General features: G+C 49.0%; 189 protein-coding genes, 1 tRNA gene and 3 pseudogenes (1 of these 193 running past the window's edge). 103 read left to right on the top strand and 90 right to left on the bottom strand.

Going from position 1 to position 230,686, the window contains the following annotated elements:
* The first annotated feature begins 75 nt into the window (after positions 1–75).
* The 6 genes from R3B84_09785 to R3B84_09760 all read left to right on the top strand — a co-directional run bounded on the left by R3B84_09785 (position 76) and on the right by R3B84_09760 (position 11,273).
* A complete protein-coding gene (locus tag R3B84_09785) occupies positions 76–726 on the top strand; it encodes a hypothetical protein (GenBank protein MEZ6140849.1) in 651 nt (216 codons plus the stop codon).
* Between the two features lie 287 nt (positions 727–1,013).
* Entirely contained in the window at positions 1,014–4,916 is a 3,903-nt protein-coding gene (locus tag R3B84_09780; GenBank protein MEZ6140848.1) for a hypothetical protein, read from the top strand.
* A gap of 823 nt (positions 4,917–5,739) precedes the next feature.
* Positions 5,740–6,576: a hypothetical protein gene (locus tag R3B84_09775; protein ID MEZ6140847.1), complete on the top strand. Its 837-nt coding sequence runs from the start codon at positions 5,740–5,742 to the stop codon at positions 6,574–6,576.
* A 216-nt stretch (positions 6,577–6,792) separates the two neighbouring features.
* Positions 6,793–7,035, top strand: a complete 243-nt coding sequence (locus R3B84_09770; GenBank protein MEZ6140846.1) for a helix-turn-helix domain-containing protein — start codon at positions 6,793–6,795, stop codon at positions 7,033–7,035.
* The gene (locus R3B84_09765) at positions 7,032–9,581 is read left to right on the top strand and encodes a DUF3987 domain-containing protein (GenBank protein ID MEZ6140845.1); all 2,550 of its coding nucleotides are present in this window, start codon (positions 7,032–7,034) and stop codon (positions 9,579–9,581) included. The genes R3B84_09770 and R3B84_09765 overlap by 4 nt, the downstream gene beginning before the upstream one ends.
* 378 nt (positions 9,582–9,959) lie before the next feature.
* Positions 9,960–11,273 carry a site-specific integrase gene (locus R3B84_09760; GenBank protein MEZ6140844.1) on the top strand — a complete coding sequence of 438 codons (1,314 nt, stop codon included), beginning with the start codon at positions 9,960–9,962 and terminating at the stop codon, positions 11,271–11,273.
* Here the strand turns inward: R3B84_09760 and R3B84_09755 are convergent.
* Positions 11,244–11,331: transfer RNA gene (locus tag R3B84_09755), tRNA-Ser, on the bottom strand. The two genes, R3B84_09760 and R3B84_09755, sit on opposite strands and share 30 nt — an antisense overlap.
* A gap of 219 nt (positions 11,332–11,550) precedes the next feature.
* The gene (locus tag R3B84_09750; GenBank protein MEZ6140843.1) at positions 11,551–16,227 is read right to left on the bottom strand and encodes a hypothetical protein; all 4,677 of its coding nucleotides are present in this window, start codon (positions 16,225–16,227) and stop codon (positions 11,551–11,553) included.
* A 69-nt stretch (positions 16,228–16,296) separates the two neighbouring features.
* On the opposite strand from R3B84_09750, the gene R3B84_09745 reads away from it, so the two are divergent.
* The gene (locus tag R3B84_09745; protein ID MEZ6140842.1) at positions 16,297–16,773 is read left to right on the top strand and encodes a hypothetical protein; all 477 of its coding nucleotides are present in this window, start codon (positions 16,297–16,299) and stop codon (positions 16,771–16,773) included.
* Here R3B84_09745 and R3B84_09740 read toward each other — a convergent pair.
* From R3B84_09740 to R3B84_09730, 3 genes are all read right to left on the bottom strand, one after another.
* A complete protein-coding gene (locus tag R3B84_09740; GenBank protein MEZ6140841.1) occupies positions 16,770–17,786 on the bottom strand; it encodes a hypothetical protein in 1,017 nt (338 codons plus the stop codon). The two genes, R3B84_09745 and R3B84_09740, sit on opposite strands and share 4 nt — an antisense overlap.
* A 256-nt stretch (positions 17,787–18,042) precedes the next feature.
* Positions 18,043–19,146 carry a hypothetical protein gene (locus tag R3B84_09735; GenBank protein MEZ6140840.1) on the bottom strand — a complete coding sequence of 368 codons (1,104 nt, stop codon included), beginning with the start codon at positions 19,144–19,146 and terminating at the stop codon, positions 18,043–18,045.
* A 51-nt stretch (positions 19,147–19,197) separates the two neighbouring features.
* A complete protein-coding gene (locus tag R3B84_09730; GenBank protein ID MEZ6140839.1) occupies positions 19,198–21,210 on the bottom strand; it encodes a hypothetical protein in 2,013 nt (670 codons plus the stop codon).
* 270 nt (positions 21,211–21,480) lie between these two features.
* On the opposite strand from R3B84_09730, the gene R3B84_09725 reads away from it, so the two are divergent.
* Positions 21,481–23,058 (top strand): hypothetical protein, encoded by a 1,578-nt coding sequence (locus tag R3B84_09725; GenBank protein MEZ6140838.1) that lies wholly within the window; start codon positions 21,481–21,483, stop codon positions 23,056–23,058.
* A gap of 33 nt (positions 23,059–23,091) precedes the next feature.
* Here the strand turns inward: R3B84_09725 and R3B84_09720 are convergent, their stop codons facing one another.
* The 8 genes from R3B84_09720 to R3B84_09685 all read right to left on the bottom strand — a co-directional run bounded on the left by R3B84_09720 (position 23,092) and on the right by R3B84_09685 (position 34,659).
* Positions 23,092–24,534: an IS66 family transposase gene (locus tag R3B84_09720; GenBank protein ID MEZ6140837.1), complete on the bottom strand. Its 1,443-nt coding sequence runs from the start codon at positions 24,532–24,534 to the stop codon at positions 23,092–23,094.
* An 88-nt stretch (positions 24,535–24,622) separates the two neighbouring features.
* A complete protein-coding gene (locus R3B84_09715; GenBank protein MEZ6140836.1) occupies positions 24,623–26,284 on the bottom strand; it encodes a HAMP domain-containing sensor histidine kinase in 1,662 nt (553 codons plus the stop codon).
* Between the two features lie 40 nt (positions 26,285–26,324).
* Positions 26,325–26,909: a response regulator gene (locus R3B84_09710; GenBank protein MEZ6140835.1), complete on the bottom strand. Its 585-nt coding sequence runs from the start codon at positions 26,907–26,909 to the stop codon at positions 26,325–26,327.
* On the bottom strand, positions 26,906–27,028 hold the full coding sequence (locus R3B84_09705; GenBank protein ID MEZ6140834.1) for a hypothetical protein: 123 nt from the start codon (positions 27,026–27,028) through the stop codon (positions 26,906–26,908). The genes R3B84_09710 and R3B84_09705 overlap by 4 nt, the downstream gene beginning before the upstream one ends.
* 340 nt (positions 27,029–27,368) lie before the next feature.
* Entirely contained in the window at positions 27,369–29,207 is a 1,839-nt protein-coding gene (gene mnmG, locus R3B84_09700; protein ID MEZ6140833.1) for a tRNA uridine-5-carboxymethylaminomethyl(34) synthesis enzyme MnmG, read from the bottom strand.
* Positions 29,208–29,385: 178 nt separating this feature from the next.
* Entirely contained in the window at positions 29,386–31,260 is a 1,875-nt protein-coding gene (locus tag R3B84_09695) for a glycosyltransferase (GenBank protein MEZ6140832.1), read from the bottom strand.
* A gap of 512 nt (positions 31,261–31,772) precedes the next feature.
* Positions 31,773–32,270 (bottom strand): ankyrin repeat domain-containing protein, encoded by a 498-nt coding sequence (locus R3B84_09690; protein ID MEZ6140831.1) that lies wholly within the window; start codon positions 32,268–32,270, stop codon positions 31,773–31,775.
* A 22-nt stretch (positions 32,271–32,292) separates the two neighbouring features.
* Complete coding sequence (locus R3B84_09685; protein ID MEZ6140830.1) at positions 32,293–34,659, bottom strand: polymorphic toxin-type HINT domain-containing protein; 2,367 nt, start codon at positions 34,657–34,659, stop codon at positions 32,293–32,295.
* A gap of 391 nt (positions 34,660–35,050) precedes the next feature.
* On the opposite strand from R3B84_09685, the gene R3B84_09680 reads away from it, so the two are divergent.
* From R3B84_09680 to R3B84_09635, 10 genes are all read left to right on the top strand, one after another.
* Positions 35,051–35,551: a hypothetical protein gene (locus tag R3B84_09680; GenBank protein MEZ6140829.1), complete on the top strand. Its 501-nt coding sequence runs from the start codon at positions 35,051–35,053 to the stop codon at positions 35,549–35,551.
* Complete coding sequence (gene tnpB / locus R3B84_09675) at positions 35,545–35,850, top strand: IS66 family insertion sequence element accessory protein TnpB (protein ID MEZ6140828.1); 306 nt, start codon at positions 35,545–35,547, stop codon at positions 35,848–35,850. Before R3B84_09680 ends, tnpB begins: the two co-directional genes overlap by 7 nt.
* 142 nt (positions 35,851–35,992) lie before the next feature.
* On the top strand, positions 35,993–36,931 hold the full coding sequence (locus R3B84_09670; GenBank protein MEZ6140827.1) for a transposase: 939 nt from the start codon (positions 35,993–35,995) through the stop codon (positions 36,929–36,931).
* 34 nt (positions 36,932–36,965) lie between these two features.
* Positions 36,966–37,613: an IS66 family transposase gene (locus R3B84_09665; protein ID MEZ6140826.1), complete on the top strand. Its 648-nt coding sequence runs from the start codon at positions 36,966–36,968 to the stop codon at positions 37,611–37,613.
* A gap of 378 nt (positions 37,614–37,991) precedes the next feature.
* Entirely contained in the window at positions 37,992–38,651 is a 660-nt protein-coding gene (locus R3B84_09660; GenBank protein ID MEZ6140825.1) for a cytidylate kinase family protein, read from the top strand.
* Positions 38,652–38,784: 133 nt separating this feature from the next.
* The gene (locus R3B84_09655; GenBank protein ID MEZ6140824.1) at positions 38,785–39,882 is read left to right on the top strand and encodes a prenyltransferase/squalene oxidase repeat-containing protein; all 1,098 of its coding nucleotides are present in this window, start codon (positions 38,785–38,787) and stop codon (positions 39,880–39,882) included.
* Positions 39,883–39,921: 39 nt separating this feature from the next.
* Positions 39,922–41,367 (top strand): hypothetical protein, encoded by a 1,446-nt coding sequence (locus R3B84_09650; GenBank protein ID MEZ6140823.1) that lies wholly within the window; start codon positions 39,922–39,924, stop codon positions 41,365–41,367.
* A 154-nt stretch (positions 41,368–41,521) separates the two neighbouring features.
* The gene (locus R3B84_09645; protein MEZ6140822.1) at positions 41,522–42,961 is read left to right on the top strand and encodes a carbohydrate porin; all 1,440 of its coding nucleotides are present in this window, start codon (positions 41,522–41,524) and stop codon (positions 42,959–42,961) included.
* A gap of 81 nt (positions 42,962–43,042) precedes the next feature.
* Positions 43,043–43,912 (top strand): hypothetical protein, encoded by an 870-nt coding sequence (locus R3B84_09640; GenBank protein MEZ6140821.1) that lies wholly within the window; start codon positions 43,043–43,045, stop codon positions 43,910–43,912.
* A 105-nt stretch (positions 43,913–44,017) separates the two neighbouring features.
* Positions 44,018–45,265, top strand: coding sequence for a hypothetical protein (locus R3B84_09635; GenBank protein ID MEZ6140820.1), 1,248 nt, complete (start codon positions 44,018–44,020; stop codon positions 45,263–45,265).
* A gap of 8 nt (positions 45,266–45,273) precedes the next feature.
* Here R3B84_09635 and R3B84_09630 read toward each other — a convergent pair whose 3' ends face one another.
* The 6 genes from R3B84_09630 to aroF form a co-directional block, all read right to left on the bottom strand.
* The gene (locus R3B84_09630) at positions 45,274–46,200 is read right to left on the bottom strand and encodes an HAD family hydrolase (GenBank protein MEZ6140819.1); all 927 of its coding nucleotides are present in this window, start codon (positions 46,198–46,200) and stop codon (positions 45,274–45,276) included.
* Between the two features lie 83 nt (positions 46,201–46,283).
* Positions 46,284–47,228: a formylglycine-generating enzyme family protein gene (locus R3B84_09625; GenBank protein ID MEZ6140818.1), complete on the bottom strand. Its 945-nt coding sequence runs from the start codon at positions 47,226–47,228 to the stop codon at positions 46,284–46,286.
* A 220-nt stretch (positions 47,229–47,448) separates the two neighbouring features.
* Positions 47,449–49,206, bottom strand: a complete 1,758-nt coding sequence (locus R3B84_09620) for an arylsulfatase (protein MEZ6140817.1) — start codon at positions 49,204–49,206, stop codon at positions 47,449–47,451.
* Positions 49,207–49,356: 150 nt separating this feature from the next.
* Positions 49,357–50,949, bottom strand: coding sequence for a protein kinase (locus R3B84_09615; GenBank protein MEZ6140816.1), 1,593 nt, complete (start codon positions 50,947–50,949; stop codon positions 49,357–49,359).
* A gap of 117 nt (positions 50,950–51,066) precedes the next feature.
* The gene (locus R3B84_09610) at positions 51,067–51,366 is read right to left on the bottom strand and encodes a hypothetical protein (protein ID MEZ6140815.1); all 300 of its coding nucleotides are present in this window, start codon (positions 51,364–51,366) and stop codon (positions 51,067–51,069) included.
* Between the two features lie 52 nt (positions 51,367–51,418).
* The gene (gene aroF, locus R3B84_09605; protein MEZ6140814.1) at positions 51,419–52,447 is read right to left on the bottom strand and encodes a 3-deoxy-7-phosphoheptulonate synthase; all 1,029 of its coding nucleotides are present in this window, start codon (positions 52,445–52,447) and stop codon (positions 51,419–51,421) included.
* 151 nt (positions 52,448–52,598) lie between these two features.
* Here aroF and xylA point away from each other — a divergent pair, with 151 nt between their 5' ends.
* From xylA to R3B84_09565, 8 genes are all read left to right on the top strand, one after another.
* Entirely contained in the window at positions 52,599–53,912 is a 1,314-nt protein-coding gene (xylA, locus tag R3B84_09600; protein ID MEZ6140813.1) for a xylose isomerase, read from the top strand.
* Positions 53,913–53,980: 68 nt separating this feature from the next.
* Complete coding sequence (locus R3B84_09595) at positions 53,981–54,352, top strand: rhodanese-like domain-containing protein (GenBank protein ID MEZ6140812.1); 372 nt, start codon at positions 53,981–53,983, stop codon at positions 54,350–54,352.
* A 285-nt stretch (positions 54,353–54,637) separates the two neighbouring features.
* Positions 54,638–55,168, top strand: coding sequence for a hypothetical protein (locus tag R3B84_09590; GenBank protein ID MEZ6140811.1), 531 nt, complete (start codon positions 54,638–54,640; stop codon positions 55,166–55,168).
* On the top strand, positions 55,158–57,080 hold the full coding sequence (locus R3B84_09585) for a DEAD/DEAH box helicase (GenBank protein MEZ6140810.1): 1,923 nt from the start codon (positions 55,158–55,160) through the stop codon (positions 57,078–57,080). The genes R3B84_09590 and R3B84_09585 overlap by 11 nt, the downstream gene beginning before the upstream one ends.
* Before the next feature lie 206 nt (positions 57,081–57,286).
* Entirely contained in the window at positions 57,287–58,891 is a 1,605-nt protein-coding gene (locus R3B84_09580; protein ID MEZ6140809.1) for a hypothetical protein, read from the top strand.
* Positions 58,888–60,477 carry a hypothetical protein gene (locus tag R3B84_09575; protein MEZ6140808.1) on the top strand — a complete coding sequence of 530 codons (1,590 nt, stop codon included), beginning with the start codon at positions 58,888–58,890 and terminating at the stop codon, positions 60,475–60,477. The genes R3B84_09580 and R3B84_09575 overlap by 4 nt, the downstream gene beginning before the upstream one ends.
* A 105-nt stretch (positions 60,478–60,582) precedes the next feature.
* Positions 60,583–61,308, top strand: coding sequence for a hypothetical protein (locus tag R3B84_09570; GenBank protein ID MEZ6140807.1), 726 nt, complete (start codon positions 60,583–60,585; stop codon positions 61,306–61,308).
* Between the two features lie 95 nt (positions 61,309–61,403).
* On the top strand, positions 61,404–62,429 hold the full coding sequence (locus R3B84_09565; protein ID MEZ6140806.1) for a tyrosine-type recombinase/integrase: 1,026 nt from the start codon (positions 61,404–61,406) through the stop codon (positions 62,427–62,429).
* A 116-nt stretch (positions 62,430–62,545) separates the two neighbouring features.
* On the opposite strand, the gene R3B84_09560 is transcribed toward R3B84_09565, so the two are convergent.
* From R3B84_09560 to R3B84_09520, 9 genes are all read right to left on the bottom strand, one after another.
* Positions 62,546–62,806: a helix-turn-helix domain-containing protein gene (locus R3B84_09560; GenBank protein ID MEZ6140805.1), complete on the bottom strand. Its 261-nt coding sequence runs from the start codon at positions 62,804–62,806 to the stop codon at positions 62,546–62,548.
* A gap of 10 nt (positions 62,807–62,816) precedes the next feature.
* The gene (locus R3B84_09555) at positions 62,817–63,038 is read right to left on the bottom strand and encodes a hypothetical protein (protein ID MEZ6140804.1); all 222 of its coding nucleotides are present in this window, start codon (positions 63,036–63,038) and stop codon (positions 62,817–62,819) included.
* Positions 63,039–63,151: 113 nt separating this feature from the next.
* Complete coding sequence (locus R3B84_09550) at positions 63,152–63,472, bottom strand: hypothetical protein (protein ID MEZ6140803.1); 321 nt, start codon at positions 63,470–63,472, stop codon at positions 63,152–63,154.
* A 79-nt stretch (positions 63,473–63,551) separates the two neighbouring features.
* On the bottom strand, positions 63,552–64,985 hold the full coding sequence (locus tag R3B84_09545) for a TraM recognition domain-containing protein (protein ID MEZ6140802.1): 1,434 nt from the start codon (positions 64,983–64,985) through the stop codon (positions 63,552–63,554).
* An 18-nt stretch (positions 64,986–65,003) separates the two neighbouring features.
* Positions 65,004–65,159, bottom strand: coding sequence for a hypothetical protein (locus R3B84_09540; protein MEZ6140801.1), 156 nt, complete (start codon positions 65,157–65,159; stop codon positions 65,004–65,006).
* 1 nt (position 65,160) lies between these two features.
* Positions 65,161–65,376, bottom strand: coding sequence for a hypothetical protein (locus R3B84_09535; GenBank protein ID MEZ6140800.1), 216 nt, complete (start codon positions 65,374–65,376; stop codon positions 65,161–65,163).
* A 9-nt stretch (positions 65,377–65,385) separates the two neighbouring features.
* A complete protein-coding gene (locus tag R3B84_09530; protein MEZ6140799.1) occupies positions 65,386–65,622 on the bottom strand; it encodes a hypothetical protein in 237 nt (78 codons plus the stop codon).
* A 101-nt stretch (positions 65,623–65,723) separates the two neighbouring features.
* Complete coding sequence (locus R3B84_09525) at positions 65,724–66,329, bottom strand: hypothetical protein (protein MEZ6140798.1); 606 nt, start codon at positions 66,327–66,329, stop codon at positions 65,724–65,726.
* A gap of 36 nt (positions 66,330–66,365) precedes the next feature.
* Complete coding sequence (locus R3B84_09520; protein ID MEZ6140797.1) at positions 66,366–67,184, bottom strand: ParB/RepB/Spo0J family partition protein; 819 nt, start codon at positions 67,182–67,184, stop codon at positions 66,366–66,368.
* A 508-nt stretch (positions 67,185–67,692) separates the two neighbouring features.
* Between R3B84_09520 and R3B84_09515 the strand changes: the two genes are divergently transcribed.
* Entirely contained in the window at positions 67,693–68,130 is a 438-nt protein-coding gene (locus R3B84_09515) for a hypothetical protein (GenBank protein ID MEZ6140796.1), read from the top strand.
* A gap of 22 nt (positions 68,131–68,152) precedes the next feature.
* Here R3B84_09515 and R3B84_09510 read toward each other — a convergent pair whose 3' ends face one another.
* The 7 genes from R3B84_09510 to mobF form a co-directional block, all read right to left on the bottom strand.
* Positions 68,153–68,626 carry a hypothetical protein gene (locus R3B84_09510; GenBank protein ID MEZ6140795.1) on the bottom strand — a complete coding sequence of 158 codons (474 nt, stop codon included), beginning with the start codon at positions 68,624–68,626 and terminating at the stop codon, positions 68,153–68,155.
* Between the two features lie 145 nt (positions 68,627–68,771).
* The gene (locus R3B84_09505) at positions 68,772–69,209 is read right to left on the bottom strand and encodes a thermonuclease family protein (GenBank protein ID MEZ6140794.1); all 438 of its coding nucleotides are present in this window, start codon (positions 69,207–69,209) and stop codon (positions 68,772–68,774) included.
* Positions 69,210–69,253: 44 nt separating this feature from the next.
* The gene (locus R3B84_09500) at positions 69,254–70,198 is read right to left on the bottom strand and encodes a tyrosine-type recombinase/integrase (GenBank protein ID MEZ6140793.1); all 945 of its coding nucleotides are present in this window, start codon (positions 70,196–70,198) and stop codon (positions 69,254–69,256) included.
* Positions 70,185–70,562, bottom strand: coding sequence for a type II toxin-antitoxin system VapC family toxin (locus R3B84_09495; GenBank protein MEZ6140792.1), 378 nt, complete (start codon positions 70,560–70,562; stop codon positions 70,185–70,187). The genes R3B84_09500 and R3B84_09495 overlap by 14 nt, the downstream gene beginning before the upstream one ends.
* A complete protein-coding gene (locus tag R3B84_09490) occupies positions 70,559–70,825 on the bottom strand; it encodes an AbrB/MazE/SpoVT family DNA-binding domain-containing protein (GenBank protein ID MEZ6140791.1) in 267 nt (88 codons plus the stop codon). The genes R3B84_09495 and R3B84_09490 overlap by 4 nt, the downstream gene beginning before the upstream one ends.
* A gap of 198 nt (positions 70,826–71,023) precedes the next feature.
* A complete protein-coding gene (locus R3B84_09485) occupies positions 71,024–71,401 on the bottom strand; it encodes a hypothetical protein (GenBank protein ID MEZ6140790.1) in 378 nt (125 codons plus the stop codon).
* Positions 71,388–73,952, bottom strand: a complete 2,565-nt coding sequence (gene mobF / locus R3B84_09480) for a MobF family relaxase (GenBank protein ID MEZ6140789.1) — start codon at positions 73,950–73,952, stop codon at positions 71,388–71,390. Before mobF ends, R3B84_09485 begins: the two co-directional genes overlap by 14 nt.
* 195 nt (positions 73,953–74,147) lie before the next feature.
* Between mobF and R3B84_09475 the strand changes: the two genes are divergently transcribed.
* Positions 74,148–74,996: a pyridoxal-phosphate dependent enzyme gene (locus R3B84_09475; GenBank protein MEZ6140788.1), complete on the top strand. Its 849-nt coding sequence runs from the start codon at positions 74,148–74,150 to the stop codon at positions 74,994–74,996.
* Between the two features lie 174 nt (positions 74,997–75,170).
* Here the strand turns inward: R3B84_09475 and R3B84_09470 are convergent, their stop codons facing one another.
* Positions 75,171–75,611 carry a hypothetical protein gene (locus R3B84_09470; protein ID MEZ6140787.1) on the bottom strand — a complete coding sequence of 147 codons (441 nt, stop codon included), beginning with the start codon at positions 75,609–75,611 and terminating at the stop codon, positions 75,171–75,173.
* A gap of 294 nt (positions 75,612–75,905) precedes the next feature.
* On the opposite strand from R3B84_09470, the gene R3B84_09465 reads away from it, so the two are divergent.
* Positions 75,906–76,943: a replication initiator protein A gene (locus tag R3B84_09465; GenBank protein ID MEZ6140786.1), complete on the top strand. Its 1,038-nt coding sequence runs from the start codon at positions 75,906–75,908 to the stop codon at positions 76,941–76,943.
* A 42-nt stretch (positions 76,944–76,985) separates the two neighbouring features.
* Here R3B84_09465 and R3B84_09460 read toward each other — a convergent pair whose 3' ends face one another.
* The 11 genes from R3B84_09460 to R3B84_09410 all read right to left on the bottom strand — a co-directional run bounded on the left by R3B84_09460 (position 76,986) and on the right by R3B84_09410 (position 85,227).
* Positions 76,986–79,748, bottom strand: a complete 2,763-nt coding sequence (locus tag R3B84_09460; GenBank protein MEZ6140785.1) for an AAA family ATPase — start codon at positions 79,746–79,748, stop codon at positions 76,986–76,988.
* 204 nt (positions 79,749–79,952) lie between these two features.
* Positions 79,953–80,285, bottom strand: coding sequence for a hypothetical protein (locus tag R3B84_09455; protein MEZ6140784.1), 333 nt, complete (start codon positions 80,283–80,285; stop codon positions 79,953–79,955).
* A gap of 168 nt (positions 80,286–80,453) precedes the next feature.
* Positions 80,454–81,179, bottom strand: coding sequence for an AAA family ATPase (locus tag R3B84_09450; protein MEZ6140783.1), 726 nt, complete (start codon positions 81,177–81,179; stop codon positions 80,454–80,456).
* A 294-nt stretch (positions 81,180–81,473) separates the two neighbouring features.
* Positions 81,474–81,665 (bottom strand): hypothetical protein, encoded by a 192-nt coding sequence (locus R3B84_09445; GenBank protein ID MEZ6140782.1) that lies wholly within the window; start codon positions 81,663–81,665, stop codon positions 81,474–81,476.
* Positions 81,666–81,769: 104 nt separating this feature from the next.
* Positions 81,770–82,516, bottom strand: coding sequence for a hypothetical protein (locus R3B84_09440; protein MEZ6140781.1), 747 nt, complete (start codon positions 82,514–82,516; stop codon positions 81,770–81,772).
* 2 nt (positions 82,517–82,518) lie between these two features.
* Positions 82,519–82,713 (bottom strand): hypothetical protein, encoded by a 195-nt coding sequence (locus R3B84_09435; protein ID MEZ6140780.1) that lies wholly within the window; start codon positions 82,711–82,713, stop codon positions 82,519–82,521.
* 106 nt (positions 82,714–82,819) lie between these two features.
* The gene (locus R3B84_09430) at positions 82,820–83,098 is read right to left on the bottom strand and encodes a hypothetical protein (GenBank protein ID MEZ6140779.1); all 279 of its coding nucleotides are present in this window, start codon (positions 83,096–83,098) and stop codon (positions 82,820–82,822) included.
* A 10-nt stretch (positions 83,099–83,108) separates the two neighbouring features.
* Positions 83,109–83,648: a hypothetical protein gene (locus tag R3B84_09425; protein MEZ6140778.1), complete on the bottom strand. Its 540-nt coding sequence runs from the start codon at positions 83,646–83,648 to the stop codon at positions 83,109–83,111.
* Between the two features lie 10 nt (positions 83,649–83,658).
* Positions 83,659–83,811 carry a hypothetical protein gene (locus R3B84_09420; protein MEZ6140777.1) on the bottom strand — a complete coding sequence of 51 codons (153 nt, stop codon included), beginning with the start codon at positions 83,809–83,811 and terminating at the stop codon, positions 83,659–83,661.
* Positions 83,812–83,847: 36 nt separating this feature from the next.
* Positions 83,848–84,045 carry a hypothetical protein gene (locus tag R3B84_09415; GenBank protein MEZ6140776.1) on the bottom strand — a complete coding sequence of 66 codons (198 nt, stop codon included), beginning with the start codon at positions 84,043–84,045 and terminating at the stop codon, positions 83,848–83,850.
* Between the two features lie 288 nt (positions 84,046–84,333).
* Complete coding sequence (locus R3B84_09410) at positions 84,334–85,227, bottom strand: zincin-like metallopeptidase domain-containing protein (GenBank protein ID MEZ6140775.1); 894 nt, start codon at positions 85,225–85,227, stop codon at positions 84,334–84,336.
* Positions 85,228–85,731: 504 nt separating this feature from the next.
* Here R3B84_09410 and R3B84_09405 point away from each other — a divergent pair.
* The 9 genes from R3B84_09405 (at position 85,732) to R3B84_09365 (ending at position 93,688) form a co-directional block, all read left to right on the top strand.
* Entirely contained in the window at positions 85,732–86,568 is an 837-nt protein-coding gene (locus R3B84_09405) for a hypothetical protein (protein ID MEZ6140774.1), read from the top strand.
* A complete protein-coding gene (locus tag R3B84_09400) occupies positions 86,565–87,155 on the top strand; it encodes a hypothetical protein (GenBank protein MEZ6140773.1) in 591 nt (196 codons plus the stop codon). Before R3B84_09405 ends, R3B84_09400 begins: the two co-directional genes overlap by 4 nt.
* Entirely contained in the window at positions 87,142–89,820 is a 2,679-nt protein-coding gene (locus tag R3B84_09395; GenBank protein MEZ6140772.1) for a UvrD-helicase domain-containing protein, read from the top strand. Before R3B84_09400 ends, R3B84_09395 begins: the two co-directional genes overlap by 14 nt.
* 14 nt (positions 89,821–89,834) lie before the next feature.
* Positions 89,835–90,566, top strand: a complete 732-nt coding sequence (locus R3B84_09390; protein ID MEZ6140771.1) for a PD-(D/E)XK nuclease family protein — start codon at positions 89,835–89,837, stop codon at positions 90,564–90,566.
* Positions 90,567–90,629: 63 nt separating this feature from the next.
* A complete protein-coding gene (locus R3B84_09385; GenBank protein MEZ6140770.1) occupies positions 90,630–91,364 on the top strand; it encodes a multiubiquitin domain-containing protein in 735 nt (244 codons plus the stop codon).
* Positions 91,339–92,511 carry a ThiF family adenylyltransferase gene (locus tag R3B84_09380; GenBank protein MEZ6140769.1) on the top strand — a complete coding sequence of 391 codons (1,173 nt, stop codon included), beginning with the start codon at positions 91,339–91,341 and terminating at the stop codon, positions 92,509–92,511. The genes R3B84_09385 and R3B84_09380 overlap by 26 nt, the downstream gene beginning before the upstream one ends.
* Positions 92,508–92,957 (top strand): DUF6527 family protein, encoded by a 450-nt coding sequence (locus R3B84_09375; GenBank protein MEZ6140768.1) that lies wholly within the window; start codon positions 92,508–92,510, stop codon positions 92,955–92,957. The genes R3B84_09380 and R3B84_09375 overlap by 4 nt, the downstream gene beginning before the upstream one ends.
* Positions 92,958–93,007: 50 nt before the next feature.
* A complete protein-coding gene (locus tag R3B84_09370) occupies positions 93,008–93,451 on the top strand; it encodes a hypothetical protein (protein ID MEZ6140767.1) in 444 nt (147 codons plus the stop codon).
* Positions 93,452–93,547: 96 nt separating this feature from the next.
* A complete protein-coding gene (locus tag R3B84_09365) occupies positions 93,548–93,688 on the top strand; it encodes a hypothetical protein (protein ID MEZ6140766.1) in 141 nt (46 codons plus the stop codon).
* Positions 93,689–93,723: 35 nt separating this feature from the next.
* Here R3B84_09365 and R3B84_09360 read toward each other — a convergent pair whose 3' ends face one another.
* The gene (locus R3B84_09360) at positions 93,724–94,749 is read right to left on the bottom strand and encodes an AAA family ATPase (GenBank protein MEZ6140765.1); all 1,026 of its coding nucleotides are present in this window, start codon (positions 94,747–94,749) and stop codon (positions 93,724–93,726) included.
* A gap of 177 nt (positions 94,750–94,926) precedes the next feature.
* On the opposite strand from R3B84_09360, the gene R3B84_09355 reads away from it, so the two are divergent.
* From R3B84_09355 to R3B84_09345, 3 genes are all read left to right on the top strand, one after another.
* A complete protein-coding gene (locus tag R3B84_09355; protein MEZ6140764.1) occupies positions 94,927–96,273 on the top strand; it encodes a DUF1501 domain-containing protein in 1,347 nt (448 codons plus the stop codon).
* A gap of 201 nt (positions 96,274–96,474) precedes the next feature.
* A complete protein-coding gene (locus tag R3B84_09350; protein ID MEZ6140763.1) occupies positions 96,475–99,516 on the top strand; it encodes a hypothetical protein in 3,042 nt (1,013 codons plus the stop codon).
* 182 nt (positions 99,517–99,698) lie between these two features.
* Positions 99,699–100,157, top strand: coding sequence for a hypothetical protein (locus R3B84_09345; protein MEZ6140762.1), 459 nt, complete (start codon positions 99,699–99,701; stop codon positions 100,155–100,157).
* Positions 100,158–100,396: 239 nt separating this feature from the next.
* Here R3B84_09345 and R3B84_09340 read toward each other — a convergent pair whose 3' ends face one another.
* Positions 100,397–100,633 carry a hypothetical protein gene (locus tag R3B84_09340; protein ID MEZ6140761.1) on the bottom strand — a complete coding sequence of 79 codons (237 nt, stop codon included), beginning with the start codon at positions 100,631–100,633 and terminating at the stop codon, positions 100,397–100,399.
* A 37-nt stretch (positions 100,634–100,670) separates the two neighbouring features.
* On the opposite strand from R3B84_09340, the gene R3B84_09335 reads away from it, so the two are divergent.
* Positions 100,671–101,765: a DUF2891 domain-containing protein gene (locus R3B84_09335; GenBank protein ID MEZ6140760.1), complete on the top strand. Its 1,095-nt coding sequence runs from the start codon at positions 100,671–100,673 to the stop codon at positions 101,763–101,765.
* Between the two features lie 58 nt (positions 101,766–101,823).
* Here R3B84_09335 and R3B84_09330 read toward each other — a convergent pair whose 3' ends face one another.
* On the bottom strand, positions 101,824–102,924 hold the full coding sequence (locus tag R3B84_09330) for a hypothetical protein (GenBank protein ID MEZ6140759.1): 1,101 nt from the start codon (positions 102,922–102,924) through the stop codon (positions 101,824–101,826).
* A gap of 3 nt (positions 102,925–102,927) precedes the next feature.
* Entirely contained in the window at positions 102,928–104,736 is a 1,809-nt protein-coding gene (locus tag R3B84_09325) for an HSP90 family protein (GenBank protein MEZ6140758.1), read from the bottom strand.
* A gap of 110 nt (positions 104,737–104,846) precedes the next feature.
* Here R3B84_09325 and R3B84_09320 point away from each other — a divergent pair, with 110 nt between their 5' ends.
* The 3 genes from R3B84_09320 to R3B84_09310 all read left to right on the top strand — a co-directional run bounded on the left by R3B84_09320 (position 104,847) and on the right by R3B84_09310 (position 106,508).
* A complete protein-coding gene (locus R3B84_09320; protein ID MEZ6140757.1) occupies positions 104,847–105,557 on the top strand; it encodes a DUF1028 domain-containing protein in 711 nt (236 codons plus the stop codon).
* A gap of 36 nt (positions 105,558–105,593) precedes the next feature.
* Entirely contained in the window at positions 105,594–105,956 is a 363-nt protein-coding gene (locus R3B84_09315; protein MEZ6140756.1) for a hypothetical protein, read from the top strand.
* Positions 105,957–106,028: 72 nt separating this feature from the next.
* The gene (locus R3B84_09310) at positions 106,029–106,508 is read left to right on the top strand and encodes a hypothetical protein (protein ID MEZ6140755.1); all 480 of its coding nucleotides are present in this window, start codon (positions 106,029–106,031) and stop codon (positions 106,506–106,508) included.
* Here R3B84_09310 and R3B84_09305 read toward each other — a convergent pair.
* Both R3B84_09305 and R3B84_09300 read right to left on the bottom strand, forming a co-directional pair.
* Positions 106,505–107,650, bottom strand: coding sequence for an alanine--glyoxylate aminotransferase family protein (locus R3B84_09305; GenBank protein ID MEZ6140754.1), 1,146 nt, complete (start codon positions 107,648–107,650; stop codon positions 106,505–106,507). The two genes, R3B84_09310 and R3B84_09305, sit on opposite strands and share 4 nt — an antisense overlap.
* A 106-nt stretch (positions 107,651–107,756) precedes the next feature.
* The gene (locus R3B84_09300) at positions 107,757–108,509 is read right to left on the bottom strand and encodes a hypothetical protein (protein MEZ6140753.1); all 753 of its coding nucleotides are present in this window, start codon (positions 108,507–108,509) and stop codon (positions 107,757–107,759) included.
* A 125-nt stretch (positions 108,510–108,634) separates the two neighbouring features.
* Between R3B84_09300 and R3B84_09295 the strand changes: the two genes are divergently transcribed.
* Positions 108,635–109,639: a malate dehydrogenase gene (locus R3B84_09295; GenBank protein MEZ6140752.1), complete on the top strand. Its 1,005-nt coding sequence runs from the start codon at positions 108,635–108,637 to the stop codon at positions 109,637–109,639.
* 58 nt (positions 109,640–109,697) lie between these two features.
* Here R3B84_09295 and R3B84_09290 read toward each other — a convergent pair whose 3' ends face one another.
* Entirely contained in the window at positions 109,698–110,735 is a 1,038-nt protein-coding gene (locus R3B84_09290; GenBank protein ID MEZ6140751.1) for a GTP-binding protein, read from the bottom strand.
* Positions 110,736–110,923: 188 nt separating this feature from the next.
* Between R3B84_09290 and R3B84_09285 the strand changes: the two genes are divergently transcribed.
* From R3B84_09285 to rho, 3 genes are all read left to right on the top strand, one after another.
* Entirely contained in the window at positions 110,924–111,931 is a 1,008-nt protein-coding gene (locus tag R3B84_09285) for a ThuA domain-containing protein (GenBank protein ID MEZ6140750.1), read from the top strand.
* Positions 111,932–112,036: 105 nt separating this feature from the next.
* A complete protein-coding gene (locus R3B84_09280) occupies positions 112,037–114,337 on the top strand; it encodes a hypothetical protein (GenBank protein MEZ6140749.1) in 2,301 nt (766 codons plus the stop codon).
* A gap of 182 nt (positions 114,338–114,519) precedes the next feature.
* Positions 114,520–115,725 carry a transcription termination factor Rho gene (gene rho / locus R3B84_09275; GenBank protein ID MEZ6140748.1) on the top strand — a complete coding sequence of 402 codons (1,206 nt, stop codon included), beginning with the start codon at positions 114,520–114,522 and terminating at the stop codon, positions 115,723–115,725.
* Between the two features lie 178 nt (positions 115,726–115,903).
* Here rho and R3B84_09270 read toward each other — a convergent pair whose 3' ends face one another.
* Positions 115,904–116,278: a DUF6572 domain-containing protein gene (locus tag R3B84_09270; protein ID MEZ6140747.1), complete on the bottom strand. Its 375-nt coding sequence runs from the start codon at positions 116,276–116,278 to the stop codon at positions 115,904–115,906.
* A 147-nt stretch (positions 116,279–116,425) separates the two neighbouring features.
* A complete protein-coding gene (locus R3B84_09265; protein MEZ6140746.1) occupies positions 116,426–117,154 on the bottom strand; it encodes a hypothetical protein in 729 nt (242 codons plus the stop codon).
* A gap of 363 nt (positions 117,155–117,517) precedes the next feature.
* On the opposite strand from R3B84_09265, the gene R3B84_09260 reads away from it, so the two are divergent.
* Positions 117,518–117,691: a hypothetical protein gene (locus R3B84_09260; GenBank protein MEZ6140745.1), complete on the top strand. Its 174-nt coding sequence runs from the start codon at positions 117,518–117,520 to the stop codon at positions 117,689–117,691.
* 42 nt (positions 117,692–117,733) lie between these two features.
* Here R3B84_09260 and dxs read toward each other — a convergent pair whose 3' ends face one another.
* The 5 genes from dxs to rpsU all read right to left on the bottom strand — a co-directional run bounded on the left by dxs (position 117,734) and on the right by rpsU (position 129,269).
* Complete coding sequence (gene dxs / locus R3B84_09255; protein MEZ6140744.1) at positions 117,734–119,647, bottom strand: 1-deoxy-D-xylulose-5-phosphate synthase; 1,914 nt, start codon at positions 119,645–119,647, stop codon at positions 117,734–117,736.
* A 20-nt stretch (positions 119,648–119,667) separates the two neighbouring features.
* Positions 119,668–120,594 (bottom strand): polyprenyl synthetase family protein, encoded by a 927-nt coding sequence (locus R3B84_09250; GenBank protein ID MEZ6140743.1) that lies wholly within the window; start codon positions 120,592–120,594, stop codon positions 119,668–119,670.
* A 146-nt stretch (positions 120,595–120,740) separates the two neighbouring features.
* Positions 120,741–121,613, bottom strand: coding sequence for a thioredoxin (gene trxA, locus R3B84_09245; GenBank protein MEZ6140742.1), 873 nt, complete (start codon positions 121,611–121,613; stop codon positions 120,741–120,743).
* 104 nt (positions 121,614–121,717) lie between these two features.
* On the bottom strand, positions 121,718–128,401 hold the full coding sequence (locus R3B84_09240; protein ID MEZ6140741.1) for a glycosyltransferase: 6,684 nt from the start codon (positions 128,399–128,401) through the stop codon (positions 121,718–121,720).
* 664 nt (positions 128,402–129,065) lie between these two features.
* Positions 129,066–129,269, bottom strand: a complete 204-nt coding sequence (gene rpsU / locus R3B84_09235) for a 30S ribosomal protein S21 (GenBank protein ID MEZ6140740.1) — start codon at positions 129,267–129,269, stop codon at positions 129,066–129,068.
* Between the two features lie 241 nt (positions 129,270–129,510).
* Here rpsU and R3B84_09230 point away from each other — a divergent pair, with 241 nt between their 5' ends.
* The 7 genes from R3B84_09230 (at position 129,511) to R3B84_09200 (ending at position 138,418) form a co-directional block, all read left to right on the top strand.
* Positions 129,511–130,692 (top strand): 1-deoxy-D-xylulose-5-phosphate reductoisomerase, encoded by a 1,182-nt coding sequence (locus R3B84_09230; protein MEZ6140739.1) that lies wholly within the window; start codon positions 129,511–129,513, stop codon positions 130,690–130,692.
* A complete protein-coding gene (rseP, locus tag R3B84_09225) occupies positions 130,656–132,920 on the top strand; it encodes an RIP metalloprotease RseP (GenBank protein ID MEZ6140738.1) in 2,265 nt (754 codons plus the stop codon). The genes R3B84_09230 and rseP overlap by 37 nt, the downstream gene beginning before the upstream one ends.
* 55 nt (positions 132,921–132,975) lie before the next feature.
* Positions 132,976–134,112 (top strand): lipid-A-disaccharide synthase, encoded by a 1,137-nt coding sequence (gene lpxB, locus R3B84_09220; GenBank protein ID MEZ6140737.1) that lies wholly within the window; start codon positions 132,976–132,978, stop codon positions 134,110–134,112.
* Positions 134,113–134,199: 87 nt separating this feature from the next.
* Positions 134,200–136,053, top strand: coding sequence for a 1-acyl-sn-glycerol-3-phosphate acyltransferase (locus R3B84_09215; protein MEZ6140736.1), 1,854 nt, complete (start codon positions 134,200–134,202; stop codon positions 136,051–136,053).
* A complete protein-coding gene (ybeY, locus tag R3B84_09210; protein ID MEZ6140735.1) occupies positions 136,046–136,495 on the top strand; it encodes an rRNA maturation RNase YbeY in 450 nt (149 codons plus the stop codon). Before R3B84_09215 ends, ybeY begins: the two co-directional genes overlap by 8 nt.
* Positions 136,492–136,812, top strand: a complete 321-nt coding sequence (locus R3B84_09205; GenBank protein ID MEZ6140734.1) for a rhodanese-like domain-containing protein — start codon at positions 136,492–136,494, stop codon at positions 136,810–136,812. Before ybeY ends, R3B84_09205 begins: the two co-directional genes overlap by 4 nt.
* 67 nt (positions 136,813–136,879) lie before the next feature.
* Positions 136,880–138,418: a deoxyribodipyrimidine photolyase gene (locus R3B84_09200; GenBank protein MEZ6140733.1), complete on the top strand. Its 1,539-nt coding sequence runs from the start codon at positions 136,880–136,882 to the stop codon at positions 138,416–138,418.
* Here the strand turns inward: R3B84_09200 and R3B84_09195 are convergent.
* Positions 138,396–138,956: a hypothetical protein gene (locus R3B84_09195; GenBank protein MEZ6140732.1), complete on the bottom strand. Its 561-nt coding sequence runs from the start codon at positions 138,954–138,956 to the stop codon at positions 138,396–138,398. The genes R3B84_09200 and R3B84_09195 overlap by 23 nt on opposite strands.
* Positions 138,957–139,008: 52 nt before the next feature.
* Positions 139,009–140,061, bottom strand: coding sequence for a DUF1559 domain-containing protein (locus tag R3B84_09190; protein MEZ6140731.1), 1,053 nt, complete (start codon positions 140,059–140,061; stop codon positions 139,009–139,011).
* Between the two features lie 145 nt (positions 140,062–140,206).
* Here R3B84_09190 and R3B84_09185 point away from each other — a divergent pair, with 145 nt between their 5' ends.
* Positions 140,207–141,787, top strand: coding sequence for a GH3 auxin-responsive promoter family protein (locus R3B84_09185; protein MEZ6140730.1), 1,581 nt, complete (start codon positions 140,207–140,209; stop codon positions 141,785–141,787).
* Positions 141,788–141,793: 6 nt separating this feature from the next.
* Here R3B84_09185 and R3B84_09180 read toward each other — a convergent pair whose 3' ends face one another.
* The gene (locus tag R3B84_09180) at positions 141,794–142,381 is read right to left on the bottom strand and encodes a hypothetical protein (protein MEZ6140729.1); all 588 of its coding nucleotides are present in this window, start codon (positions 142,379–142,381) and stop codon (positions 141,794–141,796) included.
* Between the two features lie 158 nt (positions 142,382–142,539).
* Here R3B84_09180 and R3B84_09175 point away from each other — a divergent pair, with 158 nt between their 5' ends.
* From R3B84_09175 to R3B84_09150, 6 genes are all read left to right on the top strand, one after another.
* Positions 142,540–144,285, top strand: a complete 1,746-nt coding sequence (locus R3B84_09175) for a DUF1549 domain-containing protein (protein ID MEZ6140728.1) — start codon at positions 142,540–142,542, stop codon at positions 144,283–144,285.
* 52 nt (positions 144,286–144,337) lie between these two features.
* Complete coding sequence (locus tag R3B84_09170) at positions 144,338–145,618, top strand: DUF1501 domain-containing protein (GenBank protein ID MEZ6140727.1); 1,281 nt, start codon at positions 144,338–144,340, stop codon at positions 145,616–145,618.
* A 145-nt stretch (positions 145,619–145,763) separates the two neighbouring features.
* On the top strand, positions 145,764–147,320 hold the full coding sequence (locus R3B84_09165; protein MEZ6140726.1) for a TerB family tellurite resistance protein: 1,557 nt from the start codon (positions 145,764–145,766) through the stop codon (positions 147,318–147,320).
* 2 nt (positions 147,321–147,322) lie between these two features.
* Positions 147,323–149,359 (top strand): BREX system Lon protease-like protein BrxL, encoded by a 2,037-nt coding sequence (gene brxL / locus R3B84_09160; GenBank protein ID MEZ6140725.1) that lies wholly within the window; start codon positions 147,323–147,325, stop codon positions 149,357–149,359.
* Between the two features lie 57 nt (positions 149,360–149,416).
* Positions 149,417–150,202 (top strand): pseudouridine synthase, encoded by a 786-nt coding sequence (locus R3B84_09155; GenBank protein MEZ6140724.1) that lies wholly within the window; start codon positions 149,417–149,419, stop codon positions 150,200–150,202.
* A gap of 3 nt (positions 150,203–150,205) precedes the next feature.
* Positions 150,206–151,039 (top strand): dihydroorotate dehydrogenase electron transfer subunit, encoded by an 834-nt coding sequence (locus tag R3B84_09150; GenBank protein ID MEZ6140723.1) that lies wholly within the window; start codon positions 150,206–150,208, stop codon positions 151,037–151,039.
* Positions 151,040–151,049: 10 nt separating this feature from the next.
* Here R3B84_09150 and R3B84_09145 read toward each other — a convergent pair whose 3' ends face one another.
* The gene (locus R3B84_09145) at positions 151,050–152,153 is read right to left on the bottom strand and encodes an aldose epimerase family protein (protein ID MEZ6140722.1); all 1,104 of its coding nucleotides are present in this window, start codon (positions 152,151–152,153) and stop codon (positions 151,050–151,052) included.
* 131 nt (positions 152,154–152,284) lie between these two features.
* Between R3B84_09145 and R3B84_09140 the strand changes: the two genes are divergently transcribed.
* Together R3B84_09140 and R3B84_09135 are read left to right on the top strand one after the other, a co-directional pair.
* A complete protein-coding gene (locus tag R3B84_09140) occupies positions 152,285–154,834 on the top strand; it encodes a polynucleotide kinase-phosphatase (GenBank protein MEZ6140721.1) in 2,550 nt (849 codons plus the stop codon).
* 71 nt (positions 154,835–154,905) lie between these two features.
* The gene (locus R3B84_09135) at positions 154,906–156,321 is read left to right on the top strand and encodes a magnesium chelatase (protein MEZ6140720.1); all 1,416 of its coding nucleotides are present in this window, start codon (positions 154,906–154,908) and stop codon (positions 156,319–156,321) included.
* 118 nt (positions 156,322–156,439) lie between these two features.
* Here R3B84_09135 and R3B84_09130 read toward each other — a convergent pair whose 3' ends face one another.
* Complete coding sequence (locus tag R3B84_09130; protein ID MEZ6140719.1) at positions 156,440–156,631, bottom strand: hypothetical protein; 192 nt, start codon at positions 156,629–156,631, stop codon at positions 156,440–156,442.
* A 150-nt stretch (positions 156,632–156,781) separates the two neighbouring features.
* On the opposite strand from R3B84_09130, the gene R3B84_09125 reads away from it, so the two are divergent.
* Positions 156,782–158,380 (top strand): AAA family ATPase, encoded by a 1,599-nt coding sequence (locus R3B84_09125; protein ID MEZ6140718.1) that lies wholly within the window; start codon positions 156,782–156,784, stop codon positions 158,378–158,380.
* Positions 158,381–158,383: 3 nt separating this feature from the next.
* Here R3B84_09125 and R3B84_09120 read toward each other — a convergent pair whose 3' ends face one another.
* The 4 genes from R3B84_09120 to R3B84_09105 all read right to left on the bottom strand — a co-directional run bounded on the left by R3B84_09120 (position 158,384) and on the right by R3B84_09105 (position 164,479).
* Positions 158,384–159,703, bottom strand: a complete 1,320-nt coding sequence (locus R3B84_09120) for a sulfatase-like hydrolase/transferase (protein ID MEZ6140717.1) — start codon at positions 159,701–159,703, stop codon at positions 158,384–158,386.
* Positions 159,704–159,740: 37 nt separating this feature from the next.
* Positions 159,741–161,678: a biosynthetic arginine decarboxylase gene (gene speA, locus R3B84_09115; GenBank protein ID MEZ6140716.1), complete on the bottom strand. Its 1,938-nt coding sequence runs from the start codon at positions 161,676–161,678 to the stop codon at positions 159,741–159,743.
* 221 nt (positions 161,679–161,899) lie between these two features.
* Positions 161,900–162,391: a translation initiation factor IF-3 gene (gene infC, locus R3B84_09110; protein MEZ6140715.1), complete on the bottom strand. Its 492-nt coding sequence runs from the start codon at positions 162,389–162,391 to the stop codon at positions 161,900–161,902.
* Positions 162,392–162,631: 240 nt separating this feature from the next.
* Positions 162,632–164,479 (bottom strand): Hsp70 family protein, encoded by a 1,848-nt coding sequence (locus R3B84_09105; GenBank protein ID MEZ6140714.1) that lies wholly within the window; start codon positions 164,477–164,479, stop codon positions 162,632–162,634.
* Here R3B84_09105 and R3B84_09100 point away from each other — a divergent pair.
* The 5 genes from R3B84_09100 to R3B84_09080 all read left to right on the top strand — a co-directional run bounded on the left by R3B84_09100 (position 164,478) and on the right by R3B84_09080 (position 171,301).
* A complete protein-coding gene (locus R3B84_09100; GenBank protein ID MEZ6140713.1) occupies positions 164,478–165,029 on the top strand; it encodes a DMT family transporter in 552 nt (183 codons plus the stop codon). The two genes, R3B84_09105 and R3B84_09100, sit on opposite strands and share 2 nt — an antisense overlap.
* A 141-nt stretch (positions 165,030–165,170) precedes the next feature.
* On the top strand, positions 165,171–165,947 hold the full coding sequence (locus R3B84_09095) for a DUF1559 domain-containing protein (protein MEZ6140712.1): 777 nt from the start codon (positions 165,171–165,173) through the stop codon (positions 165,945–165,947).
* 51 nt (positions 165,948–165,998) lie between these two features.
* Entirely contained in the window at positions 165,999–166,775 is a 777-nt protein-coding gene (locus R3B84_09090) for a DUF1559 domain-containing protein (GenBank protein ID MEZ6140711.1), read from the top strand.
* Between the two features lie 437 nt (positions 166,776–167,212).
* Positions 167,213–170,572: a HEAT repeat domain-containing protein gene (locus R3B84_09085; protein ID MEZ6140710.1), complete on the top strand. Its 3,360-nt coding sequence runs from the start codon at positions 167,213–167,215 to the stop codon at positions 170,570–170,572.
* A gap of 39 nt (positions 170,573–170,611) precedes the next feature.
* Positions 170,612–171,301 carry a CvpA family protein gene (locus R3B84_09080; GenBank protein ID MEZ6140709.1) on the top strand — a complete coding sequence of 230 codons (690 nt, stop codon included), beginning with the start codon at positions 170,612–170,614 and terminating at the stop codon, positions 171,299–171,301.
* 4 nt (positions 171,302–171,305) lie between these two features.
* Here the strand turns inward: R3B84_09080 and R3B84_09075 are convergent, their stop codons facing one another.
* Complete coding sequence (locus R3B84_09075; protein ID MEZ6140708.1) at positions 171,306–173,066, bottom strand: hypothetical protein; 1,761 nt, start codon at positions 173,064–173,066, stop codon at positions 171,306–171,308.
* 217 nt (positions 173,067–173,283) lie between these two features.
* Complete coding sequence (locus R3B84_09070) at positions 173,284–174,603, bottom strand: nucleotide sugar dehydrogenase (GenBank protein MEZ6140707.1); 1,320 nt, start codon at positions 174,601–174,603, stop codon at positions 173,284–173,286.
* A gap of 377 nt (positions 174,604–174,980) precedes the next feature.
* On the opposite strand from R3B84_09070, the gene R3B84_09065 reads away from it, so the two are divergent.
* Both R3B84_09065 and R3B84_09060 read left to right on the top strand, forming a co-directional pair.
* The gene (locus R3B84_09065) at positions 174,981–176,459 is read left to right on the top strand and encodes a hypothetical protein (GenBank protein ID MEZ6140706.1); all 1,479 of its coding nucleotides are present in this window, start codon (positions 174,981–174,983) and stop codon (positions 176,457–176,459) included.
* A 260-nt stretch (positions 176,460–176,719) separates the two neighbouring features.
* On the top strand, positions 176,720–177,442 hold the full coding sequence (locus R3B84_09060; protein ID MEZ6140705.1) for a fumarylacetoacetate hydrolase family protein: 723 nt from the start codon (positions 176,720–176,722) through the stop codon (positions 177,440–177,442).
* Here the strand turns inward: R3B84_09060 and R3B84_09055 are convergent.
* Together R3B84_09055 and R3B84_09050 are read right to left on the bottom strand one after the other, a co-directional pair.
* Positions 177,432–178,595 carry a GDSL-type esterase/lipase family protein gene (locus R3B84_09055; GenBank protein ID MEZ6140704.1) on the bottom strand — a complete coding sequence of 388 codons (1,164 nt, stop codon included), beginning with the start codon at positions 178,593–178,595 and terminating at the stop codon, positions 177,432–177,434. The genes R3B84_09060 and R3B84_09055 overlap by 11 nt on opposite strands.
* Before the next feature lie 15 nt (positions 178,596–178,610).
* Positions 178,611–179,597 (bottom strand): hypothetical protein, encoded by a 987-nt coding sequence (locus R3B84_09050; GenBank protein MEZ6140703.1) that lies wholly within the window; start codon positions 179,595–179,597, stop codon positions 178,611–178,613.
* 57 nt (positions 179,598–179,654) lie between these two features.
* Between R3B84_09050 and R3B84_09045 the strand changes: the two genes are divergently transcribed.
* Both R3B84_09045 and R3B84_09040 read left to right on the top strand, forming a co-directional pair.
* A complete protein-coding gene (locus R3B84_09045; GenBank protein MEZ6140702.1) occupies positions 179,655–180,749 on the top strand; it encodes a carbohydrate-binding family 9-like protein in 1,095 nt (364 codons plus the stop codon).
* Positions 180,750–180,773: 24 nt separating this feature from the next.
* Positions 180,774–181,916 (top strand): transglutaminase-like domain-containing protein, encoded by a 1,143-nt coding sequence (locus R3B84_09040; protein MEZ6140701.1) that lies wholly within the window; start codon positions 180,774–180,776, stop codon positions 181,914–181,916.
* A 16-nt stretch (positions 181,917–181,932) separates the two neighbouring features.
* Here the strand turns inward: R3B84_09040 and R3B84_09035 are convergent, their stop codons facing one another.
* The 3 genes from R3B84_09035 to R3B84_09025 all read right to left on the bottom strand — a co-directional run bounded on the left by R3B84_09035 (position 181,933) and on the right by R3B84_09025 (position 184,936).
* Positions 181,933–183,195, bottom strand: coding sequence for a Gfo/Idh/MocA family oxidoreductase (locus R3B84_09035; protein ID MEZ6140700.1), 1,263 nt, complete (start codon positions 183,193–183,195; stop codon positions 181,933–181,935).
* A gap of 85 nt (positions 183,196–183,280) precedes the next feature.
* Positions 183,281–183,811 carry a pantetheine-phosphate adenylyltransferase gene (gene coaD / locus R3B84_09030; GenBank protein MEZ6140699.1) on the bottom strand — a complete coding sequence of 177 codons (531 nt, stop codon included), beginning with the start codon at positions 183,809–183,811 and terminating at the stop codon, positions 183,281–183,283.
* Between the two features lie 6 nt (positions 183,812–183,817).
* The gene (locus R3B84_09025) at positions 183,818–184,936 is read right to left on the bottom strand and encodes an aminotransferase class V-fold PLP-dependent enzyme (protein ID MEZ6140698.1); all 1,119 of its coding nucleotides are present in this window, start codon (positions 184,934–184,936) and stop codon (positions 183,818–183,820) included.
* Positions 184,937–185,352: 416 nt separating this feature from the next.
* Between R3B84_09025 and R3B84_09020 the strand changes: the two genes are divergently transcribed.
* From R3B84_09020 to R3B84_08990, 7 genes are all read left to right on the top strand, one after another.
* Positions 185,353–185,913 carry a hypothetical protein gene (locus R3B84_09020; protein MEZ6140697.1) on the top strand — a complete coding sequence of 187 codons (561 nt, stop codon included), beginning with the start codon at positions 185,353–185,355 and terminating at the stop codon, positions 185,911–185,913.
* Positions 185,914–186,298: 385 nt separating this feature from the next.
* Positions 186,299–187,303: a hypothetical protein gene (locus R3B84_09015; GenBank protein ID MEZ6140696.1), complete on the top strand. Its 1,005-nt coding sequence runs from the start codon at positions 186,299–186,301 to the stop codon at positions 187,301–187,303.
* Positions 187,304–187,669: 366 nt separating this feature from the next.
* A complete protein-coding gene (gene metK, locus R3B84_09010) occupies positions 187,670–188,914 on the top strand; it encodes a methionine adenosyltransferase (protein ID MEZ6140695.1) in 1,245 nt (414 codons plus the stop codon).
* Positions 188,914–189,771: a DMT family transporter gene (locus R3B84_09005; GenBank protein MEZ6140694.1), complete on the top strand. Its 858-nt coding sequence runs from the start codon at positions 188,914–188,916 to the stop codon at positions 189,769–189,771. The genes metK and R3B84_09005 overlap by 1 nt, the downstream gene beginning before the upstream one ends.
* A 123-nt stretch (positions 189,772–189,894) precedes the next feature.
* On the top strand, positions 189,895–190,443 hold the full coding sequence (locus R3B84_09000) for an NfeD family protein (GenBank protein ID MEZ6140693.1): 549 nt from the start codon (positions 189,895–189,897) through the stop codon (positions 190,441–190,443).
* A gap of 61 nt (positions 190,444–190,504) precedes the next feature.
* The gene (gene floA, locus R3B84_08995; protein ID MEZ6140692.1) at positions 190,505–191,542 is read left to right on the top strand and encodes a flotillin-like protein FloA; all 1,038 of its coding nucleotides are present in this window, start codon (positions 190,505–190,507) and stop codon (positions 191,540–191,542) included.
* A gap of 75 nt (positions 191,543–191,617) precedes the next feature.
* Complete coding sequence (locus tag R3B84_08990; protein MEZ6140691.1) at positions 191,618–192,226, top strand: hypothetical protein; 609 nt, start codon at positions 191,618–191,620, stop codon at positions 192,224–192,226.
* Between the two features lie 48 nt (positions 192,227–192,274).
* Here R3B84_08990 and xseB read toward each other — a convergent pair whose 3' ends face one another.
* Together xseB and xseA are read right to left on the bottom strand one after the other, a co-directional pair.
* The gene (xseB, locus tag R3B84_08985) at positions 192,275–192,547 is read right to left on the bottom strand and encodes an exodeoxyribonuclease VII small subunit (protein MEZ6140690.1); all 273 of its coding nucleotides are present in this window, start codon (positions 192,545–192,547) and stop codon (positions 192,275–192,277) included.
* A gap of 37 nt (positions 192,548–192,584) precedes the next feature.
* A complete protein-coding gene (gene xseA / locus R3B84_08980; GenBank protein MEZ6140689.1) occupies positions 192,585–193,838 on the bottom strand; it encodes an exodeoxyribonuclease VII large subunit in 1,254 nt (417 codons plus the stop codon).
* A 245-nt stretch (positions 193,839–194,083) separates the two neighbouring features.
* Here xseA and cimA point away from each other — a divergent pair, with 245 nt between their 5' ends.
* Positions 194,084–195,646, top strand: coding sequence for a citramalate synthase (gene cimA / locus R3B84_08975; protein MEZ6140688.1), 1,563 nt, complete (start codon positions 194,084–194,086; stop codon positions 195,644–195,646).
* 63 nt (positions 195,647–195,709) lie between these two features.
* Here cimA and R3B84_08970 read toward each other — a convergent pair whose 3' ends face one another.
* The 4 genes from R3B84_08970 to ccmA form a co-directional block, all read right to left on the bottom strand.
* A complete protein-coding gene (locus tag R3B84_08970) occupies positions 195,710–196,501 on the bottom strand; it encodes a hypothetical protein (protein MEZ6140687.1) in 792 nt (263 codons plus the stop codon).
* Between the two features lie 222 nt (positions 196,502–196,723).
* Entirely contained in the window at positions 196,724–197,314 is a 591-nt protein-coding gene (locus tag R3B84_08965; protein ID MEZ6140686.1) for a hypothetical protein, read from the bottom strand.
* Positions 197,311–198,450: an ABC transporter permease gene (locus tag R3B84_08960; protein MEZ6140685.1), complete on the bottom strand. Its 1,140-nt coding sequence runs from the start codon at positions 198,448–198,450 to the stop codon at positions 197,311–197,313. The genes R3B84_08965 and R3B84_08960 overlap by 4 nt, the downstream gene beginning before the upstream one ends.
* On the bottom strand, positions 198,447–199,403 hold the full coding sequence (gene ccmA, locus R3B84_08955) for a heme ABC exporter ATP-binding protein CcmA (GenBank protein MEZ6140684.1): 957 nt from the start codon (positions 199,401–199,403) through the stop codon (positions 198,447–198,449). The genes R3B84_08960 and ccmA overlap by 4 nt, the downstream gene beginning before the upstream one ends.
* A 102-nt stretch (positions 199,404–199,505) precedes the next feature.
* Here ccmA and R3B84_08950 point away from each other — a divergent pair, with 102 nt between their 5' ends.
* Entirely contained in the window at positions 199,506–200,465 is a 960-nt protein-coding gene (locus tag R3B84_08950; GenBank protein MEZ6140683.1) for a pyridoxal-phosphate dependent enzyme, read from the top strand.
* Positions 200,466–200,498: 33 nt separating this feature from the next.
* Here the strand turns inward: R3B84_08950 and R3B84_08945 are convergent, their stop codons facing one another.
* The 4 genes from R3B84_08945 to R3B84_08930 form a co-directional block, all read right to left on the bottom strand.
* The gene (locus tag R3B84_08945; protein ID MEZ6140682.1) at positions 200,499–201,743 is read right to left on the bottom strand and encodes a BBP7 family outer membrane beta-barrel protein; all 1,245 of its coding nucleotides are present in this window, start codon (positions 201,741–201,743) and stop codon (positions 200,499–200,501) included.
* Between the two features lie 266 nt (positions 201,744–202,009).
* Entirely contained in the window at positions 202,010–202,795 is a 786-nt protein-coding gene (locus R3B84_08940) for a DUF1080 domain-containing protein (protein ID MEZ6140681.1), read from the bottom strand.
* A gap of 222 nt (positions 202,796–203,017) precedes the next feature.
* Positions 203,018–203,464: a DUF1080 domain-containing protein gene (locus tag R3B84_08935; GenBank protein MEZ6140680.1), complete on the bottom strand. Its 447-nt coding sequence runs from the start codon at positions 203,462–203,464 to the stop codon at positions 203,018–203,020.
* Between the two features lie 283 nt (positions 203,465–203,747).
* Entirely contained in the window at positions 203,748–205,052 is a 1,305-nt protein-coding gene (locus R3B84_08930) for a hypothetical protein (GenBank protein MEZ6140679.1), read from the bottom strand.
* Positions 205,053–205,201: 149 nt separating this feature from the next.
* Here R3B84_08930 and R3B84_08925 point away from each other — a divergent pair.
* From R3B84_08925 to R3B84_08910, 4 genes and pseudogenes are all read left to right on the top strand, one after another.
* A pseudogene (locus R3B84_08925) lies at positions 205,202–206,218 on the top strand (L-lactate permease).
* Complete coding sequence (locus R3B84_08920; protein ID MEZ6140678.1) at positions 206,215–207,027, top strand: L-lactate permease; 813 nt, start codon at positions 206,215–206,217, stop codon at positions 207,025–207,027. The pseudogene R3B84_08925 and the gene R3B84_08920 overlap by 4 nt, the downstream one beginning before the upstream one ends.
* 162 nt (positions 207,028–207,189) lie before the next feature.
* A complete protein-coding gene (locus R3B84_08915) occupies positions 207,190–208,491 on the top strand; it encodes an NAD(P)/FAD-dependent oxidoreductase (GenBank protein MEZ6140677.1) in 1,302 nt (433 codons plus the stop codon).
* 5 nt (positions 208,492–208,496) lie between these two features.
* Positions 208,497–209,315 (top strand): hypothetical protein, encoded by an 819-nt coding sequence (locus R3B84_08910; protein MEZ6140676.1) that lies wholly within the window; start codon positions 208,497–208,499, stop codon positions 209,313–209,315.
* Positions 209,316–209,328: 13 nt separating this feature from the next.
* Here R3B84_08910 and R3B84_08905 read toward each other — a convergent pair whose 3' ends face one another.
* Complete coding sequence (locus R3B84_08905) at positions 209,329–212,235, bottom strand: DPP IV N-terminal domain-containing protein (protein MEZ6140675.1); 2,907 nt, start codon at positions 212,233–212,235, stop codon at positions 209,329–209,331.
* A 539-nt stretch (positions 212,236–212,774) separates the two neighbouring features.
* Here R3B84_08905 and R3B84_08900 point away from each other — a divergent pair.
* The 6 genes from R3B84_08900 to aroE all read left to right on the top strand — a co-directional run bounded on the left by R3B84_08900 (position 212,775) and on the right by aroE (position 220,321).
* Positions 212,775–213,557 carry a PIG-L family deacetylase gene (locus R3B84_08900; GenBank protein MEZ6140674.1) on the top strand — a complete coding sequence of 261 codons (783 nt, stop codon included), beginning with the start codon at positions 212,775–212,777 and terminating at the stop codon, positions 213,555–213,557.
* Between the two features lie 61 nt (positions 213,558–213,618).
* Complete coding sequence (gene crtI / locus R3B84_08895; protein ID MEZ6140673.1) at positions 213,619–215,184, top strand: phytoene desaturase family protein; 1,566 nt, start codon at positions 213,619–213,621, stop codon at positions 215,182–215,184.
* The gene (crtI, locus tag R3B84_08890; protein ID MEZ6140672.1) at positions 215,181–216,743 is read left to right on the top strand and encodes a phytoene desaturase family protein; all 1,563 of its coding nucleotides are present in this window, start codon (positions 215,181–215,183) and stop codon (positions 216,741–216,743) included. The genes crtI (R3B84_08895) and crtI (R3B84_08890) overlap by 4 nt, the downstream gene beginning before the upstream one ends.
* The gene (locus R3B84_08885; GenBank protein MEZ6140671.1) at positions 216,740–217,525 is read left to right on the top strand and encodes a lysophospholipid acyltransferase family protein; all 786 of its coding nucleotides are present in this window, start codon (positions 216,740–216,742) and stop codon (positions 217,523–217,525) included. Before crtI (R3B84_08890) ends, R3B84_08885 begins: the two co-directional genes overlap by 4 nt.
* A gap of 32 nt (positions 217,526–217,557) precedes the next feature.
* A complete protein-coding gene (locus R3B84_08880) occupies positions 217,558–218,694 on the top strand; it encodes a glycosyltransferase family 2 protein (GenBank protein MEZ6140670.1) in 1,137 nt (378 codons plus the stop codon).
* A 97-nt stretch (positions 218,695–218,791) separates the two neighbouring features.
* On the top strand, positions 218,792–220,321 hold the full coding sequence (gene aroE, locus R3B84_08875) for a shikimate dehydrogenase (protein ID MEZ6140669.1): 1,530 nt from the start codon (positions 218,792–218,794) through the stop codon (positions 220,319–220,321).
* 9 nt (positions 220,322–220,330) lie between these two features.
* Here the strand turns inward: aroE and R3B84_08870 are convergent, their stop codons facing one another.
* The gene (locus R3B84_08870) at positions 220,331–220,951 is read right to left on the bottom strand and encodes a Fe(2+)-trafficking protein (protein MEZ6140668.1); all 621 of its coding nucleotides are present in this window, start codon (positions 220,949–220,951) and stop codon (positions 220,331–220,333) included.
* Positions 220,952–220,980: 29 nt separating this feature from the next.
* Positions 220,981–221,799, bottom strand: a complete 819-nt coding sequence (locus R3B84_08865; protein MEZ6140667.1) for a hypothetical protein — start codon at positions 221,797–221,799, stop codon at positions 220,981–220,983.
* A 178-nt stretch (positions 221,800–221,977) separates the two neighbouring features.
* On the opposite strand from R3B84_08865, the gene R3B84_08860 reads away from it, so the two are divergent.
* The 8 genes and pseudogenes from R3B84_08860 to R3B84_08825 form a co-directional block, all read left to right on the top strand.
* Positions 221,978–224,188, top strand: coding sequence for a DUF1553 domain-containing protein (locus R3B84_08860; protein ID MEZ6140666.1), 2,211 nt, complete (start codon positions 221,978–221,980; stop codon positions 224,186–224,188).
* 15 nt (positions 224,189–224,203) lie between these two features.
* Positions 224,204–225,514: a DUF1501 domain-containing protein gene (locus tag R3B84_08855; protein MEZ6140665.1), complete on the top strand. Its 1,311-nt coding sequence runs from the start codon at positions 224,204–224,206 to the stop codon at positions 225,512–225,514.
* Positions 225,511–226,296 (top strand): hypothetical protein, encoded by a 786-nt coding sequence (locus R3B84_08850; protein MEZ6140664.1) that lies wholly within the window; start codon positions 225,511–225,513, stop codon positions 226,294–226,296. Before R3B84_08855 ends, R3B84_08850 begins: the two co-directional genes overlap by 4 nt.
* Positions 226,297–226,339: 43 nt before the next feature.
* Positions 226,340–227,437, top strand: a complete 1,098-nt coding sequence (locus R3B84_08845) for a S46 family peptidase (GenBank protein ID MEZ6140663.1) — start codon at positions 226,340–226,342, stop codon at positions 227,435–227,437.
* Positions 227,382–228,398: pseudogene (locus R3B84_08840) on the top strand (S46 family peptidase). Before R3B84_08845 ends, R3B84_08840 begins: the two are co-directional and overlap by 56 nt.
* Positions 228,399–228,400: 2 nt before the next feature.
* Positions 228,401–229,117, top strand: coding sequence for a LamB/YcsF family protein (locus R3B84_08835; protein ID MEZ6140662.1), 717 nt, complete (start codon positions 228,401–228,403; stop codon positions 229,115–229,117).
* Positions 229,114–230,016, top strand: coding sequence for a biotin-dependent carboxyltransferase family protein (locus R3B84_08830; GenBank protein MEZ6140661.1), 903 nt, complete (start codon positions 229,114–229,116; stop codon positions 230,014–230,016). Before R3B84_08835 ends, R3B84_08830 begins: the two co-directional genes overlap by 4 nt.
* A 108-nt stretch (positions 230,017–230,124) precedes the next feature.
* Positions 230,125–230,686, top strand: a pseudogene (locus tag R3B84_08825) (DUF1559 domain-containing protein) (it continues 215 nt past the right edge of the window).

Raw genomic sequence — 230,686 nt, 5'->3', positions numbered from 1 at the left:
CAGCTTTAAACGTTTCGTTGATAGGGTGCTCGTCAATCCCCCCAGGAATTTCAGCGAGTTCGAAGAGTTGTTGCCATGAGAACATACAGCCCACTTGCCACGGATGAGGTGAAGATCCTCCTCGACGAACTGGTTGGTGCTGCGCTACCTGATGCCTATCGGCGCTCAATGACTCAATTGGGCGAGGCGTTTGGAAAGTCGCTAAACGGGACGTTGTCTGGAATCAAGCATCTTCTCTTAATCTGTACGAACGAGGACGCGGACTTCCTCGCCCGAGGCGTGAAGGACGGCATCCACTCACGCAAGGGTCCGGACGTCTCGGTCGCGTGCTTCTGGAATGACCGGGTCAAGTTGGAAGGGAAGTCCGATCTGCAGTTCGAGTTGGCTCCCATCGTTCGGAAATACGTCGAACCGGGGGAGAGCGATGCGTTCCTCGTGGTGAAGTCGATCATCTCCACCGGGTGTGTGGTCAGGACGAACATCACGGAGCTAATCCAAGAGCGTAACCCGAGCCGCGTGTTGATCTTTGCCCCCGTCATTTTCAAGGGTGCCGACAATCAACTGAAGGACGACTTCGAGCCGGATATTGCTCGTCGCTTCGAGTTCTTCTACTTTCGCAGGACACCGAGCGGAACGACAATGGCGAGGTTGTTCCAGGCATTGGAGGCAACGTCTACGAACGCCTCGGGATCTCGACCGAGAAACGCCGTTACGTGCCTCAATTAGTCAAGGATCGCCGCGAGCTGAACAGTCCGCCATCCGAGGCGATTCCAATGGTCACGTCGCCTAGGACATTGAAAGAACGGGATCGGGATACATGCGCCACAATCGGTGGGTTCGTACGCTTATTCACTGAAATCGATGCTGAAAGATTTGACGAACTGGGGTTCCTAGATCAATCTAGGACACCTCGGCTTTTTCAGATCGATCACTTACTTTTAAGTCCTGTAACATGGATCCTTGGACGCCCATGGATCGGTAAGAGCACTGTCGCAAGGGAATTATATAATCGTTTGCGAAATGAGCAGCCACCGCTAATTGCAGATGTCGAGTATGTCTACCTAACGCGACTTGGATCACCAGATGCGGACAGAACGATCCCCCCTGATTGGTGGCATAACTGGCTGGGTGATCAAAACCCATCAACTGCCGTATGGCTACTCGATGGTGTTGACGAGGCAATCGATTCGAATCAATACGTACTCCAACGAATTGTTGAAGAAATCAATGCAGTACCAAATAATCATCTACGTCAACTTCGCTTGATCTTATTCAGTCGTCCCTATGCTGAGTTGGGTTCGCTAAAAGACCAATTAATAGAAAGGTATCAGTCGCTTACTGGGCGAACTCGCTTGCCCCAATTATGGCTCACGCGATTAGATCGCACGTCCGCGTCAGCACTTGTTGGTACGGATCAGATTGGGGCCGTGGAGGAACTGATCCTCCGAAACCACCTACAATCGGTCGCCGGGTACCCTGTGGTCCTCAATTTCCTCAAAACCTACCAACGGGAGGCCAATACACTGACTGTGGCCAAAGTCTGGCGCGGGGTACTCACAGCTCTCCTTGGAGAACCCCAGTCAAACAGAATGGTCCGTTTCGCCACCAACCCTGCAGAGCGGTTTAACGCTGCCTGCAGAGTAGCAGCAGTACTTACACTTACTCGTCGTGAGACCATTCGAGAATGGAGCCCAGACACTGAAGAACCGACGATAGGCGTACTTTTTCAATTCCCTGATAATCGCTCCCATATTGCTGCGAAAGATGCTTGTCAATCTGCACTATTCAGTACATCTGGGGACCCTGTTCGCTATCGTTTTGTACAACAGAACGCACAAGATTGGCTCACCGCATTTGCACTCAAGGACCTGCCGCAGCCTGCTTTGAAGTCACTCTTGCAGGGGCACGATGGGAAGATGCCATTCAGGCTTCGGGAGATCGCAAGACTACTCATGGCTGTAACGACTGATCAAGCCACCAAAAGAATAATTGAATTATTATCAGGTGGTATTTTACTACCTTCTGATGCTGTCGAACCAAGTTTGGTGGAGGTAATCAGGGCAATCGACTATTTGGAGGAATTAGCCACAGCGTCGCCTTGGGGACTTCGTGCTAGCTATGAAAGACCTGAGGAGTTAGCTCGCCTTCGGGCGGAAGGATTGGGGAGAATTTTAGCTGACCGACTACGCGACGTGAACCGGCCTTATCGAGTGAAGATGTTCCTGATCGATGTCGCTGAGGCGACGCAAGCCATCGAAGCAGTCGATGCGGTGGTCGAGATTGTTCTTGATCAGAAGCAAGAAGGTGAACTTCGGTACTCGGCCATGTGGATGGTTACCCGCTATGGTGGTAAGGAACATATTGCTGCGCTTTTGGGGCCAATTGCAGAGAGCAGCAATGATTCTGAAATCGAATGTCGAATCCGTGGAGTACTCATCTGGGATCTTTTGAATCGCAATAATTGGCCATGCTGGCAGGTTGCACTGTACGCTCCAAGAATCAATCCAAGGCTATTAGATATTCGAAGTATGATCCTACATTACTTAGAAGACAGGATAACGCTCGATGACGCTCGGCACATACTTCCACACTTACGGGAACTATGGCAACGGCATGCAGATGAGCATCGGCCTGACGAACTTCCGAAATATCTCTTCCGGGCGGTCGAATTAGTTTTAAACGAATCACATCCAGATCAGGATGATATCAATCACCTGCTTGATTTTGTAAGAGAAAATTTATCTGATGATATGGGTTGGTCTGCATCGCGAACAATCATAATTCACTTACGTCAGCTTATATCTGCTCGGCGACGAATGTACCAGATTCATCTCGAGGCTGGGCAGTTCAACGTCGGGAATCTTTTGGAACCTGAAGACTGGTCGTGGCTACGCGATCAGGCCCTCAGTGGCTGGAACAATCGCACAATTTGGTACCAGGTACTCTGGCTTGCTACGCAAGCGAAGGAAAATGGCCAGATATCCGACGACAAATGGCAGACCTTCATTCAGCTTGTCGATGAACACGCCCCCGGCCTCAGAGCCGAGGATGAAGAAGGTAGACTGCGGTTTCAGCAGGAAAGAGAGGCCGATGCCGCGAAACAACAGGAAGCAGAAGCTCGTGACCCAAACCGCAGACCGCTCGCCGAACGTGTCTCGCAAATTTTAGCCAACAGTGAAATTAGTGCACCTGAGTTGATGCGTCAGTTGAGCTGGATGTGCCTTGCCAACTTCAGTGTCAATCGAGAAATTCCTGGCAACAGCTTGCGAGACTTGCCAAGTGAACTCCAGAATCAGGTAATGGAAGCATTATGCAAGGGTCTCGAAGTTGGAGAGCCCACAACGATACCACAATCAGGAAATTTTCCTTCGAACATCCTATCAGAAGGGGCTGCTTTCGCACAAGTAATTGGATCTGTAAACCATGCTAACTGGTTGACTGAAGAATTGATTCGCCGATGGTTGCCGACCACTTTATTTGCACGAATGTCTGGAGGTTGGGCTGAACCGATAACAGCCTGCAGTGAAACTTCTTCAGTGGCAACTGAAACGGCCTTACTTAAATCGATCGAACTACATGCCCGCCGCGAAGGCATTCCGTCAATCTTAAGAGAGATCCTTCCGGAATGCTGGACAGACAACATGACCAATCTGTTCGTTCAACTCATCGCAGATGAAAGAGTGAGACCTAATAACCGCCGAGAATTGCTTGAGCAACTTGTGACCCGATCACCGGACCGAGCCAAGCCAATCGTAGATGTGTGGGCGATGTATCAGGTGACAAACGATGATTCGGATCATCTTCGACAAGCAGGTCTCAATCTTCTGCTCGCCTTGAACCCTGATCAAGCGTTAGACCTGATCGAAGCTGATTTCGCCTCCCGAGGTTCGTTGTCTCTCGAAGAATTACCATACCTATGGAATGAGCAAGATGAGATCGCAAATCACTGGTCGCTATCACAGCTTGAAAGTCTCGGGAGAATACTCCTCAAGGCATATCTATCAGCGTCGGATCCAGATTATCGAGATGGGGAATTACCTCCTGATTGGGAACTCCGCAATCTTCGGAACCGCATCATTATGCAGCTACTCAATAATTCAGGAGAAGGTGCCATGGATGCTGTTAACCGACTGTCGGAATTAGATCCAAAAATTCGTGAATGGGTCGATAGTCATAGTGCAAACCAGCAGGCAGCTCAATTCTTACCAGGGATCAATCTTTCAATTAGCCATGATTCTTCAGCGTTATCAGTTCAAGACGCGGTTCGCATACTCGACCGTGCTGGCTACCGGCTCATCCGTTCACCTGACGATCTACTAGACGCTGTGATAGAAGCGTTAGGTAAGATTCAACACGACGTTGATCATGATTTGCCGATGCTGTATTCTGCCCCAGACCGTGGGATGAAAGCAGCAAAAGGCAGAAAGAAAGCAGATAAATCCAATCGATCTCATCTTGAAGAAGATGCTCTACAAGCCTACTTACGTAGACGATTGCTTGACGAACTGTCCCGAATCTCTGATGGTATCGAAGTACAGATCTTACGTGAGGATCAAGTCGCGGGACGTCAACGACTCGATCTCCGCGTGACCGCTCCACGCCATGGGAGCAGTTCTCTCGCAACAGTAGTCGTGGAAGTGAAGTGGTCAACCAATCATGAAACGCGTAGTGGATTGGTGGAACAACTTGGAAAGCGATATTTAGTCGGAGAAGGTTTGACACACGGCGTTTTCCTAGTTGGCTGGTCAGGAGAGTGGCATCCGCATGATGGCACAGGAGCGAACACCAGTTTGGAGACTCTCGAGTCTCACCTGAATTCCCAAAGGGACAAATATTGTGCTGCTGGGCAACCTGGTGAAAAACTTCGAATCGAGCCTTTCATCCTAAATATCCCGTGGTCGCGGCCACCTGTTTGAGTCAGTTGGTTACTTCTTGGTATAATTCGTGTGGGAAGCTGAAAAGCGTTTCGTTGATTTCTGATCTATAAAAAAGGTGGTCAATGTGTGGATGATCAAGGAACGAATCGACAAAAAGTCTTATCGAGTTTTGTTACGAAGAGCGTCCCTCTTGGGGAGCTGATTTGATTCTCTTCGAATTTTCCATCCAAGCCAGTTAACAGCCCCATTCCAGCGATATAAGCACACGTTTTCGCTGACGTAACTGCTTTATTTGCAATCACTTACAGATTTTGCTCTCTTCTCTAATCTCTCCAGAGACCGCAGCTTATTTTCAATTCCTGGCATGGTCCAGCACCAACTTTGGGCAAAATTGCTCCAAATATCTCTGAGATCTCTCTTTTTTGCCCCACCCGCTAGTTAACAGCCGCGCGTCATTTTCCCTTCCGTTTGCAAATAATCTTGGTAAGGGAAACCGTCCCGAACTTTTGATGCCACGACTAGGGATTGCCACCGGGTCACATCGACCAGCAAAGTTTGTAATGGCTAAAGCATTTGACGAAGCGTCAAAGCACTAGTTCGTACATTGTTTTTTGGTCAAGTTCAACATTAGTTTAGTCTTCCTAAGTTCTTTCCAAAAAAGCACTTACAAAAAACACTTCTTGACCTTGCCGCATTTTGCGAAACTACTGAATAGAATTATTTAATGGTAATTAGTTCAGTTATTTAGTGGATGTAAATCGTCTAAATGGACACATTGCTATTATGTGCTCGTTTTTACATCTACTCCTGAACGAAATCCAGCTTTGATTCTCCAACAGAATTCAGCCAAAAGGGTTAGAAAATGGGAATTGTTCCATCGACAATTGTGAATTATGAATCTCCCGAATACTGGTACAAAACCATCTTTCGCGACAAACACAAAACTCCTTCGCAGGTGATGGAGAAGAAGATTGCTGATCTGCAACGTCTCGCTACATCCATAGAGTGGGTAACGAGTTACCATCACAAATTCAGGTCAATTCGATCGAAACCAGACTTGCAGAAGATTATTGACCGTATGATTCCACTGGAAAAGACTGCATTGTGGAGTTATTTGCATGAGGTCGCTACCGACATTCGAAGAAACCAGGTTGCCAGAATTGTCATTTACCAACATTACTCAAGCAGTCTGTCCAGTCATATTTTCAACATGTCATTAGCAAGAGTGACTCGTGTCCTTGAAAAGGTTCAAGCAAAAATCTGTGACGTACTGTTCTATGCAATCATGACAGGCTTGCTTTCCAAAGAGCTGGAAATCAAGCTACCCAGAGACCCATGTGATCTTCGATTCAAGGATGAGAAGGAGATCACAGTGTTGGTGGAATTAATTCGGGAATGTGCCTCAGTCCTTCGCCAAGCTCGTCGGGATGAACAACGGATCTTGACAGCACGCACAGCGACTCCAATCACTCAGTCGCAAAAAGGACGCCCACCTAAGGTGTTGACTGAAGAAGAGTGGAAATTGATCGAGATTGTCGAACATTGGGAACGATGGAGACAAGACGGCAAATCGAAGAAGGAATTCTGCCAGCAAAATGCAGAATTATTAGCCGAACACGACCTGGATCGAAAAAGTTTGAATAATTTGATCAAAAGGGTTCGTGAGTGGCGGAAAACTGGTAAACTCGATGCTCGTTAACAGAACCAGAAAATGTCACCGAAAACAAAAATCATTTTTTGACCAGAGAATTTTCAATTTTTTACCGCAAAGTAACGAGCAGTTTTGACTTGTTTGTATAGCTTCGGAGATTTTCCCTGGGAACAATTCGAGATCAAGAAATAAACCAAAAAGTCGATTGTATTTTCTGTCCCCATCTATTCCTTCATGGCGATGCTGCCATACAGGAAAACAACGATGTGGATTTCACCACCAGAACAGAATGGTGCCCCACTGGCATTACGGCCTCGAGAAGCGGCTCGGTTATTAAGCATCTCCACCAGAACCCTCTGGGAGTTGGTGCGACAAGGGCGGGTCAAACGGATCAAGCTGGGAACAGCCAAAAACAGTCCGGTGATGTTTCGCCGGTGTGACCTGGAAGCATTTCTGGCTGCGGAAATGCAGCAGGAAACCTCTGGCGATCAGGGAGGTCAGGAATGAACCTCCACCTTGAATGGGTGCTGGCTGCTTTCAAAGGGGTTGCTCCGCAGGGAAACGGGTGGAAGGCCCTCTGCCCAGCCCACAACGACCATCGTCCCAGTCTGAAGATTGATTTGGCAGCAGACGGCAAAATCCTGCTTTGCTGCAAATCACGGGGATGCTCCGCTGAGGAGATTGTTCATGCTGCGAAATTGACCATGGAAGACCTGTTTCCAGCAGAAAAAGTGCCTCCGAGGATAATTCCCAAAAAGCCGGACTTCCCAACTGTCGAAGAAGCGATTTCTTCATGTGGGAATTCCTCATTCGGACGAGAACCAGATCAACTCTGGAATTATCACGATACCCACGGTGCGCTGGTGGGAGTGGTGGCCCGTTGGAACCAGAACGGGAAAAAGGAGATCCGCCCCTTTTCACGTGGCGATGATTCCCAATGGCGAATGGAAGTGATGCCCACGCCGCGACCGCTCTACCGATTGCCTCAATTAGCTGCTCAGGATTTGGTGGTCGTCACCGAGGGAGAGAAGGCTGCAGATGCTGCCATTCAACTGGGATTTGTCGCTACTACCAGTGCCAGTGGTTCCCAAGCGGCCCATTACACCGATTGGCGACCACTGGCAGGAAAGACGGTCTGGATTTGCAGGGACAATGATGATCCTGGTCTGAAATATGCAGAATCAGTTGCAACGATCCTGCACAAAATCGATCCTGCTACCCAGATCAAGATTGTCCTATTACCGAATCTCCCACCCAAAGGGGATCTGTTTGATTGGGTCAAAGCCCATTCCCATGTCTCCAACGATGAACTGGCTACCCAACTAAAGCAAATTGCGGAAGAATCGGAACCATTTGTTGGAATCACTCCTGAAGAATCAGAAGCCAGATCTGGTCTGCTGCCAGCCAAACCGTTTCCAGTGCACTGCTTTCCTGCGCCAGTCCGGGATTACATCGGTGACACTGCTCAGCAAATCGGCTGTGATCCATCATACATCGCAGTGCCATTGATTTCTGCTTTTGGCAGTGCGATCGGTAATTCTCGTTGGTTGCAAATTAATGAAACCTTCAAAGCACCGCCGATTATCTGGTCAATGATCGTGGGAGAATCTGGTGATGGAAAAAGTCCGGCATTTCGAGCAGTGATGAAGTTTACTCGTCAAAAGAACAAGCAGGCTTACCAGCAATACGAGCAACAATTGAAAGCCCAAACAGAGCAACAACATTACCAGAGAGAGAATGATCAAGAGGAAATGGAAGAATATCGCCGCAAAAAGGATGCGTATGCAAAGCGTGAACGGGAACACCAGCAAGCACTCAAACAGTGGGAAAGCCAGTACAAGAAATGGGATAAGGAAGGTCAAATCGGAGATGCGCCTTCAGCACCAGTTTGGAATGAGGATCCACCACAAAAGCCCAAACAGAAACGTCAAATGGGCCCCTCAGTCCTGCCCGCTGTTCGGTATCTGATCACCGATACCACGCTGGAAGGGATGACTTCCATTTTGCAAGACAACCCTCGGGGCACCATCGTTGTAGTTGATGAGTTGGCCAGCTGGTTCAGCTCCCACACCCGTTATCGAGGCAATGGGAAATCATCTGATATGAAATCATATCTTTCCATGTACGATGGCGATGAGATTGATTATTATCGAAAAACGGGCAAAGAATGGGTCTATATTCCCAGAGCTACGGTCAATGTCACCGGAGGTATCCAGCCAGGAATCCTGCGAGCCATCCTGACCAGAGAGAATCGGGATTCCGGCTTGGCGGCACGATTCCAATTTGCCTGGCCTGAAAGACGGGCACAGTTGTTGCAGGATTATTCGTTTAACCCTCAACTGGACAAAGCCATGTCTTCTCTGTTTGAGAAATTATTCAGTTTGGAGATGGTGCGGGGCGAACAAGGCCAACTAGATCCCAAGTTTCTCATGCTGGAAACAAAGGCATTTTCACTATTTCAGCAGCAATTTAATCGTTTGGGAGAAGAGCATCTGGAATTGGAAGGTGACCTGGCTGCTGCCAATGCAAAGCACAAGTCATTACCTGCACGGCTTGCTCTGATTCTGCATATGGTACGGTTCGCAGCGGGTGAAAATGTGAATCCCGACATGGTTGATGCTACCAGCATGCAGTACGCGATTGAACTGGCCGAATGGTTCCGCAATGAAACGTTGAGGGTTTATTATCTCCTGGATCATCCGGATGAGGTGAAGGTTGTTTCACAACTTGACCAGTTATCCCACTGGATCCGCAAACATGGTGGCCGAGTCAGTATTCGGGATGTCCAACGCAAGAAGAACATGAAAACCGCACAGGAAGCGGAGCAATTACTGAACAGCATGGTGGAAGCGGGCAAAGGATACTGGGAAGAATCCGTCGGTACGGGGGTGGGAAGGAAACCTGCTCGCCATTTCGTTTTGAATCCACCGATTGCTACCCAGGAGCCAGTTTCATCACCTGAACAGTCCCACGATCCACCGCTCGGCAATCCGGAGATTTGGATGGATCACGAAGAACAGATGCAGCAGATGAAAGATACCATTGGCAAATGAAAATTGCCATTCTGTCTTTTTGTCATTCTGTCATAGCGAATCGGTTAACAGAGAATTTGGAAGGAAATCCTGAAGAGTAGCAGTGCTCAAATGAACACCGAAAGAACGGTATTCAGACGATCGTCTGAGCAATATGAAATGCACGTGAATTATGACACAATGCCAGTGGTTTATGACACAACTCCCCAAGAATGTTGCAAAGTGTCGCATGGTTCGGCAAAAGGGTAGTTTTGTCATTTTGTCATGTGTCATAACTGAATAGTAGATAGGGAATAAATATTTTTGAATCAGAACTGTCATGGAACTCCATAAGGTCCCTTCCAGGTAAAAGTTGGTAACATGGGACTGTTTAATAAATGAAAAATTAATGAGGATAAGATGGCGAGTATTACAACGGATAGAGAAGGTAGAAGAAGAATTCAGTTCTTCACAGGAGATGGGACCCGAAAGACGATCTACCTGGGCAAGGTAACCATCAAAGATGCTCAGGGCATTCAAAGGCACGTCGAAGAGATTCTTTCTTCAGGTGCCAGTGGACAGCCGATGGCAATGGATACCGCCAACTGGTTAGCCAGGATCGACCAGAAATGGCATGCCAAGCTGGCTGGAGTGGGCTTGGTAGAACCAAAAGAAGTTCGAACGATGCAATTGGGAGATTTCCTAAAGGAATTCATCCTATCGCGACCTGATGTAAAACCAGCAACCTTGGAGGTATGGCAACAACCTTGCAGGAACTTGATTGAGTACTTTGGTGCAGATAAACAGTTGCGCAAGGTGACTGTAGGGCAATGTGACCAGTTTAAAGCATGGTTGAATACCCAGGGATTAGCAGCAGCCACCCTTGCAAAACGGCTGGCGTTTGCCAGGACGTTCTTTCATACTGCCAGAAAACATAAGTTCATCGATGAGAACCCATTCGCAGAGATCAAGATCCCCCACGCCAATGTGAGTGCGAGGCAGCGGTTTATTGATCGAGAAACCACTCAAAAGCTTCTGGACCATGCAAACCCTACCTGGAGAACAATTATCGCCCTGTGTCGATTTGGTGGCCTCAGGTGCCCCTCAGAGGTGCTATCGCTGGAATGGAGACACATCGATTGGGAGGCAAAAAGGATCACGGTTATCTCGCCCAAGACGGAACGCTACGATGGTAAAGGAAGTAGGGTGATCCCGATGTATCCTGAATTGCACCAGTATTTGCAAGAGGCCTATGAATTGGCAGAACCAGGCCAGACCCACGTAGTGGGGGCCGGGTATCTTTTGCGTGCACAGCGGCCCACTGGCTGGAAGAGCTGTAACCTCCGTACTGGGTTTGGCAAACTGATCAAACGAGCAGGGCTGGAACTATGGCCCAGAATGTTTCATAACTTGCGTTCCAGTAGGGTTACAGAGTTATTGGAAACGCACCCTCCCTACGTTGTATCTGATTGGATGGGACATGATGCCAAAGTAGCCTTAAAGCATTATGCCCAGATTACCAATGAGCACTTCGAAAGAGCTACCAAAGGAAGTATCGATACAAGAGAACAGTATGTGCAAAAAACGACGCAGCACAGTACAGAAGGGTATGGTGAGGTAAGGAGAGTAAATTCTGAAATGCCTATAAAAATAGAGGTTTGCGAAACATCGCTAGAAGAAACTGAACCTTGCATTATCGTAAAACGGAGGGAGAGAGATTCGAACTCTCGGTAGGGGTAAACCCTACTCCGGTTTTCAAGACCGGTGCATTAAACCGCTCTGCCATCCCTCCGTGCATATTGTTCTATTGCAACGAACTTCCGAAGGCAATGTTCAGCCTTTCGATGTGGAATGAACCAGTATCATCGAAAGGAAGGTGCCAAGTTTATCAAAGACAGGAATTGTTCAAAGAAGGTTCAGGAAAAATATTGAATTACAGAAGTTTGCTGAAAAGGCCTTGGTGGGTTGAAAAATGCCTCAGGCAACAGAAAATTGTGGGCAAATTGAAGCATCAGATGGTGCTGGTGACAGTGTAAATAAAGCTTTCGCTATCTTCGGCAGCACCGTCAGAGACAGTTACTTTGACGCGAACTTGGCCCACGAAACCAGTTTGTGGGTTCAAAGTTAATACACCTGTACCTGAATCAACAGTGGCAACAATCGCGGGTGCCTGGCCACTGGCTGCGTACAACAATTCTGGATTCGTATGAACTGATGTGTTCAGCGTTGCCACCACCGGGCTGGTTGCCAGGTCGATGCCATTCCAGGCAAGTAAATTGCCGTTCGGCATCAGCACATAGAAATTCGCACCAGCTGGGTTGCTGTTATTAGTGCTGATAAAGTAGCGTTCATTTTCCCCACGGAAGTTGAATGTACCAGGCACTTCCGCTTTCGTAATACCAAAACGGTCTTTTGCTTCAAAGTTCTCATCAACAACAGTTGTTGGGCGTGAGTTCGTCAGCAATGTAGGATCCGCATAGGCACCAAGTCCGGAAAGATTGGCAACTGGTGTCCGGTCAATCGTTGTGGCGAAGCTAAAGCCATCAAAAGCATACAACTGATCATCCGGCATCAGAACAAACCGACCCATCCCCTCGGGATTGCTGCCATTCGTGCTCTGGAACCAGCGTTCGTTTTCGCCAAAGAAGTTAAACGCATACGGAGCACTCGTTAAGCCAAATTGAATCTTGGCATCGTAAAGCGGCCCACGATTGACATAGTAGGTAGGAGAGACTGGAGGCTTTGCATCGAATAACTGTGCTGGATTTCGATATACCGTGGGGTTGTTGAATGGCCCTGCACTGAAATCTGCAACCATGTTGGCAGAATTGCCAATAGTTGTGGCAAACGAAACGCCATCAAATGCGTACAATTCGTTATCCATTGTCAGTACATATCGCCCACTGCCCGCAACATTACTACCATTGGTGCTCTGGAACCAGCGTTCGTTCTGGCCAAAGAAGTTGAATTCGTACTGCGGGTTTGTAATACCCAGTTCATTCTTCAGGTCAAACAACGGATTATAACCTTCAACTTTCACGTCGAATGTCCGAAGTGCAGCATCAGGGTTGGGATCGGTGACTGTCAACGGCACATCAATGCTGTCAACAAGAGTGAATTGAGACTGAGCCATTATCGGCGACAGAACTGGAACAGTATTCTCAACAGAGAACGTAAATGTCTGCTGTACAGTGGTTGTGCCGTCGTTGGCTGTTACTTTAACGGACACAGTACGATCAAACGCTGCAGCGGGTGTTATCGACAATGATCCACCAGGACCGGGACCAGGGTTATTTGTCGCAACTGCAGTCAATCCAGGCAACAATGGCAGGGTGGCGTTTGTTAACAATGAAGGATCAGCGTAAACGTTGCCAAGCCCCAGGGCTGTGAAATCTGCAACTACAGGGCTGGTGACTGCTGAAACACCGTTGAACTTAACCAAGGTGTTGTTTGGTAGCAAGACGAAGTAATTGAATCGTCCTGGACCAGCATTGCTGTTGTTGGTACTGGTGAGATATTTCTCATTCGCACCAGCGAAGTTGAATGAAGTTAGAGGATTGGTCAGGCCAAGTTTCACTTTTAAGTCGAACAATGGATTGACACCGGAAACAAGTGGTGCACCGGTAGTTGATGTCAGGATTGCAGGGTTGTCGTAGACTGCTGTCGTACTTCCACTGCTATACACACCTGTGGAAAAATCTGCTACAGGGGTTCCGCCAAGGGTTGCTGCTAACGTCAGTGGGCCTGCAAAGCCGTCTTTGTACTCATACAGTTTGTTGTCCGGCATCAGTACATAAAAGCCCTGGCCAGCAGGGTTGCTGCCGTTCGAGCTCTTCAAGTAACGTTCTTTCTGTCCTCGGAAATTGAAACCCGATGCAATTTCGGGGGCTGTCAACCCTAATTGCTGTTGTAGTGTAAATAACGGATCAACCAGTTCCACTGTAAATGTAATTGGCCCGGATGGATTGGGGATGATATTCGCCAGGCTGATGTTGGCATTTTCGCCATGTTCCACTTCCGGTTCCTGTGCGGAAATGATAATGGCGTCGTTGCCGTCATTGCCTGTGTATTGAATCGAAAATTCGCTTGCTCCTAGCATGAGCGGAGAGTTCTGTGGCAAACCGTCAAAGATGCCGTTGATTGCATCCGCCTGATCATTGTTCACTATTGTGAACACGTTGTTGAGCAAGGGAACGAACGAATTGATCAGTGTTGTTTCCAAAGTCGCATCGCCGATCGTGACATTGCCTAACACTAAGAAATTGTCATATTCCGATGTTGCATTCGTTCCGCCAATCTCAATTTGCAAGGTGTCGTCAGAATCTAAAGTAAGATTTCCGAGAATTGCAATTTGTGCGGCCCCGCTGGCGGGCTTGATAATCAGCTCTTTCGACGTGGTATCCACATTGCCAATATATGTGCCCGTGTTGATATAGACCGTTCCGGGATCATCAACCGCGTTGATGCCTTCTACAATCGTATCAAAAGCATTGATGCCGACGACGGCTATCTGGTCGCCTGGCGTGCCTGGGTCTGCATCGAGTATGACTGTGCCGTTGGCGAATCCGTTGGCAGGGGTGTAATCGTCGTCGACATAGATGATGTCCGTATTGTCAACCAGTGCCATCACCACATCATTGCCGTCGCCGCCAGCGTAGAAAATACGCCAGGTATTACCATCGAACATGAAGTCGCCAGCGTTAGGCAAACCCGCAAAAGTTCCAATAACTGCATCAGCGCCATCGTTATTGATCAGAACCAGCACATCGCCAAATACACCATTGTTACTGCCCGGCAGATTATCAATCAGGTTGAGAGTACTTGTCGTGTCAATCGTGACCGTGCCGTTCACAATAAACTGATCGAAATCGGTACCTGCCAGCGGAGATGGATCGCTCAGATTGTTGATCTTTACATCAATGGTCGAGCCAGTCTGCAGATTGGTATCACCCAATGTCAACGTGCCATTAGTTGCTCCAATCGCGATAGTGCCGCCAGTGTTGACATCTACCGGAGCATCAAACGTACCGGTTCCGGACAATGTCGTGCCCGATTGCACTGTAACAAGCCCGCCACTGCTGTCCAGTGTGCCGTTGTTGTCAATGGTTCCGTTGACGATTGTCGTGCCGCTGGTTAGGGTTGTGGTACCCGTGTAGGTCGAGAGCGTGCCGGTTGCAAATGTAACCGTGCCTGTCGGGGAAACTGTGATATTTCCAATACCGGAAATCGTATCGGGACTGTTGATATCCAGGACAGTCGCTGTACCGGATAAGGTCAACGAACCATCGTTCCGTATTCCGCCACCATTGGTCGCTGTGTTATCTATCAGGATAGAATCGGCAAATGTCAAAGCGTTTCCTGATTCGTTGAAAATACCGCCACCAGAGTTGGAGGCGGTATTGCCGGAGACCGTGGAATTATCGACCGTGATCGTGCTGCCCGTACCGGTGTTGTAAACACCGCCACCTCTGAAGGCGGCGGTATTGCCGGAGACAGTGGAACCATCAACCGTGATCGTGCTGCCCGAATCGATGTTGTACAGGCCGCCTCCTCTGGATGCGGTGTTCGTGGAAACTGCTGCCCCGTTGATCAGATCAACCGTGCCGCCGCTTTGGTTGTAAATACCCCCGCCATTGCTGGTGGCTGTATTGCTGGAAACCGTGGAACCATCAACTGTGATCGTGCTGTTCGCACCTGTGTTGTACAGGCCGCCTCCGGCTTGTGCGGTGTTCGCGGAAACCGCGGCGGAGTTGAGCAGATCAATCGTGCCGCTGCTACTGTTGAGAATGCCCCCGCCAGAGCTGGTGGCTGTATTGTTCGTGATCGTGGAGCCATCAACTGTGATCGTGCCGCCCGCACCAGAATTGAACAGGCCGCCGCCATTGAATGCAGTATTCGCAGACAAAGAGGCTAAGTTGATCAGATCAATCGTGCCGCCGGATTCGTTGAAAACACCCCCACCATTGAAGGTGGCGGTATTGTCGGAGACCGTGGAACCATCGACCGTGATCGTGCTGCCCGACCCGAGGTTGAACAGGCCACCGCCGTTGGCGGCATTGTTCGTGGATACTGCTGCCCCGTTGATCAGATCAACCGTGCCGCCGGATATGTTGTAAACACCCCCACCTTCGAAGGTGGCGGTATTGCCGGAGACCGTGGAACCATCGACCGTGATCGTGCTGCCCGACCCGAGGTTGTACAGGCCGCCGCCGCCGGATACTGCGGTGTTCGTGGATACTTCTGCCCCGTTGATCAGATCAACCGTGCCGCCGGATGTGTTGTAAACACCCCCACCAAAGGTGGCACTATTACCGGAGATCGTGGAGCCGTCGACCGTGATCGTGCTGCCCGACCCGAGGTTGAACAGGCCGCCGCCGTTGGATGCATTGTTCGTGGATACTGCTGCCCCGTTGATCAGATCAACCGTGCCGCCGCTTTGGTTGTAAACACCCCCACCAAAGATGGCAGTATTGCCGGAGACTGTGGAACCATCAACCGTGATCGTGCTGCCCGACCCGAAGTTGTACAGGCCGCCTCCTCTGGATGCGTTGTTCGTGGATACTGCTGCCCCGTTGATCAGATCAATCGTGCCGCCGAATTCGTTGAAAACACCCCCGCCATTGTTGGTGGCGGTATTGCCGGAGACCGTGGCACTATCGACCGTGATCGTGCCACCATCGTTGTACAAGCCGCCGCCGTTGGCGGCATTGTTCGTGGAAACTGCTGCCCCGTTGATCAGATCAACCGTGCCGCCGCTTTGGTTGTAAATACCCCCGCCAGAGTTGGTGGCGGTATTGCCGGAGACCGTGGAACCATCGACCGTGATCGTGCTGCCCGACCCGAGGTTGAACAGGCCGCCGCCGTTGGCTGCATTGTTCGTGGAAACTGCTGTCCCGTTAATCAGATCAACCGTGCCGCCGGATGTGTTGTAAACACCGCCACCTATGAAGGCGGCTGTATTGCCGGAGACCGTGGAGCCATCAACCGTGATCGTGCTGCCCGACCCGAGGTTGTACAGGCCGCCGCCGCTGCGTGCGGTGTTCGTGGATACTTCTGCCCCGTTGATCAGATCAATCGTGCCGCCGGATGTGTTGTAAACACCCCCACCAAAGTTGGTGGCGGTATTGCCGGAGACCGTGGAACCATCAACCGTGACAATGCCGCCGGATCTGTTGTAAACACCCCCGCCAATGTCGGAGGCGGTATTGCCGGAGACCGTGGAGCCGTTTGTTAAATTAATCGTACCGCTGGCATTGTAAATCCCCCCCCATCATCGTTGGCGGAATTGTCAGAGACGGTGGAATTATCGATCGTGATCGTGCCGCTGTTATTGTAAACCCCGCCGCCATCGTTAGCGGAATTGTCAGAGACTGTGGTGCCGTTTGTCAAATTAATCGTGCCGAAGTCGGTATTAAAAAGTCCCCCGGCATCGTTGGCAGAATTGCCAGAGACAGTAGAATTATTGATTGTGAACGTGCCCAAGCCGAAATTGTACCCACCACCCCCAACAGTATCAGCGGAATTATTAGTGATGGTTGAGAGATTCAAATGTATGGTGCCAGAGTTAGCAATTCCTCCCGCACTATTTTGAGCGGAATTGTCAGAGACGGTGGAATTATCGATTGTGATCGTGCCGTTATTCAAAAGACCCCCACCAACGTCAGCGGAATTACCAGAGATTGTCGATCCATCGATCGTGATCGTGCCGAAGCTGGTATTGTAAATCCCCCCACCAAAGTCGGCGGAATTGTCAGAGACGGTGGAATTATCGATCGTGATCGTGCCGGCATTGTAAATCCCACCCCCTTCGCTGGCGCGACCATTGGCAATCGTCAGATTGTTTAGAGTGGCGTGCACGTTGCTGTCAACATACAACACTCGCACTGCGTTGTTACCACTGACGGTGATCCCTGTACCATTGATGGTGGTAATGTTTGAGGCACCAGTTTCGGTCAATTGGAGTTCGCTACCCAGATTAATCGTACCAGTAACCGAGAAGTCGATGGTATCCGCACCGAGTGTGGTATTGGCAGCAGCAATTGCCTCCCGTAGGGAAACATTTCCTACGTTGATGCCGTCATTTTCATCAACCAATGTATTTACCGTAAATGTGGCAGGTACCGCCCGATCCTCGAGTTCCTGCAGACGTAATCTGGTACCGTGCTTACGCGAGTGAGCTGGACGGGATTTCCGAACAGAATTGGCAATAATTGCCTGGATGGCACGACGCCAATGGTGATTTAACATTTAAAGGTAACCTGAAATAAATGGTGAATATCGTGTCAATGGCGATAACAGTACAGGATGAACTTTTGAGATGCTAGAATAAATCAGCTGAAAAATCGTTATTATCAGAAATAAATGCCCATTGTGACAATTATTTCAGTCATGTGGGTAGTTGTCCGCTATTGAACGCATTAAATTTCTGTATGGCAATATTGTTATGTTGTTGTAATTGCATATTGGTAAATGATAATATTGCTGGATAGCAGTATCGTGATATTTAAACATCTCTCATTTTGCCCAGATTTTCTATTTCTTCAGCAATTTCTCTGGCGATGTTGTGCACTTGCCACAGGTCTTCTGGGTGGTTGTACGCCTGTGGTTCCCCTTCGTGGGGGAAAATTGCCCAGATTTCTGGGGAAATGACGCACGAGTCCGTGGTGCCTGCCATTTGTCGGCGGACAATAATTGAGTCTGAATGATGAGAATTAATTAATCTTTTCGACGTCTTTCCGTTCCCGGTTGGAAATGTTTCCAGTACTTGCGAAAATTTCAGTGCATTGATCGTTCGCACTACTGCACCTTGGTGGGAAAATAATCGCGAAATCCATGGGATCTGTACCAGTTCCCGATTCAACGTGGGGCAATCCGGTCCTGCCCACTGGTGTTCGAGTAGTGGGTAACCATGCCGCGATGTGATCGTGATGGACGCGTCTGCTTGAGATGCGATGGCAGCCACAATTTTGCCCACCCAATCATCGAAAAAGTGCACTGCCGCCGCGAAACTGTTCCGAATGGCAAAAAAAGTGGCATCGTCTGGTGCCACAAAACCCCGTGGTGGTGTGTCTGTGGGAGGGGTGTTCCGAATTCGCTCCCAGGAATCATGAAGAATTGATGAGGAATCAGTGGTCAGCCCGCCCATTGATTGCATGATTTCCTGGTATGTTTCTTGATAGAACGTCCACGGTGGTAGCATGCAGCTGGTGTCGATGACCACCAATTGGTGGGTTTCCGGGCGATTTTCTTCCACCAATCCGTGAAGTTTCTGCACCAGATCATCGTGGTAGGATTCCGCCCCACGTTCGAGCATGGTGACGCTCGACCATGGTAATTTCGCCAGCACCGATGCCTGCTCGTCGCACAGTAAGTGGCAGCAATGCTGTTGTTTCAGCCGGTCTTCAACAAGAGCCTGTATTGCACGGTTCGATAAAGATTCGACCACCCGCCCATTTTCATCCACCTGGAAATCATCTGCATACAGGTGGTCGATGACTTCTCCGCTGCTTGCAAGATTGTTGAGGGTAGGGGTGTCGATCGATTCGTTGCCATACGGCCCAAGCCACCCGGGACCAAGCCCGTCGGCAATGAGGATTAATTGAATCATGAAGTTTGTGTAGTTCGTTTATGGTTGAAGACACGGCGCGCGAAAAAATGTTCATGGGCGTTGGCTGGGATTTCTACGGAAGTAGGAATTTTTCCAGCGTTGTGTTGTTAATGCAAGTCGATCTGGAATGCTATCGGGAGTATATTGAGTTTCTCTTAATCCCAGGGAATCGATTATCGACAGTTGATTATGAACAATTGAACGAAACATCAATCGTTCGTGATTCAATACATCAAAATATTTACTGCAAATCAATGGTGAAGCTTTACTCAGTTCGATTGGTCGAAGCAACATTGCAGCAAATCGTGCCTGTTCGTCGGGAAAGCCCTTTGTGCGAATCAGAGTATCCACAAAAGTATTTTCATGATCCGGAGACAGTTCCAGCCAAAGTTGAGTGGCACGAATTGCCGCACGACGGATCTCACTGTCACCATCCGACATAGCATCGATTAATGCTGGCAGCATTTCTGTTCCGGGCAAGTAGTATGTTGCCATACTCCGCAAGATTGAAGTACGCTTTTCATCTTTCAGTACAGCGACAAATTCGTAACCAAGCCGGTGGTCTGCATCCAACAGCATTTTTTTGAAGAATTCAGCCACAGCCTGAGTTGTTTTGTTTGCAGGTTCCAAACTGGCTGGAAATAAAGCTGCACCAGCCGCAAACTTTTCTTCCTTTCCTCCGATCGCAACCTTCTCAGTGCCATTATTCCAATTGGCGAAGGATTCGGCTGGTAATTCTATCGATGCACCATTCTTTGACTCCAGTTTAATTATTCCAGTTTCTACTTTCAAAGTTACTTCAGTACGTGGCTTGGAGTTTTCAAGTGCTATCTGAAATGGCACTTCCTCAGGAAATTTACTGATCAGCACCATACCTAGTTTTGCTCCCGGTGCCAGGGAAACATCCCAGATCTCATTCAGGAAACGCAGTCGAACTGTCGAAGAAGTTGCTGCATTATTTTGTAGATAGATTCTTCCGCAGTGAATTTGCAGATCAGCATCCACCCCTGCAGGTGGGACTGAAGCAACCACCGAAGTGTGCAACATTTGTGTCTGATTCGAATCTGGATAATCCGGTGCAAGAATCAGTTTCAGATTCTGGTTCAGCAGAATTTCTGGTTTCATTCCGGGTAGTGCCAGCCAAAGATCTCTGCTTTCAACCGCAGCAGTGTCGTTTAAACGCTGTAATTCATCCCACTTAGGCGATTTGAAAAGTAAAGGTTCTCTGGGGGAGGAGAATGTGCCAATTGCTTCTCGTGCCTCATTTGCAACTCCCCATTTATTTACAGGTTGCTGTTTCTGGGCCAATTCACGTGGTGGTGGGCCATTTTCGATGACATCTGGAACTTTTTTAGGTGCAGGTACTACTGGTGGCAATTCCGGTTTTTCTATCACGTTCGCAGGCACGATCGGCGGGATTGCAGGCGGTTTTTGTAGTGGGGATGACTGTGCTATTTCGATTGGCTTGATTACGATTCGTTGAACCCGCTGTTCCTTTTTCTTTCCTGGAATTGCGAGAGACATGGACAGCACTAACAGGGTTGTCAGAGAAATCAGCCCAAAAATGAGAAGTGGGCGGAGTTTCGAGTTTCCTGAATCGTTTGTCGAATCTTTGCTTATCGAGGGTTGTTGTGTTACTGCCAGTTCGTGAAATTTTGGTTTCCGGTATGCAATTGCAGCGGGTGCGGGCAGCAATCGGTAAAGTTTGCGGTACGACTGTTCTTCCAGAATCGGTGGTTGCGAAATCACCTGACACAGCACCTGATGAGAAACCGCAATTTCTCGCAGGATATCGTCGTTTTCCAGAGCTTCCTGTTCCAATTTCTGAACTTCGTCTGGTGGCAGAGTGTTGTCCAGGTAGGCGGCAATAATGTGGGGGTTCGGTTGTGATTTTTCCCCACCGATGAATGATGCTTGGCGTTGCTTTGATAAGGAATGAATTTTTTCTAATAAATCCTGTGCTTTCGGGCTATCCACCAGCTTGATGCCAATTTCCCGGGCCTGTGGGGCATCCAGCAGGTCGTCTGCATAGGCAAGTAAGGTCCGAAGTGTCAGCCGAATCATCAGTTCACCATAAACGTAAGTATTCCCCACGATTGTTTGTGTGGGATAGGCGTCGATTTCGTACGTTTTTTTTCAGAAACTTTGAGAATAATTTCTTTCTGTGGGCCGCGGAGTCAATTCTAACTGGAGTAATCGATACAAACGGCAAAAAATAACCAGCTTGCCTACGTCTGAGTTGGTTTCTCGTTGACAACATCTATTCGTCCGTTACAGTGAAGGTTGAGGTTTTCTTTCGTTTGAACGCGGAATTTTTTTCTGCGAGGCGTAATCATGGCAAAAAAAACACAGAAGAGTGGCAAATCCAGCCCATTTCTGATCATTATGCTGGTGCTGTTCATCCTGACAACGATTGCCGCCAGCGTCACCACGTACATGGGTTTCGATGGTCAGGCTCAATTCGAAAAACAGGCGCAGGACGCGGAAGAAGCTAAGAAAGGTGCGCAGGCAGCTTTTGAACAGGAAAAGGCGAAACGCATCCTTACCGAAGTTGCCATTGGTGCGGCATCGGAACAGGATCGCACCGACCTGGTGGGTCTGGCTTCATCCCAAAGTGCATCCATTCTGGAACAGCACACCAAAATCGTGGGTGCGGTCAAAGGATCGCTGCCCAACGCCAATGATTTTGACTGGCCCCTGGTGAATACGGTGGCTGCAGGTGGTAACCCGGCTGCGGGGGCACAAATTCCAGATGTGGCTCCGAAAATCACGATTCCTGCATTAGTAAAACAGTGGTCGGATCTGTATCGAGCCAAAGAAACCTCTGAAAGAAATGCTTTAGATGCTCAGAAAACTGCTGAAAACCAAAAAATTAAAGCCGAAGCAGATCTTGATGCTCAGCGTAAGATCTTCCAGGATGGATTGGCAAATCTGCAGACCAAGTTTGAAGCTTTTCAGCAGGAAACCGAACGTAATCGTACTGCTTTGTTCGCAGGTAAAGAGAAAGATGGCGATGATTACAAGAAAAAGACAGCAGAATTGCAGCAGTCGATCAACGAACTGGGTGACGATGTTGCCAAGTTACAGAAAGATATTCGTGCCCGCGATGAGAAAATTAATCGTTTAGAGAATAAATCGGATACCGATATCGAAGAACGCTTCCGCAAGCTGGACGTTACTCGGGTTGAAGAGAATAAAGGGGAAATCACCACCAAAGATGGTGATAATCTGGTCATTCGTTTCAATACCCGTCTGGCGCTGGTGCCCGGACAAACTTTCCTGGTGACCGCACCTTCTCAATCACTGGCAGCCGTTATCGATCGTGAAAAAGTATTGCAAAGAGCCAATTCCGATCGTGGTGGCTTAGAACGGATTCCATTTGATGATAATGAACTGGTGAAAGGAAAGATTGAGATTATTGAAGTAACTGGCCCATTTACGGCACGTGCTTTAATCACCGAGCAGTTGCAGCCAATTCGTAACCCAGTCAGCAAAGGGGATACGTTATTCAACATCATTCTCAGCAATACCAAACGCACTCGTGTTTCGTTTGCTGGTGTGATCGATCTGGATGGGGATGGTACTGATGATTCACAGGAATTCATCCGCATCCTTGAAAAGAACAACACGATTGTCGATTCTTACCTTGACCTGAGAACGGGTACAATCAAGGGACCCGGGATGTCATTGAGTACAAACTTCCTGATTATGGCGAATGATGCTCCAGCGGGTGGGAACTTTTCCAAGATGGAAGATCAAGCCAAGAAACTGGGTGTGCAGATGATTGATGCTCGCCGATTCCTGGTTTTGATTGGTGTTAAACTGCCGAAAAATCCACTACCTGCCAACTATGGTGTCAACAGTGGTGGGGTTCCTATGGAGCCAGTCGATCCCAATCCCGAAGGCCGATAGTTGTTAGATCGATCTCATTTTGTAACCGTTCACTTATGTTGTTGCAAGTTTCGGTGCAGGTTTGCCTTTCCGGTGTGCGTTGATCGCTTTTTCCAGATAATCCAATACGTTTCTTCCCTGTAGTTTCAATGTTTCACATACCGTCAGGATTCGCTCTGCGAACCGACAGCCACGAGCACTTTGAGAACCAAAGCTGCGTCGACGCCACAACACCGCTCGACGTTGCACACGCTCCGCATCATTATTCGTTGGCGGAACGTGCTCATGGTCGACAAACAGCCATAAACGCATCTCTACTTTGGCCACCCGCTCGCAAAACCGCGCAAGTTTTTTGTCTTTGCTACCCTGCCCCTGTTTCAGCAGTGTGCGTACGCGTTCCTGCAACGGTTTCATCCGCTGTTGCAATGTTTGGCGAGTTATCTGATGATCTCTCGTAAAAATATGCCATAGCTCAAATATTTCCTTGTGTAATTCAAGCCAGTGATCCACGAGTTTTGTCGCTCTTTTACTTCGCTTGGATAATGCCTCCCAGTTGCGCTTCAAATGTACCCAACATAATTGATGGCTACCTTCAGGAAGGTTCTTCACATACACCTTCCAGCGATCCGTACTGACAAATCCTGGGAGCTCTTCACCCATAAACGCTTTCAATGCATCAATATTGCGACGTGCATGAATGAGAAATACTACGATATGAATCTTTGCCGCAATCGCTGTCCATAACCAGCGTTTGTGGCCCGCCTCTTTCCAGCCCGTTTCATCAAACCCCTTTACATCAGCGTTTTTAACTTTCTCACGAGCTTCCTCATAAGGTGCGTCCAACGCCGGAATTGCCTCGGATTCCAGATTGCTGATGGTTCCCAAGGATATGTCTATGCCAAAAATTGTTTTGCAAGTTCGTTCGATTGAGCGTTTACTCAATCCATCCTGACCCACCATACACAGCAGAGCAGCTGTCAATCGAGGTCCGGTGCAATGGTTACGGCACTCAGCAGGAATGGTCATCACAGTTGTGTGTCCACAATCAGCACATTTCCGGGAATGACCTTCATATTGTGTTACGATTAAAGGCTGTGGCAGTTCAACTTGCTGATGAATCCTGGGTTCAGGTAGATTCGGACAGCCAACAAGTGATTTGTGGCAGCGAGAACAGGTTTCTGGCACGAACTTGATAAAGGAGTCCACACTTTCAGGAGGCAAGGTTTTTCGCAGATTTGCCTTGTGACCTTGTTGTGCCCCGCGTTTGCGACCAGTCGGCTTTTGGGAAGCTAATTTTTCTTTTTCTGCAGGTTCTTGCTTGTTAGGCGGTTTCAGCTTGTCTTCCAGATCACGAATGCGAGCTTCCAGCGCCAGTATTGTCTTTTGTTGTTGCTGAATTATTTGTTGCTGATCCATCAGCTGCTGTTGCAGCAAATGAACCTGCTTGAGCAATTGCTGGCACCCAGGACATTCGGAATTGAACGACTCGATTTCCATCGCCCGATTATAGAAAATGGCTGAAATTTGCGAAAGGCCAATTCCCGAACCGGTGAACGGTTACCTCATTTTTTATTTGAGCCGCCGATTATGCAACGTACCGTAGCCGTTGTTCCTTCACCATTGAAGTGGGCAGGCGGAACTCAAATCTTGTAATCCCCGAGTCTTTGGGCTGATAGACCACGGTTGTGCCCATCTGTTCTGCAAGCCGCCAAGATGTAGAAAGACCCAGCCCCCGTCCCCGTCCGGCATCTCTACCAGAGAAAAATGGATCGAAGAGGTGCTCAACATCTTTCGGTGCGGGGCCACTGCCGGAATCTTCTACAAACAGAACATGTTGGTCATTCTGGTTTTCCCAGCCAATACGTACCCAGCCATCCGCACCTGCCGCCTGAATGGCATTTCGGACAAGTGCTGCCACAATATGAATGAGATATTTCTCATCAATATGTATTTCGACGTATTGCGGGAGATTGCATTCCCATTGTACCCCGCCTGCTTCGGCATAGATCTGCAGTTGAAGAAGGGCGGTTTTCAGAGTGTTGCCGAGGTTCAACCACGCACGTGCGGGAGCAGGTGGGCGGGCAAAGAGCATCAATTCACGCAGAATATTGTGAATGTTACGCGTCTGCCGAACAATTGATTCGAGAGAAGCCACTTTATCAGGAGCATTCTCATTTTTTAATAAATATTGTGCCTGCGTCGAAATGACTGCCAATGGGTTGTTAATTTCGTGGCTGGCACCAGCAGCAAGCTCGGCGAGCCCACGCAGTTTACCTGCCTGTTCTTCTGTAGTCCGTCGCTGACCGGCCTCATGTAATTTATTTTCCAGAACGGCAACCCGCTGCTGGTAAAAATTAATTGCAGAAGCCGAATTTTCGTTTCTTGCAAGAATTGCTTCCTGAAGATCTTCTAATAATTCCGCGCTCGTGTGGGGGCTTCGATCATCCAGTACGGCAATATCTAACTCTAATTCGGCACGATCGCCCAATGTTGAAATCGAATGCGGGTTCAGTTGGAGAGCACGAAAGGCCGCACTGCGATCGATCAAGTCTGGATCGATAAAGGGCAACGTATTGTCATTCGCTGCTACCACAGCAAGTTGGCATACCGCGTGAAGCGTTGGGTCGATCTGTTGATCAACTTCGTCGGGGCACCAATCGATGCGGGTCAGCAGGGTGCCTAACCAGTTCGGAAGATGCCAGTTTTCAACTAATCGGTGGGCAAGGTCGACCTGGCTCTGGCCCCAGTGCTGCAACTGAGTACCCCACGGATCTTCTGAGAAACGTGGGTGCGATAAACAGGAATAAATCGCCTCAGTGCTGGCACTGGAAATCGCAAACCAAGGCAGATAACAAAGCATCCCTGCCACCCACGCAGACTGAAAAGGATAGCCAATCTGTTGGGCAATGGTGGCAGCATTGTTTGCCGTATCGCACGCAACTTTGAACAATCCCATCGTGGCGGGATGTCGCCAGTCCAGATATACTTCGGCTGGTTTTGTTTGTAATTGATCAAACAATGGTTCAATCAAATCACCGGTTGTCACCATTCTGGTATGTTGAAGTACGGGCGATGCGATATCATCCTGTATTCCAAAACGGACCAGGTGGAGTAGTGCGGCTGGATCCAGCCGAACCCCATTCCATAGTTTTTTCGTGGTAGGAGCTAAAAATGCGTTGCACGCGCTGGCCGAAGGGCACAACCACGGTAATGTTGCAGCGTAATCACCCCATCCTTGGGTTCCCACGTGGTTTGCTCCTGGCTGAATGGACATTAATCCTGCAGACTTACGCTGCGCTGACGGCTGATTCCATTTCCATCAATTGACACATCCGCTCAATCAAAGCTTCTGTAACGAATGGTTTATGAATGAAATCGTCGGCACCTGCCAGACGCAGTTCATCAATTTTATCTTCTTCTACCATGCCTGACATGCAGAGAATCCGCACATCAACGAGAGAAGAGTCGCTGCGAACGCGGTGACAAACCTCTTTACCGTTAATATCGGGAAGCATCACGTCGAGCAGAATGATATCTGGGTGGTATTCTTTCACCATCATGCCCGCATCAAAGCCGTTCTGGGCGACCCGCACTTCAAAGCGAGGATCTTCTTCCAGAAAGCGGCGGGTGATTTCCACCAGCTCTACATCATCGTCCACCAGCAGGACTTTTCTTTTGCCATTTTCCAATGGATCGGTGGGGATGTCATTATCCCGCATGAATTTGTAAAGTGCTTCGCGGGGGATTCGTCGAAAGCGACTGCCCGGAACGCGAAATCCCTTCAGTTGACCGTTGTCAAAGCAACGAATGATGGTTTGCTGGGAAACCTTGCAGATCTTGGCTGCTTCGCCAGTCGTAAAGACAGTCTTCATCGTTCAAATACCCCTTCATCGGTGGGTGCCGATGAGTAACCTGTGCCCGGTAGATTCACCAGAATCCCGATGGCACATTCTTCCTTGATTACCACGGTTTCCAAACCGTTCCATCCCAAGCGGTCGAACTCATCAGCCTAACTTAACACTACATTACGACTGACTGCCTGAAGGATACGATCGATCGGAAAACCTCACTTATTTTAACTTCTCATCTAAAGTTGACGCAACTTACGAATCTTACCGAACGCGGCGATTGTAACGACTCCGTAAACTACGTCAACTGCAACTGTAAGCCTGGGAAAACCTACCCTGTCTATTTAAGCTAAACAGCGCAAATTGTCCAATTTATTCAAACTAACAGCGTGAAATAATTCAGTCCGCTTCAAACTGGTGAAGCTGTATCTGTTTCCGCGGTTCCATTTGACTTCATAAACAACGTGGATGAGGAATACCGTATTATTCCAGATAAATCAAGAGGACTGCGAGATCTGCAGGTGTAATGCCGGAAATGCGACTTGCCTGACCAATGTTCCGTGGGCGGATCCGGACAAACTTTTCTTTGGCTTCCCGCCGGAGCTGGGGAATCACTGCGTAATCAAAGGTATCTGGAATCGATTTTTCTTCCAATCCCTTGAAGCGACGAATCTGATCATCCTGGCGGGCAATGTAGCCTGCGTATTTTGTCGCCAGCACCACTTGTTCCACAACATTGGTATGACTGTTCCATTGACCTAGCTGTGGGTGGATTTCGCACAGACGCTGCCAATCGGTGTCCGTTCGTCGCAGTACTTTTTCCAGTGGCTCACCATTTTCTTTGGTTCCTTTCAGATATTCTGCAAGCTGTTTGATCAACTCTTCTTTTGCCAGAAAGCGGTTCCAATCTCTGTCACCCACGCTGCCTGCGGTGCGGCCAATGTGCGTCAGGCGCAAGTCGGCATTATCGTGGCGTAACTGCAAACGGTGTTCCGCACGCGAAGTAAACATGCGGTACGGCTCATCCACACCTTTGGTGACCAGATCGTCAATCAGAACGCCGATGTATGCCTGCGATCGATCCAGAATGCAGGGTGGCTTGCTCTGTAGCTTTAACCCAGCGTTGATTCCAGCCATCAAACCCTGTGCCGCAGCCTCTTCATAACCAGTGGTGCCATTAATTTGCCCAGCAAAGTACAGGCTGTCCACCAGTTTTGTCTCCATGGTGGCAAAAAGCTGGTCCGGTGGGGCGAAGTCGTATTCCACAGCGTACCCCCAGCGAAGAATTTCTGCATTCTCCAGTCCGGGAATTTTCGCCAACATCGCCGCCTGCACATCTTTAGGCAAACTGGTGGATATGCCGTTACAGTAATATTCCAATGTATTCAGACCTTCCGGCTCCAGAAAAATCTGGTGGCGGCCCTTATCTGCAAATCGCACCACTTTATCTTCAATGCTGGGGCAATAACGAGGGCCGCAGGTGCGTATCTGCCCCGAGTACATCGGAGCACGGTGCAGGTTCTGACGGATCAGGTCGTGCACTTCCTCATTGGTGTAGGTAATGTGGCAAGGCACCTGGGGGATATTAATACGATCGTTGGAATAACTGAATGGCTGTGGCTCCGTATCACCCAGTTGTTCTTCTGTTTTGGAAAAATCGATTGTGCGACCGTTCAAACGGCACGGTGTGCCTGTTTTGAAGCGAGCCAGTTGAAAGCCACAGGCTGAAATGGCATCGCTTAGCGATTCTGCCACCGCGTCGCCTGCCCTGCCACCTTTGGTCTGGGCTTCACCAGTATGCATGATCGCTTTCAGAAAGGTGCCGGCGGTTAGAATGACAGCTTTGGCGGCATACAGAGTTTCCCCGCGTGCAATCACTCCACGGACACAGTGGGTAGCGGGTGAATGCGAATCCTGAAATGGCTCCAGAAACAACCCTTCAACCAATTCCTGCCGTAATGTCAGGTTTTCCTGTTCTTCCACCCACCTTTTCATCGTAAACTGGTACAGCTTTTTATCTGCCTGTGCCCGTGGGGAGTGCATCGCTGGCCCTTTCGAGGCATTCAACATCCGAAAATGGATGCCGCTGGCATCAATACACTTGCCCATCATCCCACCCAGGGCATCAATTTCACGGACAATCTGGCCCTTGGCTACCCCACCGATGGCGGGATTGCAGCTCATCTGGGCAACAGTATCGGCATTGATCGTCAGCAGCACCGTCTTCAAACCCAGTCGTGCAGCAGCAAGTGCGGCTTCGACGCCTGCATGACCCGCACCAACGACCGCGACATCGAAATGAAACGTTAACGGAAAATTCATTAGTTGAAACCCATTTGGTGCAGCACCATCACCCACCAGATAACAGTTATTTTAGAAATTTGCTGGAAAAGAATGCTTGTTAACAGGAAGCAATTGAGCGGAAAATGTTCGTGAAGAACGATGAGGTGTGCCAAAAACAACTTGGCACTAAGAATCTTAACTTGAAACATTCTGATATTTAAGCGAGTTTTGAAAATGTTCCACGTGGAACGTTTGTTATTTGTGCTAATGTTGGAGTGTTTGTGATCTCATCGCGAATCCGTGTGAACCGCTGGCAGTCCTTCAATAGCAAACCATATAAGAACAGCAGTTCCACATCTTTGGGGTATACCTGCAAACCCGCTTCGCATCGTGCAAGTGCCTCGGTGGGTTGTTGCAAAGACCTGTGGGCCTGGACTAACAAGGCATACAGCTTCCGCACAATCGAATCGCTGGGGTGAGATAATGCCAAACTCCGGCCTGCATACTCCAGAATCTCGCTGGGTTGCTGCAACTCCTGATAGATCGATGCCAGATTAAACAACGTAAACGGATCGTTCGGCTGATCATCCAACTCCAGTTGCAGAATCCGCAGATCCCGTTGCAACTTTCGCTGTCGCACCTCTTTGTCCGAATAGCCCACGTGGGTAATCCGCACATCCGACCAGACCACCTGCACCCCCGTTTGCCGCAGGGCAGGCAGAATCTGTTCATGCACGCGGTACTTCCAGCGGTGCGAATCTGCTCGCCGAAACAGCCGAATATGGTCCACCACGGTGGGGGCATTCCCCTGATGGTTCGTGCAGACGCACTTCATCACATAAGCCACATTTACATCGGGCAATTTCGCGAAGAGTTGCCGCAACTTTGCCCGTTCCGCAGCAGGCAACCGATCATCTGCATCCAGCCAGAAAATCCAATCACCGGTCGCATGCTCCAGACAGACATTACGTGCCGCTGCGAAATCATCAATCCAGGGGAATTCAAACACCTTCGCACCCGCAGACCGGGCAATCTCCCGTGTGCGATCTTGCGAACCAGTATCCACGACAATCATTTCGGCAAACAGCCCCTGCAAATCGCGTAGCACCTCGGGCAGGTGGTGTTCCTCATCCCGCACAATCATGCACAGCGAAACTTTGGCTAATGCGGTTTCTGTTTTCGGGACAGTTTGCTGCACATAACCTTTGGAATAATCACTGCCCCATTTCTGGTGAAAACGCTGGAAATTGGCGGCCAGCAGAGAGGGTGTGTCCAGCCCCATGCCCTGAAAAGTTCGGTTGCCAAAATGGTGAATGTACACATCCTTGGCCACCAGCAATTGGAAACCTGCTTGCAATGCCCGCACGCTCCAATCATCATCCTCAAAAAAGCCGGTGCCAAACTGCTCATCCATCGGGCCGATCTGCTGCACCACATCACGTCGCAGAGCCAGACAGAAACCTTTCAGTCGTTCGACGTTCAGTGCCTGCTGATTGTGTTGCTTCAGCACCTGCATCGCAAATAACGGCAGTTCTTCTAGTTTCTGGTAGCCTGCTGCTAACTGCTGTGGGGGTGCGGTTTCGTTGCTCATCGGCCCCACCATGCCCACTTTGGGTAATACAAGCCAATTGACAAGCCCTTCTAGCCAGTATGGGGTCACCAACGTATCGTTATTGAGCAGAACCAGATATTCGCCCTTCGCCGCAGCCAGCCCCTGATTAATCGCTGTTGGGAATCCACGGTTTTCAACATTGCGGACAATCCGCATGTGTTCGGTTTCGGTCAAAGTACGGGTTTCATCGGTAGAACCATTATCAATCAGGATGATTTCGTAGGGCAGATTAGTCCAGTTTTCAATTTCTTGCAGACAGGCTTCTGTATAGTGCCACTGGTTATGGCAGGGGATCAGAATGCTGGTCAACTCCGTACCAGTCCGTTCCACATCGACAAACCAGGCTTCCACAGGCAACCGCTCGGGGTGTGCTGCTTGTAATACCTTCCGTTCTTTGGCAAAACAGCGTGCTTCGATCCGCATGCCAACATCGTGCAACACCTGGTAGTAAGCCCTGGCGGCCTGCTGGTCGAAAGGCATCTCCGTAACAGCAATCTGCAAATATTCACGGCAGAATGCAGATGACCCGCACGAGCCAGGGCACAGCCAAGTGATGCCTTGCTGGCTGACGATTCGGGGAGATGCCGCACCGCTTCGTAATAGTGGTGCAGTTCGCCGGTCAATTCGGCGAGTAAGGTATGCAACCGCCAGTGCAGTAAGTGGATAACGTTTTTGATTTCCATGTGGGAGTTCAAAATTAGATTCTCCAGATGATGAAATAATACATATTAAGACTTGTGGCTTGTAACTTGTAAACAATTTGCAACAAACATTAACACTATGACTATCTTAAAGGAAAATGAGAAATAACTAATGAAGTAGCGATGGCTTATAATCAAATTGCTCTGCCAAGACTCATGCAAAATGTTTAAAGCAGTTATTCTCAGTAGACTTACTGATTTTCAGGTAAGTAAAGCCATTTAATTCAATCTTGCGGAATTGCAATAACTTCCGCAAAAACGCTGAAAGAGTTTAGGGGAAAAACTGACTCGTCAGCACGCCCTTAGTTGAGTCTCTAAGAAATCTGCAATATCTTTACGACCCCATTCTCTTGCAAACTCCAATGCATCCATGTTGCCTAAATTAGAATACCTAACTTTGATGTCTATGCCACAACCAACAAGAAATCTAGCAATAGCAGTATGTGATGGCGTATAATCAAAGGTGCCTACAATTGTAGTAAATAGTGGATTTCGGATAGAATCAGAGACATCCATTGCCGCCCCTAGATCTATCAAAGTCTTGACTACTTCGAAGTGCCCTTTTGCGCATGCCTTGCAAAGCGGTGGATACTCATTCGAATCATTAAAAAAATTCACATCTAAACCTTTATTAACAAGCCATCGTAAAATTGATATCTGGCCACATGATGCAGCATCTTGCAGCCAAGTTCCAAATGGTGTGCAGATATGTAAGGCACTAGGATTATCACCGATTAATTGTTCAACAATATCGAGCTGACCTTGTTTAATAGCTCGATGAATTTTCATAAGTGTCTCATTAGCAATCATATTATTTTCCTTTTTGAGCAGCTATGCTACCCAATTCACGCAAAGCTTCAACTATTTCATCTCTATCAGCACCTGCTTTGTCAAGCTCGCGTAGTTTATCTACAACTTTTCTTAATGATTGAATATCATGCTGACCTGTAATGTTTGGCGCCCAGACCAAATTCTCTTTACCGTAAATGGGATCAATACCTACTTTTCGTAAGATTGACTGTCCTTCCTCAACTAGTTCTTGTTGGTTTTTGCGTAAGCCCTTTTTGAATAATATGTGATGTGCGTGATGGTTCTTCATGCCCTCGGGAGGATCGCCAATGAGTTCTTTCAAGTGAGTTCCAAAATCATAATTATCTACGAGTTCACCATTTTCGATTTTACCTATTTGCGCCTTTACGTTTACTTTACGGGCTTTCAGTGCTTTAATTGCTTCAGGGTCGGTAATTTTACCTAACTGTCTATCTATTGCAGCAAGTTCTTTATTAAGGCACCTAAGCAAAACGTTATGTACAAGAATTGCATTTTCAACCAGAGTGCCAACAAAAAAGGTGTGATTTTCAGACACTTCAAAATTGCAGACCTCATTCGGAGATTCAGATTTATCTACTTGGTCGATCGAAACCCAAGTCTTATTAGCAGTTAGGACATGTTCACCCTGGCGAAGTAGACTTGCTGGCTTCCACCCGTGTTCTCTTGTGTAAATCGGGTGGCCATTAGTTACATGAATCAACAAGCCCATTACACTAAATGAAACAGTTGTTGAAACGTTTCTTATTGTCTGCAATACGGGTTGATACGTTAATTCGCCTTCGGGATTGTCTTCATGTACGGAAAGAACCCTATCTCCTATCGTAATGTCTTCAATGTTTTTGTAGCCACTTTCAGTTAATATTGGAGTACCTAACGCAAAGCATGCATTGCTGATTCGTTTGCAAGAGCATGCATTGATAATCGCGCGAACTTTTAGCTTTTGATAGCTGATTTGGGCAATCTTTAAACTTGCTACTCCTGTAGCATTCATTAGCATGTCAGTAGCCACGCCTTTAAGGTGACTTTCCATTGCTGACATGCCGAAAATCAATTCAGCTTGCCAAAGATCGACAGCTGTTTTGTAGTCTTTAGATAGATCTTCGTAAATAGGGTCGGAATCTAATTGTCGCATAATTCTATCGGTGAACATTCCACCGATGCCAGACAATTGTTGTGTGTACCATTTATCATCGACTAAATCTTTTAAAGCTGTATGAAGTCGACCACCGACAGTATCTAAGCGGTTGTTTCTCGTATCAATTTCAACAGTTCGATTCTTATAGTCAGCACTATAAGAATTCCAAGGAAGCCATGTCCAGTCATTCGATGCAACTAGGTTTAATTGCAGTAGCTCCATTCTTGAAACTAACTTGAACCCTTCGGGATAATTTTCTAGAACATACATCACTGCTCCTTCGAGCCGATGCTCAGCGAATTTTTCACTGCGATGATTTAACATTCGATCATTGATATCTAGTTCTGTTTGACCTGCATCAGAACGTAGCTTATTATATTTTTCACGGTAAAATTCCCATCGGAGCTGTACGAACCCTAATCCTAAATCTGCATCTGTGATTCCGAGGATTCGTAAATCTACAATATCATCGCTAAATTCTTTTTGCGCAATTTTGATTTGATCAATGTAGATTTTCTCTCTCTTTGCATCAAAAGGGACGGGTAATTGCATAACATCAATTGATAGCTCGAACGGTGGAGGAGGCGGTTTCATCCCGCTCGGATCTGTTGCATTCGAAAATCCATTTTCAACATATCTTGTCAGATTGACATCCCCGGCCTGGAAGCCGAGGCGGTCGCGGGTGAGGAATTTGCCCAGGTCGAGAGCCAGAACACGGTCTCGGACATGCAGCAGATGATCCGCGGTGGGGTCGAGTTCTCGGCCCGTGTAGGAGTAGCGATCGGTCGCTGAACTGTTGGAATTGCTGGTGGTATTGCCAAAGCCATCGTAGGTGAGCGTTGCGATGGGTGTGCCAGTATCATCGAGCAGGCCACGCACCGACCCCTGGCGATCAGTGATGTACCAGTGCACCTCATCGGTCATGCCGTCCGGAGTGATGCGTGCCTGCAGATTGTCTACCGAGTTGCCAAAGATCCGCCGAGCAACCACATCATTGGAACCGTCCAGATCAATGTAAACATCGAAGTTTTCGTTGCCGATGAAATTGTAGCCGCCGTCTACCGTCTTCCAGCCATCATAACCGTACTGCTCGGTCGACACAAGGGTTAAAGTGCCATCGTACTCCATTCGGCTCAGCCGATTGCCGAAGACATCGTAGGTGTAATCGATCCGCACCAGCAGCGTGCCGCCATCAGCCGACCGCTGCTCCACCCGGATGAGATGGTTGTTGTGGTCGTATTCGTAGGTCCAGGTTTCGGCGCTGCTGCCGAGGGATTTCTTGGTACGATTGCCAGAATCATCGTAGCTGTATGTCCAGGTGCCATCGGTAGTGATCTGATTGGCTAACCCGGTGGCATAACCGCCATCGTGCTGTTGCCAGTGGCATCGTGGATGGGATGCGACATATGGGCACCGTGGACAGAAATTTACCTTCAGAGTAGCTGAGATAGTGGGGGATTACAAGACTTCTTGAATCTACTACGAGTGGGAAGCCCGGGATTCCCGCGCAGACGGGAATGACGGTTTCTGGGTATCCGTTCGGTGAACGACTGTCTTGTGTAGCGTGGTAAGCTGCTGGTTTCTTGTTTCAAGGAGATCAGTGATGCTGAAGAATCGTCGCAATTTAGAACTGGAACAATCTTGGCGAGTGCATTTGCAGCAGCAATTGACAAGTGGGTTTTCGATTGCGGAATACTGTCGTCAGCAGAGTTTGAGTGCGATTCAATTTTATTTTTGGAAACGAACCATTATGCAGCGAGAACAGGAGATTATTTCGATACAGCCCAAGTCGTTTGCTGGTAAAGCAGAACCAATGCCGTCAAAATCTTCCGCTGGTAAACGACAGGTGGCACCAAAGGTGGCAGCGGGTGAAACTGCCCAGGCATCAGCACCAGTCAACCATCAGCCCGGTGCACCAACAAGCAAGGAAGCAGAACCGCCCGCGTTCATCCCGGTCGTTTTTCAACATCTCAAGGTTCCACAATATAGCGATACGCCGATCGAGATTATTCTGTCTGGTCAACAAACGATCCGCGTACGGGCGGGATGCGATCGGCAATTACTAGCAGAAATCGTTCACCTGCTGGGAGAATCATCATGCTGAATCTGCCCGACAGCGTGCGTGTATTCGTGGCCACGCATCCCGTGGATATGCGGCGAAGTTTTGATGGCTTGTGTTTCCTGGTTCAGCAATATTTGGGTCAGGATCCGTTGTCTGGTGATCTGTTTGTCTTCCGCAATCGCCGTGGCGACTGCTTGAAATTGCTCTGGTGGGATCGTGATGGCCTGGCCATCTGGTACAAACGCCTGGAACAAGGCAACTTTCTGTTTCCGAAAGATCCCAGTGCCGTTCTGACGTTGACCGGCATTGATCTGCAACTGATTCTGCAGGGATCGATCTGAGTAAGGTTCAACGTCAGCATCGTTATCAGCGACCAGCCGACTGAAGATTTCACTGGCAAATCAGTTCTCAATTGATTTCAGAAAAAATATCAAAATTCTCCATGATTGATTGATAGTTTTTGCTACCTCGCGTCTTAATAGTATGAGCGAGTCATCGGCTGATCACGATCCTTCTCTACCCGTTGACCTCGGTCAGTGTCATGAAATAATTCGGACAATTTCCGAAAAGTATCTGCAGCAACAAGCACTGATTGAATCCCTTCAGAACCAGATCAACAACCTGATGCGATCTGGTCGGAATCAGAAACGGGAATATTTTGACCCGGGCCAAGGGGAGTTATTTGAAGAGCCGGAACCGGAACCAGAGCCTGTTATCGAACTCGAACCTGAACCAGTTATCGAGCCAGAATCGCCAACTCGTCGCAAAGGTCATGGACGCAAGCGGCCACTGACAGATTTGCCTCGGCAGCGGGTAGTGATTGATCTTGAGCCGGAACAGAAAACCTGCTCCTGCTGTCACCAGCCGCTGACAAGAATTGGCGAAGTGATCAGTAGTCGTTACGAATACAAACCTGCTTCAATATTTGTGATGGAGTTTGCCCGTCAGAAATATGCCTGTCAACGTTGCCTTGATCGCCGGCCTGCGGATAACAACCCTGTACCCGTCAATGACTTGATCCGCGTGGCAGAACCACCTGCAAATCCGATTCCCAAGGGAAATGCTGGACCTGGGTTACTGGCTTTTATTCTGGTCAGTAAGTTTGTTGATCATCTGCCGCTGCACCGGCTCGAACGATTGTTTCAGCGAGCCGCTCTGAAGTTATCTCGCTCTACAATGTGCAGTTGGCTGGGCGATGTCGCGCAATTGCTGGAGCCACTTTATTGCTGGATGCTGGCGGATCTCTTGCAATCCCGGGTAATTCATATCGATGAAACCAGTTTGCCACTGCAGAAAAAAGATAATCAGCGTCAGTTGCATCCCGCCCGCATGTGGGTAGCGATTGGTGATGCACTGCATCCGCATCTGATTTATGACTTCACACTGAGCAAAGCACGCAGGGCCAGAAGCACTGCTGAATGATTACAACGGCTACTTGCATGCGGATGCAGCCAACTTGTACGACCAGTTGTACACCCGGCAAAATATGACCGAGGTGGCGTGCTGGGCACATGCGCGGCGCAAGTTTCATGAGGCCCAGATTACGGCACCGCTGCAGGCTGCGCGGGCCATGGTGCTGATCAGCAAACTGTATCGGATTGAAAAGGAGATTAAGAAGGATCTGGCTGAGCAGTCCTGGGAATTGTCTGTGCAGGAAGCGTCTCGAGTGCAGATTCGCCAGGAAAAAGCAATTCCCGTGTTGAAAGAATTGCACGATTGGCTGCATGCGGAGGCACCAAAGTTGTTGCCCAAAAGCCCGATTGCCAAAGCGGTGAACTATGCGTTGCGCCATTGGCAGGCCCTGCACCGATATACCGAGCAGGGGTATTTGAATATTGATAATAATGCCGCGGAGCGGGCATTGCGAGTGATTGCCCTGGGACGCAAGAACTGGCTGTTTGCAGGCAGTGAACAAGGCGGTCGCAATGCAGCCATCATCTACAGCATCGTGCAATCGTGCCTGCACGCGGGTGTGGAGCCGCAGGCCTACCTGACCGATATCCTGGCAAAACTGCCCACCTGGCCCAAGGATCGCCTGAGCGAGCTATCCCCTGCAGCCTGGAAACCTCAACAATTCGACAACAACAATCCCACACCATCCTGAATCCATCTACCCGATTCTAAACAATTGCGAAATCTCAACGAGCTCTGCAAGTTGTGAGAAACTCAACTCACGGATGTATGAAATCAGAACAGTCGTTCACTGAACGGGTACCTTTCTGGTAGAACTTAGCTGGGTGGATGAACAGAAAGTTTGTAGATCTGGTTTCCTAACTGCGTGGGAAGAAGGTCAAACAAGTGTCGGATATTGGATTGTAACCACATTGACACAATGACATTCGTACAGATGACAGTGTTCCACGTGGAACATTTTCAACACTCATACGACTGTAAGAATGATTGGCTTGCAGAATGTGGTGCTGGTTTCCTACGATAATTATTTGTTAACTTGCGAAAAATTTCATGGATCCGATGCTCGATCTTGGCCCACATCACGGTGATCGTGGTGACCATCATGGTTTGCCCACGTTGTTTCCAATCGCCATTGCGGTTACCCGCCAGACGGGTGCACGTGGGGAGTATTGCAAAGCGTGTTGCTGATCGCCTCACCTGGACCGTTTACAATCAGGAAAATCTGGAATATCTTGCCGGAAACGATGCTGCTCAGGCGGAGTTGCAAAGCGAACTGAGTCCCGAAGCACTCGTTTGGCAACAAAACCAACTGCAGGCACTCCAACAACGTGGGGGAGCAAGTAATTCGCCTGGAAGCCTGTCGTTAGCACGCGTGATCTATGGTTTGACGGCACGTGGCCAGGCAATTTTTGTGGGGCGGGGTGCTGGATTTTATTTGCCCCCGCTCAATTGTCTGCATGTGCGGATTATTGCTAATCTTGCCGATCGGGTTCAGCATATGCAGGACTGGCTACGCCTGACCCCACAGCAGGCAGAAGATCAGGTTTTGCAGAAAGACCAACAACGGAAGAAATATTTATCAGAACAATTCGGTGAGCGTTTGAGCGACATCTGTGCGTATGACCTCACCATCAATTCCAGTTCACTGGGTGAAGAAACCTGTTCGGATTGCATCATTGTGGCACTCAATGGCAAGCGTGAAAGCTGGGATCCTGGCTCATCCTTTTGAGCCGTCTTGGCCAATTTTTGACCATGTTTGGCCAAAAATGTTCCATTTTGCTTTGGCTTACCTCCATTTCACGCACGTTTTGGCAATGGCATTGCTTTTGCAGTAAGATACCAGCATAAACCTGGAGGACAACATGCGTAAAACCTGCTTGACAATTTGGTGTATCTGCCTGGTGCCGATCATTGCACGTGCGGACGACTGGACAACCACTGTCAATGGTGGGATTGAATTCCTGCGGAAATCGCAAAATGCCAATGGAAGTTGGGGCACCGAGCCACGCAGCCGAGGCGTTACGGGTATTGTGGTAACCGGATTGCTGAGCACCGGCAGTGTGACGGTGGATGATCCGATGGTGGCGAAGGCACTGAAATATATCGTGAATCTTACTAATGCCAAAGAAGGCCACCTTGCCGGGAACGATGCGGTGATTCAGCTGCATAATTACGTCACTTCTGTGAATGTAATGGCACTGAAAAAGGCCAATCAACCGGACAAGTACCAGAAAATCATTGACGATGCCGTAAAATTCCTGAAAGGACTGCAGTGGAACGAGGGTGAAGGGAAAAAGCCCACCGATGACTTCTTTGGTGGGGCAGGGTACGACAGTAAATCCCGCCCCGATCTTTCAAATACGCAATTCTTTATTGAAGCGTTGCGCGAAGCGGGGGTGCCATCGGATGATCCTTCTTTACTGCAGGCGCTGATCTTTGTCAGTCGTTGTCAGAATTTGAAAAGCGAGTTTAACACGATGCCATGGGCTGGAAAAATTAATGATGGCAGTTTCATTTATTCCGCCGCAGGTGGGGGGCAAACCAAAACCTCCGACACCCCAGGTGGCGACTTAACTGGTTACGGCAGCATGACTTACGCTGGAATCAAGAGCATGATTTACTGTGGAGTCAGCAAAAAAGACCCTCGTTATTTGAAAGCAGCCGAATGGATTGCGAAAAACTATACCGTGGATGCCAATCCCGGTATGCCACCAGCACTGTCTCAACGTGGGCTGTACTACTACTATCACACCATGTCGAAAGCATTGGCATTGATGGAAACCGATGTGGTAGTGGATGACAAAGGCGTGAAGCATGAATGGAAAAAAGAGCTACTGACAGCATTGAAAAAACGCCAGAAAATGGATGGTAGCTGGATCAACGAGACCGATCGCTGGATGGAAGGCGATCCTGCACTGGTGACCGGTTATGTGTTAATGACCTTGAGCCAACTGAAATGAACTCGCTAGAATAGGTAATATTCGCAGCGAGAGGTTTCAATGAAAACGCTGGTGGCCCTGACGATTGTCTGCTGCATGATTTCTGAGTGCAGCTTGTATGCCCACCGCGTTCCACGTTCAGAATATGATCGGAATATCACAGTTGATGTTCGCCCCACGTCACTTCGCATCCGTTACCGCCTGGAAATCGATGAGCTGACCCTGGTGGAACTGGTGGGAGATCCCAAGAACAAGTTCCCACTTGATTTTTCGCAAGTTGTTGGCCGGAAAGAGTTTGGCGATGCCTTTTTGCAGAAAATGAATCAAGTGATTGCAGATCAATTGATCGTTCAGTTGAATGGGAAAGAGTTGCCACTTTCTTTGAAAACGAGCCGCGTTGAATACCTCGATTCGGCCCAGTTTTATTTTGAATTTGCTGCCGATTTCAAAGTAACAGCCGAAAAAAATCAAATTCAGATTTGGGATACCACTTTTTCAGACTGCAAAGGTCGCTATGTGCTGAAAAGCGACTATGCCGATCAGGTCGAGGTAGTCGAAGTGCAGGAGCCCGGTGAAATCCAGCTCACCGGGATGGATCGCGAAAATGAGAAAAAATTCATGTGTCGCGTCTCGATCCCGTTGGCTGCCAAAGTGGTATCAACGGATGAACTTCAGGAACCAGCGCCACCTTCCACCTTTCAGGCGGATCAGGCCACGTTCTGGCAGCTATTGCGGGAAGTGAACCGCACCGATAACCTGCAATTGCTGTTCGATTCCCGAATTGGCTTGTGGCTGATTCTGGGGGTGGCATTTCTGCACGGCTGCCTGCATTCGATCTCACCGGGGCATGGCAAAACAATGGTTGCTGCGTACTTGGTGGGTGAAAAAGGCACACCGAAGCACGCACTGGCGCTGGGGATTGTCACCACAATTACCCACACCAGCACCGCCATTGGAGTGGCTTTATTGCTGAAGTTTGCGTTGAAAGACGTCCCACCACAAACGGTACAGCAGGTGTTAGGTGTTGGCGGGGGGCTGTTGGTCGCAATGATTGGCGTCTGGCTCTTTCTGCACCGCGTTGCGGGAAAATCGGATCATGTGCATGGATTTGCCAGCCACAGCCACTCCCACGCTGGGGATGATTCTGGCCACGGACACTCCCACGGGATTACGCCGGAGCAATTTGGGCGGGTAAGTTGGATTCGTCTGATCTTTTTGGGTATTTCAGGCGGACTGATCCCTTGCTGGGGGGCAATTCTGTGGGTTCTGTATTGCGTCACTGCCCACCGATACGGTCTGGCACTCTGGACTGTTCTCTCATTCAGCCTTGGTCTGGCGATGGTGTTGGTGTTTATTGGCCTGTTAGTCGTGTGGACTGCCCGCAAAAGCAATCAGATGGTCGGCAAGCATCTGGGATGGGAAAGATTCTCTCAAGCACTGTCGATTCTGGGTGCTGTAGCGGTCATTGCTATAGGATTGTTTCTCTGCCAGCAAAATCTCAAATAAGATTTTTTTGAATTATTCAGTACGATCTCACCGATAAATTCCACATCTGCGTCATGCGCAGAAGTTGGTGATTGTGCAGAATAGGTAACCTGGTGAATTTGAATGAACCAATTCCCACCAGAACTATTCGTTGAACCAGTTCGATTAGTTCTAGGTGGGAGTGGTCATGTTTGCTCACAGATGGTCGATCGTTCGTTATACAGCCATCGTAATCAATTTATCCGTTTGCTTTGTCGTTTCTGCTCAGCCCCCGGTCAATACACCCGCAGATGTACAGCAAATGCCACGTATCACTCTGGAACCCGAATCGAACAAGGAACAAGTACTCCCGCTGCCTCCGACAGAAACTACTGAATTACCAGCAGAAAATCCGTACATAGGCGAATTGTTCAATCGTTCAAGATTGACAGGAGACTGGTGGGGCCAACGGTCGGCATTGGCTGATCAAGGCCTGACATTTGATCTGTTTGCAACACAGTTTTACCAGGGAATCACGAGTGGAGGTCAGGAGCAGACTTGGGAATATGGTGGCAAACTAGACTACTTGTTTAATGTAGATGCCGGGAAATTGGGCATCATGCAAGGATTGTTTATCAATCTGCATGGTGAAACCAGATATGGTCGATCAATCAACGAGATCGATGGCTTGCTGGCTCCCGGTAATATCCCATTAAACTTTCCCGAAGCAGATGAAAACATCACTTCACTAACAGGATTCAAAATTACTCAGGCACTGTCTGAAAATTTTGCCCTCTATCTTGGGAAAATCAACACACTGGATGAATACCCTCTGCGGTACAGCCCGGGGCTTGGCACCAACAAGCCCGGTTTAGAAGGATTCATGAATACCAGTCTGGTATTTAATCCTATCGCAGCACGAACTATTCCATATTCGACAGCAGCTGTAGGTGCAGCGATATTAAGTGAAGGTGAGCCTTTGTTTACTTTTACTGTGTTCGATCCTGAAGAACGAGCAACGAAAGGATTTGAAAACATCTATGAAACGGGAGTTGTCCTGGTTCCCGATTTAATCCTGCGAGGCAAACCTTTTGGTTTACCTGCGATATTAAATATCGGAGGTACCTGGAGTAATGCGGAATACCGCTCGTTTGATCCTGCTGCTTATTTGCGAGTGATTAATCAGGTACTGAGAGGAAATCCAGCCGCAAATGCCACCCCGCCTGTCGAAGATGGCTCCTGGTCAGTATATACGAACTTTTATCAGTCATTATGGATGGATCCCTGTGATGAAAAACGAACTTGGGGTGTATTCGGTCAGTTCGGTATATCCGATGGAAACCCGAATCCAATTCGCTTTGTTGCGAATGGCGGGATTGGTGGAAGAAGCATGCTACCTGGAAGAACACTGGACACATTTGGCATAGGTTATTTCTATCTTGGCCTTAGCAATAACGCGAAAGCACTTGCAAGACCATTCAATCCACAACAGGATGAATACGGGGTGGAAGTATTCTATAACTATGCGATTACACCTTGGGCAAGGTTGACATTCGATATCGAAATCGCAAGACCGAGTACAGTAGGGCTGGGTACAACTGTAATCCCAGGAATTCGGTTTCAGATGCTATTCTAATCACATTCTAAAATCAGATTAACCTGTACAGATCCCACAACCGATACAGATAGTATGCAATAGCTGTATTTCGGAGTTATCATGTCGAAAGTACTATACATAGCGCTGGGCTTACAGCTTGTGATAATCAGTGCTACACTGGCACAGGAAAATTTTGTCCCCTTACTGCCTATCGAATCTGGTGTTAGCGAACCTCGTCCGTTGCTTGTCGATCAGCCCAGTGAGGCCGAATCGATACTGAATAACGCCGCCACGGGTGCACTGGCACCGCCGGCATCTCAATCAAATGCAAACCAAGGTAATGGTGGTAACGATAACGGCACAAATCCTGCCCAGAATGCTACTACCTTTATTCTCAGTAATGAGTATTACTATCTCCAGGGCGGAAATCAGATTAATACCACCTATGCACGGTTAGAATATCCCTGGTATGATAAGCGAGGTGCATTACTGTTTGAAATCCCTTTTGTTTATTATGACTTTACTGCTTCCTCCCCAGCTCTGCCTCAAATTGGGGGGCTAGGAGACATCAGGATCCAAACTAGTTTTAATACCTGGACATCTGATGATAAGAAAATAACAGTAATCAATCTATTTGAAGCGTTTCTGCCAACGGCTGATAATGCAATCGCAGCACGAGGTCAGACAGGAAATACGATTACCGCTTTTAACCTTGGAACAGGGAAGTATGTTCTTGGCCCTGGGATTGGATTGGTTTATGCGATTAGTCCAAATGCGATTATCGCTCCATTATATTTTATGAAGCATCAGTATTTGGGAATGATCTGCGACCGAAAATCAGCCGTGGGAAATTCAGATTCTTTGGTATGTATGCATGGGAAAGCGGCTTATATGTTTTGCCAGAACTGCAAATTCTTACTAACTTCCTCAACGGTGACAATGATATTTATGTGGCACCGGAAATTGGCTATAGCAGAAAAGGGACAGTGATTTATGTCAAACCTGGTGTAGGTATTGCTCCTGATTTGAATAATCGTGAGTGGGGTTTTGAATGCGGGTTCCGCATTCAGTATTGATTGTTAACGAGGAAGGGTAATGAAGCGCCTTTTTGTGGTTTGTATGGCTCTATTGGCAATCATTCCCTGTGGCTGCGCACTGGGACCCAAGGCTGTTGAAGCTACTCATGGTCGTTATGCAGAAGCATTGCTGCGCGTTGATGAAGAGCAACTCCTCAGAAATATTGTGCGTTTAAGGTATTCTGAAAGTCCTCGCAATATCGATGTATCAAACATTGCTGCTCAATATGAAATGAATTACAGTGGTGGTTACAATCCTTTCTTCAGCACAGAAAGTGTTGGTGGTGCACTACAAACTTCTACAGCAACTCTTCCAAGCTTTTCTATTGGTGGTTCAAATCGCCCGACAATTACATATCGTCCTGACGATGATGGCATGGCGATTCGACGATTATTAACTCCAGCGAATACCGAAACGCTTCTCTATTTCATTCAATCTGGATGGCAACTTTCTACCGTCCTGCGATTGTGGGTCGATCAATTGAATGGAGTTCCGAACGGTACGCGGATCAGCGGTCCTGGGGCGGGACAAATTGTGGATTCCGGTCGATTTAACCGTGCAGTTGATCTGTTGCAGGCAGCAGCAGATGCCCAAATGATCGTCACAAAGTTTGAAAAACGCTATGAAGAAATTGGTGGAGGGATTCCCAAAGAATCGATTACTGCAGCAGCGAATATTGAAGCTGTCAAGAATGGGCTGGAATATGCTCCAAGGGGTGATGGAAGATTGTGGGGTCTTGTACGGCCAGAGAGACAGATCGTGCTTGAAATAGTTCCAGGGACAGAAAAACATCCTATTTTTACGGAATTGAGCAGTATACTGAATTTAAAGCCAGGATTGTCCAGGTACGAAATCGATACTGTTAAAAATGGCGTTACTGATCCGGCAGTAAGGTCTTCAGAGCCAGCAAAAGTCTTGAAATGGAATACACGTTCACCGCTTCAGGTCTACTATTTTCTCACAAATGCTGTCGCTGTACCCCCGGAACATCTTGCTGCTGGTCTGGTGCCCAAAACTGCTCAAGAAGATTCGAATCCGCAACTCACTGCTGGTCTGCTGCAAGTTCAATCTTGTTGTGGAAAGAAAAGACCCGAAAATGCATACATCGCAATCGAATACCGCGGTTACTGGTATTACATCGTTGATAGTGATCTGACAAGCAAGACCACATTTATGCTGATGCTGCAAATGTGGCGTCTTGATCTCAAGCGGGATATACCGGGAGGTGGGGGAGCACCAGCACTGACGCTGACAGTAGGCCGTTAGATACAGGCTCATTTTTCAAATGGAAATACACGCTTCCATTCTTTTTTCATGTCCACCACCAGCCAGCTTTGCTTCGGAGCATCTGCAAGCGCATCGACAAGTTTGCCACTGCTCGCTGGTTTGGCATCATATGCATATTCACGCTCGGCATCCGTATGATGGATAATCACCCCCAAACTAAGCCGCGGATTGCCGATCGTCGTGTATTCCATCATTGCTTTATCGCCATCGCTATTACCGATGCAGATCACTGGCCGCCTGCCAATGTGCTGGTGGATCCCAACTGGTTTCCCTTCTTTATCATCAATAAAAAAGTGGTCCAGTGTTTTGAGAAGTACTGGTTTCCCATCCCGAAATTCAAAGCGTGTACGTGCATTTGAACCAATGACCTGTTCTGGAGGAATCCCATATACCCGTTCACTCCAGACACGCATAAAATCTGCACCTCCACCAGAGACAATGAATGTCTTGAAGTTGTTTGCCCGCAGATAGGTCAATACTTCCAGCATTGGTTGATAGACACATTCGTAGTATGGCTTTTTAAACTTCGGGTGTTTTGTTTTGGAAATCCACTCAGCGACACTTGTATTAAATTCTGTTGTTGTCATTCCCGAGTGAGTTAACGCCATCACGCGCAGGAGGCCTTTGTGGCTATCTGCAAGAAGTGCAGGTAAATCGCCACTTAAAGCAGCTTTGACCGCATCATCATCTTTCAAGGCTGGCTTTTTCATCACCTGTACTTTCAAGTTATCCAGCGCATAGGCAAGTTGAAAAGGGATCGGATTTTCAGGCCACAAGGTGCCATCATTATCAAAAACTGCAATGCGTTCTGAAACTGGAATGTAGTTAATTGAGCCTTTGGTTGTTGTTTTTGTAACGTATTCCACTATCGCATTTTTCGATCCACCTGTGTTCCAGGATGGCAAAATTGTCAATGGTTTTGTTTCCTGCGATGATGCAGTTGACACAACAAACAGGTTGAAGCATACCAAAAACATCGCAGATCGGAACAAATTGATCATTTTATCTTCGCCCAGTCGGATAGAGAAATTACACAGCGAAAACCCAGATGAGACATGCCAGTATCAATCGATGTGCCCCGACGTGCGGCAGGGCGATAACTTTCACAGTACGATACGTGACACAGAAATGAGCCTCCACGAGTGACACGTTTGGGAACCAAGGGTTCTCTGGGATCCCAGTAGCTTGCTGGTCCAGTGGGGTTGACTGTTGTGCCCTGGCGATTCACATATGCATCTGCACGATACCAGTCTGAGCACCATTCCCAAACGTTGCCCGCGGTGTCGTAAAGCCCATATCCGTTCGCAGGATAACTTTTTACTGGAGCAGTCCGATCCCAACCATCGACCTTGAGATTGTTGTGTGGAAAGTCGCCCTGCCAGATATTTGCTTTGTCCGCTGTGCTGTCATTGGGGTATTCGTCTCCCCAGCCGAAACGTTTGCCCTCTAAACCACCTCGAGCGGCATATTCCCATTCTGCCTCAGTCGGTAATCGTTTGCCAGCCCATGTTGCGTATGCGTTTGCATCATCCCATGAGACATGAACCACGGGGTGTAATTCTCTTCCCATAATCGTGCTATCCGGACCTTCTGGGTGTTTCCAACAGGCACCTGGGACCCACTGCCACCATCTGGCAACATTATCTGTGGGGATAGCGGTAGTGGGTGGGGAAAAAACTAATGAGCCAGGTACAAGTTGATCATCGGGTGGTTTTGGTGTATTGGGAGGCAATTGCTTGCTCATCTCCTCCCAGTTCGGTTTTTTTTCTGCAGTGGTAATGTAGCCAGTAGAATCTACGAATTTCTGAAATTGAGCATTCGTAACTTCCGTTTCATCCATATAGAATGCAGCAATTTGAACTTTGTGAGCTGGTTGTTCGTTTTTATTGGTGGATTCGTCAGCCTGCCCCATCAGGAATTCACCAGGGGGAATTAGAACCATATTTTCGGGTGGTTGTTGATTTGCATTTTTCGTGATTAAGTAAGTAACACAAAATGCAATTGCTGCTAATCCGAAATAGAAAAGCCAGTAAAGCCACTTGTTACTTGATTGAGTATTTCCAGTGCGTGATCCCGTATTATTATTCGGTTGACTTTTCCTGGACATGTAACAAGTTGCTCACTGAAAAAATGGAAAACAAATTGTGATAGCTTGGAATAGACTATTTACTTCCACCGCTTTCCAATAGTTTCTTCATTACGCCTTCCAGGTTGAAGCTATCTGCTTTCTGTCTCGGTGGATAATCCTTGAAAGTCTTCAGAAATTCGCCCACGTATGCCTGTGCTGGAACGAGCAAGAAAGCGCGGTCCATTAACCAATCGTAATAAGTGTTGGATGTCACATCAGCCCGTTCGTACGGATCAAGACGTAAATTATAGATTTTTGGTACTCTTAAGCTCGTAAATGGTTCCGCCCAGACTCTCAGCGTTCCAGTTGCACGCTGTTCCATAAAGACGAGTTTCCAATTGTCATATCGTAGTCCAGTCACTTGTTGTTCATCAGTGCAATAGATAAAAGATTCCCGCGGTGATTTTTCAACTTCTCCGGTGAGATAAGGTAGCATGTTGTACCCGTCGAGATGAACTTTGTAAACCATCTCGCCGATCTGATGGCCTTTGAGCAGTTTCTGTGTTACATCACTGTCGCCAGCAATCGCCAGAAGAGTGGGTAACCAATCCAAATGAGATACGATCTCGTTTGCGATGCTACCTGGTTTGATTTTGCCTGGCCACTTTACCATACAGGGAACTCGATAGGCACCTTCCCAGTTGGAGTTCTTTTCATTTCGAAATGGTGTCATTGCAGAGTCTGGCCATGAATTCATGTGTGGGCCGTTGTCCGTACTGTACATCACAAAAGTATTGTCCGCGACACCTGTATCATCAAGTGCTTTCAAAACGCTACCAACATTCTTGTCGTGGTCGATCATTACATCAGCATACTCACTCATCCAGCGACCAGCCTGTCCTTTGCTTTCAGGTTTCGGGTGCGTGCGGAAGTGCATATGAGTAAAGTTTACCCAAACAAAGAAAGGTTTGCCTGCACTGGCCTGTCGTTTGATGAAATCAGCTGCACGCTCTGCGATATCATCATCGATTGTTTCCATTCGCTTCTTGGTCAGGGGGCCAGTATCCTTGATAGTTTGTTTTCCGATTTTGCCAAAACGAGGATCCACAGTCTCATCATCTTTGTCTGATGCCTTACAGTCGAGTACGCCGCGTGGTCCAAATTTTGCACGGAACGCAGGATCTTTGGGGTAGTCAACATTTTCTGGTTCTTCTTCAGCATTCAGATGGTAAAGGTTGCCATAAAATTCGTCCATTCCATGCATCGTTGGAAGGTACTCATTGCGGTCACCCAAGTGATTTTTACCGAAGTGTCCCGTTGCGTAACCATGTTCTTTCAGCAACAGAGGAATAGTTGGGTCTTCTTTTTGCATACCTGCCTTGGCACCTGGCAGACCTACTTTGGTCAAACCAGTCCGCATTCCATGCTGTCCTGTAATGAACGAGGCACGACCAGCGGTGCAGCTTTGCTCACCATAGTAATCGGTGAAGATCATCCCTTCTTTGGCAACACGGTCAATATTCGGAGTTTTTACCCCCATTAACCCCATTGTGTAGGCACTGATGTTCGATTGGCCGATGTCATCACCCCAGATGATGCAAATATTTGGTTTCTTGCCATCTTTTTGAAGATTGGTGGACACTTTCTGATTATGTGCTGCAATCAGGGCCAATTCGGCAGGGTTAATTCCCGCTTCACAGTTTGGTTTCACTGCAGCTGATGATGGAGCAGTTGCCGATAGGTTAGAAGCTGATGCAGTTGGTTCGACACTGAATCGACCCGAAGCTGCTAACCAGCCGACGGCAGCACCAATTGCTACCAGGGTAAGAGAAAATAACTTGGAACGGTTCATGAAAGTAATCTCAGATGGGTAGGGAGCTCAAATATAACCGAATTGTAATTCTTACAATATTCTTGTACCAAGTCCAGAAAAAACCCATGAAATCTGCATGCTGGAATCAGATTCACTGAAATCACATAAATAATGTGGCTTTGGGTGAAATTACGAAAAGAACTTGGTGAACAGGAAGTACCCAACGACACAAATGGCCATGACAATTACGGCTTCCAAAAGAATCCGAACCGTTGTGTTCTTCAGCAGGCCACCCCGGTTAGGTGCGGGATCGTTGGAGTTGCCAGCACTTCGTTGTTGCAGGCGGGGGTCTCCCACCTGTGGGATCTGAGGGTTGCGTGGTGATGTGCTCGTTTGAGCCATCTTTTCTGTTTCATTCACTGGCCGTGTGGGGTTTGGCACTGGCGGATTCGCAGCAGACCCTAATGGTGAACGCCCAGGTGGTTCAAAGTAGGCAGGTTGAATGTTTGATGAAGATCCTGTAGCTGTGGCAGCAGGTGGGGCCATCGACCCACTTCCTGGTCGGCGTAATCCAGAAGAGGAACCGGGTTTGCTCATCGAACCGGATCGTTGCATTAATTCTGCACGTAAAATAGCGGAATCCTGGCGGAAGCTGTAAGAGCCGGTTTGTGCACCACCATGGGAGGAAATCTGTTCCCGAGCTGCCGGACTGAGCAGTGGCATCTCATCTTCGGGTGGTGGGGCTACTGGTTCCTGCACAAAAGGCAGCAGTGCTTCGTACACTTCCAATGGAGTCTGATAGCGTTCCTCGACAGACTTTGCCATCATTTTCTTCAAAACAGCTTCCATTTCCACCGGTATTTCGGGGCGCAATTCCCGAACTGGTTTCGGTTCTCTCGTCTGGTGGGCGATCAATTTTTGCGAAATGGAACCTTCCGGGAAGGGGGGTTGTCCAGTCAGAATGAAGTAAAAAGTCGCACCCAGCGAATAAATATCCGCACGGATATCGACATCGTGGCTATTCACTGTCTGTTCTGGTGCAACATAGTCTGCGGTACCAAGAACACTTTTTTCGTCGTATTTCTTGGTCAGCATGTCATCGTCGCTGTGGTAGAACCGTGCCAGTCCCATGTCCAGAATTTTTGAAATTCCGTAGCGGTCTACTAGAATGTTTCCGGGTTTGATATCTCGGTGAATCACCCCCACGTGGTAGGCATGGTCCAAACCCTGCACCGACTGCCAGATATAATGGGCACTGCGGGTGGGGTCGAGGTAGCCACGTTTCTTAACAATTTCTAATAAACTGGAGCCATCCACATATTCCATGACTAGAAAGTGTAAGTTGCCGTCCTGGTCAATATCGTGGGTGCGGACGATATTCGGATGATCAAGTGCGGCTGCGGCACGTGCTTCGCGATAAAATCGGCCCAAAGCGGCAGGCTCTTCTGCTTTTGCAGGAGGGAGAACCTTAATCGCAACCCGTCTTCTCATATACATATGTTCACATAAGAAAACCTGGCCCATCCCACCAAAACCAATCCGTTCCATCAATTTGTACTTGCCGATGGTGAAACCACGCCATTTGCCTAACAGGAATTGTTCGGCCTGAAAATAGGTCAATAGACCGTCACGCACCATCGCACCTGCCAACTTCCGCACATCGTTGGGTAATTGCCCCAGTGATTGCAATTGAGAAAGGTAAAGCGACAAACGCGATTCGTCTATCATTCCGCTCTTGCGGATCAAGCCTAACAAATCTTCGATATTTGCAGGAGTTGGCATTGCTAAATCGGCCTAATCTTGTTCAGTAGTGTCGAGTCCACAGTAGCATAGAACGCTTCCGCTTCCGCTACAACCCAATTATATGCTGATACAGGAAAATTCGAACGGAAAACGTGGTCAAGCGACCATTGATTGCAAAATGCCAGTGACTTGCTGCATGCGATCCTGAAGTTTCTGATCCGCATTACCCCACACAACAACACTAATTGCATCTGTGGTGCGACGCACCGTGAGCATGCCATCGTCGCACGAAAAACGGATTTCTACCCAGTTTTCAGGTGGGAGTTCGTCTGGAAATGCAGGCATCCGATCAATCATCCTCATCGCGTAAGGAATACCAGCAGTGGCCAGTGATTCCACAAATTTCTCCCAGATTAACTTTGAGGTGTCGCCAGAAATTGTTTTTTCGAGACCCATAGATAGCTCCTGGGCTATATAAATCAAATGTTATTTTGCGTGCTGCAGTCACTTACGCACGTGGTGCGTCACTGGTCACGTTGAACATTGTTGCCAATTTGCGAATATTGTCCATTAATTCTACATATTGTGGTGGCAACAGGGCTTGCGGACCATCAGAAAGAGCCTTTTCTGGACAATCATGTACTTCAACGTGTACCCCATCGGCGCCGGCAGCAATCGACGCCAACGATAATGCCGGAATCAAATCTGGCCGCCCAGTGGCATGGCTGGGATCGACAATGATGGGTAAGTGGCTCAAACCTTTGACGTTTGGGACCGCAGCCATGTCCAGCATGTTGCGGGTGGAATCTTCAAAACTTCGTACGCCACGTTCGCACAGTACAACCTGCGAGTTGCCGCCAGCAAGGATGTATTCTGCGGACATCAGTAAATCCTTGACTGTGGCACTCATCCCACGTTTCAGGAGGACAGGTTTGCGGGTCTGGCCGATCTCTTTCAACAGGTCGAAATTCTGCATGTTTCTGGCACCCAGTTGAAACATGTCTGCGTATTTTTCGACGAGGCCGACCTGGCGTGGGTCCATCACTTCAGTAACGGTGGCCATACCATGTTTCTGCCCAACATCCTGCAGAATTTTCAGGCCGTCTTCACCCATTCCCTGGAAACTGTAGGGGCTGGTGCGTGGTTTGAAGGCACCGCCACGCAGAATATTGGCACCTGCGCGGGCAACTTCACCAGCAATTCGATCTAATCCTTCTGCTGACTCAATGGCACACGGGCCAGCGATCATGGCCAGGTGTCCCCCACCAATCCGCACGTGTCCCACCGTGACGACGGTGGGTTCATTGCGAAAATCGCGGCTAGCAAGCTTGAATGGTTTTAAGACTGTCAGAACTTGCTCCACACCGGGCAGGGCAGACATCGTCTCCGCCTGCGGTTTCCGTTCATCACCAATCACCCCAATGATGGTGCGTTCCTGGCCTTCCGATACGTGGGGGGTGTAGCCCAGCGAGCTGATGTGGGAAAGAATGTGCTCGATTTGTTCTTTTGTTGCCCCAGGTCGAATCACCAAAATCATGAAAAAATCCCATTAACAATTAAGATCGTTATCTTACGAAAATAAACTCGCATTTGCTCAATTCTCAAATGCCAATTCAGACGCCGATACGGTCATATAACAGCTTCAAGTAAGTGAAAATCGTTCAAACTCTCTCACAACAGGACGCACAATGTCTTTTTTTCCGGATGTACCAAAAATCGCCTTCGAAGGCCCTCACAGCACCAATCCGCTGGCTTATCGCCATTACAATCCCGATGAAATCGTCGAAGGAAAGACGATGCGGGATCATTTACGTTTCGCCGTATGTTACTGGCACACATTCCGTGGGACGGGATCAGATCCGTTTGGCCCAGGAACTGCCTTGCGACCCTGGGAAGATGGCACCGATAGTGTTGATATGGCATTAAAGCGGGTGGATGTGGCGTTCGAGTTTATGGAAAAGCTGGGCGTACCTTACTACTGCTTCCACGACCGAGATGTGGCACCAGAAGGGAAAAATCTGGCCGAAACCAATGCTATTTTTGACAAAGTCATCGAAAAATTAAAAGATTCTCAGAATAAAACTGGCATCAAGCTCTTGTGGGGCACGGCGAACCTGTTCAGCAACCCACGATTCATGCACGGTGCAGCAACAAGTTGTAATGCCGATGTGTTTGCTTATTCGGCAGCACAGGTGAAAAAAGCATTGGAAGCCACCCACTATCTTGGTGGGGAAAATTACGTTTTCTGGGGTGGGCGTGAAGGTTACGTCAATCTGATGAACACCGATTTGAAGCGTGAACTGGACCATTTGGCGAAGTTTTTTCACCTGGCAGTCGATTACAAGCAGAAAATCGGCTTTGGTGGGCAATTTCTGATTGAACCGAAGCCACACGAGCCAACCTCCCACCAGTACGACTTCGATTGTGCCAATTCGACCGCATTTTTGAAGAATTACGGTCTGGATAAACATTTCAAATTTAATGTGGAAACCAACCACGCCACATTGGCGAAGCACACCATGTATCACGAGCTGCGCTATGCCAGTGCGCTGGGTATGCTGGGCAGCATCGATGCGAACCGTGGTGACCCTCTGCTGGGCTGGGATACCGATCAGTTCCCCACCGATCTGTATCTGACCACCCAGGTGATGCTGGTTGTGCTGGAGCAGGGTGGCCTGGGCAGTGGCGGCCTGAACTTCGATGCCAAAGTTCGTCGTGAAAGTTTTGAACCGGTGGATCTGTTTCATGCACACATCGGTTCTATGGATGCATTTGCGTATGGACTGAAAACAGCCGCCGCGATTCGGAAGGACGGTCTTTTTGATGAGTTTGTGAAAAATCGCTATGCCACGTGGGATGAAGGGATCGGTGCCAGCATCGAAGCAGGTAAAGAATCGTTCGAGTCGCTGGAAAAATACATGCTGCAAAAAGGTAACCCAACGGCCAATCAGTCGGGTAGACAGGAGTATCTGGAAAATCTTTTCAATCGCTACATTGGCTAAGTGCTTTCCAGATAAGTAGTTATGTAAATCGAACTGATGGTTTTTGATTGTTCACAGGAGGAAATGAAATGGGGAAGCAACACGCACCCGGATTTTTGAAGATCGTGCAGGATGCCAAAACACGCGTGCAGGAGTGTACCATCGAAGAATATCTGAAAAAATTAGAAAACGGTGAGAAGCCACTTTTGGTGGATGTGAGGGAAGAGAGTGAATTTGCTGCCGGCCATATCCCAGGGGCGATTCATCTGGGGAAAGGGGTGATCGAACGGGATGTGGAAACGAAAATTCCCGATCTGGATACCCCACTGGTGCTGTATTGTGGGGGTGGCTTTCGATCTGCCCTTGCTGCAGATAACCTACAGAAAATGGGTTACACCAACGTGATCAGCATGGATGGTGGCTGGCGTGGCTGGACAGAACGTCAACTTCCCACCGAGTAAAGTGTTTTCCCGAACCAATCAATTTCTGGGTCGGAATCTGTGATCCGATTCTTTAAGCCAGTTCGGTCGTAACAGTTGTGCCCTTCATGTCGTTTGAGATCGGCGATTCAGGACACAACGATGATGCGATGGCATCGAGTACCTTTTTGCATCCAACTGCAGAGTCCTGTCTTGGGGAATGGCTGGTAATCGGCTAACTTCAATTCAGTGGGTTGTTCCGTTCTCAACGATGATTAACAACCTGCCAGGATGCACAGTAACTTCATTGACGAGGCGATTGCAAAGATGGCGGAGATGACATCATTCGATCACATCGGATTCTTAACCGTTTTCCAAGAAGGTGCAGGTTATGTCGGTGGTTATCTCATCACCAACTTATGGGGGCGACCAATTGAATTTCGCCTCACCACCGCAATCCAACCTAACAAGGTCCAGCAAATACTGTACGGCAGTTCGATTCAGGAATACCTGCATTCTGAAGTAATCGGCAAGACACTGATTGAAAAATCGCAGCAGCGAGTGGATCTGGTTGTCGTGGACCATCCCGATTCGCTTGGCATTGCAAGACATACTGGCATTCCCACCGTAGCAATCATGCAAGGTGGTGCTGCTGTCGAGACCGAACTGACACGTTTCCAGCACGCACGTGCCGCCGATGAATTGGCTGTCGATCATTCTCAAACCACTAACCTTGAAACCATCATCGCTATCATGAACCGTCTCGATGCGGCTCTGGAATTGCAGGAACCATTCACCAGAATTCGTGAAGCGATGCAGGAAGCACGCAAGTTGGGGGTCAACAATCGTGCTGCCTGAACAAGAGCCGCAAGAGCAGGGCAAACAAATCGATCAATCGGAGATCCAATACCTGCCTAAGTGGGACGAAGATGTGGGAGCTGGAACAATACCATTTCCCACCATGGCACAAGATTCATCGATGCCCGTTGATGAAAATGCGTTAGAAGAATTCGATGTTTTGCCTTTCCCACTCTTAGATGAAGCACCGACGACGGAATGGGAAGTTCATCCGAACTTTCAGGTGAAAGCGACTCGATTACTGGATGCTGCTCCGTGGGCACGCACGATGGGCGCATTGGAAATCAAAGTGCAGACCAATGGCTGGAAATTTCCTGCCCCACCGATGGAGGTGGCAAAAACTGCTCCGAAAGAAGATGCTGATAGGCCAGAAACGGCATCGCCTGAAACTCCTGCTGCGGAAGAGGTTAAGGAACCTGATCTGCCTGACCAGTGCGCACCGGGTGCCGCAAAACCGAAGCCAGTGCGGTTGATGCCGTCGCAGGACACGCTGTTGTTCAAAGACCGCTTGCTCTATCTGCTGCAACCACCAATCGACCATTTGATTGGTGGGAAAGAAAAGCAGGTCGAAGTGCCATTTCAACCCTTTCCGTATCAGATGGAAGGGATTGCATTTCTAATGTCCAGGCACCATGCATTGCTGGCAGATGAGATGGGGCTGGGGAAGACCGCACAGACAATCCTGTCAATACGCTTGTTGATTCAGTTTGGGTGGATCAGAAAAGCACTGATCGTCTGCCCGAAGCCACTGGTTTACAACTGGGCCAGGGAATTGAAATTGTGGGCCCCCGATCTGCCTTTTGAGGTGATTCAGGGAGATTATTCCACCCGCAGAGCGACCTGGTTGGTGTCAAATTGTCCTGTCAAACTGATCAATTACGAGATTTTGACACGCGACACAGAGTTTCTGGATGAACCCACTGTTGATTTTGACCTGGTGATCATAGACGAAGCTCAACGGATTAAAAATCACGATTCCCGCACCGCCAAGGTGGTACGATCAATCAAACGGCAACGCAGTTGGGCGATATCTGGCACGCCAATCGAAAATCGTTCTGACGACCTTGTGAATATATTTGCATTTGTGGACCCGGGTCGTATTCCGCCCAATACACCCCCACGACAGATTCCGGAATTGACATCGGACTGTATTCTGCGCCGAACCAAAGATCTGGTTCAGAGCGATATGCCTGCAAAAATCATCAAGGATCTGACGGTCGAATTGACGGATGCACAGCGGGAATCGTACGATCTGGCTGAAAAAGAAGGGATTGTTCGCCTGAATGATATGGGTGACACCATCACCGTGCAGCACGTTTTTCAACTGGTGATGCGGTTGAAACAAATTTGCAACTTTGATCCATTAACCAATGAAAGTTCCAAACTGGAACAATTGGTAGCGGATATGGAAGAAGTTGCCGCAAACGGCCGCAAAGCAATCGTCTTTTCGCAGTGGGTGGAACCACTGGAGTCGATCGCTGCAGCACTGCAGGAATACAATCCGATGCAGTTTCACGGCAAAATCCCGTCCAAGATGCGTCCCGGAATAATCGATCAGTTCCGCGAAGACCCCACCAAACATGTGCTGTTGATGAGTTACGGCTGTGGGAGTGTGGGTTTGAATCTGCAGTTTACCAATTATGTGTTTCTTTTTGACCGCTGGTGGAATCCAGCAATTGAAGATCAGGCGATTAATCGTGCCCACCGAATTGGTCAGAAGCACCAGGTAACGGTAACACGATTTTTAAGCGAAAATACCATTGAATACCGTATTGCCGAGGTGCTGGAGAAAAAGCGGGCGCTGTTTCAGGAGATGCTGCAGCAAAAAGAAGCCCCACCGGTGCTGGGTATGACGGAAGACGAGATATTCGGCTTGTTCGACATTGCCCGACCGAAAAAAGCTGCGGCATGAAGATTCGTTGACGGATCATTAATTGACATGACAGTGATTCGCCATTCCTCGCCATTTTCCGCCGAATCCCACTTTTTTCCACCAAACGTGGTTGCCATTCGCACTTTCATTAGAATGTTTGCCACCATTCCATGCCCCATCTATTCCAATCGGCTGGTAGAAACGCTAAACCAGAACCATGTCTTTTTCCGGATGATTAGAATTTGATGAAGTATCTTCGCAATTTCATCGTTGCTGTCGTAGTGAATTCCCCGATTGCGATCATGGTGCTGGTGTTTGCCTGGATCTGCTGGCAGCCCACTGATCTTCGCTATGTGGGGCACCACGTAAATCGTGGGATGGAAACCCAATGGATGCTGCCACCAACGGAAGATACATTAAATGTCTTCGTCGATAGCCAAAAAAAGCAGTATTTTTCTGAATGGCTTTTTGATTTCACGCTGGCTCGATTGCATAACCACTTGCCCAAAGCACCTGAAAAGCAGTTGCTGCTGCAGGCGGATCTGATCCGCACGCTGTTTGCAGTGGGGATGATTGGTAGAATCCTCTTTCTCTGGCTGGCATTTCGCACGCTGAGTGGCAGTAGGTGCTTTGGCAGTTTACTGGTGCTTTTATGCACTTTGCCCGCAGTGTTACCGGGTTATGTTCCCCACCCGAATGATTTTGGGATATTGTTTTTCGCAATTCTTTTGTGGGTGTTGGCGCCTGCGAAAATATCAGGTTTGCGACTGATGTTACTCCCACCACTGTTTTTGCTGTGGGCCAATTGGACAGGGCCCGGATTAACTGGCCTGTTGTTTTATCTGCTGTTTTGTCTCGCAAAAACGATTGAGCGTTTTCAAATGCCCGTCGCTGAACGAGAACCTGTATTGCGCTACTGGCTGATACTGATTCCTTGTTACCTGATGCACTGGCTCTCCCCGTATGGGCCTGCGTTCATCCTGGAGCCATTTCTAACAGCCCGGAACAGCGCCTTCTGGCATTCACCCATCGGAAAACCACTCAACTTCAGCGATCCAGGAGCCTGGCCATGGATTTTTCTGGCAACAATCGGCCTATTGATTGCAATTCAAGTGATCGCAAAATCTGGTTTTCGGATATTCTCTTTACTAATCATCTGCACTTTTGGGATTTGGCCTTTGGTGCAGTTTCGTGGCTTGAATTACTGGTGGCCACTTGCTGCAGCATTGATTGCCATTCACACAGGGCCTTTATTGTGTGCCTGTTGTCGCACGGAGAAAAACGAACACTCGACTTTCTCGAGTGAGTTAAAGTATTGTGTTGCAACAATTCTATTGCTGGTGCTGGCTCATCCCACATGGTGGCATCTGGTAGTTTTACAGAAAAGAACTGCAGAACAAGTATACCGCCCTGCAATGCCTGTAGCACTCGTACTGGAGTTGCAGGGGCAGGCAGATGCCAGCACTTTGCCCGAGTTCCGCACATTGTTGACGCAATATTATCAGGAAACAGGTGGGAAATACCGTGGTATGATTCTCTGCACGCCTGAGATTGGCTCTTTCATGACCATGAAGCTGGGTTTTCGCTCTGATATGCCACTTTCGTTATATAACCGACCGCAAACATTCGATCCCGCGTATTGGACAGAATTCGAGCAAGTACTGGCTGGCAATTTCAACTGGTGGGAAATTACTGATCGCCATCAAACCAATATGATTGTTACCCCCACCCTGGGGCATGATGAATTAATCAGACGGGTGCGGATTGCCCCAGAATGGGTGGTTGTAGAATCTGCGTGGCAGAAAGGGTATTTTTTAGCGGTTCGCAGGCATCCAAGGCTTCCGAAATGAATGACTCATCGTGGACAAGGCACTCCGTTGCCGCCTGTCTGATTATCGCAGCAGGCTTTTGTTGGGCAAACCAAGCTCCACTGTGGCATACCGATGTGTGGGTGCATGCTGCTTATGGTCGCCATATCCTCGAAAATGATTCTTTTCCAAAAACCGATCCGTTATCGCCATACACCGATCCAACAATCGAACTGGGACATTGGTCATGGCTGACACAAATAACATACGCGAAGCTTTATGAGGTGGGAAACTGGCCCTTCACGGAACATCCGTTGGATCGGGTTCAATGCGGTGCTGGGACCATACTCGCCTGGCACCAATTGATCTGGTTGTTGCAGACCACATTCTTCTGGCTAGCTGTGCGCAGGATTGGCACGCCTGGAAGTGTCTGGCCGTTGATCAGTCTTGGCTTGTACGTGCTGGCTCTGCACCACGCTACCGTGATCCAACGTCCGCAATCACTCGGTTTTCTGTTTTTCATCATGCTGATCTGGAATCTGTCCGCAACCTCGCTCAAGCGATCTCAATTTCTGATCCTTCCAGCCATTTTTGCCCTGTGGGCGAATTGTCATGGCACATTTCCAATTGGCCTGGGGGTACTCGCTCTGTTTATTTTGGGGCGATTTTTTGAAGTCCGATTTTCGATTCGGCAGATACTTCCCCTGGCTGGTCTGGGTGCGCTTGCTTTTCTGGCAACATGGCTAAACCCGCACGGGCCTTGGATTTATGAGAAAATTGCCACTTTTTCTGGCCACCCCAATCTGAAAACACTCAGTGAGTGGCTGCCAATGAAGTGGGAGTGGCATTCACAAAGCGCCCACTGGTCGTATTTGGCCAGTATCCTGTTGATTGTGGTGGTGATGCTTCTGGGTCGGCAACGCCCACGCTGGGGCCATTTGTTGATGATTTTGCCATTAGCCATTTGGCCATGGCTGCAATTCCGCACAATTGTCTGGTGGTGGGTGGCTGTCCTTTGGCTGCTGGTTCAAGTATGTCCGGGTTTGGCTTTGCGATTTCCAACGTTGCCACAATGGGGGGAAGGATCGCCTTCCTGGATTTACCGCAACATCGGGATTGGTCTGTTGATCGCCTCGTTAGTTACCTGGTATCCGGTAAAACGATATATTGTTCCCAGCCCTAGCTACTCAGCGGGTACACCAGTGCTGATTGCATTGGGATTGCAGAAGTACCCTGGTAGCAGTTTCTTTCCTGAATTAGGCCAGGCGGTGGCAAGATATTACCCCAACGGTAAATATTACGGACCGATTTTCGCCAGCGAGACCCAAGGGGAGTTTTTCGTCTGGCATTTAGGTGAGCAGTTTCCAACTCTGATGTTTACCCATGCCCACGTATTTTCAACTGCACACTGGCAAAAGTGTCTGGAAGTGAAGTTTGGGGAAGAAAACTCATTAAATCTTCTGGATGAGTGGGGTGCTAATCTGGTTGTAGTGGAAACTTCAAGACATGAAGAATTGATTAAAAAATTGCAGGGGAGCACCGAATGGGAGCAGATTATTGTGGAAGATCCCACGCCAGCTACGGTGGAAAGTGCCCGCGCCATTTTTCTGCGTAAGATCAGAAAGTAGTTTCATCAGCGCTTTCAAAAAATCGCCTGATTACCCTTTCTCAGAAACCTGCATTAACTTGAATGCAGATAGATTGTCGGTGGTTATTGTCCCAGAGGCTATGTAATGTCCCGCGAATTTGATTCTCCCTGGAAAGAGACGCTGGAAAACTTCTTGCCGGATATTTTTGAGATTCTCTTCCCACAATGGTATCCCACGTTCGACTGGGATGCGGGTTTTCGTTCGCTCGATACCGAATTACGCACATTGCTGCCCGATTCCGATGTAGGCATGGTGCGTGCCGATGCCCTCTTCGAAGTGGGAAGCCTTTTATCACCCACGGAACCGGTTGTGCTTTTCATTCACTTTGAAGTCCAGGCACAGCGGGACGACCGGTTTCCGGAGCGAATGTTCGACTACTACTGCCGAATACGCCAAAAATATGGGAAAAACGTTTGCAGTTTTGCCATTCTGGCCGACGATGACCCACGTTGGCGTTCTGAACCTTATGACGTTTCAGTATGTGGAACCCGTTCGTACTTTGAGTTCAATCTGGTCAAATTGCTCGACTACGCTGATCGACTGGATGAGTTAACCGCCCACCGTAGTCCTGTGGGGCTGATTGTTGCTGCCAGCATTCACAGTTTGATCACCCACGGTAACGCGCAATTACGCTTTCAGGACAAATGCCGTTTGTTACGGCAAATGATCCAGCGAAAATTATCGTCCGATGAGGTCTGGGAAATCATGCGCCTGCTCGATTGGCTGCTAAAATTACCACTCCAATTATTTTTCAGAAAAACACTGTTTTTCAGGCTTTTCCAGCATTTTCCGAACCCGCTCTGCGTATAATGGTACGGAATTTGGGTACAGAATAAGCGGTTGTGAGTCCGCGATTCTTTTCAGCATGCCGTGGGGGTTACATGGTCATTCTGGAGAATCTATTCATGGCACGTACAGCCAAACCCTGGTACCGTCAGGACCGAAAAGCCTGGTTCGTGAACATCCGTGGCAAACGCCACAATTTAGGGCCGAACAAAAAAGCGGCCTTCAAGCTGTTTCACGAGCTGATGTTAAAGAGCGAGGAATCCCAACCTCTGCCTGCAAAAACGATCAGCATTGCGATGGTCTTCGACAAGTTCCTGGAATGGTGCCAATTGAACCGTTCCAGAGCAACGTATGTCGCTTACCGCTACTATCAGCAAAGTTTTCTCGATTCTTTGGGTGCAACCTGTTTGCAGCCTGCCGATTCTCTTCGGCCTTTTCATGTGCTGGATTGGGTTCAGAAACATCCGGATTGGGGGAAAGCACACCAGCGTGGGGCAATGCAGGCAATCCAACGGGCATACAACTGGGGAGAGCAGTTCGGCTACCTGCAAAACAATCCAGTAAAATGGATGAAAAAACCGCAGGCACCTCGGCGGGAAAATCCGCTTTCCGCACCTGAATACAACCGCATTCTGGAACAGGTGCAGGATCTGCCATTCCGGCAGTTATTGCTTTTCGCCTGGGAAACTGGTTGCCGACCGAATGAACTGTTCATTCTGGAATCGAGGCATATCAATTTGGAACTGAGTCGGGTCGAAATCCCTCCTGCAGAAGCGAAAGGGAAGAAGAAATGGCGGTTTATCTACCTCACAGAAGCTGCAAAGCAGTTAATCGAGGAATTATTGCAGAAATACCCGGATGGGAAACTGTTTCGCAACACTTTTGGTAAACCCTGGACACGGCTGGCGGTGAATGGCCGGTTTTGCCGATTAAAGAAAGCCACCGGAATTGCCTACTGCATGTACGACTTCCGCCATGGCTTCTGCCAGCGGCTATTGGAATCCGGGGTGGACCATGTTACGGTCGCTGCCCTAATGGGCCATACCGATGCACGCATGGTTGCCTGCACCTATTCCCACATGAATCAGGCTGATTCACATCTGCGAACAACGCTGGATCAAGTATCGAAAAAAGAATCATTGTAAAATGATGCAGCACGGCCAGCCTGTCGTTTGCTGGAAATGAAAAAACCTCCGGCAGCCAAAGACTACCGGAGGCCAGCATCCAGCGGATGCCGTGGGGGTTTCACAAATCTTCGCCATTAACTCTGCTTCGTCCTGAGATGCAGATGCTTCAATGGTTCGCGAGGAACGGGTCGCTGTTCCGTTTCCTGGGGTTGTTCACTTTCCAATCGTCTCTGGGCCAGAAAAAGATCCAGATCGGCCTGCTGCACAATAATCCGTCCTCGGCGACCGGCAGCCCCCAGCCGATAATGGGGTAATTCCCGCCTGGCAATCCAGCCATACACCGTGCTCATCGATACACCCAGAAAGCGGGCAAGGTCTTTGATGGAATAGGACATCTCTCCACCCTTAATTCAAGGAAACATCAACTTTCTGCCGAGCGTTCTGCTCCGCCAGAAAGTTCAGCAGTTCTTCCAGGACCACCTGGGTGCTGTGGAAAATCCACTGCCGCAGAATCTCCAGTTGACTGGCATCCAGCACCAGCGACGTTTCCTGGATTCGGGTCACTACGGTTTGGGCGTTGATGATCGACAACTGGTCGACCAATGTCACTTCGGCTCTCTTCGCCATCGCTCCACCTCATTCTAAAAAAGCCATCCGATGGCAAGAACATCCCCGTATCCCTCATGGATCAGGGAGAAAGATCGTTCAATTACTGATGGAAACGGGCGAATGAACGGAGGCTATTTCTTGAGGAAAATCGCCAGACTGCGATATTTGCGTCGTAAGCCCTGTGCCCACTCCCAGAGCCCTTCTGGGTCTTTGAACTGTTCGGGAGCAATCTGCAACTGCTCTTCCAGATCCCGCAAACCAACGTAAAGATGACCATACTCTGCAGCAAACTGATGTACCATCGATGGTTCGATGCCGACTACATCGGTACCTTGAATAGGTACATACCGAAAATCCGGCTTACTGGAAGCACGGTTCTGAAAGTAGTCTGCCACTTTGCGAGCAGCAAACTTAGAGCCAATACCAACTACCAACGGAATAAAGTGAAACATCGGAAATCCTTTAGTGCAGTGCACCTTTGAATCAACGTGGGAAAACCCTCCCACCCGGGGTTTGCCAACACCATGTTGGCTATTCCTTCGCGAACTGAATTCGCTTAAAAGGTCGTCCATTGCGGAATGCAGGTCCCGCACGATGAATAAAGAACTCTCCCTGCCGAAGAGTGGCAAACTGCTCCGGTCGGACCAGGGGGAGAATCTGTTCACTGAAGCCAAACTGCTGGTTGGTCGGTGTGCCAAACAACAGATCAGCAGGGTGTAATTCTTCGGGCCGGATACTGCCATTCATCAGCATCCGGCGATCACTGCCAAACATCTGGGAGAAAAACTGGCCGGTTTCGGGGCAGGTCGTGTTGCCAATGAACTTCACGCCATGATTCCCCAGCACCGTCAAAAATTCCTGCCGGGCCACATCGGTGCCTCCCAGAGCACTGATGGCAGCGGGCAACGATTGAAACAGAATGACACTGAGCACCTTCTGGGAACGTCCCGTTAAGGTCGCTTTCGCATCTTCGCTGGGCGTGGCAATCTGCGGGTATTCATCCCGAAAGACCACCAGCGGCGGGCTATCCGGTCCAATTTGTCGCCGCAAACCAGCACGCTGGAACAACAGAATCCAAAGGGCATTCCAGGCCCGTGCTGGTTCATTTCCTACCAATACCGGCCAATCCAGAATCACCACTTTCCGATTAGCCATCATCGAATCGGGGGTCTCATTGACCACCCCACTGGCAAACACTTCAGCCGCTTCCGTACTGACCAGAGGTTCCAGGGTATTCCTGACCATTGCCTCAATCACGGAACGGGTCCGATCCGATAAGCGGGCAAAGGTGCCGGTCAGATAATCAAATGCCAACCCCAACTGCTGCTTGATGTGGGGTGGAAACTGCTGGTGACCGGCAAAGCCCAGCAATCGAGCTAACTTCGTATTTAAAAACGCTTCCGTGCGGACAAATTCCGCTGATTCCGGCAACGAGGTCAGCAACTGATACAGATCCATTGTGATCGGCGGTTGCTGGGAACCGTAATGCAATGCAGTCAATGCCTGTCGCAGTAAGGTTTCCATGCTCGATTGCCAAAACGCTTCATTCTGGGCATTATCCCCACCATTGCGGTTGACCACTTTCGCCAGTGCCACCAACAACTGCACCAACGATTCCACCGAACCCCCGGGCCGGTTCAGTTCATAAGCCACCAGATCGAGTCGAACCGCAGTTTTTCCAGGAGCGAGAATCAGGCAATCCGCCCCCCGACCATGGTGCTGGCAATGTTCCACCCAGGTACTCCCTTCATCGGGCTTGACACAGGCCACCACAAAGCTGCACTGCATCTGCAACAGCGACCCAGTCAGGTGCCGAACAGCCGTGGTTTTGCCCGCACCGGTCATGCCGCTGTAGGCAACGTGCTGTGCTGTCTGGCTAAACAGCAACCGGTCGGCATTGCCCAGCGTCAGCACTTCCGGGTCAAGATCAATGACCGGCTTCGATTTTCGGGAGAACCAGCCCATGGAACGCCTCCCAACCAATTACCGTAAACGCCAGAATCGCAGAAAAATCACCCAGAACGGCAACTGAATGTGGGGGTTCTGCTCCCGAAAGGCAATCGCCTGATTCAGTGGCTTTTTGATCCACCAGTAGACCAGTAAGCACAACAGCACAATGATCCAGAAATTCGAATCCATCTTAATTCTCCTTGGTTGTAGGCCCACTCGACGGGCCGTAAGGTCCACAAAATTCAAACACTTCACCCAGCATCGCTCGCACCGCATGGTAGATGCATTGCTGCAAATGCTGCTTCTGTTGTCCCGAAATTTTCAACTGCACCGACTTTACAATGCTGTTGGCACAGATGTTTGCCAGCAGATCGGGGATACTGCTGCCCTGTGGGTTGTTGCCCATGATTACCCCTTAGATTTCTGGTTCCTGCTGCCGTTTTTCGGGAGCAGGGGATTCGCGTTCAACCGCTTGTTCCCGTTCAGTTTGCATACGCTCGTGGGTCACTTCTCCCGTTGTGGGATTACCCCAGATTCCTGGGACATCGGGCTGACGGACCTGGTCATTAGACGGATGTACAGCCTGTCTGAGTTCTTCCAGACCTGTAATAATCCACGCACGTGCAGCTGAATCCAAAAACGGTTTACTCATCGATTTTCTCCCATTGTTGTCTGGCCCATTCTGCCAACATCAGCAGAATGCCAGGAAACCAGATGGTTGCCTGCAGCCAGTACCCTGGATTAAGGCTTCTTCTAGTAGTCATCTTTCTGTCTCATCATTTGCCCGTAATATTGCGCCTCATGCACCTGATCCTGATAGGCCCGCAGAATCACGCGCTCCTGCATTTGCATGATTCCTTTGCGGATCCATAAACTGAAACACCCCCAGATCAACAGCGCCCCCAGCACATAATTCAGCAGCATCAGGCCGACGCCCAACGCCGCAGCGGCCATGGGTTCCCAAAAATCTTCCGCCCATTTCAGACTCCGGAAGCCAAATCGATCACGGTAAAAAATCGATTCGCCAATACAGCGACTATGCACGGAAACCCCGCGTGATTCCCGCCAGGAGGACATCACCCGGTGCTGAATCAGCCGCACCAGGTAGACCAGTAACAGCAGCATCGTGCCGATCCCTGCAGTCTGCGGCTGTTCATTGACCGCCTCCCGGGAACAGCCCAGCAACACAATCACGGGGAAAATCAGGATGGCAGGCAAACGAAAATGGTTGACCCCACAGGTTCCTGTTTTTTTGAACAACGAATCCAGCAACGATACAAGCATCAGAATCACGAAGATAAAGATGTTGAAGCTGGCCGCAGCATCATCCCGAAGGCTCGTTGGCTTCCGTTCTTGCATGGTGTACCCCCGAAGTAGTATTTCAAATATTTGCGCTTAATTGTTTTCGTGCTCATTCGATTTTGCTTGCTCCTGGATCCCATTGAGCTGATCGATCATGTATTCTCCACCTGGTCTTAATTTCTCGATGCCAATACGAATCTGGCGGATCACATCACGGCAAACCATGTCCGCAGGGCATTCCAGCACGATCTGATCGGTTAACTTGAAACGGACTTTCTTTGGTTCTTTCCGTTTATGTGCACGAAAAATTGCCACTTCATTGGCAATCTGTTGCACAGAAAATTTCTGCTCAATAGCAAGCGTTGCCAAACTGTCCTGATCCTCGTGATCTTTTAATTGGCTGAGATAATACAACGTAGAATCGTTCAGCTTTCCTTCTGCATGCCATTGGCGGCAAAGTGGACTCAAGCGATGGAAGACTTTGATGCATTTGGACACTTTTGATTCCGAAATTCCCAAACGGGTTGCAATTTGTCGCAGATTCATCCCGCCATCATGCTTCAAAATTGAAAACTGGCGACCGCGTTCAAAGTCAGAAAAGTCTTCTCGATGCTGATCGATCGACAGCATTTGAGCGATGACCTCGTGTGGCTTTGAAGAATTGTTCTGAAGGATACATTGGATTTCAACGTGTCCGACGAGTTTACATGCTGCCAATCGTCGATGACCGTCGACTACAAAATAGCGTCCCGGAGTGGATGATTCTTGAACCAGAATTGGTTGAATCACTCCTTGGTTGCGAATGTTGTCAGCAAACTCATGCAGCAAATCGGAATCGGAAATCAAACGTGGATTGTGGGGATTGGCATCAATCTGGTCGACGCGCAGACGGATCATCTGTTCGGTATGCATTAAACACCTGTAGGGAAATTGGGATGTTTGGGGTATCCAGCAAAAGAAGTGCCATCGGACTGTCAGTTTCAGCTTGAATCGTATTGAAATGCTAAGGAAATATTTCCAGATATAACTTTCTAAATGATACCTAATTGCAATCTCTTGCCGTTGAAAGACTTACAAAAAATATTGGATTAGAGAATGCAAATCGATTTTTCAAAAATATTTAAAGTTTTCTTCAAGTTAAACGCATTCTGACAGATTTGCGCTGTGCAAAAATTAGACAACTGAGGCAAAATTGATCAATTTCCGTGCAGTAAATTGCTACATTTCGAGCACTGCTTGTAATCCGGGAGTTATCCGGTTGTATCAATTATTGACATATGTATCACATAGCTTATCATCATAATTGAAATATTTCTATCAATCATTATAATCGGAATACTTTAACATTGCCAATACCAACTGTTAGAATTCTCCAAAAATATACACTACTAATTTAGTAATCATTGATGCGAGGTAGCCCATGGCCAAACGAAAAAACAGTCCCCAACCTGCCGAAGAACCGAGCGTTCCCTCAACTGGAAAGCCCTCCTTCACCGATCAACTCCGGGAAGATCTTGCGGCACTTACTTCCAGACTCGAGCTGATGGAAAAGGTCCAGGAGATCATCAAGACCATCATGAAAGGCCCTGGCCGGGATATGGAGAAGAAAATCGCCAATATCATTTTCGAACTGTACAACCTCGGCATGACCGATGAGCAGGTCGCCTACGTGGTTGAGCAGAAACCAGGTCAGGATGGCAATTACTACATGGGGTACACCTTCGCCGAAGTGAACAACGTTCGGACCAATATCCAGTCGAAAAAAGCCCAGATAAACCATATCGAGAACCGAAGCCATACCGCTGCCCTGGAAGAACGCCAGCAGGATTCTGATTTACCTCCGCTGCCAGGCTCGTAACGACGCTATCGATCGCAGAACATTATTTGTTCTCTCGAAAACCACGCCAGGCCCACCGAATCGAAACTCCGACCATCAGTAATGTGATGGATAATCCAAGTGCGATCATCGTTCGAACAAAAACGAATGCCCAGGGTGTTTGCATTTCATTCCGTGGAATCCCTGCTTTTGCGTAGAACTTTCGAGAAGTTTCCTTTTCGGTCAGTTGTGCATACTCCGGATACAATTCCCTGAATTTCGGCAACTCATACCAACAGGGCTTTGTTCTGGTCAGTTCTGATCGGGCATGCGCTTGGAAATAGTCCTGCTCTTTCCTTCCCCGTGCTTCGGCACAATGGACTGGTACCATCAGAATGTCATTCGCCTGCATCAATTTCAGTAAATTCCATGTCTCGAATTCTTTTTTCACTTCTGGGTATGAAAATCCCGCCACGGAAAGTACAATTCCGACAGAAGCAATGATCCAAATTCTAAACAATCCTTTTGTCCAATTCATCTTGCACACTCATTGCCTCTGGATATTGTCTCGCAGTTCCAAAGCACCGATTCTTTCACGAAACTATCCCTGCTGTAAAGCAAACGATGCCAAAGAAGTTTGATTACCTTTTCGATCAATGCACAACAGGAGTCATCTGAATGGATCAAGGTTGCCCTGGCCTGCTTTTCCGCCAGATCGATGGCTGTTGAAAGGCTCCTGACCACAATCCCCGCCGTTGCCTCCGAGCATCCCTTTCCGCTGCCAGCAATTCCCGATCCTCGGTGCGATAAGTGACCGCCAGTCCCTGTTGAACCAGCCAGAATCCCAAATCATGCTCACCTACGCGACATCTCCCCAGATGCCGTCCGTAGCGGTCTTTTCCATGCAATTCACAGATAACCCGAGAATGCCCAATTCCCCTCTGTAACTGGACGGTTACCCACTCTCCACAGCGATAACTCTGCTGCACAAGGTCCCAGCAAATCTGTTTCCGTTCCGGGGCATCGATACCCATTAGCCGAATCCGCTCCCCAGCAACGATCAAGGTATCACCATCGATCACTTCCGCCTGTCCCGAGATACTCTGCCCATATGCAGACATGGGTGCCAATACCAGCCAAAATCCGAGGAACAGGTATCTGCACATCAGTATTTCAACAGATACGATGGGGACTGATTCAGCCGATTGCGATTGCGAACATAGGTGAGGGTAGTACGGGGATCAGCATGGCCTGCAAAATCCTGCAAATCGATCAGATCGGAACCTCGCTCCCGTCCCGTGGTGATTGCCGTCACTCGCAGAGAATGGGTGCTGGCCTGCGGATTCAGCCCCAGTTTTCGCAACGAACGCTCCATCATTTTCTGCACCGCCCGCCGAGTCAACGGCTTTCGCAGAAAACCATCACTACCGCCACCCCGTGCGGTTGATACCGGTCGAAATAGCGGTCCCGTCCCATCACCGGCAATCCCACTGCAAATCAGCCATTGTTCCAGCCGTTCATACGCTTCCGGATGCAGTGGAACCCGACGTTCTTTGCCCCCTTTGCCATAAATCTCCAGGAGCCGATGCCCGCCACTATTCAGTAACGAATTCACCCGCAACTGGGTAATCTCTCCCACTCGGCATCCCGTGTAAGCCAACACCGCGAGCATTGCCCGATTCCGCACCTCTTCCGGGGTATGGCCTGCATAGCCATCCAGCAGAATCCGGCACTCTTCCGGTGTCAAAGAGACGGTTTTTCCATCCCTGGGTACTGCTGGGGCACTGACAAAATCCCGATGGGCGGGGTTGGCTCCCAGATAGCCATATGTCTGCAAATACCGGAACAACGACCGCAACACTGATAATTTCCGGACGACCGTGCTATTGCCACACCCCCGTTGCAACAGGTCATCACGCCAGGCGGCGACATGATGTGGCCGAATTTCCGGCAACTGGCTGGCATCTAACCCGACAAACTGCAAAAACTGCTGCAAATCCCGCTGATAATTACTGCGGGTTTCCATGGAAGTCGACTTTTGCAGCCAACTATGCACTGCAGTGGCCAGGGGGAGGGGGGCAACCCCTGCCAGTTCCCTACCGGAAGACATGAATCTCCAACTCCAGTTCGAGTTCCGCCAACCGCTGATCGGAGGTAATCAGTGGCAAACCGGTCTGCATCGCCAATGCCAGACAGGCCCGATCCCCCAGTGACACACCCCGGGTGTTGTATTGCTGCAAACTGGCCGCAAGCAAGCTCCGTTCCAATGTGAATTCCTGCCAGCGAATCGGCAATCTGGCCAGCGTGCTCTGCACCTGCTCCACGGCTTGCCCCAACTTCACCAGCTTTCCAGCCACTTCCGAATAGTTGACCGTGCACATCAATGCACCTCCGAGCCAATCCTGTACCGCCTCCGCACCCCGTTCCCGAAACAATAACGCCAGCACGGCTGATGAATGCAGAACCGCGCTCATTCTTCCGCTTCCTGTGCCGCTGCGGCCCGTTTTTCCGCAATAAATTGATCAACGATACTGTCCGAGCCTTTGAGCGGTGCCAAACTGGCCTGAATTTCGGCAATCGTATCATGCAGGGTGCGGATATGCAGACCATGCTCATCAAATTCGAGGCTGATCGGATCACCAGGCTGTAATTGCAATTCCTGACACCAACTGGTGGGTAACACAATCCGCCGGGCGGGACCAATCTTGGTATGGTGGATTCGGGGCTGTTCTGACATTTCAGGTTCTTTCTTAAAATGGAATCAAGGAAGTGAAAGTGACTTTCCACGGGAAATTGTCACGAATCCTACCGTGCCAGATTTTGCGGAACTTGTCAAGCATTTCCGGAATGCCAGTAAACCACCTTCGGATCAGCCCCGATTTATAGTTCACCTAAAGTAGGTTTTGTGAACTGAACGCTCCACATCTGTCAGCAGCTATTCCGTGACAAGAATCTGCTCAATGACCGTATCGGTAGTTGATACCTGTTCCCGAATCGGGTCCTGTTCCCGAATCCAGACCAGCCGTTGTTGAATGGCCAGTTGATAAATCGTGGTGAGATGGGTGCCCCGCAGTTCAATCCGAATCGGACCAAAACTGAGCCGCACGATCCCAGACAGATCTAATTCCACTCGTGAGAGCCAATGGTAAGAAAATCCCTGCCGGTTGCCACTCTTCCATTGGCAATCGAGCATCATCGCCCGATCCCGAATCCCGCGCACAAAACCATAGCCCGGATTCTGCACCAGCCCCTCATCATCACGCCGAGGCCGGTCCAGTTGGAATTTCCGCAATAATTCATCAGACTCGGTCATAATCACGCTCCCGCACCGGTGCTGGAGGCAGACCATCGCGCACAAAAGGCAAGGCGTGCGGTTGCACGGTCTCCCGTTGTAAACTCTCCTGCAATGATTGTGCCGCATCAGTAAAAACCAGCACACGCTCCCGTCCGCGAGACGCAGAGACATAAAACTGTTCCGGCGTCGTGGCTCCCAAAGACACCTGCGATTGTACCACCAGCACCTGGTCCGCCGTTTTCCCCTGACTGGCATGGGAAGTCAGCACATAACCCCAATCCAGATGCCCCCACTGAGCATCGATTTCCCAGCCATTCTTCAAGCGGATATCTCCCTGCTCACCAAATCCAGCTATCTGGTACAATCCCCCCCGATTCAGCCGATGTTTGCCATCCTTGGTTTTGCCATTGTGGGTAATCCGGATCCAGTCTCCTACTGCAAAATGCCGCACTTCCGGTCGAAAAACCGAGAATTTCCGGCTCTGCTGCACCGGTGCCTCTTTTCCATCAAGCAACCATTGACTGCCCGCTGCCCGACCAGGGGCATGCTGGTGATACTGAATCATCCTTCCTGCTGAATATTGCAACGGGTCCTGCTTCTCCGCTTCCGTCAAATGCACTGGTTTCCAGACCGTGAAACTCCGCTCTTCCCGCAACACCCCTTCCCGCTGTAACCGCTGCCGAATGGTTCCGGTGACCGCCTCCCCCTCCACGTGCGTGGGAGAGACCACCAGTGTTTTCCGGCCCGTCCGGATCGCCTGCAGATACTCCGCAGCCACCTGAGCATACCGTTCCGTTGGGTCATCAATCTCCCGCAGCCAGCCTAAATTCTGTAATTTTTGAAAGGCACCGCCAATCCGGCCTTCCGCCAAATCCGCTACCAACTGCTTGTAGCTTCCCCGCTGCCGTTGAATCTCCCGCACGGTGACCGTGGGCAGACCGGCTTCCTGTTCCAGCAAGGTCAGCAAATCCCCCCGCTCGACACTTCGGTGCTGTCGTTGATCCCCTGAGAAAATCACTCGGGCATCCAACTGCTCCGCCAGCCCAAACAATGCTTCGCTCTGGTTCAGCGACAACAAGCCCGCCTCATCCACCCAGATAAATCCCCCACATGCCCTCTCCTGCAACTGGGAATTCTGCAAAAACATCGCCACCGTATCGGCTTCTGCAAAGCCTTCCTGCCGCAGAACATCCCGGCTTGCTTCCGCTGTGGGTGCTAACACTACCCCCGGCAAACCCGCCTGCTGCAAACCCTCGACCGCTTCCTGCATCAACGATGTCTTGCCGGTGCCCGCAATCCCCCGAATCAACGTCACTCGGTCTCGTGATTGCAATACATGCTCCACCGCCTGTCGTTGATCCTGATTCAACCACTCCCGTTGAAAATTGTGTGATCCCGACTGGGCAGCCCGCAACGTTCCCCGTCCCGTTCGAGCAAAGCGGCTCACCCGTCCTTCCTGGGCCAGCACTTCCGGCGTGGTTGCCCATAACCGATCCCGCTGCTGGCGGGTTACCAATCCCCGCTCCGCAACAAATCTCTGTGCCTGTTCCGGCAACAAACCGCCTATTCCCCGTCGTAAGGCCTGCGCGACCACCAGTTTTTCCGGCACCACGGCACTGGAAGTGAAACAATGCTGCCAGGCAAAGTCGATCCCCTCCTGCACCTGCTTCCCACGGTCCACCCCAGTCACCTGTTTCAACTGCTGCAAACGTGCTTTTTCCCCGTCATCCAGCCTCCCCTGCCAATCCTCCCGCAATTCCGACATCGACAGTTGCTTATTTTTCGCTTCCCGTGTCTGGGCACCCAGTTCCGCCTTCCGTTCCGGATCGGTAATCCCTGCCTCCCGCGCCTTCTCCTCAATCTGAGCCGTTCGGCGCGAAAATTTCTTCAACACCTCATCCCCCATCCCAGCCACTTCCCAACCAGTGCGGGTGCGTTCCACACCATAGCCCAATCGCTGCATTTCCTCCGCCAAGTGGGCATGAAAACCTGCCTCATAATAGCGGGCATCCCTTTTCAGCCCACGAAACTGACCCGCCTTCCAGCGGTTTTCCTCCCCATCAAATGTGGCATTGAACACAAAAACATGACTGTGCAGGTGGGGATCCGGCACCCCCGCTACCGGTCTCGAAGTGGTATGCACAAATTCCGCCCACACCATATTCCCTGTGCTGCGGTCCTGTTCCACTCCCCGCTGCCGAACACGAGTCTGCATCTCCCCTTCCGCTTCCTGCATCGTTTCCAGCACCGCACCCCGAAATGCCTCGAGAATCCGCTCATCCCGAGTCAGACCATACAGCAACGACACTGATTTCGGGGCATTAAACGTCCAGTCATAGCCGACAGTACGGTCTCCCCGCGTGCGAACGGTCAATGGAGAACCATCGGGGGTCTGATTCTCGCACAACTGCTCAAAATCAGCCCGTTGCATCAACCCCATCAAACCGAGACGCTCCGCCCCCTTGCCGCCCCAGATACCGGGCCGCTCCTGGTCTTCCGACAGATAGTCCGAACGGGAGAAATAGCTTTTGGCTGCCCCCGCATTCGCCTGCTGAGTAATCCGTAGCATGCGGCATTATACCGCCAGTCAATCGGACGTGGAAAGTTTTCAATGAATGCCTAAATAGTGATGTTCTGTATAAATATGTTTAGCTATCAATGCTAACCGATTCTTATTAATTTTTCGATTTTTCGCATTTTCCTCGAAAATCGCATCGATTCATTTGTATTTCTTCTCATGGCATCTAACAACTGCAGGTAAGTCATGAACAAGTTAGTCTTTCCCAAAATCAAAAAGACATCCATGCGTCGAATTGATTTATATCCCCACACGGATATTTATGTCAAGGAAGAATATTCTCATCCGAGCGGTTCTGCGAAGCAACGTCCCGCGACCTGGATGCTGGAAATGCTTAATTTTCAATTTGGTCGATTGATTGATGCAGGCTCTGGTTCCACTGCACTTGCAGAAGGTGATATTGCTGCCAGCAAGGGAATTCCATTCACTGCGGTAGTCCCTGAATCAACAAATCCTGCCAGAGTGAAGCTGATTCAATCCACACATGCAGAAGTGATTCTGACACCAGCAAACGAAGGAATTGCAGGTGCAATTCAATATGCCCAAGCATTGGAAGCGGATGGATATGGCAAGTTTATTAATCAATTTACAAACCCACTTAACCCAGAATCACACCGATTAACAACTGCATCAGAAATCGACCAGCAATTTCTTGTAGACATCGATGCTATCGTCAGCTGTGCAGGTACTGGTGGCACGTTATACGGAACATATATGGGACTGAAAGACCACGGAAGGGAAGTGCTACCAGTACTCGCCAAGCCAATGAATAATGGCAAGTTCAGTACTCAAGTCCCTGGTGTTGCTGATGGAGTTGGTTTTGCGAATAAGCAAAATATGCCAGGAATGCACACAGAGCTAATCGACGAGGCTGAAGTTTTTCAGATGATGGATCGATTACACCAAATGGGGATTTCCGTCGGTCCCAGTAGTGCATTGAATGTAGCGGCTGCTGCAAAGGTCAGAAAAATGATGGGCCCACGATCAGTGGTCATCACATTCCTCATGGACCGATATGAACGGTATGTCACGTAAGCATATATGCGTTTTGCAATTCATGGGATGCAAATCAAACACTTTTGTCATCATTGCATGAACAAATGAAAACTTATTACTGAAATAACAGCTATTTGCTTGAAAGTTTGTCACAACAACTATTTTCACTTTTACTCTAGCAGAATGCATTGCCATGGAAACCCATGGATTTATTCATCCTATATCCAGGTCTTTGCCAAACGTGGGAGCAGTCATCCCCACTTCTTCCCACGTGGTGGGTGCGTCTCCTTCGCAGCGGTAGGCATATTCCACTGCTTTGGGGTTTTCGGCTTCAAAGTAGCACACCACTTCGAAGTAACTGCCAAAATCGTGCGGGAAGGATTTGATCCCCAACCGGGCACCTTCTGGTTCTTGCCCTAGCTTGGCCCGGATCGCCTGAATGTACTGTTGGCACTCTATGCGAGCCTTTTTGTTGTAATCCCGCTCTCCCACGGAAACGCAGTCTTCTTGTGCGGGAGCAGGTCCTACGGGAAGATAATCATCAGACATGGTGGGCACTTTCGAAATGAACTTCTTCAATTCCACTACCGGAACTACTTCGGAGATGCAACGATTTTTCTGAGACCCCACTACTGGCCTTGGCCACCTTGCCAAGCAAACCTTCCCCTCCTCCTCGATCTGAAAGTTATCCCCAACCCCGCTGAGAGTTATATCTTCGTTAGATAATGTGTTACGCTGAGAAAATCGGCCAGAACCATTTGAAAGCACAGATGAATTTCAGCCCTCCGGTGGGCAAACCATCGAAAGAAAGTGGGTGAACTGTCGAAACTCGGTGGGTAAACCATCGAAACTTCCCATGGGTGGGTAATATGTCGAAACTCCCACTCATGGTGGGTGAAATGACGAAAGGACTTGACAGGGTGGGTGAAATGACGATACCCTCCCTGCATGTCGTTGCCCAAAGATCGTTCCCCTCTCCTTCCCGAGCGTTATCCCACGCCCGACTTTTTCCTGTGCGACATCTTCGATGCCACTCCGAAAGGGGATATGGCCTCGATGGAACACCCGATCTTCTCGCTCTCCACCAAGCCGGACCACCGAATCCGTCGTTATGAAAACAATGGCATTGTGATCGAAATCAAGCCATCTGCCGATGGCCTGGCCACGGTGCATGACCGGGATATTCTCATTTACTGCATCTCGCAACTGATGGCTTCCCTGAATGATGAGAAACCGGTCGCCCAGGTCATCCGTTTCAAAGCCTACGATCTGCTGAAAGCCACCAACCGCATGACGAGTGGTCAAGGCTACGAAGCCCTGAAAGCAGCACTGGAACGGCTGGCAGGCACCCGGATCAGCACCAACATTGTCACTGGAGGACAGGAAATTTTTGAAACCTTCGGCATCATCGAACGTGCCCGCATTGTGCGGGAAACCCGTGATGGCCGGATGCAGGAAGTCGAGGTGAAACTTTCGGACTGGGTCTTCAATGCCATCAAGCACCACGAGGTACTGACCCTGAACCGTGATTATTTTCGCCTGCGGAAGCCTTTGGAACGGCGAATCTACGAACTAGCCCGCAAACATTGCGGCAAACAGAAAGAATGGCGGATTTCGCTGGATAAACTGCGAATCAAGTGCGGTTCCTCATCCACACTGAAAGAATTCCGTCGTCTGATCAGTACCATTGTTGAGGAAGACCAGCAGCACGCACATATCCCCGATTATGCAGTCCTGTTACAGGACGATCTGGTCGTCTTTCAGAACCGCAGCGTGGTGGAGGAAGTAGAACTGCTTCCTGAGGTGCTGGTACCTCCTCTGAAGGCGGAAACCTACCACGATGCCCGCACTGTGGCACCCGGCTGGGATATTTACTATCTGGAGCAGCAATGGCGGGAATGGATCACCGAACCTCCCCACCATGCCGATAAAGCGTTCATCGGCTTCTGCCGGAAATGGTATGAGAAACGCGGTGCCCCAAAGTGATCAGGTTGATTGAGGTTGCAAGAATTTGATTGAATAGACTACTTAAACAAGTTTAAAGTCATACTTCCTGCTTCTTAATTCAAATGCTTTCTTACCACCTTCCATTACTTCAGTAATGATTCTTCTAACTTCTGGCGTTTCTATCGCTCCATCGATTTCTATCTCGATTCGAGAGTTAGAAGTCTGAACTCCCGTTACGTCAGGATCACCTCCCGAAATCAAGGCTACAACCTTGTCAGCATCGCCGTTTACAACAAAGTTAGGATTATGTGTTGCTAAGAAAATTTGGCGTGTCCTCTTTGTGGTTTGAAGGAGTTTGACAATGCTCATAATAACTTTGTTATCTAAATCGTCTTCAGGCTGATCGATAATAAGAGTCCCAGCCTCCTGTCTTAAAAGAAGGTTTAGCAATGCAGCAGCTTGCTGACCTTCAGACGCCTGCTTAAATGGGATAAAGCTTCCGCGATCATTATACTCAAACATGATATAGTCTTCAGGTGTAGAAGTGAGCATATTAGATATTTTTGCATCATCAATTTTTGCATAAATTCCTGCTAACTGCGAGGGTGTCAGTTCAGATCCTGAGAAAGCAAAAGATTCCTTGATAATTGTGATGATATGTTCACCCGGCTCCATATTCTCGCCGCTTAGCATTTTATGCTTATACACATCGAGCATTTTGTCGCAGATTTGGCTCCAGCCATATTCTTCATCAGACTTCAAAATGTTTTCAATAAGGGAAAGGCATTTATCCTCTAAATCTCTGATTCGCTGATTTTCGCAAATCTGCTGTACGGCAGCAATAAATTCGCGCGGCTGGTTTTCCCGTACAGCCTTAGCCCTCAAGAAATTATCAGGCATTGCCGCTACTTTGTCAGCAGCCTGCTTAAGAATAGCAGCTTTTGCTACCAGAACATCATGTAGCTGATGTCGTGATTTAACTAGCTTTTCTAGGTTTCTCTCCATCAGTTTTAACGCGGACTCTGCTTTGCGTTCTCTAGCCTCAGCCTGCTGTAATTCGGCATTCAATTTCTGAGATTCGGCAATTAAAGTTTGCAGGCTTGCTTGCTGTTGAATCGCTGAACTATGTTGCGTTTCAAAGGCATCAGCTTTTACCTTAAATGCTCCGGATAGCTCTTTTCGTTTGGCTTCAATCGTAGCAAGAAAAGCCTTTATTTCCGCAATTTTCTTTGTGACATCGCCCCTAGTTTGATCGACAAACATTTTCATTGCTTGCGCTTCATCAAACTGAGCTACATCAATCCATTGAGAAGTATCTAGGGATTGGAATTCAGTTTCCAGTGTTTGAATACTTGAAAGATCATATTCAACTAATTCACCCAATTCGGAGAACAGTGCCGTAGTGCTTTTATAACTGGGTGCTTTCTCTAGAATTGCCTGATTAGCTGGTGTTAGACCGGACTCTTCCAACCGTTTTATAATGGCAGCCAATCGGCGACGCAAATCAGCCACGCTGTTTTTTGCCGCATTATACTCTGATTCGGCAATCCAATACTTAATGGTTTCCTGTAGGGCTGTTTTTATCTCACGTTTTGCAGCACCTAAGTCCTGCTCTATTTGTCTTCTTGCATCCAAGAATTCAGCAGCGGCAATTCCGGTAATTTGATCGACCGCATTTTTTCCGCGGACTAGGGTTGATAGCTGTTTTTGATAGAAAGCACGCGCTCTGAAACGCTCTTGAGCTGTAGCTATCGTTATGCGCTCCGGATCTACCCCTTTGACGGTAACGAAAATGTATTCCCGCTCATCATAGGTTCTTTTCCACGTTTCGATGACACCATCGCGGTCGAGTATTACCTCGACATATCCATGAGCAAGTGTCTGCTCAATTAGACTCTTTTCCCTTTCGCGTTCTGCCTCATCGTCAGTTTCGGTATCGATTGCACTGCGCCCCAATCCAAATCGAAGATACTCTAAAATAGCAGACTTTCCTGATCCCCTTCCGCCAATGAGAGCTGTAAAACCATCGTTAATTACCAGCTCAAAGCTTTCACCACATAAGGTGGAATTAACTCGAAGTTCTAGTACTCGCTGCGATGGCAATGATGGATTTTCGTAGGTAATACGGGCTTCATCAGCCAGCAATGCCTGTCTAAGAGATTCGGTGGTAGGTTCGCCCAATCTTACCCAGCATGTGTGGGCACCTAGTTTTTCATAACCAGCAGAGCGATTATCGCCAGTAGGCAAAATTCCTTTTCTTCTAAAGCCCCAGTTAGGGTCCAGTCCCCAAATTTTTCTTTTTGTTGACTCGTCCAGCTGACTGAACGCTTTATCAGAATACACACCATCAAATGGTAGTTCTTGAAATCGTTTGCTGAATCCATGCCTCATCATACTCTTGTGAGCACCATGATTGCTTGCGTGTGGTAAAATCAAGGTGCATTTACTTAGGTATGCATCTTTTGCAATGCCTTCAATAAATGGTGCAATATCTTTGCCGCAATGCATAGCTTGGGGAGCTGTTGGGGCATTTCTATCCGGTCTTGTTATTGAATTTAGATGGCCTCCATAGACTCTCAGCCAATCATCCCACCCTGTCGTCGAATCAAATAACATAATACACTGTACTGCATCGTTGCATGTTATCTCGATTCCAGGGAATAACCAAGGCTTTGCAGTGCCCAGTGGAAGTTTCTCAATAGATTTCTGGGCATATTCGACAAAGCAGAAATCGTGGTGGTCAGTAATTGCAATAGCATGCAGGCCCTTTTCTATACAGGTCTTAATAAAGTTATCCATCCAACCCTGTCTGGTAGCCTCATCTTGGTCGGTACCTCCAGCCATTGGAAGGCTTCCAGACCATTGTGGATCTCTTGGAGTGTGAATCTGGAAGTCAGTTTTCTTCCATACGGCTCCAGGATGCCTCCCTTTTGGATATATTGTCATCTTTGATTGCCCAAAGTTTACCAGATCGCAGTTTCTAGACTTAGTTTGCTATTTGTAGCTTTCACCAGTACATGTTTTTATCCTAGAAATGCTATCCAGCTTTTATATTTTTCCCTGATTTTGTCTCACCAGCCATAGTTCAAGGGCCTCTTCCACGATGTCCTGCATCGAACATGGCTGGATGCCAGCCAGTTGGCGTTCCAGCGAGATACGCTTGAGACTGCTGGCTAATTCCGGTTTCACCCGCGTGGTCAATGGAATGCGTCCCGCACCATACATGGAAACCGGAGCCGGTACCGGTGCAGAAGTAGCTGCAGGCGTGGCCACCAGAGCAGCCACTTCTTCTTTTTTGACCTTCCCACCATAAACGAACGATTTCTCCACCTCTTCGATGGTTTGCAGGCCTTCTACCAGCGGTCGACGTTCAGCCATCATGCCCTCCTTTTGGTTTTGATTGCCTGGGGCAGGATTTCTCGGAAGATCGCCTGCACCTCTTTGAAGTCTCTACTGCTCTGCTCCCCATCTGCCAGACAACGGTGTCCCTGACCGGGGCATCCGCATAGACCTGGCGTAAAATCAACGCCTGTTTCGCTACTGGCAGATTTAAGGCCTGGCAGCATCCTGCATATCTTTGGTGAGCCGATAATTTTTCCCCACCATGCTGAGAATAATGATCGCTTCTGGTCGTCCGTGGCGGATATCCTGACTGGTGCGTAATACTTCCGTGGCTTTGGCGAGTGCCCGCACTTCGAGCATGGATGCTTTGCACGGTACGAGTGCCAGATCGGCCCGTAATAATAATGCCCGACTGGTTTCCGTGTTGCTTCCCGGCCCATCCGCGATGACAAAATCGGCTTCATTGCGAAGTTGCGGTAATTCCTGCAAAATATCTTCCGGATCCTGCAACCGAATGGTGGTTACTTCGGGTGCTGCCTCTTTGATCCAGACCGAAGATGACTGCTGGGTATCGCAGTCAGCCAGAATGACCTTGTGTCCCTGGGTGTGTAGCCAGGCGGCAAGATGCACTGCCAGCGTGCTTTTCCCTACCCCACCTTTTGAATTGGCAATGGCAATAATCATGACTGGCAGCTTGCCGAGAAACTGTCCTTCCAGCAAGCAGAAAAACACCGTTGCCAGCGGAATGGCCAGCACTGTGACCAGAATGCCACGGGGCAAGCTGGCCAGTTTGTTGGCTTGTTGGGTTGTTTGCAAGTAGAATTGTTGTTGGAAAAACAATCTTGTCAGCATGTCAACATGCTTGCCAGCACGTTGGCAATCCAGAAAGCCAGATGGCAGGCGGTGCATTTGGCTGGCAGGTTTTGCTGTCAACTTTCCAGTGGAAAGTCTGGCAGGTTGACCGCACCAAAAGCCAGTTTTCCAGTGGAAAACCTTCCTATGCCCTGCATAGGGAAGATGTCTGACACATTTATGTGTCCTCTCTTCGTCGGTCTATCAATATTCTCATGATCGTTGGAATATCATGCAAAATCTGAGGAATCGCTCATATATGAATGGGCGTACAGATTAAGATTCGCTCATTCTCGTAGGGCTTTCCCGCACGTGGGAACAAAAAAAGAGGTGAGCCGATGGCCCACCTCTGAGGTGTTTCCTTGCGGTTGGGTGCTACTCGTCGAGTGGAACTTCGTACTGCTGACCTGCGGGCACCGGCACCGTGCTGATCAGGTAACCCACGCGGTTGACCGTGTGGAAGCCACTGACCAGCACCAGGCCGTGGTCGGTATCGACCAGCGTCCAGATGCGGTCAGTAGGCTGTTGCCGAACGAACACCAGTTCTGGCCCATAGGTTTCGAACATGCAGCCAGACTAGTCGCCAATGGCCCAGCCCGCCATGCTGTTCAGGTGGTTGGCCAGTAACGGAAACTGGTCGTCGAACTGGTCTTCAGTGAGGGTGATGATGGTCATTGGGCGGTCCTTTCTTTCTGGAAAATCATGCAGGTATCGTGCAGGCCGGGGATGAATGCCGAGCGGTAGCGTTTTCGGCTACTGCTGGCACCATGGCTAAAGCGGATGATGTCGGTGCAGTGCTGCTGCAAACCGGCAGCAAACGCCAGTCGTTTCGTGTGATAGGTGAGGGGGACGTAGCCAATCTCCTTGTCCTGGTAGTCACCCATTAGGATGGCCAACTTGCCCCCGGGGGTGAGTTTGCTGGCACAATTACGGATGAACTGGCCATAGCGTTGGAGAAATTCTTCCAGCGTGGCAGCCCGTGACAAGTCCCGGGGATCATGGCTGTAGAGTTTCATGCGCCAATAGGCAGGATGGCTCCAGATGAAATCGACTTCGGGCAGTTTGGCAAAATGAGTGGGATCACAGGCATCAAAGCCGAGGTGAATGTCGAATTCCAGATAGGGAATCTGCAATTCCCGGCAGACATCGGCACAGGTGCCCGATCCCCGCATCGGGTCGAGCACCTTTCGGGGCTGAAAATAGTTCAGCAGGTCTTTGATCAGATTGCCACCACAATTGCCCGGGTAGCGTCGGTCACCATACTCTCCCGCTCGGTGCCAGTGGTAGAGACTTGTTAAGTGGGGCACAGGACTACCATTTAGCGGAGCGGCTGGCAGTTTGGCATACCGCACACTGGGAGTGGGTTGGTCACCGGTACGGGCGGCATAGAACGGATTGACAATGATATTGGATTGCATGGTTATTCTCCTGATTGGGGTTCAAACAGATGGTTGGCAGTGATACGGATTACGTCCCAATTGATGCCCACCGTAGCATCATGGTTCCGTTTGCAGGCTTGTAACACCTGCCAGCATTGGTCATTGCTAAGATCGGGGCGAACTTCCCGCACATCGTCGATCTGCCAGACAATGGCAATTTGGTGTGCCTGGGTCATTGGTCCCTCCTTTCCAAATGGTCGATGACACCCCTTAGCTGTGGCTCGTACTGGTTGCCAGTTCGAGCAGAGTAGAACGGATTGACAATGATGTTGGATTGCATGGTTATTCTCCTGCGAAAAGGGTTACAAATTCGATTCTTTCCCACTGCTCGATGGCGTGTCGCAGCACTGGTTCGTAGTTGTCGCCACGCCAGGAATTGCTGCCAAAGGCAATATTCCCCTTGGCGAGCAGTCCCAGGTGCAGCACCGCCACATGGTGGGGCTGAGGAAAAACAATCCCCAGCATGTCACCTTCCGTGGGGTCAGCGAAGCGGACCACGTGGAACGGTGTTCCACTGATGCCATTGCGATGACGGGCAATCTCTTGAATGGTGATTTTCATGGCATTCTCCTTAGTTGTGGTAATCGATGATAATGAGCCATTTCTGACCCACCGAATGGCGTAACAACAGGTGGCCATCGAGGTCGACGAACTCGCAGTGATTGGCATCCCGGTAGATTTCCATACCCAAATACGGTTCCAGCCAGCGGTCCATGGTTGACTGATCCAGCACAAAGGCATCATCATCGTAACCAATCAGACAGGTGCTGTTGCGGAAGTAGGGGGAACAATCCTGCCCACCCAGATCCTTCCAAACCTGCTCCAGGGTATCGCGGTGCTGCAAAATCTCCTTTTCTGACCAGCGATCTGCGGGCAGACTGGGGATCAGTTTCCGCACGGCGGTGCGGTAGGCTTCGTACTCCGGTTTCGGGGAGAACAGGCCACTCCAGCGACCACCGATAACGAACCAGTCGCAGAGTGGGGTGCCGAACCGGCCCCCACTGCCACAGAAGCTCTCATCGTTGACGAGCTGGTCGTAAACTTGTTCCCGCACCGATTCAGAAGATTCGTTCAGTGGAAATGTTGCGGTGACAAACAGACGATAGTGCATGGGAACCTCCTTATTCAGCATGTTGCAGGGAAAAGCGGATTTCATCGAACTGCCGTTCCAGTTCGTCATAGGTGGCATCGAACTCCTGGTCGCAGCCTGCGGCCAGTTCGACAGCGAGGTCATAAAGGCGGGATTGGATGTGATGAAAATCGATGTGGTTCATGATGATTCTCCTGAAAAATGTTGCTGGAACAATTGCTTATGCTTTGGCTTCGCTAGCACTACGTAAGGTGATGCGGCCATCAAGGGGCACCGAATCGAGCTGAATGCTGAAGCCTTTGCCATCTTTGTGGGACCAGGCACTGCCGATGCGGGTCCAGATCCCTTTCTCCGTGCCACGGTCACGTACCTGATAGGCAATCATGCTGGGGGATTTATCATTGGTTGCTTGAGACATGTTTTTTCTCCTTAGTTGAGTGACGGGCCGCGACCACCGCGGCCTGATGGCAGCGACAAAAAACCGCTTCAGTCCGTGGCGTAGCGCACCGGTCAAGGGGAAAATTGGGGGGACCCTCAGGGGGAACCGATTTTCCCCTTGATCCGGCACGGCGGCGGTTTTAAGCGTGCCCATCACTAGGCCGAGGTGTCCGGCCAGCACCGATTAACCGGATGAAAAATCAGTTGAAGAAACACAAGAAACCCACAACGATGTTCGGAAAGGGCAGGAACGGGCTGAAAGGGGGAATTATTCCGCACTTGGCTGCAACTGGTGCAGAAAATCAACGGCTTTTTCTGCTTGGGCGGCTGCCGTGAAAATGGCTCGGGTATCGTCCTTCAGTACGCGAAGCCAGGATTGCAGATAGCTGGCATGTTCCGGCATCACTTCAGGGGTAATCTGCAGGTCGGCACAGAGGAAAGCGGCACCCAGTTCCGCAATGAGCTCTTCGATACTGTACGCTGCATCGCCAAAACGGTTCTTGTCCAACTGGCGATTTAACCGGCGTTCGTGTCCGGTCCAGTGCACGGCTTCATGGGCGAAGGTGCTGTAATATCGCTCCCGGTTGTCAAACGTGGCATATTCCGGCAACTGAATGTAATCTGCTCGAGGGTGATAGAAAGCCCGCTCGCCACCGTGCTGCACCGTGGCCTGGGTCTGGCGGAAAAACTCCTCCACGTGGTTCAGTCGGTCCTGGTCGTTGGTTTCCTGCTTCTCGCGGGCGTAGTAGTGGGCGGGCAGGCCTTCAATCTGGTCCACATTAAAGACCGTGTACGACTTCAGGAAAGGGATTCTTTGCGTGGTTTCCTCTCCGGTTTCGGGGTCGGTTTCACTCTTTTCAATCTGGTTCGCATATACCACCGTGGTGCCTTTCTGGCCTTTCTTGACAAAGGCTCCGAGTTCCTTCGCCTGCTGAAAAGTCATCCAGATCGGGCAGGAAAACCCACCTTCCAGGCCGGAAAGCCAGAGTACGACCACATTAATGCCGTGGTATTTCTGACCGTTAAACCGTAATGGGCGAGTGATGGAACCCGCTGCATGCTTCGCGTTCCATGGTTGGTGCCAGGGTCGAACACCGGTTTCCAGTTGTTCGACGATCCGGCTGGTAATCAGTTGGTAATGATCCTTCTTTGCAGTGTGCATGACCTGCCTCCCCAGTAACGAAAATGTCGGGCAAGCGCCCGCGCTTGCTCGAATTCGAGGCAGACCGGAAAGGGGGGAACGGTGGTCAATGGCCGCAGGGACAACGGAGGGGACCTGTCTGCACAAGCGACCATGGATGGAAGCGCGGAAGATGGGGAGGAAACCGTGTCCCGGAGCCGAAGGAAGCCTTGCCACCGTGGGGGATTCTCCCAGTATTCTGAACTTCAGACTAGCAACGAATCCACCTTGCATAAAGAAAGTGCAATCTGAATAACAGATATCAACTCAGCACGCTCAAAGAATGGAAACGTAAAAAACATATCTAAGCCAAACTCTGGAAAGAATTCATATTTTTCAATAATGTCGATATTATCTTGAAGTAATGAGTTTCAATCCTATAACTAAGTAAAAATCTGCTTTACATTATTGAAAACTAGAATAGCCCATAAATTTTCATTAGAGAGTGATTCGCAAGAATTATTCGATTTGGGTATTGGAGCATGAGTGAATTCTGAGTCTGAAGATAACAAACTCCTTACAACTTCCATAAACTTAGTGCCACTAAAAAAGCAGAGGGATGGACAAATTTACACACGTCCTCCCGAAATCGAGGTAGTCATCTCGGATATGTCTCGGCTTACGAAGAATGAGTTTGTCAAGCGAGTCAAGGCCAATGATACGGTTAACTCTATCCCTTCTGAATGCCTCCTTTATTTTTTGCGCCGACCACTCTTTAACGGCGATGATGAAGTGCAAGGTGAGATATTCACAGCGATTCGGCAGCGTGTTCTTAAAGCGGTTCCGGTTCCTGGACGGCATATCTCTGGGAAGTCACAAGTGGCCGAAAAATCTGTCGATTTAGACATCCGAGATGCTGTTTTAGACAAGTTCCAGGAACTACTTTGTAAGGATCGAAACGAGTACCAGGAACGCCTCGATTTTTTCGAGTGCCGTTTTAATGCGGCTGTGGCCCGTTTGAGAGCAACAGCACGTCGCGATGTCAGCACCAAAGCAGCCCATTACGAGCCCTTGATCTCTGAGAATGAGACAAACGAACCGGGCAAGGAGGTCAAAGCAGCACTTTTCAGCGTCATGGAGTCGTTCGACAGCCCCAGTAACGATTTTCTTTACCGGTCGAAGATACATGCTGCGATTAGCTCCTTGCCACTTGATGAACGGCGGGTGGTCGAGTTGTTCCTTGAGGGCTTCCCGATTGACTCGAAGGACCAGGACACAATGACAATGGTTAAGATTCTCTACTGTTGCGAGAAAACAGTGCGGAACCGGCTGAAACGTGCTTTCGCTATGCTTGCAGAGCTTTTGAAAGAGGAGAACGCATGATGATGCCAATCGACAAAGATGCCGTCCTCGATGCGTTTGCGGCAGAATCCCTACATGATCGCAGTACTTTGGATCGTTACGTACGAGAATACCCGGACCTTGCCGAAGAATTGATTGATCTCGCATCCGAACTTCGGTTCAGCGCGGGTTTTGCGAATACAGAGACAGGCGTTATCAGTGATCCGAAGCGTAACACCGCTTGGGAGAACTTCCGGAAAGCTGGGATGGCATCGGCAACTGTGGACCCTTTTGCTCAGTTCAAGGGAGCAGCATTTGCGGTACTTGCCGGAAAATTGGACCTTCCACGTTCCATTCTGACTGCGGTTCGGGACCGGCTCGTTGTTCCTTCGTCCGTTCCCGGCGGCTTTGTTCGCCGCCTCGCCGAGGCGACCAACACCACAATCGAAATAGCCAGAACGTACATGGCACAAGAGAGTCAGACGCCCCTAAGCCTGGAATTCAAATCGGATCACAAGCCTTCGAAGCAAGGGCAGATAACATTCCGCCAACTTATCGAGAGTACCGAAATGAGTGAGTCTCAGCGACTTCATCTCCTTCGGGAGTGCGAAGAACATGAACTCCCTTGAAGCAGCTAGGCAGCGAGCGGAGCAGCTACATGTCGATGCTGTCGCGGCCAGGCACAACCCGAGAAATCCTTATGAATTTATTCGGGCCCAGGTCGAAAAACTGCTGATCGAGGTCGAACGCGTTCCCAAGGGGGATATTCGACTTTACGGTGGTCGGGCGTTGTACGACCCAGATGCCCTATTGATCCTCCATGAGGAAACAGGCGATGCTTTTCTCAATGCTTTTCTCATTGCACACGAGCTTGGTCACATTGATCTCGGCGGGCAATCGGAACCGATGGCCATTATGGATACGGATCCGCTTCGGGCTGCGGAGGCAGTGCCGATTAGTGTGGAACGGGTCGTCGACTACAGCCGTCGCCAGCGGCGCGAAGTGCAGATGGACCTGTTTGCCAGAGAGTTTCTCTTGCCTCGCCCCTGGCTGCGTAAACTCCATATCTCGGAAGGGATGACCGCATCCGAGATTGCAACCTTTACGTCAGCACCTTTTGCTGTGGTCGCCCAGCAACTTCTCGATGCCCTGTTATTGCCACGTGTTGAAAACGTTGCCAAGGAAGCGACTCCCGAAAGACCCCTTGCTCCCGACCAAGCCCCAGCCGCTTCCCATGAAGGAAGCCCCTACTTACTTGAAGCCGGACCGGGCACTGGCAAAACCCAAACTTTGGTGGGACGAATCGAGCACCTGCTTTCTCGAGGTGTAGATCCTGAAAAAATTCTGATTCTGACCTTTTCGAATAAAGCGGCAAGCGAACTAACTGAGCGAATCGGCAACAAATATCCCGAGGCTGCAGCCAAGATTTGGGCTGGAACTTTTCACGGTTTTGGACTCGACATCATTCGCCGTTTTCATGACCGATTAAAACTGCCCGTCAGTCCGCGCCTTCTCGACCGATCCGATGCCATCGAACTTTTAGAGCGCGAATACCCCAAACTAAACCTAACTCATTTCAAAAACCTTTGGGACCCGTCCGATACCCTGGGCAAAATTCTGTCTGCGATTTCGCGGGCGAACGATGAGGTCGTGGACGCAGCTGAATACCGTTCTTGTGCTGAGAAGATGTACGCGGCAGCCACGACCGCCGAGGAACGAGAAGTCGCCGAAAAATGCCGGGAAGTGGCAACCGCTTTTGCGGCTTACGAGCGACTCAAGACGGAAAGTGGCTGCGTCGATTTCGGTGATTTGGTCGCACTTCCGGTACGGCTCTGTGAATCGCACCCTGACATCAAACAGCACTTGGCTGCAACTTACGAACACATCCTGGTGGATGAGTACCAGGACGTGAACCGGGCCAGTGTGCGGTTGCTCAAGGCCATTGCCGGTGATGGTAAGAATCTCTGGGTGGTTGGCGATGCCAAGCAGTCGATCTACCGTTTCCGGGGAGCCTCCGCTTACAACATGGGACGCTTCGGGAATGAGGACTTTCCCGGCGCGAAACGGGGTCGCTTAACGATCAACTACCGGAGCCATGAGGAAGTCATTTCCGCTTATCTCAAGTTCGCCGAGGAAATCACAAGCGTTCGGGGAGCGAACATCGGTTTGACGGCAAATCGGGGGGCTTGTGGTCGTCTTCCGGAATACCGTGCCGTTGTGCGATCGGATGACGAAGTTGCCGCTGTTGCGGAAGCCATCGAAGAGCTTCGCAAAGAAGGCTACTCGTATCGAGATCAAGCAATTTTGAGTTCAGGGAATGACCGTCTTGGGCGCTTCGCCGAAGGATTAGAGCGACTGGGCATCCCCGTGCTTTACTTAGGGAGCTTGTTCGAGCGGGACGAGATCAAGGAATTGCTTTCGGTCTTGTTACTCGTCGTTGACCGTCGAGCAATGGGCCTTGTGAGAGTTGCTGCCGCAGACCGATGGGCCGTTCCGCTTGGGGATGTGGCGAGCCTCCTGTGGCATCTCAAGGACCAGGATTGTCTGCCTCTCGCTTGGGTCGAAGCACTTGATGGTGTGCCAGGCATAAGTGCAGAAGGCAGGGAAGGACTTCGCAGGATCGCTGCACTCGCCGCAGGCTTTAGTATCAACGCGAATCCTTGGGACGTTTTGGCCTCAGTGCTCCTTGACCGTTCGCGGGTTGCTGCTGAATTCGCAGGGTCTTCGGCCGTCAACGCACGGACACAAGCTATCGCCATCTGGCAGTTGATGAGTTTCATCCGCACCCAGCCACCGGGAAAGGGCCTGCCAATTATGCGCTTGCTCGAACGGATTCGGCGAATGGTCCTCCACGGCGATGAAAAGGATTTGCGACAACTTCCAACTTCGGCCCAAGGAATCGACGCTGTGCGTCTGATGACCATGCATGGAAGCAAGGGTCTAGAGTTCGGCGTCGTCCATATTCCAGGTATGGTGAATGGGAGTCTTCCTCGTTCGCCAAGAAGCGATCTGGCAAGAAGCATTATCCCGCCCGATGGACTGATCGAAGGGGTAAGCGGCAAGAGCCTTGATGTGCTGTTGACCTCGATAAGCGAAGAACATGAATGTCTGTTCTTTGTCGCTCTCTCCCGCGCAAGGACCGATTGCTGCTTTACTCTCCTACTCAGAAATCGAACGGCAGCAATTGGCCTCGATCCACTTTCCTGGATCGTCTGGGGAGTTGCATCACCTCAAGCAACATCTCTCCGAAAACGCGGCTCCCACCCAGTGACATCAGCCTTACCGTATCGCTGAAGCTGGAAGCGGGAATGGCCCTGCGTGATAGCCAGTTGGCTCTATACCAACGATGTCCCAGGCGTTTCTTCTACACCCACGTTCTTGAAATCGGCGGCCGTCGATCAGAAACATCATTTATGAAAATGCACGATGCGGTTCAGAAGGTGATCGACGTTGCCACGGTTGCGGAGGATGGAGAGTTTTCCCGCGAGAAGTTCGACGCTGCCTTTGAAGAGGCTTGGGTCAGCCACGGCCCCGCCGATCACGGCTACTCTAAGGAATACAAGCAGATTGCGTTAGGTCTAATTCGCTACCTGGAGGAATCCACCAAGGGCTACAAGGTCCAACCCTCACCTCAATTGCGGCTTCCCGTGTCCGGGGGCTGTGGAGGAGAGGTCGTCATCACCCCGGATCAAGTGGTGAGTCACCCAAGTGGCCAGGTTATAATGCGTAAAGTGCGAACCGGGCACCGTTCGGACAAGGAAAACGACGGTATTGCTGCTGCGGTCTTTCATCTCGCGGCAACGGCACATACGCCCGGATGCAAGGTGGAACTCGTCCACCTCAGTGACGCTGAAGTTACGCCTATCCAAATGTCGGCAACAGTCCTTCGCAATCGTCAGGCGACCGTAACGACGATATCCGAAAACATTCGGGCAGGCCACTTTCCGCTGGAAGAGGGGACGGCCTGCCCGCGTTGCCCCGCCTTCTTCGTCTGCGGGCGACTCCCTTCAGGTCCGCTGGTAAAAAAAATCTCCGGTTGAGCTTACCGGTTGCGTTCACTGGCTGCGATTAACCCTCCGTAATCCTTTTATGGAGGTGTTTTGATGACTGAAGTAACGCAAACTGGAGAGACCGAACCTGAAGTTCCTCTCCATGGGAACCGATCGTTTCGCATCCTTGTGAGCAACGAGTCCCTCGAATTTCATCCCAGTACTCTCGACGACCCGGTGCCCTTGGGACGTCAAATTCTCTCAGTGGCAGGATACGAGCCACTTCGTGAGTACAGCCTCTTTGCGATCCTACCTTCGGGCGACTTCGAGGATGTGCGGCTTGATGAGCCGTTTGACATTCGCGGGAAAGGTGTCGAGCGATTCGTGGCTTTTCGCTCCGACCGCAGCTTCCGGCTCACCCTGAACGACCGCGAGATTCGCTGGGGTTTTTCGACCATTCCCGGATCGGCCCTCTATGCTCTCGCCAAGCCTTCTGATGAAGAGGCCATCTTCCTTGATGTCCGTGGGGGACAGCACCGGCTCATCGAACCTTGCGATGCGGTTGAACTGGCCGACATCGGCGTCGAGCGGCTTTACACCGCACCGCATCCGCCACAGACCTACGAAATCATCGTCAATGGAAGGCTCCGCACTGTAACTGGCAACATTGTGACGTTCGACCAAATCGTCCAACTTGCGTTTCCGGGTGCACACGACAGCTGCGTCGGTTTCGACGTGACTTATCAGAAGGCTGCTGCCCAGCCACCTGTTGGACAACTGGGACCAACTGGCTCAATCAAAATCAAAAAAGGAACCGTATTCAATGTTACGCGAACTGTTCAATCTTAACCTTGATCTCAAGCGGCTCCGCGATGAGGGGTACTTCGCCCAGATTCAGGGAGGACTCCTCCTGGTCCGGGAAGTGCCCTATGTCGATTCCAATCAAATCGTGCGGCGTGGCACGCTTATTTCGGAGCTCGCCTTGGCGGGCAACAGAACCAAAAAACCCGACCACCAAGTTTGGTTCGATGGGGATTATCCTTGCTTCCCAGATGGAAACCCGATCAAGGCGATTTCCAACGAGACTAACAACTTTAAACTTGGGAGTGGCGTAAGTGCCAAATACCGTTTTTCCAGCAAACCAGAGGGCGGGTATACTGACTACTACCATAAGTTGACGACGTACGCTGGCGTCATATCTGGTCCAGCAGCAGTGCTTGAAACTGGAGCCACTCCGCGAGTTTATCGACAAGCGGAAGATGAAGGTGACGGGGTCTTCAACTACATTGACACTGCTTCCTACCGAGCCGGAATCGGGACACTCAGCGAGCGACTTTCCGAAGAAACTGTGGCTATTGATGGCTTAGGCGGCAGTGGTTCATACGTCTTGGACTTGGTGGCGAAAGTGCCGGTGCAGGAGATCAGGTTGTTTGACGGAGATGAATTTCTGCAACACAACGCTTTCCGCGCTCCCGGTGCACCATCCTTGAACCAATTGCGGGAAGCACCGCTTAAAGTTGACTATTTCAAAAACATCTACTCGCAGATGCATCGGAACATCGTCACCTATCCAAACTATCTTCGGGCGGAAAACCTTCACTTCCTTGATGGTGTTACGTTCGCTTTCTTGTGCATGGACGCCGGGGAAGACAAGAAGGTCAGTATCAAAAAACTCGAAGATATCGGAGCATCGTTCGTCGATGTCGGGATGGGCCTTCAGCTAAACGACGGCTCCCTCGGCGGAATCCTACGGGTAACGGCTAGTACGCCACAAAAGCGAGAGCATGTCCATGGAGGTCGTATTGCATTCACTGGCGGCGGGGCAGAAGATCTGTATTCTTCGAACATTCAGGTCGCCGACCTGAACTCGCTTAACGCGACGTTGGCGGTCGTCAAATGGAAGAAAATCCTGGGATTCTATCGCGATGTGGTAAACGAACACCACTGCACCTACACAACTGACGGCAACCTCCTTATTAATGGGGATGAAGTATGATGCTTTCACTCGAGCACCGATTCGTCCATTTGATACCTGAAACACTGGAACCGGGTATACTATACATTTCACTTGAATATATGACTGCCTCGCATCTTTGCTGCTGTGGATGTGGAGAGGAAGTTGTCACCCCGTTTTCGCCGGTTAGTTGGAAGATGATATACAATGGTGAATCGATCTCCTTGGTGCCATCCATCGGCAATTGGAACTTACGATGTCGGTCGCACTACATTATAGATCGAGGGAGAATTATTGTTGCATCTCCTTGGACGGATGAACAAATTGCAATGGCTCAGATACGTGAGACAGAAGTTAAGCTAGGATATTACGAAAAGCCACTAATTCATCAAGCAAATCCAGCTTCAACCAATGATATTGCAACAAATATTTCGAAAGTAGGTTTTTGGGGGAGTCTACTGCGATATTGGTTTCGAAAAGACAAATGACCCAATAACCAGTTTTGGAACAGAATCTGGTACAGAAAAGGCACTATTTTGTGGAAAATCTGATAAAATCTGGAATGATTACGGCATGGTGTACCGCTGCGAAAAGGCTACAAAACACGATAAAAAGTGGTTGTTTTGGTGTTTTCCTGAAATTTACTCGATTCGATTGGCTGCTAAAATTACCAGATGAACTTGAAATAGATTTTAACAAAGTCCGATTTGAATTATTGACGGAGAACCAAATGCCATACGTTACATCTTTTGAAAGAATTGCGAAAGAAGAAGGGATTAAAATCGGCGAAGAACGGGGCCGAGATGAAGGTATTAAAGTGGGCCGAGATGAAGGTAAAGTACTTGGTTTGCGAATCGGACAGATTCAACTTTTACAGGAAGTTCTCGGTCTGCCACTCAATTCCGCAGAAGAATTTCAGCAGAAATCCATTGATGAATTGGATCGGCGGATTAGCGAATTGAAAGCGAAACTTATCCCTTGAATCTATCGCCAAACTGGATCCAGTGAACCGCAAATTTCTTTGTAGACAGGAATTTCTGTTCTATATTTACATACCCAGTCATACGTGGGGAGAAATATGAACGCAATTTTGTCTTATCCCAAACAGGCTTACAAGTATATCGAAGTCGAGTTTGGAACGCTTGGCCTGATAATTGCCGGTGTCTTGTGCGTTGGCCTGGTCCTATTGGTTTTTACCTGGTTTGATCGCAAGAAGTAACGTGTTATGCTGTAAGAGTTTATGGAAAATTTCGATTAATTATCGCCCAGCAGGGTGGGGACTTTTTCCTGGAGATGCTCAATTTCACCAATTGTCTCCCCCAGGTAGGCCAGCAGGCGAAGATCATCTCGCGAGACAGTTCCACCAGAAAAGAGCCACGCACGCACACGGAATAGCTTGTAGAGTTTCACCAGCTTACGATCGCTGATAAAAATGTGGTCTTCACGCACCAAAGTTTTGACGAGCCGTTGAAACTCGCGGAACACATCATCTGGAAAAAACAGATTCCGATCTGTCTGCTGGTCCCCACCTGCGTTGCCAAGTCGACGTGCGAAGAGTAGGGTAAGGTATCGGTTTGCCTTCAAAAAATCGTCCAGAGTACAGTGGTTTTCTTTCCACGGTTTCTGGTTCAGGTTTTTGTATGCTTCGTTCTGCAAGCCTGCATCAATCAGTTCGGTAAAATATTCATCCGAAACCGAACTACTGAGAATTTTCAGCACAAAACGGTCTTTCAGTGCGGCTAATTCACCTTGTTCCGGGATTTCGTTGGTGGCAGCGAACAGAATCCGCAAAGGGACTGGTTCCGGCATCCCATCCTGGTAGAACTTTTTCTCATTAATAATTGTTAATAAAATATTCAGAATAGCACTGTTCGACTTGAAGATTTCATCCAGAAAGGCCAGCTTCGCAGTGGGTAACTTTCCTTCTTTACGGCGAATGTACGCACCATCGCGAAGTTTGGAGATGTCGATGGCGCCAATAATCTCCGAAGGCTCAGTAAACCGCGTCAACATGTATTCGAAGTAGTCGGAATCGTCCAGATTCAGGGCATCTTTGAATTTCAGGACAATATCGGATTTGGCTGTACCGGGCGGTCCCACCAGAAGCAGGGGTTCCTGGGCTACTGCCGCCACGACCATCAGGTCAATAATTGGCTGTTTGTTGATGAGAAACCGGCCCAGGGATGTGCGGAACAGATTAATTCGGTGCCGCAATTCTTCTGCTTCAGCCTGGAGATCCTGTAAGGTCAGATTTTCTGGTGCGATCGTGGTGCTTGTCATCGGTTGCGATTCTGTACTCGATACTGCAATTTTTGATAGGGAAAGCGTACCACATTCCCAAGGTGAATTGTGGCAAGAAAACCAGATTGTTCTTGTTCTGGCTGCAAACTTAGGTTAGGATAACTATACTCTCCCGCCCGTACATTACTGCTGAAACTGTCTGAACCAGGAGCGAACATGCCGAAGCCAATTTCCACTGGCTGCAATGATTTTCGACAAAAGCACTTTCAACGTCGGGAAATTCTGAAAGTTGGAGCACTCGGACTTGGTGGGCTGACGCTGCCGAATCTGTTACGTGCGGAAGCCGAATCCGGTGTCAGTAAATCTCATAAAGCGGTGATCATGATTTACATGGTGGGGGCACCACCGCATCAGGATATGTACGACCTGAAGATGGATGCACCTGCAGAAATCCGTGGAGAGTTCAAACCAGTAAACACGCCAGTTTCCGGCATTCAGGTGTGCGAATATTTACCAAAAATCGCTTCGATTATGGATAAATGTATCCCAATTCGTTCGGTTTATGGGTCGCCCAACGGCTCTCATGATTCTTTCATATGTTACACAGGCCGTTCGTTTACCAAGCAACCTCCTGGGGGCTGGCCTTCGATCGGTTCCACGATTTCCAAGGTGCTTGGGCCGGTGAATGGGGATGTTTCGCCGTTTTTTGGTTTGGCACCCAATGCCGGGCACCCGCCATATGGTTCGCCTGGCCATCCGGGCTTTCTGGGTGTGGCCCATGCTGCTTTCAGGCCCTCTGGCCCCGTGCGGAACGATATGGAATTAACCGAACTGAACGCTGCCCAGCTTGGTAACCGGAAACAGTTGCTGTCTCAGTTCGATACGATGCGACGAAACCTGGACAATTCGGGTACGTTGGATGGTATGGATGCTCTGCACCAACAGGCGATGGACATTCTGACTTCCAGCAAAATGGCAGATGCGTTGGATATTTCGAAAGAATCTCCCATGGTGCGGGAATTGTACGGCAAAGGGGACGCAAAAAACTTTGGCGATGGTGCCCCTCGGAACCTGGAGCATTTTTTGATGGCTCGCCGACTTGTAGAAGCGGGAGCACGCGTCGTCACTCTGAACTTTGGTCGTTGGGATTTCCACTCCGATAACTTCAAAGGCTGCAAAAACACCCACTTCCCGTATTTCGATCAAGGGATCCATGCTTTAATTACCGATCTGCACCAGCGAGGACTGGATAAAGACGTTGCGGTGGTGGCCTGGGGCGAGTTTGGTCGTACCCCACGTATTAATAAGGATGCTGGCCGCGACCACTGGCCACAGGTTGGTGGTGCCCTGATTGCAGGTGGGGGCTTCAAAACGGGTCAGGTCATTGGTTCTACTGATCGCGACGGTGCGGCAATTCGCACTAGACCGGTCCATTTTGGGGAAGTTCACGCCACGTTATACCACCACTTTGGGATTGATCCCCGCAAAGTAACCATTAACGATTACACTGGTCGTCCTCAGTATCTCGTTGATGATTGGCAACCACTGAAAGAAATTCTTTAATGAATTCTCATTAATATTTTCATTTGCGGTACTTATCTAGCTGCTCTATTTTTCCCACTTTATTCAATTTCTTTGCCAGAAAACTGTACTAGGCAATTTTCTGATATATCAGGTAAACTATTGCCACTTGTTTGAATAAGTGCCACCAACTGCCCACGTTTGGTGCGTAATTGACTGGAACTGGCCAAGGAGTCGGCCCTGATGAATGAACGACAAAAATCTGTGCCCGACACCCCTGGGTACATGCCCACCTTCTGCCTGCACTTCGTTTTGCCCACGGTGCTGCTGTTTGTTGTCGCACTGGTAACCGGAAATTTCGGTGGAGAATACGGCATTCCGTATCTCGTGTGGCACGATGATGTGACCAAACAGTTCTGGGTGGGTTTCGGGCTGGCCATTCTTGTCTGGCAGTGTCTGCTAGTCGGTTTTCTGCTGTGGGCGAAAAAAGCTGGTCGACCGGAACGGTTTCGACAGAATCCCGCACTGGTCGATTGGATTTCCCCCAAACGCTTTGCAAGCTACAGTGGCTGGATTCTGGGTCAGTTTCTGGCGATAGGCATTATCGTGGGCCTGTTAGTGCTGTTGGTGCAGGTGATTGATGCAGTCTCCCATGGCGATCAGCCAAACCTTGCGGTCGCACCGATAGAAGATGCCAATTCCGTCCTGCCACCGCCGTTGAACTATACCTGGTGGCTGCCATTAGGTGCCTTAATGGCGACGGCTTTCATTTTTCTTGGCGGGTTTATCACAAAATTAATCGTCTTGTGGCGGGCACATTCGAACCACCAGACATTTCTGGATCGTGCCATTCAGTGGGTGCGTAATGCAGCAACCTATCCCACCACAGCACCACGCGAATTGAAGGGCAGTCTGATCAATGCACTCTGGCAGGCGGGCAGCCAGGAAGAATTACGTGGCAAAATCTGGGCAGGGATTCTGGGGCATATGGTCTTTCTTGGCTTAGGTGTGGTGTTTATTGCAATATGGGAATTAACCAATTTGTCATTTTCAGCCTCATTAGTCGCTGGCATTGTGGGTGTTTCGCTGCTGACACGGGCACGCTGGTTGTCCCACCCCAGAGTGTTTCAAATTTTCCTTTTCCTACTTGCGTGCCTGACCTATTTTGTGCTGAATTGGTTAGGAACGCGTCCGTGGTGTGGCTGGCCGGTTTCTTTTGTGTTGCTGATTAGCTGTCTGATCTGCCTGCCGATCGGGATTCGTTATGCCTTTCCAGGCCCCACTGCGGCGTGGTTGAATGTTCTGAGCAACCGGCTGATTGCAAAAGAGTTGCGGGATCGCTATCCCTTTCACGTGGTCACGGTAATCCTCTTCCTGTTTGGCGGTCTGGTCCTGTTTGGTTTTCCGTCCTGGTTCGAATCGGTCCGCTCGCCAGTGATCCTGGTGACATTTTTAATCTTTATGGGGGTGGCGTTATATGCGGTGTTTGCCTACCTCATTGACGATGCCCTGCCGTTTGTGGTGCCTGCAATGGCAATCTGCATCATTTTGTCTGGCTTGCCGCAGTACAAAATGAAGTTACCCGGACTGGCTTATGAAGGTGTGGATGCCAAAGGACGCAACCACCTGCTCGACCTGGAAGCAGTCACTTGGGAAGATCTTCAGCGACAACAGAAATTTGACGAAGCGGTCAATAAAGATTTGCAGAATCCAGCAGTCTTTGTGGGCTTGAATGATTCTGGACCTGTCCGAGAAGTGGATCGATTGTGGGCAACAATCGAAAATGAAAATCGGATTCTGCCTGGAAAAGATTTGCGACCGTATAAACGGGCAACCAGTCTGGAAACACAACAATTAATGATGTTAAACCAGATTCCGTTTAAGGAAGTTGGCCCCACGTTGAAGGAATTGCAGGCACCTGCCAGCACCAAACCAGAGAAAAAGCCAATGGTGATTGTGGTCGCCAGCGGTGGGGGAGTACGATCTGCCGCCTGGACCTTTCTGGTACTTGGCGAACTGGAACGCCGCTTTGCTGCAGAAGGCATTCCTTTTCCTTACCACATCCGGATGATCACGGGAGCGTCTGGTGGTATGTTTGGTGGTGCCTATTACGTGCGAAGCCTGAAAAACCCCAAAGAGATGGATTGGGGGTCAGATCGCACAGCGGAAATGGTGAATCGATACGAACTGCTGACACAGGACTGGCTGACACCGATCGTCGAACGGATGATTACCAACGATATCCCCAGCTTCTTTTCGCCGTTTGCTACCCCCACTGATCGTGGGATTGCACTGGAGGAAGAATGGTCCAAAAAGCTGTTTGTTGAAAAAAATGGCGTACGCACGGGCGAACTGGACATGACCTTTTCCCAGTTAGCACAACAGGAAAGGGAAGGTTGGTGTCCATCATTGGTCTTTTCACCCATGATGGTCGAAGGTGGGCGTCGCCTGATTATCAGTAACATGGATATGCGCTATCCCGCCAGTAACGACGGCCATTTACTGGATTCGATTGAGCGTCCCGCGGCACTGGTTGATCAGAATCGTAACTTTTCGCACGAAGCATTTGAGTTATTTCGAATGTTCCCGCACGCCCAGGAACGATTTTCCATCGCCACCGCAGTGCGCTTAAGTGCCAGCTTCCCCTATTTCAGTCCTGCTGTTTCGTTGCCCACTATCCCCCGTAGAAGAGTAGTGGATGCGGGCTATTACGACAATTACGGTGTCAGTCTGGCAGCATCGTACCTCTTCAGCAAGAAAAACATGCAGTGGTTTGATGAAAATGTCTCAAAAATTGTGGTTCTTCAGATCCGCGATGGCCAGAGTGACGATGAGCGTCGACTTCACGCAGTACCTGATGGTTTGACGCGACAAAAAGGCCTCGGAAATCTCCTGTCTCGATCTCTGGAGGAGTTAACTTCGCCAATTGAAGGGTTAAATACCGGTCGGGTGGGCACCTGTTCTTTCCGAAATGATGGTTTGCTGGAACTGCTGAGTACATTTTTCGAAAAACAGAAGAATGAGCCACCTTCAGGAAAATTGGCCCACAAACATCGGTACTTTACGGTGGTCAATTTTGAATTCCCTGGCCGCGCTGCACTTTCCTGGTACCTTTCAAAAGGTGAAAAAGAACAGATTCGCCAGAGTTTTAGTTCCTCGTACCAAAGTGCCGATTTGAATGGCAGGATCGATGCACTCATGGAGTGGTGGAAAGCTCCTACATTTGAGGAAATGGAGATCCAGAAGAACAAACAATTACCAGGTGTAACTCTTCAACGTCCCTGATAACAAATTAGCCAGCGATTCCTGCAATCGCACCAAGAAATAGCTGTGCAGCAGTGCCAAAACCTGGGCTTGGCAACATTGTATCTGGTGGCTTAGGATATATGGCTGGATCCAACATCACTCGAGCATTATATGACTGGACAATTTCTCGTTGGGATGGAAAATAGAAAGGGAATAATAATATGACTCTACCATCAATTATAAGTGTACGCGATGAATTTGCGACTTTCATTGGCCCTTTGGGTCCTCTGTTGGATCCATATGACAAAGTGAGATTTTTTTGCAAATATGTTACCACACTCTTGCGAACATATCGTGATGATTACTTTGATCTTTATCATCTTCAACTCCCTTGGAAAACTGTTAGTGATACTCAGTCAGAGTATTATCTAGAAGTACTTGACTACTTTCATATGTCTTTGCGGGCGAATCATCCTGAACAATATCTGCATTATTTGTCACTAAATCCAGATCATATAATTCACTCTAGGATCAACAATATTGAAGACTATTATCAACAAATTCAAGTTAAAGGTATTTGGACCTTTGTGCGCAATGTAGGTCCAGAGTTTATGTTAACACCCAGTCAATTTAAGCAATTATTTTCCAATATTGACGCTGAGGGATGGTGGATCCAATAGTTTTGTGCTGCCATCTTGACTATTCTATACCATCTGCGACAAGGGTTTATGTGGTAGTAGTTTTGGTAAATTTTCATTTCGTCTTTTGGTTTACTGATGTGGAACGCACGTGTAAGGAGTTGACCAGTATTCTATCCCGCCATAATCAGTGGCGCTACACCGGGCCTTGCTTGCAAATTGCCTCATATCCCGAAGCGTGAGCAAGGGTATCACTGCCCAAACCCTTGCTACTCTTCGGGCTATGAAGAGAAAACGAATGAAACTGCTCCCTGACCCAAAACGATCGCCTGCGGATTGTTCGCTACGAAGAGAACCTTGGTTTCCCAAAGGCGATTAATCAGGAGTTGGATTTTTAATTGCTGGTCGCAAAGGATGTCTGTATCCACCATATTGGCAATCGCAAGTTCCAGGGGTTGGGGGTTGGACACGCCCGCACTGCTGGTGGTAAATTGTTGGGCTTTTTCGGGTTTCAGCATAACTTAGTTACTGAAAACCGCTTCGACATCAAACATCATGAACCGTCTATTTTTTACAGTTCTGTTGGCCGCATTAACAACCTCAGTGGGTGCGGGACAGGCACCCAAAACTACCATGAAAGCGATCGATTCTCGCACCATTAATCAGTGGGCTGGCATTGCCCTGAAAGGGATTCAGCAGGAATACCCCAATAAACCCGGGCATGTTCTGAATGGGCCCGAGGACGCCAAAACCCCACGTGGGCTGCACCCCGCCTTTTATGGGTGCTACGATTGGCACTCTGCGGTGCACAGTCACTGGATGCTGGTTAAATTGTTAAAGTCCTCTCACTCATTAGAGAAATCCGCTGAAATTCGAAAAGTAATTTCCAGCCATCTCAGCAAGCAGAATATTGCGATGGAGGCAAAATACTTTGTAGATCACCCCACGTTCGAACGCACTTATGGCTGGGCATGGCTGTTGAAATTAGCTGAAGAACTCTCCACGTGGGATGATCCCGACGCGAAAGGATGGCTAGCCAATCTGAAGCCACTGGTGGATGTGATCATTGCAGGTTATACCAAATTCCTGCCAAAACAAACTTATCCCATCCGCACAGGGGTGCATCCTAATACTGCATTTGGACTGGTGTTTGCTTACGATTATGCGAAAACCACCAACAATAAGGTATTACTTGATCTGATAGCAATGCGATCGTCTGATTATTTTGGCGAGGATGTTGACGCACCGATAGCGTGGGAACCCGGTGGGAATGATTTTTTCTCCGCCACGTTAATGGAAGCCAGCCTGATGGCACGCGTTCTGGATCAAAAGGCGTTTGTGAAATGGTTTGACCAGTTTCTGCCCAAGTGGGATCGACCGGAATATGCACGGTGGCTGAAGCCAGCAGTGGTTTCAGATCGAAATGATTTGCAGATTGTGCACCTGGATGGGCTGAATCTCAGTCGGGCGTGGTGCATGAAGGAAATTCTCGCTGCACTCCCAGGCGACCACCCTGCCGTAAAGTCACTAACCCTTGCTGCAAAAGAACATACGGCAGATGCTCTGCCCCACGTGACCAGTGGGGATTATGCTGGAGAACATTGGCTGGCATCGTTTGCGGTCTATCTGGTGTCCCAGCCAGAAAAGTAGAACGAAATGGCTATATTTGCACTTCGCTATATTTTCAAGTTGTTATATAATTTGCGTGTTACTTCGGTTGATACTTCTTCAGGTATTCCTGGTGCTGCTTAATGACATTAAAGAAGTGCCGTGTGCCGTTCCGTGCATCAAACTCTTTTGCATATGTACCAGATTCGCTTTGTAACCAGCGGGTGAAAGTACTCGTCGAATATTCCCCACCTGATTCAAAAATTGGCAATTCTTCTGGTAAGGTCAGAGTCACCTTAGACAGTCCAGCTTGCTGCAAACAAGAACCGAGAATGCTCGATTTCATGTAGTAAATCAGGCGATTGAACGGTTTCACAGAACTGAGTGCATCGGGTAGCACGTGGCAGAATAGTCCCTGTGCCTGTTTGAACTGACTGGTCAGTGCCAGATAAGCAACATGGTTTCCCATCCGCCCCACATGGCGTGGGTCTTTGAGATTCATTTCCACGCCCAGGCGTTGAAGTTGTTCGGCATCGTCCAATTCACCTGCCGCCCACATGGGCAGCAGCAATCGACTGCAGGCAGCACCAATTTCATGTTCGCCCCCACGCCGTCTTTTGATCAGTGGGTCTGCGAGCTTGCGGGCTTTTTCGATTTCGCCACAGCCCACCAGAAAGCTGACCTGGAATGCTAATTCGGAATCGCGATCATCTGCCAGTTCATCGCGATAGGAAGTTTCCCACCGTTCGAACGCTTCGACTGCAGCGCCAATATCTCCCAGCAGTGGGTAAACATTCATTTCCAGCATGTAACAGGGGCGTAACGATGCTCCCACCCGTTCGTAGCGTTCTTTCATGTCCTGTATCAGATCGGTAATCTGTTTTTTGGTGACATTCAGAAAGCCAGATAGTTCATCAATGACCCATCGATAGGCCCACATGATGTTGAAGTTGGGATATTCTTCCGGATCTTCATCGTAGCGATTCAGGCACCATGCAAAGGCTACCGCAAGGACATCCCCACGTCCAGCGATGATCGATTCGTTCATCATTTGCTGGCGAATTTGAAATGCTTCAAAGTCTTCAGCCAGTTCATCAGCCAGGTTCGCCGCTTCCTGAAGGATTGGCAGTCGTTTGCCACCCGGGGGATGATTTTCGAGGCTATCCAACAGGTCATCCAGTAATCTTCTCGATTTCGACATGATTTACTCCGCACTGATGGAACTTTCGATCAGTCCAATCATACTATCGTTTAATAGTTGGATTTCCGCACCCGCGAGTGGGTGGTGCCCAAGTAACAGCGACTGTACATAAAGCATTTTAATCGCATTTGCAGTCGAAGTACTATTTTTATTTTCAATCAGCCTTTGGATCAGTTTATTACTGTAGTTAAAACAAAGGTGGGCTTCCGGAACACGTGCCGAACCACTGGCACTCAATTGACCCAGGACGCCTTGCCACAAGGGGTTTGCCATTTCGGCGGTCTGGTCCAGTGATCGGAAAAATCGACCTTCTTTGCTGGTGATGTACATGCACGGGACATCGGCTGGCTGGAATTTTCGAAAATCACTGATGCAACGAAATGGCCGAAGGAGTTTATCTGCAAGCATTTGAAAAGCATCAACGGCAGATTGTTCATCTTCATTCAGATCATCAAACTGGTTGACCACTTCCTGTGGCTCAAGTGCCACAATTCGCACTTGTGGGTCGATGCGGGAATATTTCATCAGCAATTCCGCATCGTAAGTAAAGCCCGCATTCACCACCCAGATTCCTTCCGCATTGTAAAACGGTGCCACCTGGCGGAAGGTATCATCACTGGTCATAAAGCGAATGTGATCGTTTTGCTGGCGATAATCGCCAAATGAAACCCGACCCATGTTGGTTTCAAAAGGAAGGTAATTGATGATGACTTCGTAAAATTCGTCATCGTCCACGGCAAGGGCTTTCAGCGCTCGCTGATGCAGGGCCACGAATTTTTCCAGTTTTTCCGGTCGATGTTCTGCCATCGTTACCAGATAATTCCGCAGTGCTGCCGCTATTTCTGTGCGTGCCTTCTGCAGTTTTTTATCTTCGTAAAATGATTCCCGCGATGCAGTGGGGCGGAGGTCATCCGCATTGACGATTGCGCGAATGAAAAATGCCCAGTCTGGCAGCAGATTTTCAATGGCATCAGACAGAAACATATTTTTCAAATACACCCGGTGCTGCTTCTTGGCTGCAATCGCGGGTGCATGAGCCAGAATATAGGCGACACCATCGACTTTCCCCGACTTGGTGCTGATCGGGATCGCATCGAAAAAGCGGGTATCAAACACCTCTTCGCCGAACTTCAACAGAGCTTTCGTCTGTTCCTGTTCTGTCGCAAATTTTCGCCGCCATGGCACTGGTTCTGCGTTGATCTGCTCTTTTCGATTCCCCACGACCAGGTCAATCGGGTAGGGCAGCAAGCCACCATAGTGCCGGCAAAGCTGCATTACTTTTTCAGGTTGAAAATAGGCCTCCATCCCTTCTTTGGCAGTCAGCCACACCTGCGTACCCACGGCCAGGTCGTGATCCAGTTCTTTTAACTGGTATGTGCCATCCGCAAGTGCCCGCCATTCAACGGGTTGCGTCTGTTCTGACTTCAAAGATTTGGAAATCACCACAATCTCTTCTCTGACCACAAAGCAGGAAAGAATTCCAATGCCAAACTGGCCAATAAAGCCCCCCGTGCGGGTGCCATCCAGCTTCCGTTTTGAACTGTGGCCGATGGTGGCCAGAAACTGATGCACTTCATCCGGTGTCAGCCCCAGACCATTATCGATGATGACGATACTGGGCGGCTTTCCTTTGGGCTGGTGGATTTCCAGTTGAATCTCGCCATCGTAGTCCGGCTCGACCTGTCGGCGGGCTGTAATGGCATCGACAGCGTTTTGTAACAATTCGCGTACATAGACATCCGGCCCACTGTAGAGGTGCTCGGAAAGCAAATCGATGATTCCACGCAAATTAATTTGAAATTTGTGATCCATCAGCACCCACCTGAAGCCAAAATACTATCTCATTCTATGTTGTACCAGCACGCACCATCAGGTAACAATGTTGGTAGGAAGTTTCCAGAGAAAACAGAACAGGTGGGATAATGAGAATTTTTTCATGTTTGTTTGTGGCAGGCACCCTTTTCGCCCACGGTGGGGTGGCACAGGAAGTCTACAAGGAGCCCGCAAATACCTTTTCGATTGTTGCGTGGGACCCAGAAACCAAAGAATGGGGCGTTGCAGTTGCTTCCAAAGTGCTTGCCGTGGGAGCTGTTGTGCCATTTGCCAAAGCGGACGTGGGGGCGATTGCTACCCAAAGTTATGCGAATGTAACATTTGGTCCCAAAGGACTGGAAATGCTGGCTAAAGGGAAATCAGCCGAAGAGACGTTGAAGGCATTGTTGGCTGAAGATGAAGGCCGCGAAATCCGCCAGGTGGGGATTATCGATGCCAAAGGCAATGTGGCCAACTTTACCGGCAACAAATGCCTGGCTTGGGCAGGTGCGAAATCGGGCAAAAACTATACTTGTCAAGGAAATATTCTGGCAGGTGAAGAGGTTGTCAACAAAATGGCAACCGCTTTTGAAACCACCAAAGGTGCGTTTGCTTGGCGTTTGCTGGCAGCACTGGAAGCAGCGGAAGCAGCAGGTGGGGATAAACGTGGGAAACAATCAGCTGCAATTCTGGTTGTCAAAGATAAAGCTGGCTACGCAGGCTTCAACGATCGGTACATCGATCTGCGTGTGGATGATCATGAATCACCGGTGCAGGAATTAAGTCGAATTCTTGGCAAACGGATTCGCAAACCAAAATAAGCCATAATGATGTAGTTTGTTACCACAGGATTCCCCATGATCCGTTTTCAGTGCTGGTGCTGCCACCGCAATTTTCTGGTCAGTGAAGATCGCATCGGTGAAACGATTCGCTGTGGCTGCGAACATACCATTCGCGTTCCCAAGCGGAACAACGGCAATTCCAAGTGCTTCAACTTGCTTGATTTTGTCATCGAACGGGGAGTTTATGGCTTTGGCAGTGGGCTGCTGGTGTTTTTGATTGGGATGTTAGTTATCTCTAAAATCCCAGTCGGACCGAAGTTGACAAGATTCCTTATTTTAGGAGTTATCGTATTGCTTGCAGTCATTTTCGGTGCGGCATTCGGTGAACGCGGCATCAATTGGATTGGTGGCAAAATACGCAATTATGAAGATCGATAGCCTTTAGCAGCACGCTGAAGTAGATCCTTTCCGCCGTGTGTAGGGAATTGAACCTAACAGAGGGATAAGGTGGTGAACTACGAATATCTACATGAATTAGAGGAAGTAGAACTATGTGTATCAGATGCTCGGCCAATTTCCGAGCTTCTGCCGATTTTTAGAAAGCTGGGATTTACTTTTCACGATGACGTTGTCAGTCTTGATAGGCCGGTACGAGTGCTACCATGGCAACATTCGTCAGTTGTCGAAATAGAGATTCTTTTCAATGGAAAGGAGGTTTTTGGTTTTGACGAGGGAAAATGGGATACTATACGCCTTAAGTATTTGTTCGCAACTCTTCCGTATGAGTTAGCTGATATGTTTGTCGAGACTGCTATCGCTGTTGGGAAAGAACTTTGTCTTCCGTTAAGACATGCCGGTGTGACAATAGACGAAACTTCACTGCGTCAACGCTTTTCTATCATTCGGATGGAATTGTTTGATAATACAGGTGAAGAACCTGGCTCAGAGGGTTTAGCGATCCTGATTCAGAGTACATATCCAAGACGCTAAACAGTACTCGCGGCAAGCGATTGTTGAAAGGCGGCCAGTGAGGCCCCGGGCTGGCAAGGAAAGCCTTGTTCCAGCAAAATCAATTCCAGGGCGGATAAGGCTCCCAATACATCAAAGGCATCGGTGTAGCCCATGTGGGAGATCCGCCAGATCGTCCCTTTCATGTTGTCCTGACCATCAGCCAGTTTGTAGCCGTATTTTTTCTCGAGTTTTTTCAGCGTGCCACTGCCATCGATTCCTTCCGGTACTTTCACCACCGTTAGTGCGGTGTTCGGTCGTTGGGCAAAGTTTTCCAAACCCATTGCCGCAACCGCAGCCCGGGTGGCTAATGCCATTTTTTCATGGCGAGCCCACAGTTTTTCGATTCCTTCCTGTCGGATCATCTGCAAACTACGTCGCTGGGCTTTAATCAGGGTGTTCGCGGGGGTAAACGGTGTGTCGAAATCGGCCAGTTTTGCCCGATATCGCTTCAAATCAAAGTAGAATGTAGTTGATTCTTTGTTCTGCTCAATCACGTTCCAGGCTTTGGGACTGACCGACACATATGCCAGGCCAGGGGGCATCATTAAAGCTTTCTGAGAGCCACTGACACAGATATCAATTTTCCAGTCGTCTGTGCGGCATTCCATTGCACCCAGGCCACTGATGCCATCCACACAAAGCAATGCACTGGTGCCAGCCACCACCTTGCCATATCCTTCAACATCATGCCCCACGCCAGTCGAAGTTTCACTGAGCGTGGTGTAAACTGCCACCGTATCGGGATGGGTTTTCAGTGCTTCTGCAAGTCGTTCCGGTGAGATGGCCTCGCCATAAGCACCTTCTACCAACACCAGTTCTGCCCCAAATGCTTTCAAAATTCCTTTCCAACGCTCGCCCCAGCGACCTGCGGAGCACAAAATCGCTTTTTTTCCGCGTGACAGCACGTTACTAACGGCTGCTTCCATCCCACCCGTGCCTGAGGAAGTCAGAACGATGACATCGTTGGTGGTTTGGAAGACATACTTCAAATCTTCAATTACCGCAGCCAGGGCCTCTTTTTGCTCTGGTGTGCGGTGGTTGGTCACTGGTTTTGCCAGTTCGAGTAGTGTTTCTTCCGGTACTGGTGTCGGTCCGGGGGTAAATAGTCGAGCTTTTGCCATACGTTGGAGAGTCCTGCGCTAAAAATCATTGCCTATAGAAACCACTCATTGTAGGAGTTTTCCACTGGTTGAAAGGTGATGGAAGTGGCAGATTATGAAAGAGTTTTCATGTTTGTAGTGGGAGGCGGGTCTGCGAACCCATTACGACCAGCATTTTTTGTACAGCCAAAAAATAGTTCTCCTCAAAGGTGCCTGAAATCCGTTCCCAGTGGTGCGGAACGCCAAGTGCGGTCAATTTTTCGCAAAAACGAGTCGCACTCACTAGGTAGTACTCTTCTTCGGTGGTGCAGAACCAGATTTTCGGTAACCGGGCATGGACTCGAAATTGTACTGTCATGCTTGCTTGTCGCACTGCTTCCGGATTGGGGTAACGTTCATCCAGGGTGGTTTCCAGCCCATACCACAAATGAAGGTCTAATGCCGGGTTGATTGTATAGGTGTCGAACTGTCTGGTTGGCTGGGCATTGCTCAGCCGAATCGCTGCCTGACCACCGATTCCAACTCCCGACAGGATAAGTACTTGCGTTGATGAAGTAACAGAAGTTTGTAATTCTGAAAGAAACTCATTAATGAAATGGTCTTCGAGGGTTACCCCGCCTGAGGTTGTCAAATCGGGGATCCAGCAGGTATGGGCCAAATCTGGCACCACCCAACTGGTGCCTGCAGCCCACGTGGCAGGCCATTGAAGGCTGGTTGGCACCAGTTGCTCAATTGTGGGATCATCCAGAAAAACGATGGTACGCCCGTTCCCAGGGTAATTGAGCACGTCGCACGGTATCTGAGCAATCTGTTGCCGCTGCCACATGAAGGGACCTTTTTCGCTAGTTTGATTGCGGTAATCCGAACTTTTTCCGCTCATTCAGCAGAACAGCGTCTGTTCCCACCGCACATTTGCTCTTCAAATTGTATGATGACAAGTAATTGAATGAAAATGCAGTATGTATTTGGAAGGATCCTCCAACACTTATTTGAGGGTGCAGTAAGATGGCAAATGTGGTTCGTGTGGCAGTGACAGGTGCAGCTGGTCAAGTGGCTTATACCATGTTGCCACGATTGGCCTCGGGTGAAATTTTTGGACCGGATACCAAAGTAATTCTGCAGTTGCTGGAAATTCCTCGCTCAATCACCCCGAAGCCGATGGATATGTTGGAAGGGTGTGCGATGGAACTGGAAGATTGCGGCTTCCCCACCTTGAAGAGTGTAATTGTAACAGACGATGAAGCGGTCGCTTTCAAGGATTGTAACTACGCACTGCTGGTGGGCGCTGCCCCACGTGGGCCGGGCATGGAACGCAAAGATCTGCTGATGAAAAATGCCGAAATTTTCCAGAAGCAGGGCCGCAGTCTGGCAGCAAACGCCGCATCGGATGTGCGTATTCTGATTGTGGGCAACCCCTGCAATACTAACTGCCTCATCGCTTACCGCAACGGTAAGGAAATCCCCGCAAATCGGTGGGCAGCAATGACCCGCCTCGATCACAACCGTGCTGTGGGAGCATTAGCGATTAAAGCAGGTGTTGCAAATGAAGATGTTACCTGCATGACCATCTGGGGAAACCATTCGAATACCCAGTTTCCTGATTTTACCAATGCCAAAATTGGTGGGAAACCAGCCACTACGGTAATTCCCGATCGTGCGTGGTTTGAAGAAACGTTTGTGCCACAATGCCAGGAACGTGGCAAAGCAGTGATTGCCAAGCGGGGACTTTCCAGTGCATTTTCGGCAGCGAATGGTGCGCTCGACCATGTGAAGGCACTGCTGAAGCCCACCCCAGAAGGGGACTGGACGAGTGCAGCACTGGTTTCCAATGGCGAATATGGCATTCCGAAGGGGATTGTCTTTGGATATCCTGTGCGAAGTGATGGAAAGGGGAATCTGACGATTGTGCCCGACCTGCACCTGGACACTTATGGGCAGGAAAAGTTCCAGGCAACATTGAAAGAACTTCTGGAAGAACGTAGCGCCATCGCCGATATGCTGCCAGAGTGATTGTAGGTCTTCGGTTCCGCGAAAGTTTTAGCCTGTGGCTCGCCCAAGATAGTAGTTTTCAAACTTTACTCAGTAAGCACTTCAGAAATTGTTCTTCCACCCACTTGCAGTCGGGTGGGGCGCCTACAAGTAAAATTTCTAATCTGCTGTCGCTTCGGGGTGCTGCAGGGATGCTGATGAGCCTTTCCTGAGCAAATTGCAACTGGATCCAGCCATTTTCCAGATGAAAGTAACCTTTCAAGCGAATACCAGATGGAATCCCCAGGTGGTGCCGCACCAAAGATGTGACAAAATTCATTAGTTTTTCTTCACAAAATCGATCATGCACGGAAAAGATCCAGCCACACGAATGCCCACCTGGCGTGCGGGCTGTTTTGCGAATCGGGAAACCGGGACTTGGGGTGGAAATCAGCAAGGGCTGTTTCGTTGCAGGGGCCGATTCCTGGCTGGCCTGTGTATTTTCTGAGAGAATTCCCCCCATGTTTCGGTGGGGGATATTCAGAATATATGCATCGATCTGACCATGTTGTACCACCACCGTCTGTATTGGTGGCTGGGGTAGCTGCGATGCCCATGTGCGAAAATCTTGCGCCACATTCGCAGCCACCTCATCGGCACGGTTAAGCACCAGCACATCGGCAATGGCAATTGCTTCCTGAAAGAGTGGAGTTGAGCGCATTTCGGCGTTCAGCCAGTCGTGGGGCGAGATAATTCCCACAACTGCTTGCAGATTCAGGCGATCCAGAAATACAGGTTTGGCTAATTCCTTCAGCAATTGGGCAGGATGAACGATACCCGAGGTTTCAATGATCAGTCGATCAAAGCGTTGTTTTTCCAATAGTTGAACCAACGCAAATTGAAAATAGACCGCTGAAGTGCAACAGACACAACCACCTGTGATTTCCCGCACCTCGATCTGTTCGCCGGCACTCTCCAGGATGGCACCATCAATGCCAATATCACCATATTCATTAACAATCACTGCCCACTGTTCGTTTTCAGGCCGTTGGGCCATCAGTTGCAAAATGGTGGTGGTTTTTCCGACACCCAAAAAGCCAGTAATCAGATTGGTCGCAATTCGCTTAGGTGGGAACATCGTTATTTTCTTCCAGGCAATTTCGATCAGATCATTTTACGTGCATGGTGCAGGTAATCGCCCACAATAGTTGTTCGTTAGGCTTCTCGATTTGCCAACAAAACCAGAAATGCCTGAAAGACAGAAAAATTTGCTGGATTCTGTCTGAAGCCTTTGGTTAAACTGTACTTTTTGAGAGGTTCCTTTCCATGCAACGGCTGATACTGGTTTGTGCGTTCGTTTTCACATCGTCTTCGTTTGCTGATGAGGCATTGTGGGCGACATTCCCTGGCAAAGAAGGCCCAGGGAAAGGGAAAAAAGTGGTACTTGTCAGTGGTGATGAAGAATATCGCTCCGAAGAAGTGCTGACCCAACTGGCTAAGATTCTGTCACAGCACCACGGCTTTGATTGCGTGGTTCTTTACGCGATTGATCCGAAGACGAACACGATTAACCCCAATGTGACGAACAATATTCCGGGACTTTCCCAATTGGAAAAAGCCGATCTAATGATTCTGTTCACCCGCTTCCGCAGATTGCCGGATGATCAGTTAAAGTACTTCGATGATTATCTGAAAACTGGAAAGCCGATCATTGGCTTGCGAACGGCCACACACGCCTTTAATACACCCAGTAAGGAATTTGCGAACTTTCACTGGCAATCGAAAGCAAAAGGCTGGGAAGGTGGTTTCGGTAAAGCAATTCTCGGAGAAACCTGGGTGGCGCACCATGGCAACCATGGGCGAGAAGCCACTAAAGGTGTTCTGGTGGCTGAGCAGAAAGACCACCCCATCCTGCGTGGGGTGAAAGGTGAGGAAATTTTTGGCCCCACCGATGTCTATCGTGTAAATCTGCCACTGCCAGGAGACAGCACCCCACTGGTGCTCGGGCAGGTATTAACCGGAATGAAAATTACCGATCCTGCGGTGGATGGACCGAAAAATTCACCCATGATGCCAATTGCCTGGACCAAATCCTATGAAGTGGTGCCTGGCAAGAAAGGGAAAGTCTTCACCACCACCATGGGTGCGTCGGAAGATTTACTGAGCGTTGGCTTGCGACGTTTGTTGGTGAACGCCACATTCTGGTCGTTGGGAATGGACGAAACAATTAAGCCAGACCTGAATGTATCAATCGTGGGTGAATTCAAAGCCACACCGTTTGGCAACAACAAGTTTGTCCCAAATGTGAAACCTGCCGACTTGATGATTAAATAGCAATATTGCAACATCATTTTATAGTAATTTTGCAATATCGCAGTTTCTGCTTCATTTTCATCTAACGATATTTTAATATTGCGATAATCTCTCCGAGCTTTCACCATGTTCAAACTTTTTGTGGCACTGCAAATTGGCTTATCGGCACTCACCATTCAAGCGGCAGACTTTTCTCCCCAGGCGTGGGAGTTGATCCAGGGGAGCAGTGCCAGCAAAAAGTTGATTCAGGAACAAACCAGCGACCGCTTTCGCAAGCTTAAAGAAGCAGCGAATCAGCGATCCACTGCTGAATGGAACGCACTGAAAGATCTGCCCACATGGGAGAAGTTTCGTGACGGTAAAATTGCGGCATTGAAGGCGAAGCTGGGCTATTTTCCAGAAAATCCGGTGCCACTTCGCATGGAAATAACAAAAACCATCGATCGTGGTTCCCACGTGGTGGAAAATTTGCTTTTTCAAACTCGGGAAAACTTCTGGGTCAGTGCGAATCTGTACCGCCCAAAAAAGTTACAGAAAAATTCGCCCGGGATACAAATTTGCCACAGTCACCATAATCCTAAAACGCAAAGCGAATTACAGGATATGGGTGTGCTGTGGGCCAGGGCAGGGTGCTGCGTACTGATTCCCGATCAACTGGGCCATGGAGAACGTCGAACGCATCCTTTCACCAGGCCGGAGGATTACCCACAGGAATTTCGGTCGTCACGACAGGATTATTACTTTCGGTATGACACGGGATACCGTCTGAGCCTGCTGGGTGATACCCTGATTGGCTGGATGGCTTGGGATATGATGCGAGGCACCGACCTGTTACTGACAAAATACGAATGTGACCCAAAACGTATTGCGTTGCTTGGTTCGGTGGCAGGTGGGGGCGACCCGGTTGCTGTTACCGCCGCACTCGACCCACGAATTACCTGCGTGGTGCCGTTCAATTTTGGCGGGCCACAACCAGAAACGCCCTATCCTCTGCCCAAAAATGCGGTGCAGACGTTCAATTTCATGGGGGGCGGTAGTTGGGAATCCACACGAAACATCGCTTTTTCTGCCAAAGATGGCTTTTTGCCGTGGGTTATCGTGGGGAGCGTTGCCCCACGTTATCTGGGTTATGCCCACGAATTTGCCTGGTCGGCAGAAAACGACCCGGTCTGGCACCGCTTTGGCAAAATCTGGCAGTGGTATGAACAACCAGACAACATCTCAGCGGTTCATGGCAGTGGTTCGGTGCGTGGCTCCGCCCCGGAATCGACCCACTGCAACAACATTGGTGCGGTGCACCGCAAAATGCTGCTTCCCAAATTAAATGCCTGGTTCCAGATTAATGCAGTTGAAGTGCAGGATCGGCTTGAATCGAAAGATCTGCTCTGCTGGACAGAGGAGGCCCGCCAAAAATTAAAACCTGCCAGTTTTCTCGAAATACTCAAGCAAGAAAAAATTGCAAGATCTGAGAGTTTTTTAAGAAATGATCAGCTAGCACATTTTGTGTCAAACTTGGTGTTTCGTTCTCCCACACCGTTTGAGGTGGGTAGTGTGAAAACTTCAGAAACGCCAATTTCTGGTGGCAAGCTGATCAGACTTGAAGTGGATTTTCGCGACGTTACTACCACTCCTGTGGTCATTTTTCAGCCGAAGGGAGCCGCTAACGGCGTCGTGTACTGTCTTTGTGGCACCGGAAAAGAAGCATTTGTGACGAAAAACGCCCCACTGATCGAGGAATGCATCCGTAAACAACTCATTTTGGTAGTGCCCGATCTGCTGCACGCTGGGGAAAGCACCACCGGCACCAGTTTGGGCCGTTCCAGTACCCTCACCGGCCGCGGTGCCACCGAACTGATGTTTGGTGAAACGATCTTTGGCATGCGGATGAACCAGGCTGCCGCACTGCACCAGTGGTTGCGGACTAAAGAAGAGCTGGTCGGCAGCAAGTTGCCCTGGGCGATCTTTGGGGAGTCGACCCAACCAGCCAATGAATCTGCCAAAGCTGCGGTGGCTCCTTATGCAATCGCGAAAGAGCCCACCATCGGCAGTCCCGATGGTGCTGCAATGGCAATGTTGTTGGCAGACAAACTCACCAACGTTCGCGCGGTACTTGCTCGTGGGGGAGTTCTTGGTTTTGATGCCCCACTCAACACGAATTCGATCCAGTTACCATTCAGCATGGCTGTGCCTGGTGCAGGGCAATGGGATGTTCTGAATTATCGCCTGAATAACTGGCCTGAGAAGATTTCATTGCGAATGGAACGCCCGCTTGATGGTCATAATGTGGTGTTGACTGACAGCGAAATCAAAAAACTGCAGCAGCAAATTGCGGGTAAAAAAGTAAGCCGAACAGAAATCCGTGCCCAGGAATCGAATGAGAAAGCAGTTGCAGACTGGTTGGATCGACAATTTTCTGCAAAACCATAGATTAATGTTGCATTTGTGTGGGCAATCTATTCAAATAGCAGCAGGCAATCCCCGAAGCATCAGGGCTGTCCCAGATTGGCTCGTTTCGCCCACTCGATCTTAAGCGTAGACTAGTTTTATTCGACATTGCTGACCTGACGGAAGACACAGCAATAACTTTTTTCCGATTCAATGATTTGAACATGACGAAGAGATCATCTGCTTCGCGCACGCAACATCATTCGCGTACGCAAACCCACAACATACCTCAGGAAGTTGCATACTCACCGGAAGACTGCACACCGGTCAGTGGTGTCCTGGAACTGAACCCGAAGCGGTTTGGCTTTTTACGTAATGCGGATAAGCATTACAAGCCCAACAGCAACGATGCCTATGTCAGCCCGCAGACAATCCAACAGCACAAGTTACAGGAAGGTTTGTTTGTGGAAGGCCTGGCAGCTCCCGGCACCAACTCCAGTGGTCCACGTGTCGTCAGCATTGATCGTATTGAAGGAAAGCCTACGGCCGATTATTTTCTGCGTGATTGGGACGATTTAACTGCGATTGACCCCGGCGAACAGATTGTCCTGGAAACTCCGGGTGGGCCGTTAAGCACGCGAATGATTGATCTGTTTTGCCCGATCGGGAAAGGACAGCGTGGCCTGATTGTGGCTCCACCACGGACCGGGAAAACAGTGCTGCTATCCCAGATCGCCGAAGGAGTGCTGGCCAACCACCCGGAAATGTACCTGATGGTGCTGCTGGTAGATGAGCGACCCGAAGAAGTAACCGACATGAAGCGGAAAATTCGTGGGGAAGTGATTGCCAGTTCCAGCGATTTTGATGCTGGTAACCATGTCCGGATTGCCCAACTGGTGATGGAACGTGCAAAACGCCTGGCCCAGCAGGGGCAACAGGTGTTTGTATTGTTGGATAGCCTGACACGGTTGGCGCGAGCCTATAACAAAACTGCTGGCAACAGTGGCCGCACTATGAGCGGTGGTGTTGATTCGAAAGCACTGGAAATTCCGAAACGCCTTTTTGGTACTGCACGTTGTTTTGAGGAAGGGGGATCAATTACCGTGATTGGTACCTGCCTTGTTGAGACCGGCAGCAGGATGGACGATGTGATTTTTGAGGAATTCAAAGGCACTGGAAACATGGAATTGGTGCTGGATCGCAAACTGGCAGATCGTCGTATTTTCCCGGCTGTGAATCTCGCGGAATCTGGTACTCGAAAAGAAGAGCGGTTGCTGGATCCTGATATACTGAAGAGAGTTCATCTGTTAAGACGTCACTTGATTGATATGCCCCCTACTCAGGCGATGGAATCGCTGCTGAAGCAAATGGAAAAATCGCCCAGCAACAAGGCCTTTATGGAACGGATGATTGTGAAATCTCCCGGATGATCGATGCCCAACTTTTCGGAAAGGCATCATCGAACGTGCCCGCATTGTGCGGGAAACCCGTGATGGCCGGAAAATTCAAACCCGTATGTAAACACGTATAATTTATTAAAATGCCCCAAAAAATTGCTAGGATGGTCTTTGCAAGGAAATGAACAACTTTCAAACTTTCAAGAAATACTTAACAGACTTCATAACAAAATTCAATCCCATGTTCGGATAAGTCGGCATTCACCTTATCAAATAGAGAAATTGTCTCATTATCGGGTTTGTGTGCAGAGTCGAGTTTGAAAATCACATCAGAAATCCGATATTTTTTCCAGTCATCAGCGAATTTATTACTCAAGACATAATTTGTATAGGCTTTCACTTTTTCAAGAAACTGTCTACGCATATTATCGCCATCCCACTTGCGATGTTCGGTCATAATCAATACTAGTTTCTTTGCAGCTATATCTTCAGCAACAATGTCGATGTGATTCGGATTCGCCAAGCCTGTTTCTTTTAATGTAATCACATTCCAAAATATTCGTAACAAAGCAATGATCGCCCGCATCTTTTTTCCTCAAAAAAATTATTCTATGTAGTATATCAATACTTCCTGTCAACAGCAATCGTCTGGAAATTTAGTGTACTCGGGAATGCAAGTAAGGGTTTTAAGTGCGGGAGATTCAACAATTTGCAATACTTATTCCACTTATGACTAACTTGCAATGTACACACCTGTCTCGTGGATAAATTCCGTGAAAGCACACGCTTCAAAAGCCCACTCTCCACCTAGTCTGAGAGTGAGTTGCCGCATTTGGTCAAGAAAAGCATTCAGCCTAGATGTATGAATACGTGCTAACATACGATTATCAATTTTTTGGTTATCAATCCATGGCAGCCATATATCAGAGTGTAGGGAAAACACTACCGAGAAACAATCCTCATTATATGAATTATTATTGTAGTATTCTTTAATTAATGTCAAATGATCTAAAGATCGAATCAAGTGACCCCCAATAGAAAAGAATCTTGATGAATTATTTACTATATTGCCATACTTATTAGAAAGATCGTTTCTAACTCCCAATGGAAGCTCTCCTACATTTGACACTTTTTGTTCAGAAACTACTCCATTGTCTAAAAAGGCAATCTGTGTGGCTACTTTAGCTCCACTATTTAGGGATTGGTCAGCGTACGAAAGCAGGTCAATCTCTTGTTTAGTCTGATATCGAAATTGAATTTCCTTCGGAATAGAATGCAGGTGATTGATTGAAAGGTTGTATTCTGGAACAGCCTCTGGGATTGCCATGAGACAAGAACTTGCTATTGCCGAAGCAGCACACGACCATTCCACTAATAAATCAGGTGTGCTGAGCAACTGTGTAAGATCAGCGACCCAATCTACTAATTGAATCTGTTCAGTAACGAACCACTCGTTTTTCATAATTATCTAATTCAAGAAAAATATTCGAATCTTCTTGTTTCAAAACAAGGTTTATGTAACCAGCCTATCGATATCGAATTCAGAAAGGGCCAGCACATGTGCGTTGACGACGAAGTAAGTCTGATGAACCAATGTGAATTCGCTTCTATGGATTCCCACCTAGCGTGATTTACGAACTTTGCTGGATGAGTTCCCATTCGCGTCTTTGTGTGATAACATTTAAGAATTTTAAGAAATTCCCTTGCTGTTGCTAAGGGCTTTAAATCGAAACCCTACCTCGGCGAAAGTCCTCGGTTCATAACAGAAGTTTTAATCGCAATTTCAAGTGTTCTCTTCTGGATTCCCGCCTGCGCGGGAATGACGATGAAAACATCCACATGTAGCAGCAAATCGCTGAAATACCTCTACCAGCTTCGCTTCGATGGCCTGCAGATGCCTTGCCTAAATGAGAGAATAGAGGTGGTGCGGGACGACGAGTTGGGATTAACAAGTTGTCAAAGACCTGTTTTCAGCGTGTATTGTGGCGGAAATGGCTAATTGTGGGAAATGCCGATGAGGTAACTTTTAGAATAATGCTGATCAGGTTGATTGTGATTGATTTTCCATCGCCAGTTGATGGGCGAGGCGGGCGGTTTTGCAAAAACCGGAAGTATCGAGGCCAAGATCAGCCAATAACTCTCCACGTTCGGCATGTTCAATAAAGCGATCAGGAATCCCCAATCGCTGTATGTGGTGGGTGCTGATTCGGGCGTCGTTGGCTGCTTCCAGTACAGCACTGCCAAAGCCACCTTCGGTGGTGCCTTCCTCCACCGTGATCACGAATGGCAACTTCTGGATCAGTGGCAGAATCGTTTGCCGATCCAGCGGTTTGACAAACCGTGCGTTGACAACGGTAAGTTCCAACCCTTCCTCTCGCAGTGCTTCGACGGCACGCATGACAGACGGCAGGAAGGCACCATAAACAAGGAAAAGCCCATCATCTCCCTCGCTAATGACTTCCGCTTTGCCAAGTTCAATCGGTGATACTGTCCGGTCGATCTGTTCCAGATTTGCTTTCGGGTAACGCATCGAGATTGGCTTGCCAGCATCGAGACAGAATTGCAGCATCGGCTCGACATCCAGACTATCCCCAGGTGCCATGCACACCATGTTGGGGAATACCCGCATGTAGGGAATATCAAAACACCCATGGTGCGTGGGGCCATCAGGGCCGGCCAGGCCAGCGCGGTCCAATGTAAAGATAACCGGAAGGTTCTGGAGTGCCACTTCCTGGAAAATCTGGTCGAAAGAACGCTGCAGGAAGGTGGAATAGATGTCCACAATTGGGATAATACCGGTTTTTGCCATCCCTGCGGCAAATGCTACGGCGTGGGATTCGCAGATTCCCACATCAAAGAACCTGGTGGGGAACTTTTCACGCACTTGCTCCAGTTTGTTCCCCTGGCACATCGCAGCGGTTAAAATGACAACTTTCTCATTTTGCTCCATCACTTTTTCAATGGAACTGCTGACGAGGTCGGTATAAGCCTTGCTGCTGCCTTTTTTGGTCACAATATTGGTGCGTTCCGGTCCCACATCCGTGAAGATGGGTGGGCTGTGGAACGTCACCGGGTCTTCGCTGGCCTGGGGCACGCCATGACCTTTTTCGGTGAACAGGTGCAGCAGGATCGGCCCTTTCTGACCTTTGAGGTCACGCAGAATCCGGGTCAGGGTGGGTAAATCATGACCATCAACCGGCCCAAAGTAGCGGAAACCCATTTCCTCGAAGAGCATTCCTTCTTTCAGTACGGCCTTCAGGCCATCCCGCAACTGTTCCAGTGCGGAGTGGGCCATATCTCCCAGAAGGGGAATTTTTGAGAGCAGGTAGTTGATGCTCTTTTTCGACCCCTGGTACAGCGACGTCATTCGGCATTGATCCAAATACTGTGCCAGCCCACCGGTGCGTGGGCATATAGACATTCTGTTATCATTTAGAATGACGAGCAGATTCTGGTCCATGCCAGAAATGTTATTGAATGCTTCGAAAACGATACCGGAAACCAGGGCACCGTCACCTATGACAGCGATGGAGTGGCGGTCAGTATGGCCCAGCAGGTCGTCGCCAGCTTTCAAGCCGGATGCCGTAGATACACTGCAGCCTGCGTGGCCAGTCATAAAGAGATCGTATTCGCTTTCCTGTGGGTTGGGAAAGCCCATCAACCCACCTTTTGTGCGAATGGTATCGAATCGGTTGTATCGCCCAGTGATCAGTTTTTGTGGGTAAATCTGGTGGCCGGTATCCCAGATCAGCCGATCGGTGCGGAAATCAAACACCTGGTGCAGTGCCAGAGTTAATTCCACGACACCCAGGTTACTGGCAAAGTGGGCGGGACGCAATTTAAGAACACGCACCAATTCGTCGCGGATTTCCTGGCTTAATTGATGCATCTGTGCATCGTTTAATTGCCGTAAGTCCATTGGGGATTGGATGTTCGGTAAAATCGGTGTCATCATGATTCCTCTTTTGCTGTCAATTAACGATCCCGTTCCATGATCATTCGAACCAAGGCAGCAAGTGGCTGACTGCCCACACCCATCTGGTTGATCAATTCCAATGACTGTTGATACAAAGTATATGCTCGTTCACGACTTGCATCGATACCTAAAACCGTGGGAAAGGTTAATTTTCCACGATCGGCATCTTTGCCAGTTTTCTTCCCCACCACATCCACGTGAGCTTCCACATCCAGCAGGTCATCTGCAATCTGGAATGCCAGTCCAAATGATTGTGAGAAATTTTTCACAAGGTCATCGTACTTCGCAGGTGGGACTGGTTGAGCAAACTCTTTTGCCACTTCCAGACCCATCTGGCAGCAAACGGAGAACAACGCACCCGTCTTCAAGCGGTGAATTAATTCCAGTTCTGCCACGCTGCCAGGTCGTGGGTAATTTTCATACCGGCCTTCCGCAATCAGATCGAGCATTTGCCCGCCAACCATTCCGGAGGCACCCGCACCACGACTGAGCAATAATACATTAACTGCAGCCAACCGTGGGGGATAACAATGGCTTAACCACTCAAAAGCAGCAGTCAACAGGGCATCACCAGCCAGAATGGCTGCCGCTTCACCATATTTTACATGACAAGTGGGCAATCCGCGACGAAGATCGTCATTATCCATCGCGGGCAGGTCGTCGTGGATTAACGAGTAGGTGTGTACCATCTCGACTGCGATTGCTGCAGGTAAGGCAGCTTCAATGGTGGCTCCACATGCCTGTGCCGTAAAACATACCAATAGTGGGCGTAAACGCTTGCCAGGTGCGAATAAGGAGTAATTTACTGCATCGCGTAAAATTTCCGGCGATGCCCCAAAAACCACCTCGCTGGCACTTTTCAATGACTGATCAACACATGTCTTGGTGTGTTCGATCAATTCTTTCCAGTTATTACCACGATTCACTGTAACAACCACCCCACGTGCAATAATCTTTCATTACTAGTCAGCAAAAAACAGCAAAGATCCTCAACGCGGGGAAAAAAGTCGAAAATCAATCCAAAATTATCGTTAAAACATATTATTGCTATATTGCAATATTGTATTTTTGGCTAATATAGCACCGAGCGAAGTTGATCGCGGTATTGATCGGCCAGATCACTCCGCACCCCGACGATTTCAAAAATCTTCACCATCAGTTCCCGAACAGGCCCGCGTCCCAATTCCCGATCTTCCTGGGCAGCTTTCAATAACTCTGCCAGAGCTTCCGGATATTTTTCGTGGGATGCAAGAAAGCTGCCCAATTCAAAGAGAGCCTGTGGGTCGTTAGGATTGGCTGCCAGCTTGCTGCGAATCTGCTGTTCATCGCCCGATTCTGCTGCATTACTGCGCATTTCAAGAATTCGGCGTAATCGCTCTACTTCGGTACCAAGTTCCCCCACAGGTGGGATGCTGTGGAGCAATTCTTCCAGATCAGTAGTATCGTTGGCATTGATTTTCAAACGTGCAATGCCCACCTTGGCAGCGTCTGCGAAATCAGGATTTTCCAGAAGAGCCTGGTAGATTTCCATCGCGTCTGCAGGAGCGGTTTCTTCCAGTTCTTTCGCTTGCTCCAGTGGGCTGGGGGTAATTTCTGCGTTAGCCGCACGGTCGATGAACTCGATCAGTTCATTTTCAGGCAGTAAACCCACAAAGCCATCTTTGGGCTGCCCATCAGAAAATGCCAACACCGCAGGAATACTTTCAATTCGAAAATATTGTGCCAGTCGTGGTGCTTCATCAACATTGATTTTTGCCAGAACAAACGCCCCGGCCTTTTCCATGGCAAGGCGTTCCAAAACAGGCCCAATCTGCCGACAAGGACCGCACCACTCGGCCCAGAAATCAACCACCACTGGTGTGGTCTGGGATCGAACCAGGACTTCCTGTTCGAAATCCTGTTCGCCAACATTGATTACCCACTGAGTCGTTGCTGCATCTTTCATAAGGAAGAAACCGTTGGATCGCTTCCAGTAGTTTTATGATGCGGGTGGAATACAGAAAGTGGAAACAGAGAATTGGGCGATAATTTCAATTGGAAAGTGACAGATTAACGCTGATTTCGTTTCGGAGTCAACGTATCTTCGGGTGGGGGTAAAGATCTACCTTTTTTCGGTGCTGTAGCAAGCAACCATTCGAACACGCTGCGGGCACCAGCATCGTTACCTGTCGCAGTCATTGCCTGGGCATACTGCAACCAGATCTCGCGATTGGTTTTATCGATGGCCAGTGCAGCACCAAACGCCTGACTGCTGCGGGTGCTGTCACCCAGGAATGCAAGCACCAGACCTAGCCGGCCCATGCTTTCTCCCAGGGTTTTCATTTCCGCCAATTGCTTCTGCTGCAATGCCTTTTCTTCCTGATTCCAAACTTCGGTATCCAGCTTACGGCTCATTAACACTTTCATTTCTTCCTGCTGTGCAGACTTCAAGACTGCTTCCACGGAAGGCAATGCTTCAAATGCCCGGAAGATCCCATCTCGTTGTGCTGTGGAAAAGATCGGGCCGAGCTCGGCTCGAGGTCGTTCCCGCAGGCTGCTGCCAGCAAAACCAGAAGCAGCATCCACAAACCCACGCCAGATTTCCTGATTGGTTAACGGATCTTTGGTGGTCTCAGCTTTTCGTTGAATCAGGCCGGTGTATTCCTTCAACGCACCATCGTAATCGTAAGACCACAGATAGCTCTGTGCGATGCGTAATGCAATCACATCATCTTGTGGGAAGTCGCGGGCAAGATCCCGGAGGATATCGCGTGCTTTCGGATACTTCCCGTTCCACAGGAGAACAGAAGCATACTGCAAACGATATTTCTTCTCGGATTTTTCAGTGACCACAGCTCCCAACAATTCTTCAGCTCGATTCAGTTGAGCTTCTGCCGTTAACAGGTCACTCAGATCCAGAATCTCTTTAATGTCCAGAGTACGGAAGACATACTCCGGGCTAAGCATTTCAATCGCCTGTTGACGACGATTTGCTGCTGCCAGCACCCCAGCAAGTTCTTTGCGAACTGCAGGCTGATCTGGATTTGCAAGCACCGCACGGTCAAGGAGATCGTTTGCCCGTTTCATATCACTCAACCGTAACATTACCCATGCCAGGCGGGACAACCGGCGGGGGTCTTTAATGACAGGTGAGTACAAATCATGAACTTTCAGCAGTAATTCACGTTGTTCCAGCACCAATGGCAGTGGGGCACTGGAAGCGGAATCGACAATTCCAATCCAAAGGTTAGTGTTGTTGCTGTCTTCGTTCAACAATTCTGCATACTTCGCGAGAGCAACCGGGTAGTTCTGCCAGAAGCGGTGTAGTTCAGCAATATCCACCCGCATATCCATATCGGGGGCACGTTCTTTTACTAATTGCTCATACACAGCCAGAGCTTCTTCATAATCACCCTTCCATGTCAGCACCTGAGCCAGCAACCGACGTGCTTTGCGGGACTGATCGGTGTTTGGCATCTGCTCTTCCACGAACAGGCGGGCCTGTTTGCGGGCAGCATCAAAGTTCTCTGCCTGTACAGCAATCAAAGCATAATTGAAGCGATCTTCCCCTTCCAGCTCCAGGCCTTCATACATCACATCTGCTTGCTTGTACAAGCCGATTTTTTCATTCGCCATTGAAGTTGCAAGCACTTTTCTGGCCACAGGATCCTGTGGATTCAGGTCAAATGCTTTCAAAGCCAATTGCTTTGCCTTCGTGGGGTCGTTCATCTTCACTGCCTGTACTTCAGCCAGGTGGGCGTGCAGGGCAATGTCTTTGTTCTGAATCGTCATCGCAGAATCGGTAAGTTTCTGTAATGCTGTCTGAATATCCGGACTGAGCGGATCTTTCGAAGATGCCGCTGCTTTTGCAAAACCACGCTGAATCACGATATCCGTGGGGTACTTGGTGTTGAGTGAAGCGAACATTTTCGTTGCGGTATCGTACTCTTTCTTCCACGAGGTCACTTCAGCACGAAGTACTTCTGCTTCTTTGAAGTCTGGATATCGAATCAACATACTGTCCAGTGCTTTGATCGATTCATCATGTTTGCCTGACCAGCCCAGGATACTTGATTGCTGGAACTCCAGTTGCTTCTTCTGCTCTGGTTTCAAGTCAGGCTGTGCAATCAGTGTGCTCAACAGACTATTTGCCTTCGTCCAGTCTTTGGCACCCGTATAAACTTTCACCAATTCCATGCGGTCTTCCAGTTTCTGATTTGGAATCAGTTCATATGCCATGGCACCACCGACGTAATCTTCCAGTGCGGTCAATGTGCCAGCCAACTCCCGCAGGGTTTGTGGGTCGGATGGTTTCAGTTCAAATGCCTTCCGTGCCAGTAACTTGGCTTCTTTCATCGCTTCCGGATCTTTCGACCGCAGCAATACCCAGGACATCCGAGACCATTTCAACGCATCCTGATCGGGATTACGCGAAATGCGATCTGTGCTGATCTGCAGGCGGGCAATATTGATTGCCGTCTTCAGCTGTTCTGCAGTCAATTCACTTGCACCGCTTGCAGCATCAATAAAACCCTGCTCAACACTGGCCCGTGTGGCACGGCTGATGTCTGCATTCGGGTCACTATCGACTACTGCAACTGTGAAGCGATTAGATTCCAGAATAGCCTGGTAGCGTTTCAGAGCTTCGTTGTAGTCAGCGGGATGCTTGGTGCGATCGGCTGCCCACAGGTAAAGATCTGCCAGACGTGCGGGATACTCAATATTCGTTGGGTTCCGCTTGATCATCGTCTCGTAGTACAATTTTGCCTGATCAAATGATGTCTGCTGGAGGTCGGCAGGTGCATTAAGTGCCTGCAGGCTCATCGTTTTACCCAACAGGCTATCCACTTCATCCAGATCTTTCTGTTGCACAACTTCGTTGGTGCCCACGGTAGAACCCAGTGGGATTCGCTGCAGGCGACGAAGTTCTTCTTCGGCACGGCGATAGTCGCCATTTTTCAGGTGGAGACTTGCAGTAACCATCCCAGCTTTGAACTGGTTGGAACCTGCAAGCAACTGTGCTGCACTGGTCAGGTTGTTGGAGGCCAGATAAACATTCACCAACTGGTCACGAACTTCTGTGTTATTCGGTGCGTTGTTTCGAGCTTGTTCCAGCACCGAGGCACTTTTCGCAAACTCACCTGCTCGCTGCAGCACCCAGCCATAGCGAACCATGTAGACGGGGTTGGTAAACGAATTATTACCCTGTGCCACAAAAATCTGATCGACTACGGCCTTCAATTCAGGCTTGGTCAGATCGACATCTTTATTGGCGGATGCATCAATGAAACCGTAAACAATCGGGTCGTTCACCCCATTTTTCTTAATCAATTCAAAGCTGTTTTCTTCAATGATGCTAGCGAAGCTGCGTGCGGCCTCGATATTATTCCCCATTCCCAAAGTCGCCTGGGCAAGACGTCGGCGTAAGTCAACCGGGGCTTTAGTAATGTCGTTGTTGTAATTCCGAGCAACCAGTCCAACAATCTCGCGGGCACTATCCCAGTTCTGTTGGGCCATGGCTATGTCAGATTTCATCAGTTGGCCTGCTTCCAGCAAGGCTTCCTGTTTTTTCATATCTGTCTGTGGGGCAGCTTGCACTGCATTGATGAAATCATCCACCACCTGACGTGCGGCACGAAACTCCACATTGGCACGCTCTTCCATGGCAGGATTTGGAGTGCGGCTGCTTGCAGCTTCGGCACGATATCGCAACCCTTCCGTGTTGTGAATATGCACCAATTGTCTGCGTGTTTCGATATTCAGTGGGTCCGCAGCACGCAGGATTTCTTTCGCTTCTTCGTATTTCCCGGCTTTGATCAGCACCCCTGCATATTCCTGACGCAGTGGAACCGCATCGGGTGTACCACGGTCTGGGAAATAATTTGGCTGACGCTCAAATACAGATTTGTAGCGTGTTAGTGCGGTATCCAGATCGCCCTTGTGTTCTGCAAGGCGGGCACCAGCCAGATCCAGGGTCAATTGTTCCGGATCTTTCAACGTGCCGTTTTCCGACTTGATCTTCAGCTTGCGATAAGTTTGTTCTGCTTCGACAAACTTATTGTTCTTGATCTGGGCATAGATCAATGTTTGTTGCAGACTGTTGTCCCATGGAGCCCGATTGGCGAGTAGTTCTGCTACCTTCAATTGGTCTTCTCGGGAGTCTGTCGCTTTTAATCCTTCCATTAACAGCACCAGGCGGTCGCTGCTGGGATTGCTGGCAGAAAGAGTCTTATCGCGAATGCGGAAGATTTCTTTCCGTTCTGCATCGGTCAGGACGGATGTTTTACTCTTATCCACCAGTTTTCGAAGCACAAAGTCATCGGAGTGGTAGAACTTGAACGCACCCAGTTCCAGCAACAGCAACGGTGCCGCAATCAACATCGCAAAGATGGTTGGTTTTGCCATCCGGCTGAAGGTAGATTTGCGATCGGGTTGCAGGGTGGATTTGATGCTGCGGGCTTCCCACACATTCGCCAGGCTGTTCACAGTGGTGCGGCCCTGGCCATCAAATTCTTCAAATTGCAATACGGTGCGGTAGTATGTCTTACCTGCCAGTTGTTGCTCATCTGCTCGCAGAACACGTGCTGTACCGCGAATATTCCCCATTGGTGAGGTAATTAAATATCCCACCAGGGCGTTTTCTGGCACTTTGGTGCTTAACAGCACGGCAGTTGCAGTGCGGCTCAGATCGTCCGTCGTACCAAATTCTGCGGTATCTTCCGTATTGCCACTATTGATGATAATAGGCATCCGATACGCATTACGTGTTTCAGCACGTCGTTGCGACAAACCACGATCCTGGAATTGAGACAGCCGATTCAGGAAGCCTGTGCCAGCACGCTTCTTATCGTATTCTGCGTACATCCGCGGCACACCATAGTGCAGACAGATACGATTGATCGCATCCACTTGTGGTGGGGTCACATTGTTAAATTGAATCCCGTAACGATATCCTTCAGCCTGAGAATCTTTTGCGAGCGTTTCAAATGATCGTACAGTTCCACGTACCTTCACCATTTCGGAGGCGGCACGCAGGGTAAATCGGTAAGTCTCACCCAATTGCAGACGTTCGTATGCAATCAGTGCCATGCCAGTATCATTCAAATCCAGTGTCACACCGAAGCGTGGTGTGGCATCACTTTCTGAAGTAACATATTCCACGTTGGCGCTGACCTGGTGACGTGTTGCGTAACGCAGGTCGGCAGGCCAGAACGCTTTCTGCGTTACTTTGTATGCCAGCCAGAAGTGGATCAGCACCCAGATGGTGGGTACCACCGGGCGGAAGTAATCGTCCGAAATACCAAAGCCTAACTTGGGCAGGAAGGTGAGATATTTGCCTAAGAATGGCAGTGTAGCGGGATCAAACATCAGTTTGCCCCAGCCCCAGACCAACGCGAAGACGCTAATCAGCATTAACCAGGTGTGGGGACGAATGTACGGCCAAACCGATTTTTCCTGACGTTGCTTCAGTGCCGCAGTACCCTTCGGTGTCACATTGAAAATACGGGAACCATAGCCAAACAACGCACGGAAGGTAGATTTGATCTGGGTCCAGAAGTTCACCATGGAGAACAGTTCTGAATTGATGATCGAACCATAGCCGTTGGACACCAGCTTCATTGTTGCCAGAGAGACGATCAGGTAGACCAGCGTGGTAATGATCAGGTCCCACGAAAACTCGCGGACAGGTGGGACGCCAGTAAATAACATCGCAATCGGTGTTGCGTAAATTACCAGTTTAAATATCCCACTGGACCAATGCAGCATCGAGCCAAGATAGCTCAGGCGTTGTGGGAGGGATAAGCCACTGATGAACAGCGGGTTGTCATATTTCAAAATTGACAGGTTCCCTGTGCCCCAACGCAGTCGTTGGGCGTGGAACGTGGTGATATCGGGTGCGGCCTGACCTGCCACCAGACGTTCGGTGATTGCAATACCTTTCCAGCCTTTTGCAGTCAGCCGTAAACTGGTGTGCAAGTCTTCCGTGATGGTTTCCGTTGCAATGAAACCAACTTCCTGCAGTGCTGAGCGTCGGAAAATGGCAGCAGAACCAGCAAAAATGGGACAGCCCCAGTGGTTACGGCCGGGTTGAATCACGTAATAGAACAAATGGCCTTCTTCCCAGTACTTTCGCGATTGATGATCGAGACGAGCCTGGAAAGAATCGAAGTTGTAAAAGGCGTGGGGGGATTGCACGAATGCTACCCGTTCATCCGCAAAGTACCCGATGGTACGGGTAATGAAATGAGGTTCCGGCACATGGTCAGCATCCAGAATGATGGTGAACTCGCCATCCGTTCGCTCAAATGCGTAGTTCAAATTACCAGCTTTGAAGTGGCGATTGTCTGGGCGAGCGATGTAATGAATGTTCAAATCGCGTGCCAGTGCTTCCACTTCCGACCTTCGGCCATCGTCCAGCACGTAGGTTTTGTGCGGGTAATCCATCCTCGCACATGCCTCCAGTGTGGCCCGAAGCAGGGTAATGTCCTCGTTGTAGGTGGGGACAAATACATCGACAGTTCTGCCTTCCAGCACGGGCTGCTGATCCGGCTCATCGACATCCCATGCCTGCAGAAAGAACAGGAACAGGTTGAAAATGCCGAAGCACTCCGCAACATACAACGCCACAGACGCAATGACGGCGTAGGTACTCGTCAGGTTAAACGTGTAAATTGCACGATACGACAAGTAAAAGACGCACACCGCTACTGCGATGATGATCAAGAACTTGCGGAAAAACGGTGAAGGTCTCATTGGGGTCAATCACACTCTGTAGTAAGGTACCAACATTAAAAATATCAGATCAACAACATTAAACAGCAAGAATGTGCTGCGAGTTCAACTCAATACTATTCCCACAGTCAAGCAAACCGAAAAATTCAGTTCGACTCATAATTTCATTCGTTTCGGAGCAGAATTTGGTGCCAGGCGCTGCCAACATTCTGTTTGTATCCAGTGGTATTAACTGATGTCCTCAAGCAGTATTTGGTCCAGTTTGCCAAATCTGCGTGGTCTACGTAATCCGCACAGAATACCACACACCGCAATTTTAACTGGTAAAATCGACACAGCAATGCAATTTGGTTGATTAGTATGTACAAAACATGACCGCTTGAACTCATACTACCAGTACAATCGTTTCGATCGGATTAGATTTTCCATTCTATGCTGGTTTCATCTCTACGTCAGTCACTTTGGTGAGATCAGTTTTCACCCACAAAACGGGGAAATCTGCACACAATAAAGAAGACGACGCAAAATCGAAATGGATTGAAATTTTTGTACAGAATTACAGTAAATGATTTGGCCGAGAGTTTATTGCTTAGTTGGAATATTGCAATGTTTGTGAAGTGTGATTTCGCAATAACACATTATTGCATTGCAGCAATATGAGAAGTGCTTGGGCAGGGTGCGTTACTTATCTTTCAGGGCGGGTGATCGATGCTTTGCGAATCGCACGGATTTTCCGTACCGCCGCACGACGACGAAGTTCACATGGTTTCTCATAATACTCGTGCTTTCGAAGTTCTTTTTTCAGGCCACTGCGTTCAATTAACTTTTTGAACCGGCGTAAGGCTGCCTGGATTGGTTCTCGGTCATGCACTCGCATCTTGATCGACATAAAACTCCTTCATCGCAACTTTTCAGCTTCGCAAACTTCAAATATACCGTAAACAGTATTTCTAACAAGAAATAACGAAGCAGCAACGGTGAGTAGTGGGAAAAAAGTCCGAAAATCTGCAATTTTGCTTTTTTTCCGTCTTTTTTTTGAAAAATTTCTTTCCCGCCAGTATATCAGGACGTTTCCACCGAAATACTGTATTAGAAACTGCGGATCATTCTACGCACTGTTTTCGAATTGCATGAACCTGTCTCATCATCCACGAAACGTTGCCGTGCTGGGTTCAACCGGTTCGATTGGCCAAAACACGCTCGACGTTGTGCGGTTTCTGCCTGAACAATTTCGTGTGGCAGGGCTTGCGGCTAATCAGTCGTGGGAAAAATTAGCTGTTCAGGCAAGTGAATTTTCTCCCAATTGGGTATTTCTGGCAGATTCTACCCACCACCAACAGTTAAAGCAGGCACTCCCCAGTGGGATAAAGCTGTTGCTTTCAGAGACGGAACTCCTTGCAGAATTAGCACTTACGACGGTTGATACCGTGGTATCCGCGATGGTGGGTGCTGCTGGCCTGCGCAGCACGCTTGCTGCGGCGGAGGCTGGGAAACGGGTGTGCCTTGCAAACAAAGAAAGTCTGGTGGTGGCGGGCCACTTGGTAATGGGTGCTGCACAGCGTCATGATGCAGAAATCTTGCCGGTGGATAGCGAACACAGTGCGATATTTCAGGCGTTGCACCAACAGCGAGGTCTGAAACGGATCATTATTACCGGCAGTGGGGGGCCGTTTCGGGGTCACAGTTCAGAGCAACTAGCGAAAGTTACCGTTGCAGAAGCGTTGAACCACCCCACCTGGAAGATGGGCAGGAAGATAACCATCGATTCCGCCACCCTGATGAACAAAGCCCTGGAAATTATTGAAGCGCACTGGTTGTTTGACCTGCAGGCAGACCAGATTGAACTGGTGATTCATCCTGAGTCGATTGTTCACTCCTTTGTCGAATTTCTGGATGGTTCGGTGTTGGCCCAACTCTCCCCACCAGATATGCGGCTGCCAATTCAGTACGCACTTTGCTATCCCAAACGGTGCGTCGGACCTGCCCGCACGATGAACTGGAAGGAAATGTTTCAGTTACGCTTTGAAAAACCAGACACAACGACCTTTCCAGCCATAGAATTGGGCTATGAGGTATGTCGAAAGAAAGGATCTTCTGGAACAGTTTTAAATGCTGCTAATGAAGTCGCTGTCGAGCGATTTCTCAGGCAGGAAATCAGTTACCTGGATATCGCATTGCTCTGTGGACATGTTCTGCATGCCCACGATTACATTCCTAACCCCACGCTCGAAGAGATTCTTGCTCTTGATCAGTGGGCCAGACTGGAGGCTACCCGGTGGATAAACCGGAAAATAACAATCTCTCAACCGTAAGTCAGCAGGCACCGCGTAAAAGCACCAATTACGGTTCGCTGGTGATGCTGATGATCGTCATATTCGGCATTTATTACCTGCAACTGAATGTTCTGGAACTGGGTCTGGCAGCACTGGGGCTGGGGCTGGTGATCTTTATCCACGAATTGGGCCATTTTCTGGCTGCCAAATGGTGCGATGTTCACGTAGAAACCTTCAGCATTGGATTTGGGCAGGCGCTGCCGTTCTGCCAGTTCAAATATGGCGAAACCACCTACAAAATCGGCTGGATCCCATTGGGCGGTTTCGTCAAAATGGTGGGTGAAGGCGAAAACGGCGACTCTGAAGACGCTGAAGAAGATCCACGTTCATTTAAGAATAAGTCGGTCTACCAGCGAATGCTGATTATTTCTGCGGGCGTCATCATGAACGTGATCATGGGATGCACCTGCTTCCTGATTGCTTACAAACATGGTGTCGAAGAACCACCAGCCGTTGTTGGTTATGTCTCGGTTGGCTCACCCGCATGGGAAGCAGATATTCGGGCTGGTGATCGAATTCAGAAAATTGCCAGCATCGAGAAACCCTCGTTTGATGACATCAAACCCACCATCATGAGTTCTTCCAAAGGGGAAGCTATTCCTCTGATCGTTGATGGAGATGAGAAAACGCGGGAATTAACACTTGTTGCGACGCGTGCACCTGATGAGCTTTATCCCACCATTGGTATCGGGCCGGCCAATCAGTTGAAAATGCCTCGAAAATTACCGCCGATGCTGGAATTAATGAAATTGCCGCGTCCCGGACGATTAGCCGTTGATGAGAACGGAAATGGCTTTCAGGCGAATGACCAGATCGTGGCATGCTCTTATGATCCCACCGACCCAAAGAAAGTCAGCGATATCCCCACTTACGTTGACCCGGATGGTGTCACGAAGAGGGTATATGAGGAATTTGCCCGACGCCAGAAGCTGATGCTCGGCAAACCGATGATTGTTGTCGTGGAAAGGGAAGGAAAACGCTTTCATTTTGAAGTTGCTGTACCTTATGCACGTGAAATACCTGGTGTGCGTTTTCAAATGGGGCGACTGGCAGCACTTCGTGCCAATGGGCCCGCTGCCACCGCCAAGGCTGATGATGGTAGCGACAGTCGGATGAAAACTGCCAATGTCGAGGACCACACTGGTGGGGATCGGCTCGTAGCTATTCAGGTTACCACCAACGAAGGTGGGATCAAACGCTTTGTTGAAGAAAAGAGCAAAGACCAAAAGGTGGGGATTGAAGAAGTACTTTATGATCCATTCCAATTGTCGTTTGAATTAGAAAAGTGGGCAGCTACCAGCACGAATCTGGAAGTTAAAATTGAAGTACTGCGCAGCCCAACGGGCGATGAAAAAACTGGCAAATTAATGACCTTTACCACCAAATGGGACAAAGTTCTGGAATCGAATGGTGAATCGATCGGTGGTCGGAATGCACCCATGGCCATTTCTGGTTTGGGGCTGGCTTACTACATCGATTTGACTGTAGACACAATCGATCCAGAATCACTTGCAGCAAAAAATGGTCTGCGGGAAGGGGACATCATTACCGAAGTTCGTTTTTCCGAACTGGTGAAGAAAGACCAGTTCAAAATGGGTTCCTGGGATACGCTCAATCTGCATTCCGGCGCTGCGCTATTCGGTTTGATGCAGAACCGACCAAGCGATGCAATGGAATTGAAGGTAAAACGGACCGATGGAAGTGGTGAAAACATTATTACCCTGCCCCTGGAATGTAAAGAAAACAAATCCTGGCCACTGGAAGACCGTGGGCTGATGTTGGCGTACGATACGCAAATCAAAAAAGCGGATACTTATCTGGATGCGTTGAAGTTGGGTGGGAAACGCACTATCCGAACTCTGAAAAATATCTACCAGACGCTTTACGCCACAGTATTCCGCCAGATTTCGCTGAAAAGTATCAGTGGGCCACTGTCGATTGCGAATATCTCCTACAAGATTGCTGGATACGACCGTTGGCAGTTTCTGGTGTTTCTGGGGCTGGTCAGCATCAATCTGGCAGTCGTCAACTTCCTGCCAATTCCTGTGATGGACGGTGGGCACATGGTGTTTCTCATTTATGAGAAAATCCGTGGCAAACCAGCCCCGGATCGTGTTATGGATTGGGCATTGATCATCGGGTTGGTGCTCATTTTGATGCTGTTTGCGTTCGCTATGTATAACGACATCCGACGATTGTTCTTCTAGCAGTACTAAGTGCTTACAAATTAAGTACTTACGACTATCTTTTCAGGTGGAGTCAATGCATTTTTTTATCAGTGCTGGTGAACCAAGCGGAGAAATGCACGCCACCAACCTGATCCGTGCACTGAAAACCTGTCAGCCAGATGTGCAGATTTCCGGCTTCGGTGGTGATGCGATGGCCGCCGAAGGCTGCCAATTGCTTTACCCACTGAGCAACCATTCCGTAATGGGGATCAGTGCGGTCCTGAAACAACTCCGCACATTCAAACGGCTACTTGATCAAGCGGAGGATTTTTTTCGCACCCAACGCCCAAATGCCCTGATCATGATTGACTATCCTGGTTTCCATTGGAAACTGGCCGAACGTGCTCGAAAGCATGGCATACCCGTTTACTTTTTTGTCCCACCACAGATCTGGGCGTGGGCATCGTGGCGGGTCAAAAAAATGAAACGACTGTGCGACCATGTGTTTTCCTGTTTGCCATTTGAACATGAATGGCTGGAGAAACATGGTGTGCCCACCACGTACATTGGCCATCCATATTTCGATGAATTGAAAAGACGACAACTCGACCAGCATTGGATTGAGGGTGCACAGAAAGGTGGGCCGGTGATCGGCCTGTTACCAGGCTCCAGAAATCAGGAAGTTCTGCGCAATTTGAAAGATATGTTGGGTGCTGCAAAGTTAATACTTTCTGTACTGCCACAAACTCGCTTTCTAGTGGCGTCTTACAATTCCCTTCAGGCGGATATGGCAACCAGGATCCTTGGTAATTCCGCACTGCCCGTAACCGTATATGTGGGTAAAACGCCAGAAATCATCGCGGCTTCTCAAGCATGCCTGGCAGTTTCTGGTTCCGTCAGCCTTGAATTGATGTATTATCGTACGCCGGCAGTCATCACTTACCGAATCAAGCGACTTGCAAAAAAAATAAAGCCGTTGATTATGAATGTGCGGTTCATTACTCTGGTGAATCTGCTGGCAGACAAGCAAATTTTTCCCGAAGTGATCAGTGAACGCGATTGCTCTAAACTCTTAGCAAATAAGATGTTAGATTGGTTGGAAAATCCCACTCAACTTCAGGCGGTGCGGGCGGAATTGACAACACTGGCCGAAGCAATCGCCCAGCCGGGTGCCTGTGCCAAACTTGCGAACTGGCTGACAGCATCCCATTCGCCCCTCAAACAGCAGTAAAACCCGTCCTTTAATTTGGAAACTGTTTTTCGGGGCCGCTTTGCGACAGGTTGATAAAATTTCCCGATGCTACCAAGAGAAAATTTGATGCTGGACAAAGCAAGCGCGATCGCGCGTGGGAGGCTGATTGCTTACCTGGTCGGTGCGTATGCACAGGCATCGTTTATCACGTTGCTGATAATTGGCAGTTATGGCCAACTGATTGGTCAGTGGAATTTTAACAGCATTTTCAGCTATCAGCCGAAGCAGATTGCGTTGGTTCTTGGGTTTTTCTTTTTCCCGATGTTGCTTGCGGCACCCGCCTTGGGATTGTTGCACCGCTTTTCACAATTGAAGTCGTTTGCAATCACCATTCAGGCGTTGATCTGCATCATCGTGCTGTTATTTTTCTTCAACGAAAATGCCCCCTGGCTCAGTTTTATTGGCTTGATTGGAATTCTTCTTGCAACAAACCTGGTCATTGGGAACATTTCACTGAACTCCACATTGCAGCAAAGTGGGTGGTCAAAACCTGTCTTGCTGGGGGCTATTCTGGCTGCTATGTTTGCGGGCAGCACCCTTGCACTACTGGTGGGCAGTCGGTTGCAACTTGGAATTTCTGAGAGTGTGTTCATTTTCTCATTGATCAGCTTGGTTACTACTTGCTTGTGGGCAAATCCCCCACAGAACGCCGATCGCACTTTTGGTGTGCAGCGTCGTCTGTTTCAGGCTGGAGCACAGATCTGGTTTTCCCGCTTTGGGAGAGCGTGCTGGTTTGGGATTGTCTGGTGGGCATTCACACTAAGTGCTTTGCTGGCAGGAGTGTTACGGAGTAACTTTTTCACCGATGCAACAAACCCGACTTTCCCAAAAACAATGCTCTGGTTTGGTCTTTCAGTTGCGGGAGGTGCTCTTTTCAGTTGGTTTCAGCGGCACTCGTATCGCGTTGCTGCTGGCCTTGTTTATGGTCCTGTACTTATCCTGATCGGTACCACGGTGGGTTATTTTAGCCACCACTGGACATGGAATCTGATTCTGGTGGGTATTGGCATCGGGATGGCAACAACACCGATTGTTCACCTTTACAACCTGTGGACCAATCACATTTCGCCGATTTTCACTACCACATGGGCAATTGTTGGCTGGGTACTGGGACTCGCCTTTACGGTCATCCTGGCGTATCTGTTGCCACAAAATTCGCCACAACTTCAGAAATATTGGGTACTTGCAACGATTGTCAGTTCTTTTGGCATACTGATCCTGTTTATTCTCAACTTTACTTTGCCCGCCTTCGAGGCGTTACTGGAACTGCTTCTTTGGCCTGTTTACCGGTTCCGTACCAGTGGGCAAGCAATTTTACCCACACGTGGGCCGTGCATCATTATCGCCAACCACGCCGCCTACATGGATCCGGTACTGTTAGGCAAAATTGTCCCCAGCCCAATGACACCACTGATGACGAGTGCTTTTTATGATAAAAAACTCATTTATCCTCTGATGAAACTGGTGGGCACTATTCGGGTGGCTGATGCTGGTTTTCGAAAAGAGGCACCTGAGTTGCAGGAGGCCGTTGCCGCACTGGACCGTGGAGAGTGCGTCGTTATCTTTCCTGAAGCATATTTGCGACGCAAGGAAAGCCAGGTGCTTCGCCGCTTTGGACGCGGAATATGGCATATTCTTCAGGACCGACCCACCATTCCTGTGTATTGTGTCTGGATCGAAGGGAATTGGGGCAGTTTTACTTCGTACTTCAAAGGGCCACCTGGAAAAAACAAGTCGATTGACTTCTGGCGTGCAATTTCGTTTGGCGTCCATGGTCCGGTAGAGTTAACTGAAGAAATTTTGCAGGATCAGATGAAAACCCGTCAATTTCTAATGCAGGAATTGCTTGTTGCACGCGCGGAACTGGGGCTACCACCACTGGAGCCAGGTCAAATTGGCATGGGGGAATCCAATGATTAAAGTGTCGATTTCCAGCCCGCAGGAAAAAATGGAATTGCCCTTCCAGCAATTACGCACCGCAGTGACGACGGTGCTGGAAGGTGAAAAAGTAGGGAATGCTAAAATTGTGCTCGCTTTTGTTGAAGATCAGACAATTGCACGTCTGAATATGCAATTTTTGCAGCACGAAGGCCCCACAGATGTGCTCACTTTTCCATACTCAGGCAAAAAGTCGAAATTGCTGGAAGGTGAAATTGTGATTGGTGTGGAAGTGGCAATGCGGGAGGCAGCAGAACGTGGTCACGCAGTTGAAAATGAACTGATCTTGTACAGCATCCACGGTGCCCTTCATCTTTGTGGTTACGATGATCATGATGATGAAGAGCAGATTCTAATGCGACAAAAAGAACGGGAATATCTGAAAAAACTCTCATTGCCAGACATCACGAGTACAGAAGAATGATTAAACAAATCCACCCCACACAGGCGGCAGAGCTGCTTGCTCAAACCGAAGATGTCTTACTTGTCGATGTTCGTGAACCGTGGGAGTATGAATACGCCCACATCCATGAGAGTATTTTAATTCCTTTGGGTGAATTGTCCGAACGTCACGATGAGCTGGATCTGACCAAGCCAATTATTGTTTACTGCCACCACGGGGTGCGTAGTTTATCGGGTGCGGCAATCCTGCAGCAGCACGGTGCAGCCAATGTTGCCAGCATGGCAGGTGGCATCGATGCCTGGAGCAGATTGATCGATCCAAAAATCCCAAAATATTAATCAATTCTCATTTTATTTCTGTTTCAAGCTGGCTATTGATGTTTAATAAGCGTTCGTTTGGGAACTTATGCCAACTTTTAACGATTACCGCATTCGCAAGTTGAATGACGCACCTCTGAATCCAAGTGGGTCTTATGTTTTCTACTGGATGCAGATTTCCAGACGCATGACAAGTAACCATGCTTTAGATTACGCAGTTCATATGGCCAATGAGCTGAAACACCCATTGGTTATTTATGAAGGATTGCGACTCGATTACCCGTGGGCAAACGCACGCCACCACACGTTTTTGTTGCAGGGAATGAAGGATAACTACTTTGCAGCAAAGAAGTTAGGTGTCAATTACTGGCCTTATCTGGAAACAGCAAGTCAGCCCGCACGTGGGCTGCTACATGGGATCGTGAAGAACGCCAGTTTGATTGTCACAGATGATTACCCCGTGTTTATCGTCCCGCAGCAATCGGCAGCAGTTGCAGGGAAAACTGATGTGCAAATGGTTGCAGTGGATAGTAACTGCATGATTCCACTGGAACTGCTGGGCGAGCAGGTGAAGGCAGCGGCCCACATTCGCCCGCGGATCCATCGATTGTTTGTGGAAAGTTATGGGCAACAAGCAACTGCAAATCCCCTGGAACGTCTGGTTAATCGTTCGGTGGTGGCTCCACCTTTTGAATTGTGGGAAGACTGGGAAGATCCCGCCGAAGTGGTTTCGATGTTACCAATTGATCAATCTGTAACACCCGTTGCCACCACAGCAGGTGGTGCAGTTGCTGCCCAAAACGCACTGGATTATTTTGTCACAAACAAGTTACACAATTATTCGGAAGGCAGGAACAATCCGGACGATCCTGCCCGCACGGCAGCAAGTGGATTAAGTGTCTACTTGCGAAATGGCCATCTTGCTATTCAGGATGTGGTCAATCGTGTGCTGCACCACGATGAACCGTGGACGCCTGACAAAATGAACCTTGCTAACAAAAATAAGCGGGAAGGGTATTTTTGTGGTGATCCCAATGTGAACAGTTTTCTTGATGAAGCCCTCACCTGGCGTGATGTCGGCTACCACTGGCATCATTGTCGCAATAAGCAACATGGCATCCCACAGGTTCGGCTCGTGGATCTCGATGGCGAAACGATTCCTACGTACTACGATTTGAAAAGCACCCTGCCAGAGTGGGCCCAGGTAACCCTTGGCAAGCACGATCGGGATCAACGGGATTACACCTATTCTCTGCAGGAGTGGGAAAACTCTGCAACGCACGATGAACTATGGAATGCCGCTCAGACAGAATTAGTGACCACAGGCAAAATTCACAACTATCTGCGAATGCTGTGGGGAAAAAAGGTGCTGGAATGGTCGCCTGATCATCAGACTGCGTACACTGTTCTGGAACATTTGAACAACAAATACGCGCTTGATGGCAGAGATCCCAACTCTTACACGGGAATTTTGTGGTGCTTCGGGTTATTCGACAGACCATGGGCACCCGAGCGTCAGGTATTTGGATCAATCAGATTCATGTCTTCAGGAAATACCGCGAAAAAGTACAAGTTGGATGGGTATTATCGTTATGTCCGCGGGCTTAAAAAGCGGCAGTCGTCGTAATTCCGGTGTTTCTCATCTGAATCAGTCCGGGTAACCAGTGGTCCCACGATTTGCTGAACAATTCCCAAGTCATGCAGCCACCGAACTTGTTGGTCAGGTAGATGTGGCTTTCATCGTATGCGTAGGCGACCATCCAGTGACCCTGTGGCAACATCTTGCCCAAAATGACGGGACCTGGTACCCAGGTGACCACAATGACTGGCTCGCACCGATCCAAGCTGGCTTTTAATTCTGAGATTCCTTTCACAACTGTGAGTTTCAAACCAGCATTTCGGCAAATTTTTTCCATTCGTCTGCGGCTGACACCAAAATATCCACCCATTGTATCTGCCGGGAAATGCATCTGGATCGCGGACATGATCTGCAGTGCTGATTGCTCTTCTGGCTTTACAACTCCGTGGTAGGTCAGAAATGTAGAGGCGGCAGCGTGCCCGCAGGTATAGGGACGCATTGCAGGCAAACCATCGTCGTTGCAGAATTCAAAAATGCGGGATATCCCACTGCACTGGTGAGTGGGAGAAAGAATCCATTGTGCCATGACAAGAATTTCCGGTAGTTCAAAGATGCATTCTATACCGGAAACCAATTCACTAGTCGAGTGTTACGGGGATACCATCGTCACGGGTGGCCAATTGAGCCAGAATGTTCAGTTGGGTGGAATCCCGCAGGAACTTCACTGAACCATCGCCGAACAGAGCATTCACCCCACCGGTGTGGGCAGAGTTCAATGGAATATTCGTGCCAATGTTATCGCAAACACCTGAAGCACCGCAGTGCCCTGGTGCGTTGGTCCAACCAGTTTTCTGATTGATCCGGTAACGCACGGTAGTTCCCTGGAAGATCCGGGCATCCGTGGAGCCACCATTCCACGTAGAAGTGCTGGAATGCCAGCCAATCATCCAGCCATGTAACAAACCAGTTCCCCATCGAACCTTTGATCCATTCTGTGTAAAAAGAAAATCATTCTGTTCGCTGATGAGTATAGTGTTACTTGTTCCATCCTGAATAGTAGGTAGCGTTACTTTGGTAACTCCTGGAACCATAGCACCACCACCACCGAGAATCCCACCGACGCAGCACCCTGCAGTAGCAGGATTGCCAACCCATGTACGGGTTTCCGTGAAACCTGGAATTAATCCAGGCACAGCACCACATACAGATACATAGTGGTTAGCTTGTGCGACACCAATGCCACTCATGGGGCTTGGAGCTGTGTCACCTACTGGTGAAGAAGGGCAAAGGTAGGTGTTGATCTTAACGTTTCTGGTTACCGTTAAATTGTTGGTAGCCGCAGCACCCCAGCCAGACTGACCTGTGAAAACCAATTGTCGATAAATGTTGTCCTGCTCTATGTATGGCAGGATAAAAACTGTCCACGCAGAACCCCAGCCACTGCCACCAGTTCCATAAGGGGCTTGGTCAGATACACCTGCCGATGGCAAATACCCTGTTACATCGTGGTAGGCATGGAGTGCTACACCAATTTGCTTCAGGTTATTGGTGCATTTGGAACGATTTGCAGCTTCCCGCACTTTCTGCACGGCGGGGAGCAAAAGGCCAATCAAAATGGCAATAATGGCAATCACAACCAGCAATTCAATCAATGTGAACGCTTTTCGGTTTGGTGGAGAGTAACCAAACATGAGATTTTCCTCAAGAAAGAGAAAGGAGTTATTAAAAATAATAAACCACTTACACATTACCTTCACAGAAAATTTATTGCAACTGATTTTTTTTCATTTTTTCTAAAAACATACAATTTTTGTAAGTCAACACTGGGATCTAAGTATGTTTTGGGATTTGGTTGTTGGTAATCGACTGGCACGCACGGTTGCAGATGCCGGTTTGGTGCAATATGCCCGCAAGCGCGTCAGGACACTTGATTCCATGGATGTCAACCAGATTCAGGAAGATACTCTCTTCAGGCTCTTTCGCACGGCACGGCATACACAATTCGGAATTGATCACCAGTTTTCCCATATCCGCACGGTAGAAGAATACCAAAAGCTAGTGCCGGTAAGGACTTACGAAGATTTCTGGAAAAACTACTGGCAGCACCATTACCCAAATACGGCGGGGGCCACCTGGCCTGAAAATCCCCCATATTATGCACTTTCTTCTGGTACCACCAGCGGAGCGACGAAATACATTCCGATCACCAAAGAAATGCTGGCATCCAATCGTAAGACCGCATTCACCACAGTGAGCTTTTTTCGTAACGCCTTTCCTCAGAAGAAGTTATTTAGTGGCAAGTTCTTTTTTCTGGCAGGAAACACCAACCTTCGTACGGAAACGAACAACAGCCGGGCGGGCGACTTGAGTGCGATTGCCGCCATCGAAGTGCCATCATTAACTCAACCTTACACCTTTCCCCCGATGGAGCTGAGTGGAATTGCCGATTGGACGGTGAAAGTGAACAAACTGGCAGAAGCTGCTGCTAAATTACCGATCACAGCAATAAGCGGGGTACCATCATGGATCTTACTGTTGTTTGATCGTTTGAAGCAAATCACTGGCAAGAACAAAATTGCTGATATCTGGCCACAGTTGCAATTGATTATCCACGGTGGGATCAAATTCGACCCGTATCGCGAGCTGTTTGAAAACGAAATTGGTCCCGACACGGAATTCTGTGAAGTTTATCCCTGTTCCGAAGGGTTTGTGGCTACGGAGGACCCACGTTACAAAAAATTGAGAATCATTCCTGATCATCAGATCTTTTTCGAATTTATCCCACTGGACCAGTTTCAGGATGGTCAATTAGCCAACCCGTTTCCGGTAAGGCACACGCTGGCTACTGCCGAGGTCGGCGTGCCTTATGCGGTTGCTTTGACGACCTGTGCGGGGCTATGGTCTTACCTGGTGGGGGATACCATTGAATTTGAATCGATTTCACCACCGTTGATTCGTTTCACTGGCCGCACAAAATATTTTCTTTCTGCATTTGGTGAGCACTTAATTAGTGAAGAATTAGAAAAAGCGGTCGCCAGCGCTGCCCACGCAACGCACAGCAACGTATTTCAGTTTCATGTGGGGCCCGTATTTCCGGATAATCCCAAACAGCCAGGCCACCACCTGTACCTCGTTGAGTTTGGTCAGTTGCCAGCCAGCATCGATGAATTTATCTCCTTACTGGATAAGGAGTTATGTCATTTGAATGAAGATTACGATGCCCACCGACAGAACGACCTGAGCATGCTGCCGCCACAAATCCTGGTGGTGAAACCTGGTGCATTTTTGCGCTGGATGCTGGCCAATGGCAAAGGCAGTGTGCAGCACAAAGTGCCACGCATGGACAATTCCGGCAAACAAACCGCAAGTATTAAAAATTGGATGCTGGAAAACCAGGAAATGATCAGTTTTTCATGACATTGCTCAGCGATAAATGAGAGATTTTTCATCTCCAGCAAGTGCCTGAATATTTTTCCGATCTTCCAGTTTCTTTCCATCACTTTCCCACTTGATGACCAGTTCGAAATAATAACTCTGGCCAGAACGGAGTGCTGGAGAATCAAGTAGCAGTGGGTCATTTCCGACGGTATATTCGCGTTCGTTCCAGACCACTACAGAACCTGAAGGTGCCACAATGCGGATTCTCGCAAAGTCTTTGCTGACAGGTGTTTGCTGCGGCGGTGTGGTTATCGCCGGTCGCACGGGCGCAGTTGGCGGTGCTGCAGGTGCAGCCCACTGATATTGTGTGGCTTGCAGGTAATAATTCTGCTGAAAAGGAAGGTAGATCGGCACGTAGTATTGCTGGGCATAAAGCGGAATGTGAGGAAACGGATATACCTGCGGCACAAATACTTGAGGGGAATTAGGAACCAAACGCAGGCCCCCACCTGGGTTGGTAAGTGAAGGTTGGGTCATTCGATAACCAGGGACCAGTTGAAATTTGATCTGGCTGAAGCCGATCTGCGACCAGCTCAGAACCACGAACAGAACTAAAAGTGCAAGTGTTCTCATAAACTTATTCTAACAATAATCGGAACGCCCAGTTTGCCGATTTGGGAATTCGAAAAAAAATCAAAAAAACCGGAAACTTTTTTGCTGTGAAAGTGTTATATACAGTAGAAGAGTGTATAGATGATCTGATCTTTGCACCAGTTGGGAGAACAGAACAGATGAAGATTTTACGCAAGATCCTTGCAGCATCGGTACTTACGACGTTGCTTGTCACGTTGTTCAGCATTGGCCAGCAGGAAAGCTTCGCTCAGGTGGACAAAGCCAAAGCGAAGCAGAAGAAACAGGCAAAAAATAACAAGGCACCAATGAAAGAGGATCCCAATGCAACAATTGGGACCTCCGGAACTCTGCTGACGAAAATTACCCCGCCGAATTCTCCTGTACAACCCACCGCCGTGGCGACGGTGGCACGCAAACTGGATGCGTTAATCAATCAGAAATTGGCGGAAGAAGGGATTCAGCCTTCAGAAAAGACTACCGACGAAGAGTTTCTTCGCCGCGTGTACCTCGATATCACGGGTGTTATCCCCACTGGACAACAGGCAGAGGAGTTTCTTTCGGACGCCTCTTCCAATAAACGTTCTGTGCTGATCGACAAGTTACTTGCAAATGAAAACTTTGGTCGTCACCTGGCCGATTACTGGGCTCGGTTGATGTATCCCTTAGAAACGGACAACCGTTTTCTGCAAAAGCAACCACTGAATGATTGGATGAAAGCATCATTCAACAAGCCCGTTCCGAAGTGGGACAGCATTGCCTATGAACTGATCACCGCAACTGGCGAGCAGAAAACTAACGGTGCCGCTACATATTTGTTGGCTAACCGCGGTGTCGACAAAATGACTGACAGTGTGGGTAAGATGTTTCTGGGGATTCAGGTTGCCTGTGCCCAATGCCACAACCATCCTTTTGCTGAAATTAAACAGGATGACTACTGGGGGATGGCACAATTCTTTTACAAAGTCGCTCCAGTAATTCAGAGAAACAACAAAGACACCAATGCTTCGCCTGGTTTGCAGGAAGTAACAGACACTCGGATAAGCCGTCGAACTAACCCACTTCCAGAAGCAGCGAAAAGCGTGAATCCATCACTGCTAGGTTATGGCAACGTGCGAATGTTGCAATCGGAACCATACCGTCCTGCATTGGGTAAGTGGATTACATCACCCAACAATAAGTATTTTGCAGAAGCATTCATCAATCGTATGTGGGAACAATACTTCGGCGTCGGTTTCTTCAAAACAATGGACGGCCAGATGTGGGATGAAAACGATCCGTCTAATCCAAAATTGTTGAGTGAAATCTCCACCGAGTTCAAAAAATCAGGATTCGATGTGAAGCATCTGGTGCGCTGCATCTGCAACACAGAAGCTTACCAGCGTAGTTGCAGGACCATTGACAGCAACAAACTGGATGATCGCTTTTTCAGCCACATGAATGTGAAAGTATTGACTGGCGAAGAATTGTTTGATTCTTTCGAAAAAGTGCTTGGAGAAACGGCCAAAGCAGCAGCTGCAAAACGGAAAAATCAAGTAGTTCGTGGTGGTCCACAAGGCTTACGGGATCAGTTTGCTTTGTTCTATATGGGCAGCGAAGAAGGGAAGCCAGTTGATTATGAAGCTGGTATCCCACAAGCATTGCGATTGATGAACAGTAACCTGATGGCAGCAAACCGCTTGGCATTAGCAGCAAACACCATCGCTGGAGACAGCGTGCGGAATGGTCAGGTTGATGTTGCGAAAGCGACAGAGAAACTGTATCTGGCAGCTTTGTCCCGACGACCAAAGCCAAATGAAGTGGCACGCCTGGAACAGTTCATTAAATCTCACGAGAACCCACGGATGGCCCTGGGGGATGTTCTGTGGGCGATTGTGAACACCAGCGAGTTTGCACTGAATCACTAATAAACAATGTTATTTATCACGAATACTTTGCAGATAAATTGAGGAGAAACTGATGTTTCCAATGAATGAAAAAACCCGACGTGAGTTTGTGAAACTCTCATCAATGGGTGTGTTTGGTGTGGGTATGTCTGGCTGGATGAACGTGCTGGCTGCACGTGCAGAACAAGCTGCCCCCACTGGACTGGCAAAACGGATCGTTTTAATCTGGCAGGATGGTGGCCCCAGCCATAAGGATACCTGGGATCTGAAACCTACCAGCAAAGGTGCTGGACAGTTCAAACAGATCAAAACCAGTGCACCTGGTGTGATGATTTCTGAGCACCTGCCAAAACTTTCCAAGTTCATGCACAAAGGCACCATCATCCGTGGGATGTCCACTTCAGAAGGTGCCCACCCACGTGCCAAGTACACGATGCACACTGGCTACCGCGAAGGCCAGGGTGGGGTGAACTATCCTTCAATCGGCTCGATTGTCGCACAGGAAATCGGCAATAAAGAACTGCCTATACCGAATTATGTCACCATTGGTGCACGAAGCTACGGAAGTGGTTTCCTCGGACCAAAATATTCTCCCCTGGTGATCAATAACCCCACCAGTGGTGTTGCTGACCTTGCAGCCAGCGTAGGTGCCAGACAGTTCAGTAATCGCGTCGATCTGCTTCAGGAAATGGAAAGTGCATTCTATCACGAATATCGTGCACAGCAGATCAACGACCACAAAACGAACTATGCACGCGCCGTCACCATGATGCAATCGAAAGAAGCCAAAGCTTTCGATTTATCCGGTGAAACTTCCGAAACGAAAGCACGCTACGGGTCGGGCACTTTTAACCAAAGCTGTCTGATGGCCCGCCGACTTCTGGAAGTAGGGGTTCCGTTCGTGGAAGTTTCGATTGGTGGCTGGGATAATCACCAGGATATTTTCAGTCGCTTGAGCACAAATCTGCTTCCCGCAGTCGACGGTGGAGTGTCCGCCCTGCTGACCGATCTGCAGGATCGCAGTATGTTGGACAGCACGCTGGTCATCATCATGGGTGAATTTGGTCGTACACCAAACATCAACACCCGCAGTGCCAATCCAGGCCGCGATCACTACCCACGTGCATGGTCATTGGCCATGTTCGGTGGTGGCGTGAAAGGTGGTTATGTCCATGGCCGCACCGATAAAGAAGGTGCCGTTGTGGAAGAAGGCAAAACCTCCGCACAGGATTTCATGGCTACGGTGTGTGCACTGACTGGAATCGATTACAAGAAAGAAAATATTACCCCCAGCCAACGACCCATTCGAATCGTTGACAAAGTGGGCAAACCAGTTGAAGCAATCCTCAGCTAACCTGTCTTGCAACTGATACTTGTTGACCCACTTCTGATTGAAATCCGTTTCGAAGTCGATTGTTGAAAATTTGCCCCAACTTTCCCATATCTCTCACAAAGAGATACACTAATTTCATCGGATCCATTTGGAATCGTCTGCACAGATGAAAATTGTTCTGTTGATTATTGGGATCGGTGCGGTTTGCGCATTGCCAATACTGGTCATTTACTTCACTTTCTACCGTCGAACTTCTCAGGCTATCTGGTATCGAGAGCTGAAAAAACAACTCGATGCGTTACGACAGTTTGAAACGCAGGTGCAGGAAAAGCAACGCACAATTGATGAAGACTTTGCCAGTATCATCAGAAAAGACCATCTGGAGCGATACTTAAATGAACTGCCTTCTTATCAACTGGAAAAATATTCTGGTATTGGGCCGGCTACAATTAGCTCCCTGCGTGCCCACGGTCTGAAGTATGTTCATGAAGTTCTCGAATATTCTCTCGAGCAAATCGATGGTATCGGCGAAAAGAAAAGTTCCAGCATTAAAGTGGTATGCCGATCCCACCTGAAAGAAGCGGAGAGCCGCTTTCAGGCCAAAGCGTGTCGCGAAGCAATTGAATGTGATCAGGCAATTGCAAAAGAACAGCAACGGCGTGTCGTAGTGGCACAAGATTTAGCACAGGACAAACAGTACCTGTTGGTTTGGCAAGCCCACCTGGCACCATTCCAGAAACTGGCAGAAAATATTCACATGCTGAATTTTATATTGCGAAAGCTCCCACCCGAGAACATGCCGCCTATCCCAGCGATGGCAAAAAAGGCCCCACACCCGGAAACACGGAAGGAAACGGAACCCGAATCGGTAACTATGAATCAGGCAAATCGGCGAAATCAAGAGAAAACTCACCCCCCAGCGCCCAGTCGCACACAAGCGAAGCCTGAGCAGGCAAATGAAGCAATCATCCATGGAGATTTGTTTGCTCAGGAACTACAGCGAACAAAAAACAATAGTAAGAAACAGCCAACAGGTTTACCCAGATTACGCACTGCATGCCGCTTATGTTTTGTGATTGCAAAATCTGATGGCCGGGTAACATTGGCAGAACGTGCGACGATTAACAAAATTCTGATCCGACATGCCGGACGGGACAAAGAACTGGCAGCCCAGGTACCCAAATTACTTCAGGAAGTGGAGCTGAATAATTCTTCTTTTGAAGAAGTGGTGGCGGAAGTTGTTACCAATTTTCAGCAGAAAGAGTGGCCAGAATTACTCGAAATCATCCGCGAAGTCGCAGATGGTTCTGGAAATCATACCCCTGAATGGGAGAATGTTCGTCGGTTTGAGGAATTTATTCGTGAAAAACAGCACGTTGTGGTGGCAAAAGAAGAACCACCCCCGGTAATTACACCCCCACCTGAGCCTCCGAAGCCAACTATCGAACAGTGCAGGAATAATCTGGAAATTGCCACAGACACCGAACTCACCGCCGAATTGGTACGCCGTCAATATCATTTACTGATGGATCGTTATGCAGCAACACGCTTTGAACAGCATGCAGGCGAGTTTCAGGAATTGGCTCTGCGAAAACGCGAAGCGATCGCCACATCTGCTACTTTCCTGCTGGACAGTATGGGCGAACAGTTAGAGTTGCCGTCCGCCAAGCCACCGGAAGATATTCGGCATAATCCGGATCTGGATGATATTTTTGGAGTGTAATTGTGGCCTTATTCGATGAACACCCACTTTCTGAACTTGATACGAAAGCACACGCCCTGCTTGGCGAGAAGGTGGTGATTAAGGCACTTACGCAAAGCAGTGCGTTCCATGGGCTGCCACGTTACGTTTCGGAATATTTAATTGCAAAATATGTGAAACCTGCTACCTGGCGGGACGATCTGGGCAAAATTCAGGAAAAAATCCGTGAATTGTTACCAAACCTGGAATATCGCGAAATTCTGAAAGAACGCCTGCTCAGTAAGGGCGAAGTGACACTGATCGATCAGGTGGAAGTTCGTGTTGACCTCCGTGGGGGCCAACGGTGGGGCAATATCCAGGCGATCAGCGATAATAAGGTTCGAGTAGCAGGAAGCTTATTGGAGGCCAATCCGGGCTTACTTCTGGGCGGAATGTGGGGCACTCTGAAAATCCGCTATTCCCCAGAAATCGATTCTGATTACCCGAACGAACTGGTCTCTTTCACCCCTTTTCAGGTGGGTGTGCCGAACATCAGCGAATATCGGGAAATTCGAAGCAAGTTTACCACCCAAGAGTGGACAGAACTGATGCTGCAAAGTTGCGGCTATCATCCAGGAGCGGTACCAGAAAAACGCACCCGCTGGCTGCTGCTGGCCCGCCTGTTACCATTGGTAGAACGGAATATCAACCTGATTGAACTGGGCCCACGTCAAACGGGGAAAACATTCCTTTTGCGCAATATTTCCCCACGAGTATTTACGATGTCCGGTGGGAAAACCACCCCAGCCAATCTGTTTGTCAATCTGGCAACAAAACAGGTAGGCATCCTTGGCACTCGGAAAGTGATCGTTTTTGACGAAATTGCCCACACAGTTTTTTCGGAAGACGAAACCATTTCCACGTTAAAAGATTACATGGAAAGTGGCCACTTCAGCCGTGGCTCGCTGGCCTTTCAGTCTGATGCAAGTCTGGTTTTTGCAGGTAATCTCGATGTGGATGATGGCCTGCCTGACGAAAAATATCTCCACTTGTTTGAACCTCTGCCGAAACAGTTGATTGATTCCGCATTTATGGACCGCATGCACGGTTATTTACCGGGCTGGGAAATCCCCAAAATCCATCGCGAAATGCTGGCAAACGGAATCGGTTTTCTGACCGATTATTTTGGTGAAGTGCTGGCCCGCCTCCGTGAGGACCATTACTCCGATCGGGTGCGTTCGATTCAATTGCAGCCAGGTGCTACCCGCCGGGATACCAATGCGGTAGAGCGAATTTCTTCAGGAATGTTGAAGTTGATATTCCCGCACGGTGAAGTTACGGATGAGGAATTACACGAAGTAGTGACATTTGCCTGTGAACTTAGACAGCGGGTGCATCAGCAACTTGTTGCACTGGCGCCTGGCGAATTCAAGCCGCGACTGATTGCCCCCACCGGCATCGAGCAATTCGCAGGAAAAGACCTTTCCAGAAGTGTCACTGCAGCCACCCAGGATCGATTGAATACAGAATCGGTCATTGGTGCAGTTACAGGACTTGCTGTCATCAGTTCTGATGGCAAGGAAATCGGTGGTGATACAATCCTGATTCAGGTTTCATGTATCCGTGGTACTGCGGGCGTGGAAGTGACTGGTATCCACGGTCGCGTGCTCAAAGATTCTGTTCGTACGGCGTACAACATCGTCCGTGCACGCTTCCGGGAGTTCGGTGTCAGCGAAAATCGCTTGCAGTCGCAAACGGTGGCTGTCCATTTAGTTCGTATAGCAGAACCCAAAGAAGGCCCATCTGCAGGCCTTGCCTTTGTGGTAGGAATTGTTTCAGCACTGACCAATCGGGCTATCAAAGCAGGATTTGCATTTACGGGCGAAGTCGCACTGCACGGCGAAGTCACTGAAGTGGGTGGAGTAAGACACAAAGTCCTGGCTGCAGCGAGGGCAGGGCGACAGCATGTCGTTTTTCCCGCACTGAATGCCAAGGATCTCGATTCACAGGATGTCAGCGGGATTCAGCTCCACCCGGTGAATACTGTTCAGGAAGCCCTGGCGATCTGTCTGGAACCATAATTAAACAACAACTCGAAGAACAATTAACAAACTTCGAAAATTCGAAGTGAGAATCAGATGACAATGTTGCGTATCAATAAGTTTCTTGCCCATGCGGGATGTGGCTCTCGTCGTCAGTGTGATGAGATGATTATCCGTGGGCGGGTGCGAATCAACGGTGAAATTACCAAAGACCTCACAAGCCAGGTGGATGATACCACGGATCAGGTGTCGTTGGACGATCATCCGATTAAACTGGAAAAACATGTCTATTGGGTAGTCAATAAGCCCCCGGGATATATCTGCAGCAATCATGATCCTGATGGCAGACCACTGGCACTGGACCTCATTCCCCACGTTGTGCAACGAGTATATACTGTGGGGCGGTTGGATGAGGATTCCGAAGGGTTATTGCTGCTCACCAACGATGGAGATCTGGCACAGCAATTGATGCACCCGAAGTATGGCATTGAAAAAACCTACGAAGTACAGGTGGCCGGGAATCCAGATTCTGCAGATTTACAGCAGTTGACCACGGGTATCTGGTTGAGTGATGGCCGGGTAAAAGCAAAGTTTGTTCGAAAAATTAAGTCCCAGGGGAACAGCACGTGGATTCGAATTGTGCTGGCAGAAGGGAAAAATCGAGAAATTCGCCGAATGCTTGCTCGCCTGAAACACAAGGTGGTGCGGCTGAAACGGGTAGCAATCGGTCCGATCCGACTCGATCGACTGGCAAAAGGAAAATCGAGAAAATTAGCGTTGCACGAAATTGAATTCTTACGCAAGGCTGTCGAGATGAAACGCACTGCTGCTGCACAGAAAGTTCCAGCAGCAAAGCCAAAGGCCAGCAAGCAGGAAAAGTAACCAATGCATGCACTGCAAGCTCCCGTGGTATGGAACAGGCAAATTGCGGAAAGAACATGGCAAATTCGGTTAATCTGCCCTACCATTGCCCAGCAGATCAGCCCAGGCCAGTTTGTCATGGTGCGTCTTCCTGACAGTACCGACCCATTACTGGGACGACCGTTTGCGTTGTATGACTGTATTGCAGATGATACAGGCAGTTATTTTGCGATTGATATTGTCTATCTGGTTGTGGGTAAAATAACCGAGAAAATGACCCACCTGCAGCCGGGGAATAACCTGGAAATCTGGGGGCCGCTTGGTAAGGGCTTTCCTCTGTCCCAGGCTTGGTCAGTCGTCAACTGCGTTGCGGGAGGGATTGGGCAGACCCCTTTTCTTGCATATGCCAATGAATTACTGGGCCAAAAAGCATACGCAGGCAGGCAACGCCAGCAATATACATCCGCAGTGCGGTTATATTACGGCGTTCGTACGGCAGCTTATGCAGCCGGCATCAACGATTTTCAGAATGCCGGTTGTGAAGTGCATTTGGCTACGGACGATGGCTCCAGTGGCACTACAGGCAGGGTGACCGAAATTCTTGCTCAGCAGCAACCAGAGGGTTTACTGGTGGGCTGTGGGCCAGAACCGATGCTGCACGCACTGATTGGGTATGCCAATACCAGAAACCAGGAATGCTATGTATCTTTGGAAACACCAATGGCCTGTGGCTTTGGTGTATGTTTCAGTTGTGTGACCCAGGTGAAAACTGCCACAGGGTGGGATTATCAACGTGTATGCGTTGATGGGCCAGTGTTCCGGGCAGACCAGTTGGTCCTTCCAGGCAAAACTCATTAATTTTCACTAATTACTTAGCCACACCAAATTGATAAACCGTGTGTTGCTGATACTTTTCACCCGGCTTCAGAATGATACTTGGGAAGCTTTTCTGATTTGCTGAATCGGGATAGTGCTGTGCTTCCAGACAGAACCCAGAATATTGCTTGTAAAGAAGGCCTTTCCCTTTTTGTTTACCATCCAGAAAGTTGCCTGTGTAAAACTGCAACCCTGGTTCAGTGGTGGAAACAGTCAGTGTGCGTCCCGATTTTGGCTCCATAACAACAGCAGCCAGTTTCAGTTCTCTGCCAGCAACCAGAACAAAGTTCAAGTCGTAACCCAATGGCTCTCCTTCAAGTTGTTTGAACCGCTTGCCAATCACCGTGGGGGTAGTGAAGTCGAACGGGGTTCCTTTCACAGGCGCAATCACTCCTGTGGGAATCATAGTTTTGTCACTTCGGGTAAATTCCGGTGCGTTCAATTGCAGCACGTGGTCGAGAATGGTACCTTGATCGTGTCCTGCCAGGTTAAAATAACTATGCTGGGTAAGGTTCACCGGAGTTGCCTTATCAGTTGTAGCGGAATACTCGCAGTGGATTGCGTTTTTGTCATCCAGGGTGTAAGTGACTTGAATTGACAGATTGCCCGGATAGCCTTCTTCACCATCCTTACTGGTATACTTCAATACGAGAACTGGTTTGGTCTTGTCTGGAACCGTGATGTCCCAGACAACCTTATCGAAACCTTTCTTGCCACCATGAAGGTGGTGGGGGCCATTGTTGGCAAACAATTGATAATCTTTGCCATTCAGCGAAAATTTGGCATTCGCAGTGCGGTTAGCTACTCGGCCAACAATCGCACCAAAATAAGGATGACCTTCCACATAATCTTTCAGTGAAGAACATCCTAATGCCACATCAGCATACTTGCCATTTTTGTCCGGCACATGGATCTGGGTAATGATCCCACCGTAATTGATCACATGAATTCTGGCATCGGTGCCGTTTTGCAGCACATATTCATTAATTTTTGTGCCATCATCCAGAGTGCCATACGGCTTGATGCTGACACCGGGTGCTGCACTTGCCAATTGCAAGGTGGTAAGAAATCCAAGACCAAGGAAGAGGTTACGCATTGTTGTCCTTTCTATTAAAGTTTGAGAAATACCTTCCGGACGCCACTGGAGTGTATTCTAGTAACGAACTTTCGATGATGTAGAATGTCTATGCTGGGGCGTGCTGCTCAAACCCTATGGAATACTGATCCATGTTACTTCAAGTGCCGGAATTTTGTCTAATACTCCTAGTTGGCCCTTCTGGTTCCGGCAAATCAACATTTGCAGCGAAGCATTTTCGTGCCAGTGAAGTGCTGAGTTCCGACTTTTTTCGCGAATTACTGACTGATGATCCTGCGAACCAGCAGGTATCTGCAGAGGCATTTCATCATCTGCGGCAAATCGCTGAAACCCGCCTGAAGTGGCTGCGATTGACAGTCATTGACGCCACGAATCTACAGCCCGAAATGCGGCATGATTTTGTTCAATTAGCCCGTTCCCAGCATACTCCGGTGGTGGCAATTACCTTTGAACTACCTGAAAAAATCTGTCGAGAGCAAAACAATCTTCGTGCACGACCAGTACCCGAACGTGTCATTACTTCTCAGGTGAAGCTGCAGCAGCGGTTTCAACCCAAAATGGACACCGAAGGTTTTCATCGAATTTTGCGGCTGCGTTCGATCGATGAAATCAATGCAGTGCAACTGATTCGTGAGCGGATGAAGCACAATCAGCGGGAATGCACCGGACCATTCGATCTGATTGGCGATGTCCATGGGTGCTACCAGGAGCTATTGCAACTGTTGCACCACCTTGGGTACGAAGTTCAGGGAATATTCCCACAGCCGATTCAAATCTCCCACCCGCAAGGCCGACGTTTGATTTTTGTGGGCGATCTGGTCGATCGTGGTCCAGCAACGCCAGAAGTGCTACACCTGGTCATGTGCGGTGTTGCACAGGGCAACATCTTTTGCGTGCGTGGTAATCACGATGACAAGCTTCTCCGGAAACTGCAAGGCAGTAATGTATCCATCAGCCATGGTCTGCAGCAATCTTTGGAGCAACTCGAAATCCAATCGCCTGAATTTCGACAACAAGTGGTTGAGTTTCTCCAATCATTGCCTCTGCATCTGATTTTCGATCAGGGAAAACTGGTCGTTGCCCACGCGGGGATGAAAGAAGAATACCACGGGCGAGTGTCTGAAAAAATTCGCGCTTTCTGCATTTTTGGCGATACTACCAATGAAAGCGATCAGTACGGTTTGCCAGTTCGCCTTGACTGGGCGGCCAATTACCGTGGGCGTGCGAAAGTTGTTTACGGTCACACACCGTGCTGGAACTCCACCTGGCACAATAACACGATTTGCATCGATAACGGGTGCGTTTTCGGTGGCAAATTAACAGCACTGCGCTACCCGGAGAATGAACTGAGCAGCGTGCCTGCCTTGGCTGCTTACGCACCCACAAGACGGCCTTTCATCCCTGCGGAATCTTCAGAGTCTGTGCCCCCACTGCCGATCAGTGGGGTGGAAACTCTGAATATCAAGGATTTTTCCGGCAAGCTAGTCGTTCCCACGAATTTTCTGGGGAATGTCACCATTCGCGAGCATCAATCTGCCGCTGCGCTGGAATTGATCTGCGGGTTGCCGTTCGATCCACGCTGGCTGATTTATGTGCCACCGACGATGGCTCATGTCCATGTTTCCCAGGTGGGGGATTTTCTAGAACATCCCGAAGAAGCATTCGCGTACTTTGCCCGCCATGGTGTGCGACAATTGATGTGCCAGACCAAACACATGGGCTCGCGGTGCATTGTGGTCGTTGCACGTTCACCGGAAGTGATTCAAACGCGGTTCGGCATTCCGGATTCCCACGGTGGGATTGCCTATACACGAACTGGAAAGCGATTTTTTCGTGATGAACGTACCGAACGTAAGTTTCTGGCACGTTTGCGGCTGGCACTGGATCAATCTCTACTGTGGGAGCAGTTAAAAACTGATTGGTTATGTATTGATGGCGAACTACTCCCCTGGGGCTACAAAGCAGATGAGCTGATTCGCACCCAATATCTGCAGACGGGTGCGGCGGGCTACCATGCTTTGCATCAATTGCAGACGGGGATTCGCAATCAAACCGATGATCGGTTACATGATTTTCGACAGGCCATGACGGCTCGCCTGGAATGCCTCGAACAATACCAGCGATCATTGCAACATTTCATTTCTCCTACTGTAACAGAGAGTGATATCCGTTTTGCACCCTTTCAAATTCTGGCGGGTGAAAACCAGGTGTACGATGCCCACTCGCACCAGTGGCAGATGGACACCTTAGAAAATCTTGTCTGTCAGCAGGAAGATTTATTGCAGCGTACACAATACATTGTGGTAGACACATCTCAGCCGGAATCCTGTGCTTCAGGCACCCAATGGTGGTTGGGAATAACCAACGCAGGAAACGAAGGAATGGTTGTCAAGCCACTCGATCCTGTTGAGACTACGCAGGGTAAAGCCGTACAACCCGCCATGAAAGTACGTGGGCGAGAGTATCTGCGGTTAATTTTTGGTCCGGAATATACTCTGCCGCACTTACTCGCCAGATTACGCGAACGCACGAATACCCGCAAACATGGGCTTGCCTTGCGCGAATATGCACTTGGGATTCAAGGACTTCATCACTTTGTGAACAGAGAGCCACACCGCATGGTATTGCAATGTGCTTTTGGGGTGCTGGCACTGGAAAGTGAACCCGTCTTCAGTCCTTGATCGTTTCGTTGGCATTTTCTTCGTAGTTTCGTCTAAAATTACCTTATCACCATCGTTGCAAGGATTGACCATTGAACCAGATTTCGAAACCCACCACATTACATGACCTGCTGGCAACAGGTTGGCAATCCCGCTCGATCAAAGATGAGGTGAGGAGCAACTTCATCCGGTGCATGGCCCAGCAGGAAGAAATGTTTCCGGGAATGGTGGGCTATGAAAACACCGTCATTCCGGAAATTTCTATTGCCATGCTTGCCGGGCACGACATGCTATTCCTGGGCGAAAAAGGGCAGGGGAAGAGCCGCCTGATGCGGTCATTAGTTCGATTTCTCGACCCGGAAATTCCTTATCTGAACATTCCTGATTCTCCTGTAAAAGAAGACCCTCTGAAGCCGATTACTTCTGCGGGAAAACGCCTGATTCAAAATACCGATCCTAAAGATATCCCCATTGCCTGGTGGGCAAGGAAAGATCGTTATGCAGAACGCCTGGCACCGGGCACCAAGTTTGCAGACATTATTGGCGAACTCGATCCTGCCAAACTGGCAGCAGGCACCAGCATGTCGCTGGAAGAATCGCTGCACTTTGGTTTGATCCCGCGGATGCACCGTGGAATCTTTGCCATGAACGAAATCCCGGAACTGGATGAACTGATCCAGGTGGGGCTGTTCAATATCCTCGAAGAACGGGATGTCCAGATCCGTGGCTATCCCATCCAGTTCGATCTCGACATACTGATTCTGTTTTCCGCGAACCCAGCCACTTACAATCGTTCCGGAAAGGTGATCCCCCAGTTGAAAGATCGTATTGGTTCGCTGATACAGACGCATTATCCCAAAGATCGAGATCTGGGTATTCAGATCATGGTGCAGGAGTCCCACCTCGATCTGGAAGGTGAGTACCCCGTGCACGTGCCGTACTTCATGCAGCAGGTGATCGAACAGATTACGATTTGTGCCCGCAAGTCGAAATATGTCGATCATCAGTCTGGAGTCAGTGCCCGTTTCAGTCTGGCGAATTATCGCACCATGGTGGCTTCAGCACGAAGACGTGGCATATTGCACCAGGAAAAGCCGGCTGTGCCCCGGATCAGTGATCTAGGCCATTTGCCCACCTCGTCGCTGGGCAAGCTGGAACTGGATCTCATGGGCACCACGCAGATGTCTGAAAACCAGGTGCTGGAAGCAATCATCGCCGAAGCAATTGCCAACGTCTTTGAAGAATATGTCGAAAGCCACGGCTTGGAAGCCATTTCCGAACTGTTCTCGAAAGGCGTGAAGGTTGAAGTGGGCGATACGCTTCCTTCTGCCAGTTATGTTGAACGATTGAAAAAGGTGCCCCAGGCCTGGGAAAAGGCATTTGAGCTCAACCGTGCGGATCACCCCGGCATGCGTGCAGCGTGCGTAGAATTTGTACTCGCAGGTTTGTACGCCACTGATCGAATTTCCCGCTCCACGCGTCACGGGAATATGTTTTATCAGATATAAATCGAATCATGGAAGCACTCTAAGGTTTAGAGGATTTTCTTTATGTGCCATATCAAGTGAACAAATACTGTTAAATAGTTCACTTATATTAATATATCCTCGTCTATTCTCAAACTGCTCATTTTTTTGCAAAACTCTCCAAAAATTCATCGAACCGATCGTCATAAGTAATTCCCCAGCAAGGTGTTGCAGCGGCAGAAAATATTTTGTGAATTTTTGCAAAATCGCGATCACCTCTTGGCTGAACTGGGGCTAAAACCAATAAATATGAGAGCGATCCCATATTTTCTATGCTGATTTCTGCTGCCACAATTCAGAGAAAATTCTGCAGAAAATATTTCAAAAAAACCTGAACCAACATCGTACTTCCATTCTCCGTTAAGTATGGTACTTGACAGTTCACTTAGAATCAGAACATTTTCCCGACTCAATAATTTTCTCAGATTAAATGGATAACACGATGGATGACATGTGGAAGTTACTAGCAGGTGGGGCCGCTTTGGGCGTTGTTGCCAGTTTTTGGACGAAGATTAAGGGGGTTATCTGGCGCATCTGCAGTTTATTTGTGCAGCAGGCAGAAATCCCCACCGAGTTTGCCCACAACGCGTTGGTTGCTTATCTGGTGACCAATAAGAAGCGATCTCGCACGTACGATCGGATGTTTGGTGCGTGGCATGCCCACCGACGCGATGGGCGGTATGGCCTGGTTGCATATGAACAGTTCGGTAACCGCAGTATGATCTTCTGGCATGGTTGGATTCCGTTCTATTTTTCCAACACAGTAGAATCAAAAGCGAACGGAAAAACCAAAAACGAATCAGGTGGGGATGATGAAATTACCAAAATTTACAGCACATTGACCTTTGTGCGCGGCACAGTGGATGTGGAACAACTGTTGCTGAATGCTTGTAACGCCTGCAATCAACAAAGCTGGGATAATGACCAGCAGGCATCGCAGAAAAATTCTCGCTTTGTCATTCATTATGTGCCAAAACGTGGCGATGAAGAGAACCATCGGCACCAGAATGGCACCAATGGCCTGGCGTGGTACCAGCAGGGCTACTACCGGTTATTGGGAATAACGCCTGATGAACTGGGGAAGTTCCGGCTGACTGAAGGCAGTGCCCTGGAAAACCTGATTTTCCCGCAACGGGTGAAGCAATTGATTCGAGAAATTGAATTATGGCGAAATAACCGTGATTGGTATTTGAACAAAGGGATTCCGTGGAAGAGGGGTTGGTTGCTGTATGGCCCACCCGGAACGGGTAAAACCGCACTGGCACGGGCATTTGCCGAAGACCTGAACATGCCGATTTATGTGTTCAATCTTGCGGAAATGTCCAACCACGAACTGATGAAATCCTGGCGGGAAATGCAGGTCAATATCCCATGTATTGCACTGATTGAAGATATCGACAATGTCTTTCATGGTCGTGAAAACGTTTCGAGGAAAACCAGTATGATGCCGATGTTCTTTTCAGATAACAAGTCATCGGCAGATTCTGGCAAAGAGAACAAAGACAAGGGGATGTTTACACCACTGACGTTTGATTGTTTGCTGAATTGTCTCGATGGTGTAGAACGCACGGATGGGATCTTTACCATCATTACTACCAATGATCTGAGCAAGATCGACCCCGCACTGGGTCAGCCAAGAAAGTTGCCGGATGGTAGCACCGAGTTTATTTCGACACGACCTGGTCGGGTGGATAAGGCCGTAGAACTGTCCTACATGGAAGTGGGGGATAAACGGTTGATGGCCCACAAGATACTCGGTGAATATGCAGCAGCATTACAGCAGATGCTGGAATTTATTGACCGCTATCCAGACCTGGAAGAAACACCTGCCCAATTTCAGGAACGGTGTGGTCAGGTGGCATTACGCTGCTTCTGGAATGAAGAGCAACTTGCAGTTGTCGAATCGGAAACTTTAGTCGATTCCGACGATGTGCCAGAACGTGCGACAGGGAACGCTATTTCCCACGGATTGACGATAGTGGATCGCACCGAAAAAGAATCCAGCTTGCGAAACGGCAAAACCAGTGAACTGCCTGCGTGATGCCTATTTCTTTGGATAATCCAGCCCACGATAGCTGTTGACGACTGATTTCTGCCATGTGGTCAGTTCCGCCTGATATTCCTTCAGTAGATCGGGCATTTTGGTAGCCAGATCATTCTTTTCCTGTCGATCTGTTACCAGATCATAAAGTTGAAAATCACCTTTCGCGGTGCGGTGGAGTTTGTAATTCCCCTTGTTCCAGGCGGCGTGTCCTACTTCGATGGCAAATTTCTGATTTCCCGCGTTTTTCTTACCTGCAGCATAGTGCCAGAAACCGATCCCACCTTCCCGCTTCCAGGGTTTTCCTTCAATCAGTGGCTTCCAACTGACACCATCGATCGGTCGTTTATCTGCAAGCGGGATGTTCAGCAGATCTAGAATTGTGGGCAATAGGTCGCTTGTGCAGGCAGGTTCGGCGGTAACAACCGGTTTGATTTTTGAAGGCCAAACCAGCAGACCAGGCACCCGCAGGCCACCTTCCCACACCGAACCTTTGAAGCCACGTAAATCGCCAGTGGAACCCACTTCTTTACCACCATTATCGCTGCAAAAGAACACAATGGTGTTTTCGGAAATCCTGCGATCTGCCAGTGCTTTGACAATCGTACCCATGGCACGATCAATTGCAATTATTTCCCCATGATAGTGGGAGCCACCAGCTGCCTTCAGATCTTCCTGCAGGGCTTTATGTGGTAAGTGGGGGTTTCCAAACCAGACCACTGCACAAAATGGCTTTTTGGTATCATCGGCTTGTTCTGCATCAATGAACTTAATTGTTTCTGCCACAGCAATATCTGAACCATCCCCTTGATAGTCCGTGGCAACGCCATCTTTCCCCAGGCTGGGGTTAAGATCATAAAAATTCGACGCGGAGACCCACCGATCGAAGCCAAACACACCTGGGTGCAGTGGGTCAGATTTCAGCACTGCTTTTCCGGGGCCGCTGATCCCATTCAGGTGCCACTTGCCAAAATGGCCGGTGCGATAGCCCGCTTTCTGCAAGTACTGGGGCAGGGTGATTTCTTCGGTTTTCAGGGGATATCCATATAGAAAACAGCCAAATCGATTGGGATGTCTGCCTGTCAGAAAGCTGCCACGGGTGGGAGAGCAGACTGGTGCCGCAGCATAGAACCTGTCAAATCGAATCCCACGGCGGGATAAATCATCCAGGTGGGGAGTCTTCAGTTTGGGATGCCCCTGATAGCTCGCATCGCCCCACCCCTGATCATCAGTCATGCAGAGGATGATATTTGGCGGTTGTTCACCAGCAGTGGAAAACGAAATAGTGAAAAGTAACAAAATGATGGAGAGTCGAATGGACATGAACTTCCTCGGATGAGTGATGATCCCAGTGGGATCGTTATTCTTCCAGGTAAGTATACCCTTCCATCCCTTCCTGATAAAAGCGTAAAAATTGTTTTGCTTCACGGGCAGTTACTTTCTGGGCACGTACTGCTTTGTCTACCTCTTTCCTCATTCGCTCAATTAACTTTTCAGAAGAGAACTGCACGTAATTCAACACTTCATCCACTCGGTCCCCAGGAATGAAGTCATCAATTTCGTAATCGCCATCATCAGTCAGATTCACGTGGACCGCATTGGTATCGCCGAAGAGGTTATGCAGATCGCCGAGGATTTCCTGATACGCACCCACCAGGAACGCAGCCAGATAATATGGTTCGCCGTTGAAAGGGTGGAGTTCCAGGGTACTTCGCACATCACGCCGATCAATAAATTGATCGACTTTCCCATCCGAATCGCAGGTGATGTCGCCCAATACCGCCCGGCGAGTGGGGGCTTCGTTCAGGCGGTGGATAGGCATAATCGGGAATAGTTGTTTGATTGCCCACGAATCCGGCATCGACTGGAACACGGAAAAATTGCAGAAGTATGTATCGGAAAGCATTGTTTCCAGATTTTGCAGTTCTTCCGGAACGTAGTCCATTTCACGGATCAGACGCAGAATTTTCTTTCCGACGGCCCAGAACAGCCGTTCTGCAAGAGCTCGCAATTCAATCGAAAGGTAGCCAAGATTAAACAGATTCAAGGCTTCTTCAATTGCCTGCACGCTGTCGTGGTAGCCTTCCAGAAAATTGCGTTTGTTCAGTTCACGGTGAATGGTGAACATATCGCGGATTGGAGCAGGGCAATCCTCAGGAAGTTCTGCGGGCGATTCGCAACGGTCAAAATTCGATGTACCCAGCACATCAAAGACCAGTACGCTGTGATAGGCAACCACTGCCCGGCCAGATTCACTGATGATGGTGGGGTGCGGCACTCCAGCTTCGTTACAAACGGTCATGATCCGCGATACAACGTCGTTTGCGTATTCCTGCAGCGTATAGTTGACGCTCGATTCAAAATCGGTCTGGCTGCCATCGTAATCAATTCCCAGTCCCCCGCCAACATCCATCAGTTTCAGGCCAGCACCTGCCCGGTACAGTTCCACATAAATCCGTGCGGCTTCTGTCAGGGCATCTTTCACCTTGCGAATATTGGTAATCTGACTGCCCAGGTGGAAGTGGGTCATTTGCAGGCAGTCTTCCATCCCACGCGATTTGAGATATTCCAGTGCTTCCAGCACTTCCGTAATCGTCAGGCCAAATTTTGAACGATAGCCCGCACTGGATTTCCAGCGACCGGACCCACGTGTGGCTAATTTCACGCGCACACCGATGACCGGTCGAACACCAAGTTCTTCAGAATGCTTGACGATCAATTCCAGTTCGCTGAATTTTTCCACAACCGGGATGACATTCTTGCCAATCTTGCGGGCGAGGATGACCATCTTAATGAATTCATCATCTTTAAAGCCATTGCAGATGATTGGCGTATCGGAGCCATCGGTAATCGCGAGCACGGCCAGCAGTTCTGGTTTCGAGCCCGCTTCAATACCAAACTTATACGGCTTACCAAAATCGAGGATTTCTTCGACGACATGACGTTGCTGGTTTACTTTAATCGGGTACACACAGCAATAGCCGCCCTGGTACTGGTGTTCGTCGATTGCTGTCTGGAATGAGCCTGCAATCTCTCCCACCCGGTGGCGGAGAATGTCTGCAAAGCGTATCAGAATCGGGACGTTGTAATCGTGATCCTGCAGTTCGTCGATCAGCAGTCGAAGATCGATTGATTCGTCCGATTTTTTGTTGGGATGAACGGTAACATTCCCTTTCTTGTTGATCGAGAAATATCCTTTGCCCCAACTCCGAATATCGTATGTATCGAACGAGTCAGCAAGCTTCCATTGGCGAACTTCCTGTCCATCCGCAGATTCTCGATCCAACATTTTTCCCATCAAGCAGTTCCCCTGATCAAATCAATCAACAAAATGATTGCCCACAACACAATCCGTAACACTACAAGCAATAATGGGCATATCATACATGGTTGCCAGCATGCATCAATGTGGTAAGTTCAAGATTTCACGAAAATACAGCGTTAGCGTGAAATCTTCACAAGAAGATCATTCGGAGCGCGGCAATATAAAGTGTTATTGTCGAAGAGAAAGCTGGTGAATTAACTTTTATTGGATTTCGGTGCCAGCAATGCTGTCATCCTTCGGCCTTCCATGGATGCAGGTTTTTCGATTTTGCAGAACTCTGCAAGTTGCTCGAGAACCATCTGCATAATCCGCTGACCTTCTTCGATGTGCTGCATTTCGCGCCCACGAAAGATCACGTTGACCAGCACCTTATCATGGTGTTCCAGGAATTTCTTCGCTTGATTCACCTTCGTTTCAACATCGTGCTCGCCCGTTTTCGGACGCACCCGGATTTCTTTCAGCTTCTGCTGGTGGGATTTGGTTTTGCTGCTCTTGGATTGCTCGTAACGAAACTTGCCATAATCCATGATCTTGCAAACTGGTGGGCGCTCACGCGCTGCCACTTCGACCAGATCCATACCGGATTCGCGGGCGATTTCTAATGCCTGCGACGTGGGAATAATACCTAACTGTTCGCCCTCAGCACCGACGACGCGGACGGGACTAAATCGGATTTGTTCATTGATGCGGACGGTGTCTCTGTCTGGTTGACGAGAATTTCGATCAAACGGTGGGATAAGTCATCCTCCAAAAGTTAAACAATGTTGCCAACAACCACGCTGGCGGGGGTGATACTCAAACACCCATCTACTTGAAAATTATCGTGAAATTTTGTTGCTGTCAACTGGTGAAATGGCTTCGATGAAAGATTTTTCACAAAATTTTGTAATCCAAGTTCTTACTATTGTATGAAATTTATCGCCGCATTATGTGGTGGCACTCTTATTTCGGACATCGTACTCCAATTTCCACTGGTGCTGGTTGTCTCTGCTGAAACACCACAATTCCATTTGGCCGGTTTCCGTTACTTTAGTATGCAGGTGGACTGGCACCAGCTGGCCTGCGGCACCTTCCAGGGTGGTGGCTACTGGGGCCAGTTCTTCAATGTCTGCTTCCCAATCTTCGATAATGCTGCCTGGATGGTCATTTCGGCGTAAATTGGAGGCCAAAAAGCGAAATTTTGCCTGCTGACCCACGATCAGACCGAATTCCTGGCTGGGGATATCCACCTGGGAGCCTTCCTCCATGCCAAAGGGGGCCACGCACAGTGCCTTAATGGGGCGAGGAAAACCGGGTACGGCAGGCATCGCCGTTTCAATGCCAATGTAATAAGAGCGTGGAGTGCCGCCACGGATGCGAATACCGCTGCCACGTCGCACCAACCCGTAATAGGCAGCACCACGAGCTACTGCCTGATCAAGATCGCTGCCTGTCAGCGAGGAAACTGTTTCTGTATGTTCGGATTTTGCCCACTCATTCAACACGGTAAGCAGTCGTTCTTGCAGGGGATTGGATTTAAATACCCCACCGTTAAACAGAACTTTCGTAGGCAAAGCGTGGGTCGACTTTTTTAAGCTTTTCACCTTTTTGGTTTCTTTTGAGTCTCGTTCACGCAAAAAGTCGCGATTTTTGGTCAGAAATTCTGCCAGATGTCTGGTAATCGCTGGATCACTGACGTACGGCAGACCCAATTCCTGAAAACCTGCATTCGCCGATTTTTGTGGCGATTCTGTTAGTGGGCATTGGGCAAAAAAGCCATCCAGAATGATCCGCAGCACATCATCCCGCTGTAAATCGGCTTTCAATGTGTTGGCAATCACCGATCGCCCACTTCCCAACACGGTGACTGGTGCCGAAGTCTGTTCTGGGTGATTCAGCAAAGTTTCTTTTGCCTGCCGAGCACTGAACCCCAACTGAATGGTGCGTGCCAGATCGAGCTTATGTCCTTTGCTGGCAAATACTTGTGCTAAATGGTGGGCAAGCGTCAGGTCCATATTATCGCCACCTAACAGCAGGTGATCCCCCACTGCCAGGCGGGTCAGTGCCAGGTTGCCTGCATCTTCCGTCACTTCAATCAGTGTCAGGTCAGTGGTACCACCACCCACGTCGACGACCAGAATCAAATCACCTGGAGTTACCTGATCTCGCCAGTTCGGATTCCCAGCCAACCAGGCATAAAACGCCGCCTGGGGCTCTTCCAGCAGAGTCACATGCTGATAGCCAGCTTCTTTTGCAGCCTGGACGGTCAATTCGCGGGCGATTGGGTCGAATGAAGCGGGGACCGTCAGGAAAACTTCCTGTTCTTCAAAGCGATTTTCTAAATTATCGCCTGCTTTGGTGGCGTTCCAGGCATCTGCCAGGTGCCGTAAATACCGCACACAGGCTTCAAAGGGCGAAATCTTGCGATTTCCTTCGGGTGCCTGCCATGGCAAAATTGCCTGCCGATGATCAATCCCGGGATGGCATAACCACGATTTTGCAGAAGCGACCAGCCGATTTGGCACTTGCGAGCCGAAATTGCGGGCAAATTCTCCCACGCACCAGTCTCGATTAGCCCCCCACTGTAGCTTCATGCTGCCTTCGGGCTGTTCACCGGCACCCGGCAGGTACAAAAAGGAAGGCAACAGTGGGCGTTCATCAACCAGACCCGCACGCACGATCTGTGGGATGGCTAAATCGCTTACGCTAGGCTCGGGGGAACCTGTATCGAGGTAAGAAACGGCACAATTGGTGGTGCCCAGATCGATACCGATGATAAAGCGGGAAGTATGCATGATTGAATGTAGGTTAAACCACCAGAAACCACTATTCTACAGATGGGACGCCAAGAAGTGGCATTATCGTAACTCCTTTCTGGTCAGGCATTTGAAGAGTTGGGTTTACTTATTGGTTTTTGCTGCAGGTGGGGTGCTGGCAATGCAGGCCGCCGTCAATGGTCGTTTGGGTCAGGCACTGCACCACCGGATGCACGCTGTGCTGGCATCGTTTATTATCGGCACGATATTTGCTATATCTTACTGCCTGCTGGAATATCGCCCCACCCAGTTTGTCAGTGCGGCGAAAACTTCCCCATGGTGGATCTGGCTGGGCGGTCTGATGGGGGTATTTTTTGTCTGGTCAACAATTTTCGCGGTACCCAGGATTGGCGTTGTTGCGGTTCTGCCACTGGTCGTGGCCGGTCAACTGGCTGTTTCGCTGCTGATTGAGTATTTTGGCTGGTTTCGAACTGCCCCACAGCCGTTGAGCACTGCCAAAGTGGCAGGATGTATCTTGGTTTTGGCCGGTGCCGTTCTTTTTGCTGCTTCCAAAGCAAAGTCTTCATAAATTTTTCATTTGTTTTCAGAAAAATTTCTGTCGCAAAATTTGAAAATATGGCAAAATGAGTCGCTAGTTGATTCGAATTAGCTGTGAGTCACCAATTCAATTCTTCGAAGGTATGTTTTTAAGCCCGTTTCGGAGTTCACAATGTTTCGATTGTTCATGTGTTGTACGATGTGCCTGGGTTTGCAATCAGCAGTGGATGCTGCCCCACCTGCGAAGGTGAAAGTAAAGCCTGAAGAGTTTGGCATCAAGGTGGAACCCGTCATCGATCTGCAATTAATGAATAAGAACGCCATTGTGCGTCTAAAGAATAGTGCAAATCTCTCGAAAAGTGCCAACAACATGAAAATGCTCGGCATCGCCTTTCATTCTTATCATGATACGATGAACCATTTTCCAGCAAATATCGTCGACAAAAATGGGAAAGTGTTATTGAGTTGGCGTGTGTTATTGCTGCCATATCTGGAACAGGAAGAGCTGTTTAAGCAGTTCAAACTGAATGAACCTTGGGATTCCAAGCACAATGCAAAATTGATTGACAAAATGCCCAAGGTCTATCAATCGCCTCTGGTAAAAACTTCTCAGACTGGATATACGGTTTACCAGCGATTCCATGGGAAAAATACCTTATTACCTGAACCAAATTCGCAACTCAGTTTTGCCGCAATTACGGATGGTACTTCGAATACCATCATGACCTTCGAAGGTGCCCGTGCGGTAGTTTGGACAAAGCCAGATGACCTCACTGTTGAAGAAGGTAAAGATATCCCACTGCAAGGAGGGCCTTATTTTAACGGCAAAGCGAATGTTGGTTTTGCAGATGGCTGGGTAAGACCAATCAATTGGAACAAAATCGATCAGAAAACGTTACGTATTCTACTTGACCCACAGGATGGAATGCCCCTGCCGGATTTTGAATAATCGAGCCCATCTGTAATGTGGAAAAATGACATGAAAACAGGAGTCGTCAGCATGAAAACATTGTTTTTAGTATTTCTTTCGTTTGGTGTGGTGGTAACAGGCATCCTTGCCGCACCGCCTGCTAAAACCAAAGATGCCCCGGTTGAATTTGGCATCAAGGTAGAACCAACGATCGATCTGGAGTTATTAAAGAAGAACGCCATTGTGCGAGTGAAAGAAGCTGCAAACCGAGCCAAAAGCCAGAACAATCTGAGACAACTCGGCATCGCCATGCACACTTACCATGATGTTTACAACCATCTGCCGGGTAACGTGGTGGACAAAAAAGGTGCCCCACTCCTTAGTTGGCGGGTGCTGCTACTGCCTTACATCGAAGAAGACACATTGTTCAAGGAATTCAAACTGGATGAACCTTGGGATTCCAAGCACAATATTAAGCTGCTGGAAAAAATGCCCAAGGTTTACCAGTCGCCACGTGTGAAAACAGAAAAACCTGGCTATACCGTTTATCAGCGATTTTTTGGGCCGAAAACTGCTTTTCCGGACCATAACTCTCAAATGAAAATTACCAGCTTCCAAGATGGCACTTCAAATACACTGATGACCTTCGAAGGTGCCCGTGCGGTGCCGTGGACCAAACCGGAAGACCCCACGGTCGATGCGAAGAACGGTGTTCCCGATCAAAGCGGCCCATACTTCAATGGAACCGTAAGCGTGGGGATGGGGGATGGTTCCGTACGGACGGTCCGTTGGAAGACAATCGACAAAGATGTCCTGCGTTATCTGATTGATCCCGCCGATGGTATGGTGGTTCCCAACATCGATTAACCATCCTTTTTTCAGAGCGGTGATCACAATTTTCTAAAAATTCACAAAATTTTTTCTTTGTTGCAAGTTCTTAATCAATAATACTTTACGTCGAGTGACTTAACCAAATCTGTATGGTAATTCAAAAAAATTGGTCAGAATCTGTCAGTAGTGTATATATTAATATATGTGAAAATTAAGCCACTAGTTATTTGTGGTTGATTTTGCACTTTTTTTTCAATTAAAACCCCACATGTCGTGGGGAAGGAAGAAACACAGGAACTTCATGGTGGGACCGAATTAACCAAGTAGTCAGGACGGAATCTGTTCAATTCAGTGCACCTTCAAGATCTTGAAGTTCGCTAGAAAACTTGGCTTTTTCACCCAATTTGGGTAACCTGTATGTACTGCCTTTTACGATTCCAACCTGAATTTTTGTCAACAAGAGATTCTGGAACATGATGACAACTCTCCGCCTGCTCCGTGTTGCAATTCCCTTGCTGGGTATGGGCTTATTGCTCATCCCTGGTAATGAGACCATGTTGTCTCAATCCAAGAAAGGGAACAAAAACAAATCGGAACAAAACGCACCAGTCAAACTGGAGCCTATTCCGCAGCCACCACGTGATGCCAAACGACCTGAACTGCCAGCCAGCACGCTGCCATTGCAATTTATCGATGGCGAACGCATTGCATTTGTGGGGAACAGTACTGCAGAACGAATGAATCTGTTTGGCCATTTTGAGACAATGCTGCACCTGAAGTTCCCACAAAAGAAGTTGCGGGTACGTAACTTTGCCCGGCCCGCCGATGAGGTAAGCAAGCGGCAACGATCAAACGACTACACCAAAATCGATGACCCGTTATTTACATTTGCACCAGACACCATTTTCTGCTTCTTTGGCGGAAACGAATCCTACGAAGGTGCTGCTGGTTTGAAGGCATTTGTCGCAGAATACGAGAAAATGCTGGACGAATTTGCCTCTCGCTACCCACGCGATCTGGCAAAATCTCCCCCACGTTTTGTGCTGGTTTCTCCAATTGCATTCGAAGCGACGGGTGATCCTTTTCTGCCCAGCGGAAAATCAGAAAACGAAAACCTGAAGCTATATGCCGATGCGGTGAAAGCCGTTGCAGAAAAGCGAAAACTGGCGTTTGTGGATGTTTTTACTCCTACCTCGAAAACCTTTTCTGCCAGTAACGCGAAAAAATACACGATTAACGGTCTTCATGTGAATGACGCGGGGGACAAGTTTGTTGCGGAACAACTGCACCAGCAATTGTTTGGAAATGGCAAAGTGGAAGCCAGCCTGACAGAGTACGAGCAGTTGAAATCGGCAGTTATTAACAAATCGTGGTATCACAGTCAGGATTATCGCATGCTGAATGGCTGGTACGTTTATGGTGGCCGCCGCACATTCGATACTGAGACCTTCCCACGGGAATATGCCAAGATTCGCAATATGGTTGCTGTGCGTGATCAATATGTGTGGGATATTGCAGCGGGCAAAGACGTTGCGGACCAGCCAGACGATAGTAAAACCGGCGAGTTGTATGTGCCTCCCACGCGGTTTGGTAACCCACGACAGAAATATTCAGAAGCGGAAGAGTTGCGATATTTAACTCCGGATGAGTTCATCAAGTCGTGTACCGTCCCACCTGGGATGAAAATTGAATTATTCGCTGATGAAACCAAATTCCCAGATCTGGCCAAGCCAGTCCAGATCAATTTCGACAACAAAGGTCGGCTGTGGGTGGCATGCATGCCAAATTACCCACAATGGAAGCCAGGTGATCCACCTGCAAATGATCGTTTGTTGATTCTGGAAGATACTGATGGTGACGGCAAGGCAGATAAAAGCACGGTCTTTTACGACAAGCTGCACTGTCCCACTGGGTTTGAATTTTTCAACGGTGGCGTGCTGGTGATGGATCAGCCACGCATTTTGTGGCTGAAAGACAACGATGGCGATGACAAGGCCGACGAAGTAGTCCACTTGTTCGATGGCTGGGCATCTGATGATACCCACCACCGTGGTGGCTTTGAATGGAATCATGGTGGTCGCCTGCATCTTCTGGAAGGTATTGCCACCAGCACTACGCTGGAAACACCCTGGGGCCCGCACCGCAGCCAGGGTGCAGGTGGGGCTTATGTAATTGATCCTCGGTCGTTGAAAATCCGCCAGTTCTCTTTGCCAGGCATGTACAACATGTGGTGCTACGTGTTCGATGAATGGGGCCAGGGGATCGTGGGTGATGGCACCACTGCAAACCATGCCTGGGATACCCCGCTGTCTGGTGCGCAGTTTTCTGGTCGCAAAGGCTTGAATTTTGTGTTTAATCAGGAAGGGATGCGGCCTGCCCTGGGTTGCGAATGGCTGGTGAGTCGAAATCTTCCCAAAGAAGTGCAGAAGCAGTTCACCTATGCGTGCGTGATCAACATGAATGGATTGCCACGCTTCACGATTGCCGATGACGGTGCTGGATTTGCTGGCCAACGAATTAAACAGGATGGCAAGCCATTCGACTTGATCCGTTCTACAGATAAGCATTTCCGACCTGGTGATCCCCAGATCGGTCCGGATGGTGCGTTGTGGTTCTGCGACTGGGCTAATGCCTTGATTGGCCACATGCAATATTCTCAGCGAGATCCCAACCGCGACCATCAGCGGGGCCGTGTTTATCGTCTGGTGGGGATTGATCAACCACTGGTCAAACCAGTTACCCAATTTGGAAAACCAGTCAAAGAGATTCTGGAACAGTTTCGTGAATACGAATGGCGTGCCCGCTATCGTGCAAGACGTGAACTTCATGATCGACCTGCTTCCGAAGTGCTGCCTGTTGTTGCAGAATGGGTCAAAAATCTGCCAGAAAACGATCCCATTTATGATCGGCTGTTGTGCGAAGCACTTTGGGTGCAACAGGCACACCACAAGATTGATCGCAACCTGCTGGCGAAAGTGCTGAAAAGCAAAACGTACCAGGCACGTGCCGCAGCCATCCGGATTCTGAGTGATGAAAGTGGTTATGTTGAACAGCCACTCGACTTGTTGATTCCGATGGTAAAGGATGAACACCCACGTGTCCGAACAGAGGCCGTGCGTGCTCTCAGTTTCTTCCAGACACCGGAAGCAATGGCAGCCATTGTTGATGCCACGAAGATGCCGATGGATTATTGGACCCGCTACACAATTGAGCACGCGATTGGTGCCAATGAAGTGGCCTGGCGCCCGGATTATCTTGCGGGGCGTATTGCCAAAGGCACCGAAGCGGAAAAGATGATGTCCAGCCACCTGGCATCTTCCAAGCAGGGTGGGGCAGCAGCACCGTTTCTGAAAACGCTACTGGATGCAAATGAAACCTCCGTTGAAACAAAAAATAAAGCGATGACTGCACTTGCAGGATTAAAAGGGAACCCCAGCCGCGGCCGGGAAGTCTTCGTACGAAACTGTACCGCGTGCCACCGCGTGGGTAATGGTGAAGGGCAGGATTACGGCCCGAACCTTGAAAAAGTTGCTACCCGCATGGTGCGTTACAAGATTGTTGAATCGCTGATTGATCCGAACGCCGAGATTGACATGAAGTATCTTTCGACAAGATTGGAGCTTCTCGACGGTGCCACCATCACTGGTCTGGTGGTGAAGGAAGACAAACAGAAACTGGAAATCTTTGATGGCAAAGACAAAAAGGTTGTAGCAATTGCTGACATTGCCGAACGCAAAACCCTCAAGCAAAGTAGTATGCCTGAAGGTCAGCCAGCCACGATGGCACCAGTTGAGTTTCTGGATCTGGTGGAATACCTTTCCACATTGAAGTAACCTCTTCGATTTTCCTGTCCCCCGTTCCTGGGCAATATCGTGCTAACTATCCTCTCGCTGATTGTCATTGCCATTGCCGCCTACACGTTAATCCAGGAGGGGGTGTTTGCGGCGTTTTGCCACGCAGTCAATACGTTTTTCGCGGGTGTGCTTGCGTTCCACTGTTGGCCAGTGCTTGCGAATGAACTGGAAAGCAGTTTTCAGGGTGGATCACTGGAAGGTTATGAGGATGCTGTCGCCCTCAGCATCATCTTTTTACCCACGTTACTTGGTTTGAGGTTTGCCTGCCAGTATTTTGCCAACCGAGAACTGTATTTCCCCGGCAAATGGTCGCAGATTGGTGGGCTTGTCTTTGGTGCCATAACAGGTTACATGATCAGTGGCTTTGTGGTGTGTGTCATGCAAACGCTTCCCTGGCAACACAACTTCATGGGCTACAAGCTGGAAAATGAAACTGGACTTGGTGTCAGAATGTTGCCCGCAGATCAGTTCTGGTTACGTCTGATGGCAAGAGCAGACCGAGTTATTCTCGAATCGTCAGGGAAAAGCCATCAACAGATTCTCCAGGAATATTCGGCTCGATTTGCGAAACATCGACGGGTCAAAGATGGTAAACCGCCGGAACAATATATTCCAGGTGCACCGTTGATTTTAAAGTCCAACGATCAGCAGGGGAAAAAGGTAGAGCCGCCAGTTCAAAGTATTCCGACTGGGCAGAATGAAGAATGACTCATTAGAATCCAGGTGCCTTGATCGGTGCTACTGCTTTTGCGGGCGGAGGAGGAGGTGCCACTGGAACAGGTTGTGCCGGGAGTAAATTTGGTGGTGGCGCGACGTCTCTCTCAACAGCCATGTATGTACCAAGTCCTGCAACTGCAAATGCAGCAGCGTTGGTGCGATAACGAATCGTCAACGCTTCCCCACCAGCAATTTCAACTGCAAACAGTGTGATTTTTTGCATATCCGGGTTGTTGATTACTTTTTCAAGTGCCTTGAACATTTCAGGAGGAGCACCAGCAGTTTTTGCAAACTCGACTGCTGCTTTGGTATTCATTTCCATTGCAAAAATGGGTGCAGGTTTCGCCTTCAGTTTGCTGGCAGCTTCCAGAACGGATTTGTTATCTACTCCGAAGCTCACATATAAGCCATTTTCCGTGAACATGATGGCTACTTTGGGTTCTTTGCCAAAAATAGCCTGTGCTTCCAGCGGGATCTCTTCAGGAATGATAAAGTGATGAACAGGATACTTGCCCACTTTTTCCGCATCGAGCACCAGCATTTCCTGGGGTACTTCTTTGGCAGCAGCACGCAATGCTTTGACCAACGCATCCGTATTTGCTAAACGCAAGGCCCCAACAATGTTGTAATGCTTGGATGCATTTGGTCCCTGTAGTGCAAATGCGAAATCCATGTTGCCCATTTCAGCGGTGGCGCTCATGTTCTTGAAGAATTCTTCAACAGCTTTCAGAGCAGTTTCTGGAGCACCTTCTTCAGAAAGTGTTTTGGAAATTGCAGGGCCAGCGAAGTTGTACAAATCCTTAAAGAAAGCTCTCAGTTCTGGGGCAAAGTAGGGCATTTTGCCGTAGGCTCTGGCAACAGCATCTTTCCCACCAAGTTCTGCAAATTCGTGCGTGGAAGTTTTGCGTTCTTTATAATCGGAAGCCAGTTGCGTCCCACTTTTTGGTTGTACAACCGTTTCAATGACCAGTTCACCATTTTTTTCGTTCAGATCCAGCCGCAAAGCAGAAAAATCACTCTGAGTGTACTGTTTCACATTCTCTGCATCGAGGTATTCGATCAATTTGACCGTTGCCTTCCGCAATTCTTCTGGAAAGCCAATCGCATCAAATGCTTCTTCAATTTGTTGGAACTGTTCTTTCACACCTGTCATCAGTTCCTTTGGCAGTTTGGCATTGTTCATACGGAAGTATGCCAAACCAGTTTCCTTGGGATAGAAAACCTTCGATGGGTCGAGAAGTTTCTTTTCATCAAGTGCTGCTTTGTCTCCCACAGAAACATACAGATGCTTGTTCGCTTCCTTAACCATCACGGGGGGAAAGTCTTCTTCTTCTGTTTCTAATTGCCAGCCATCACCTGCCTTTTTGAACTCTACACCCAGTTGGGTCAGGAATTCAATTACCTTTTTGCCGTCGGTCACTGGCAGTAAAAATACAACATAACTCCCGGAAAAATCCTGTTGTTGTATTTTTGCATCAACAACAGCATACACGCCAATAGGCTTAGTGGGATCAAATCCAGGTAGTTGATCTTTGAGATCAAACTGCCCTAGCTCGCCCATCACCATTTCCAGGGTTTTTTCATCGAGCAGATTTTTGGCAAGCGTTTTCACTTGCCCCATAATTTTTTCAGCGGGTGCAAGCTGGCCTGTCAGAAAAACGCTGTCGTTGCTGACTGCGACAGGTGGGGCGGCTTGCACATTGGTTGCGGTCAACCAACTGATTGCCATACACACAAAAATTTTCAGCAATTTCACTGGTGAATCTCCCAAGTAGATAGGAACTTCGTCATTCTATAAGAGCATTTCGCCGATTAACTGAAAAGATTTTCAAAAAAAATGCAATTTTCGTGAAACTTTTTCACTGTTCAATTGTTATATATTTGTACAGGTGGTTGGTTGGCTAGCCACGAAAATAGTTGGAGGTATAGGAAAAAATGAATTCTTCATGAGAGCAATACACGCTCGCCGAAAATTACGCACGGAACACATTATTGTGGTGCTGGCAGCTTTTCGTGGCGTTGCGAGTATCAATCACCAGCGGTGCTGCATCGCAAAGTAGTTGGTAGTCAATGTCGCTATGATCGGTAACAACAATCACGGCATCCTGTGCGGCGAGAATTTCCCGCTGATAGGGGGAGCTTTCCATCCGTAAGTGCGGCCAGCGTCGCATTTTGGGCAGCACCGGGATATACGGGTCGTGGTACTGAACTTTCGCCCCCTTTTTGAGCAGCAGGTTCATTAATTCGAATCCTGGTGACTCCCGTGGGTCGTCGACATTCTTTTTGTAGGCCATGCCCAGCAGCATAATTTTGCTGCCTTTCAATGCTTTGCCGGCATCATTCAAGCGATCCATTACCTGGGCCACCACGTATTCCGGCATCGAGGTGTTGATTTCACCTGCAAGCTCGATGAAACGAGTGTTCATGCCATGTTTTCGTGCCAACCAGGTCAGGTAGAACGGATCAATCGGGATGCAGTGCCCACCCAGGCCAGGGCCCGGATAAAACGCCTGAAACCCGAACGGTTTTGTTTTGGCGGCGTCGATCACTTCCCAGACATTGATGTCCATGCGGTCATAAAGCATCTTCATTTCGTTAACGAGTGCAATATTGACCGCACGGTAGGTGTTTTCCAGGATTTTGGAAGCCTCCGCCACTTCGGCAGAGCTTACCGTTACCACTTCGGGTACGATTGTCTGGTACAGAGCAGTGGCTAGTTCGCTGGACCTCAGGTCGCACCCACCAACAATTTTTGGTATGGAAGCCAGGCCGTGCTTGGGATTTCCCGGGTCTTCACGTTCCGGGCTGAAGGCCAGAAAGAAATCGTGGCCCGCACGCAGATTGGTGCGTTCAAGGATAGGTTGGCACACTTGCCGCGTGGTACCCGGATAGGTGGTGCTTTCCAATACAATCAGTTGACCGCGGCGTAGTTGGCCTGCAATAGCATAAGTGGATTCTTCCACATATTTCAGGTCAGGCTCTCGAGATTCGGTTAGTGGGGTGGGAACGCAAATCAGCACTACATCGACTTCGCCAAGTCGGTCGTAGCGGTCTGTAGCTTCAAACCCACGCGATTGCATCCGTTGGATATCGGTATCGGGAATCTGTCGAATGTAACTTTGACCAGAATTCAAGGCGGTGACTTTTCTGGTGTCGATATCGAATCCAAGCGTTTTCAGGCCAGCATCGGCAAAAGCACGAATCAGTGGCAGCCCCACGTAACCGAGGCCAATTACACCCACGCGGATTGATTTGGATTGTATCTGTTGGAGTAACTCAAGGTGTGTTGTCATTCGGTTCGTCCGTGAACGCTTCTGTCTTGTCTATTTGAAAGAATTACAACGATGTTGTCAAGGGGAGTACGTCGTAACAGCAAGATGAGCAAAAAATAGGCAGTCGGTGCCTGTTATTGTGGCAAGAAATTGTGAATTGGATTTTCTATGTTGCCCAGACTGCCTATGTTGTCTCCAAGTTGTTAAGCTTTATCGGATTTTTCGTGACAATCAGACAATTGTCTGATCTTAATCTGAATGCCTAATCAATCTTGTGTATGTTCCCTGTCGAAAGGATAACTGGTAGTTTCTTACCCAATGTCCTGCAATACCCTGTGCAGCACAATTTGAATTAATGAAGGGTTATTCGTCTCTCTGGCAGGATGCCAGGAGGAAATATGAAAGTGCGATTCAAGCAAACGTTGAAGTTGATGATGCTTGGTCTGGTGCTGATTGGGATTACGCCTGGTGTGTTTGCCCAGTCGCCAATCAAGGAAATGCCTGCAAAGGTAGATGCGTTTGCCACCAAAGCGGGCTTTGCAGAAATTGGTGGGCAGGCACCTGGGCCAGTTCCCGAAGTACCCAAAGCTCCAACAGTTCCGACTGCACCTGTTTTGGAAACGGGAATGATGCCCACCACTGCAGGGGTGGCTGATATCCCTAGCGAAAATTGGGACAACGGCTTCGATGAGGCACTTCGTCACCCGAGTATGTGCGATCCTGCATGGTATGCACCGAACATGTTTGGTGGGTTGTTTAATGGTGGTGGCAGGCCACGCGTTCTGTCAATCGGCACCATCACCCCAGCAGGACGGGTATTTGTACCAGCTGCGGTAACAGATCAGCGAACATTGTTGTTACCAGCAGAACAATTCCGTAACAGTGATGTGTTGCTCACTTCACTGGTGGGTCCGAATGTTCTTGCTGCTTTGGGTCCAGCGGTGTTTCCTGCCCACCCATCAAGCATCGCTGGCACCATTCGTGCCTCAGAAGACAACAATGTTTTGCCGAAAAGTCGGTTGATTTTCAATTATGATTACTTCAATGGCGCGACGTTTTTAGGTAGAAATGCGGATCCAAGTCGATTTATTCTTGGTTTTGAACAGGCAGTATTTGGTGATCGCTTCTCGGTATTAGCCAGAATGCCATTTGTCTCAACTGTGGATTCGCAGGTTTTCACAAATGCAGCCCAGGGTGGTGCAAGTGATATTGGCAATCTCCAGGTTGCTGCAAAGTGGTTGTACTACTCTTCTGAAACGTTGAATCTCTCTACCGGGATCGCAGCTACTTTACCCACCGCTCCGGGTACGAGTACCATCAACGCTGTTGGTGCCACAATTGCTTCGGTAAAAAATCAATCAGTGATTGTAGAACCTTACTTTGCAGCATTGTGGACACCCGATGAACGATTGTTTGCACAAGCATGGGCAAGTATCGCTGCCGATGTCACAGGCAGTCCGATCAGAGGAAATTATGTTGGTTTGGGATTTAATGATCTTGGTAGATTGTACAGCGACCCAACGTTCAGCGGTGATCTGCAACTGGGCTATTGGCTACTTCGTGGGGGCCCAGACGATATGCTGCAAGGTCTGGCACCATTCGTTGAGTTACATTACGTAGGATCGGTCGTTGGGAACATTATCTCTGAAGAAGATATCAGTACTGACACCAGCAATTACCGCTTGACCAATGCTGCATTTCAGGATTCTACGGTGACTTTGGGAGGTGTAGCCCAGTTTGACACGAACCTGAATCTGAATGTCGGACTGACCTTGCCACTGTTTACTCCCAATGAGAGAATGGCGAATTATTCAGTTGGTTTTCGATTGAATTACTTGTATGGTTCTTCGATCCGAGCAATGGGTTCCGGATATTAATAGACCACTTGTGGGTGCTGAACTTGAATCGTGGTTGTTGAAAATGAGTTTGGTGTTCTCAGTTTGCAAGATTGGTCCATTTTCAGCATCTCACAAGTGAGCAAATTTAATTTCAATTCAAAAAAATGCTCTCTTTAATGCGATTCAAAGATGTAGTGTCGAACTTGCAAAACAAAAAAATCCAATTTTCATGTAGAATGTTAACATCAATGATGGATCAGATGTTGACCATTTGATGGCTAGTTTGTTTCAGGTACATCATGAAATTTCCTTTTCCTGTCGCCAGTATCCGCGATTTTTACAGTTTTGAGCAACATGTCCGCACCTGTCGAGCCCACCGTGGGCTGGAAATGATCCCCGCATGGTATGACATACCTGTGTTTTATTTTTCGAATCCTGTAGCCATCAATTTTCATGGCGATCCTGTTTATGCGCCGATCAATTCCAGTGAATTGGATTTTGAACTGGAACTGGCCTGCATGATTGGGAAGTACGGCAGTGATATACCACCCACGGATGAAGCGATCGATTATGTGGCGGGTTTTTTTATTATGAACGATTGGAGTGCCCGCGACTTGCAACGACAGGAAATGGCTGTGGGACTGGGGCCCAGTAAAGGGAAAGATTTTGCCACATCTTTTGGGCCGCGATTTGTCCCAACCAGTGACTTGCTGTCGTATTATCGTGATGGCCGGTTTCATCTGGAAATGACTGCCAGATTAAATGGGAAAGAGATTTCCAGAGGAAATGCGGGCAGCATGTACTGGACCTGGCCACAACTGCTTGCCCATGCCAGCAGGGATACCACGTTGGTACCGGGGGATATTCTGGGTTCTGGCACGGTGGGCAGTGGGTGTATCCTGGAATTAACGCCACAATTGGTGGGTGGCTGGTTAAAACCCGGGGATACTGTGCAATTGGAAATCGAACAACTCGGAATTCTGGAAAATCCGATTGTCGCAAATCCTAAACTTACTCATTAATCAGAATATTGACAATTCGAACTGCCGTAGCGCTGGTTGTTTTGCTGGAATCAGCAACTACGCGCATTTTGACTGAATGTTTTTCACGTGCCAGATTCTCAGCAAACATGATGCTGCGTGGGTAATGTAATCCTTTGCTGAACTGATGTTTTAATGGGAATTTCTTGTATGCAGCTCCATCGATCGAAACTTCCAGAACACCCGCATCGGGGCCAGCAAGGAGGTAAATGCCCACCCCACGTCCGGTAAAGTCAACGGATTGTTCCTTGTCTGGTTCTGTGGTGCTGAGTAGTGGGATGTTTTTGAAACGATCTCGCCATGAACCAGGGATTTTTTGCCAGTCTGGTTTTGCCAAATTCCATCCCGGTGCGACATTTATGTGTTGCCAATCCAGAAACTTTCCCTGGGTATAACTTTGTGGGTCCAATGGCTGGTCGGGCATTTTGGAAACAGTAGTTTTCTTCCAATTTGCTTCCAGCAATTGTTCCACAAGATTGGCACAAAGTCGATTCCCAGCAGGTGCGGGGTGCACTCCACCGTATTGTTTCCAGCTAAACTTTTCTGCCGATATCTGAGCTGCCAGTTCTTTGGCAACATTCACGCTCGACACATGGTAATGTTCGCAAACCTTCTCGTGGTTGAGGATCGTCAGTGGCACTGCACCTTTCTGGGTGGTTGCCAGCATCGATTCGTTGACAAAATAAACCACCACAATGCCTGCATCGGGATTGGTTGTTTTCAACTGGCGAATAATTCCTTCCATGCCACGCACGCACTCTTCAGCGGTGTGGCGGGCATCCTGGTCGTCATTTACGGCAAACTCCAGGAAAAATAGATCCACTTTCCCTTGATCGAGCACATCTGTTTTCAGTCGAAAGGCACCGGTGGTGGAACAGGTTGAGGCAATGCCAGCATTAGTAAACTGCAACTTAGTCTGTGGGAACTTCTTTGTCAGGTAGTCCATCACCATTGGGCGATACCCGTTCATTTCGGTAATCGACCCACCCATAAACGCCACATGGCCAGTTTTTTGGGTTGTGAAGCGTTCGGCGATAGCCTGAAAGCCATCTCGCTGCACCCAGTGTTGGCTGGGTTCTGCTGCCAGAACAGTCCCGCACAGGAAAAAACTGCTAAAAAGACCCCAATTTCTCATTGCTTCTCCAGATTATTATTTTTTGATTTTGGGTTGTGGGAGTGCAGGGGGGTTGCCGCCAGAAAGTTCACCAAAACAGTAGGCTTTGCCTTGCCAGCCCCGATCATTGGCAATCAGTTGCCATTTCTTATCTTTGCCAAACAGAGAAATTTTGCTGGGTGGCCAGCTATACCCAAAAAGTTGCTGATTGACACTGCGAAGTTGGCGGGGAAAGGGAGTGCCTTCAATTACTTCCCAAGTGGTGCCATCTTTACTGGTTACTGTGCCCTTTGAGGTGGTGGCATAAAAGCGATCCTGGTGAAACTCAACACAGAAAATATCTCCACGTTCTGGCACTGTTTCGTTCTTTTTCCACTTTATACCATCGGTGCTTGAAGCCAGCAGGCCCGCCTGCCCACCCACAACGAAGGTGCCATTGCCAAATGCCGTGCGTTTCCAGGTGGCATTTTTATCCACCTGACCAGCCAACTGATGAACAGCAATCGTTTCTTTGGCAATATCGAACACGATGACCGGGCCGTAATCGCCAGAGCCTACAATCAGGCCATTGCCCTGGCTGGTGGATCGTATCCAGTGCGTTTTGGTGGGCATTTCTGCTGCTGCTACCATTTTCCAGGTTTCACCATCGGCCGATTTGAATACTTTGCCCCGCAGATCAATCGCGTACAGTGTTTTTTCAACGACTTCGAGGCCAAAAATCGGCGAACTGCCAGGAATTACCCCTTCAGACCAGGTTTTGCCATCGCGGGTGGCAGTAATTCTGCCGGAAAAGTAGCCACCTGCTGCATACATCGTGCCTTGAAAGTTGGCAGCTACATTCAGATCATTCTGATCGTGCTTAGGCTCTCCCCATGCCACGTGGTGCGTCCAGGTCTGGCCATCCTGCGAGAGCATGCGTTGTCCTCCGTGCCCCACGGCCAGGTACCATTTTTCAGCACAAGTGCCTGCAGAGCAGGCAGTTAGAAAGATAACCAGCGGAAATAGTCGTTTCCCGAGATCCATGAAGTCCTCGCACGCTACAATAGGCGAAATTGTTCTCAATAAGTTACAATACCCCACATGAAAAAGAAACGACTAATTCCAGCGATTCGATTGCTGATGTGTGCTTTTGTCTGTTTGTGGTTAGTAATGCCTGTTTATTCGCAAACAATCGTCGCTGCTAGGCTTGAATCTGGCAAGCATTACCCCTGCAACAGCACTCCAGAAAAAATCGTCATTGATGGAAAACTGGATGACAAAGCATGGCAGCAAGTGCCCTGGTCGAAAGAGTTTCAGGATATTGAAGGTGACCGGAAGCCAAAGCCCACCTATCGCACGCGGGTGAAAATGTTGTGGGACAACGAAGCACTCTACATCGCGGCAGAACTGGAAGAGCCCAACGTCTGGGCGAACTTGAAAAAGCATGATTCGGTGATTTTTCACGACAACGATTTTGAAGTGTTTATCGATCCGGATGGCGATTGCCAGAATTATGCCGAGCTGGAGTTGAATGCTCACAATACCACCTGGGATCTGTTGTTGACCAAGCCTTATCGAGCAAGTGGCAAAGCAATTAATGGCTGGGAAATTACAGGTCTGCAAACGGCCGTGCACGTCAATGGCACTTTGAATAACCCGACGGATATCGACAAAGGCTGGACGATCGAAATTCGCTGGCCGTGGGCAAGTTTGAAAGAGATTTCGAATCAGGCATTCCCACCGAAAAAAGGCGACCATTTATGGATCAATTTCTCCCGCGTGCAGTGGGACACTGTTGTGAAAGACGGTAAGACCACAAAAATTGCCGGAAAACCAGAGCATAACTGGGTCTGGAGCCCACAGGGGGTGATCGATATGCACCGACCGGAACGTTGGGGGTTTATTACATTTGATGATCATTCAAAAGTGGATGAACTTTGCAATATCAGTTCCGCTCGATTTTATGCGGGATTCATTTTTAATCAGCAATTCGATTATCGCACAAAACACAACAAATATGCTTCCAACTTCGAAGATCTTCGAATGGGTGGTCATCAATTGGGGGAATTAGCAAAAACTGAACTTGGATTTGAGAGCCTTTTCACCAGAGGGAAGCTAACTTCGTTTATCAACAACAATTATCATCTGCGTGTCTTGCCAGCGACTGTCAAACCGAACAAAAAGCAACTAAAGTAGCCACGTATCACCAAGGATAATCTCATGAGAAAATGTTCATTAATAGTGCTGTCTTGCATTACCACTTTTTCGTTGGGTGCGGAGCCCAAGGCTGATTTGTCCAAAGAAGTGCAGGCTGCCTTGCTGCAAGCGGGAGAGAATAGAGCGGAACTGGAACTGGCACTGAAAAAGGTTCCCCAGGAAGAGCGTGCGGGGATGATTTTCATTATTGCCAATATGCAAGAAAACGATCTGAAAAGCCTGAAAGCGGAATACTTGTTAAAGAATTCTCATTTGGCCTATCAGGCACGCACGCAGATGGCGTGGGGAAAGAAAATTCCGGAAGAGATCTTTTTCAACTATGTGCTGCCTTATGCCAATATCGATGAGCAACGCGATGACTGGCGGACAAAAATCATGGAGATTGCCCTGCCGATGGTTCGCGAATGCAAGACTGCAACCGAAGCAGCAGTGAAATTGAACAAGGAGCTTTTTCCAAAGCTGAAAGTAGGTTATTCGACCCAGCGACGTGCGGCGAATCAGGGCCCATTGGAAACGATGGAAAGTGGTAAGGCATCGTGCACTGGCCTGTCGATTCTGCTGAGCGACGCCTGCAGATCGGTGGGAATTCCCACGCGATTAGTCGGTACACCCTTGTGGACGAATAAGCGTGGAAACCACACCTGGCTGGAAATTTGGGATGGTGACTGGCACTTTACGGGCGCGTGTGAACAGGACCCACGTGGTCTTGATTTTGGCTGGTTTACGAACGATGCTTCTAAAGCGATTGAGGATCAGCCCCTGCATGCGATTTACGCGGCCAGTTTCAAGAAAACGAATACCCCCTTCCCACTGGTGTGGGCACCACGCAATAAGACGATTTCCGCAGAAAATGTAACAAAACGCTACGCTGCCAAAGCGGAAAAAGGGCAATTTCGCCTGCAGGTGACCTGCGTGGATGGCACAGGAAAACGAATTGCTGAACCAATTCAAGTGCTTGACAGCAAAGAACTTAAAGTAATTGCAAGTGGGAATACCAAAGATGAAACTGCCGACACGAATGATTTTCTGACATTCCAACTTCCCACCGCAGGCACTTATATTGTCAAGCGTGGTAGTGAAGAACAACAAGTAACATTTTCTTCCACCGAGAAAGAAAAACTGATCCGATTTCCGATCAAAAAGTGATTCCAAATAGGGTGAATTAACTCACTGTGGGTTCCCAGCCCCGTGCGTATTCACGCGACCAGAGTTTCATCGCCTCGCCATCATCCAGGATTTTCCCATTTTTGGGATCGCATTTCAGGCGACGCCCTACGCGGTGGGCGATATTGCCCAAATGACAGAGCAGGGTGGTGCGATGGCCTTCCGAAATTTCGCTGTTCAGTGTTGCCTGACCGCGAATCGTGGCAATGAAGTTTTCGAAGTGGGCAGCCGTGCCGTCTTTTCCGGCCACTTTTTTGATTTCTTTCCCTTTGAGGTCATACACAGTATAACTGCCGCCACGCACCGCCAGGCTGCCTTTATCGCCATAGAACACCACATCGGCTTGCTGTCCGTTGGGGCAAACGACACAACTGAATCCATACCAGCGAATCTGTTTACGGCCTTCAAATTCAAACGCCACCGAGTGGGTATCTGGCGTTTCCTGATCGTCTTCAAAGTGGTAACGGCCACCCGATGAGGTTACTGCAGTGGGGTAATCAACACCCAGTCCCCAGCGACAGGTATCCAGCATGTGCACACCATTATTGCCCAATTCGCCATTTCCCCAATGCCAGAACCAGTGCCAGTTATAGTGCAGATAGTTGCTCTTAAAAGGCTTTTCGGGTGCGGGCCCCTGCCACAATTTGTAGTCGAGCCCTTCGGGTGCCGGTTCCAGTTTGCCAATCCCAATCGACCCACGGGTGTTATAGTACCAGGCTTCTGCCAGATAAGCACGGCCAATGATCCCTTCCTGCACCGCTTTGCAGGCCTCCTGAATCGCAGGAAAACTTCGGCGTTGATTGCCCATCTGCACGTGGCGTTGGTGCTTGCGGGCCACTTCCACCAGGATTTCACCTTCACGTGGGTTGTGGGAACACGGTTTTTCCACATAAACATGCTTGCCCGCTTTGCAGGCCAGAATCGCCATCGGAGCATGCCAGTGGTTGGGCGAGGCAATGACTACCGCATTTAAGTCTTTCATCTCCAATACTTTGCGAAAATCGGCTTCCTGTTTCGGTTCCAGGCCCGTCGTCTTTTTCAGTGCTGCCGCAGCCATCCCCATACGGCTGGCGTCGGTATCGCAGACAGCATGCACTTCAACACCGGAAATTTTGGCAAAAGATTGAGAAAGTGAAGTCCCCCGTCCACCAGTGCCCAGCACACCTAATTTCACCACGGAATCGTCGCCCAGTGCCAGCGATGTGGACAAACCAGTGGCAAGGGACGCACCCACAAACGTGCGGCGATTCAGTTCTGGCATGAAAATTCTCCTCTAAACAGAATTCTTGCGGTCTTTCGCAAGTTGAATGTGGTATGAGCCTATCAAAAGGGAGCGGGCTTCACAATCATGAAGTAGGACGGGATGCAGATTTTTGGGCGAGAATCCGTTCTGCAGCACGTTGTTCCAGCACCGTAAGCACTTTGGGGGGCAGGAATTTCTGCAAATCACCTTCCAGCATTGCAATTTGGCGGAGCAAAGAGCTACTGACGTGGGAGTATTCTTCTTTCGACATTAAGAAGATTGTTTCAATCATCGAATTCAGATTCAGGTTCATCAGCGACATGGTAAACTCGTATTCCATATCACTGAGCGTGCGTAGCCCACGGACCATAATTTTGGCACCCATGCCAGCAACAAAACGCACCGCCAGCCCGGTAAACGGCTGCACGGTGACGTTCGGGATGTGGTTCGTGACCAGTCGCACCAGTTCAACACGCTCTTCGATGGTGAAAAAGGTCGATTTATCAGGATTGATCCCCACGCCGACGATCAATTCGTCGAACAATTTGCTGCACCGCTCAATGACATCAAAATGGCCCAAATGGATGGGGTCAAAAACACCTGTATAAACCGCTTTCCTGGGATTAAGTTCCATCGCAAGTTACCTGCGCAAGACATCAATGAGGTGGTCGAGTTCTTCTATGGTGTTATAAAAGTGCGGGCTGATTCGCAAACGGTCGCTACGGACATTGACAATAATCTTCTCATTTCGGCAGGTTGCCATCACCTTTTTCAAGTCTTTTCCTGGGTAGTCAATTGACACTATACCAGATCGGAACGGTTCTTCTCTGGCACTGAACACGGACCACCCCGCGGAGGCAATTTTTTCCGCAAAATATTGCGTCAGGGAATTTACTTTGTCCCATACGCTGTCAATGCCCACTTCCAGAAGCAGATTCATACTGGCGGCCATACCCAGAATACCTGCGACGTTAATTGTCCCACCTTCAAATCTGCCGGCGTGGGGCTTGAGGCGAAAATCGATGCTCGAAAAATTGGCTGGGTGCACCACGCTGTTCCAACCCACCCCAATGGCGTGAAAACGCTCGACCCACTCTCGCTTCAAGTAAAAGATCCCCGCACCTTCTGGCCCCAAAAGCCATTTGTGACTGTCGGCAGCAAGTGCGTCCATTGGCAGAGACTGCAGATCAATGGGCTGTACCCCCAGGCTCTGAATGGCATCAACAAACAGAAAAATCTGATTTTTTTGGCAAATTTCGCTGATTGTTACCAGGTCGTTACGAAAGCCGGAACCAAACTCGACACTGCTGATTGCCAGCACCCGCGTGCGTGGGGTAATGGCCTTCATAATATCATCGATGGCAATTTTGTTCCCACGACTGGGGATATTCACCACATTGACCAGTTTCTCTTGCAAATTGAGCCAGGGATATTGATTTGAGGGATATTCTTCGGCAAAAGTAATCACTTCGTCGCCTGGTTGCCACGGAAAGCCCTCTGCAACGATGCCGATCCCCTGGGTGGTGCTGCCCACAAAGCAGATATCATCAGCCGCACAGTTGAGGAGTCGCCCCACCGTACTGCGGGCGGCAATCACCTGTTCGTGCCACTTCAGAAAGGAAGCGATGCCATTTTCAGACAGATCGGCACTGTATTCGGCGATTTTGTCCCGACAGACTGAGGGAGGGGCACAGACAGCCGCGTGGTCAAAAAATGCCCACTTCTCGCACACGGGAAAATAGTTTCGGTACGTTTTCAAAGTCTGATGAACCAATCTGGGTTGCATTATGTGCAATTTTTATCCAAATTTTCCTGATTTTGTAGATTGTTTACATAAACGAAGCGAAATGTCTGCAACTTGCAAGCCGATATTGCTCCATGAATTTTGCAGTATGTGCTAGAATATGCAAAATGAATCCACCCGATTATTTTCAGAAACCACTATGTTCATTCGATTATTCTCGTCGAAGAAATTCAAAGTACATGAAGTCGAATTTGAAATTCAACCGTTGTTCTTTCTGGTTGTTGGATTTGCAAGTTGGATGCTGATTCGTTTTGAAATGGAACTGCAACGTTATCTGCTTGTGTTCGGAATAATTCTGGGTAGTTTGTGTTGTCGTTATCTCGCTCAAACAATAATGATGCTGCTATCAGCAGCATGAAATTATTTTTGAAGTGGGCTTCATCAACATTTTTGTTGACACCAAGTATGAAACTAAATCACTGAAAGAAAAATTTCTTCCTATTTTGTCAGCCCAATTAGTAACTATTTTCCTCGCCTTTGTAGTACATATCACAGATGTTTTGTTCGACTGGAAGAATTCTGATCCTTATTATTCCTGGATTATTTATGATGTGGCACTATACTTCAATTTGTTCCTGGCAATACTTTACGCAATTCCGATTATGCCACACAAATGTGGACAATTGACAGGTGACTTTTTTGAAAAAATTACAGGTAGAAACGGGGAAAAATTTTCCCTAAAATTCTCTATTTTTTGTGCAGTGGTAGTACTCATAATCAATTACCTGAATCAGATAGAAGTGGTGACTTTCTATCGTAATGAGCGGTCAATGGTAATTGGATTTGAGTGGTTGACATGGGCAATCTATGGATCAGTAGGAATGTCGCTAGTTTTGTGCGTAATTGGACTGTACGAATTTGATGCAAAATCTAACGAAAAGATTAACAATCAAACGAAAGAAACCGATGAAATCGACACTTACTACAAATGAAATCCGCGTTCCATCGGTAATGTCTGTCTGCCCATCTGCAACTATTTTCAAACATGTAATCTTTTCAACAAGCGATTCATCGTCCTTTTGAGAACCTCGGATCTGTTTCGAGCAACGAATATTGCATTATTTCTACAATCTCGATTTTTGCAGTAGATACTGCATGTATTGTGGCTTGTTGCTTGATCCATGCAATAATGGCTGTTGTGCTTACAAAATTTTCAGTGTGCTTTTTTGCTACAACATTTCCAGGCTGTTATCCCACTCGTAAGGATGCAATATTATGGCACTTCACTTTGAAACTCGCGTAAATTTTCCGGCGTTTCGGCTAGCGAACTCTGACTAGGGTGGGTAAACTAAACTTGTCTGATTAAGGAAACTGGTTATGGCTACCACGAAGCAAGTATCGCCCGCACCCGAAACGCCACCCGATGAAAATCTGTGGGAAACGTATTCAGCGAATTACGAAATGCCCATTTCGTCCTTGCTGTCGTTGTTGCTGCACGTTGCCTTTTTTGCGGTGGTGGCTGCGGTGCTGTGGTACATGGCCAAAAACCCAATCAACGATCGTGTTCCCGTGCCGATGCGAACGATGGAAATTACTGCCGATGAGTCTGGTGAGGGTGATGGTTCTCCCGGATCCGGTGGTGGGGAAGAAAATGTCGATCCGAACGAAGATTTCAGCATGTTACCCATGCGGGAAATCCCAGATGCGGTGCTGAACGATGTGGTGATTGAAATTGATGATTGGGTACCGAAAATTCCGCAGGCAGAAGAAGGGCTATCGGCCATGGATCTGGAAGCAGTGCAGAAGATTGCCCGCCTAAACGACGACATTCGTAAGGTGTTGCTGCCTGGGAAAAAAAAGACCCCGGGCAAAGGGCTGGAAGAAGGTAAAGGCAATACTGGCCAGCCAGGCACTGGCGTGGGTGGCACGGGTGATTCAACCACCTCTAAAAAACGCTCGATCCGGTGGGATCTGAGGTTCAGTACCAATGATGGCAAAGACTACTTGAGCCAACTGGCGGCGATGAAAGCAGCACTTGCTTTTCCGCAGCCACCAGACTGGAAATCACTGAAAGTTTATAAAAATTTGGATCAGGCAAACCCACGTGGGGAGAACTTCGACCTGAGCAGCTTACCTTCTCTCTATTTCATTGATGATGCCCCGCGGTCGGTGCTGGGGCTGTCGCGTGCGTTAGGTTTGAACTTCCAGACGCCACAGGTAATTGCGTTTTTCCCCAAAGATATTGAAGAAGAGCTTGCCGCCAAAGAACGTGCTTACCGCAATCGGCGCGAAGACGAAATCTTTTCCACCACCTTTCAGGTACTTATCCGCAATGGCAAACCGGTCATTACCGTAGTCAGTCAGACGCCAATCAGAAGATAGCGGAGTATTATATAGTCTATTAGTTATATAGTAAATTAGATATATATGAGTGTGGTTGTATAAATTCTTCGCAACGTGGGCGTCTCGCCCATGTGTTATCCCACGGGCGGGACGCCCGTGCTACGATTTTGCAGATGAGCAATTTCAAGGACTGGACGCCCGTGCTACGATTTTGCGGATGAGCAATTTCAAGGACGGGAAGCCCGTGCTATGGTATCACTTGCATCAGTATCCACGTGGGGTGCTGTCTTTAACTCTTATTCCTGCACCAGAATTATTTTCTTCCCTTCTTGCGATCAATATAACTCGCATTTACACAATTTCGATGACGATTAAATTGGCATTAATGAAATTTTGGAGAATACGTTGAGTTCGAATTACCTTTTTACTAGTGAATCGGTGTCGATGGGGCACCCGGACAAAGTTTCCGACCAGATTAGCGATGCTGTGCTTGATTTCTGTTTGCAGCACGACCCGATGAGCCGAGTAGCCTGCGAAACGCTGGTTACCACCGATCTGGCCGTGGTGGCTGGTGAAATTACCACTAACGCCCCACTGACCCGTAAAGTTGTGGATGGCCTGGTGCGGGAAGTCATCACCGAAATTGGATATGTCGATCCAAATATCGGCTTTGCAGCAGATACCTGTCAGGTGGATTGTCGTCTGCACTCTCAGTCAGCCCACATTGCGATGGGTGTCGATCTGGGTGGTGCCGGTGACCAGGGGATGATGTTCGGCTTTGCGTGCGACGAAACCGCCAGCCTGATGCCACTGCCGATTCACCTGTCGCACCGACTGGTGGAGCAGCACGCAAAATTGCGTAAGTCTGGAGAATTAAAGTGGTTACGGCCCGATGCCAAAAGCCAGGTTACCGTGGAATACGGCCCAGATGGCGTGCCAGTTCGCATCCACACAATTGTGTTGTCAACTCAGCACGATGAATCGGTAATGCATGTCAGCGGTGGAAAAGAATATTTTACCGATGAGGCCCGCAAAGAAGTAATTGAAAAGATTGTGGCACCAGTGCTGCAGGCAGAACGGCCCGACCTGGTGAAAGGGAAATTAATTCCGGTGCTGCCTGGTTCAAGCAGTGGCAGCATTTCCGGCAACGATATTGCGTGCCACATTAACCCAACGGGTTGTTTTCTGGTAGGTGGGCCTCACGGTGACTGTGGTCTGACAGGCCGCAAAATCATTGTGGATACCTACGGTGGCCGAGGACGTCACGGTGGGGGTGCTTTCAGCGGGAAAGATCCCACCAAGGTGGATCGATCTGCGGCCTACATGTGCCGATATATCGCTAAGAATATTGTGAAGGCTGGCCTGGCAAAACGCTGTGAAGTGCAGCTCAGTTATGCAATCGGCTACCCTGATCCACTGAATATCTGGGTCAACACCGAACATACGATTGCGGAAGGAGTTACGGAAGAAAAGCTGATCAATTTGATCCGCAAGCACTTCCAGTTGACCCCCGCCGGGATTATTGAAACGCTGAAGCTGCGTCGCCCGATTTTCCGTGAATCGGCACGCCACGGTCACTTCGGTCGGGAATTGGAAGATTTTACGTGGGAACACACCGATAAAGCAGCTTTGTTGCGTCAGGATGCTTAATGCACGCACCGCTTGCGACGTTTCTTTTCACTTTACTAGCACTGTTCAGCTTCGCAGGCAACTCATTACTTTGTCGATTTGCCCTGCGTGAAACCACGATTTCTCCGATGTTGTTTATGCAGGTGCGTTTCCTCAGCGGAGCGATTGCCCTGTTGATCGTTTTGCGAATTGGGAACCCCACCCAAAGTAGGGCAGGGCAGCCCACTAAAATTGGTGGCAACTGGTGGGCAGGCCTGGCATTGGCAGCGTACGCGGTCAGTTATACCTATTCATTCACACAATTGACGGCTGCCACTGGTGCCCTGTTGCTTTTTGGTGCGGCACAAGTGACGATATTGACTACGGCAGCCGCACGTGGCGAACGCTTTCGTGGGCTGGCCTGGCTGGGTTACGCACTAGCGATGGGAGCTTTATTATACCTGGTATTACCTGGATTGGCTTCCCCCACCTGGGTTGGCACGGTGAGCATGTTGATTGCAGGTATTAGTTGGGGGGCGTACACCCTTTTGGGCAAAAGAGACCCCAACCCACTGGCAGCCAATACGGGAAATTTTCTGCGAACACTCCCACTGCTGGCAGTAACCTTGCTGGTGCCGAACCTGTTGCAGGGCTGGAACTGGCCGGGAATCACTGCCGCAATAGTGTCGGGAGTGGTTACCACCGGAATTGGCTATGTCCTTTGGTATCAGGCACTTCGGTCGATTTCCACCACAATGGCTGCGATAGTCTTGTTAACGGTCCCACTCTGGTCGAGCCTGGGCGGAATTCTATTTCTTTCTGAACTACTCACCCTGCGATTTGTCCTTGCTGCGGTGGTAATGACAATCGGCTTGTTGATCACCATTTACCGAAAGTAGTTTACTTGTATATGCAAGTATCTGGGCGGATTCCCCACATTTTTCGTATTTGTCTGAAATTAGCTACAGCACCGTGCGAAGTACTAAAATAGAGGTGGCTAAAATAACTTGGGAATCATCTCGATGGATTTGTATTCTGTCGCCTACATTCTGATCATTGCTGGAGTGATCTTTTCCATTTTTGAATATGGTGATGGAGGTTATGGAAAAACTCCAAAGCAGGTGGTTAGAATTACCCAGGCAACATTAATATTTGGCATACTTCTCGGGCTAACGGGGATTGGAATCGTCTTCTTTTATGGCACTACCAATCAGGCTCTAACGGCAACATCTTTATTTATCGTGGGGCTGATCATTGCCGTACCCATGGCAAGGTATGTAGTAAGGTATTTTCGTGGAAACCAGGAAGCAATTGAGAATTCAACGGTGATCGATACGCCAGAGGCCAACGAACTGGCAGCTTTGAAGGGAAGAATCGGCAAAACGGTATCAATGCTTCGCCCGTCGGGCATCGCTGATTTTAACGGCAGGCGAGTAGATGTCATCACGGAAGGTCTGGTGATTGAGGAAGGTCAGTGGGTGAAATGTGTGGAAGTGAAAGCAGGGCGTGTCATTGTCCGGCCAAGTGACCATCCCCCACTGGGAGATTTGGAAAAGTTTGATTTTTCTTGATTCTAATTACCAAAATTTTTAGACCATCAATTAACAACATGAGAACAAGGATTCGCTGAACATGCTAAAACCACTATTTGCTGCAGGCCCCGATGATAACGTTTGGATTATCGTCATTGCGGTAGTCGCCTTTTTGATCGGCCTGTTTATGCTGATCGTCTTTTTCAGTTTCGTTCGCCTGTATATCCAGTGTTTGTTGACCAACGCGAAAATTGGTATTTTCGACCTGATTGGGATGAAATTGCGAAATGTCGATTACGCGATGATTGTCCGCCAGAAGATTGCACTGGTGCAATCGGGTGTGCGGGTTTCCACCGAAGAGCTGGAATCCCACTTCCTCTCACGTGGAAACGTTCCAAAGACTGCCACCGCAGTTATTGCCGCCCACAAGGCAGGCATGGATCTTTCCTGGAAAATCGCTGCCGCAATTGATCTCGCAGGTCGCGATATTCTGGATGCAGTGCGTACTTCCGTAAATCCCAAGGTGATCGACTGCCCAGACTCTGTGAAGGGCCGTGTGACACTGGATGCAGTTTGTCGTGATGGGATTCAGTTACGTTGCAAAGCCCGCGTGACCGTGCGTACCAAACTGGAACGTCTGGTCGGTGGTGCGACGGAAGAAACAATTATCGCCCGCGTGGGGGAAGGGATTGTGAAGGCCATCGGTTCCGCCGAAAACCACAAAATGGTGCTTTCCAACCCCAACTTAATCTCGCAGACCGTGTTGCACAATTCGTTGGATGCACAAACCGCCTTCGAAATCGTCTCGATTGATATCGCCGACATCGAAGTGGGTGAAAACATTGGTGCAAAACTGCAGGCCGATCAGGCAGCAGCCAACCTGCGGGTTGCCCAGGCAGATGCAGAACAACGTCGTGCTCTGGCAGTTGCTGTTGAACAGGAAAACCGGGCACTGGTTGAAGAAAACCGGGCCAAGGTGGTATTGGCGGAAGCAGAAGTACCGTTGGCAATTGCCAGTGCCTTCCGCGATGGCCGGATTGGGATTATGGACTATTACAACATGAAAAATGTGCAGGCAGATACCAGCATGCGATCCAGTATCGCCGGCATGGATAATGGCGACAATCAGTCGAATTAATTCGATTATTTAATTGTGTCGCTATATAGCCGAGCCGACATTTGCATTGACAGCATTTAATCAGGAGCAGGTAGCATGCCGAACATTCATCTAGGCGCAGTAGTCCTGGGCTTATTTATTCTGGTGTGGGTGATCAGCAGCGTGATGAAAGCGTCGCAAAGTGCCCCACAGCCACCTGCACGTCGACCGATGCCTCCACGACGAAACGACGATGATCGTGACGACCAGAACCGGGAAGAAGAGCAAAAGGCAAATCCGATTAATCAGTTTCTGGAAGAGATTGATCGAATGCGGCAGAATCGGCAGCAAGGTGGACCCCCACCTGTGCCGAAGCCGAATCGCCCGCGACCGGAACAGCGTGAACAACGACCACAGCAGGAACGGCCCCGTCCAAAGCCACCACAAACAACAGAAAAGAAAGAAGTTCCGGTTCTGGTGCCTGTTAATAAGCCCACCCATGCATCGTCGCCAGAATTTTCCGGCTCCCACATTACACAAGCAGAACGGTTAAGTGCACCAATCAAAATTGCCAAGGTGCAGCGTGCGACACGTCGCAAAAAGAGAGTTTCTAACGCGATGAAACTGGTGCAGCACGTGTTACGCCACAAAGATGGAAAGGCTGCTGCTCTGATTCTTCGCGAAATTTTCGATGAACCAAAGGCGAAGCGAAAACCCAAAGCCTGAGTTTTCTCTGCCCACGAAGCACTTCCAGTCGATTCAGCTCCCAATAATTCAATAACTGGTGTCGGTGGGCTTGGTTGATTTCAATTTTTGGCTGGGTGCTTCGATTGGTTTCGTTTTCATCCCACCTTCAAAATCGGCACTGACCTCTTGAATTTTAAGTTCGGCATGATGCAACTGCTGCTTACAGAACAGAATCAGTTGCATCCCTTGCTGATACTGGGCAATGCTCTCTTCCAGAGAAAGTTTTCCATCTTCCAGTTGCTGCAAGATGATTTCCAGATCGGAATAAGCTTTTTCGAAGCTGGGTTGTTCTTCTGCCACGGGTTCTCCTGTGGGAATGGCATCAAAGATTAAAAAACTATGATAGCGGTTTCGCAGGGGAATTGTCGCTGGTGCTCTGGACGATGGATTTAATTACCCCATCGCCCACGGTGGTAATTATTTCTTCTCCCTCCTGAACTTCCTGAATCGAACGAACGGCATGCCCCGCACGATTGGTGGTGACCGAATAACCACGTGTCAACACCGCCAGCGGATTCACCCCCACCAGTCGATCAGCGTAAGTTCTTATTTTATCAGCATTTGCAGCAATTAACTTTGTCATCGCCCGATTGATTCTGACCTGCACCCGTTCCAGCTTTTCCTGGTGCTCAGCAACTTTATCCAGTGGGCGTAAAAAGCAAGGACGGCGTGCAATCTGGTCCAAAAGCTTTTGTCGTGCCGCAATCAGGTCCTTCAGTTCGGCATCCATTCTCTGACGGATATCAGTCAAATTGCGCCATAGTTCTCTCCGGTTTGGCACCGTATCTGTTGCTGCCTGGGTGGGGGTAGTTGCACGCTTATCGGCAACTTCATCCGACAATGAATAATCGGTTTCGTGTCCCACAGCCGAAACAATTGGCAGACGTGATTCAAAAATCGCCCGACAGACAATTTCTTCATTAAATGCCCACAGATCCTCGCGACTACCACCCCCACGTGCGACGATAATCAAATCGAGCTTTAACTTTCCATGGTGGTGCCAGCGGTTGAGGTAACGAATTGCTTCCGCAATTTCATTTTTTGCCGTATCTCCTTGCACAGCAACGGAATAGAGCGATAATTGCGCCAGTGGCCAGTTATTTCGAAACTGTTGTAACATATCCTGAAATGCCGCACCCTGCTTGCTGGTGACTAGTGCAATGTGCTTCGGCATCGATGGCAGTTTTCGCTTACGCTGGGGCTGAAAATAGCCTCGGGCTTCCAGTTCTTCCCGCAATTGCCGATATGCCAGATCTAACGCACCTTCGCCCACGGGTAGTGCGTTCTCCACCTGGAGCTGAAAAGTACCTTTGTTAGGATATATTTGAATATTGCCATTCAGTAATATTTCCAGCCCTACTTTCATTTTGAAGCGGATTCGCAAGGAACTTTTTCTGTAAATGACTGCAGAAATCTGGCTTTGTGCATCTTTGATGGTCAGATAAATATGGCCAGCAGCCGATTGGGTATACTCGCTGATTTCGCCCTGCACCCACACACCACGAAACTGTAAATCGAGCAATTCATTTGTAATGGAAATCAATTCCGTTACCGAATAGGCATTTTTGGCTGCATCTTGCTCGATAGACATGATTCTCCAGGTGGCATGCGTCGAAAGTTCTGCTTTTCTGAACTTATCGACTGAAATTTGACAAAATTATCGGGATTCCTAATACATCCAGATGAACTATGCACTGCCAGTGATTACGATAATTGCCACGCAATGGATTATTGCGTCGATTATTACGTAGTTTACCGGTGGTTTTACAACAGTATACTGTATCACCCCCGGAGGCAACTTTCGGGGGTTTTTTCGTTTTAATTTCTGAGAATCTTATGAGAATCGTCACTTACGATACCACGCTACGCGATGGGAGCCAGGGAGAGGGTGTGAACTTTTCCCTGCAGGACAAGCTACTGCTGACTGCGAAATTGGACCATATTGGCGTGGACTACATTGAAGGTGGCTACCCACAATCAAATCCGAAGGATGCAGAATATTTTCAGGAAGTAATGAAGTTACCCCTGAAGCACGCCAAACTGACCGCATTCGGGATGACCCGCCGCAAAAACAGCGACGCACGCACCGATGTGGGGGTCAATGCGTTGATCGATTCAAACGCACCCGTGATCACCATCGTGGGCAAAACCTGGGATATGCAGGTGCGGGAAATTCTGAATACCGATCTCGACGAAAATCTCAACATGATTGCGGATACGATCAGGGTCTGCAAAGAAGCGAACCGGCAGGTGTTCTACGATGCCGAGCACTTTTTTGATGGTTACCGGGCCAATCCGGAATACGCACTGGCTACTTTGCGGGCAGCAGCCCAGGCGGGTGCAGAATGTGTGATTCTGTGCGACACCAATGGCGGCTCGATGCCGGAATTTATCCAGCAAACTGTCAAGCACGTGGTAGAAAATATCCCCTGTTCCGTTGGAATCCACTGCCACAACGATTGCGATGTCGCGGTTGCAAACACATTGGCCGCCGTTGCTGCGGGAGCCACCCAGGTACAAGGGACAATCAATGGCATTGGCGAACGGTGCGGCAATGTCGATTTGTGTAGTGTAATTGCCAATTTGCGCATTAAATATGGCTATGACCTGTTGTTGCCAGACAGCCTGATCCACCTGACCGAGGTTTCCCGCTACGTCTACGAGTTGGCGAATCTCAGTTTTCGTAACAACCAACCCTATGTGGGGAATAGTGCGTTCGCCCACAAAGGTGGTATGCACACCCACGCGGTGGCGAAAAATCCGGTCAGTTACGAGCACATCGACCCCACGCTGGTAGGGAATGAACGCCGTATTTTAGTGAGCGAATTGTCTGGCCAGTCGACAATCCTTACTAAAACAGTGAAGTATAATATCCAGAACGATAAAGCCTTGATGCAGCAAATTCTGCAACGAGTGATGGAACTGGAACACCAGGGGTACGAATTTGAAGCAGCAGAGGCTTCGTTTGATCTTCTGGTGAAACGGTGCCTGGGCCAATACACCCCATGGTTCGAAACGGTGCACTACCGGGTGAACATTGAACAGGCAAACCCAGCAGAGCCAGTGACGGAAGCCACAATCAAGCTGAAAGTGGCTGATCAGGTTTACCACACGGTCAGCGATGGCGATGGTCCAGTAAATGCACTGGATAGTGCATTGCGCAAGGCATTATTGCCCGTTTTCCCAAATTTAGCGCAGATGCAATTAATGGATTACAAGGTGCGTGTAGTAAATGCTCGCGAAGGCACGGCAGCCCGCGTACGCGTGGTAATTGAATCTCGCGATGAGCACCACGTTTGGGGTACGGTGGGGGTCAGTGAAAATATTATTGAGGCGAGCTGGCTGGCACTGGTCGATGCGATTGAGTACAAAATGTTTCGCGATCAGGATGAAAAATAAGCAACACAAGCAGGCACACTTCAAGGCATATTGTCAACAATATCCAGTAATCAATAGACAAAACTAGCGATAATCATCCTTATCAATGTATTCCGTGTCATTTCTGATAGAACGGATTTGTTTAATCTGGCGATTGACATGATTGAGGATCATCAGGTTCTGATAAGCCAGAAATCCGAAGATGAAAGCTGCAAAGAGATTAGCGGGCAGCGGCAAATCTTTCGTTACCATCACCCTTTCCATGTTGTTGGTTAAGACCATAATGCAGTACACGCAATACGCCGCACCAATCAGGAAGGAAAGGATGAAGGTGGCACGCAGGCCGTTAATTGGTGAGAATTTGGTGAGAATTTCTTTGATCACCACTCCACCAGACATGGGGAATACAGGCAACAGAGATAAAATTCCCCACACGAGGTTGACATAGTAGAGAATGATGTAAGCAAAAACGGTATAGGGTGGGTGGCTTCTGGCCCAGTTGAATTCCTTGTTGGTGATCCGCACCAACATGAACAGAGCAAAAGCTGCCGCAGGAGTCGATAATGCCGCAACAATTCGCTGAATCGTAAATGGTGGTTCCGCTTCCGGTGTGACGGAGCTGCCCAGATCCTGGAGCACCGCAACGGATCGCAGGCCGTAAGACCGGTAAACCAGCCCACGCACCAGCAGGCCAAACACCAGACTGACAAAAATACACGCCACATCAACTGCCATTAAGGCAGGATGGAAGCGACCAATGACAAAATACGCGATCAGCAGTGCAATAATCCAGAACGTGGGGGTAACTCGAAATTCGATCCCCGCCATGCGCCAGCGTAATTCAAACGGACTTCGATACGGCTGTTGAAAAGACACACAAACTCCAGGATGCAAATTGTTATGGTGATTGTATTGTAAGTTGGACTGCAGGTAGATGAATCCCGGTTTGAAGGAATATTACGCATGAGAAGAGGAATGAAATAGAAGACGTAATATCTACATCCGTTTCAGCGGGATATGGTCTTCTTTCAAGGATTGCAGAGCTGTGTTTGCGACAACTTGCAAACGAAAAATGTGACAAGTCGGCTGTGGGTCGTTTTACTTCGCGATTGCTTCGCGGCGGATGCGGTCGACAACATCCACCAGTTTTTGCATGGAATCTTTATCTGGCGTGCCGGCGATTTTCAATCTCAAGCGGCCCTGTGTATCGATGATAACCATATTCGGTTCCTTATCCCGTAATCCGAACTTCGTTTGCATCAATTCCTGTGAGTCGATCCAGACCGGCACATCGGGTGATTGCTTTTTCACTTCACGCTTGACGAATGTCAGCACCAGTTCTGGCACTTTGCCAGTGCAGGCAACGGGGATTACGCGAACATCAGGCACAGGGGTGGTGGCTGGCACACCTGCCAGACCAATGACGGGGGCATTTTTCGCTTCCGCAGGTGGCTTATCTTTTGCATCCGGATGGTAGTACACGTAAAGCTGGTTGCCCAGTTTGGAATTTTCATCCACTGCGTGGCGGTCGCCATAAATCAGAATGACCACTTTTCCTTTGAAATCAGCAATATCGTGCGGCTGGTCGAACTGATCGGCCAGTTTCAATTCCACTTTTGGTGGGGTTGTCTGCCCAAGTGCAGTAGAGATCAGCCCTGCCAAAAGACCCATAATCAGAAGTGTTCTCATCGTTGAAATCCTTTTCGTTGTTGTGCTTCAAACCAGGTAAACCGGCAGATGGCCAGCACAAAAAAGCCCATGATGAATATTAACAACGCCAACAAGTGCGGGACAATCTGGGGGAAACTACCCCCATCCATCACCACTTCTCGCAGACCATCCATTGCCCACCGGGTGGGCAGCAGTGGGGCCAGGCGATCTACCCATGTGGGCAGAAATCCGGCGGGCATCCAGAGCCCACCTAACATTGATAGACTGAGGATGACCAGGACAAACAAACTGCGGGCGCGTGCTTCGTGCTGCCCGATTGCAGCCACAAATACCCCAAGTGCGGCAGCCAGAAAAGAACAGGTGATACTCAGCACACCAAAAGCCAGAATGGTGCCGTGGATCCGTACGCCAAATAGCAGGTTTCCTGCTGTAAACATCACCAGGATAAGCATTTGTGCAATCACTGCTGTTGCCAGGGTGCGGGCCAGCAGTGCCTGAAAAATCGTCACTGGCGATGCCTGAATCCGTTGCCAGATGCCGGTGCGCCGTTCCCGCAGAAAAACCAGTCCACATTCCAGTCCCCAGAAGAGCAGATATTGCACCGTCATACCGGTGAAACTATGCCCGTACGCATCGAAACTGCTTTGCTGGGAAATGTTTACGGCTATTTTTTCACATTGAAACATCTCCCGCACCGTGGGCAGTTGTTGCAGGTGAGCGGTCCATTTTTTGGCAATTGTTTCCATCAGCACTCCTTCCAGAAGCTGAGCTTCCATCTGTGCCGTGGGGTGGTAGAAAATCTGGTATTTTGGGGGTGATTCAGGCTTTGACAGATCGGAAGTGATCACCAGAGCCAGTTTTGCCCACGAATCCTGCAAAGGCTCGCCCCCCACCAGATGTGGAACAGTTTTTACATCCAGACCCGGATGGTTTGCTAATAAATTACTGATATGTAATGCTTCTTCACTTTGATCAACGTGCAGCACCACACACAGGCGTTTGGGTGCAGTCTGATCCTGCGAAAAGATCATCCCAAAAATTGTTGCCAGTAATACAGGAACGGCAAAACATAACACTACCGCACGCCGATCTGCCAGGAATAAGCGTAAGTCCTTGCCGGTTAAGGCCCATGTAACGAGCAACCACCCTTTCATCCTCTCGACCTCGCCGTGGGAATCAGATCATCGGCCAACCACTTCGGTGCGGGAAAGTGTGCCGTTGCCTGATTGCACATCGCCAGCATTTCGGGCTGGATTTGCTCAGAATATAACCAGCTCAGCGCGAAACCCAGCAGGTCACCTTCAAACGCACTCAGTCGAAAATGCCGGTCGTTCAATTCCAGTTGCACTTCAGGTGCCAGCAGGTCACGCAGACGACGTTCGGCAATTTCATCCAATGGTTCGGGCATCAAGCCCACCAGGCAAATGAGGTTATTTTCATTTTTATGGGGGTGTTTCTCCACAATTGAACCATTTTCCATGTGCAAAACACGATCACACCAGAGTAATGCTTCATCTTTCTGATGCGTGGTCATCAGAATTGCCACCCCATTCTCTTTCATTTGTGAAAAAATCTTCAGGAATAACTCCCGAGATTCTTCATCTAATGCTGCTGTGGGCTCGTCGAGCAGCAGAACTTGTGGCTGATGCAACATGGCACAGGCCAGGTGAACACGTCTCTGCATGCCACCAGAAAGATTTCGCACGCGATCATTCGAACGATCTTTCAGGTTCAGACAATCGAGCAATTGGGCAATTTTCTGCTGTAACTGCTTGCCAGATAAGGAGTAAAGGGAGCCAAAGAGTTGCAGGTTTCGTGCCACGGAAAGTTCTTCATAAAGAGCCACGTGCTGCTGGGCATACCCAAAAAGTTGAGCATTGTTCCGTGATCTGGTGCGGGTGTTTTTCTGGCACAGAGTGACGTTTCCTGAAGTGGGGATCATCAAGCCCGCAGCCAACTGTAAGGTGGTACTTTTGCCGCACCCATTAATCCCCTGGAGCCCCACGATTTCGCCTGCGTGGATGGCAAAATTCAGATGGTTCAGCACCTTACGTGCCCCATAGCCTGCCACAACCGCCTCAAATCGCAGTTTTTCCACCAGAACCATCCGTAAACATCCTATTTTCGATGATTACCCCAATCTTGGGGATTGAACAACCCCAGTATTCGTGCTTTCGCGCGATACAACATCCACTGGGAGAGACCAATCATGATGCAAACCACCCAAAGTGTGCAGTTTTCCAATGTTGAAGCCGCCAGCCAGCGATTAGCACCTTGGATCGAACGAACGCCGGTGCTGCGTTCCACCACATTCGATCAGTTGTGCGGTCGCACGCTGTACTTCAAATGTGAAAATTTTCAGAAAACTGGCTCTTTCAAGTTCCGTGGGGCGATGAATGCTCTGCTACAACTGTCGCCAGAGCAGCAACGTGCAGGAGTGGTTACCCACTCGTCGGGGAACCATGCCCAGGCACTTGCGAAAGCAGCCCAGCTACTGGGTATTACCAGTTACATCGTCATGCCCAACAACGCACCTGCAGTAAAAAAGGCGGCGGTCCAGCAGTATGGTGGGCAGATCACCGAATGCGAACCCAACGTGGAAGCTCGGGTGAAAGTATGTAATGAACTGGCAAAGAAAACAGGTGCAGTGCTGATCCCACCGTTTGATCATCCCCACATTATTGCGGGGCAGGGTACCGCCACTCTGGAATTACTGCAGGAAGTGCCCCACCTGGATGCGGTAGTGATACCCGTTGGTGGCGGGGGGCTGCTTTCCGGCGGAATTATTGCGGCGAAAGCGGTATCGCCCAAGATTCAGGTTTTTGGTGCCGAGCCCCTCAATGTGAATGATGCCGCACGTTCGATTGCGGCAGGTGATCGATGTGCCAACACCACCGGTGCCACTTCCGTTGCTGATGGCTTGCTGGTGAACATTGGCGAAATTACTTTCCCTATTATTCAACAGGGTGTCCAGCAGATTCTGACAGTATCTGAAGAAGAAATTCTGCAAAATATGCGTTTGATCTGGGAGCGGATGAAGATCATTGTGGAGCCCAGCTCTGCAGTTGGCCTGGCCGCAGTAAGAGCAGAAGCTTTTCAGAAACTGGACAACCTCGCCCACGTAGGGGTGATCTTGTGCGGTGGGAATGTGGCTGTTGATTATTTTTAAGAATCTGGCTTATTGGTCAATGGTGAACTTGCATTAGTAACGGAACTCGATGCCCAATGAAGCCGTTGATAGCAGTATCGGTTTGCTTACAGGATTCGTGATGGCAGAAGGTGCATCTGCTGTTTCCCCAGGCGCTACTCTGTCCGGACTGATTCCCAAAGATAATTGATTAATGGACATTGCCATTTCAGGAAAATACGCACCAGATAGTCCGGCAAAAACTCGGATGTTTTCCCCAAACGATCTGGAAATCTGGAAGTCGATTTCCGGGACAACAGTCCAACTTGATTTTTGCGTAGTGCCAATTTCACTGTTTAACGTATAGGTTCCTTCTCGAGAGAATAATCGGAATCCATCTGTAAACGTTGCTGTGGTTGATCCGTCTCGAGTGACCGATCGTTGCCAGTACAGCACAGATACCTTTGGTCTGAAATCAATTCGCCATGGGCCAAAATGCCTCTCCCAGTTGATACCCAGGATGGCGCCATCATAGGTGTTCTGGGTAGCTACATCATCAGTGGATCTTAATTCTGTGCCAGGAATGAATCTGTCAAAGATCGTTGAAACAGTTGACCTGATCTGAAACTGGTCATCATGAGTGATTCTTCGATAACCGAATAACGCATCCATTCGTGAATCTTCGGTTTCATAAATCAGCATCCTGCCCATCGCTTGAAAGTCCTGATGGTTTCTTTCAACAATTGTAAATTCCGAATTTGCTGTGAAGGCACCTTTAATCGTAATTGGAACATAAAAAATTCGACTGAATCGCCCTATCGTTACGGGAACACTGATCAATCGCGAAAATTCGAGCGGAATGGAGCCATTATTAGGATTGAAGATCAGTGTATTTGCGCCAACGTCCAAGCGAGTATAGCTGAATTCCAAGCCAACTGTTTTTTCTTGATCTGCCCACCAGCCGCCAGATATTTTGTAACCGCTGCGATTACTACCTATCGGATCGTACAGTGAAAACAGGGATTTTGCTTTGGTCAGCAATTGTTCTGAATTGGTGTTGGATTCACTCGATCCAGCCAAACCAAGAATCTTCGTGGGTAGAAACATAAAAGCGACTGCTTCTCCCCTGATCCAGAAGTTTTCATTATGAAGTTGAGGTGGGCATTCCATCCATTCTTCTGTCAGGAGTGGCACTTCTTCAACTTTCTGATTCAGGCTTGGTATGGATTCAATCGGTCTCCATGTGTTATCTTGTGCTACAGCAACGCCTGTAGTCATGAACAAAGCAAAGACATAGACTGCATTCCATCGCAAGTTCATGTTAATGTACCCTTTTTACACGTTTTGTGTTGATTGTGTAATTTGCCTAATTTAACGAATCGGCTGTTTTCACCATTTCCTTGAGGTAATTCATCTGAAAAAGTAAAACACGTTGATTGGGTCAGAAAGGAGATATTTTGTTCAAAATGCAGCATGGGTAGGGCGTAGAATCAATCGCCCGCAAACTCTGATGTGTATGGTGGCACCTGCTTCCAACTGGTGTCCATGGTAATTCAGCGGCAGTATGCGCTGCCACTTTGCGAAACTCACTTCTTCAGAATCATGATTTCCACCTTGCGGAATTCGCAGGGGTGGCTTTCGGCCTGCAGTGAAATGTAGCCTTCTGAAATCAGTTTTTTACCATCCACAATTAGTTTTTTGCCATCTGCATCGCGTTCATCCAGTTGTGGCTGTTCGTATTCCATCACCGATTCGCCATCGATGATATGTTTCACTACACCGGAGCCATTGACTTCAATCTCTACAGTGACCCACTGGTCACCATCGTAGGTTTTGGAAGTGGAAACGATACAGTGCTGCGTGGTCAGTTTGTTTTTCATCACAATGTTGGTGCCAGGGGTGCACACCGAACAGGTGGTGCGTTTCCCTTTACCAAGCCCACCAAGAAACTGGGCTTCAATCGAAACGGGGAAATCCTGATCCTTTCGCATGGTTTTGGGATCCTGACAGTGCAGCATCACCCCGCTGTTGCGGGTGGCCCAGCCTGGTCCACCTGGGCACTGATCTTTGATGAATCGATATTCAATTTTCAGCCGATAGTGGGAGAATTTGTCCTTGTAGAACAGGTGGCCGAATTGCCCACCGAAGTCTTTGTATTTGTCGTAATTCACCTGAATGGCACCATCGGCCACGCGGAAGGTCTGGTTGGGATCTTCGCCGAAATCGTATCCTTTAATTTTGGGTGTCCAGCCGGCCAGCGACTTACCATCAAACAACGATACCCACTTGGCAGTAGGTTCTTCCGCACGAGTTGTAGTTGACAACGACAACGTAAAGCACGCTGCAACAAGGAGATATGGAGAGAATCGCATCGAATTAACCTCAATAAGGTGTTGTTGAGTTTGTTTTATCAAATTCGATCGGTGGCATCTGCAGACTGAAAAGTGTAATCCCCGCCGATCCTCTGGAAACTACTTCACTATATGATGTTTGTTTGAATATCAAAAATGTTCCACGTGGAACGGTCAATTGTTGTTTGATCTTTAGAATGTGTGCGATTGTATAATTAGCTAGTTATATAGCTATTTAGCAAACTACTTACCAAGTGGGGTCCATTTCAGGTCGCGGAACTCGATTTCCGAACCAAACGATTGTAAACATAACGCACCATTAGGAGCGATCTGTTCCAATTCCTGGATGTATGCCAGTTTCCCATTCAGGTGCGTCGTAATGGAGCTACCTTTACAGGTGATCGTCAGCTTGTTCCAGTCACCCACTTTTTCCACTTTGATGTCCGATTCCAACACAGCAGCAAATTCGATATCTTTTTCGCAACTACCCGTCACCGAGGTGGCTATTTTGGCATCGTCGTTACCCAGAAAAATGTGGGGGCCGCGACCTTCCACTTGCCTTACAAGAATCTTTGCCTGATATTTGGCATCTTTTTCTTTGGATGCAATGAATCGGTATTCCAATTCCAATGTGCCATCGCCAAACGATTTTGGCAGCACCAGGGTGTCAGGTTTTTGCCGCTGTTCAATGTGCCCGCGTTGTTGTAACGCCAGGTGCTCTTCGATTTACCACCCAGGCTGATCCAGGATTTCATACCCACTTCAAAAAGTGGTTCTGTCTTCACGGTGCCAGATTGGGACAACGCACTTGGCTGATGAATCAGTGAAACGACAAAACCAATTCCTACGACAACGATTGCAGCGCGCATCTGCTCCTCCAGCACAAAATTGTTGCTGAAGCATAGGACAATTTTCCCACGTGGTCGAAAAATATCGCAAATTTGGTGTACAGATTAGACTAGGGAAATGAGATTTATTTCATTTTTAGGCTTTTGGCGATATTTTTCACATCCTCGACAAGCTCCGTGCTGGTTTTCCCAGGCAATCGTGCGGCCAAAGTTACCCCACGATCGTCGGAAATACACACCACATAGACCATGGTAACAGTCGATTTTCCAATCGTTGCCACGTGGGCAAACCAGGCTTTGCCATTTTCCAGCAATTCAGGTCCGGTAGAGGAGTGAATAGTTGCCTCCCGTTTTTGCAGATCCTGCAAAGCTTCTTTGCGAAAATCTGCCACGCTGAGGGTGTTTTGTCTGCTGGAAACGGTTACCAGAATGCCCGCACCTGCTGGTCCATCGATGGTAATCTGCTGCGTGGTGGTTCTGCTGATCCGCCAGCGTCTTGAATAGTCAAAAGACAGTTTGAGCGATGGCTCCTGGTGCAGCAGCAGTGTATTGGTATCGTCTGGTGTCGTGTTCAGTTTTTTCACCACACTGTCAGCAACTTCTACCTGACCTTGCAGTGGGATGCGTGTCAGTTCAAACGAGCCTTCAATTTTGCCCACATTTTGCCCTTTTTCGTCTTTGAGGCTGTGTACCCCTTTCAGAGTCAGATAAGTGATGTACCCGCTGGATTTGTCGAAAATCAGTTTCCCCACCAGTTCCTGCGAGGCGGGGCCGTCTTCATTCACTCCATCTATTTTGCCAACAAACGAAATGTGGCAAAGATCCCTTGGGCCGATATTTTCCCGTTTTTCCAGTTTGCAAACCAGTTTCCCACCATCAATGGTGTCGAAATCGGTTAATTCGTGGATCGCAGATTGCTGTGCCTCCCACTGTTCTGTGGGGGAAATTGCTTCTTTGGGCAGAATGCCATTCAGTTGAGAAAGGATAATTTCAGTGCGAATCAGGTCGATTTCGCCCCACAACAGTGGGGCATCTGGCGAAAAAGGAACTTTACTGTTCCCGCGTTTCAGCAGTACAATCCGCTTCACGGTGGGGCGAAGTTCCAATTGATCTTTCCGATCACCCGATGTGCGGCCAACACGAAGCTTCTCATAAACTCTTAATGATTGATACCCCACCAGATCATCGGTGGGTTTCAGAATCCGTTCCGCATATTCCGATTGACTTTTCCCAGAAATGAGAATTTTGGCTGCTTGCTTGCCAGGTTCCGCAGGTGGGGTAATTTCCCCACTGATAGATGATGTGGCATAAACCCGAAATTCCGCCCCAGGTGCGGTCTTGTCCTGTAATATCAGCTTCTCTGGTTCCTCGGCGAAGCTGCCCACGGTAAACGCAATAAGTGCAAGCGTAGTAAATTGTCGATGCATCATAAGCTTTCCAGGATTCTCAGCTAATTTTACCGCTGTGGGGGACTAAAGTGGGCCGTTTGACAACAGTTTTTCATTAGTTTTCATTTTTTTCTTCCCACCGAAAGTTAAAGAGGGTACTATCGCCCCTTTCTGTGGAAACGAGAATTATTATGCTGCTTGCCGTAGAGTACGTGCAAAATCTCAATCCACTGGATAACCGCCTCCTCTCAACGGTTGTCGCGGCCTTACCAGTGTTGGTGCTGTTTTATTTATTGGTCATCAGGCGATGGCTGGCCACATGGGCAGGTGCGGCGGGTGCCGTCACGGCCATTATTCTGGCCTGGCTGGTGTACAAAATGCCCATCAGCATGGCGACATGGTCTTTCGCCAATGGGGCATTCTTTGGGCTGCTGCCAATCGGCTGGACTGTCTTCAATGCGATGTTGCTTTACAACATTACTGTTGAAACGGGCCACTTTACCAACGTACGGCGATCGATTTCCGGCCTGTCAAAAGACGGTCGGATCCAATCCTGCCTGATCGGGTTTGCGTTCGGTGCATTTCTGGAAGGTGCGGCAGGTTCTGGTGCACCAGTGGCTGTCTGTGGGGCAATTCTAGTGGGGCTGGGCTTCCCACCTTTTCTGGCAGCAGTCATCTGTCTGATCGCCAATACGTCCCCCGTGGCTTATGGTGGCCTCGGCACGCCTATCGTCACCCTTGCATCGGTAACGGGGTTGCCTGCAGAACACCTCAGCGTGATGGCGGGGCACCAATTGCCCTTTCTGTCCTGCATTGTGCCGTTTTACATGGTCAAACTGATGTGCACCTGGAAGCAAACGTGGGAAGTTTTCCCCGCGTTACTCGTTGGAGGGGGATCATTTGCGATCTTCCAGTATCTGTTTGCCACCCTTCACCTGCACACAGGCATTGTGGGTTTTTACATCACCGATGTCGGCGGTGGGATATTCGCCATGATCACGCTGGCTATTTTTCTGAAATTCTGGAAGCCAAAAAACGAATGGCATTTTGATACCCCACCTCTCACGCCCAAATCTTTGAAAGAAGGGGAAATTGTTCAGGAAGAGGCCCAGATGCAACTGGACAAGGCAATGAAGGAAAACAACGAACCACTGACCAGAAAGGCAGTGATTCTGGCGTGGATGCCGTTTGCACTGATGTCAGTATGTCTGGTACTGTGTGGCTGGTTGCGGGAAGTGGAAAAACCAAAGACCGGGCGGGTAGTGCTGTTTATGTTGGCCCAATTAAAACCGTTTATAAGCAGGATGTGCCCACGCTGCATAAAGAAGTTGAGCGGGCTGCACGATTACAGAGCCCAGACCGTACCGAACCAGAAAAGGAATCGGCACAGTTTGTCTTTTCCTGGGCAAGTGCACCCGGAACACCAGTATTCGTGTCGGCCATTCTATCGATGCTGGTGCTGCGAATGTCGAGACAGCAGATTTATCGTTCGTTCCGTACCACAGTCATCCAGATGAAGGTGCCCATTCCCACCATTGCCTTTATGTTGGGGCTGAGTTTTGTTACTAAATATGCAGGAATGGATGCTACACTGGGGATTGCCTTTGCAGAAACAGGCGTTTTGTATCCGTTTTTTGCCGCGATGCTGGGCTGGCTGGGGGTATTTTTAACGGGCACCGATGCTGGCAGTAACGCGTTGTTTGGCAGTTTGCAGAAAATTACCGCCACTGAAGTTTGGAACAATCACAATACAGGGGCCATGAAAAACCTGACCCTGCAGCAATCGCAGATTTTGATCTGTACCGCCAACAGTACTGGTGGGGTGATGGGCAAAATGATCGATGCCCAAAGTATCTGCGTGGCGACCGCAGGCACCAACCAGATCGGCAGAGAGGCGGACATCTTTAAAGCTGTCATTAAACATAGTGTCTTTCTGGCTGCAGTGGTCGGCCTGATGACCATGGTGCAGGCGTACGTCTATCCATTCACGAAAATGGTACCCACATGGCTACCTTAGCGCCTTGAATTCTCCGAACCATCCCAAATATCTCACACAAGGCCGGCGATCTAGCGGTTCGCTACATTTAGAATGCTGCAACCAGGCATTTTCTGAAATCTCATTTTGGATTGTGGGGCAGAAACATAAAACATCCCCATGTACCGTTATCTGGGAAACTGAATGAGCGATCAATTGCACCACGTTGTGATTGTAGGTGGTGGGTTTGCTGGTATTGCTGCCGCACAGGCACTACGAAAAGCCCCCGTACGGATCACGATGATTGACCGACGTAACTTTCACCTGTTTCAACCGCTGCTCTATCAAGTCGCCACGGGTGGGCTGTCGCCTGCGAACATCGCCGCACCTCTGCGGGGAATTTTGCGAAAACAGAAAAATTGCACTGTATTGTTGGGCGAAGTGCAGGAAATCGACCTTTCAACGAAACAGGTCATAATGGATGGTGCCCCACTGGCATATGATTCACTGATTGTAGCAGCGGGTGCGGTCAACAATTATTTTGGCAACAATCAGTGGGAATCTGTGGCACCTGGTCTGAAGAGTGTTGAAGATGCCACACGCTTACGTGCGAAAATTCTGCATTCCTTTGAGGCTGCTGAAAGATTGGATAATCTCTCTGAAAGACAAAAACTCTTAACATTTGTTGTGGTGGGAGGTGGGCCGACCGGTGTCGAACTTGCTGGCTCGATCGCTGAATTAGCCCACCACACGATGCGGAACGATTTTCGCAATATTGATCCCACGACTGCGACAGTTTATCTGGTAGAAGCTGGCCCACGGGTGCTGAGCATGTTTCCGGAGAAATTATCAGGGAAAGCAGCTAAGGCACTGCACCGGATAGGTGTGCAGGTAATGACATCGGCCAAAGTGCTGGATATCCAAACTGACCATGTAAAGCTGGAGCACAATCAACAACACCTTGTAATACCATGTAATACTGTTGCATGGGGAGCGGGTGTGATCGGTTCCCCACTGGGGAAAATCCTGACGACTGCCACGGGTGGTTCGCTGGCACGTGGGGGCAGGGTGCCTGTCAATCCAGATTTGACATTACCCAACCATTCGGAAGTTTTTGTGATTGGGGATCTGGCAGCGGTGAACTGGAAAGATACGGTGGTGCCTGGTGTGGCACCCGCCGCCATTCAAATGGGGAAATATGCGGGTTGGAAAATTGCCACCCGCCTGGCTGGAAAACAGGACGATCGGCACTTCAGCTATTGGGACAAAGGCTCGATGGCGACCATTGGCCGCAATGCTGCAGTTGCCGATGCCGGTTTCATTTACATGTCGGGCCGTCTTGCCTGGCTTGCCTGGCTTTTCATTCACATTCTCTATTTAATTCAATTCTCAAATCGGGTATTGGTCATGTGGCAGTGGTTCTGGAATTACTTCACCCGGAACCGTTCTGCTCGCTTGATAACCGGAGAAATTGGCAATCTACCGCCAAAGACAACGACAGGATAAGTCCGATGGATCTGCTGGAACAACGACAGGAAATACTCCGCTTTCAGAACGAAATCTTCGTATTTTGCCGTATTTGCCAGCCGGATCGCACCAGTAATCCGGGAATTTTTCACGATACCATCGAGTGGTTGGCGCAGTACGGTACTGCCACGTGGGAGGAAGATCATGAAAGCATTCTCACGATTGTGGGCGACTTCCTGAAGAAAAATGCCAGAACAGCCCATCTGCCGCAGTCGCTGCAAATTACCCAGATTAAGCAATTAATTCAGGCCGAGGTGTCTCGAACCAACCCACGACAGCACCTGGTGGAATTATTGACCAGAGAATTTTCTCGTTCAGACCGGGTCTTGCTGGAACGAATATTCTTCCGCACATTATCGGTGGAAGAAATTGGTATACAGGAACCATTCGCAGAACGCACCATCTATACTGAAATTGCTCGTATTGTTATATATCTCTACGAGAATATAACTGATCGATTATCAAATCAGGCACCCGTGTCCCCAAATGACCCCGCTGCACTGACTTATCTGCTGGTGCGGTGCGTCTTCGGCCAACTGTCAAACGATGAAACGATTATTCTGGAATCGTTGCTGTACGCAGATCCAATCGCCCAGCGTTTTGCGGTCACCGTTCTGGCACTGCTGGCCGACTTGTACTGGATTTACGGTGGGGTAGAACCGGTTCGGGATCTACCCCCACCAGTCATGCGGAAAAACATCGTAACTCGAGAAAAGGTAATGACTTACGCATTTGTTGCCGCCAGCATCGCCACCCTGGCCTACGTGGGGATGGTTGTTTCAACGATGTTGATGACTCGATAAGTGGATAACGTGCCTACTTCCACAGTTTGCCCAGTAATTCAAACATGGCCGGGTCGTGTTTTTTCAACTCTTCGCGATTAAACGGAAAGAAATCGTTCTTGGAAAAATATGCTTCCGTTGATTCCGCAAAATATTCCATGGGTGTGGTCATCGCATACGCTTTCTCTTTCGTATTTGGTTTGCCGTTGCCAAAGTGGCGTTCGACGTTGTCGTAACTGCCCGATTCTTTCGCCCGGATGTAAGCTGCTTGAACTTCCTGATTCTTGAAGCCCATCGGCAACATCTGGTCGTGGTAGGCATGGGCCAGCTCATGCAGAACAAAATTCTTCATGCGATTGGTTTCCGCTTCAAAGTTCTGCACATTCGAAAACTCGACCGCTTTTGCCATGATGGGATCGCGGCCATTTTTTCGCAGCCAATCGGCACCTGGGTGATATTCTGCACCTGCTTGCTTCCCTGGGTACGGCGGATTGAAATACAGTGGCACGGTTTGCAGTTTTTTGACAGCATCTTTCGGCACCACCTGAATGATTTCTTCCAGTTGCTTTTCCATTAATTCTAATGCTCTTGCAGTGAGCCGGGGTTCTGTTGCCAGCAGCAGGCGATTAATGTGAACAGTCCACCCTCGAATCTTGCGAACTTCGTACACCGATTCCGGTTCCGGTGCGTAGGGTGCCTGCAAGTGGTCGATCAGGTACCGTGTGACAGTACCCCAGAAATGCCGGACGGTATTTTTTCCTTCGTTTACCGAATGGGAACGATTGGGGTAAGGCAATACAGTGAAATACTTGCCAGTTTCGATTAATCGCTCCAGTAACCTTTCCGAAGCCTGATAGTGGCAATTGTCGTCTCCGGTACCATGGATCAGCAGCAAATTACCACGCAACTTGTGGGCGTGGGTAATTGGTGACCCTTCCAGATAACCTGCTGCGTTTTCTGTGGGCAGGCCCATGTACCGTTCCTGGTAGATGGTGTCGTACAGTTTTTGATCCGCCACGGGTGCAATCGCCACAGCAGTGCGATAAATTTCTGGGTATCGGAAGATAGCATTCAGCGTCATGCTGCCACCACCACTCCAGCCCCAACTGCCCACTCGTTTTGGATCGATATGGGGGTAACGCTTCAACAGTGTCTTCACTGCATTCGCCTGTTCCTTTGAAGCGAGAGTACCCACTTGTTTGTGCACTGCTTTTCGCCATTCCCGCCCACGTGGGACATTGGTACCACGATTATCAACACTGGCGACCACAAAACCTTGTTGGGCCAGCAGCCAATGCCACATGCCACGGGAACCGGCCCAGGAGTCCCGGACTGTCTGACCGTGGGGCTCGCCGTAAACATACATCAATAGTGGCAGACGATCAGTGGGTTTGACGTTTGCAGGTTGCATGATCCAACTGTCGCATTGAATGCCACTGCCCACATCAACTTGAATGAAGTCAACCTTTGGCATCTGCAGTGCAGCAATTTTTTGCTTTAACTTGCTGTTATCAGTGAACTTACGGATGATTTTGTGGGTTTTCAGTTCTACCAGTTCGATCACCGGTGGGGTGGTGAAATTGGAGAAATTGTGTACCGCCCACTGAGAGTCGGGCGAAATGTTATACTGGTGCCAGCCACGTTGATCTTTGGGGCAAAGCAGTTCTGTACCACTACCATCGAACTTAATTCGGTAAAGATATTTTTGCGTGGCTTTTTCGGGAGAGGCGGAATAGTACAGTACGCCATTTTTTTCGTCAATGCTGTCCAGATCCAACAGGTCGAATTTTCCACTGGTGATCGGTTTTATATCAGAGCCATCCAATGGAATGTTGTACGCGTGCCGCCAGCCGGATCGCTCGCTTAACCAGAGAATACTTTTCCCATCGTTGATCCAACGGAAAGGATTGTCGTTTTCCAGCCAGGCAGCATCGGTTTCGGTGGCAATTTTGGCTACTTCGCCATTGGTGGGATTCACGCGGAAGACTCCCAATTCCGTTTGTAGACGATTGAACTGCTGCACGTAAAGCGTTTTACCGTCTGGATGCCATTCTGCGTGGGGAATATAGTGCTCGCGTGGGTCCCCTGGTAGTTTTACCCAGGTGACATCGCCCCCCGCCGTTGGGATGATGCCCAGCCGACAGGCTGAATTCTTGCTGCCCACCTTAGGGTAGGGAAATGTGATAATCTTTGGTGTATTGCTGACAACATTGTTGATCATGTGGAATTCACTGACGCCTGTTGTATCAAACTGCCAGAATAGGATCTGTTTGCCATCAGTACTCCAGCGAAAACAGTCCCGAAGGTTCAGTTCTTCTTCATTTACCCAGTCGGAAGTGCCGTTGATGAGTGTTTTGGACCCATCTTTCGTTACCTGAGTGAAAGCCATCGTATCCAGGTTCTGCACGTAGATATTGTGATCCTGAACATACGCCACCTCTTTACCCGTGGGAGAAAACTTCGCAAACATCATCGAAGAAGGTGAGGCTTTTCCACCTAGTTTCTTGAGTTGTTTTGCTTTCAGGTCGTATACCCAGTAATCCCCACGGGTGTTTCGTCGCCAGACCTTTTTCGAATTTGTGTAGATCAGTAATTTGTCTTCATTCGCGGAAAATTCAAACCCTTCAATCCGCAATGGGCTTTTTGCTTTCGCGGGTTGGAACGCAGCCGCAGGCAGGAGTATCTCTTTCTTGCCTGTTGCGGGATCGTTCTTCACCAGGTCTACACCTGTCCCACGTGCGGCTTTGTCGAGCGTGTAGTAAATCGCAGATTTTTCACTCCACTTCATTGGTGGGGCACCTTCCGCCTCAAACTCCCGTGTGCTGAATAACTGATCGAGGGTCAACAGGGCGTTGGGGGCTGCTTCTTCTGCAACTGCCCACGTAATTGGTAGGCCTAACAGGCATAAAACGGTGCAAATGGGCCAAATGATCGGTTTCACTAGCATTCTCGCTTCCTTGTGGGGTGATCTAAACGTTGGTATGTTGACAGGCACCAACATGATTTCAGGTTAATTGGTAATTTATAGGAGAAGACAACGGTTGCAGCACATCGATTGGTCTGTCTTGGCCTGTCATCCATTCCGATAAAACGTGAATATGTTCTCATATTCACTAGAATATTTTCTTCAACTTGCAGTAAATCCAGCAATGATTTGATGGGGGGTGATTGCGATTTTTCCCGATATTCGAAAAAAGTTATAAATAGTTTTAAATTCTTTTAAATTAGTTACTTATGTAATTTATTTTTGACAAATTTTATCGATTTCTTCCAAAAAATTGAACAGGTCATTCAGTGACAAGGATATATTAATATATGTGGACGTAATTTCATAGTGATGATAATATAACATATTTGTTATATAGTTCAGATGGGAAATAGTCCTGGGCACGCAGGTGCAGTACACGTAATCGAACTGTTCACGTGTCTTCTTCGATAATTTTCCTAAGTTATACAACACGAGACAGCGTGGGTAGTTTCATGGATGCAGCAACAGAATCCTTTGACCTGATAGCGGTGGCACCCCACCCGGACGACCTGGAAATTACGTGCGGTGGCACCTTGGCAAAAATGGTCCAGCTAGGCTATCGCGTTGGGATCATCGATTTGACGAGTGGGGAACCCACCCCACGTGGTAGTGAAGCCCAGCGCCAACTGGAAGCTGAAAAAGCGCGAACATTGCTGGGCGTTCCTTTACGGATCAATTTGAATATGCCCAACCGCATTCTGATGGATACTCCAGAATATCGTTTCGTGCTGGCCACCGAACTGCGAAAGTATCGCCCAAAAATAGTAATGACAATCGCGGGCCGCACGCCTGCTGCATCGCCGGATCATCATCAGGCTCACATGCTAGCTGAAGCATCCCGTTTCTATTCCCAGTTAACCAAGTGGGATGATCGTTTTGCAGACACAGAGCCTTACCGTGTGCCCCATCTGATCTACGCACCTTTTGCGTTTGATGGGGAGCAACGAATGTGGCACTCCACGTTTGTGGTCGATATCAGTGATACTTTCGACCAGAAACTTGCTGCGGTACAGGCGTATGAATCGCAGTTTGATCCCGCGCGTTTTGAACGTGTCAAGCATTTTCTCACAGGTCAGGCTGCGTATCACGGTGCGCGATGTGGCTTTCGCTACGGCGAAATGTTTGCATTGCCCCACCCGATTGGCACCGCAGACCCATTTCAACTGGTGATGGGTGGGCATTCTGGTCCCGCACCAGTACAGATTCCAGGAAAAGATCATTTGCCCACTGGTTGAGTGGTCGAAACGATTTCACTTCGACTAAAAATGTCACATTACTTCGCAGGGTTCTTTGTTGATGGATAAGAAAGTCAAATACGATGCAATTATCATCGGTGCCGGTCCTGGTGGGCTTGCGGCAGCATTGTTGCTCGCCCACGCAGGCTTGAAGGTGCGTATTTTCGAACGCCTGCCACGGGTAGGTGGTCGATGTTCTGCTATTGAAGCAGATGGCTTTCGCTTTGACCTTGGCCCCACCTTTTTCCTCTATCCGTTAGTACTGGAAAGAATCTATCGCCGCATCGGCCGCAATCTGCGTGCAGAAGTTCCAATGGTGCGGCTGGACCCACAATACCGTCTTGTCTTTGGCGAAGGTGGGGAACTACGCTGTTCCTCCGACATCACCAGGATGGCCGAAGAACTTGCAACGATGGCACCTGCTGATGCGGCTAACCTTCAAAGATACATGTCAGAAAATCGGCACAAACTTGCTAGTTTTCGCCCCGCGCTGGAACGCCCGTTTTTGAAGTGGACTGATCTGCTCTCGTGGGATTTAATCAAGCTGCTGCCGATCCTGCGACCATGGGCATCTGTTGAAGGTGATTTACGCAGGTATTTTCAGGACCCTCGCACGCGACTAGCTTTTTCATTTCAATCGAAGTACCTGGGGATGTCGCCGTTTCAATGCCCCAGCTTATTTACGATTTTGTCTTTTCTTGAGTATGAATATGGCGTGCACCATCCGATCGGTGGGTGTAGTGCTGTTTCAGAAGCAATGGCCAGCCTTGCAGAAGATATGGGTGTAGAAATCTCCTGTGGCGAATCGGTTGAGCAGATTCTTTGGGAAGGGAATAAGGCAGTTGGGGTAACTACATCCAGTGGCAGTTATGCCACGAACGATCTAGTGATCAATGGTGATTTCAGCCGGATGATGCACCGTCTGGTGCCAGACCACTTGCGAAAACGCTGGAAAGAACGTTCTATTGCTAAGAAAAAGTATTCCTGTTCCACATTCATGATGTACCTTGGGATTGATGGTTGTTACGACCAACTCGATCACCACACCATTTATACATCAGCAAAGTATGAAGAGAATCTGGCAGACATCGATGCGGGCAGACTGACGAAAGACTGTTCGTTTTATGTTCAGAATGCATCAGTAACCGACAGCACCCTGGCGCCGGAAGGGAAGAGTACGCTTTATGTGCTGGCACCCGTTCCCAACCTGCGTGCGGGGGTGAACTGGCAGGCAGAAACCACTGCCTTCCGCAATAACCTGATGGAACAAATGCAGAAAGTGGGGATTAAGGATCTGCAAAACAGGATTCGGTACGAAAAAATTGTTACCCCACAGGATTGGGATGTTGCGTACGAAGTGCACCATGGTGCCACATTCAATCTTGCCCATAACCTGAAGCAGATGTTACACTTAAGGCCAAGAAACCGATTTGAAGATTTGCAATCGGTTTATCTTGTTGGTGGTGGCACCCACCCGGGTAGTGGTTTGCCAGTGATTTATGAATCGGCCAGGATTACTGCCCGCCTGATGTTGCAGGACCGTGGAATGAAAACGGACTGGCTGGAAGAAAATGAAACTGATGAATTGAACAACGACCACATGTTGTTGAAGGATGCCGTGGGATGAGTGGTTCTCGTATAGGAATTATCGGTGGGGGCCTGGGTGGCCTGGCGTCGGCATGTGTGCTGGCCGCACGCGGGCATCAGGTGACATTGTTTGAACGCAATCCCTGGTTCGGTGGCAAGGCGGCACAATTGGATGCACAAGGTTTTCGTTTCGATATGGGCCCCACCATCCTGACGATTCCTGGTGTACTGGAACGGATCTTTGGTGAAGCTGGGAAAAACCTTGGCGACTACATGGAATTGGTTCGCCTTGATCCCCAGTGGCGCTGCTTTTATACTGACGGATCAATTCTGGATCTGCATTCGGAAATGCAGGCGATGGCAAACGAGTTCAAGCGTTTTGCTCCCGAAAAGGATCTGCTGCCTGGATACCAACGATTCCTGCAGTTTTCTGAACGGATGAAGAAAGTCAGCGACCAGTTTTTTTTCTGGAAATCAGTTGGTGGCATGCGCGATATCTTTGAATGGAAAACCACCTTCCAGACTAAAGTCCTGGGTGATGTGCTGGCGATGCGGATGGGAAAATCGGTTGCTGATACCGTTCGCAAGTTTGTGCCAGAACCGCGTGTAGCACAAATGCTCGACCACTTTACCCAGTATGTTGGTTCATCTCCAGAGGCATCTCCTGCGGTATTATGTGGTATTGCCACGATGCAGACAAACGAAGGTGTTTGGTATCCCATGCTTGGCACCCGTGCAGTGCCGACTGCATTAACAAAGCTGGCAGAAGAACTTGGCGTCACGTTGCGCAACCAGTGTGCGGTACGAGAAATCGTAACAGATGATCGTAGCCGTAAAGTTACAGGCGTAGTCACTGAAAGTGGGGAATCGATCAGCTTCGATGCAGTAGTTTCGAATTGCGATACGGTTCGCACCCACAAGGAAATGCTGGCAGCGACAGGCAAACCTTCAAAGTCTTTTCAAAAACGTCGTGGTTACGAAGCCGCCTGTTCCGGCGTGGTGTTGTATCTTGGCTTGAAGAAAAAGTACGACCATATTCTGCACCATAATTTTGTCTTTTCCAACGACCCCCACACCGAGTTCGCTTCAATTTATGAGCGTGGGGACCCAGCAGACGATCTGACTGCTTACGTTTGCTCTCCCGCTCAGACAGAGCCCGCTGTTGCCCCACCTGGGGGTGATGCGTTGTATGTGCTGGTGCACACGCCTTATCTTCGTCCGCACCACCAGTGGAAGACAATGTTTCCGGAATATCGGCAGAAGATTCTGAATAAACTGAAAACCACTGCAGGTATGGAAGATATTGAAGAACGTATTGCCTTTGAATCCGCTTTGACCCCACAGGATATCAACGATCGTTATCACGTGCTCAATGGTGCAATTTACGGCCTGGCAAGTCATGGGAAGTGGTTCGGTGCCTTTAAACCAGCGAATCGCAGTCCAGATCTTGCAGGTCTGTATCTAGCAGGTGGGTCTGCCCACCCGGGACCTGGTATGCCAATGGCATTGATGAGTGGCTGGATTGCTGCAGATGTGCTGGATCAGGATTACCAGAAAGCCGTGGGGAAACCAAAGGATATGCAAGTGGCCAGTGCATGAGCAAGTTGATGCAACCACCGACAATATCACCCAACCTTGTGAAGTGGTTTCGCTGGTACTGTCGGAGATATGCGCGGAAAAAGTTTCATCGAGTGCGGCTGTCAAGAACCAGCCAGCCCTTGCCTGAAACGAATGGGGAGCCAGTTGTTTTTGCTTTGAACCACCCCAGTTGGTGGGATGTGATTTTTGGCTTTATACTATCCGGGCAACTTCCAACATATCGACATTATGCCCCAATCGAGGCGGCGATGCTGGAGAAGTACCGGATCTTTCGCAAGCTGGGGCTATTCGGCCTGGATAAGGGCCCACGTGGGGCAGCCCAGTTTCTGCGTACCACCGAACGAATTTTTCAAGATCCGTTTGGTGCCCTGTGGATAACACCACAGGGTCAGTTTGTGGATGTTCGGGTCCGCCCTGTTCAACTTCAACACGGGATCGGTGCGCTGGCAAATCGACTGACAAATGGCTGGATCGTGCCAGTAGCCCTGGAGTATCCGTTCTGGGATGAAAGCACACCGGAAGCCCTGATCCGTATCGGAAGCGCGTTACCAATTGCAGAGATGTCTGCATTTTCGGTAGCAGAATCGACCGCAGCCATCGAACGTGCAATGGAATCTAACATGGATCAGTTGGCACTGGAAGCCCAAAGCCGCGATGCAGAAATGTTTGAAGACTTGCTGCGTGGAAAAGCAGGTGTAGGTGGTGTCTACGATCTTTGGCGACGTGCAAAAAGCTGGTTTCGTGGGAAGCCAGCGAATCTGCACCACGCTCAACCGCAATAGTGAAGGTTATTGGAGGAACGGTGGTTTCATTGATGACTGTTTTCGCTGCGGTGCTGTTGGCATTTGCTGTCGTGCCACTGTTGATCTACCTTTGGAACCAGTTTTACTATCGGCGTCCAAAGTTGATGCCTGGAGATTCGCCGAAAATTTCAGTATTGATACCCGCACGCAATGAAGAAGCCTCTATTGAAGCTGCCGTGTTTGCTGCCTGCAATTCAAAGCATGTCGATGTAGATATTGTGGTGTTGGATGATCATTCGCAGGATCGCACAGCGGCAATCGTCGAAGAAATTGCTGCAAAAGATCCCCGTGTACGTCTGTTTTCTGCCCCACCGTTACCCGAAGGATGGTGTGGCAAGCAACATGCGTGTTATGTCCTTGCTCAACATGCCAGGTACGATCTGTTCGCCTTTCTGGATGCTGATGTGCGGCTGGAACCCCACGGATTGCGGGTCCTGTCTGATTCGATGCAGAAATCAAATAGTCAATTGATTAGTGGTATCCCACGACAGATTACAGGGACATTATTTGAACGTCTATTGATTCCCCTGATTCATTTGATGCTTTTGGGTTACTTGCCGATGTTCGGCATGAAGCGGAGTCGCAGGCCTGGTTTTGGAGCCGGGTGTGGGCAATTATTTCTGGTGGAACGTCAGGCTTATTTTGCTGCAGGTGGACATGCGGCAATTCGTACCACGTTACACGATGGGATTAAATTGCCAAGATTGTTTCGCAGGGCAGGTTTTCACACAGATCTTGTCGATGCCACAGACATTGCCTCGTGCCGGATGTACCGCACCAATCAGCAGGTATGGCTGGGGTTGGCTAAAAACGCCACCGAAGGGATGGCAGCACCCAGCCTGATTGTGCCATTCACGTTAATGCTGACACTGGGGCATATTTTGCCGTTTGTCTTTCTGCTGGCCTGGGATTCCCTCGAGCCACTGGCACGTTGGCTGATTCTTGCAGCGTGTGCCTGTTCGATTTACATGCGAATTGATGCTGCAATCCGCTATCAGCAAAGCTGGTTGACCGTTCTCCTTCATCCTGTGGGGATTACGTTGCTGCTTGCTTTGCAGTGGTATTCTTTTATCCGATTTCTGCTGGGGAAACCTGCCGGATGGAAAGGCCGTTCATATCCTTCTATTCAACAGCATGCTTCTTTCTAAGTAGATGGATTTTGTCTGCATTGTACTGCCACTCTAGCAACAATCCAACACTTGCATGCCAGTAACATCGGAAGTGATTAGTGGGAGGACGCTTGAAATGAGCCCCGAATTAGCCCGTGTCTGCGTTGTGATTGCCCGCACTCGGCACAAGATGGTTCAGGTAGAATTGGACGAAGCCTACAAAGCGGGGGCCAGGTTTATCGAAGTCAGGCTCGATTATTTTTCCAAAGCGGTTGATTTCAAGCGATTATTTGAAAAAAAGCAGTGTCCGTGGGTCTTCACCCTGCGAAAAGTGAAAGATGGCGGCCGGTTTGCGGGAAGCGAAGAACAGCGCCAGGCTCTTTTGCGCTCTGCAATTGTTTCTGGTGTTGACTGGATTGATCTGGAAACGGAAATTGCAGACGAAATCCGTCGTTTTCGGGATGTAAAGCGAATTGTCAGTTACCATAATTTTCAGGAAACCCCTGCCAACCTGGAAGAGATTTATGAGAAAATGCTGAAACAGGATGCGGATGTCCTGAAGATTGTGACGATGGCAAATCATCCGAACGATTCGCTGCGAATATTAAAATTGATTAAGGAACAGAAAAAGCCCACGGTGGGGCATTGTATGGGTGAATATGGTCTGCCAAGCCGGATGATTGCACTCGTTTGTGGGGCGCCATTCATGTACTGTGCATTCAACAGCGAGAGGAATATTGCACCTGGCTTGCTTTCTCTGGCAGAATTAAAGCAGATCTACCAGATCAATGGCGTGAATCAGGATACCAAAATCTTTGGTTTGCTTGGCGATCCAGTTTCGCACAGTTTCAGCCCGATTCTGCACAATTCGATGTTTCGTAAACACAAATTCAACGGTCTGTATGTTCCTTTTCGTGTGGGGCGGGGGCAATTAGCCGAAATGATCCCTGCTTACCAGGAACTGCCCGTGGACGGCTACAGTGTTACAATTCCACATAAAAACGCGGCGATGGCTTTTGCAAAATCGCTGGATGAACACTCACAGGAAACGAATGCCTTAAACACTCTGGTACGCACGGCAGACGGATTTTCGGGTTGTAATACAGATTATGATGCCGCAATGGCATGTTTGAAACAGGCGGCACCGAAAGACGAAAACGGAGCGACGATCGAATTGGGTAACTCTTCTGCAATTATCCTCGGTGCAGGTGGAGCCGCTCGCGCGATTGCATATGGCCTGCGTCGGGCAGGAATCAACCAGATTTACATTACCAGCAGAACCTACTCCAACAGCCAGCAATTAGCCAACGAAGTGCAGGGGAAAGCGGTTGAGTGGCACTTACGCCACAGCTTCGCTTGTGATGTTGTTATCAATTGTACCCCCGTGGGTATGCATCCGAATCTGGATGAATCTCCCGTACATTCCAGCTACCTAAAGCCAGGGATGGTGGTATTCGATACCATTTACAACCCGGAAAATACACTATTGATCAAAGATGCCCGCAACCGTGGTTGCCAGATCATTACGGGTGTGGAAATGTTTGTCCGCCAGGCAGCAATGCAATTTCAGAAATTTACGAATATTGATGTGCCGTTGGATGATATGCGGGAATGCTTCCGGCGGGCACTTTCCCCACTGAGACATACTGATGAGGAGGCTGAATAAACCAGCGGCTTATTTTTCTTCGACAGTTTCAAAGCCAAAATATTCATTCTGGTGGCGGTCGTATTCGCCTTGGGCATATTCAGAACTCAGATCGAGACGCAATTCATTAATCAACTTAACGCTGTAAGCCAACCAGCCATCCCAGCAGTCCTGGCAGATCGTTTCGAAGATTCGCTGGTGCAGAGCATCCGGAATTGGTGGGCGCTTTAATTGGCGGGCACGCTTTCCAGCACCACAGCCCGGTCGCTGGCAGCGAAAACCAGTGTCAGGACCGTCCTGAACAACCACTTCGGCTGTTTCTGGCACAGGGGCACCACAGGCTTTCAGAGCCGCCGCCATTGCATCACGTGGGATTTTATCCCCACGTTCATTGGCAATTTCCCAACCACGTGTCCAGATTTCAACCGCTTCAGGTATTTTGCCCAACTGTTTTAAAGATTCCCCGTACAGTTGAAACGCTTTAGAAAATTGTGGACTGATCGCGATGGTGGCAGCAAACGCCTCGGCAGCCGCTTCGTGTTGTCCCGCTTCTGCAAGTAATTGAGACAACCGGAAATGTGCAACATCATCGTCGGGATTTTCCCGAACCATATTTTGAAACTGTGCAATTCGCTCTTCGATCGATTTCATGAAACTCTTTTAATGAGAAAAACTTCACATTATTTAGGTGGGAATACCCGCACTGGCAAGTAAACCACCGACTTCTTACCCGTTAGGTTATCAGTAGATGCCAATTCCACCAAATAACCACCTTCACGGCTAAGTGGCAGCATTAACCGCATAGGAACGCCAATACTTTTCTCGTCGACTGCACCTTCACGGGCATCGGGAATATTTTTTGTTACTGGCTTCGGCAGTGTCACTTTGCTGTCTTTGTCGAAAATCCGCATAGTCAGCGTTACATTGGGCTGTTTTTTGGTTGCATCGCGATCGAAGCCAATGATGACAAAGTGGATAAACATCGTCTGACCCGCCACCCCGGTCAGTGGGGCGGGATTTTTCCCTTCCAGGTCAGTAGTGGTATAAACCTGAACAATACCAAAACTTTTTGGCAGCACCTCAAATTGTTGTTCCAATAATTTGGGGGCCGATTTAGCAAGAATGTCTGTTACAGTTACCTTGCAAGTGTAGATACCCGGGGGTTGGTCGAAACCAATGCTCACAAATGCTCGGGCTGGCAACGTACCGCCGCCAAGTGGTAAGAAAGCGTTTTGTTGTTCCGGCCCGCTCTTATATGTTTCTTTGCCAGTGGGATCGAGAACCTGCATGCCAATGGTGTAGGCTGCCTGGCCTTCATCATCGATTTTGATTCCTTTCATGTCAAACGAGAGAAAAAAGACATCGCCTGGTAGAAACTTGGTTTCTGTACGCACCGAGCCCACTTCTCCATAAGTCAGGCGGGCATTTTCCAGGGTCAATGTGCCTGGCTGTTGCGGCACCAAGGTGAGGGCTGCCATTAACAATAAGTTCGAAGTCATTTGTAATCTCCAGTTATTCAAACATCCTGTTCAGCCTATTGTCGAAATTTCTGGTAAAAACGCTAGTCCAAATTGCTTCTACACCATTCCGAAAAATGGTTGCGTCGGTGCGTAATCCAGTGTACAATTCTTTATACCCACCGTGTGATGGATGAATCACCCACCAAAAAGTGTCGAAATGACTCATTTTTTTCGATTTTCTGCTGTATTCCTGACGTGGCACCTGATTGCTTCTGGTGTGCTGGCAGCACCATCATTTCTGAACGAAGTGGTACCACTGCTCACCCGGCTTGGGTGTAATCAGGGTAGTTGCCACGGTAAAGGCGCGGGACAGAACGGCTTTCGGCTTTCCCTGCGTGGGTACGCACCAGAACAGGATTATGAGAGCATTGTGAGAGAGTTTGGCTCGAGACGTGTAGATCTGAGCGTGCCAGAGCGAAGCATCCTGTTACAAAAAATTACCGGCCATGCACCCCACGAAGGTGGGAAATTGCTGGAAACTGATAGTCGGGAATATCAAACCCTGCTTTCGTGGTTGAAAAGTGGTGCCACAAAACCACAAACAGAAGACCCCACCATTGTGAAACTGGAACTCCAGGTAGGGAAACACCTCCTGAAAGTGGGTGAAAAGCAGCAATTACGGGCGATTGCCCACTTTTCAGATCGTACCACCCAGGATGTTACCTGGCTGACCCGGTTTGATTCCAACGACGGTGCAGTCGTTTCAGTCAGTGAAAATGGCGAAATTTCTGCTTCCCGAACTGGTGCAACTTCTATCAGGGCTGCCTTTTTGACGGAAGTTGCCGTACAGAATTTTACCATACCTGATGCACGTGTGCTAGCGGATGCTCGTTTTCCAGTGGTCTCACATCCGATTGATAAAATGGTTTTCAGCCAGTTGCAGCGAATGCAGATCCCACCTGCCAGCGTTTGTGATGATGCCACTTTTATTCGACGTGCGTTTCTGGATGCGGCGGGTATTTTACCTACCTCGGATGAAGTGACCGATTTTGTTGCCAGTCGCGTGCCCAACAAGCGTGAATTGTTGATTGATCAACTATTGCACCGGTCTGAATTTGTCGACTACTGGACCCTGAAACTGTGCGACTTGTTGCAGAATAGGGTGGAACGAGACCACGATGTCCGTGGTGTTCGAGGAGTGCGTGAATTTCACGCCTGGGTTCGCGAGCAAGTTGCTGCAGAACGAGGCTGGAACGAAATTGCCCGCAATGTGTTGTTGGCAAAAGGGAATAGTCGCGAAAATCCTGGCGTGGGCTACTACATCGTCACTGTTGGTGAACAACGGCAGGTTGAAAAGTCCGATGTGGCACAGTCGGTTGCACAAGCCTTTTTGGGCACACGGATCGGCTGTGCACAATGCCACAACCATCCACTGGAAAAATACACTCAGGATGATTTCTACCACTTTGCCGCTTTTTTCTCCCGCGTCAAACTGAACCGCAAAAAGTGGGACGTTGGTGATACTGAATTAATCATCACCAGTAACGATCCCAGTAAAAAACTGGCCCGCGTGGGGCTGAACCAGCCAAGAACCGGCAAATTTCTAGCCCCACAGAACCTTGATCGTCAGCCTGCTGACATTCCCCCTGGTGGCGACCCACGTGAAGTGTTGGTCAACTGGATCACCAGTAAAGAAAACAAACTGTTTTCGGGTGCCATGGCCAACAGGATCTGGCAGCATTTTCTTGGCAGTGGACTGGTTGAACCTGTCGATGATCTGCGTGCCACCAACCCTCCCACGAATCCTGAATTGTGGGATTATTTATCTGATGAATTCGTGAAATCAAACTTCAGCTTCAAGCATCTGATCAAACGGATCATGACATCGACCACGTATCAGCTTTCCAGCAGCACGATGCCGGAAAATGCCTCGGATCAACAATTTTATTCCCACTATTACATCCGGCGCTTACCTGCCGAGGTGCTCCTCGATGCAATTAACCAGGCTACCAGTAGTCCTGATCGATTCGAAGGTTATCCCGAAGGCATCCGAGCGGTGCAAATGCCGGATTCTTCAATGAAATCGTATTTTCTAAGCATGTTTGGCAGATCAGACCGGGTTTCTGCCTGTGCCTGCGAACGTTCCGGCGAGGTAACGTTGCCACAATTGCTGCATTTGCAGAACGGCGACAGCCTGCTGCAGAAAATTCACTCCCCCACTGGCACTATTGAAGTGCTTGCAAAGCAAAAATTAGAAAAGTATGAGATTATCAAGCAGTTATCTTTGCGAACGATCTCGCGGATTCCCACTTCGCAAGAGTGGAAATTAATTGAGCAGGAATTACAGAATGCATCGTCATCTACAGAGGTCTATCGCGACTTACTGTGGGCGCTGATCAATTCAAAAGAGTTTACTTTTAATCATTAATTGGCATGTAGTAATATGAATATATCATCATTTATTCCTTCCAGTGCCCGCACCAGACGCCAGTTTTTGCAGGTGGGTGCCGTTGCCGGTTTAGGTTTATCACTGCCAGGTTTGTTGCAGGCCAAAAAAGCCGGGAAAGTGGATGCTCATGCCAAGGCGAAGAGCATTATTCTGGTTTATCTGGGTGGGGGACTGTCGCACCACGATAGCTTCGATCCCAAGCCGGAAGCACCAGCAGAAGTCAAGGGAGAGTATTCGCCAATCAAAACCAATGTCCCAGGTCTCGAAATCAGTGAAAAACTGCCATTGCTGGCCCAGACCATGGACAAAATTGCGTTGATTCGATCGGGCTCCCACAATAACGATCATCACGAAACTGCAACGAACTGGGTGATGTCTGGTCGTTTTGGATCAGCTTTTGGCGATTACCCCGCAATCGGTGCGGTGGTTGCTCACGAAATGGGCTTCCGCACCACCTTGCCACCGTATGTTTCGATTCCAAAGAACCCCTCCTTCACATGGGAATTAGGCCGAAGTGCTTATCTGGGTGGACGTTACGAATCTTTCCGTGCGGGCGATCCGAATCAGGCCAACTACCGCGTTCAGGATGTTGCGGTGGCGGAAAAGTCTGGCACCAGTGCGGCAGATCGCAAGTTTCGGTTGCTCGATTCCATTGATCGCTTGGCAGACCAGGTACAAGGAAACGATCAACTAGCCACATACGACGAATTTCAGCAGCGTGCATTGCAGATGGTGCTGTCTGGCGAAGCGAAACGCGCCTTTGATATGGAAGCCGAACCAGCAAAAGTGCGGGATCGATATGGACGCACCACTTTTGGGCAGTCGTGCCTGCTGGCAAAACGCCTTGTAGGTGCGGGTGTCACTTTCGTTACCATCAATTACGGCGGGTGGGACCACCACGGCAAAATTTTTGAAGGTTTAAACAAAAAGTTACCTGAATTTGATCAGGGATTGTCGGCATTAATCACCCAACTTTCTGAAACCGGCTTGTTAGACAGCACTCTGGTCGTTGTGATGGGTGAATTTGGTCGTTCGCCAAAAATTAACAAAGACGCTGGCCGCGACCATTGGGGCCCAGCAGCTTCGATGCTGTTTGCAGGTGGGGGAGTACAAGGTGGCTCTGTGATTGGCTCTACGGATAAACTGGGAGCATTTGCCAATCGTCGACCAGTCGCCCCTGCGGACGTTGCTCACACGATGTTGACAAGTCTGGGAATTGACCCCGCAACGCAACTGTTGACACCAGATGGTCGCCCGCTTGAAATCTTGGATAAGGGTGAAACAATCAAGGAACTGTTCGCATGATGCGTTCCTGGTGCGTCTTTGAGGTTAGCCTGGCTTGTTTGGGACTTGTTTTTCCCACGTGTGGCCAGGAAAAACCGGCTGAGCAGAAAAAAGTACCTGATGCCATGAATTGCCTGACGATTCAGGCACCACCTGGGAAGACTACGAAACTGGTTATTCGCGGCTTGAACCTCGATCAAGCCACTTCCGTGACCATTCACGAACCAAAATCGCGGGCAATGATTATCGGAAAAGCACAAAAGAAAACTCCAAACAACCCACTGACACCCGCAATGGTGGGTGATACCGAAATCACCGTAGAAGTGACCATTCATGCAGAATGCCCGCAGTCACTGGTCCCGATTAGTTTTCGCAATGGTGACGTTGCGGGGAAATCCTGTAATGTTCTGGTTGCGGAAGAACCAGCAATTCCTGAAAAAGAATCGAATGGCAGCTTCCGCTCGGCAATGAAAATTGAACTCAATCAGTCAATCCGTGGAAAAATCCAGTCCCCGAAAGATGTCGATGTCTTTCAAGCGACTTTAGAAGCAAATCAAGCCGTTTTCCTGAAGCTGAGCGCAGCACAAACAGGTTCGCCGTTGGCCGCACAAATCACCATTTATGATGCCAAAGGCCAAATTATTAAAATTCTCCAATCTTCTCGGGCTGCCACCGATCCGGAAATGAAATGGATTCCGAAAATTGCGGGAGACTATTTTTTCAGCATCATTGACCTGAATGACTTTGGTGCCGACATGTTTGTCTACCAGTTTCTGCTGGCAACAACAGACAAGTCCGAATAAGTTGAAGGCTGAAGGTTATTTTTCTGCCTGGTGAGCAAGCAACATGAAACTTTTTGTCATATTTGGCTGGTTGGGGGTGTGTTCGTTGACAGCATTTTCAGATGAGGGGATGTGGCTGTTCAATTCCCCACCAAAGAAGTTACTAAGTGAAAAATACCAGTTTGAACTTACTGATACCTGGCTCAACAATGCTCAGCGCAGCAGTATTCGATTTAATAACGGTGGTTCCGGCAGTTTTATATCGAAAAACGGTTTGATTATCACCAATCACCATGTCGCTTCAGACGCACTGCAAAAATTAAGCACCGCAGAACGTAATCTGTTAGCAGCTGGATACTATGCCAGCACAGCTGCAGAAGAATTGAAATGCCCGGATCTGGAACTCAATGTGCTGCAAAGTATCGAAGATGTCACCAAGCGAGTAAACGGTGCTGTTGCTACCGAATTCAGCGCTGCAGAAGCTAATGCAGCGCGACGAGCAGAAATGTCGCTGATTGAGAAAGAATCTTTAGAAAAAACCGGCTTTCGAAGCGATGTTGTCACTCTGTTCAATGGTGGTGCGTATCACCTGTACCGTTACAAGAAGTACACCGATATTCGCCTGGTATTCGCTCCAGAAAATCAAATCGCTGCGTTTGGTGGGGATGTGGACAACTTCGAATTCCCTAGATTCAATCTGGATATCACCTTTTTTCGTGCCTACGAAAACGACCGACCTGTGGTTCTCGAACACTGGTTGAAATTCAATCCGGAAGGGTGCAAAGAAGGCGATCTGGTTTTCGTTACTGGTCACCCAGGCACCACCAATCGGCTAGAAACATTGGCCAAGTTGATTCATCGACGAGATGTTACGTTGCCTTATACCTTAGCCCGCTTGCGAGCCCTGGAAGCGGTACTGATCCAGCACTCTGCCAGTGGGCCCGAGGCAGCCCGTCAGGCAAGCAACGATCTTCGGCGTGCCGCAAACTCCAGAAAAGCGTTCACTGGTCAGTACCATGGTTTGTTGGATCCAAATACTTTAGCAACAAAAAAGGCGGCAGAACTGGCGATCCGCCAGCAATTATCCCCCTGCCAAGCAGCAGGAATGGGATCAGGCAATGGCCACGGTGGCAGCCTGTCAGGAAAAATTAGCAACTTTTGAGAAGCAGTACCTTTTTCTGGAAGGATCGCATGCGTTTACATCAGAATACATGACAATTGCCCGCCACTTGGTTCGTATGTCATCTGAAACTGCCAAGCCCAATGGTGAGCGTTTGCGGGAATATCGCGATTCCAACCTGGAATCATTGAAATACCAACTTTTTTCGCCAGCTCCGATTCATCCGGAAGTAGAACGAATCAAACTGCATACTTCCTTGTGCTTCATGGCGGAGCAACTTCATGCAGATCATAACCTGGTTCAGGAGGTTTTTGGCAAGGAATCGCCGGGTCCACTGGCAGATAGATTACTGACAACCAAGCTTCACGATGTTGCAGTGAGAAAAGCACTTGCCGAGGGTGGGGCGGCTGCAATTCAGTCTTCGGAAGATCCGTTTATTAAACTGGCGTTGCAAATTGATCCCTCTGCACGTGCGTTGCGAAAACAGTTCGAAGAGCAGGTTGAAGAGCCGGAACGTCAGGCTTATGGTGTATTGGCAAAATTGCGTTTTGAAGTGCTGGGAGATCGTGTTGCACCTGATGCCACTTTTACACTACGATTGGCCTTTGGTGTGGTGAAAGGCTACGAAGCAGAAGGAAAGCAGGTTCCATGGTGCACTACCTTTGGTGGTACATTTGAACGATCTGAATTGCTGCAGGCACGAGAGCCATTTGATCTTCCCAAACGCTGGTTAGATGGCAAGGCAAAGCTGGATTTGGCAGTTCCTTTCAACTTTGCAGCCACTTCCGACACGATTGGTGGTAACAGCGGTAGTCCGGTATTAAACCGTGCGGGTGAGTTCATCGGCATCAATTTCGATCGTAACCGCTTTGGACTAGTGCGTAATTTTGTATACACCGAATTTCAGGCCCGCCATATTTCCGTGCATGCGAAAGGGATTTACCAGTCGTTGAAAACTCTTTACGATTGCCCGAAGTTGATTCAGGAACTGGATGGGAAATAACCATGGCAGGTTTGCCTGAACTGCTTGATCTGAACTGTGATCTGGGAGAAGGGATTGCTGGCACCGATGAGCTGATTCCGTGGATCACCAGCGCTAATATCTGTTGTGGTGAGCACGCAGGTAGTGAGGAGCAGATTCAGCGAACATTGGCAAGAGCAGTTGAGCACAACGTGGTTATTGGTGCCCACCCTGGACATACGGATCGAGAGCACTTTGGCAGACGACCTTTGGAAATTTCCGAACGACAACTTGCTGAATTACTTTCCAATCAGGTGGGGCAGCTAAAGGCCTGGGCCCAACAGCAAGGCGGGGCTTTGCGCTATCTGAAATTACATGGTGCTTTGTATCATCAGGCGAATCAGGTACCGGAGTTGGCAGAAATGACCCTGCAATTTTGCAGCATCAACCAGTTGGCATTGGTTTGCCCACCGAATGGTCAGTTAATGGTGCTCGGAAAATTGTATCCTTCAGTTCAATTGGCTCCAGAAGGCTTTGCAGATCGTTTGTACGATCAGAAATTTCAGCTTGTATCCCGAGAAAATCCAGGTGCGATCATTTCAGATGTTGAGGTGAGTCTTCGCCAGTTGGAACAATTGACAAATCACTTTCAGATCCGCACACTGTGCGTGCATGGGGATCACCCAGGAAGTGAGAGCTTTCTCATGACTCTGCGGCAAGCACTGCTGGATCGTAATATTCGATTGGAATCATTCGTATGACCATGCGAATCATTCAGCCAGGATTATCCACGATTCTGGTGGCGGAACCGCACCCCGGCTTGCGTGCACGTGGGATCGCACCGCAAGGGCCTGCCGATCAGACTGCCTTTTGCATGCTGAATAACCTGCTTGGCAATCCACCAGGGACGCCGGCATTGGAGATGACCTTACAAGGGCCTGTGCTGCAATTTACTGACTCTGCCACGTTAGGCATTGTGGGGGCACCATTCGAGATTGTTCTTGATCAACAGCGTTACCCCACAAATCGTCTTTTTCGAGTGGCTGCGGGACAAATCGTTCGATTTGTGCCACCTAAGGTTGGATGTCGGGCATACATGGGCATTGCAGGCGGGTTTCGAGCTTCCAGGCCGTTGTATTCCCCATTGAAAACTGGCGATGTTTTTCGCACTCCAACTGAATCATCTGCAAAGTTGAAGGGATTTCTGCCTGAAGACTGGCTGAATTTTACTTACTCCCACACCTATCACCTGCGTGTGGTGTATGGATTGCAAACGCACCAGTTCAAAAATAACCTGTCGGATATGTTTTCTGGCGATTATATAGCTCAGGCGTCATCAAACCGGATGGGGATTCGTCTGAATGGCAGACCCCTGATTTATCAAGGTGGGGAACTGACTTCGGAGCCTGTAGCCCAGGGTGCCATCCAAATCACCCACAATCAGCAACCAATTATTCTGGGTGTGGATGCTCAGACGATTGGTGGGTATCCCAAAATTGCCCACGTGATTCAGGCCGATTGCGATCAACTTGCCCACGTGCAGCCTGGGGATCGAATACGTTTTACAGAGGTTTCTCTCGAAGAGGCACAAAACGCACTTCAGGATATTCGGCTGCGTGCAGCACAATTCATAGATGTGTTGGTTGAAAGCAGAAAATGAGACAAATCTCATTTAATGAAAATATTTTCATTTATCAAAGAAATGTATGAATTTGCTTCATTTTTTATTGACAGGAAAAATTGAAAAGAAGCCGTACAAAAAGTACGCGAAGCAGCGAATCGTTCGGCATGTACGAACAATTTGAAGCAGTTGGGCCTTGGTTTACACAACCACCATGATTCTCTGGGAAGGCTGCCTTCCGGATACGAATCAAACAATCCAGGTACGACTGCAAATACCAGTTGGTGCCGAACTGGTGGCGTCCAAGGTACACCTTGGACCGTGCAGTTGCTGCCTTACATCGAACAGGAAAATCTGTATCGACAGTTCAATTTGACAGTGCCTTTTCAGGCAGCTTCCAATCAAATGGCACCACCCAACGATGCGTTTGTTCGAGAACTAAAAGTTTACCGATGCCCATCCGATGTGCGTCAGGAAAAACGCTGGGGTTCGTACTTCGCTGTCAGTGGGGGTGGTGCCACACCCGATTGCGGAAACACGGCATGCAGTGCTGCGAATGAACGTGCCAGTTATGTCCGTGGCATGATGTATGCTGGTTCCAAAGTACGTTTGACCGATGCCACTGATGGAACGACAAATGTATTCCTGGTTGGTGAATCTCGCTACGGCAATGCTTTCTGGGGTGCCAGTGCCAAACAGGATACATGCT

The organism is Zavarzinella sp. (genome assembly GCA_041399155.1).
GTDB lineage: Bacteria > Planctomycetota > Planctomycetia > Gemmatales > Gemmataceae > JAWKTI01.
This window is presented reverse-complemented; position numbering and strand designations above follow the sequence as displayed.

Coding starts and splice junctions, on each gene's coding strand:
- R3B84_09785 (MEZ6140849.1), top strand. CDS start 76: ATGAGAACATACAGCCCACTTGCCACGGATGAGGTGAAGATCCTCCTC.
- R3B84_09775 (MEZ6140847.1), top strand. CDS start 5,740: ATGGGAATTGTTCCATCGACAATTGTGAATTATGAATCTCCCGAATAC.
- R3B84_09770 (MEZ6140846.1), top strand. CDS start 6,793: ATGTGGATTTCACCACCAGAACAGAATGGTGCCCCACTGGCATTACGG.
- R3B84_09765 (MEZ6140845.1), top strand. CDS start 7,032: ATGAACCTCCACCTTGAATGGGTGCTGGCTGCTTTCAAAGGGGTTGCT.
- R3B84_09760 (MEZ6140844.1), top strand. CDS start 9,960: ATGGCGAGTATTACAACGGATAGAGAAGGTAGAAGAAGAATTCAGTTC.
- R3B84_09740 (MEZ6140841.1), bottom strand. CDS start 17,786: ATGTTAAATCACCATTGGCGTCGTGCCATCCAGGCAATTATTGCCAAT.
- R3B84_09735 (MEZ6140840.1), bottom strand. CDS start 19,146: ATGATTCAATTAATCCTCATTGCCGACGGGCTTGGTCCCGGGTGGCTT.
- R3B84_09730 (MEZ6140839.1), bottom strand. CDS start 21,210: ATGATTCGGCTGACACTTCGGACCTTACTTGCCTATGCAGACGACCTG.
- R3B84_09725 (MEZ6140838.1), top strand. CDS start 21,481: ATGGCAAAAAAAACACAGAAGAGTGGCAAATCCAGCCCATTTCTGATC.
- R3B84_09720 (MEZ6140837.1), bottom strand. CDS start 24,534: ATGGAAATCGAGTCGTTCAATTCCGAATGTCCTGGGTGCCAGCAATTG.
- R3B84_09710 (MEZ6140835.1), bottom strand. CDS start 26,909: ATGAAGACTGTCTTTACGACTGGCGAAGCAGCCAAGATCTGCAAGGTT.
- mnmG (MEZ6140833.1), bottom strand. CDS start 29,207: ATGAATTTTCCGTTAACGTTTCATTTCGATGTCGCGGTCGTTGGTGCG.
- R3B84_09695 (MEZ6140832.1), bottom strand. CDS start 31,260: ATGCCTTTCGACCAGCAGGCCGCCAGGGCTTACTACCAGGTGTTGCAC.
- R3B84_09690 (MEZ6140831.1), bottom strand. CDS start 32,270: ATGAAAATTCATCGAGCTATTAAACAAGGTCAGCTCGATATTGTTGAA.
- R3B84_09680 (MEZ6140829.1), top strand. CDS start 35,051: ATGCTGAAGAATCGTCGCAATTTAGAACTGGAACAATCTTGGCGAGTG.
- tnpB (MEZ6140828.1), top strand. CDS start 35,545: ATGCTGAATCTGCCCGACAGCGTGCGTGTATTCGTGGCCACGCATCCC.
- R3B84_09670 (MEZ6140827.1), top strand. CDS start 35,993: ATGAGCGAGTCATCGGCTGATCACGATCCTTCTCTACCCGTTGACCTC.
- R3B84_09655 (MEZ6140824.1), top strand. CDS start 38,785: ATGCGTAAAACCTGCTTGACAATTTGGTGTATCTGCCTGGTGCCGATC.
- R3B84_09650 (MEZ6140823.1), top strand. CDS start 39,922: ATGAAAACGCTGGTGGCCCTGACGATTGTCTGCTGCATGATTTCTGAG.
- R3B84_09640 (MEZ6140821.1), top strand. CDS start 43,043: ATGTCGAAAGTACTATACATAGCGCTGGGCTTACAGCTTGTGATAATC.
- R3B84_09635 (MEZ6140820.1), top strand. CDS start 44,018: ATGAAGCGCCTTTTTGTGGTTTGTATGGCTCTATTGGCAATCATTCCC.
- R3B84_09625 (MEZ6140818.1), bottom strand. CDS start 47,228: ATGGTTCTAATTCCCCCTGGTGAATTCCTGATGGGGCAGGCTGACGAA.
- R3B84_09620 (MEZ6140817.1), bottom strand. CDS start 49,206: ATGAACCGTTCCAAGTTATTTTCTCTTACCCTGGTAGCAATTGGTGCT.
- R3B84_09615 (MEZ6140816.1), bottom strand. CDS start 50,949: ATGCCAACTCCTGCAAATATCGAAGATTTGTTAGGCTTGATCCGCAAG.
- R3B84_09610 (MEZ6140815.1), bottom strand. CDS start 51,366: ATGGGTCTCGAAAAAACAATTTCTGGCGACACCTCAAAGTTAATCTGG.
- aroF (MEZ6140814.1), bottom strand. CDS start 52,447: ATGATTTTGGTGATTCGACCTGGGGCAACAAAAGAACAAATCGAGCAC.
- xylA (MEZ6140813.1), top strand. CDS start 52,599: ATGTCTTTTTTTCCGGATGTACCAAAAATCGCCTTCGAAGGCCCTCAC.
- R3B84_09595 (MEZ6140812.1), top strand. CDS start 53,981: ATGGGGAAGCAACACGCACCCGGATTTTTGAAGATCGTGCAGGATGCC.
- R3B84_09590 (MEZ6140811.1), top strand. CDS start 54,638: ATGGCGGAGATGACATCATTCGATCACATCGGATTCTTAACCGTTTTC.
- R3B84_09580 (MEZ6140809.1), top strand. CDS start 57,287: ATGAAGTATCTTCGCAATTTCATCGTTGCTGTCGTAGTGAATTCCCCG.
- R3B84_09575 (MEZ6140808.1), top strand. CDS start 58,888: ATGAATGACTCATCGTGGACAAGGCACTCCGTTGCCGCCTGTCTGATT.
- R3B84_09570 (MEZ6140807.1), top strand. CDS start 60,583: ATGTCCCGCGAATTTGATTCTCCCTGGAAAGAGACGCTGGAAAACTTC.
- R3B84_09565 (MEZ6140806.1), top strand. CDS start 61,404: ATGGCACGTACAGCCAAACCCTGGTACCGTCAGGACCGAAAAGCCTGG.
- R3B84_09560 (MEZ6140805.1), bottom strand. CDS start 62,806: ATGTCCTATTCCATCAAAGACCTTGCCCGCTTTCTGGGTGTATCGATG.
- R3B84_09555 (MEZ6140804.1), bottom strand. CDS start 63,038: ATGGCGAAGAGAGCCGAAGTGACATTGGTCGACCAGTTGTCGATCATC.
- R3B84_09550 (MEZ6140803.1), bottom strand. CDS start 63,472: ATGTTTCACTTTATTCCGTTGGTAGTTGGTATTGGCTCTAAGTTTGCT.
- R3B84_09545 (MEZ6140802.1), bottom strand. CDS start 64,985: ATGGGCTGGTTCTCCCGAAAATCGAAGCCGGTCATTGATCTTGACCCG.
- R3B84_09540 (MEZ6140801.1), bottom strand. CDS start 65,159: ATGGATTCGAATTTCTGGATCATTGTGCTGTTGTGCTTACTGGTCTAC.
- R3B84_09535 (MEZ6140800.1), bottom strand. CDS start 65,376: ATGGGCAACAACCCACAGGGCAGCAGTATCCCCGATCTGCTGGCAAAC.
- R3B84_09530 (MEZ6140799.1), bottom strand. CDS start 65,622: ATGAGTAAACCGTTTTTGGATTCAGCTGCACGTGCGTGGATTATTACA.
- R3B84_09525 (MEZ6140798.1), bottom strand. CDS start 66,329: ATGCAAGAACGGAAGCCAACGAGCCTTCGGGATGATGCTGCGGCCAGC.
- R3B84_09520 (MEZ6140797.1), bottom strand. CDS start 67,184: ATGCATACCGAACAGATGATCCGTCTGCGCGTCGACCAGATTGATGCC.
- R3B84_09515 (MEZ6140796.1), top strand. CDS start 67,693: ATGGCCAAACGAAAAAACAGTCCCCAACCTGCCGAAGAACCGAGCGTT.
- R3B84_09510 (MEZ6140795.1), bottom strand. CDS start 68,626: ATGAATTGGACAAAAGGATTGTTTAGAATTTGGATCATTGCTTCTGTC.
- R3B84_09505 (MEZ6140794.1), bottom strand. CDS start 69,209: ATGTCTGCATATGGGCAGAGTATCTCGGGACAGGCGGAAGTGATCGAT.
- R3B84_09500 (MEZ6140793.1), bottom strand. CDS start 70,198: ATGTCTTCCGGTAGGGAACTGGCAGGGGTTGCCCCCCTCCCCCTGGCC.
- R3B84_09495 (MEZ6140792.1), bottom strand. CDS start 70,562: ATGAGCGCGGTTCTGCATTCATCAGCCGTGCTGGCGTTATTGTTTCGG.
- R3B84_09490 (MEZ6140791.1), bottom strand. CDS start 70,825: ATGTCAGAACAGCCCCGAATCCACCATACCAAGATTGGTCCCGCCCGG.
- R3B84_09485 (MEZ6140790.1), bottom strand. CDS start 71,401: ATGACCGAGTCTGATGAATTATTGCGGAAATTCCAACTGGACCGGCCT.
- mobF (MEZ6140789.1), bottom strand. CDS start 73,952: ATGCTACGGATTACTCAGCAGGCGAATGCGGGGGCAGCCAAAAGCTAT.
- R3B84_09475 (MEZ6140788.1), top strand. CDS start 74,148: ATGAACAAGTTAGTCTTTCCCAAAATCAAAAAGACATCCATGCGTCGA.
- R3B84_09465 (MEZ6140786.1), top strand. CDS start 75,906: ATGTCGTTGCCCAAAGATCGTTCCCCTCTCCTTCCCGAGCGTTATCCC.
- R3B84_09460 (MEZ6140785.1), bottom strand. CDS start 79,748: ATGGCTGGAGGTACCGACCAAGATGAGGCTACCAGACAGGGTTGGATG.
- R3B84_09455 (MEZ6140784.1), bottom strand. CDS start 80,285: ATGATGGCTGAACGTCGACCGCTGGTAGAAGGCCTGCAAACCATCGAA.
- R3B84_09445 (MEZ6140782.1), bottom strand. CDS start 81,665: ATGTTCGAAACCTATGGGCCAGAACTGGTGTTCGTTCGGCAACAGCCT.
- R3B84_09440 (MEZ6140781.1), bottom strand. CDS start 82,516: ATGCAATCCAATATCATTGTCAATCCGTTCTATGCCGCCCGTACCGGT.
- R3B84_09435 (MEZ6140780.1), bottom strand. CDS start 82,713: ATGACCCAGGCACACCAAATTGCCATTGTCTGGCAGATCGACGATGTG.
- R3B84_09430 (MEZ6140779.1), bottom strand. CDS start 83,098: ATGAAAATCACCATTCAAGAGATTGCCCGTCATCGCAATGGCATCAGT.
- R3B84_09425 (MEZ6140778.1), bottom strand. CDS start 83,648: ATGCACTATCGTCTGTTTGTCACCGCAACATTTCCACTGAACGAATCT.
- R3B84_09420 (MEZ6140777.1), bottom strand. CDS start 83,811: ATGAACCACATCGATTTTCATCACATCCAATCCCGCCTTTATGACCTC.
- R3B84_09415 (MEZ6140776.1), bottom strand. CDS start 84,045: ATGTCTCAAGCAACCAATGATAAATCCCCCAGCATGATTGCCTATCAG.
- R3B84_09410 (MEZ6140775.1), bottom strand. CDS start 85,227: ATGCACACTGCAAAGAAGGATCATTACCAACTGATTACCAGCCGGATC.
- R3B84_09400 (MEZ6140773.1), top strand. CDS start 86,565: ATGATGATGCCAATCGACAAAGATGCCGTCCTCGATGCGTTTGCGGCA.
- R3B84_09395 (MEZ6140772.1), top strand. CDS start 87,142: ATGAACTCCCTTGAAGCAGCTAGGCAGCGAGCGGAGCAGCTACATGTC.
- R3B84_09390 (MEZ6140771.1), top strand. CDS start 89,835: ATGGCCCTGCGTGATAGCCAGTTGGCTCTATACCAACGATGTCCCAGG.
- R3B84_09385 (MEZ6140770.1), top strand. CDS start 90,630: ATGACTGAAGTAACGCAAACTGGAGAGACCGAACCTGAAGTTCCTCTC.
- R3B84_09380 (MEZ6140769.1), top strand. CDS start 91,339: ATGTTACGCGAACTGTTCAATCTTAACCTTGATCTCAAGCGGCTCCGC.
- R3B84_09375 (MEZ6140768.1), top strand. CDS start 92,508: ATGATGCTTTCACTCGAGCACCGATTCGTCCATTTGATACCTGAAACA.
- R3B84_09365 (MEZ6140766.1), top strand. CDS start 93,548: ATGAACGCAATTTTGTCTTATCCCAAACAGGCTTACAAGTATATCGAA.
- R3B84_09360 (MEZ6140765.1), bottom strand. CDS start 94,749: ATGACAAGCACCACGATCGCACCAGAAAATCTGACCTTACAGGATCTC.
- R3B84_09355 (MEZ6140764.1), top strand. CDS start 94,927: ATGCCGAAGCCAATTTCCACTGGCTGCAATGATTTTCGACAAAAGCAC.
- R3B84_09350 (MEZ6140763.1), top strand. CDS start 96,475: ATGAATGAACGACAAAAATCTGTGCCCGACACCCCTGGGTACATGCCC.
- R3B84_09345 (MEZ6140762.1), top strand. CDS start 99,699: ATGACTCTACCATCAATTATAAGTGTACGCGATGAATTTGCGACTTTC.
- R3B84_09340 (MEZ6140761.1), bottom strand. CDS start 100,633: ATGCTGAAACCCGAAAAAGCCCAACAATTTACCACCAGCAGTGCGGGC.
- R3B84_09335 (MEZ6140760.1), top strand. CDS start 100,671: ATGAACCGTCTATTTTTTACAGTTCTGTTGGCCGCATTAACAACCTCA.
- R3B84_09330 (MEZ6140759.1), bottom strand. CDS start 102,924: ATGTCGAAATCGAGAAGATTACTGGATGACCTGTTGGATAGCCTCGAA.
- R3B84_09325 (MEZ6140758.1), bottom strand. CDS start 104,736: ATGGATCACAAATTTCAAATTAATTTGCGTGGAATCATCGATTTGCTT.
- R3B84_09320 (MEZ6140757.1), top strand. CDS start 104,847: ATGAGAATTTTTTCATGTTTGTTTGTGGCAGGCACCCTTTTCGCCCAC.
- R3B84_09315 (MEZ6140756.1), top strand. CDS start 105,594: ATGATCCGTTTTCAGTGCTGGTGCTGCCACCGCAATTTTCTGGTCAGT.
- R3B84_09305 (MEZ6140754.1), bottom strand. CDS start 107,650: ATGGCAAAAGCTCGACTATTTACCCCCGGACCGACACCAGTACCGGAA.
- R3B84_09300 (MEZ6140753.1), bottom strand. CDS start 108,509: ATGAGCGGAAAAAGTTCGGATTACCGCAATCAAACTAGCGAAAAAGGT.
- R3B84_09295 (MEZ6140752.1), top strand. CDS start 108,635: ATGGCAAATGTGGTTCGTGTGGCAGTGACAGGTGCAGCTGGTCAAGTG.
- R3B84_09290 (MEZ6140751.1), bottom strand. CDS start 110,735: ATGTTCCCACCTAAGCGAATTGCGACCAATCTGATTACTGGCTTTTTG.
- R3B84_09285 (MEZ6140750.1), top strand. CDS start 110,924: ATGCAACGGCTGATACTGGTTTGTGCGTTCGTTTTCACATCGTCTTCG.
- R3B84_09280 (MEZ6140749.1), top strand. CDS start 112,037: ATGTTCAAACTTTTTGTGGCACTGCAAATTGGCTTATCGGCACTCACC.
- rho (MEZ6140748.1), top strand. CDS start 114,520: ATGACGAAGAGATCATCTGCTTCGCGCACGCAACATCATTCGCGTACG.
- R3B84_09270 (MEZ6140747.1), bottom strand. CDS start 116,278: ATGCGGGCGATCATTGCTTTGTTACGAATATTTTGGAATGTGATTACA.
- R3B84_09265 (MEZ6140746.1), bottom strand. CDS start 117,154: ATGAAAAACGAGTGGTTCGTTACTGAACAGATTCAATTAGTAGATTGG.
- R3B84_09260 (MEZ6140745.1), top strand. CDS start 117,518: ATGAAAACATCCACATGTAGCAGCAAATCGCTGAAATACCTCTACCAG.
- dxs (MEZ6140744.1), bottom strand. CDS start 119,647: ATGATGACACCGATTTTACCGAACATCCAATCCCCAATGGACTTACGG.
- trxA (MEZ6140742.1), bottom strand. CDS start 121,613: ATGAAAGATGCAGCAACGACTCAGTGGGTAATCAATGTTGGCGAACAG.
- R3B84_09240 (MEZ6140741.1), bottom strand. CDS start 128,401: ATGAGACCTTCACCGTTTTTCCGCAAGTTCTTGATCATCATCGCAGTA.
- rpsU (MEZ6140740.1), bottom strand. CDS start 129,269: ATGTCGATCAAGATGCGAGTGCATGACCGAGAACCAATCCAGGCAGCC.
- R3B84_09230 (MEZ6140739.1), top strand. CDS start 129,511: ATGAACCTGTCTCATCATCCACGAAACGTTGCCGTGCTGGGTTCAACC.
- lpxB (MEZ6140737.1), top strand. CDS start 132,976: ATGCATTTTTTTATCAGTGCTGGTGAACCAAGCGGAGAAATGCACGCC.
- R3B84_09215 (MEZ6140736.1), top strand. CDS start 134,200: ATGCTGGACAAAGCAAGCGCGATCGCGCGTGGGAGGCTGATTGCTTAC.
- ybeY (MEZ6140735.1), top strand. CDS start 136,046: ATGATTAAAGTGTCGATTTCCAGCCCGCAGGAAAAAATGGAATTGCCC.
- R3B84_09205 (MEZ6140734.1), top strand. CDS start 136,492: ATGATTAAACAAATCCACCCCACACAGGCGGCAGAGCTGCTTGCTCAA.
- R3B84_09200 (MEZ6140733.1), top strand. CDS start 136,880: ATGCCAACTTTTAACGATTACCGCATTCGCAAGTTGAATGACGCACCT.
- R3B84_09195 (MEZ6140732.1), bottom strand. CDS start 138,956: ATGGCACAATGGATTCTTTCTCCCACTCACCAGTGCAGTGGGATATCC.
- R3B84_09190 (MEZ6140731.1), bottom strand. CDS start 140,061: ATGTTTGGTTACTCTCCACCAAACCGAAAAGCGTTCACATTGATTGAA.
- R3B84_09185 (MEZ6140730.1), top strand. CDS start 140,207: ATGTTTTGGGATTTGGTTGTTGGTAATCGACTGGCACGCACGGTTGCA.
- R3B84_09180 (MEZ6140729.1), bottom strand. CDS start 142,381: ATGAGAACACTTGCACTTTTAGTTCTGTTCGTGGTTCTGAGCTGGTCG.
- R3B84_09175 (MEZ6140728.1), top strand. CDS start 142,540: ATGAAGATTTTACGCAAGATCCTTGCAGCATCGGTACTTACGACGTTG.
- R3B84_09170 (MEZ6140727.1), top strand. CDS start 144,338: ATGTTTCCAATGAATGAAAAAACCCGACGTGAGTTTGTGAAACTCTCA.
- R3B84_09165 (MEZ6140726.1), top strand. CDS start 145,764: ATGAAAATTGTTCTGTTGATTATTGGGATCGGTGCGGTTTGCGCATTG.
- R3B84_09155 (MEZ6140724.1), top strand. CDS start 149,417: ATGACAATGTTGCGTATCAATAAGTTTCTTGCCCATGCGGGATGTGGC.
- R3B84_09150 (MEZ6140723.1), top strand. CDS start 150,206: ATGCATGCACTGCAAGCTCCCGTGGTATGGAACAGGCAAATTGCGGAA.
- R3B84_09145 (MEZ6140722.1), bottom strand. CDS start 152,153: ATGCGTAACCTCTTCCTTGGTCTTGGATTTCTTACCACCTTGCAATTG.
- R3B84_09140 (MEZ6140721.1), top strand. CDS start 152,285: ATGTTACTTCAAGTGCCGGAATTTTGTCTAATACTCCTAGTTGGCCCT.
- R3B84_09125 (MEZ6140718.1), top strand. CDS start 156,782: ATGGATGACATGTGGAAGTTACTAGCAGGTGGGGCCGCTTTGGGCGTT.
- R3B84_09120 (MEZ6140717.1), bottom strand. CDS start 159,703: ATGTCCATTCGACTCTCCATCATTTTGTTACTTTTCACTATTTCGTTT.
- speA (MEZ6140716.1), bottom strand. CDS start 161,678: ATGGGAAAAATGTTGGATCGAGAATCTGCGGATGGACAGGAAGTTCGC.
- R3B84_09100 (MEZ6140713.1), top strand. CDS start 164,478: ATGATTGAATGTAGGTTAAACCACCAGAAACCACTATTCTACAGATGG.
- R3B84_09105 (MEZ6140714.1), bottom strand. CDS start 164,479: ATGCATACTTCCCGCTTTATCATCGGTATCGATCTGGGCACCACCAAT.
- R3B84_09095 (MEZ6140712.1), top strand. CDS start 165,171: ATGTTTCGATTGTTCATGTGTTGTACGATGTGCCTGGGTTTGCAATCA.
- R3B84_09090 (MEZ6140711.1), top strand. CDS start 165,999: ATGAAAACATTGTTTTTAGTATTTCTTTCGTTTGGTGTGGTGGTAACA.
- R3B84_09085 (MEZ6140710.1), top strand. CDS start 167,213: ATGATGACAACTCTCCGCCTGCTCCGTGTTGCAATTCCCTTGCTGGGT.
- R3B84_09070 (MEZ6140707.1), bottom strand. CDS start 174,603: ATGACAACACACCTTGAGTTACTCCAACAGATACAATCCAAATCAATC.
- R3B84_09065 (MEZ6140706.1), top strand. CDS start 174,981: ATGAAAGTGCGATTCAAGCAAACGTTGAAGTTGATGATGCTTGGTCTG.
- R3B84_09060 (MEZ6140705.1), top strand. CDS start 176,720: ATGAAATTTCCTTTTCCTGTCGCCAGTATCCGCGATTTTTACAGTTTT.
- R3B84_09055 (MEZ6140704.1), bottom strand. CDS start 178,595: ATGAGAAATTGGGGTCTTTTTAGCAGTTTTTTCCTGTGCGGGACTGTT.
- R3B84_09050 (MEZ6140703.1), bottom strand. CDS start 179,597: ATGGATCTCGGGAAACGACTATTTCCGCTGGTTATCTTTCTAACTGCC.
- R3B84_09045 (MEZ6140702.1), top strand. CDS start 179,655: ATGAAAAAGAAACGACTAATTCCAGCGATTCGATTGCTGATGTGTGCT.
- R3B84_09040 (MEZ6140701.1), top strand. CDS start 180,774: ATGAGAAAATGTTCATTAATAGTGCTGTCTTGCATTACCACTTTTTCG.
- R3B84_09035 (MEZ6140700.1), bottom strand. CDS start 183,195: ATGCCAGAACTGAATCGCCGCACGTTTGTGGGTGCGTCCCTTGCCACT.
- coaD (MEZ6140699.1), bottom strand. CDS start 183,811: ATGGAACTTAATCCCAGGAAAGCGGTTTATACAGGTGTTTTTGACCCC.
- R3B84_09015 (MEZ6140696.1), top strand. CDS start 186,299: ATGGCTACCACGAAGCAAGTATCGCCCGCACCCGAAACGCCACCCGAT.
- R3B84_09005 (MEZ6140694.1), top strand. CDS start 188,914: ATGCACGCACCGCTTGCGACGTTTCTTTTCACTTTACTAGCACTGTTC.
- R3B84_09000 (MEZ6140693.1), top strand. CDS start 189,895: ATGGATTTGTATTCTGTCGCCTACATTCTGATCATTGCTGGAGTGATC.
- floA (MEZ6140692.1), top strand. CDS start 190,505: ATGCTAAAACCACTATTTGCTGCAGGCCCCGATGATAACGTTTGGATT.
- R3B84_08990 (MEZ6140691.1), top strand. CDS start 191,618: ATGCCGAACATTCATCTAGGCGCAGTAGTCCTGGGCTTATTTATTCTG.
- xseA (MEZ6140689.1), bottom strand. CDS start 193,838: ATGTCTATCGAGCAAGATGCAGCCAAAAATGCCTATTCGGTAACGGAA.
- cimA (MEZ6140688.1), top strand. CDS start 194,084: ATGAGAATCGTCACTTACGATACCACGCTACGCGATGGGAGCCAGGGA.
- R3B84_08965 (MEZ6140686.1), bottom strand. CDS start 197,314: ATGAGAACACTTCTGATTATGGGTCTTTTGGCAGGGCTGATCTCTACT.
- R3B84_08960 (MEZ6140685.1), bottom strand. CDS start 198,450: ATGAAAGGGTGGTTGCTCGTTACATGGGCCTTAACCGGCAAGGACTTA.
- ccmA (MEZ6140684.1), bottom strand. CDS start 199,403: ATGGTTCTGGTGGAAAAACTGCGATTTGAGGCGGTTGTGGCAGGCTAT.
- R3B84_08950 (MEZ6140683.1), top strand. CDS start 199,506: ATGATGCAAACCACCCAAAGTGTGCAGTTTTCCAATGTTGAAGCCGCC.
- R3B84_08945 (MEZ6140682.1), bottom strand. CDS start 201,743: ATGAACTTGCGATGGAATGCAGTCTATGTCTTTGCTTTGTTCATGACT.
- R3B84_08940 (MEZ6140681.1), bottom strand. CDS start 202,795: ATGCGATTCTCTCCATATCTCCTTGTTGCAGCGTGCTTTACGTTGTCG.
- R3B84_08930 (MEZ6140679.1), bottom strand. CDS start 205,052: ATGATGCATCGACAATTTACTACGCTTGCACTTATTGCGTTTACCGTG.
- R3B84_08920 (MEZ6140678.1), top strand. CDS start 206,215: ATGTCTGGTACTGTGTGGCTGGTTGCGGGAAGTGGAAAAACCAAAGAC.
- R3B84_08915 (MEZ6140677.1), top strand. CDS start 207,190: ATGAGCGATCAATTGCACCACGTTGTGATTGTAGGTGGTGGGTTTGCT.
- R3B84_08910 (MEZ6140676.1), top strand. CDS start 208,497: ATGGATCTGCTGGAACAACGACAGGAAATACTCCGCTTTCAGAACGAA.
- R3B84_08900 (MEZ6140674.1), top strand. CDS start 212,775: ATGGATGCAGCAACAGAATCCTTTGACCTGATAGCGGTGGCACCCCAC.
- crtI (MEZ6140673.1), top strand. CDS start 213,619: ATGGATAAGAAAGTCAAATACGATGCAATTATCATCGGTGCCGGTCCT.
- crtI (MEZ6140672.1), top strand. CDS start 215,181: ATGAGTGGTTCTCGTATAGGAATTATCGGTGGGGGCCTGGGTGGCCTG.
- R3B84_08885 (MEZ6140671.1), top strand. CDS start 216,740: ATGAGCAAGTTGATGCAACCACCGACAATATCACCCAACCTTGTGAAG.
- R3B84_08880 (MEZ6140670.1), top strand. CDS start 217,558: ATGACTGTTTTCGCTGCGGTGCTGTTGGCATTTGCTGTCGTGCCACTG.
- aroE (MEZ6140669.1), top strand. CDS start 218,792: ATGAGCCCCGAATTAGCCCGTGTCTGCGTTGTGATTGCCCGCACTCGG.
- R3B84_08870 (MEZ6140668.1), bottom strand. CDS start 220,951: ATGAAATCGATCGAAGAGCGAATTGCACAGTTTCAAAATATGGTTCGG.
- R3B84_08865 (MEZ6140667.1), bottom strand. CDS start 221,799: ATGACTTCGAACTTATTGTTAATGGCAGCCCTCACCTTGGTGCCGCAA.
- R3B84_08860 (MEZ6140666.1), top strand. CDS start 221,978: ATGACTCATTTTTTTCGATTTTCTGCTGTATTCCTGACGTGGCACCTG.
- R3B84_08855 (MEZ6140665.1), top strand. CDS start 224,204: ATGAATATATCATCATTTATTCCTTCCAGTGCCCGCACCAGACGCCAG.
- R3B84_08850 (MEZ6140664.1), top strand. CDS start 225,511: ATGATGCGTTCCTGGTGCGTCTTTGAGGTTAGCCTGGCTTGTTTGGGA.
- R3B84_08845 (MEZ6140663.1), top strand. CDS start 226,340: ATGAAACTTTTTGTCATATTTGGCTGGTTGGGGGTGTGTTCGTTGACA.
- R3B84_08835 (MEZ6140662.1), top strand. CDS start 228,401: ATGGCAGGTTTGCCTGAACTGCTTGATCTGAACTGTGATCTGGGAGAA.
- R3B84_08830 (MEZ6140661.1), top strand. CDS start 229,114: ATGACCATGCGAATCATTCAGCCAGGATTATCCACGATTCTGGTGGCG.